The 230,686-nt window shown below is 60.3% G+C and carries 197 protein-coding genes, 3 pseudogenes and 3 riboswitches (1 of these 203 cut by a window edge); of the genes and pseudogenes, 101 read left to right on the forward strand and 99 right to left on the reverse strand.

From position 1 onward, the window contains the following. Nucleotides 1-27 precede the first annotated feature (27 nt). The 4 genes and pseudogenes from coxB to IEX27_RS10720 all read right to left on the reverse strand — a co-directional run bounded on the left by coxB (nt 28) and on the right by IEX27_RS10720 (nt 4,195). Nucleotides 28-1,119 (reverse strand): cytochrome c oxidase subunit II, encoded by a 1,092-nt coding sequence (coxB, locus tag IEX27_RS10705; protein ID WP_188721055.1) that lies wholly within the window; start codon nt 1,117-1,119, stop codon nt 28-30. Beyond that, on the reverse strand, nt 1,116-1,646 hold the full coding sequence (locus IEX27_RS10710) for a c-type cytochrome (RefSeq protein WP_188721278.1): 531 nt from the start codon (nt 1,644-1,646) through the stop codon (nt 1,116-1,118). Before IEX27_RS10710 ends, coxB begins: the two co-directional genes overlap by 4 nt. Nucleotides 1,647-1,648: 2 nt before the next feature. Further along, nucleotides 1,649-2,497 carry a substrate-binding domain-containing protein gene (locus IEX27_RS10715; RefSeq protein ID WP_188721056.1) on the reverse strand — a complete coding sequence of 283 codons (849 nt, stop codon included), beginning with the start codon at nt 2,495-2,497 and terminating at the stop codon, nt 1,649-1,651. Next, nucleotides 2,478-4,195: pseudogene (locus IEX27_RS10720) on the reverse strand (methanol/ethanol family PQQ-dependent dehydrogenase). The gene IEX27_RS10715 and the pseudogene IEX27_RS10720 overlap by 20 nt, the downstream one beginning before the upstream one ends. A 336-nt stretch (nt 4,196-4,531) precedes the next feature. Here IEX27_RS10720 and IEX27_RS10725 point away from each other — a divergent pair. Both IEX27_RS10725 and IEX27_RS21370 read left to right on the forward strand, forming a co-directional pair. Next, the gene (locus IEX27_RS10725; protein WP_188721057.1) at nt 4,532-4,717 is read left to right on the forward strand and encodes a hypothetical protein; all 186 of its coding nucleotides are present in this window, start codon (nt 4,532-4,534) and stop codon (nt 4,715-4,717) included. A gap of 2 nt (nt 4,718-4,719) precedes the next feature. After that, nucleotides 4,720-4,914 carry a hypothetical protein gene (locus IEX27_RS21370; protein WP_244630339.1) on the forward strand — a complete coding sequence of 65 codons (195 nt, stop codon included), beginning with the start codon at nt 4,720-4,722 and terminating at the stop codon, nt 4,912-4,914. A 172-nt stretch (nt 4,915-5,086) separates the two neighbouring features. Here IEX27_RS21370 and IEX27_RS10730 read toward each other — a convergent pair whose 3' ends face one another. From IEX27_RS10730 to IEX27_RS10770, 9 genes are all read right to left on the reverse strand, one after another. Further along, nucleotides 5,087-6,349 carry a benzoate/H(+) symporter BenE family transporter gene (locus IEX27_RS10730; protein WP_188721058.1) on the reverse strand — a complete coding sequence of 421 codons (1,263 nt, stop codon included), beginning with the start codon at nt 6,347-6,349 and terminating at the stop codon, nt 5,087-5,089. 91 nt (nt 6,350-6,440) lie between these two features. Continuing rightward, nucleotides 6,441-7,247: an enoyl-CoA hydratase/isomerase family protein gene (locus IEX27_RS10735; RefSeq protein ID WP_188721059.1), complete on the reverse strand. Its 807-nt coding sequence runs from the start codon at nt 7,245-7,247 to the stop codon at nt 6,441-6,443. 38 nt (nt 7,248-7,285) lie between these two features. Beyond that, nucleotides 7,286-8,803, reverse strand: coding sequence for an AMP-binding protein (locus IEX27_RS10740; RefSeq protein ID WP_188721060.1), 1,518 nt, complete (start codon nt 8,801-8,803; stop codon nt 7,286-7,288). Then, nucleotides 8,796-9,308, reverse strand: a complete 513-nt coding sequence (locus IEX27_RS10745) for a (2Fe-2S)-binding protein (protein WP_188721061.1) — start codon at nt 9,306-9,308, stop codon at nt 8,796-8,798. Before IEX27_RS10745 ends, IEX27_RS10740 begins: the two co-directional genes overlap by 8 nt. Further along, the gene (locus IEX27_RS10750) at nt 9,296-10,123 is read right to left on the reverse strand and encodes an FAD binding domain-containing protein (RefSeq protein ID WP_188721062.1); all 828 of its coding nucleotides are present in this window, start codon (nt 10,121-10,123) and stop codon (nt 9,296-9,298) included. Before IEX27_RS10750 ends, IEX27_RS10745 begins: the two co-directional genes overlap by 13 nt. After that, the gene (locus tag IEX27_RS10755) at nt 10,120-13,089 is read right to left on the reverse strand and encodes a xanthine dehydrogenase family protein molybdopterin-binding subunit (RefSeq protein WP_188721063.1); all 2,970 of its coding nucleotides are present in this window, start codon (nt 13,087-13,089) and stop codon (nt 10,120-10,122) included. The genes IEX27_RS10750 and IEX27_RS10755 overlap by 4 nt, the downstream gene beginning before the upstream one ends. An 89-nt stretch (nt 13,090-13,178) precedes the next feature. Continuing rightward, nucleotides 13,179-14,045: a helix-turn-helix transcriptional regulator gene (locus IEX27_RS10760; RefSeq protein WP_188721280.1), complete on the reverse strand. Its 867-nt coding sequence runs from the start codon at nt 14,043-14,045 to the stop codon at nt 13,179-13,181. Nucleotides 14,046-14,096: 51 nt separating this feature from the next. Continuing rightward, nucleotides 14,097-15,032 (reverse strand): ABC transporter substrate-binding protein, encoded by a 936-nt coding sequence (locus IEX27_RS10765; RefSeq protein ID WP_188721281.1) that lies wholly within the window; start codon nt 15,030-15,032, stop codon nt 14,097-14,099. 14 nt (nt 15,033-15,046) lie between these two features. Further along, nucleotides 15,047-15,790, reverse strand: a complete 744-nt coding sequence (locus IEX27_RS10770) for an ABC transporter permease (protein ID WP_188721064.1) — start codon at nt 15,788-15,790, stop codon at nt 15,047-15,049. 121 nt (nt 15,791-15,911) lie between these two features. Continuing rightward, a riboswitch (TPP riboswitch) is annotated at nt 15,912-16,014 on the reverse strand. 171 nt (nt 16,015-16,185) lie between these two features. After that, a riboswitch (TPP riboswitch) is annotated at nt 16,186-16,287 on the forward strand. A gap of 65 nt (nt 16,288-16,352) precedes the next feature. Between IEX27_RS10770 and thiD the strand changes: the two genes are divergently transcribed. The 7 genes from thiD (at nt 16,353) to blaOXA (ending at nt 21,605) form a co-directional block, all read left to right on the forward strand. Beyond that, the gene (gene thiD / locus IEX27_RS10775) at nt 16,353-17,165 is read left to right on the forward strand and encodes a bifunctional hydroxymethylpyrimidine kinase/phosphomethylpyrimidine kinase (RefSeq protein WP_188721065.1); all 813 of its coding nucleotides are present in this window, start codon (nt 16,353-16,355) and stop codon (nt 17,163-17,165) included. Next, nucleotides 17,162-18,166, forward strand: a complete 1,005-nt coding sequence (thiO, locus tag IEX27_RS10780) for a glycine oxidase ThiO (protein ID WP_188721066.1) — start codon at nt 17,162-17,164, stop codon at nt 18,164-18,166. Before thiD ends, thiO begins: the two co-directional genes overlap by 4 nt. Further along, nucleotides 18,135-18,332, forward strand: a complete 198-nt coding sequence (thiS, locus tag IEX27_RS10785) for a sulfur carrier protein ThiS (RefSeq protein ID WP_188721067.1) — start codon at nt 18,135-18,137, stop codon at nt 18,330-18,332. Before thiO ends, thiS begins: the two co-directional genes overlap by 32 nt. Before the next feature lie 2 nt (nt 18,333-18,334). Further along, nucleotides 18,335-19,099, forward strand: a complete 765-nt coding sequence (locus tag IEX27_RS10790; RefSeq protein ID WP_188721068.1) for a thiazole synthase — start codon at nt 18,335-18,337, stop codon at nt 19,097-19,099. Continuing rightward, nucleotides 19,096-19,692 (forward strand): thiamine phosphate synthase, encoded by a 597-nt coding sequence (locus IEX27_RS10795; RefSeq protein WP_188721069.1) that lies wholly within the window; start codon nt 19,096-19,098, stop codon nt 19,690-19,692. Before IEX27_RS10790 ends, IEX27_RS10795 begins: the two co-directional genes overlap by 4 nt. Continuing rightward, nucleotides 19,689-20,642 (forward strand): HesA/MoeB/ThiF family protein, encoded by a 954-nt coding sequence (locus IEX27_RS10800; RefSeq protein ID WP_188721070.1) that lies wholly within the window; start codon nt 19,689-19,691, stop codon nt 20,640-20,642. The genes IEX27_RS10795 and IEX27_RS10800 overlap by 4 nt, the downstream gene beginning before the upstream one ends. A gap of 150 nt (nt 20,643-20,792) precedes the next feature. Beyond that, nucleotides 20,793-21,605 carry a class D beta-lactamase gene (blaOXA, locus tag IEX27_RS10805; protein ID WP_244630323.1) on the forward strand — a complete coding sequence of 271 codons (813 nt, stop codon included), beginning with the start codon at nt 20,793-20,795 and terminating at the stop codon, nt 21,603-21,605. Nucleotides 21,606-21,848: 243 nt separating this feature from the next. Here blaOXA and IEX27_RS10810 read toward each other — a convergent pair whose 3' ends face one another. The 3 genes from IEX27_RS10810 to IEX27_RS10820 form a co-directional block, all read right to left on the reverse strand. Beyond that, a complete protein-coding gene (locus IEX27_RS10810; protein ID WP_188721071.1) occupies nt 21,849-22,121 on the reverse strand; it encodes a helix-turn-helix transcriptional regulator in 273 nt (90 codons plus the stop codon). A 17-nt stretch (nt 22,122-22,138) separates the two neighbouring features. Next, the gene (locus IEX27_RS10815; protein ID WP_188721072.1) at nt 22,139-23,461 is read right to left on the reverse strand and encodes a type II toxin-antitoxin system HipA family toxin; all 1,323 of its coding nucleotides are present in this window, start codon (nt 23,459-23,461) and stop codon (nt 22,139-22,141) included. Nucleotides 23,462-23,696: 235 nt separating this feature from the next. Further along, nucleotides 23,697-24,080: a VOC family protein gene (locus IEX27_RS10820; protein WP_188721073.1), complete on the reverse strand. Its 384-nt coding sequence runs from the start codon at nt 24,078-24,080 to the stop codon at nt 23,697-23,699. A 209-nt stretch (nt 24,081-24,289) separates the two neighbouring features. On the opposite strand from IEX27_RS10820, the gene IEX27_RS10825 reads away from it, so the two are divergent. Genes IEX27_RS10825 through IEX27_RS10855 form a run of 7 tightly spaced genes read left to right on the forward strand, consistent with a single transcriptional unit; the run spans nt 24,290 to nt 32,141 of the window. Continuing rightward, the gene (locus IEX27_RS10825; protein WP_188721074.1) at nt 24,290-24,676 is read left to right on the forward strand and encodes a Zn-ribbon domain-containing OB-fold protein; all 387 of its coding nucleotides are present in this window, start codon (nt 24,290-24,292) and stop codon (nt 24,674-24,676) included. Next, nucleotides 24,673-25,830 carry an acetyl-CoA acetyltransferase gene (locus IEX27_RS10830; protein WP_188721075.1) on the forward strand — a complete coding sequence of 386 codons (1,158 nt, stop codon included), beginning with the start codon at nt 24,673-24,675 and terminating at the stop codon, nt 25,828-25,830. The genes IEX27_RS10825 and IEX27_RS10830 overlap by 4 nt, the downstream gene beginning before the upstream one ends. Nucleotides 25,831-25,869: 39 nt before the next feature. Next, the gene (locus IEX27_RS10835) at nt 25,870-26,787 is read left to right on the forward strand and encodes an SDR family NAD(P)-dependent oxidoreductase (protein WP_210315524.1); all 918 of its coding nucleotides are present in this window, start codon (nt 25,870-25,872) and stop codon (nt 26,785-26,787) included. Between the two features lie 13 nt (nt 26,788-26,800). Next, nucleotides 26,801-27,709 carry a MaoC/PaaZ C-terminal domain-containing protein gene (locus tag IEX27_RS10840; RefSeq protein ID WP_188721076.1) on the forward strand — a complete coding sequence of 303 codons (909 nt, stop codon included), beginning with the start codon at nt 26,801-26,803 and terminating at the stop codon, nt 27,707-27,709. Nucleotides 27,710-27,762: 53 nt separating this feature from the next. Beyond that, nucleotides 27,763-28,914 carry an acyl-CoA dehydrogenase family protein gene (locus IEX27_RS10845; protein WP_188721077.1) on the forward strand — a complete coding sequence of 384 codons (1,152 nt, stop codon included), beginning with the start codon at nt 27,763-27,765 and terminating at the stop codon, nt 28,912-28,914. Between the two features lie 5 nt (nt 28,915-28,919). Next, on the forward strand, nt 28,920-30,035 hold the full coding sequence (locus IEX27_RS10850; RefSeq protein ID WP_188721078.1) for an acyl-CoA dehydrogenase family protein: 1,116 nt from the start codon (nt 28,920-28,922) through the stop codon (nt 30,033-30,035). Further along, nucleotides 30,036-32,141 carry an acetate--CoA ligase family protein gene (locus IEX27_RS10855; protein ID WP_188721079.1) on the forward strand — a complete coding sequence of 702 codons (2,106 nt, stop codon included), beginning with the start codon at nt 30,036-30,038 and terminating at the stop codon, nt 32,139-32,141. A gap of 159 nt (nt 32,142-32,300) precedes the next feature. Here the strand turns inward: IEX27_RS10855 and IEX27_RS10860 are convergent, their stop codons facing one another. The 10 genes from IEX27_RS10860 to IEX27_RS10905 form a co-directional block, all read right to left on the reverse strand. Then, nucleotides 32,301-33,263 (reverse strand): Bug family tripartite tricarboxylate transporter substrate binding protein, encoded by a 963-nt coding sequence (locus IEX27_RS10860; RefSeq protein WP_188721080.1) that lies wholly within the window; start codon nt 33,261-33,263, stop codon nt 32,301-32,303. Between the two features lie 94 nt (nt 33,264-33,357). Next, on the reverse strand, nt 33,358-35,028 hold the full coding sequence (locus IEX27_RS10865) for a thiamine pyrophosphate-binding protein (protein WP_244630324.1): 1,671 nt from the start codon (nt 35,026-35,028) through the stop codon (nt 33,358-33,360). 475 nt (nt 35,029-35,503) lie between these two features. Then, nucleotides 35,504-36,724, reverse strand: a complete 1,221-nt coding sequence (locus IEX27_RS10870; protein WP_188721081.1) for an iron-containing alcohol dehydrogenase — start codon at nt 36,722-36,724, stop codon at nt 35,504-35,506. Nucleotides 36,725-36,880: 156 nt separating this feature from the next. After that, nucleotides 36,881-38,374, reverse strand: coding sequence for a tripartite tricarboxylate transporter permease (locus IEX27_RS10875; protein WP_188721082.1), 1,494 nt, complete (start codon nt 38,372-38,374; stop codon nt 36,881-36,883). Continuing rightward, nucleotides 38,374-38,820, reverse strand: a complete 447-nt coding sequence (locus tag IEX27_RS10880; protein ID WP_188721083.1) for a tripartite tricarboxylate transporter TctB family protein — start codon at nt 38,818-38,820, stop codon at nt 38,374-38,376. Before IEX27_RS10880 ends, IEX27_RS10875 begins: the two co-directional genes overlap by 1 nt. Nucleotides 38,821-38,889: 69 nt before the next feature. Then, nucleotides 38,890-39,297: a Zn-ribbon domain-containing OB-fold protein gene (locus IEX27_RS10885; protein WP_188721084.1), complete on the reverse strand. Its 408-nt coding sequence runs from the start codon at nt 39,295-39,297 to the stop codon at nt 38,890-38,892. Further along, complete coding sequence (locus tag IEX27_RS10890) at nt 39,294-40,418, reverse strand: thiolase family protein (RefSeq protein WP_188721085.1); 1,125 nt, start codon at nt 40,416-40,418, stop codon at nt 39,294-39,296. The genes IEX27_RS10885 and IEX27_RS10890 overlap by 4 nt, the downstream gene beginning before the upstream one ends. Beyond that, entirely contained in the window at nt 40,418-41,614 is a 1,197-nt protein-coding gene (locus tag IEX27_RS10895) for a CaiB/BaiF CoA transferase family protein (protein ID WP_188721086.1), read from the reverse strand. Before IEX27_RS10895 ends, IEX27_RS10890 begins: the two co-directional genes overlap by 1 nt. A 1-nt stretch (nt 41,615) precedes the next feature. Beyond that, nucleotides 41,616-42,389: an enoyl-CoA hydratase/isomerase family protein gene (locus IEX27_RS10900; RefSeq protein WP_188721087.1), complete on the reverse strand. Its 774-nt coding sequence runs from the start codon at nt 42,387-42,389 to the stop codon at nt 41,616-41,618. Between the two features lies 1 nt (nt 42,390). Then, complete coding sequence (locus IEX27_RS10905; RefSeq protein WP_188721088.1) at nt 42,391-43,575, reverse strand: acyl-CoA dehydrogenase family protein; 1,185 nt, start codon at nt 43,573-43,575, stop codon at nt 42,391-42,393. A 119-nt stretch (nt 43,576-43,694) separates the two neighbouring features. On the opposite strand from IEX27_RS10905, the gene IEX27_RS10910 reads away from it, so the two are divergent. Then, nucleotides 43,695-44,480 carry an IclR family transcriptional regulator gene (locus IEX27_RS10910; RefSeq protein WP_188721089.1) on the forward strand — a complete coding sequence of 262 codons (786 nt, stop codon included), beginning with the start codon at nt 43,695-43,697 and terminating at the stop codon, nt 44,478-44,480. A gap of 26 nt (nt 44,481-44,506) precedes the next feature. Here IEX27_RS10910 and IEX27_RS10915 read toward each other — a convergent pair whose 3' ends face one another. From IEX27_RS10915 to IEX27_RS10940, 6 genes are all read right to left on the reverse strand, one after another. Beyond that, entirely contained in the window at nt 44,507-45,238 is a 732-nt protein-coding gene (locus IEX27_RS10915) for an RraA family protein (protein ID WP_188721090.1), read from the reverse strand. Between the two features lie 67 nt (nt 45,239-45,305). Next, complete coding sequence (locus tag IEX27_RS10920) at nt 45,306-46,259, reverse strand: Bug family tripartite tricarboxylate transporter substrate binding protein (protein ID WP_188721091.1); 954 nt, start codon at nt 46,257-46,259, stop codon at nt 45,306-45,308. A 58-nt stretch (nt 46,260-46,317) separates the two neighbouring features. Further along, nucleotides 46,318-47,979: a thiamine pyrophosphate-binding protein gene (locus tag IEX27_RS10925; protein WP_188721092.1), complete on the reverse strand. Its 1,662-nt coding sequence runs from the start codon at nt 47,977-47,979 to the stop codon at nt 46,318-46,320. A 523-nt stretch (nt 47,980-48,502) separates the two neighbouring features. Continuing rightward, on the reverse strand, nt 48,503-49,705 hold the full coding sequence (locus tag IEX27_RS10930; protein ID WP_188721093.1) for a CaiB/BaiF CoA transferase family protein: 1,203 nt from the start codon (nt 49,703-49,705) through the stop codon (nt 48,503-48,505). Nucleotides 49,706-49,732: 27 nt separating this feature from the next. Further along, on the reverse strand, nt 49,733-51,841 hold the full coding sequence (locus IEX27_RS10935) for an acetate--CoA ligase family protein (RefSeq protein WP_188721094.1): 2,109 nt from the start codon (nt 51,839-51,841) through the stop codon (nt 49,733-49,735). 2 nt (nt 51,842-51,843) lie between these two features. Further along, nucleotides 51,844-53,001 carry an acyl-CoA dehydrogenase family protein gene (locus IEX27_RS10940; RefSeq protein ID WP_188721095.1) on the reverse strand — a complete coding sequence of 386 codons (1,158 nt, stop codon included), beginning with the start codon at nt 52,999-53,001 and terminating at the stop codon, nt 51,844-51,846. Between the two features lie 80 nt (nt 53,002-53,081). On the opposite strand from IEX27_RS10940, the gene IEX27_RS10945 reads away from it, so the two are divergent. After that, nucleotides 53,082-54,053: a LysR substrate-binding domain-containing protein gene (locus IEX27_RS10945; protein ID WP_244630325.1), complete on the forward strand. Its 972-nt coding sequence runs from the start codon at nt 53,082-53,084 to the stop codon at nt 54,051-54,053. Here IEX27_RS10945 and IEX27_RS10950 read toward each other — a convergent pair. Further along, a complete protein-coding gene (locus IEX27_RS10950; RefSeq protein ID WP_188721096.1) occupies nt 54,030-55,418 on the reverse strand; it encodes an MmgE/PrpD family protein in 1,389 nt (462 codons plus the stop codon). The two genes, IEX27_RS10945 and IEX27_RS10950, sit on opposite strands and share 24 nt — an antisense overlap. A gap of 127 nt (nt 55,419-55,545) precedes the next feature. Between IEX27_RS10950 and IEX27_RS10955 the strand changes: the two genes are divergently transcribed. Together IEX27_RS10955 and IEX27_RS10960 are read left to right on the forward strand one after the other, a co-directional pair. Next, nucleotides 55,546-56,376 carry an alpha/beta fold hydrolase gene (locus IEX27_RS10955; protein WP_244630340.1) on the forward strand — a complete coding sequence of 277 codons (831 nt, stop codon included), beginning with the start codon at nt 55,546-55,548 and terminating at the stop codon, nt 56,374-56,376. A gap of 34 nt (nt 56,377-56,410) precedes the next feature. Beyond that, nucleotides 56,411-57,415 (forward strand): D-2-hydroxyacid dehydrogenase family protein, encoded by a 1,005-nt coding sequence (locus IEX27_RS10960; RefSeq protein ID WP_188721098.1) that lies wholly within the window; start codon nt 56,411-56,413, stop codon nt 57,413-57,415. 271 nt (nt 57,416-57,686) lie between these two features. Here IEX27_RS10960 and pdxA read toward each other — a convergent pair whose 3' ends face one another. The 5 genes from pdxA to IEX27_RS10985 all read right to left on the reverse strand — a co-directional run bounded on the left by pdxA (nt 57,687) and on the right by IEX27_RS10985 (nt 63,630). Beyond that, a complete protein-coding gene (gene pdxA, locus IEX27_RS10965) occupies nt 57,687-58,685 on the reverse strand; it encodes a 4-hydroxythreonine-4-phosphate dehydrogenase PdxA (RefSeq protein WP_188721099.1) in 999 nt (332 codons plus the stop codon). Nucleotides 58,686-59,434: 749 nt separating this feature from the next. Continuing rightward, on the reverse strand, nt 59,435-60,667 hold the full coding sequence (locus tag IEX27_RS10970; RefSeq protein ID WP_188721100.1) for an ABC transporter permease: 1,233 nt from the start codon (nt 60,665-60,667) through the stop codon (nt 59,435-59,437). After that, a complete protein-coding gene (locus tag IEX27_RS10975) occupies nt 60,664-61,353 on the reverse strand; it encodes an ABC transporter ATP-binding protein (RefSeq protein WP_188721101.1) in 690 nt (229 codons plus the stop codon). Before IEX27_RS10975 ends, IEX27_RS10970 begins: the two co-directional genes overlap by 4 nt. Nucleotides 61,354-61,356: 3 nt before the next feature. Continuing rightward, nucleotides 61,357-61,812 (reverse strand): hypothetical protein, encoded by a 456-nt coding sequence (locus tag IEX27_RS10980; protein ID WP_188721102.1) that lies wholly within the window; start codon nt 61,810-61,812, stop codon nt 61,357-61,359. 63 nt (nt 61,813-61,875) lie between these two features. Continuing rightward, nucleotides 61,876-63,630 carry an alkaline phosphatase gene (locus IEX27_RS10985; protein ID WP_188721103.1) on the reverse strand — a complete coding sequence of 585 codons (1,755 nt, stop codon included), beginning with the start codon at nt 63,628-63,630 and terminating at the stop codon, nt 61,876-61,878. A gap of 195 nt (nt 63,631-63,825) precedes the next feature. Here IEX27_RS10985 and IEX27_RS10990 point away from each other — a divergent pair, with 195 nt between their 5' ends. After that, complete coding sequence (locus IEX27_RS10990; protein WP_188721104.1) at nt 63,826-65,175, forward strand: esterase-like activity of phytase family protein; 1,350 nt, start codon at nt 63,826-63,828, stop codon at nt 65,173-65,175. Nucleotides 65,176-65,542: 367 nt separating this feature from the next. Further along, nucleotides 65,543-65,986: a DoxX family protein gene (locus IEX27_RS10995; RefSeq protein ID WP_188721105.1), complete on the forward strand. Its 444-nt coding sequence runs from the start codon at nt 65,543-65,545 to the stop codon at nt 65,984-65,986. Between the two features lie 219 nt (nt 65,987-66,205). Here the strand turns inward: IEX27_RS10995 and IEX27_RS11000 are convergent, their stop codons facing one another. From IEX27_RS11000 to IEX27_RS11025, 6 genes are all read right to left on the reverse strand, one after another. Next, nucleotides 66,206-68,206, reverse strand: a complete 2,001-nt coding sequence (locus IEX27_RS11000; RefSeq protein WP_188721106.1) for a hypothetical protein — start codon at nt 68,204-68,206, stop codon at nt 66,206-66,208. A gap of 285 nt (nt 68,207-68,491) precedes the next feature. After that, entirely contained in the window at nt 68,492-69,325 is an 834-nt protein-coding gene (locus tag IEX27_RS11005) for a sugar phosphate isomerase/epimerase family protein (protein ID WP_188721107.1), read from the reverse strand. Nucleotides 69,326-69,343: 18 nt separating this feature from the next. Further along, nucleotides 69,344-70,432 carry a LacI family DNA-binding transcriptional regulator gene (locus tag IEX27_RS11010; RefSeq protein ID WP_244630326.1) on the reverse strand — a complete coding sequence of 363 codons (1,089 nt, stop codon included), beginning with the start codon at nt 70,430-70,432 and terminating at the stop codon, nt 69,344-69,346. A 57-nt stretch (nt 70,433-70,489) separates the two neighbouring features. After that, a complete protein-coding gene (locus IEX27_RS11015; protein WP_188721108.1) occupies nt 70,490-71,425 on the reverse strand; it encodes an ornithine cyclodeaminase in 936 nt (311 codons plus the stop codon). A gap of 33 nt (nt 71,426-71,458) precedes the next feature. Next, complete coding sequence (locus IEX27_RS11020) at nt 71,459-72,163, reverse strand: GntR family transcriptional regulator (RefSeq protein WP_244630327.1); 705 nt, start codon at nt 72,161-72,163, stop codon at nt 71,459-71,461. Between the two features lie 7 nt (nt 72,164-72,170). Beyond that, entirely contained in the window at nt 72,171-73,175 is a 1,005-nt protein-coding gene (locus IEX27_RS11025; RefSeq protein WP_188721110.1) for an SIS domain-containing protein, read from the reverse strand. Nucleotides 73,176-73,300: 125 nt separating this feature from the next. Here IEX27_RS11025 and IEX27_RS11030 point away from each other — a divergent pair, with 125 nt between their 5' ends. The 5 genes from IEX27_RS11030 to IEX27_RS11050 all read left to right on the forward strand — a co-directional run bounded on the left by IEX27_RS11030 (nt 73,301) and on the right by IEX27_RS11050 (nt 78,384). Next, nucleotides 73,301-74,200 (forward strand): PfkB family carbohydrate kinase, encoded by a 900-nt coding sequence (locus IEX27_RS11030; RefSeq protein WP_244630328.1) that lies wholly within the window; start codon nt 73,301-73,303, stop codon nt 74,198-74,200. An 83-nt stretch (nt 74,201-74,283) separates the two neighbouring features. Next, nucleotides 74,284-75,282, forward strand: a complete 999-nt coding sequence (gene dctP / locus IEX27_RS11035) for a TRAP transporter substrate-binding protein DctP (RefSeq protein ID WP_188721111.1) — start codon at nt 74,284-74,286, stop codon at nt 75,280-75,282. Between the two features lie 57 nt (nt 75,283-75,339). Beyond that, complete coding sequence (locus tag IEX27_RS11040; RefSeq protein WP_188721112.1) at nt 75,340-75,816, forward strand: TRAP transporter small permease; 477 nt, start codon at nt 75,340-75,342, stop codon at nt 75,814-75,816. Further along, nucleotides 75,813-77,087, forward strand: a complete 1,275-nt coding sequence (locus tag IEX27_RS11045) for a TRAP transporter large permease (protein ID WP_188721113.1) — start codon at nt 75,813-75,815, stop codon at nt 77,085-77,087. The genes IEX27_RS11040 and IEX27_RS11045 overlap by 4 nt, the downstream gene beginning before the upstream one ends. Before the next feature lie 13 nt (nt 77,088-77,100). Next, the gene (locus tag IEX27_RS11050) at nt 77,101-78,384 is read left to right on the forward strand and encodes an NAD(P)/FAD-dependent oxidoreductase (RefSeq protein WP_188721114.1); all 1,284 of its coding nucleotides are present in this window, start codon (nt 77,101-77,103) and stop codon (nt 78,382-78,384) included. A gap of 13 nt (nt 78,385-78,397) precedes the next feature. Here the strand turns inward: IEX27_RS11050 and IEX27_RS11055 are convergent, their stop codons facing one another. From IEX27_RS11055 to IEX27_RS11065, 3 genes are all read right to left on the reverse strand, one after another. Continuing rightward, nucleotides 78,398-80,104: an ABC transporter permease gene (locus tag IEX27_RS11055; protein WP_244630329.1), complete on the reverse strand. Its 1,707-nt coding sequence runs from the start codon at nt 80,102-80,104 to the stop codon at nt 78,398-78,400. Between the two features lie 63 nt (nt 80,105-80,167). Next, a complete protein-coding gene (locus IEX27_RS11060; RefSeq protein WP_188721116.1) occupies nt 80,168-81,187 on the reverse strand; it encodes a Fe(3+) ABC transporter substrate-binding protein in 1,020 nt (339 codons plus the stop codon). A 93-nt stretch (nt 81,188-81,280) separates the two neighbouring features. Next, nucleotides 81,281-82,357, reverse strand: a complete 1,077-nt coding sequence (locus tag IEX27_RS11065; protein WP_188721117.1) for an ABC transporter ATP-binding protein — start codon at nt 82,355-82,357, stop codon at nt 81,281-81,283. 193 nt (nt 82,358-82,550) lie between these two features. Here IEX27_RS11065 and IEX27_RS11070 point away from each other — a divergent pair, with 193 nt between their 5' ends. After that, nucleotides 82,551-83,570 carry an LLM class flavin-dependent oxidoreductase gene (locus IEX27_RS11070; protein WP_188721118.1) on the forward strand — a complete coding sequence of 340 codons (1,020 nt, stop codon included), beginning with the start codon at nt 82,551-82,553 and terminating at the stop codon, nt 83,568-83,570. Nucleotides 83,571-83,579: 9 nt separating this feature from the next. Here the strand turns inward: IEX27_RS11070 and IEX27_RS11075 are convergent, their stop codons facing one another. Next, nucleotides 83,580-83,753, reverse strand: a complete 174-nt coding sequence (locus IEX27_RS11075) for a hypothetical protein (protein ID WP_188721119.1) — start codon at nt 83,751-83,753, stop codon at nt 83,580-83,582. A gap of 131 nt (nt 83,754-83,884) precedes the next feature. Between IEX27_RS11075 and IEX27_RS11080 the strand changes: the two genes are divergently transcribed. Beyond that, the gene (locus IEX27_RS11080) at nt 83,885-87,475 is read left to right on the forward strand and encodes a hydantoinase B/oxoprolinase family protein (protein WP_188721120.1); all 3,591 of its coding nucleotides are present in this window, start codon (nt 83,885-83,887) and stop codon (nt 87,473-87,475) included. Between the two features lie 107 nt (nt 87,476-87,582). On the opposite strand, the gene IEX27_RS11085 is transcribed toward IEX27_RS11080, so the two are convergent. From IEX27_RS11085 to panB, 3 genes are all read right to left on the reverse strand, one after another. Then, a complete protein-coding gene (locus IEX27_RS11085; protein ID WP_444980169.1) occupies nt 87,583-87,909 on the reverse strand; it encodes an acetyltransferase in 327 nt (108 codons plus the stop codon). 432 nt (nt 87,910-88,341) lie between these two features. Next, nucleotides 88,342-89,184 carry a pantoate--beta-alanine ligase gene (gene panC, locus IEX27_RS11090; RefSeq protein WP_188721121.1) on the reverse strand — a complete coding sequence of 281 codons (843 nt, stop codon included), beginning with the start codon at nt 89,182-89,184 and terminating at the stop codon, nt 88,342-88,344. Further along, nucleotides 89,181-90,014, reverse strand: a complete 834-nt coding sequence (gene panB, locus IEX27_RS11095) for a 3-methyl-2-oxobutanoate hydroxymethyltransferase (protein ID WP_188721122.1) — start codon at nt 90,012-90,014, stop codon at nt 89,181-89,183. The genes panC and panB overlap by 4 nt, the downstream gene beginning before the upstream one ends. 233 nt (nt 90,015-90,247) lie before the next feature. Here panB and IEX27_RS11100 point away from each other — a divergent pair, with 233 nt between their 5' ends. From IEX27_RS11100 to repC, 4 genes and pseudogenes are all read left to right on the forward strand, one after another. Beyond that, nucleotides 90,248-90,649 carry a DUF1801 domain-containing protein gene (locus IEX27_RS11100; RefSeq protein WP_188721123.1) on the forward strand — a complete coding sequence of 134 codons (402 nt, stop codon included), beginning with the start codon at nt 90,248-90,250 and terminating at the stop codon, nt 90,647-90,649. A gap of 218 nt (nt 90,650-90,867) precedes the next feature. Continuing rightward, nucleotides 90,868-92,027, forward strand: a pseudogene (gene repA, locus IEX27_RS11105) (plasmid partitioning protein RepA). Further along, a complete protein-coding gene (repB, locus tag IEX27_RS11110) occupies nt 92,024-93,070 on the forward strand; it encodes a plasmid partitioning protein RepB (protein WP_188721124.1) in 1,047 nt (348 codons plus the stop codon). Before repA ends, repB begins: the two are co-directional and overlap by 4 nt. Before the next feature lie 129 nt (nt 93,071-93,199). Further along, nucleotides 93,200-94,380 (forward strand): annotated as a pseudogene (repC, locus tag IEX27_RS11115) (plasmid replication protein RepC). 107 nt (nt 94,381-94,487) lie between these two features. On the opposite strand, the gene IEX27_RS11120 reads toward repC, so the two are convergent. The 7 genes from IEX27_RS11120 to IEX27_RS11150 all read right to left on the reverse strand — a co-directional run bounded on the left by IEX27_RS11120 (nt 94,488) and on the right by IEX27_RS11150 (nt 104,270). Continuing rightward, entirely contained in the window at nt 94,488-95,600 is a 1,113-nt protein-coding gene (locus IEX27_RS11120) for a sulfate/molybdate ABC transporter ATP-binding protein (RefSeq protein WP_188721125.1), read from the reverse strand. Nucleotides 95,601-95,611: 11 nt separating this feature from the next. Continuing rightward, entirely contained in the window at nt 95,612-96,508 is an 897-nt protein-coding gene (cysW, locus tag IEX27_RS11125; RefSeq protein WP_188721126.1) for a sulfate ABC transporter permease subunit CysW, read from the reverse strand. After that, nucleotides 96,501-97,340 (reverse strand): sulfate ABC transporter permease subunit CysT, encoded by an 840-nt coding sequence (cysT, locus tag IEX27_RS11130; RefSeq protein WP_188721127.1) that lies wholly within the window; start codon nt 97,338-97,340, stop codon nt 96,501-96,503. Before cysT ends, cysW begins: the two co-directional genes overlap by 8 nt. 152 nt (nt 97,341-97,492) lie before the next feature. Further along, entirely contained in the window at nt 97,493-98,512 is a 1,020-nt protein-coding gene (locus IEX27_RS11135) for a sulfate ABC transporter substrate-binding protein (RefSeq protein ID WP_188721128.1), read from the reverse strand. Nucleotides 98,513-98,775: 263 nt separating this feature from the next. Further along, complete coding sequence (locus IEX27_RS11140; RefSeq protein WP_188721129.1) at nt 98,776-102,042, reverse strand: DEAD/DEAH box helicase; 3,267 nt, start codon at nt 102,040-102,042, stop codon at nt 98,776-98,778. A 90-nt stretch (nt 102,043-102,132) separates the two neighbouring features. After that, nucleotides 102,133-103,113, reverse strand: coding sequence for a zinc-binding dehydrogenase (locus IEX27_RS11145; RefSeq protein WP_188721130.1), 981 nt, complete (start codon nt 103,111-103,113; stop codon nt 102,133-102,135). Nucleotides 103,114-103,277: 164 nt separating this feature from the next. Beyond that, nucleotides 103,278-104,270: a 3'-5' exonuclease gene (locus IEX27_RS11150; RefSeq protein WP_188721131.1), complete on the reverse strand. Its 993-nt coding sequence runs from the start codon at nt 104,268-104,270 to the stop codon at nt 103,278-103,280. A 264-nt stretch (nt 104,271-104,534) separates the two neighbouring features. Between IEX27_RS11150 and IEX27_RS11155 the strand changes: the two genes are divergently transcribed. Continuing rightward, nucleotides 104,535-105,134, forward strand: a complete 600-nt coding sequence (locus tag IEX27_RS11155) for a DUF2239 family protein (RefSeq protein WP_188721132.1) — start codon at nt 104,535-104,537, stop codon at nt 105,132-105,134. Between the two features lie 79 nt (nt 105,135-105,213). Further along, the gene (locus tag IEX27_RS11160) at nt 105,214-105,486 is read left to right on the forward strand and encodes a hypothetical protein (protein WP_188721133.1); all 273 of its coding nucleotides are present in this window, start codon (nt 105,214-105,216) and stop codon (nt 105,484-105,486) included. On the opposite strand, the gene IEX27_RS11165 is transcribed toward IEX27_RS11160, so the two are convergent. Beyond that, the gene (locus tag IEX27_RS11165; RefSeq protein WP_188721134.1) at nt 105,464-105,952 is read right to left on the reverse strand and encodes a GNAT family N-acetyltransferase; all 489 of its coding nucleotides are present in this window, start codon (nt 105,950-105,952) and stop codon (nt 105,464-105,466) included. The genes IEX27_RS11160 and IEX27_RS11165 overlap by 23 nt on opposite strands. Nucleotides 105,953-106,168: 216 nt before the next feature. On the opposite strand from IEX27_RS11165, the gene floR reads away from it, so the two are divergent. From floR to IEX27_RS11195, 6 genes are all read left to right on the forward strand, one after another. Then, entirely contained in the window at nt 106,169-107,383 is a 1,215-nt protein-coding gene (gene floR, locus IEX27_RS11170) for a chloramphenicol/florfenicol efflux MFS transporter FloR (RefSeq protein WP_188721135.1), read from the forward strand. A gap of 385 nt (nt 107,384-107,768) precedes the next feature. Then, nucleotides 107,769-107,918, forward strand: coding sequence for a hypothetical protein (locus IEX27_RS11175; protein WP_188721136.1), 150 nt, complete (start codon nt 107,769-107,771; stop codon nt 107,916-107,918). 530 nt (nt 107,919-108,448) lie between these two features. Next, on the forward strand, nt 108,449-109,414 hold the full coding sequence (locus IEX27_RS11180) for a Bug family tripartite tricarboxylate transporter substrate binding protein (RefSeq protein WP_188721137.1): 966 nt from the start codon (nt 108,449-108,451) through the stop codon (nt 109,412-109,414). 68 nt (nt 109,415-109,482) lie between these two features. After that, a complete protein-coding gene (locus IEX27_RS11185; RefSeq protein WP_188721138.1) occupies nt 109,483-109,950 on the forward strand; it encodes a tripartite tricarboxylate transporter TctB family protein in 468 nt (155 codons plus the stop codon). A 9-nt stretch (nt 109,951-109,959) separates the two neighbouring features. Further along, on the forward strand, nt 109,960-111,477 hold the full coding sequence (locus tag IEX27_RS11190) for a tripartite tricarboxylate transporter permease (RefSeq protein WP_188721139.1): 1,518 nt from the start codon (nt 109,960-109,962) through the stop codon (nt 111,475-111,477). A 101-nt stretch (nt 111,478-111,578) separates the two neighbouring features. Further along, nucleotides 111,579-112,697, forward strand: a complete 1,119-nt coding sequence (locus tag IEX27_RS11195) for a fumarylacetoacetate hydrolase family protein (RefSeq protein WP_188721140.1) — start codon at nt 111,579-111,581, stop codon at nt 112,695-112,697. A 44-nt stretch (nt 112,698-112,741) separates the two neighbouring features. On the opposite strand, the gene IEX27_RS11200 is transcribed toward IEX27_RS11195, so the two are convergent. After that, the gene (locus tag IEX27_RS11200) at nt 112,742-113,596 is read right to left on the reverse strand and encodes a pirin family protein (RefSeq protein WP_210315526.1); all 855 of its coding nucleotides are present in this window, start codon (nt 113,594-113,596) and stop codon (nt 112,742-112,744) included. A gap of 116 nt (nt 113,597-113,712) precedes the next feature. On the opposite strand from IEX27_RS11200, the gene IEX27_RS11205 reads away from it, so the two are divergent. Then, nucleotides 113,713-114,639 carry a LysR substrate-binding domain-containing protein gene (locus IEX27_RS11205; RefSeq protein WP_188721141.1) on the forward strand — a complete coding sequence of 309 codons (927 nt, stop codon included), beginning with the start codon at nt 113,713-113,715 and terminating at the stop codon, nt 114,637-114,639. Nucleotides 114,640-114,933: 294 nt separating this feature from the next. On the opposite strand, the gene IEX27_RS11210 is transcribed toward IEX27_RS11205, so the two are convergent. After that, nucleotides 114,934-115,566 (reverse strand): isochorismatase family protein, encoded by a 633-nt coding sequence (locus IEX27_RS11210; RefSeq protein ID WP_188721142.1) that lies wholly within the window; start codon nt 115,564-115,566, stop codon nt 114,934-114,936. 197 nt (nt 115,567-115,763) lie between these two features. After that, a riboswitch (glycine riboswitch) is annotated at nt 115,764-115,851 on the forward strand. Nucleotides 115,852-116,137: 286 nt separating this feature from the next. Between IEX27_RS11210 and IEX27_RS11215 the strand changes: the two genes are divergently transcribed. The 4 genes from IEX27_RS11215 (at nt 116,138) to IEX27_RS11230 (ending at nt 127,107) form a co-directional block, all read left to right on the forward strand. Then, nucleotides 116,138-116,824 (forward strand): L,D-transpeptidase, encoded by a 687-nt coding sequence (locus IEX27_RS11215; protein WP_188721143.1) that lies wholly within the window; start codon nt 116,138-116,140, stop codon nt 116,822-116,824. A gap of 85 nt (nt 116,825-116,909) precedes the next feature. Next, nucleotides 116,910-118,496, forward strand: coding sequence for a peptidoglycan D,D-transpeptidase FtsI family protein (locus IEX27_RS11220; RefSeq protein WP_244630342.1), 1,587 nt, complete (start codon nt 116,910-116,912; stop codon nt 118,494-118,496). 61 nt (nt 118,497-118,557) lie between these two features. After that, the gene (locus IEX27_RS11225; RefSeq protein ID WP_188721145.1) at nt 118,558-122,547 is read left to right on the forward strand and encodes a hypothetical protein; all 3,990 of its coding nucleotides are present in this window, start codon (nt 118,558-118,560) and stop codon (nt 122,545-122,547) included. 3 nt (nt 122,548-122,550) lie between these two features. Continuing rightward, nucleotides 122,551-127,107, forward strand: a complete 4,557-nt coding sequence (locus tag IEX27_RS11230; protein ID WP_188721146.1) for a hypothetical protein — start codon at nt 122,551-122,553, stop codon at nt 127,105-127,107. A gap of 15 nt (nt 127,108-127,122) precedes the next feature. Here IEX27_RS11230 and IEX27_RS11235 read toward each other — a convergent pair whose 3' ends face one another. After that, nucleotides 127,123-128,394 carry a phospholipase D-like domain-containing protein gene (locus tag IEX27_RS11235; protein WP_188721147.1) on the reverse strand — a complete coding sequence of 424 codons (1,272 nt, stop codon included), beginning with the start codon at nt 128,392-128,394 and terminating at the stop codon, nt 127,123-127,125. Nucleotides 128,395-128,611: 217 nt separating this feature from the next. On the opposite strand from IEX27_RS11235, the gene IEX27_RS11240 reads away from it, so the two are divergent. Continuing rightward, on the forward strand, nt 128,612-130,243 hold the full coding sequence (locus IEX27_RS11240) for an FAD-dependent monooxygenase (protein ID WP_210315527.1): 1,632 nt from the start codon (nt 128,612-128,614) through the stop codon (nt 130,241-130,243). A gap of 19 nt (nt 130,244-130,262) precedes the next feature. Here the strand turns inward: IEX27_RS11240 and IEX27_RS11245 are convergent, their stop codons facing one another. The 6 genes from IEX27_RS11245 to IEX27_RS11270 form a co-directional block, all read right to left on the reverse strand. Beyond that, nucleotides 130,263-131,504: a M20 family metallo-hydrolase gene (locus IEX27_RS11245; RefSeq protein ID WP_188721148.1), complete on the reverse strand. Its 1,242-nt coding sequence runs from the start codon at nt 131,502-131,504 to the stop codon at nt 130,263-130,265. After that, complete coding sequence (locus IEX27_RS11250) at nt 131,505-132,440, reverse strand: ABC transporter permease (RefSeq protein ID WP_244630330.1); 936 nt, start codon at nt 132,438-132,440, stop codon at nt 131,505-131,507. 23 nt (nt 132,441-132,463) lie between these two features. Then, the gene (locus tag IEX27_RS11255; protein ID WP_188721150.1) at nt 132,464-134,020 is read right to left on the reverse strand and encodes a sugar ABC transporter ATP-binding protein; all 1,557 of its coding nucleotides are present in this window, start codon (nt 134,018-134,020) and stop codon (nt 132,464-132,466) included. Continuing rightward, nucleotides 134,017-135,123 (reverse strand): sugar ABC transporter substrate-binding protein, encoded by a 1,107-nt coding sequence (locus IEX27_RS11260; protein ID WP_188721151.1) that lies wholly within the window; start codon nt 135,121-135,123, stop codon nt 134,017-134,019. The genes IEX27_RS11255 and IEX27_RS11260 overlap by 4 nt, the downstream gene beginning before the upstream one ends. Nucleotides 135,124-135,189: 66 nt before the next feature. Next, complete coding sequence (locus IEX27_RS11265; protein ID WP_188721152.1) at nt 135,190-136,947, reverse strand: hydantoinase B/oxoprolinase family protein; 1,758 nt, start codon at nt 136,945-136,947, stop codon at nt 135,190-135,192. Between the two features lie 17 nt (nt 136,948-136,964). Further along, nucleotides 136,965-139,031: a hydantoinase/oxoprolinase family protein gene (locus tag IEX27_RS11270; protein ID WP_188721153.1), complete on the reverse strand. Its 2,067-nt coding sequence runs from the start codon at nt 139,029-139,031 to the stop codon at nt 136,965-136,967. Nucleotides 139,032-139,162: 131 nt separating this feature from the next. Here IEX27_RS11270 and IEX27_RS11275 point away from each other — a divergent pair, with 131 nt between their 5' ends. Beyond that, entirely contained in the window at nt 139,163-139,672 is a 510-nt protein-coding gene (locus IEX27_RS11275; RefSeq protein ID WP_188721154.1) for a MarR family winged helix-turn-helix transcriptional regulator, read from the forward strand. 70 nt (nt 139,673-139,742) lie between these two features. Here IEX27_RS11275 and IEX27_RS11280 read toward each other — a convergent pair whose 3' ends face one another. After that, a complete protein-coding gene (locus tag IEX27_RS11280) occupies nt 139,743-140,726 on the reverse strand; it encodes a quinone oxidoreductase family protein (RefSeq protein ID WP_188721155.1) in 984 nt (327 codons plus the stop codon). Between the two features lie 137 nt (nt 140,727-140,863). After that, the gene (locus IEX27_RS11285) at nt 140,864-142,027 is read right to left on the reverse strand and encodes a glycosyltransferase (protein WP_188721156.1); all 1,164 of its coding nucleotides are present in this window, start codon (nt 142,025-142,027) and stop codon (nt 140,864-140,866) included. A 160-nt stretch (nt 142,028-142,187) separates the two neighbouring features. On the opposite strand from IEX27_RS11285, the gene IEX27_RS11290 reads away from it, so the two are divergent. The 5 genes from IEX27_RS11290 to IEX27_RS11310 all read left to right on the forward strand — a co-directional run bounded on the left by IEX27_RS11290 (nt 142,188) and on the right by IEX27_RS11310 (nt 146,652). Continuing rightward, on the forward strand, nt 142,188-142,754 hold the full coding sequence (locus IEX27_RS11290) for a DUF2585 family protein (RefSeq protein ID WP_188721157.1): 567 nt from the start codon (nt 142,188-142,190) through the stop codon (nt 142,752-142,754). A gap of 292 nt (nt 142,755-143,046) precedes the next feature. Then, a complete protein-coding gene (locus IEX27_RS11295) occupies nt 143,047-143,970 on the forward strand; it encodes a polyprenyl synthetase family protein (RefSeq protein ID WP_210315528.1) in 924 nt (307 codons plus the stop codon). Beyond that, the gene (locus tag IEX27_RS11300; RefSeq protein WP_188721158.1) at nt 143,960-144,898 is read left to right on the forward strand and encodes an ABC transporter ATP-binding protein; all 939 of its coding nucleotides are present in this window, start codon (nt 143,960-143,962) and stop codon (nt 144,896-144,898) included. Before IEX27_RS11295 ends, IEX27_RS11300 begins: the two co-directional genes overlap by 11 nt. Next, complete coding sequence (locus tag IEX27_RS11305; RefSeq protein ID WP_188721159.1) at nt 144,895-146,100, forward strand: ABC transporter permease; 1,206 nt, start codon at nt 144,895-144,897, stop codon at nt 146,098-146,100. The genes IEX27_RS11300 and IEX27_RS11305 overlap by 4 nt, the downstream gene beginning before the upstream one ends. A gap of 18 nt (nt 146,101-146,118) precedes the next feature. Continuing rightward, entirely contained in the window at nt 146,119-146,652 is a 534-nt protein-coding gene (locus IEX27_RS11310) for a sterol desaturase family protein (RefSeq protein ID WP_188721160.1), read from the forward strand. On the opposite strand, the gene IEX27_RS11315 is transcribed toward IEX27_RS11310, so the two are convergent. From IEX27_RS11315 to phnD, 7 genes are all read right to left on the reverse strand, one after another. After that, entirely contained in the window at nt 146,653-147,579 is a 927-nt protein-coding gene (locus tag IEX27_RS11315) for a phytoene/squalene synthase family protein (protein ID WP_188721161.1), read from the reverse strand. After that, nucleotides 147,576-149,066, reverse strand: a complete 1,491-nt coding sequence (locus tag IEX27_RS11320; RefSeq protein ID WP_188721162.1) for a phytoene desaturase — start codon at nt 149,064-149,066, stop codon at nt 147,576-147,578. Before IEX27_RS11320 ends, IEX27_RS11315 begins: the two co-directional genes overlap by 4 nt. Then, nucleotides 149,063-150,244, reverse strand: coding sequence for a lycopene beta-cyclase CrtY (gene crtY, locus IEX27_RS11325; RefSeq protein WP_188721163.1), 1,182 nt, complete (start codon nt 150,242-150,244; stop codon nt 149,063-149,065). Before crtY ends, IEX27_RS11320 begins: the two co-directional genes overlap by 4 nt. A 182-nt stretch (nt 150,245-150,426) precedes the next feature. Continuing rightward, nucleotides 150,427-151,575 carry an ABC transporter substrate-binding protein gene (locus IEX27_RS11330; RefSeq protein ID WP_244630331.1) on the reverse strand — a complete coding sequence of 383 codons (1,149 nt, stop codon included), beginning with the start codon at nt 151,573-151,575 and terminating at the stop codon, nt 150,427-150,429. After that, nucleotides 151,572-152,681 carry an ABC transporter ATP-binding protein gene (locus IEX27_RS11335; RefSeq protein WP_188721164.1) on the reverse strand — a complete coding sequence of 370 codons (1,110 nt, stop codon included), beginning with the start codon at nt 152,679-152,681 and terminating at the stop codon, nt 151,572-151,574. Before IEX27_RS11335 ends, IEX27_RS11330 begins: the two co-directional genes overlap by 4 nt. Next, entirely contained in the window at nt 152,681-154,477 is a 1,797-nt protein-coding gene (locus IEX27_RS11340; RefSeq protein ID WP_188721165.1) for an ABC transporter permease, read from the reverse strand. The genes IEX27_RS11335 and IEX27_RS11340 overlap by 1 nt, the downstream gene beginning before the upstream one ends. Before the next feature lie 75 nt (nt 154,478-154,552). Continuing rightward, entirely contained in the window at nt 154,553-155,506 is a 954-nt protein-coding gene (phnD, locus tag IEX27_RS11345) for a phosphate/phosphite/phosphonate ABC transporter substrate-binding protein (RefSeq protein WP_188721166.1), read from the reverse strand. Nucleotides 155,507-155,612: 106 nt separating this feature from the next. Here phnD and IEX27_RS11350 point away from each other — a divergent pair, with 106 nt between their 5' ends. From IEX27_RS11350 to IEX27_RS11365, 4 genes are all read left to right on the forward strand, one after another. Continuing rightward, a complete protein-coding gene (locus IEX27_RS11350; RefSeq protein WP_188721167.1) occupies nt 155,613-156,293 on the forward strand; it encodes a response regulator transcription factor in 681 nt (226 codons plus the stop codon). Then, nucleotides 156,290-157,684, forward strand: coding sequence for a sensor histidine kinase (locus tag IEX27_RS11355; protein WP_188721168.1), 1,395 nt, complete (start codon nt 156,290-156,292; stop codon nt 157,682-157,684). Before IEX27_RS11350 ends, IEX27_RS11355 begins: the two co-directional genes overlap by 4 nt. Further along, nucleotides 157,681-158,685 (forward strand): ABC transporter substrate-binding protein, encoded by a 1,005-nt coding sequence (locus IEX27_RS11360; protein WP_188721169.1) that lies wholly within the window; start codon nt 157,681-157,683, stop codon nt 158,683-158,685. The genes IEX27_RS11355 and IEX27_RS11360 overlap by 4 nt, the downstream gene beginning before the upstream one ends. Nucleotides 158,686-158,980: 295 nt before the next feature. Next, nucleotides 158,981-159,676 (forward strand): Ntn hydrolase family protein, encoded by a 696-nt coding sequence (locus tag IEX27_RS11365; protein WP_188721170.1) that lies wholly within the window; start codon nt 158,981-158,983, stop codon nt 159,674-159,676. 23 nt (nt 159,677-159,699) lie between these two features. Here the strand turns inward: IEX27_RS11365 and IEX27_RS11370 are convergent, their stop codons facing one another. Then, nucleotides 159,700-159,867, reverse strand: a complete 168-nt coding sequence (locus tag IEX27_RS11370) for a hypothetical protein (RefSeq protein WP_188721171.1) — start codon at nt 159,865-159,867, stop codon at nt 159,700-159,702. Nucleotides 159,868-160,089: 222 nt separating this feature from the next. Further along, entirely contained in the window at nt 160,090-160,716 is a 627-nt protein-coding gene (locus IEX27_RS11375) for a MurR/RpiR family transcriptional regulator (RefSeq protein ID WP_188721172.1), read from the reverse strand. 429 nt (nt 160,717-161,145) lie between these two features. Here IEX27_RS11375 and IEX27_RS11380 point away from each other — a divergent pair, with 429 nt between their 5' ends. The 4 genes from IEX27_RS11380 to IEX27_RS11395 all read left to right on the forward strand — a co-directional run bounded on the left by IEX27_RS11380 (nt 161,146) and on the right by IEX27_RS11395 (nt 164,471). Continuing rightward, a complete protein-coding gene (locus IEX27_RS11380; protein WP_280516485.1) occupies nt 161,146-161,358 on the forward strand; it encodes an ABC transporter permease in 213 nt (70 codons plus the stop codon). A 20-nt stretch (nt 161,359-161,378) separates the two neighbouring features. After that, nucleotides 161,379-161,849, forward strand: a complete 471-nt coding sequence (locus tag IEX27_RS21570; protein WP_188721173.1) for a TOBE domain-containing protein — start codon at nt 161,379-161,381, stop codon at nt 161,847-161,849. Nucleotides 161,850-162,127: 278 nt separating this feature from the next. Further along, a complete protein-coding gene (araD1, locus tag IEX27_RS11390; protein WP_188721174.1) occupies nt 162,128-163,126 on the forward strand; it encodes an AraD1 family protein in 999 nt (332 codons plus the stop codon). 418 nt (nt 163,127-163,544) lie between these two features. After that, the gene (locus IEX27_RS11395) at nt 163,545-164,471 is read left to right on the forward strand and encodes a LysR family transcriptional regulator (RefSeq protein ID WP_188721175.1); all 927 of its coding nucleotides are present in this window, start codon (nt 163,545-163,547) and stop codon (nt 164,469-164,471) included. A gap of 194 nt (nt 164,472-164,665) precedes the next feature. Here the strand turns inward: IEX27_RS11395 and IEX27_RS11400 are convergent, their stop codons facing one another. From IEX27_RS11400 to IEX27_RS11445, 10 genes are all read right to left on the reverse strand, one after another. Continuing rightward, the gene (locus tag IEX27_RS11400) at nt 164,666-166,408 is read right to left on the reverse strand and encodes an FAD-dependent oxidoreductase (RefSeq protein ID WP_188721176.1); all 1,743 of its coding nucleotides are present in this window, start codon (nt 166,406-166,408) and stop codon (nt 164,666-164,668) included. Between the two features lie 303 nt (nt 166,409-166,711). Next, the gene (locus IEX27_RS11405) at nt 166,712-167,365 is read right to left on the reverse strand and encodes a PulJ/GspJ family protein (protein WP_188721177.1); all 654 of its coding nucleotides are present in this window, start codon (nt 167,363-167,365) and stop codon (nt 166,712-166,714) included. After that, nucleotides 167,362-167,730, reverse strand: a complete 369-nt coding sequence (locus IEX27_RS11410) for a prepilin-type N-terminal cleavage/methylation domain-containing protein (RefSeq protein ID WP_188721178.1) — start codon at nt 167,728-167,730, stop codon at nt 167,362-167,364. Before IEX27_RS11410 ends, IEX27_RS11405 begins: the two co-directional genes overlap by 4 nt. After that, nucleotides 167,727-168,203 carry a hypothetical protein gene (locus IEX27_RS11415; RefSeq protein WP_188721179.1) on the reverse strand — a complete coding sequence of 159 codons (477 nt, stop codon included), beginning with the start codon at nt 168,201-168,203 and terminating at the stop codon, nt 167,727-167,729. The genes IEX27_RS11410 and IEX27_RS11415 overlap by 4 nt, the downstream gene beginning before the upstream one ends. Beyond that, nucleotides 168,184-168,609 carry a type II secretion system major pseudopilin GspG gene (gspG, locus tag IEX27_RS11420; RefSeq protein ID WP_188721180.1) on the reverse strand — a complete coding sequence of 142 codons (426 nt, stop codon included), beginning with the start codon at nt 168,607-168,609 and terminating at the stop codon, nt 168,184-168,186. Before gspG ends, IEX27_RS11415 begins: the two co-directional genes overlap by 20 nt. Before the next feature lie 12 nt (nt 168,610-168,621). Continuing rightward, nucleotides 168,622-169,833: a type II secretion system F family protein gene (locus IEX27_RS11425; RefSeq protein WP_188721181.1), complete on the reverse strand. Its 1,212-nt coding sequence runs from the start codon at nt 169,831-169,833 to the stop codon at nt 168,622-168,624. A gap of 101 nt (nt 169,834-169,934) precedes the next feature. Then, nucleotides 169,935-170,471: a hypothetical protein gene (locus IEX27_RS11430; protein ID WP_188721182.1), complete on the reverse strand. Its 537-nt coding sequence runs from the start codon at nt 170,469-170,471 to the stop codon at nt 169,935-169,937. Beyond that, nucleotides 170,468-171,079 (reverse strand): GspMb/PilO family protein, encoded by a 612-nt coding sequence (locus IEX27_RS11435; protein WP_188721183.1) that lies wholly within the window; start codon nt 171,077-171,079, stop codon nt 170,468-170,470. The genes IEX27_RS11430 and IEX27_RS11435 overlap by 4 nt, the downstream gene beginning before the upstream one ends. Then, the gene (locus IEX27_RS11440) at nt 171,076-172,143 is read right to left on the reverse strand and encodes a PilN domain-containing protein (RefSeq protein WP_188721184.1); all 1,068 of its coding nucleotides are present in this window, start codon (nt 172,141-172,143) and stop codon (nt 171,076-171,078) included. Before IEX27_RS11440 ends, IEX27_RS11435 begins: the two co-directional genes overlap by 4 nt. Before the next feature lie 231 nt (nt 172,144-172,374). Continuing rightward, nucleotides 172,375-174,177 carry an IlvD/Edd family dehydratase gene (locus tag IEX27_RS11445; protein WP_188721185.1) on the reverse strand — a complete coding sequence of 601 codons (1,803 nt, stop codon included), beginning with the start codon at nt 174,175-174,177 and terminating at the stop codon, nt 172,375-172,377. Nucleotides 174,178-174,693: 516 nt separating this feature from the next. Here IEX27_RS11445 and IEX27_RS11450 point away from each other — a divergent pair. Continuing rightward, a complete protein-coding gene (locus IEX27_RS11450; RefSeq protein WP_188721186.1) occupies nt 174,694-176,322 on the forward strand; it encodes a GspE/PulE family protein in 1,629 nt (542 codons plus the stop codon). Nucleotides 176,323-176,332: 10 nt separating this feature from the next. Here the strand turns inward: IEX27_RS11450 and IEX27_RS11455 are convergent, their stop codons facing one another. The 5 genes from IEX27_RS11455 to IEX27_RS11475 form a co-directional block, all read right to left on the reverse strand. After that, nucleotides 176,333-176,917 carry a DUF3299 domain-containing protein gene (locus IEX27_RS11455; protein ID WP_188721187.1) on the reverse strand — a complete coding sequence of 195 codons (585 nt, stop codon included), beginning with the start codon at nt 176,915-176,917 and terminating at the stop codon, nt 176,333-176,335. A gap of 122 nt (nt 176,918-177,039) precedes the next feature. After that, entirely contained in the window at nt 177,040-178,296 is a 1,257-nt protein-coding gene (locus IEX27_RS11460) for an ABC transporter permease (RefSeq protein WP_210315529.1), read from the reverse strand. Beyond that, a complete protein-coding gene (locus IEX27_RS11465; protein ID WP_244630333.1) occupies nt 178,293-178,919 on the reverse strand; it encodes an ABC transporter ATP-binding protein in 627 nt (208 codons plus the stop codon). The genes IEX27_RS11460 and IEX27_RS11465 overlap by 4 nt, the downstream gene beginning before the upstream one ends. A gap of 100 nt (nt 178,920-179,019) precedes the next feature. Further along, nucleotides 179,020-179,553 (reverse strand): DUF2796 domain-containing protein, encoded by a 534-nt coding sequence (locus IEX27_RS11470; protein WP_188721189.1) that lies wholly within the window; start codon nt 179,551-179,553, stop codon nt 179,020-179,022. A 122-nt stretch (nt 179,554-179,675) separates the two neighbouring features. Next, nucleotides 179,676-180,485, reverse strand: coding sequence for an IclR family transcriptional regulator (locus IEX27_RS11475; RefSeq protein WP_188721190.1), 810 nt, complete (start codon nt 180,483-180,485; stop codon nt 179,676-179,678). 204 nt (nt 180,486-180,689) lie between these two features. Between IEX27_RS11475 and IEX27_RS11480 the strand changes: the two genes are divergently transcribed. The 6 genes from IEX27_RS11480 (at nt 180,690) to IEX27_RS11505 (ending at nt 186,934) form a co-directional block, all read left to right on the forward strand. Then, complete coding sequence (locus IEX27_RS11480) at nt 180,690-180,980, forward strand: DUF1330 domain-containing protein (RefSeq protein WP_188721191.1); 291 nt, start codon at nt 180,690-180,692, stop codon at nt 180,978-180,980. Between the two features lie 218 nt (nt 180,981-181,198). Then, nucleotides 181,199-181,744 carry a TRAP transporter small permease gene (locus tag IEX27_RS11485; protein ID WP_188721192.1) on the forward strand — a complete coding sequence of 182 codons (546 nt, stop codon included), beginning with the start codon at nt 181,199-181,201 and terminating at the stop codon, nt 181,742-181,744. Then, complete coding sequence (locus tag IEX27_RS11490; protein ID WP_188721193.1) at nt 181,741-183,018, forward strand: TRAP transporter large permease; 1,278 nt, start codon at nt 181,741-181,743, stop codon at nt 183,016-183,018. The genes IEX27_RS11485 and IEX27_RS11490 overlap by 4 nt, the downstream gene beginning before the upstream one ends. Before the next feature lie 274 nt (nt 183,019-183,292). Next, nucleotides 183,293-185,506: a type II secretion system secretin GspD gene (gspD, locus tag IEX27_RS11495; RefSeq protein WP_188721194.1), complete on the forward strand. Its 2,214-nt coding sequence runs from the start codon at nt 183,293-183,295 to the stop codon at nt 185,504-185,506. After that, on the forward strand, nt 185,503-186,063 hold the full coding sequence (locus IEX27_RS11500) for a prepilin peptidase (RefSeq protein WP_188721195.1): 561 nt from the start codon (nt 185,503-185,505) through the stop codon (nt 186,061-186,063). The genes gspD and IEX27_RS11500 overlap by 4 nt, the downstream gene beginning before the upstream one ends. 16 nt (nt 186,064-186,079) lie before the next feature. Next, on the forward strand, nt 186,080-186,934 hold the full coding sequence (locus IEX27_RS11505; protein ID WP_188721196.1) for a type II secretion system protein GspK: 855 nt from the start codon (nt 186,080-186,082) through the stop codon (nt 186,932-186,934). Nucleotides 186,935-187,049: 115 nt separating this feature from the next. On the opposite strand, the gene IEX27_RS11510 is transcribed toward IEX27_RS11505, so the two are convergent. Together IEX27_RS11510 and gbd are read right to left on the reverse strand one after the other, a co-directional pair. Further along, nucleotides 187,050-187,796: an SDR family oxidoreductase gene (locus IEX27_RS11510; protein WP_188721197.1), complete on the reverse strand. Its 747-nt coding sequence runs from the start codon at nt 187,794-187,796 to the stop codon at nt 187,050-187,052. Nucleotides 187,797-187,830: 34 nt separating this feature from the next. Further along, the gene (gene gbd / locus IEX27_RS11515; RefSeq protein WP_244630334.1) at nt 187,831-188,958 is read right to left on the reverse strand and encodes a 4-hydroxybutyrate dehydrogenase; all 1,128 of its coding nucleotides are present in this window, start codon (nt 188,956-188,958) and stop codon (nt 187,831-187,833) included. 484 nt (nt 188,959-189,442) lie between these two features. Here gbd and IEX27_RS11520 point away from each other — a divergent pair, with 484 nt between their 5' ends. The 22 genes from IEX27_RS11520 to IEX27_RS11625 all read left to right on the forward strand — a co-directional run bounded on the left by IEX27_RS11520 (nt 189,443) and on the right by IEX27_RS11625 (nt 213,707). Continuing rightward, nucleotides 189,443-190,327, forward strand: a complete 885-nt coding sequence (locus IEX27_RS11520) for a 2-hydroxyacid dehydrogenase (protein WP_244630335.1) — start codon at nt 189,443-189,445, stop codon at nt 190,325-190,327. 237 nt (nt 190,328-190,564) lie between these two features. Beyond that, nucleotides 190,565-191,536, forward strand: a complete 972-nt coding sequence (locus IEX27_RS11525) for a cupin domain-containing protein (protein ID WP_188721199.1) — start codon at nt 190,565-190,567, stop codon at nt 191,534-191,536. Between the two features lie 249 nt (nt 191,537-191,785). After that, on the forward strand, nt 191,786-192,778 hold the full coding sequence (locus tag IEX27_RS11530) for a TRAP transporter substrate-binding protein (protein WP_188721200.1): 993 nt from the start codon (nt 191,786-191,788) through the stop codon (nt 192,776-192,778). 321 nt (nt 192,779-193,099) lie between these two features. Beyond that, entirely contained in the window at nt 193,100-194,392 is a 1,293-nt protein-coding gene (locus IEX27_RS11535; protein ID WP_188721201.1) for a hypothetical protein, read from the forward strand. A gap of 74 nt (nt 194,393-194,466) precedes the next feature. Next, nucleotides 194,467-196,521: a beta strand repeat-containing protein gene (locus IEX27_RS11540; RefSeq protein ID WP_188721202.1), complete on the forward strand. Its 2,055-nt coding sequence runs from the start codon at nt 194,467-194,469 to the stop codon at nt 196,519-196,521. Between the two features lie 177 nt (nt 196,522-196,698). After that, entirely contained in the window at nt 196,699-197,265 is a 567-nt protein-coding gene (locus tag IEX27_RS11545; RefSeq protein ID WP_210315530.1) for a curli assembly protein CsgF, read from the forward strand. A 50-nt stretch (nt 197,266-197,315) separates the two neighbouring features. Continuing rightward, nucleotides 197,316-198,518, forward strand: coding sequence for a CsgG/HfaB family protein (locus tag IEX27_RS11550; RefSeq protein ID WP_188721203.1), 1,203 nt, complete (start codon nt 197,316-197,318; stop codon nt 198,516-198,518). Nucleotides 198,519-198,595: 77 nt separating this feature from the next. Further along, a complete protein-coding gene (locus IEX27_RS11555) occupies nt 198,596-199,243 on the forward strand; it encodes a hypothetical protein (protein ID WP_188721204.1) in 648 nt (215 codons plus the stop codon). A gap of 2 nt (nt 199,244-199,245) precedes the next feature. Further along, on the forward strand, nt 199,246-199,623 hold the full coding sequence (gene csgH / locus IEX27_RS11560) for a curli-like amyloid fiber formation chaperone CsgH (protein WP_188721205.1): 378 nt from the start codon (nt 199,246-199,248) through the stop codon (nt 199,621-199,623). 28 nt (nt 199,624-199,651) lie between these two features. Further along, the gene (locus tag IEX27_RS11565) at nt 199,652-200,371 is read left to right on the forward strand and encodes an AprI/Inh family metalloprotease inhibitor (protein WP_188721206.1); all 720 of its coding nucleotides are present in this window, start codon (nt 199,652-199,654) and stop codon (nt 200,369-200,371) included. Between the two features lie 62 nt (nt 200,372-200,433). After that, nucleotides 200,434-201,870 (forward strand): aldehyde dehydrogenase family protein, encoded by a 1,437-nt coding sequence (locus tag IEX27_RS11570; protein WP_188721207.1) that lies wholly within the window; start codon nt 200,434-200,436, stop codon nt 201,868-201,870. A gap of 209 nt (nt 201,871-202,079) precedes the next feature. After that, nucleotides 202,080-202,832 carry an SDR family oxidoreductase gene (locus IEX27_RS11575; protein WP_188721208.1) on the forward strand — a complete coding sequence of 251 codons (753 nt, stop codon included), beginning with the start codon at nt 202,080-202,082 and terminating at the stop codon, nt 202,830-202,832. 52 nt (nt 202,833-202,884) lie between these two features. Continuing rightward, nucleotides 202,885-203,607 (forward strand): TIM barrel protein, encoded by a 723-nt coding sequence (locus IEX27_RS11580; RefSeq protein ID WP_188721209.1) that lies wholly within the window; start codon nt 202,885-202,887, stop codon nt 203,605-203,607. 114 nt (nt 203,608-203,721) lie between these two features. Continuing rightward, nucleotides 203,722-206,019 carry an FdhF/YdeP family oxidoreductase gene (locus tag IEX27_RS11585; protein ID WP_188721210.1) on the forward strand — a complete coding sequence of 766 codons (2,298 nt, stop codon included), beginning with the start codon at nt 203,722-203,724 and terminating at the stop codon, nt 206,017-206,019. Nucleotides 206,020-206,215: 196 nt separating this feature from the next. After that, nucleotides 206,216-207,373 carry a transporter substrate-binding domain-containing protein gene (locus IEX27_RS11590; RefSeq protein ID WP_188721211.1) on the forward strand — a complete coding sequence of 386 codons (1,158 nt, stop codon included), beginning with the start codon at nt 206,216-206,218 and terminating at the stop codon, nt 207,371-207,373. Beyond that, nucleotides 207,370-208,005: an ANTAR domain-containing response regulator gene (locus tag IEX27_RS11595; protein WP_188721212.1), complete on the forward strand. Its 636-nt coding sequence runs from the start codon at nt 207,370-207,372 to the stop codon at nt 208,003-208,005. The genes IEX27_RS11590 and IEX27_RS11595 overlap by 4 nt, the downstream gene beginning before the upstream one ends. 25 nt (nt 208,006-208,030) lie before the next feature. Continuing rightward, the gene (locus IEX27_RS11600) at nt 208,031-209,257 is read left to right on the forward strand and encodes an urea ABC transporter substrate-binding protein (protein ID WP_188721213.1); all 1,227 of its coding nucleotides are present in this window, start codon (nt 208,031-208,033) and stop codon (nt 209,255-209,257) included. Nucleotides 209,258-209,330: 73 nt separating this feature from the next. Next, on the forward strand, nt 209,331-210,203 hold the full coding sequence (locus tag IEX27_RS11605; protein ID WP_188721214.1) for an ABC transporter permease subunit: 873 nt from the start codon (nt 209,331-209,333) through the stop codon (nt 210,201-210,203). A gap of 6 nt (nt 210,204-210,209) precedes the next feature. Continuing rightward, complete coding sequence (locus IEX27_RS11610; protein ID WP_188721215.1) at nt 210,210-211,268, forward strand: branched-chain amino acid ABC transporter permease; 1,059 nt, start codon at nt 210,210-210,212, stop codon at nt 211,266-211,268. 2 nt (nt 211,269-211,270) lie between these two features. Continuing rightward, complete coding sequence (locus IEX27_RS11615) at nt 211,271-211,987, forward strand: ABC transporter ATP-binding protein (protein ID WP_188721216.1); 717 nt, start codon at nt 211,271-211,273, stop codon at nt 211,985-211,987. Next, entirely contained in the window at nt 211,980-212,690 is a 711-nt protein-coding gene (gene urtE / locus IEX27_RS11620; protein ID WP_244630336.1) for an urea ABC transporter ATP-binding subunit UrtE, read from the forward strand. The genes IEX27_RS11615 and urtE overlap by 8 nt, the downstream gene beginning before the upstream one ends. A 27-nt stretch (nt 212,691-212,717) precedes the next feature. Beyond that, nucleotides 212,718-213,707, forward strand: a complete 990-nt coding sequence (locus tag IEX27_RS11625; protein WP_188721217.1) for an acetamidase/formamidase family protein — start codon at nt 212,718-212,720, stop codon at nt 213,705-213,707. Nucleotides 213,708-214,007: 300 nt separating this feature from the next. On the opposite strand, the gene IEX27_RS11630 is transcribed toward IEX27_RS11625, so the two are convergent. Beyond that, nucleotides 214,008-214,913 (reverse strand): Lpg1974 family pore-forming outer membrane protein, encoded by a 906-nt coding sequence (locus IEX27_RS11630; protein WP_188721218.1) that lies wholly within the window; start codon nt 214,911-214,913, stop codon nt 214,008-214,010. Between the two features lie 201 nt (nt 214,914-215,114). On the opposite strand from IEX27_RS11630, the gene IEX27_RS11635 reads away from it, so the two are divergent. Then, the gene (locus IEX27_RS11635; RefSeq protein WP_188721219.1) at nt 215,115-216,893 is read left to right on the forward strand and encodes a cytochrome P450; all 1,779 of its coding nucleotides are present in this window, start codon (nt 215,115-215,117) and stop codon (nt 216,891-216,893) included. Between the two features lie 59 nt (nt 216,894-216,952). Here the strand turns inward: IEX27_RS11635 and IEX27_RS11640 are convergent, their stop codons facing one another. Then, a complete protein-coding gene (locus tag IEX27_RS11640) occupies nt 216,953-217,870 on the reverse strand; it encodes a LysR family transcriptional regulator (RefSeq protein WP_188721220.1) in 918 nt (305 codons plus the stop codon). Between the two features lie 227 nt (nt 217,871-218,097). On the opposite strand from IEX27_RS11640, the gene IEX27_RS11645 reads away from it, so the two are divergent. The 9 genes from IEX27_RS11645 to IEX27_RS11685 all read left to right on the forward strand — a co-directional run bounded on the left by IEX27_RS11645 (nt 218,098) and on the right by IEX27_RS11685 (nt 229,815). After that, nucleotides 218,098-219,588 (forward strand): amidohydrolase family protein, encoded by a 1,491-nt coding sequence (locus IEX27_RS11645; protein WP_188721221.1) that lies wholly within the window; start codon nt 218,098-218,100, stop codon nt 219,586-219,588. Continuing rightward, a complete protein-coding gene (locus tag IEX27_RS11650) occupies nt 219,579-221,615 on the forward strand; it encodes an alpha-amylase family protein (protein ID WP_188721222.1) in 2,037 nt (678 codons plus the stop codon). Before IEX27_RS11645 ends, IEX27_RS11650 begins: the two co-directional genes overlap by 10 nt. 78 nt (nt 221,616-221,693) lie before the next feature. Next, complete coding sequence (locus IEX27_RS11655) at nt 221,694-223,094, forward strand: ABC transporter substrate-binding protein (RefSeq protein ID WP_188721223.1); 1,401 nt, start codon at nt 221,694-221,696, stop codon at nt 223,092-223,094. A gap of 161 nt (nt 223,095-223,255) precedes the next feature. Further along, nucleotides 223,256-224,176, forward strand: a complete 921-nt coding sequence (locus tag IEX27_RS11660; RefSeq protein ID WP_188721224.1) for an ABC transporter permease — start codon at nt 223,256-223,258, stop codon at nt 224,174-224,176. Continuing rightward, nucleotides 224,173-225,027 carry an ABC transporter permease gene (locus tag IEX27_RS11665; protein WP_188721225.1) on the forward strand — a complete coding sequence of 285 codons (855 nt, stop codon included), beginning with the start codon at nt 224,173-224,175 and terminating at the stop codon, nt 225,025-225,027. The genes IEX27_RS11660 and IEX27_RS11665 overlap by 4 nt, the downstream gene beginning before the upstream one ends. Continuing rightward, nucleotides 225,024-225,743: an MBL fold metallo-hydrolase gene (locus tag IEX27_RS11670; RefSeq protein ID WP_188721226.1), complete on the forward strand. Its 720-nt coding sequence runs from the start codon at nt 225,024-225,026 to the stop codon at nt 225,741-225,743. The genes IEX27_RS11665 and IEX27_RS11670 overlap by 4 nt, the downstream gene beginning before the upstream one ends. A gap of 1 nt (nt 225,744) precedes the next feature. Continuing rightward, nucleotides 225,745-227,043 carry an amidohydrolase family protein gene (locus tag IEX27_RS11675; protein ID WP_188721227.1) on the forward strand — a complete coding sequence of 433 codons (1,299 nt, stop codon included), beginning with the start codon at nt 225,745-225,747 and terminating at the stop codon, nt 227,041-227,043. An 18-nt stretch (nt 227,044-227,061) separates the two neighbouring features. After that, nucleotides 227,062-227,895, forward strand: coding sequence for an MTAP family purine nucleoside phosphorylase (locus tag IEX27_RS11680; RefSeq protein WP_188721228.1), 834 nt, complete (start codon nt 227,062-227,064; stop codon nt 227,893-227,895). A gap of 93 nt (nt 227,896-227,988) precedes the next feature. Then, nucleotides 227,989-229,815, forward strand: a complete 1,827-nt coding sequence (locus tag IEX27_RS11685; RefSeq protein WP_188721229.1) for an ABC transporter ATP-binding protein — start codon at nt 227,989-227,991, stop codon at nt 229,813-229,815. Nucleotides 229,816-229,947: 132 nt separating this feature from the next. Here the strand turns inward: IEX27_RS11685 and IEX27_RS11690 are convergent, their stop codons facing one another. Continuing rightward, a complete protein-coding gene (locus tag IEX27_RS11690) occupies nt 229,948-230,424 on the reverse strand; it encodes an Lrp/AsnC family transcriptional regulator (protein WP_308642614.1) in 477 nt (158 codons plus the stop codon). Nucleotides 230,425-230,580: 156 nt separating this feature from the next. On the opposite strand from IEX27_RS11690, the gene mdeB reads away from it, so the two are divergent. Next, on the forward strand, nt 230,581-230,686 hold the beginning of the coding sequence (gene mdeB, locus IEX27_RS11695; protein WP_210315533.1) for an alpha-ketoglutarate dehydrogenase. It continues 2,540 nt past the right edge of the window; only the first 106 of its 2,646 coding nucleotides appear in the window; it begins with the start codon at nt 230,581-230,583; its stop codon lies beyond the right edge, outside the window.

A 230,686-nucleotide genomic window follows, 5' to 3' on the forward strand; every position in this document is an offset into this window, starting at 1 on the left:
TCCGAATGGGTTGTGAACACTCACATTCTAGAGAAAATTTGACTGGCCATGGCACCTCGAGCGGTGCGCGCCTGCAGAGAAAAGGCTGCGCGCACCGCTGTTGCAGCCGTCTCTGCTAATCCCTTCCATAGGTGCTATGGCATTGAGCTCATCGCCGGTGAGATTCATCGTTGGCATTCTGGTGCCGGGCTTGATGCTCTGCGGGTCGGCAATCCACGCGGCGAGATTTCCGCGGCTCATGGAGAGCGTTCCGGCTGCCAAAGTTTTCCGGCTGGCGACATGGGTAAGGTCAGGTCCGGCGTTTGAAGCGGCTACGGTTCCCTGAACCTTGTGGCACATCACGCAGGGCCGGTTCAGAAAGAGATCGCGACCCTGACGCGCCAATTCCGAACTGGGTTCGGCGGCATTCTGGAGCTGAGCTTCATACCACGCATCGAACTCCACACGCGGCTGAGCAATCACCAAAACGCCCATATGCGCATGCTGGGCCCCACAATATTCGGCGCACTGTCCCCGATATGTGCCGTTTCTATCCGCCTGCAGGGTCAGCGTATTGACGACACCCGGCACCAGATCGAGCTTGCCGTGGAGAGCTGGCACCCAGAACGAGTGGATGACATCCTGCGACTTGAGGACGAGCCTGACCGGTTCTCCACTCGGAATGTGGATTTCGTTGGCAGTCGTCACGATCCTGCTCGGTTCGCTGTTCTCGTAGCGCACCGCCCACCACCACTGATAACCAGTCACCTCGATGGTGAGCTCGGCATCCGCGCCAATGCCAGCCAGGGTGCGATTGGCGAAGAAGCTGAGAACTGTGAGGCAGACGAGGACGAGGCCGGTGGCAACAACCGCCATCAGGACGGCCCGGCTGGCAGCATGTTCAGATTGAACATCCGTCTCGAGGGGATCTGCAGCTTGCCGCCGACGCCGCACCAATGCCACCGCTAGCACGCCCATCACCATGAGCCATATGACTGTGCAGAGTGCGGTGAAGCTCCAGATCAGGCGGGCGAGCTCCTCCCCGGCTGGCCCGTGGGGATCAAGCGCCGACTGCACGCCGCTGCAGCCGGTGAGAAATCCTGCGCAGGATGTGAGCCCAACTCGCGCCAGCACTTTCATGGCGAGCGCCCCAGCGTTGTCGCATCGGGCAGCCGGTTTTCTGATGGATGCGGCATCAGATCGTCATTTCGACCGGGGGCTGCCGCTTTCGAACTCTTGCCTGCAAGCGAGCGCACGTAGGCCGCGAGCTCCCAGATCTGATCGTCGGGTACACGGCCACCGAAGGCGGGCATGCCGTTCGGCCGTCCATCGCGGATGGTTGCATGGATGTTCTCGATGGAACTGCCATAAATCCACTTGTCGTCCATGAGGGCTGGCCCCATGCCGCCTCCGCCCCTGGAATGACAGCCCGAACAGTTGAACCAGTCGAATAGGCGCTTTCCTTCGCTCATGTGGAATGCGTTGTCGGCGAACCGGGCTGCCTTGGCATCCGTGTCGACCGGTCGTTCGCCTCCAGGTGCCAAGCTCGTTACCGGAACCGCCTGGTCGCCCGCACCCTTCACCGGGTCCGGACGCGTGTCACGCTCCTCCCTCTGGCAACCCGTCAGAAGGATCGCCACGCCAGCAAGCAGCGCGAGCGTTCGCATCTTCATCTTGCGCCTGCCGTTTCAGCCCCGTCGATCCGGGGCACGCCATATTCTGCGAGGATGGCCTCAATCTCGGTGCGGTGCTGCCGCAACGCCTGGTTGACCGCATTCCGCAATTCGCGATCTTCGTGACGCACGCCCATGGAGATGTCGAAAATCATCGGATTGAAGGGAAGATCGACCATCGGCAAGACTGGCTTCAGCTTCAGCCCAACCCTCTGGCGGGCGGCGAAATATCCGGCAACCGGACCCCATGCGATGGCAACATCGACATCTCCCTTCGCGACGGCATCGATGATGGGCGAGGACGGATCCGGCCTCGAATAATCACCGTAGACGGGAAAGCCCTGCAGGTTGCCGACGACGCCCCTGCGTGCAAGCGATTGTACGGGCGGCGCATTCGCGCCGTCGTCGCCAATTAACTGCACGCCTATTCTCAAGGTGCGCAGGCGCGGATCATCGAGGGACCTGATGTCAGGACCGTCCTCGCGCGTGATGAAGACATAGGTTGAGCGATAGTAGGGAGACGTTGGTCGAAGCATATCGACCGCCATGGGTATCCCCGGCACAAGATCGCAGAGACCGGCCTTCAGCGTATTGCGAATGAACCCGCGCCGCTGCGCCCACCAGACATAGGTGACGGTCGCATCCAGTTCACGTGCGACGATGTCGACGATCCGGTTTTCAAACCCCCCTCGGCTTTCATTCGAAAACGGCAGGTTGTTGGGGTCAGCGCAGACGCGAAGCTGGCGTTGCGGCGCGGCACTCGCACCGGCTCCCATGAGGATCAGGAGCAGTGCGACGACCCGCAGGGCGGTGCTCAACGCTCGCTCAGGGAAGCTTGAACACATAGAGTGTACCTCCCGGTGCGGTGACGTCCTTCAGGTCGGCCATGACACCGGCAAAGCCGAGTGCAGCAGTGCGGTCGCGCGGATCTAGGTCGCCGGAAACGACGGCTCCCGCCCATCCCCCGACGCCTGAAAGTATGGCGATGTACTCATGGCCGTCCGGGCCACGATAGGCGACTGGCTGGCCGATGATCCCCGACGACGTCTTGAACTGCCAGAGCAGGTCGCCGGTCCTTGCGCTCACCGCCTTGAACCAGCCTTCCATCGTGCCATAGAACACCACGTCGCCGGCCGTTGCCAGCGCCCCGCTCCAGACCGGAAAATTCTCCTTGATCTTCCAGGCCGGCCGCTCATTGGCTATGTCCCAGGCGGTGAACTCGCCGCGGTGGCCGCCCGGGCCAGGGATCATCCGAACTTCCATGCCGACATAGGGCGTACCGGCAATGTAGTTCACGTCCACCCCCTGCTCATCCATGCAGAGGTTGGCGTGCGGAATGTAGAGGAGCCCGGTGCGCGGAGAGAACGCTGAAGGCTCCCAGTCCTTCACACCAGAGGCTGTCGGGCAGATGTTGCGCACCAGCTTGCCGGTGCGTGGCGCCTTCTCCTCGTTCACGATCAGGCGGCCATTTTTCAGATCAACGCCCTTGCTTGAATTGACGGCGCCGAAGGGCTCTGCGGAAAGGACTTCCCCGGTTGTTCGATCCAGTATGTAGATGTAGCCATTGCGCTCGGGACGGACGAGCACCTTGCGAGGCTTACCCTTCCAGTCCATGTCGAGCAGGATCTGTTCGTTGATCCCGTCGTAGTCATGCATGTCATGGGGCGTCCATTGGTAGAACCAATGGGCCGCTCCCGTATCCGGATCGCGCGCGAAGATACCCGCAGTCCATTTGTTGTCGCCCGGCCTCAGATCAGGGTTCCAGGGACCAGGATTGCCGGTTCCGTGATAGATCAGGTCAAGGTCCGGATCGTAGGAAATCCAGCCCCACATGTTCCCGCCGCCGATCTGCCAGGCATTGGGCGGCCAGGTGGAAACGCCGAGATCCTCCCCCTTGTCGCTGTCGTAGAACGGCTTGAATTCGGACCCGATGAGCACGTCCTTGTCCGGTCCCGTGCTGAAGGCGGTCCAGACCACATGGCCGTCCTTCGCATCAAGCGCCTTGACCCAGCCGCGCACGCCCAGTTCGCCACCGGAATTGCCCACCAGCACCTTGTCCTTCACCACCAGCGGCGCCATGGTGATGGTCTCGCCGATGTTGATGTTGCCGACCTTGTTGTTCCAGACGGCTGCGCCAGTCTCTGCATCAACCGCGATCGTATGGCCATCGAGGGTATTGAAGAAGATCCGCCCATCCGAGAAGGCTGCACCGCGATTGACGACATCGCAGCAGGCGACACCCTGCGACGTCGGTTCAGGATTGGGCCGAAACGCCCATTTCAGCGGTGCACCAGGCTTCGTGAGATCGAGGGCATAGAGGATGTTCGGATAGGGCGTGACGATATACATCGTGTTTTCGACAACGAGAGGTGCTGCTTCATGGCCCTTGTTGACGCCGGTTGAGAACGTGAACGCCACCCGGAGGTCCTTGACGTTCTCCTCGTTGATCTCGTCCAGTTCGCTGAAGCGGGTGGACGCATAGTTCTTGGCTGGCATGGTCATTGGCCGTCATCGGCCGGCGCAGCAGAGATCGGAGGCGTGATGCGGGGGGATGAATTCTGGGCAGAAGCATCCGCAGTCAAACCCAGGCAAAATGCTACTGTCGCCACGAACGCAATTCGCGTCCCACTGGGAAGAATTGCGCCCCGCGTCCTCAGCCATTGTGTTGCCGAGGGAACTCCCGCGAAATCAGACAAGATTTTCATCGCCATCGCCTAAGAGCAGCTTCATTAAAGCTCCCGACAGACTGCTTTGTTCCATTCCAGCAGACGGCAACTCACGGCTCAGCTCAGCAAGCTGACCGCAATGGAAGGCCCCTGGTTCTTCGGAACATCATGACGCCAACGCGATTGGGCTTGTGACAGACAAGGAGAACCGAGATGTCCAGCAAGATGCCTCCCGTTCCGCCCCAGAACAGAAGTCCCAAAGGCCCAGGAGATCACAAGTCCGCCAGTGCTGACGATACGCAGCACGGCACACATGGCGCGCCGGATCCCGATCGTCAGGGACAGCAGGGCAACTCAAAGGTGAACACCACCCATCAGGGATACCAGCAGGATCGTTGATCATGTCCACATCCAAAAAGCATCCGAACACAATCAGACAGGGCGGTCCCGGCGCTTCACACGAAAATGCCAAAGAGCCGTTGGAGATCAACAAGCCGCCGGCAGACAGGACTGATCAACGGGAAACCAGCAACCGCTCAAGTGGAGGCGGAGAGAAGGACAAGCGCCACTCACACAATCCCACCTTGAAGGATTGAAGCTCATCTATGCCGGCGGCAACGTCTCATTCGATAGCAGCACAATCGTCGTGAAAGCAGACACGTGCTTCCCGGCACCGGTGTCCTACGACAATAAGGTTCCGCCCCAGCCCAACCAAAGGCTGGGAATGGGGCGGCTTGGGCATGCTTGTCTGTCAAACATGGCCCGCAATCAAGCGGGCTGTTTCTCCTCAAACTTCTCCGTATCGACCAGGGCCGAGATGAGCACGCCGGCGACCAAGGACCAGAAAGGCGCACTAATGCCGAGGAGCGTGACGTTGGACATGGCGACGGCAAGTGCGACGAATGCACCGGTCTGATTGCCTAGCGACTTGCCGAAGGCGTTCTGGCAGGCCGACAGCAGCACGCCGATCATGGCAAGGCCGGAGACCGAGGCGATAAGTGCGGAGGGCAGGCTCAGCACGATCGGAACGGCGGCTCCCGCTATGAGGCCGAAGAAGGCGAATAGCACGCCGTTGACGACCGTCGCAGCATAACGGCCGTCCTTGTTTTCACCAGCTTGATCCGATGAGCATATGGCAGTCATTGGGCCGGCAACATTGGCGTTGTGGCCGCCAAGGGCACCGGCCGCAATGCCGCCAAAGCCGGAGATGATGGTCATTGCATTAACCGGAGGTCGATAGCCTTCCGCCAAAAGCACGCCGGTCGCCTGCGCGTTTTCAGCGCCGATCACCAACAGCGCAAGCGGAACCGCGATTGCAAAGAATGCATCAATGGAAAACGCCGGCATCGTGAACTCAGGCGCGGCAAACGCGATGTTGGCCGCACCACCCCCGACTGCCCCGGTCGCAAATGCTACGATCAAGCTGGCGACCAGGGCTGCCAGCACCGGGGGGATCGTCCGGCTTACCCGCATGGAGACGAAAAAGGCGAGGATCGCAGCGCCGGCGATAAGCGGCGCGGTGTTGAGTGCCGTCACGGTGCCCGTTGCAAAACGGATCATGGCGCCAGCGATCATCGCCATGACGATGGGCATTGGCAGCCACCGCATGACCCTCCCAATAAGACCGGTGACGCCGAGCACCAGAACCAGTACACCCGCCAGGATGAAGGCGCCGACCGCCTCGCTGAACGGGATCGTCGCAAGCGAGCCGGCAATGAGGGCCGCACCGGGGATCGAGTAAGCCCCATTGATCGGCTGCTTGTAATAGAGCGCCAGCAACAGGCTGATCAGGCCACCCAGCACGTAGATCGAAAACAGCCAGGCAACGGTCTGGCCATTGGTCAGATGGCCGGCCTCGGCCGCGCCGATGACGATCAGGGCTGGCCCGGAGCAGCCGAAGATAGTGGCCACCACTCCAGTGCTGGCCGTCTTGATACCGAGATGCTTCGGCAGGTCGCGCAGGCCCGACGCAAAGCCGGGTCCACGTTCAATCAGGCGCTTTTCAGAGTAGGTCTGTTCTATCGTGTTCATTCTCAATCCTCCCGGAGCGGATACGAGGCCGCTCCCTCCTCTTGGAACATGAACCGGGCTCACGCCCGGCCCCGATTGAGCTTCTCGTCGATCAGCGTCCGACGAAGTTCGGCGCGCGCTTTTCGTGAAAGGCCAGCACGCCTTCGCGGAAATCTTCCGAGGTCCGGAGACGGCTGTAGCAATGGCCCTCGACCTCGATGGCCGTCGTGAGCAGAGCGTCGTCCGTTTCGTTCAGGAGCTTTTTCGCCGTCCGCTGGGCCAGCGGCGAGAAGCGGATCAGTTCCTCGACGAGCGCATCGACAGCCGTCTCCAGCTCGGCATCCGCTACGATTTCGGACGCGATGCCCCAGTCATAGGCTTCCTGGCCCGTGATCCACTTGGAGCGCATCACGATGTTCTTGGTGCGGGTGACCCCGACCATCTTCTGCAGGCGGGCGGAGCCGCCCGAGCCCGGGATCTGGCCGAGCTTCTGTTCGGGCAGAGCGTAGCGCGTGGTATTGGTCGCAATGCGGAAATCGCAGGCAAGCGACAGTTCGAAGCCAACGCCGAAGCAGTAACCGCGATTGGCCGCAATGACCGGCTTGGAGCAGCGGGCTGGTGATGCGATGTTCCAGGCGAGCTTCGAAACGTGCTCCGGGCTGGCCTCAAGGAAGCCCTTGATGTTGCCACCCGACGAGAAATGCTTACCCGTGCCGGTGACGACGATGATGCGCACACGGTCGTCCTCATCGAGGGCCTCGAAGACAAGGCGCAGCTGGTCACGGGCGAGCATTGACACGACGTTGTATGGCGGATTGTCGAGCGTGATGTCGGCACGCTGACGTGCCGGGTCGATCGTGACCTTGAAGCCGTCGAGTTCGGCCAGGCGTGGGTCCTGGAATGTGGCGTTGTCAGCCATGGATTGTCCTTTCATGGGTTTGTCGGTGTTCCAACCGCTCACTGATGTTCGGGAGTGCGTTCCTCGGTGTACTCACCGGCCACCAGAAGGCGGCGCAGCAGTTTTCCGACGGGAGATTTCGGGATCTCTTCGACGAAGACGAAGCGGCGGGGACGGCGGAAGTTGGCGAGGCCGGAATCGCGACAATGGCGGTCGAGATCCTCGGCAGTGACGGATCCGCGCCGCTTCACGAAGGCGACGACGATCTTGCCCCAACGCTCATCTGGAAGGCCAACGACAGCGACCTCTGCGACGCCCTCGTGCAGTGACAGGCAGCTTTCCACCTCGACTGGCGAAACATTCTCGCCGCCGGTGATGATCATGTCGTCGGCTCGCCCGGTGACGAAGAGATCACCGTCCCTGTCGACAAAGCCAGTGTCGCCGGTGAAGTACCAGCCGTTATGAATTGATTTGGCATCTGCGTCAGGTCGCTTCCAATAACCCTCGAATGCCTCATCGCTCTTCATCAGCGCGATGATCTCGCCTTCCTCACCGATGGCCGCCAGCTCATCCGGGTTGCGACTGCCGAGCTTGACGACGCGGATTGTCTGGTTGATGCCCGCCCGGCCGGCAGAACCCGGCTTCGAGGCGGCCTTCTGCTCGATCGTGAAAGTGTAGATTTCCGACGAGCCATAATGGTTGACGAAGAGCTCGGGCCGGAAGGTCTGGTCCAGACGATGCAGCAGCCCGTCGGTCATCGAGGCGCCGGCATAGCCAAGCTTGGTAACGGAGGCGACGCGTTCTGCCGCAAACCTCTCGTGATGTAGGAGGTCGTGGTAGAGCGTTGGCACCAGATAAAGATTGGTGATCTTCTCCTGCTCAATCAGGTCAAGCGCCCTTGCCGCATCGAAGCGCGGCAGGCAGATGAAGGCACCACCGATGAGCGAGGAGGCGATCAGCGAACGAACGCCCATCGTATGGTAGAGCGGCATGACGCCCAACGTGCGTTCGCCATGCCGGTAGAGGTTCTGCGCGACATGGGCGACAGCGCCGGCCCGTTCGGCCCGATGCCGGCGGGGCACCCCCTTTGGCTTTGAGGTGGTTCCGGACGTGTAGAGCATCAGCGACCAGTCGGCAGCGTCGGCGGCAGGCGTCGCTTCGGGAGCGCAGCCTTCCATGAAATCGGCAAGCGCGTGAGCGGAGAATTGCGGCAGATTTTGCGCCCGCCGCGACTGGCGCACGGCCTCCTGCGACGAGACTTCATAGAACACGGCCCTGGCGCCTGAATCCTCGAGGGCAAAGTCGATTTCGTCCGCCTTCGCGCGCCAGTTGAGCGGCGTAACGATCAGGCCGAGAAACTGGCAGGCCCAGTGCAGGGACGCATTCTCCCACCGGTTCTGCATTACCGTGAGCACATGGTCACCGTGCTTCAGGCCGATCGTGCCGAGAGCTGCGGCAAGTGCCGAGACCTTGCCATACCATTGGCGATAGCTGAGCCGGATGTCGCCATCGACGATGGCGAGCGCATCCGGGTCGCGCTCGACACTCGCGATGAAGCTCGTTCCAAGATCAAGCATTCGTTTTCTCCTCCTTCCGTAGTTCGTCCGCTGCGGCGAGTGCCGCCTCGATGATGCTCGCGTAGCCGGTGCACCGGCAGAGATGGCCGGAGAGATGCTCCCGGATCTCGTCCCGGTCCGCGTCGGGCGTCTCGCGCAACAGGGTGTCGAGCGACATCAGGATGCCGGGCGTGCAGAAGCCGCATTGCAGGCCGTGATGGCGACGAAAGGCCGCCTGAAGCGGGGAAAGCTCGGCCGGATTAGGTGACAACGCTTCCACCGTCCGCACGTCACTGCCACGCACCTGCTGGGCAAGCGTCAGGCACGCGCGAGCCGGCCTTCCGTCGATCTGAACGGTACAGGCCCCGCAGACCCCGTGCTCGCAGCCGACATGCGTGCCGGTGAGCCCAATCTCGTGACGAAGCAGGTCCGAGAGCAGCATCCGATTTTCAACCTCGACGCTGACCGCCCTGCCATTCAGGGTGAAGTTTACCGGGTGCCTCCGGGTGGCATTCATGCGCGGCATCGGCTTGCCTCCTTGAGAGTCTCACGGCCAAGGCTGCGGACCAGGTCGCGCCGGTAGCGGGCGCTCGCGTGAAAGTCGTCGCGGGCATTGAGCGACCAGGCGATATCGTTGATGGCGTCGTCGAACTGGCTGTCATCGAGAGGCGGCAGCGAGAAGACGCGCGGCCGGTCATCGACGCCTGCTATGCCAAGCCGCAAACCCCTCTCGTCAGCGACGGCGGCACAGGCGACGATGGCGAAATCCCCATGCCGTCGGCCGACCTCACGGAAGGCATAGCCGCTGCCGGGTCGCGCCCTCGGAAAATGAACGGCTTCGATCATTTCACCCTCGGCGAGGTCTGTGGCCATCATGCCGATAAAGAAGTCGTCCGCCTTGACCCTGCGCTTCTGCTTGTGGCCGCGCAGGCTTACCCAGCCACCGAGCGTGACCAGAGAGAGCGGCAGTTCCGCACTCGGATCAGCGTGCGCGATGGAGCCGCAGACCGTGCCGCGAGACCGCGTCTGCACATGTCCGATCCAGGGGAAGACGGCGGCCAGTAGCGGCAGATCCCGCCCAAGGCTTGTCCAGGTTTCCAACTCGGCCTGTCGCACGCCCGCGCCGACGCTGATCTCGTCGCCAGAAGTCTCGATCCGGCGCAGAGCCTCAAGCCGCATGATGTCCACAAGCAGGGCGGGACGGGCAAGCCGCATGTTGAGCATCGGGACCAGCGACTGTCCGCCCGCGATCACACGCGCTTCAGGGCCGCCTTGGCTGAGCGCAGCGAGCGCCTCCTCCAGCGTGTCAGGACAGAGAAAGTCGAAGGATGCAGGTTTCATCCGCGCCTCCTGAAGGGTGCCATAAGCCGCTGGATCAGGCCATTGGCCAGGCTGGGCGCCCCGCCAGCGTGGCGGGCAAGCGCCTGGAAGAACTGACCGATCACCACGCGGGCCGCGCCGTCCAAAAGACGCCCTCCGACCGAGGCGACCTTGCCGCCGATTGCCGCCTCATAGCGATAGTCGATCCGGGTGCCGTTTGTGGTCTCGGTCAGGGTGACGCGGCCCGTGCCGCGGCCGGAGCCAAGCGCTCCCTCGGTGCCACCCGCTAGCGTCACAGCCTCGGGTTCGACCATGTCGCTGAGGCGGATGTCGGCACGGTAGCGACCCTTGACCGGGCCTATGCCAAGCGTGACCTCGGCGCGGAAATGCGTGTCGGAAACCTTCCGGACCTCGTGCGCCCCTGGAATGATTGCCTTGAGAGTGTTCGGGTCCAGCAACATCGCCCAGACGGCTTCGCGCGTGGCGGAAACCTCCGCCGAGCCGGAACCGGTCAGCATCCGCTCGCCGGAAGCGCCGGTGGCAGCCGGTTTCGCGTCCAGCGGTTTCGAGGGCGGGCGTTCTTCGCCATGGCGCCACCCAGTGATCCGGCTCGGCGACAGCGGCAATTGGACGTCTTCGATGCCGAGGGCATCAGCGACGGCATTGGCGATGCAGACCGGAGTCGACATGCAATTGCCCTCGCCCACCCCCTTGGCGCCGAGCGGCGTGAAGGGCGACGGCGTCTCATGATGAAGGACCAGCGGCTCCGGCGTCTCCATGACGGTCGGGATCAGGTAGTCTGCGAGCGTGCCGGTCAGGAAGCTGCCGTCGCCGCCATAGGCATATTCCTCGTAGAGCGCCGCGCCGACCGCCTGGGCGAACCCGCCGCGCACCTGACCCTCGACCATGCCAGGGTGCAGGATGCGACCGCAGTCATGCATCGTCACATAGTGGTCGATCCGCACCTGCCCTGTCGTTCGGTCGATCTCGACGCCGCAGATGTCGAAGATGAAGCCATGGCAAAGCGACGAATTGATCCCGTCCGTTGCCGTCGGCGCCTCCAGTTGCTCCGGCGTCCAGAAAACCGTCTCGTGGATTGTCTGGTCCGTTCCATCTGGCAGGGTGCCAGGCGCCCAATGGCTTGACGCAGCCACACGTGCGAAGGAAAGGGCATTGTCCGGGTTGTTGCGGTCAAGGACTTTGCCGTCCCTGAAGTCCACGTTTTCTGACGTGATATTGAGCTGCGTGGCAGCGATTGCGGCGAGACGTTCCCTGATGCGACCTGCGGCGAGCGACGCTGCGCCGGCGACCGCAGCGGCAAACCGGCTTGCGTAATTGCCAGAAGCGATAGACCAGGCATCGCGCGACGTGTCGAGTTCGGTATTGACGCGCACCGCCTCCATGGAGAGGCCCAGCCGCTCGGCAACTACCTGCGCCAGCACGGTGCGATGGCCCTGCCCCTGCGGCACCGATGCGACCTTTACGGTGACGGACCCAAGTGGATCGATGGCTATTGTCGCAACCGACTGCGCGCCGTTTTTTGGCCCCGCCTTCTTGCGCTCATCCGGCGAAAGAACTGTCGTGATGTAGCCCATGTTGGAGACGCTGGGCTCCACCACGGCCGCAAAGCCGATGCCGTACAAGCGGCCTTCGGCGCGCGCAATGGCCCTGCGCTGCCGCAGAGTCTCGAGACCACCTTCCGCACAGGCGCGATCGATTGCCGTCTGGTAATCGCCTGAATCCAGCAGACCACCGGTTGCTGTGCGATAGGGGAAGGCATCGCCCGGCACCAGGTTGCGGCGGATGACGTCGAGCGGGTCGAGGCGGAGTTCGTCAGCGATTTTATGAACGAGGCGCTCCAGCGCAAAATAGATCTGCGGACCGCCGAAGCCACGGTTAAGGCCGGTCGGCGTCTTGTTGGTAAGCACGACGCGATTGCGGATGGCGACGTTGCGGATCGCATAGGCGCCGGTCATGTTGCCGTGCATGCGATAGAGGGTCGCCGGTTCCGGAGCCCGCAGGTGAGCACCGCAATCTTCCAGCTGGTCCCAGTTCAGCGCGGTGATCTGCCCTTCGGGTGTGACGGCTGCTTCCAGCGTCGTCACACGGTTGGTCGCGGAGACTGATGCGGTCAGGTGCTCAAGGCGATCCTCGATCCATTTGACCGGCCGGCCAGCGACGCGGGCAGCGACCGCAGCAAGGATAACATAGGGGAACACGCCCTGCTTGATGCCGAAGGAGCCCCCGGAATCGGGGGGCGTACGCAGCCGCATGCGATTGCCGGGAACATTCAGGGCTCGGGCAATCACGGCATGGATCGAGAACGGCCCCTGAAAATTCGCCGTCACATCATAGGCGTCTTCGGCCGGATCGTATTCTGCGATCACGCCGTAGGTTTCGATCGGCGTACAGGAGTTGCGCGGATAGGCAATTCGAATGGAGATCCGGTGAGCTGCCGTCGCAAAGGCGGCCTCCGGATCACCGTAGCCAAAGCTGCGCTCGTTGATGAGGTTAGTGCCGAGAGAGGGATGCAGAACCGGTGCATCGGCGGCAAGTGCCTTTTCAGGGTCTACAACGGCGGTCAGAGTCTCATACTCGACCTCGATCAGGTCGAGCGCATCCTCGGCAACATAGCGATTTTCGGCGACGACGAGGGCAACCGGTTCACCGACATAGCGGACCCGGTCGCGAGCGATCGGCCAGCATTCAACATTGGCCTTGACCCCTACCGTCATGCTGCGGGTGAGCCGCGCGACATCCTCCCCGGTCAGCACGGCGAAGACACCGGGAAGAGCAAGGGCGGCAGCCGTTGAGATCGCACGAACTTCCGCGTGGGCATGCGGCGAGCGCAGGATTGCCAGATGCGCAGTATCACGTCGGACCGGCAGGTCGTCGATGTAGCGGCCGCGGCCGGTCAGAAGTCCAGCGTCCTCGATACGTTCCACAGGTCGGCCAATCAGGCCGCCTGCCGCTCCCAAACTCTTCATTCGCTCCTCACGCTCCCGTTGGTGTCGGGGTGCCGTAGGGAAAAATGAAGAAAGCGGTGCAGACGGGCGATACCGCTGCGTATCAGACCTTACCGAGGAGTCTCATAATCGCTCGCCGAGAGGCGGCTGACGGTTCGGAAGATGCTTGGCGAGGAGCCGGCATGGTCATGGAAGAAGCGCGAGAAGTGGGCTGGTACGGAAAAGCCGAGACGGTCGCCGATTGCCGCGAAGCTCTCCGTACCGTCGGCTACGGCGGTAACCGCCTGTTCCAGCCGCTGAACGTTGAGGAAGACCCGCGGCGTCACGCCCAATGAACTCTCGAACAGACGGAAGAAGTGCGCCCGCGACAGACCGATGTCGCTTGCCAGAAGATTGAAATCATCAATTTCCCCTGGTGCCGCCTTTATGCGGTCGACGGCCTTGCGGATGCGGAAGTCGACGAGAGGACGCGATGCAAGATCGCGGATCGAATTTGGCACCGCTCGCCAGTCGGCGAAGCGCTCTATCACGGCAACCATGAGTTCGCCGAGCAGCACCTCGTGCATCTGGGTGCTGTTCGGCTCATTCACCAAGGCCTCTGCCAAAATGCGGACGCGCGAGCGAATATCGGGCGTGATCGAGCCGACATTCGTGGTGAAGAAGTCTGGAGCGTGGCTTGCAGCCCAGTTCGGTCGAAAATCGCCGAGCCATCGCGGCTCTATATAGAGCGCAAGGATGATCGTTTGCGGCCGTGACGGGTCGTGCGCATAGGCGTGTGACTCCCACGCATTGATCAGCACGGCGCTCTCATCGGTGAGCGGCACAATCCGGTCACGCACGGAAAACTGCGTGTCTGCGCCCTCAACTTTCAAGAGGACGTGGCAATGCGGGTGTGCGTGGCGCACCAGGGGCCGGTCCATGTCCAGCAGCGCCACTCTACCGAAGCGGCCACGGGCAATTCGAAGGGCATTCGACATTGCCTGATTATTAGACATTTTGCACAAACTGCAAGCGGGAGGATGGAAGAGCTACCGAAGCACCACCGCCAGACTGTCCACGGCAGGTGCTGCCTCGATCAGGCCTTGCTCGGCCATGAACGCACCAAATCTTTGATAACGCGCCTGATCCAGTGCGAAAGGACGCTTTGCGAACCTGGGCAGCGTATCGCGCCAGGCCTGCCGGTTCAGCTCGTCATCCAGATCAGGATAGGCTCCGATGAAAAGCTTCCAGCTTTCCTCCGGATGGTTGGTGAGATAGATTGCGCCTTGCTCGACACCTTCAAGGAAGCGCTTGAGGCGATCGTCTTCAACCAGTTCCGGACGCGTCACGAAGATCAGCTCGTCATAGATCGGCACGCCATGCTCCTCAGGAAAGAAGGCGCGGCCCTCATGTCCGGCGAGCCGCATCTGCGTCAGCTCGAAGTTCCGGAAGCCTCCGATGGTGGCATCGACCCGACCGCTGATGAGCGACGGGGAGAGCGCGAAATTGACGTTGATCAGCTCGACGCTGTTCTTGTCTACACCGGCATTCTCCAGCATCCGGCCGAGCATCGCGTCCTCGAAGCCGGAGACCGAAAAACCGATGCGCTTGCCTTCCAGATCCCTGACGCTTGAAATCGGACCATCGGCCAGGACCGTCAGCGTGTTCAGCGGCGTCTCGATGAGAGTACCGAAGCGCACGAGCGGCACACCGGCAGCGTGATCCAGATAGAGGTTCGGTTGATAGTGGATGCCGATCTCTGCCTGTCCGGAGGCGACAGCGCGAGGCACGATCGAAGGGTCGGTCGGCGGTATGAACTCCACCTCCAGGCCGGCCTTTTCGAAGAAACCAAGTTGCTGCGCGACAATGAGGGGCGCGTGGTCGGGATTGACGAACCACTCCAGCAGTACGGTAAGCTTGTCCTGCGCCAAGGCATTGCCGGTGATCGCTACACTCATCAGGATGGAAAGTATTGTGCCACGTATCATGGTTTTTCCGTTCATGGTCTTGAAGGTGAAAATTCGTTTGTTGTCGACCAGGGAGTGAGCTGCGGCCCGATCCAGTCGATGGCGCGGCGCAAGGCCAATGTGAGAAGAACGATGATTGCCATCGCCGCGAAAACCGTGTCAGTCTGCATGCGCGCGTTGGCCTGAACCATGATGAAGCCGAGGCCCGCTGACGCGCCGACCCATTCCCCAATGACCGCGCCCAGTGGGGCGAGCGGCGCGGCAACCCTCAGACCCGAAACGAGCGACGGAATGGCGAGCGGTATGCTGATGTGGGCCAGCATCTGCCAATGCGTGGCCTCGGTTATCGCCACGGCATCAACGATTTCCTGAGGTATGCGGCGCAGTCCGTCGGCGAAGGCGGACGCCACAGGAAAGAAGATGATCAGCGTCGTCATCACGATCTTGGAGGTCGCGCCAAAACCGAACCACAATACCAGGATCGGTGCGATCACGAAAACGGGAAATGCCTGCAGTACAAGTACGACTGGCCAGATAAACCTTCCCCACCGGGGTACTGCGGCTATGCTGAGGGCAGTCAGAATACCGAGGATCGTTCCAGCCAGCAGCCCCGCAGCTATTTCTTCCAGTGTTACCCATGCATGGCGCAGGAAATAGTCCGGTTGACGCTGGATTGCGGCAAGCACGTCCAGTGGAGAAGGCACTATATAGCGCGGCGGATTGAGCAGCCAGATCAGCGACTGCCACAAAGAAATCAGAAACACTAGAATGCGCATGGAAGCAGGCTAGCTGCTGCGCCGACTAAGTATAAGATAGTTTGAAAACCGCAAGTACATGTCGATCCCCCTGAAGTTCATCATGGAGATCCAGGTTGAGCGAAGAAGAATAAGGATGCCGAGATGGCCCTTGTTCCGTTCCTACGCCGGTATGACCCGGATCAGGTTCAAGGGTCCGGCTCACCGCCGTCTCAGCACCGTTCGGTGCACCCCTCGGAATTTCCAGCCACTATAACGGCGAAGTTCTTCCGGTCAAGCCGAATACTGACACTGTCGAAGATTTGCGAGTGATTGTATAGGCCGGGGACACACGAGGATAGTCCAGGAGATGTTTCATGCCCCGGCTGGATAATCCCTCTTGCTTTCCTGATCTGTTTTGACCTACCCTTTCGCTTACACATCCTTTGGGGTGCCCTTCGGGGCTGAGAGGTGCATTGCACTAACCCATTGAACCTGATCCGGGTCATGCCGGCGGAGGGAAGGGAATTGTGTGACAGTCATCGTCAGATTTCTGTTCTGTCCCCTTCCCCATGCATGACCTTATCGAGCGTGGGAGGGAGCCGTGCGAGCTATCGCACTAACGATTGCGGGTTCTGACAGTAGCGGGGGAGCCGGTATACAGGCCGATCTCAAGAGCTTCTCGGCACTTGGCGTTTACGGGGCATCAGTAATCACCGCGATCACGGCGCAGAACACACGAGGGGTCGAGGCTATCGAGCCGGTCTCTCCGGCCATGATTGCCGCGCAGATCGACGCGGTTTTCAGTGATCTGAACGTCGCCGCCGTCAAGATCGGAATGGTGGGCGGCGTAGATGCAATCGTGACGGTAGCGTCGAGGTTGCGTCGCCATTTGGCGGAACGTCCGGTGCCCGTGGTGCTGGATCCGGTAATGGTCGCCAAGTCGGGGGATGTGCTCCTCCCCCATGAAGCTATTGCCGCGCTGTGGGAGCAATTGCTGCCGCTGACGACCCTTCTCACGCCCAATCTGCCGGAGGCAGGTGCGCTTCTCGAATGCGAGCCTGCTGACAGTGATGCCGAGGTCCTGCAACAGGGTCGCGCACTGCTCGATCTTGGTCCCGCAAATGTCTTGATGAAGGGTGGCCATGCACACGGGGAAACTTGCACGGACCTCTTGCTGGGCGAGGGTGAGGCCGCATTTTCCGCACCCCGCATCCACACGAAGAATACCCACGGTACCGGCTGCTCACTCTCGTCGGCTATCGCTGCCGGGCTTGCCGAAGGGCTAACCGTGCTGGAGGCGACGCGCGCGGCGCATGCCTGGCTTCACAATGCCATTCTGGCGGCCGACACTCTCAGCATCGGCTCTGGGCATGGGCCGGTGCATCATTTCCATGCCATGTGGAGTAATCCATGAAGGGGTCGGTCACCATCCTTGGCGCCGGCATCATGGGTCTTTCCATTGCCGCTGAACTCACCCAACGCGGGGTCACCTGCTCCATACATGATCCGGAAGGCGGGCCTGGCCCGCACGGATGCAGCTGGTGGGCGGGCGGAATGCTCGCGCCCTTCTGCGAGGCGGAGAGTGCCGAGGATACCGTTATCCGTTTGGGTATCGAGGCGGCTGAATGGTGGGAGCACATGGGTGCGGAGGTCCATCACACCGGCACGCTCGTACTTGCCTTGGCGCGCGATCACGCGGAACTCGACCGTTTTGCCCGCCTGACGCGCAACCACGAGCAGCTGGATGGCTGTGCCATCGCAGAGCTTGAGCCTGAACTGGAACAGCGGTTCCATCGCGGACTGTTCTATCGAGATGAAGCCCATCTCACGCCCCGTCAGGCCTTGCAGGCATTAGCGGCGAAGCTTCACGAGAAGTGCATCTCAATCCGCAGAGAAGCTCCTTCCGAAGTGACACCAGGCCTGATCGTCGACGCACGCGGGCTTGCAGCGCGCGACGCATTGCCGGACCTGCGCGGCGTTCGCGGCGAGATGCTGGTGGTCCGCTGTCCGGAAGTGCGGCTCAACCGGACCATCCGCCTGCTACATCCAAGAATTCCGCTCTACGTGGTCCCGCGTGGCGATGGCGTCTACATGTTGGGGGCCACGATGCTGGAATCGGGGGCGAAAACGCGGGTCACGGCGAGGGCGGCAATCGAACTGCTCTCGGCCGCCTATGCTCTGCACCCAGCCTTTGCCGAGGCCGAGATCCTTGAGCTGGGCGCAGATGCCCGGCCCGCCTTTCCCGACAACCTGCCCCGCCTGCGACGTCGAGGCGGAACGCTTTTCGCAAACGGTCTCTATCGTCACGGCTATCTTCTTGCCCCCGCCGTGGCGCGGATGGCCGCCGATCATATCACCACAGGCGAAATACCGGAGTTGATGGATGAACATAATCCTGAATGGCGAACAGCGTGAGATAAGCGGCACGACGGTGGCTGATGTGCTTGCAGAAATCGGACTGGAGAAAGCCCGCGTCGCCACTGCGCTGAATGGCGGATTCCTGCCTGCAGCCCTGCGGCGCGAAACAAGACTTGCGGCGGGAGACACATTGGAAGTCCTGTCCGCCATGCAGGGAGGTTAGGAATGCCCATCTTCTACGGGAAACAGATCGACAGCGCCCTGATGCTGGGCACGGCGCAATATCCATCGCCCAAGATCATGGCGGAAGCCTTCCAGGCCTCCGGCGCGGGTATCGCCACGGTGTCGCTGCGTCGCGAGCGTGGGGATGGCCAGAGCTTCCACGCCCTTGTCCGCGATCTCGGCGTGATCATGCTGCCCAACACTGCCGGTTGCCATTCGGTCAAGGAGGCTGTCACGACAGCCCACATGGCGCGGGAAGTCTTTGATACGCCATGGATCAAGCTGGAAGTAATCCGGGATCACGACACCCTCCAACCGGATGTGGTAGCGCTGATCGAGGCGGCACGGATCCTCTCCGACGATGGCTTTCAGGTCTTCCCCTATTGCACAGAAGATCTGTCCATCTGTGGGCGCCTGCTGGATGCTGGCTGTGAGGTGCTGATGCCCTGGGGGGCGCCGATCGGTTCCGGCCGGGGCTTGAACAACCCTTACGGGCTGCGTTCATTGCGGGCACATTTTCCCGATGTGCCTCTCGTGGTTGACGCAGGCATCGGCCTGCCTTCGCACGCTGCACAGGCGATGGAGCTTGGGTATGATGCGGTGCTCCTGAACACCGCCGTCGCAAAGGCTGGTGACCCTGTCGCCATGGCGCGCGCAATGGCCTTGGCGATCGAGGCCGGGCGGCTTGCGCATGGAGCGGGTCCCATCGAACGGCGCGACATGGCCGCCCCTTCAACCCCCCTCATCGGCATGGCAGTTCTCCAATGACGCTCCCGAAATTCTACGCCATCTTCGACCATCCGGACTGGCTCGAGCGGCTGCTGCCGGAGGGCATCAAGCTGGTTCAGATACGCATCAAGGATACGCCTGCCGACAAGCTGCGCGACCTCTTGAAACGCTCGCGCGATCTTTGCGCGGCCCACGGAGCTCAGTTGATTGTCAATGACTATTGGCAGCTCGCCATAGAGCTCGGATGTGACTTCATCCACCTCGGGCAGGAGGATCTGGACACGGCCGATATTCCCGCCATCCGCCGGGCGGGGATACGACTTGGTATCTCGACGCACGACCATCCCGAGCTTGGTCGGGCGCTTTCCCATGATCCTGACTACATCGCGCTCGGTCCTGTCTGGCCTACCATCCTGAAAAAAATGAAATGGGAGCAGCAGAGACTGGACCGGGTCACCGAATGGAAGCGTCTGATCGGGGATATTCCGCTCGTGGCGATCGGCGGCTTGACGCCGGAACGCGCAGAGCAAGCCTTTGCCGCGGGCGCAGACGTAGCATCTGCGGTCACCGACATCACCCTTAACCCCAATCCCGAAGCACGAGTACGCGAATGGCTGGAGGTCGCACCATGAACCGCTATGCTCGACAGACGATCCTGCCGGAAGTGGGTGGTTCAGGACAGGAGCGATTGCAGGCAGCAAGGGTGCTGGTCATAGGCGCCGGTGCTCTTGGCGTGCCTGTTCTGCAATATCTCGTGGGGGCCGGCGTCGGCCACATCACCCTGGTCGATCCGGATGTGATCGAGGTGTCGAACCTGCACCGCCAGCCCCTATACACAGAAAGCCAGGCCGGTCAGCCGAAGGCTCGGGCAGCGCAGCAGGCGATGCAGCGGTTGAACAGTACAGTTGAAGTCACACCAGTGATGGAATGGCTCACGCCGACCAATGCGCCTTCTCTGGTCGCCGGAGCTGATATCGTGCTGGATTGCGCAGACAGCTATGCGGTGAGCTATACGCTTTCCGACACGTGTTTCGCCACGCGCAAGCCGCTGATTTCGGCGTCCGCTCTCGCTCTTGAGGGCTATGTGGGTGGCTATTGCGGCGGCGCGCCAAGCCTGCGCGCGATCTTCCCCGATCCCACCGATGCCGGAGCAACCTGCGCCACCGCCGGTGTGCTTGGCCCAATTGTCGGGATGCTCGGCTGTCTTCAGGCGCGCATGGCGCTCGGCGTTCTGCTGGGCATCGATCCATCGCCGCTCGGCCTGCTGATCCGAATGGATTCCGCGATGCGCTTTTCACAGTTCCGTTTCGACAAGGCTCCCGAAGAACCAGGCCCCTGCTTCATATCCCTGAGAGACGTGCGTCCGGGCGATCTGGTGGTCGACCTGCGCCCAAGCGAAGAGGCCCCGACGCTCGCCACCCCTGATGCCCTGCGCATGCCTGACTATGGTTCAACCGGCCCGTTACCCGATACCGGGGGGCGCGTTGTGATCGCCTGTCGCTCCGGTCTGCGAGCCTGGCGGGCGGCCAACCTTCTTGCTCAGCGATGGCGAGGAGACGTTGCGTTATTGGCGCTGAATTGATGAGTAAGCAGGAACACTTGAGCTGCTTTGAGCCGACGCTCGCATTCGACACATTCTGGGAATCCACGTCGCTTTGCGCGCATTAACCGAATTGAAGGAGCTGGACGGCAAGGCTCGTGGACAAGAAATCCTGATCTTCGGAGACTGCCCGTGAAACTCTCCGCTTTCGCTGCCGCCCTCGCCTTGTCCCTTTTTGGGTTTCGGACAGCCCAGGCAAAGACGCTCTGCACGGTCATAGCTGATGCCGTCACGGGTGACGTCCTGACCGAGGAGGGTGACTGTCGGACCCGTGTCACGCCCGCTTCGACATTCAAGATCGCTCTCAGCGTGATGGGCTATGACTCCGGTTTTCTGATAGACCCCAACACCCCTTCCCTGCCCTTCCGCCGAGGGTATGCCGATTGGGGCGGCGAGAACTGGAGACAGCAGACCACTCCGCAGCGATGGATGAAATACTCCGTGGTCTGGTTTTCCCAACAGATTGCGGCCAACCTGGGCGTGACGCAGTTGCAGAATTACGCGCAAGCTTTCGGCTATGGCAATGCGGACTTCACAGGCGATCCGGGCAAGAACAACGCCCTTGAGCGGGCCTGGATCAGTTCCTCGCTCAAAATCGCGCCCGTGGAGCAGGTGGCGTTCCTGCGCAACCTCCTGACCGGTAAGCTGCCGGTGCGACCAGAGGCGATCAAAATGACCTTGAGCATCGTTGAGAGGTCGCAAACGCCAGGCGGTTGGGTTGTTTCCGGGAAAACCGGGTCAGCCTATCCACGCTTGGCAGATGGCTCTTTTGATCGCGCGAAAGGCTGGGGATGGTTTGTGGGGTGGGCTCAGCGCGGTAAGAGGACCCTGGTCTTTGCTCGGCTCGCCCAGGATGAACAGCGCGAAAGGGTTTCGGGCGGCCTTCGAGCCAAGGACGCACTTCTGGACCAGTGGGACGAACTTCTGGAGAAGCTTTCCGACTAGCGAATAACGATCAGCGCCCGAAAGCCCTGCCCTCCTGACCATCTGGACCGCGTCCGTTCCCGCCACGAACCAACAGGCTGCGGCCCAACGGTAACCGACGAAGCACCCCCACGACACTGTTCTGTCCGTTTTAGTGGGCCTCGCAAATCAACGTAACGCACTGGAAGGTTTGTCGCGTTTCTGCTCGTCAGCCGCCGCGGATCCGGCTTGTACTGTTGTCTGTGTTGTCTGCGTTACGCAGAGCTATTTGGGCACAAAACCAACGCGGAATCCGAATAATCTGCCTATCTTTTCCAATGTTTCGAGCGTTGGGTTTGCAGTGCCGGTCTCAATTTCCGCAACTTGTCGCCTGGTAAGCGACAGCATCTTTGCGAACTCCTCCTGCGTCATGCCGATGCCTTTGCGGATTTCCGCCACAGCATCGGGCAGCCGCAAGTCCCCCGTTCGAGCACGTGCTGCGAGCGCTCGCCGATTTTCCAGAACCTCCTCTTTCGTTGGTTTCTTCCATCGCGCCATCTAGCGGTCCTTCGTCATCAGTGGCACTCCGCCAGAACGCTGTCTGCTATCTCAATGCAGCGCCCCATTGCACGCTCGAGAATTTCCGGGGCTGCAGCCATATCTCTGGCGATCGCCGGACCCTGGCGCAGATTTTCTGCAAATGCAGACAGCATAGCCGCAAGGTCTCTTTTTTCAGCGGGGTCGGGCATCAGTTCGGTGCAAATCCGCAACCAATCCGGAAGATGATCACGACCTCTGTCACGCATCATGGCCCAGCGGGTGGACCGAATAATTCCCTCCTTGGCGAGCCGCATTGGTGCGAAATCAAAGAGCGGAGACAGGCGGATTGTGCCGTCCTGGTGTTTGCTGAGGGCAGCGTTCCGGCCATGATTGTCGGGATTGCCAAGCGCGAGGTTTGCTATGTCGCGCTTCAGGTATTCGACGATGTCCGAGAACGGATCGGCAGAATATTGGCGGAGAACATCGATATAGGCTTCATGCGTGCCGACATGGCCGAAATTGGCAACGCCGATTGCAGACACAAGGCTTTCTTGACCCAACCTGATGGTTCCGCCGCCTTCTTTCTTCTTCCGGTCAAACCGCGGGATGATCAGAACGCCTTCGGCGTAGGTGGGAGGTTCGCTGACATCGAGGCCGATCTCTTGAGCGATCCGCGAATACAGGGCTTCTCCCTGGAGGATCAGGCTATCCACCGGGTCGTTGCTGCGGACCAACTTGACGATGACGTGGCGTACGGCTTCATCATCGGTCACCAAGGTGTCGGGATAATAGAGGCCGTCATCTGCCTGGGTCATCGAGACCTTCGGCCACTCGCCCTGCAGGCCGCTTGAGCCGGAGGCGAGCATTCCAAAACGATCGGCGACTTCCAGGAAACGATCCGACCGCTCGAGAATTTCCGCTTCCGTCACCCCTTGACGCTCAACGCCGCGCAGGCGTTCAATTTCCGCCTCAGCGGCTTCCTTGATGCGGATGTTGCCTATGCCGCCCGTTGCCGATCGCAGGAGCAGAGGGAGATCCGAGGCGCGCGAGCTTTCGGCAAGGCTGAGATGCTCCGCAAGCTTCCGCCTCGCATGTCCCTGCGGCATGAGATCCAACAGGAAAGGCGGCCAACTGCGGCTGTAGCGATTTTCGAGATCGATGGGGAAATTGACGGACAAGGCGCGATGATCACGGTCCGGTCTTCCAGCAGAAAACTCAGCCGATGCCACGGTGACGAAATAATCGAGATTATAATCGACGATGGACACGCCCTGGAAGCCGGCAGCGTCGTCCTCGATTTCCAGTGTCGCGGCGTCATGCCAGGCGCCATCAAAATGGGTTTGAAGCGTCACGCGCATTATTAGACCCTTTTAGTGGATCAAATAACGTATTTTTAGCAAAAAAACAACCCATTGAAATGGAATCGAAAGGCTCAGAAACGCACCAGGTACCAAAGGGGTTATGGAAGCTCTTGGGCCTGCAGCCATCTTCCAGCTTGTCCAAGCCGTATCGCCGCTGGTTGAGTCAAACGGCTCCAGAATTGCCTTCAACGCCAGCAACTCTGTGTCGGCCCCCTGATCAAAGCTTACCGAGTCATCGCCGCTCGATGAGCTCGATGTACTCGCCATCCGGTCCGTAGAGAAATGCCACCCGGATACCCGGTCGTGCCGAACTCCGGGGGCCAACAGCCAGCTCGATTCCGTTAGCCTCGAGATGGGCGACCGCCGCATCCAGATCAGGGACTTGCAGTCCGATATGCTCAAGCCCCTTAGCCGGAGCGCCCGGCGCACTGGAGGCGTCAGCAGCCGCATCTTCAATGAACAGCCGAACTCCACCGAGGTTCAGGACAATACGCGTGTTGCCGTTTACCTGCGCGGTAGACACGATACTGGCACCGAAGGCATTGGTATAAAACCTGGCCGAGACTTCACACGCCTGGGATTTGACATGCAGATGGTCAAACTGGACTGCGATCATTCCAAATTCACCGTTTTACTTAGCTGAGCGAGTGTCGGTTCTATCCTCGAAGAGGACGGTTGCGGAAGGTTATTACCGTTGCAAGAGCATAACGAAATGTTTGGCATGATTGACGTTTGACAGGTTGATGCAACGCAGCGGCAAACCCTAAAAAACTGGTCATGTGGAATGGTGGCCATAGCGCCGGCATCAATTGTTGAAGGGAAGGCATGACCCGCATCGAGATCTCCCCGCTGCAACGCTGGCAGGATTATCTGCGTGAAGGCGTTCTGGCCTATCAATACAGTCCTGATGCAGATCGGGCCGTTTTTTACCCGCGTGTGCTCTGCCCGTTTGGCGGAAAAGCGCCGCTTGAATGGCGCGTCAGTTCCGGGCGCGGGTCGATCTACTCCATCTCCCTCGTCCATAACCCGAAGGCTGACCCCCATGCAGTCGCCCTCATCGATCTCGATGAAGGTTTCCGTATGATGGCAATTGTGGAGGGTGCCGCCGGCACACCGGACGAAATTGGCCGGCGCGTGGTGGTCAGGATCGGTCAGCCGACGGCCGAAGGTGCAGCGCCTACGGCAACATTCCGTTGGGAGAATGCAGAATGAGACAGCTTCCACAGCGAGGATCCGTCGCCATTGTCGGCGTCGCGGAAAGTGATCTTGGCGTTGTTGCGCCTGGCCTGACGCCACTTGACCTCATGGGGCAGGCCATTCAGCGCGCGCTGGATGATTGCGGCCTCAGCCTTTCGGACGTCGATGGCGTATTTTCGGCAGCGTCTCAGCTTCGCATGCCGACGATCTCCCTCTGCGAATATCTCGGCGTAAAGCCCACTTACACCGATTCCAGCTATCTCGGCGGCGCGTCGTTCCAGAGCCTTGCCGCCCACGCAGCACTCGCGCTGGAAGCCGGGCTCTGCAATGTCGCGGTTATCGCTTACGGCTCAACCCAGCGAAGCGCGCGCGGCACCTTCGTGCCCCAGCGCGACCAGAACGAATACGACTCCGCCGCACGTCCGCGCCTGCCTGTAACTGGCTATGCTCTGGCAGCCGCACGCCACATGCATCTCTACAAAACCACCCGTGAAGATCTCGCCGACATCGCTCTTGCAGCCCGCAGCTGGGCGCAGCTCAACCCGGTCGCGTTTGACCGCCGCCCGCTGACGCGGGAAGATGTGTTGAACGCGCCCATGATCTCCTCCCCCCTTGGCGCGAAGGATTGCTGCCTGGTGACGGACGGCGGCGCTGCCGTTGTCATGGTCAGGGCCGACCGCGCCCGTGAACTTGCCAAACCGCCAGTCTGGCTACTTGGTGCAGGCGAAGCGCAGGAACACCATTCGATCACGCAGATGGCGGACCTCACCAGCACGGGCGCTGCACGCTCTGGAGCGCAGGCTTATGCCGTGGCGCGCCTTAATCCGAACGATATCGACGTCGCGCAGGTCTATGACGCATTCACCATCACAACCCTGCTGTTCCTTGAGGATCTGGGTTTCTGCCCGAAGGGCGAAGGCGGCCGGTTCGTACAGGACGGCGGCATCGCCCCCGGGGGGCGTCTGCCGGTGAACACCTCCGGTGGTGGATTGTCCTACTGCCACCCCGGCATGTTCGGTCTGTTCACCATGGTTGAGGCGACCCGGCAGCTGCGCGGCGAGTGCGGTGATCGACAGGTTGCCAAGGCTGACACGGCAATTGCCCACGGCAACGGTGGCGTTCTCGCCGGACAGTCCACGCTGATTCTGGGAACATCCGCTGCGCTCTGATGTGCCCATCACATCCATAATAGAAGGTTAGGCATCGCCATGAAGCAATTGCAGGACAAGGTTATTCTGGTGACGGGCGCAGGAGGCGGGGTTGGCCGCGACATCGCGCTCTGTGCCGCCCGCAATGGTGCAAAGGTCATTGTCAACGACATCGGTGCGTCGCTGACAGGTGAAGGGAACGATACGACCCGCGCACAGGAAGTCGTGGACCTGATCCGCAGCGAAGGCGGCGAGGCGATCGCCAGCGGCGACTCCATCGCCGAGGCGGAGTCCGCACAGGAGATCATCGCCGATGCAATTGCGGCCTTCGGGCGTATCGATGGCGCGATCCACAGTGCAGGCATCCTGCGCGATACCATCTTCCACCGCATGACGCCGGACGATTTCGAGGCGGTCCTGCGTGTCCACCTCTTCGGCGCGTTCAACGTGGCGCACGCGTGTGCACCGCATTTCCGCAAGCAGGAAAACGGCGCGCTTGTCTTCATGACGTCCACGGCGGGGCTGATCGGTTCCTTCGGACAGGCGAACTATGCGGCAGCCAAGATGGGTATTGTCGGCCTCAGCCGCGGTATCTCCTTCGACATGGCTCGTTTCAACGTGCGCTCCAACTGCATTGCCCCCCATGCCTTCAGCCGCATGATCGAGGCTGTTCCGGGCAGAACACCTGAGGAGCAGGAGCGTGAAATGGAAAAGCGCCGCACGAAGACGCGCGGCGACCAGATCGCTCCGCTGGCAGTGTACCTCTGCTCGGATGCCGCTTCATCGATCACCGGCCAGATTTTTGGTGCCCGCGGCAACGAAGTCTATCTCTATAATCAGCCGCGCCCGATCCGCACGCTGCATCGCGACGATGGCTGGACGGTTGAGAAGCTTGCCGCCACCCTGCCCAATGCCTGGGCTTCGGCCTTCACGCCAGCAGAACGCACGAAAGACGTGCTGAGCTGGGATCCAATCTGAGGACCGAAGCACCATGGCACTGAATCTGGAGGCGTTTGAGAGCTGGAGGTTCCCCCTGCTCCGCCAACGCTACACCGACAAGGACACGATGCTCTATGCGGTTTCCATCGGCTTCGGCCAAGATCCGCTCAGCCCTCTGGAACTGCCTTTTGTCTTCGAGGAAGATCTGAAGGCGGTTCCAACCTTCGCGGCGATCCTCTGCCATCCCGGTGTGTGGACCTCAGACCCTGCCTTCGGCGTCACGCGCCAGAAGGTTGTCCATGGCGAACAGCGCATCTTCGTTCATCAGCCGCTTGCGCCGGAAGCCGAACTCTTCGCGCATGCCAGCGTCTATGGTGTCGAGGACAAGGGCGAGAAGGGTGCAATCATCCACGCGGCCCGCACCATGTTCGACCAGACCACGCGGGAGCCTGTTGTCTCCGTCCTCCATTCGTCATTCGCGCGGGCGGACGGCGGGTTCGGCCGGAACCTCGGACGCGCTGCCGAGCCCAACCAGCCCTGCTCTGCCACCGCTCCAGATTTCGAGATCGATATCGTCACGCGTCCTGAACAGGCGCTGATCTACCGTCTGAACATCGATCGCAATCCGCTGCATGCAAGCCCTGCCTATGCTGCGCGCGCGGGATTTGATCGCCCGATCCTGCACGGTCTGTGCACCTACGGACTGGCTGCGCGCGCGCTTCTGCTGACGATTGCCAAGGGTGATCCGAACCTGATCCGGTCGGTGGAATGCCGCTTCTCCCGGCCGGTTTTCCCGGGCGAGACCGTGCGGTTCCAGTTCTGGGATCAGGGGGATCGTGTTTCCTTCAGGGCCCGTGTCGAGGCTCGTGACGTGACCGTCCTCGATGCCGGACGCGCCCTGCTTGGCCCCGATCATCAGGCACCGGACTGGGCAATGACAGAAGCCGGCCCGGAAGACTGACAGGCGGTCATTTACGCGCCACAGCCAATACCACCAATCAGGTAGAACATAACATGACAAATAGCGCGCCAGACTGGAACGAAATACCTGAAGCGGAATTTCGCGCCACTATCCGCGAGTGCATCGAAAACGAATGTCCTGCCGAACTGCGCTATCACCCGTACCGGTTTCCTCCGGAAGTGACGATGCCTTGGTACAAGGCGCTTCATCGCCGCAACTTCATCGCGCCCGGCTGGCCGGTTGAATATGGCGGGATGGGGCTCAATCCCAGCCGCCACCTCATCTTCATCGAGGAGATGGAGGCCATGGGCACCCCGTGGCTCCACGATGCCGGTGTCCGTAACCTCGGCCCTGCGATCATCGCCTGGGGCACGGAAGAGCAGAAGGCCTACTACCTGCCCAGGATGCACGCCGGTGAGCACATCTGGTGTCAGGGCTATTCCGAGCCGTCCGCAGGCTCCGATCTTGCAAGCCTCCAGTGCGACGGACGCCTGGACGGTGAGAACGTCATCATCAATGGCCAGAAGATCTGGACGACCTCCGCACATGTCGCGACGCACATGTTCGGCCTGATCAGGACCGACCGCTCCGGCAAGAAGCAGGAAGGCATAAGCTTCATGCTGATCGACATGAGCCTGCCGGGCATCACGGTGCGCCCGATCGCCAATCTGGGCGGCCATCCCGACTTCTGCGAAGTGTTCTTCGACAATGTCGTCGTGCCGCAGAGCTGCATTCTGGGTGAGGTCAATCAGGGCTGGAAGGTTGCGCGCTCGCTGCTCGGCTTCGAGCGTATCTGGGCCGGTTCGCCTCGTCGTGCAATGAAGGTGCTGCGGCAGCTACGCCGAGAGCTGGAAACTCAGGGTCTTCTCGATGATCCCCTGTGGGCCGACCGCTTCGCCAAGGCGAGCTTCGACGCGCTCGATGCGCAGGACATGTACACGCAATTCGCCGATCTGGTGCGCACGGACGGCAAGGTCGGCGTCGAAATTTCGGCTCTCAAGATCTGGTCGACGAGCATCTTCCAGAACCTCTCGGAGATGCTGCTCGAGGTAACGGGGTCCCGGTCGACGCTCAGCACCAGTGGCGAAGATGACCTGCTCGCGCCCTATTACGAGAGCCGTGCCCCTACCATCTTTGCGGGCACCAACGAAGTCCATCTCAATATCCTGGCGCGCTCTGTTCTGGGACTGGCGAAGTCGGAGTGACCCAAATGACGATTGTTGATCCTCAGACAGCAGAAATGCTGCGCGAAACCGTTGCCAAGCATTGCGAGCGCCATGCCGACGGCGCACTCATCCGCGCGTCGCGCGGCGACGTACCGGGTGCCCTTGCGGCCGATGTTGCAACCATGGCGGAACTCGGCTGGCTTGCTGTCAGCGTCCCGGAAGACCATGGCGGACTGGGCCTTGGCGTCTCAGCCACAGGCATCATAGCCGAAGGCCTTTCCGGCTGTTACTCCTCCGATCCGCTGACCGGCCTGTTCCTCGGCGCCCGAGCGCTCGTCCATGCGCAGGAGTCCGATGGACTGCTCGCACAGGTCGTTGAAGGAAGCGCCACGCCTGTTCTGGCATGGCAGGAGAACGCGCACGATTTTGCCTCCCCCTTGCCCGCAACCGAATACCGTAACGGTACGGTAAGCGGCACGAAGCGCTGGGTCGCATCTGCCGCACAGGCAAGCCACTTCGTCGTTTCCGCTCGCGAAGATGGGCGAGACGTTCTTGTGCTTGTCGATGCTTCGAGCGACGGCGTTTCACTGTCCTTTGGAACCCGGGCTGACGGCACGCCGATCAGCGAACTCGCTCTCACTTCAGCACCCTCCACTGTGATCGCGCGCGGTAGCGACGCCACGCGCGCCTTGCGCCGGACGCTCGATGAGGGAACGATTCTCGTTGCCGCAGAACTCATGGGCCATATCGACCGCATGATGAAGCTCGTTCTGGAGCACCTGAACACGCGCAAGCAGTTCGGCAAGGTGATCGGCTCTTTCCAGGCGTTGCAACATCGCGCTTCGAATATGTTTGTCCATCAGAGGCTGACCCGGTCCGTCCTAACGACCACGCTCGGCTGCGCCGATCTGATCACAGACCCGGTCGAATTCGGCCAGCGCGCAGCCCGCCTGCGTGCCCGCCTCAACGACACCACGCAGCTTGTCATGCGCGAAAGCATCCAGCTTTTTGGTGCGATGGGCATCACGGACGAGAACGAACTCAGCCTGCACATCAAGCGCTGCCTCAGCCTGCTCGGCTACCTTGGCAACAGCACCGAACAGCGCCGCTACTGGACAGCCCTTTCCGCACAGTCCGCTCGCACGGGAGACACGAACTAAATGACCACTACCACCGGTTCCAGCGGCCTCGACGCTCTCTTCCGTCCTCGTACCATCGCCGTCATCGGCGCGTCGGATGACCCACGCAAGATTGGCGGGCGCCCCATCCGCTACATGCTGGAGGCGAAAACAACAGCGACTCTTTACCCCGTGAACCCCACCCGTAGCGAAATCCAGGGCCTGCAGGCCTGGCCATCGGCAGAAAGCATCCCGGGCGGCATCGATCAGGCGATCATCGCGGTTCCGGCCAGCATGGCGGAGAAGGCGGTTGCCGATGCCTGCGCGGCCAAGGCAAGCGCCATCGTCATGTTCACCGGCGGTTTCGCTGAAGCTGGCGAGGAAGGTGCCGAGGCGCAGCGGCGTATCGTGGAACTCGTGCGCAAGAGCGGCGCGCGGTTGCTTGGACCGAACTCCATCGGCGCGTTCAACACGGCAGACCGCACGTTCTCGACCTTCGCCACAGCCATGGATCGCGGCACGCCGGAAGCCGGCCGTATCGGTCTGGTGAGCCAAAGCGGTGCCGTTGGATCCTATCTGCAGAACCTGCTCATCAACCGGGGAATGGCAATCTCCAAGTTCGTCGCCACCGGCAACGAAGCTGACATCGATGTCGCCGAATGCATCGAGTGGATGGCGCACGATCCTGAAACTGAAGTCATCGCGCTCTATCTCGAAGGCTGCAGGAACGGCCCTGCCCTGCTGCGCGCCCTGCGTGTCGCAAGGGAAACGAAAACGCCGGTGGTTGTCTTCAAGGCCGGCAAGACCGACGCCGGTCAGACTGCCGCTGCCTCGCACACGGGCGCACTGGCGGGCTCTGCGAAAGTGTTCGACACTGCCCTTCGCGAGACCGGCGCTCTTCCCTGCGAAACGCTGTTCGAGATGGTGGAGGCGATCTACGCCTGCTCGCTCGGTCGTTTGCCCAAGGACAATACGGTCTGCGTGATCAGCGTCTCCGGCGGTTTCGGTGTCATGCTGACAGACGCGGCGGTTGAGCATGGGCTTTCAATGCCGCCGATCTCCGCAGAAACGCTCGCAACGATCCAGCAGGAACTTCCCCTCGCCGTTGGCCTGAACCCCATCGACACGACCGCGCAGACGGTGAGCGACCGGACCATGCTCGCCCGCACGGTCGAGCGCATCCTGCGCGACAGATCCTACGGTTCCGTCGTGCTTTTCATGGCCAATGCCGGTCGCAACCCGCACGACGTGCAGGTTCTCCGCGAGCCGCTGAAGAAGCTCCGCGAAGACTTCGCCGATGTTCAGCTTGCACTTTGCGTGCAGACCATCCCGGAAACGCGCGCTGAGCTCGAACAGCTCGGCTACCTGATCTTCGAGGATCCCACCCAGGCGATCAAGGCGCTGGCTGCTGCCTCCTCCATCTCCCATAGCCTGCGGAACCCAACCCCGGCAGCTTCGGTCATGGAATGTGCTCCGCTTCAGCTTTCCCATAACCCCGATGAGGCGCAGTCGAAGGAAATACTGAGTTCAGCAGGGATCGAGTTTGCCCGCGAGATCGTTGCGGCGACGGCGGACGAGGCAGTTGCCGCGGCCAAGGAAATCGGCTTTCCGGTCGTGCTCAAGGTTCTGTCGGCGCAGATCGCGCATAAGTCTGAAGTTGGGGGCGTTGCCCTGGGGCTGGCCGATGAAGAGGCTGTCCGCGAGGCCTTTGCCCGCGTCACCGGCAATGCTGCAAAGGCGGTCCCCGATGCCGAGATCCGCGGTGTGACCGTCGCGCAGATGGTCAGCGGCGGCACCCAGACGATCATCGGCGGCCACATCGATCCGACGTTTGGACCGATCGTGATGTTCGGCCTTGGCGGCATCTATACGGAAGTGCTGAAGGACACCGTCCTGCGCACGGCGCCGGTCACCCATGATGATGCAATCCAGATGATCCGCTCCATCAAGACCTTCTCGATCCTCGACGGTGCTCGCGGACAGGAAAAAGCGGACCTTGACGCCATTGCACGCGCAATCGTCCAGATGTCTCAGTTCATCGCGACCCATGCCGACGAAGTTGAGAGCGCTGAGATCAATCCGTTCATCGCGCTACCGAAGGGTGGGTTCGGCGTCGACTCCCTTATCCACCTGAGTAATCAGCACTAATTCTATCCCGGACAGGTTCAAGTCAACGAAGGCCGCTGGCAATCACAGGCGGCCTTCTTCTTTGCTTTCAGAAGCACCGCGCCATCAGCACATAGAAAAACCCGCCTTGTGGGCGGGTTTTTCGTGTCTAATACCTGAATCCAGCTAAAGCTTGATCAGCTATTGAGCCTCAATGCCGCGCTCGTCCGCCAGCTTCTTCCAAAGGGCCACCTCGGAATCCACCATTTCCTTGAACTCTGCCGGAGACATCGGCAGGTGCACGGAGTCGGTCTTGCGCAGGAATTCCTTCGCCTTTTCACTCGACAGGATCTTGGTCACATCGGCGTTGATCTTCTGGGCGATGTCATCCGGCAGACCCTTCGGTGCGAAGACGCCCAGCCAGAAGGCTACGTTGGCACCTTCAATGCCAAGTTCAGCGGTGGTCGGAACATCCGGGATGCTGTCAGCGCGACGGTCACCCAACACGGCGAAGCCCTTCACCTGACCAGCCGCAATGTTGCTACCGATACCGACCGTGGTGCCGACATAAATGTCCGCACGACCGGCCATGAGGTCTACAAGAGACTCGGTTCCGCCCTTGTAGTGAACCGGCTCGGCCTCAATGCCTGCTGCAGCAGTGATCAGCTCGCCAGCGAAGTGCGTGGAGCTTCCGAGACCTGCCGTAGCGAGGAACAGTTTCCGCTCCTTTGCCTCTTCGATCAGCTCCGCCATCGTGTTCGCCTTGACGTTGGCGCCACCGGTCAGAACGAACGATGCCTGGGACGCAAACGCCACCGGAAGCAATGCTTGCGGGTCGTATGGCAGCTCCTTGTAGATCGCCGGAGCCGTCGCAAAGGCCGCGCTCGTTACCAGCAGGACAGAACCGTCGGCTGGTGCGCCTGCTACATACGCCGTGCCGATCGTCGAACCTGCGCCAGGCTTGTTGTCGACCACTACAGTCGAGCCCCACAATTCCTGCAGCTCCGTCGCAATGAACCGACCGACAGGATCGACAGCCGAGCCGGGGCTGTAAGGCACTACAACCGTAACGGTTCCGTTGGGATAGTTTTGCGCTGTTGCGCCGCTGGCGCTCAAGAGCGCAAGAGCTGCGACAGTGAAAAGCTTCTTAAGGGGGGTTATCATCTTCTCCTCCAGGTCATGATGATATTGCGTTTATTATTCAGGAAGCTCGAGCGCGGCGTCGTGACTAACGGTCCCGACTTCCCGCGCCCGCAGCCTACTTGCTCGTTCCGGCCTTGCGGCGGATCGCATTTCGCATTGTCGGGGCGACGACTTCCTGGGAGATCGGGATATCCCAGACGGCTGTGCGGTCCGACGCCTCAAATTCGGCGAGCAGTTCCGGAATTTGGTCGAGATCTGTGATGGTGTGGCCGATGAGCCCGAAGCCCCGCGCGATTCCGGCCAGATTACCCTGTCCGAAGACAGCGCCCGAGTCAGGCAGACCATCTGCACGAAGCTTGTGGATCTCAGAACCGTATGCACCGTCATTCAGAATGACGATGAGCATCTTCGCGCCGAGACGAACGACGGTTTCCAGCTCCTGCATATGCATCAGGAACCCGCCGTCACCATCCGTCAGCATGAGTGGCTTGTCAGGCTGCGCGGCCCAGCGGCCAATGGCATAGGACAGGCCGTTGCCGATCGCGCCGAATTCACGGATTGCCAGGAAATCGTCGGAGTCACGGCCATAAAGATGGGCGGCGAAATAGGCGCAATGCCCCGACGAACTGACGTGCGTCCAGTCCTTCGGAACGTGCCTGTCGATCACGGCCATTACTTCGCGAGGATCGAAGCCGCTGGCAATGTCGAACTCGGTTTTTGCATCAACCGGTTCGCTATGCACACGCGCAGCGTAACCCTCGACATCCCACGACGCGTCGGTGGTGACGCCCTCTTTCTCCAGCGCATCGCAGATCGCGTTGAGGGCCAAGGCGGAGTCGGCAACGACAAAACTGCTGGCGGGAATCTGACCCTGCTGAATGGCCGGATTGGTATTGATTGCGAGTACCTTGCTCGGTGCGAACAGGTTGTTCATGTCGCTGGTAAAGCGGGTAAGGCTTGCACCTACAGCGATTACCAGATCGGCCTCACCAAACGCCTCGCGGGCCGCATCATGAATATAGCCGCCGCAGATGCCCAGATATCTCTTGTTCCCATTATAGAGACCACGGACCGGCAGGGTTGCAGAAAGACCAGCGTTGGCGAGTTCTGCGAAGCGAGCCGCAGCGCTACGGGCGTCTGGCGACTGGGCGCCGCGGCCTCCAACCAGGATGATGCGCTTGGCAGCCTTGATCTGGGTAACGGCGCTGGCAATTTCATCCGGATGGGGCTGGCGCGGGCGAGGCGTCGGCAGAACCTGTTGCGATGGAACGTACTGCCCGGCAGGAGCAACGTGCTGCTGCAGATCGAGAGGAATTCCGAGCACGACCGGCAGGCGACGCTCGTACGCCAGAGCAAAGGCCTGCTGAACCGAGTGGCGTGCAAGAGCAACGCTGCGGCCCGTGACATAAAGTGCGCCGGTGCCGAGAACGAGCGGCACCTGATCAATGCGCTGGTTGTACCAAGGAGCGTTGATGGGGTCTTCACCAGCAAAGATTACCATTGGCACGCGAGCGGTCGCCGCTGTGGTGAGTGCTGTCATGATCTGCGTCAGGCCGGGCCCGCATGTAACGGAAGCTACTCCGACCTTGCCAGTGGAGAGAGCATAAGCCGTTGCCATCGCAACAGCGCAATGTTCGTGACGGGCGTGTACGCTTTTCACGTCGGGATAAGCTGCGAGTGCGGCCTCCCAATGCATGTTTCCATCGCCGGTCAGGCTGAAAACCGTGCGCACGCCCTCGGCATAGAAAGCCTCGGCGACGGCCTCAAAAACTCGTTGTTCCGACAATAGCACCTCCCGAATTACCTCAACCAACCACTAAAGACTGTGTAGTCGGCAAAAAACGCCCACAATCGCTTTCCAGACAGGAACTGTCAAAAAGTGACATAGGGCATCGAATTTTTTCTGTACGAGCCAAAACGGAGTTGGCCTTTTCGCCCCTGCCGCCCGCACCCGTGAAAAGAGATATTATGTCGTACTTGTCTCAAGCTCCCATGACTTATTGTCTGTCAAGGGTGACACTAAATTCATGAACTGATGGCGCAGCGCGGCCGATTGGCCCGGCGCCAGGGCAGGCCACGGAACGATCTCTGCGTTCCGTGTTGCACGGACTGCCTAACTGCAACTTTAGCTGGGGCCCGCCTCTGACATGACCTGGCGGCGCAGTAATTCATCAGAACCTTTCTCGTTAGAAAAAAAGGAGCTGCCAGTATCTGGTAGCCCCTTTTCGTTTCCGTGCAGATTTGATGAAATGGCCCTTGTCTTACCAGGCTTCGAGCAGGATCTCGCGCAGCAGCTCAGGCTCCTTCTTGAATTCCTGCTTGGGATCGGAATTGAAGTTGTTCAAGGCGTTAGCCATGATGCCGTCGACACTCGACTTCGGGAGGCCAAGCTGACCAACGCGGGTCGGCAACCCAAGATCTGCAAAGACCTTCTCGAGATAGTCGGCCGCCCTGAACGGCGCTTCCTCGATCGGATCCTTGTCCGTCCAGACCCCCAGAATACGAGCCATGTTAGCAATCTCCTGAGGATCGCGATATCCGAGACGCCGCAAGGCCGTTCCCACGAGCACACTGTTGCCCTCTGCCTGCGATACATGTTCGTGCAGATTGAAGATGCCTGCTGAGAACGCATAGTTGAAGCGCATCACCCAGTGCGCAGCTCGGAACGATCCGTCGTCAACCTCGCGGTTCTGGAGGAAGGTTGCGATGCAGAGGTCAACGCGCGCGCCGATATCGTCTTCTTCGTCCAGCGATCGAATCACGTTGTCCATGATCTCGTAGACCTGACGGCGGTTGAGCTCGGTCAGCCGGGTTACTTTGGTGAAGCCCAGATGCATGACCGCGCGCCAGTAGATGGCGGCGGCACTGGCCCTGACCATGGAGCGTGGGGCTGTGCGCAGTGCGTCGTGATCCCAGAACAGCGCAACGGGGCGCGTTTTAGGATCGAAATATTCCAGCCGACGTCCGTACTCGGACGACTTGAGCGGAGAACCAGCCCGATTCTGCGCTGACGTGCCCACGGTCACGACGTTGATGATCGGCAGCTTGCGCGCCATCAGCTTCGGGCTGATCGCAGGCGATCCGTCCTCAGGATACTTGGTGGCGAGCTCAACGAGCGGCTCTTTCTCCGCCAGTGCAATCGCAACTACGCGCACGGCTTGAATGACGCTTCCGGCACCCACCGCTATCAGCAGCTCCGCATTTGCCGCACGAGCCTCATCGGCTGCAGCAAGGACGTCTTCGATTGGCGAGTCCTTGCCCATCCTGTCAAAATTTCCGGCGAAGGTATCGCCAAGCAAGTTCCGGATACGGTCAATGAGATCTGTTTTGGTCGCAACCGACCGGCCACTGATGACGAAGACGCGTTTCGCACCCTGCCTGGCTACCTCGGCTGGCAGCTTCGCCAAGGCGTCCTGGCCGCAATGGACGCGGCAGGGATAGGTAGCAATCCTGAAATCCTGAAGATGATCCGCAGTTGCCATCCGTTTCCTCCAATGAATTAGCCCTGGAGACTGGACGGACCGGTCTATCCTGGGCTGCAAAGATTTTTGAGCTTGTGCAATTTCGCAGGGCGCCAGTTCGCCCGAGCCCGCCCCAAGTCATGGGGCGGGAAAGTCAGTGTGCCGGTCGTGCCAGCCTCAGGCTGAAACGGGCTGCGCCGGACGGATGGCCCGGTACACCGCCCACAAGATCAGCGCCACGCAGATAGCCAGAGCTACACCGCTCAGGGGCCGCGCAACGATGGCCGTGAAATCACCGCGGGCGAAGAGCATTGCACGGCGGAAGTTCTCTTCGATCATCGGTCCGAGGATGAAGCCGATCAGCACCGGAGCCAGGTGGAAGCGCAACAGACGCAGCCAGTAGCCCGCAACACCGAACAGAAGCACCAGCATGATGTCGAAGACACTGGACCGGATGGTATAGGTACCGATGCAGATCAGGATGATGATGGCCGGATAGAGCAGGTGATAGGGAACGCGAAGCAGCCTGACCCACAGACCAATCATGGGGACGTTGAGGATGACCAGCAGAACGTTACCGACCCAGAAGCTTGCGGCAAGACCCCAGACGACCTCAGGGTGCGTCATCATCAACTGCGGACCAGGAGCGATGCCGTTCATGATCAGCGTGCCGAGCATGACGGCCATGGTTGCGCTGCCCGGAATGCCCAGCGAAAGCGTCGGAATGAACGCTGTCTGTGCACCGGCATTGTTGGCGGCCTCAGGCGAGACGATACCCTCGATCGCGCCTTTACCAAAGCGGGACGGGTCCTTCGCCAGCCGCTTTTCCAGCGCATAGCTGATGAAGGTCGCAACGGTGGAGCCGATACCCGGCAGCACGCCGAATGCACCGCCAATGATCGTTCCACGCACGGTTGGCATGCGGGAGCTCTTCCACTCTTCCCTGGACGGGATCATGGAGCGGAGCGTTACGTTCTGCACTTCGGGCGCTCCACCAGCGTCACGCAGTGAGTGCAGGATTTCGGATACGCCGAAGATACCCATGGCCAGCGCGATGAAGCTGATACCGTCACGCAGCTCGAACAGGCCGAAATGGTAGCGGGCCACACCGCTGTCGACGTCGGTGCCGACGGTGCCGAGCAGCATTCCCACCACGACCATTGCCAGGCCCTTGAGCGGCGAGTCCTGCGTCACGGCAGCGGCAACGAGGCCAAGAACCATGAGCGCGAAGTATTCGGACGGACCGAAGGCGATAGCCCATTGCGCAAGGAAGGGAGCCAGAGCGTAGAGCGCAATGATGCCGACAGAGCCGCCGAAGAAGGAAGCCATTGTCGTTGAGAATAGCGCTATACCTGCCTTGCCCTGCTTCGCCATGGGGTAGCCATCAAGGCAGGTCACGGCGTTGGTCGGCGTTCCCGGCAGGTTGAGCAGGATCGAAGCGGTCGACCCGCCATATTCCGAGCCATAGTAAACGCCGGCGAGCATGACCAGAGCAGTCGTAGCGTCAAGGCCAATGGTCAAAGGCAGAAGCATGGACACAGCGGCCAGCGCACCAATGCCCGGCAGTGCCCCCAGCAACGTGCCCAAGAACACGCCTATGAAACAATAGAATATGTTTGTGGCGGTCAGGGCCGTACTGAACCCGATGACAACGTTGTTAAGAATATCCATCAGAACGGGCTCCTGAGAACCGGGATTGGAAGACCAAGCAGCAGGACAAAGCACGCCCAGATGAGGACCGCGACGATCACGCCGAGAATGATGGCGGGCACAAGCAGGGATTTCGGTGAAGACAGGGTGGACAACAGAACCGTGACGAAGGTCGCCGGCAACACGCCCACGCGCGGCAAAAGCAGCCAGAAGGCCAGAATTGAAGCGACGATCGGCAGAACGACGCGCCATTTGAAGCTTTCAAGCGCTCCTGAGCGACCCAGAGATGAGAGCATGATGAGGGCACCTAGTCCCATGGCGATGAGGCCAAGCGCCAGCGGCACATAGCCTGGTCCCATGCGGATGACAGTGCCGATACGGTAGTCCAGCGCCCCGTAGGCGAAGTAGGAACCAACCGCCAGAACGATCAAACCGGACAAGAGATCCGTTTTATCTATTTTGAGCATTTAACCTCCCTGGCACAAAGGCCTTATATGGCGTTAACATCGTCACGCGGGGCGACAGCAACCGGCCGTTCATTTGGGGTCTGTTAGCTTGAAGCGCGGCAGACTCACGCCTTCTTCATTTTCTATGCACAGTTCGACACGCGCACCAACGCTCAGTTTTCGGCCTTCATCGCCGTTGACGATGTTGGTCAGCAGACGCGCACCTTCGTCAAGCTCAACTGCGGTGACATCGTAAGGCAGGCGGTCGGCGAGGTGCGGTGCGTAGGCGTGGCGATAGACGACCCATGACAGGATCGTACCCTTGCCCGAAGATGGCCGCCACTCCCTGTCTGCGGACAGGCATTGCGGACAATGTTCGCGCGCCGGAAGCCAATTATTGCCGCAGCACTTGCAGTGCTGGTAGCGCAGCTCGCCAGCGGCCAGACCGTCCCAATATGGCCGATTGACGTCGGTGATCTCGGGAACAGGAAAACTCATGAGGGCTGTCCTACAATGATGGTTGCGTGGGTGTGCATGGTGCCGCCCTGGTTTGTAATAAGGCCAAACCGCGGATCCTTGACCTGTAAAGTAGCCTCCCCGCGCATCTGACGGACGCCTTCGATGATCAGCTGAAGACCAGGAGTTCCCGACTCCGACAGCAGACCACCAGAGGTGTTGAGCGGCAGCCAGCCATCAAGGCCGATGCCCTCGGCCAGCGCCTTCTTGCCGGCAGTACCCCTTGGTGCAAGACCGTAATCTTCCAGTGTCTGGAGAACCGTGACCGTGAAGCAGTCGTAGATCTGCGCAAAGCTCAGATCCTTGCGATCAATCCCGGCCATCTTGAACGCCATGTTCGCCGAATCTTCCGCCTTCGTGCGCAGAATATCCGGACGCAGATGAACTTCCCAGCTTTCCTGCCCCTGCCCCATGCCTAACAGCGGAACCGCGCGCGAACGGTCCCGCGCGTCCGCCGTCGCACCGATAACGATAGCGGCTGCGCCATCGGAGACAAGGCAGAAGTCGTCCTTCCGCAGCGGATCGATCAGCTTTCCGCCGGCCAGATACTCGTCCATCGTCAGCGGACTGCGCAGATGGGCATTCGGGTTTTCAGCGCCATTTGCACGCATCTGGACGGCGAAGATGCCAAATTCTTCCGGTGCACTGGAATAGCGCTGCTGGTAGGCCTGATGGATCATCGCGTAACCGGCCGCAACGGAATACCAGCCCATGATCGCATCGTCGCCGCGCGGGCGATGAAGAGCCGCACGGGACCCGGTGCGCGGCGTGTCGCCATAGACGATCAAGGCGTTCTTGATCATCCCCGCTTCGATCGCCAGGGAACCGTATTGCAGCAGCGAGGTGCAGGCCGCACCGCCCTGGTCAAGATTAAGACCAATGGTGGGCCGCAACCCGAGCGCCTCGGCTACCTTCTGGCCGTAGAGAATGCCCGGCGCGGAATTCGGCTGCTTGACGAGAACGGCATCGATCTCGTCCTTCTCCAGACCGGCGTCGGCGATCGCCTTGGCGGCCGCTTCAACGATCAGGGCAACACGATCCCGACCCGGGTGCTTGCCCCAGGTCGTATGGCCAACGCCAGTGATGGAGACCTTGCCACGCATCAGATCACACCTTCCGCCTTGAGGGCTTCAAGCTCATCAGCCCCGATGCCGAGCTCGCCGTAGATGCGGGCGTTGTCGGCCGCGAATTCCGGGTTGACGCGGTATTCAGCCTGCTTTGCTCCGCGCGTTAGCAGAAGAGGCGAGCGCGGCAGGCTGACCTCGCCATATTGCGGGTGGTTGACCTTGGTCAGCAGTCCCCGCTCGTGGAGAGCTTCGTCCTTCATGACCTCCGGCAGCGGCCGCACGGGAGCGCTCGGCACCTTTCCGAGGCGCAGCTTTTCCGCGATGTCGTTTGTCTTGAAGCGCGTGGTGTACTCAATGATGACATCATCCACGAACTGCATGTTCTCTACGCGGCCGCGGTTGGTGGCGGTACGCGAGTCAGTGATGAGATCTTCACGTCCCATGCAGACACAGAGTGCAGCCCAGTGCTTGTCGTTGTTGCAGATGATCGAGACGTGCCCATCCTCAGTCGGATAGACGCTGTACGGGCTCAGGCTCAGGCCGCCATGGCGGTTGCCCGTGCGCAGCGGAATGTCCTTGCGGGCACCGAAGAGCATGCCGATGTTCGACGCCATCATCATGTAGACGGTGTCGATCATCGCGACGTCGATGCGGCCACCCTTATTGGTGGTTATGCGCTCGTAGAGGGCCGTCATGATGGCGCCGTAGAGATGGATTCCGCCGCTGAAATCGCACACTGCCGCGCCGGACTTCATGGGCGCACCATCCGGATTGCCCGTGACGCTCATCAGGCCGGACATGGCTTGCACCGTCAGGTCCATCGCCATCAGGTCCTGATATGCGCCTTCCTGACCATAGCCCGAACCACTCGCGAAGATGAGGCGAGGGTTGATTTCACTGAGCACATCCCAGCCGAGGCCAAGACGATCCATGACGCCCGGCGCATAATTTTCCGCAACGACATCCGCCGTCTTCACGAGCTCAAGGAACATCTCCTTGCCACGCTTTGACTTGAGGTTCAGGGACACCGAGTGCTTGCATGCGTTGAGCATTGCAAAGGGCATTCCCGCGCCAGAGGATGCATCGCGGCGACGGAGATATTCTCCTCCCTGCGGCTCGATCTTGATGACCTCGGCACCGGCCATGGCCATCAGGAATGTTGCGTAAGGTCCGTTGTAGATCTGCGTCAGGTCGAGTACGCGGATGCCGGAAAGTGGCAGTCGATCCTGCATCTTATTCACCCTTGAAAGTAGGTTTGCGCTTTTCAGCGAAAGCTTCGCGCGCGGCTGCCGTGTCCTTCGAATGGGACAGGATTCGGTTGACGAACTGCTCGAACCGCAATCCTTCAGCCATGCTCATCTCGAATGAGCGGACCGCAAGTTCCTTGGCTGCCTGGACGGCCAGCGGAGCATTCTCACCGATCCGCGCCGCCATTTCCTGAGCCGTGCCCAGGAGCTGCTCACGCGGGACAACGCGATTGATGAAGCCCCAGCGCAGGGCTGTCTCCGCATCCATCGTATCGCCGAGAAGGAGCATCTCCATAGCCACCGCATAGGGTAGCTGGCGCATGATGCGCTGGGTGCCGCCATTGGCGGCAATGATCCCGCGCTTCACCTCGGAAAGGCCAAATTTTGCTTCCGGAACCGCAACGCGCAGGTCGGTCCCCAGCATCAGCGTGGTGCCACCACCGACGCAAACACCGTTGATGGCAGCGATGACGGGCTTCCACACTTCGAGGCCGCGATTGAGCAGCTGGTTCTGCTGCGTCAGCCACATTTCCGATAGCGGTTGCTCCCGGCCGATCCAGCTCTTCAGATCCGCGCCGGCGCAGAACGCCTTGTCGCCTGCACCCGTAACGATCGCGACGCGGATCGCCGGATTGTCGCGAACTTCCTCCCATGCCTTCGACAGAGCTTCATAATGCTCTGCGTCCAGCGCGTTGCGGCGTTCGGGCCGGTTGATCGTGATTGTGGCTACGCCTTCATGAATATCCAGATCGATGGACATATTACTTCCTCAGGAGTTCGCGTGCGAGCACCATGCGATGAACTTCGGACGGGCCTTCGCCGATGCGCTTGATGCGTAGCTCGCGGTACCAGCGCTCAAGCGGCATCTCACGGGCAACACCCATGCCGCCGAGGATCTGGATGCAGCGGTCGACGACGCGCCCGGCCGTTTCGGTCGAGACGACCTTGGCAATGGATGCGTCCGTCTTGATGTCGCGGCCGAGGTCGCCGTTCCAGGCTGCCTGGAAAACGAGGAGACGCGCTGCACGCAGTTCCATCTCGCTGTCCGCGATCATCCACTGAATCGCCTGCTTGTCGGCGAGCAGCGACTTGTGGACGTTGCGCTGGCGTGCGTAGTCGATGGCAATGTCAAGGGCTGCCTGGGCAATGCCGATAACAGCAGCGGAGTAAGGTACGCGTGCATGAACCAGCCATGACTGGCAGATTGCGAAGCCCTTGCCTTCTTCGCCGAGCAGGTTGCCCGCCGGCACCCGGACGTTGTCGAAGTGTACTTCGTAAGGCGCGTAGGAACGGATCACACCGATCTCGCGGCAAGTGATGCCTGGGGTATCGCGATCGACGATGAAAGCCGAGATACCCTTCTCGCCCTTGGCGAAAACGATGCCCCAATCAGCCTTGTCGGCACCGGTGATCCAAAGCTTGGTGCCATTGATGACGTAGTGGTCGCCATCGCGGACGACGGTCGTCTCGATCTTGCGCGCCGGATCAGAACCGCCGGCTGCTTCCGAAATTGCAACGAAGTTCTTCTTGCCGCCCTGGATGCCAGCAACACCATATTTCTGACGCTGCTCTTCCGTGCCGAGCCAGATGACGGAGGGCGGATCGATACCAAAGGCGCCGCAAGCCGGCACATAAGCACCCATACGGCACTTGGCGGCTTCTTCAGCAACGATCACCTGGCCGAGTAGGCCAAGGCCGCCACCGCCGTATTCCTCGGGAGAGGCCATACACCACAGGCCGGCCGCCTTCGCCTTCTCGCGCAGCTTCGCCAGCTCATCTGCTGGGAGCGCGTAAGAGTCATAAGGCTGGCGCTCTTCAACGGGACGAACCTCTTCAGTCATGAACCGGCGGATCGTGTCGCGGAGCATGACGAAATGTTCAGGCATCTCCCAGGCACCGCTCAGGCTCGGGTCCTGGTCTTTGGCGGCTACTGCTATTTTTGTCATCAGGTACTCTTTTCTTGCCAACAAGGCAGTTGTGCAACTGAGATGCATCGACTACAGATGCACCAAGTCATTATTTGACATTGTTAATTTTTATCGGTTCCACATAGGGAGTAAGAAGGATGTCCCAGACCTTCAGCAAAGGATTGAAGGTTCTTGAAGCGTTGGCCTACAGCTCGGAGCCCAAGGGCCTGTCGGAACTGTCTCGCGAACTTGACATGAACCAGAGCGCTGTTCAGCGGCATCTCAATGCGCTTGTGGCGGCTGGTTATGCGGAACAGCCGAAGGGAAGCCGCAAGTATCAGCTGACCACGTCCCTGTGGGAGCTCGGGATGCGGTCCATTGCCGACAACAGCGCACGTCGCCTTCTGCGCCCCACGCTGCGGCTGGGCAGCCAGGCAACCGGCTACACCTGCTTCTTCGCCATGCTGACCTTCCCGTTTGTCGTTTACCTCGAGCGCGTGGAAGGTCCGCGTAGCCAGCCGCACTCCGCGGAAATCGGAACCAAGATCCCGTTGCCGGGAACGGCCTCCGGCCGTGCCATGATGCCCTACCTTCCCGCTTCCATGCGGCAAGCTCTGAGCAAGGATGCAACTGACTGGACTGGTCATCTGCAATACAAGGGCTTTCCGGCTGATTGGATTGAGGAGACCATCAAGGAAGTCCGCAAGACGCGATACGCCGTTTCTCAAAGTGGTATCCGAAAGGGTCGAAACTCGATTGCCGCGCCCGTTTGGGCCGACAGCGCGCTGCCGTTCGGCTCCATCGTGCTGACGGCCGGAGAAGACGAACTTCGACCGGAAGCCTTCCCCACGATCGGCGCCAAGGTGCTGGAGCTCGCGGAAGAAGCAACCATCAGCCTCGGTGGTGCCAAATTCCGCAACGCGGCGGAATTGACGCCCTACTGATCCGAGACGGCCGGGGGCAAGCGAAGTCACTTCTTTGCTTTCCCCGGCAGATCGGCGACGTGCACACCTTCGGCAATGGCCTTGATGCGGAGCACCTCGAGCGCATGCTGCTCTTCGGCGAAGCTCACGATATCATCGGCTCTCTCAGGCGGAATGACACAGACGCCGGTATCATCGGCAACAATGATGTCGCCCGGGCGGATGCCAACGCCGTGCAGTTCAACGGGGCCATTGATCTCGACCGTATCGACGCGCCACTTGCCCGTCATGGGGCTGATTTCGGTCGACCAGAACGGAAAGCCGATCTCCCGCGAATGGCCGACATCGCGGATGCCGCCCTTGACGATGGCGCCGGTAATGCCGTGGCGCTTGGCGATCATGGATGAAATCCCACCCATGTTGGAAAGGCCCTCAACGCCATCGATGACCAGAATGTCACCTTCAGTCGCCTGATTATGCGCCTCCATTTCGGCCATACCGTTGCGATTGGTCTGGGCGCGCTCATGGGGCGTCAGGACGGCAGATGACATCTGGTTCCGAACCGTCGTAGCCGTGCCAACAATCGCAGCACCGGCAATGGTGGGACGGTAGAGGGATGCTGGCAGCGTTCCCGCGATACCGAAATGGTCCATCGCATCCGAGATCATGCTGCTGTCACAGCCAATGGCACGAATTCGTTCAATTATTCCTTCCGGTGCGCGTGGCACCTGAGCCATGCGGATGCGCTCCGCGGCGATCTTCCCGGTCAGACGTTTCATGGCACGATCCAGTTAGAACAGGAGTTGGAGTCCGGGGCCGGCGTACCAGCCCCGGATGTGACCTGCGTTACTCTGCCTTGATGCCGCGCTCTTCAGCGAGCTTCTTCCACTGAGCAACTTCGGTATCAACGAGCTCCTTGAACTCGGCAGGGGTCATGGCAACCGCCTTGGAGTCGAGCTTGGTCAGGAACTCCTGGCCGCCGTCCGACGCGAAGACGTCAACGATTTCCTTGTTCAGCTTCTGAACAATATCGTCCGGCGTACCAGCGGGCGCAAAGACGCCGAGCCAGAAACCAGAGCTTGCGCCCTTGATGCCGAGTTCTTCCGTGGAAGGAACGTCCGGCAGGGCAGCGGCACGCTCAGCACCCATCACAGCAAGCGCGCGGATCTGGCCAGCCTTCACATTGCCGAGAACAGCAGTGATGGAACCGGCATAGATATCGGCACGGCCGCCAATCAGGTCGACCATCGCCTCGGTACCGCCCTTGTAGTGGACTGGCTCAACGTTGGCGCCCGTGGCCGCAGTGAAGAGCTCACCTGCGAAGTGGGTGGAGCTTCCCAGGCCAGCGGTGGCCAGGAAGAGATCGCGAGTCTTGGATTCTTCAGCCAGTTCCTCGACGGTGGTGGCCTTCACCTGGGAGCCAACGGTGATCACAAACGGCGACTCCGACGGCATTGCCACAGGAACCATTGCAAGCGGATCGTATGGCAAGTCCTCATAGACAGCCGGAGCCGTCGTGTAGGCGGAAGTCGTCAGCAGGATCGTGTAGCCGTCTGCCGGAGCTTCGGCGACATAAGCCGTACCGATGGTCGAACCCGCACCAGGACGGTTGTCAACGATAACGTTCTGGCCCCAACGGTTCTGCAATTCGGTGGCAAGGAAGCGTGCTACCGGGTCAGACGAGCCGGACGGGCTGTACGGGACAACAATCGTGATTTGCTTGCTAGGATAGTCCTGCGCCATGACTGGCGTCATTGCTACAGCGAGAGCAGTCAATACAGATGAAATAAGAAGTTTCATTCCATTCCTCCCAAGGAAGGTTTGAGGTTATTGATATTGGCAGTTCAATTCCGGCAGTTTATTTGCTCCTCTTCGTCTGCCGACGCATTGTTGGAGCCATGACTCTGTCGGAAATCCGGATGTCCCAGAGCGCAGAACCTGTGCCCTCCTCAAAGGAGCGCACCAGATCCGGCAATTGTGCAGTGTCTGTTATGATATGGCCATCGAGGCCGAACCCGCGGGCGATGGCAGCAAGATTGCCATAGCCGAAGACCGCACCGCGTTCATGGATGCCGTCGGCCCGTAGCTTATGGATTTCCGACCCGTACGCGCCATCATTGTAGATGATGATGAGCAGCTTCAGTCCCGAGCGGACGAGCGTTTCCAGCTCCTGGATATGCATCAGGAAGCCGCCATCGCCTTCAATCAGCACAACCGGTTGTTCGGGCCGGTAAGCGGCGCGGCCAATCGCATAAGAAAGGCCGTTGCCGATCGCACCGAATTCGCGAATGGTCAGGAAATCGCTGGCATTGCGGCCATAGAAGTGAGACGCAAAATAGGCCGAGTGTCCGGCAGAATTCACCAGTGCCCAGTCCTTTGGCAGAGCACTGTCGAGCGCTGCCGTCAGATCACGCGGATCGAGCCCAGTCAGCGGCTCGCCATATTCGACGGTATCGGCCGGCTCGCTGAGGACGCGCTTCGCAATAGCCTGGACGTCCCAGACGGCTTTGCGCTTAACGCCTGCCGTTTCCAGCTCATGGCAGAGAGCTTCCAAGGTCAGGCGGGCGTCACCGATGACATGCAGCGCCGCCGGAACCTGTCCATGGCGGACGATCTGCGGATTGCTGTCAATCTGGATCACCTGCTCCGGACGGAACAGCGTATTGAGGTCGCTTGTATGTCGCGTCAGGCTGGTGCCGACGGCTAGGATGAGATCCGCCTGCGCGAAGGCCTCGCGTGTTGCCTCATGGGCAAAGCCGCCAGCAAAACCCACGTCACGTGAATGGCCGTTGAAGAGGCCGCGCACGGGCAGGGTGGCAGACAAGCCGCCATCGATCAGGTCCGCCAGACGCTGGCAGGCCTCGGCGGCACCGCTGGCGAGCACTCCGCGCCCACCAACGATGATGACGCGTTCAGCCCCGGCGATCCGGTCCACAACCAGCTTGAGCATGGCCGCCGAAGGGGTGACAGGCTGGGCAGGCGGAAGAACATCGAGCGAAGGAACATAGTTGAAGTCGCCGAGGGACTCCTGCTGCATATCGAGAGGCATGCCGAGCACGACGGGCACCTTGCGCGTCCGGGCCGTAATGAAGGCTTCCTGCACGCAGTGGAGCGCAACTTTCTTGTCGCGCGCGGCAATATAAACTGCGCCGCAGGCCGTGACGTAAGGCGCCTGATCTACATACTGGTTGTACCAGGTCGCTCCGACCGGCGCTTCGCCAGCAAAGACCACGAGGGGAATTCTTGCCTGGACGGCTGTGGTGAGCGCAGTCATGAGCTGCGTAAGTCCGGGGCCGCAGGTAACAGAGGCAACCCCCACCTCGCCGCTTGCCAGCGCATAGGCGGTTGCCATCGCACAGGCGGCATGCTCATGGCGTACGTGATAGGCCCGAACATCCGGGAGGTCAGCCAGAGCAGCTTCCCAGTGCATGTTGCCATCGCCACTGAGTCCGAAGATGGTCCTCACGCCCTCCGCGTGGAAGGCTCTGGCGGTGGCCTGGAAAACCCGCAAATCGTCCAAACTGCTCTCCCGTTCCTCGCCCTGCACGATCGTAACTCAACTAATTGACTAGTCTGACCGTATGACAGTGATAACCACTTACGGCATCCAGTTCAATAGTGCACATCATTTTACACAGGAACACATCAAATAGTGATGTATCGCATTCCTTTTTGCCCAGGCCGCCTAATGGCGTAGTGGAATTGTTGCAAAATTTAGCGTGCCTCATCGCGCCCTTCGCGAAACCAAATCTTTGTTTCGATGAGCATTACAAAAAGTTTGGCATGCAACTGGACGCTCGGGACATACATCGCTGAGGCAGGGCCGAAAACGCCGCGGCCCCGCTTATTCAGCAGGGATAGCAATGGTGTCCACTCAAGCCAGGAAGCAGGCCGTTCGCTACGCCCGGTGATCGACAGCGGGTTTCCGCTCGAAACAGTAGGATGCCCACCTCCGCATGGGCGAAGGCGTTCACATCGGCAAGTGATGTTGTCGATGGCCTGATGGCGAAGGGAAGCGTTGCCGCCCTTCCCTACCTACTGTGTCAGATCACGCCGCGAGCGGACAAATCATCTAGCTCTGCATCGGATAGACCGATTTCGCTCAGAATCTGGCGGGTGTCTGCGCCCAGCAGTGGCGGCGGCAGTTGGGTCGAGACCGGCTCACCGTCCACAGTAAATCCGGGTCGCAGAACCTTCACAGGCCGTCCGTCGGGCAGAACGCCTTCGAAGGTTGCCAGCTGCTCACGGCCCGTAACCTGCGGATGGGCAAGCGCCTGCGGAACCGTAAGCACCTCACCGGCAGGAACGCCAAGGGCAGTTAGCTTTTCTGCACATCCCGTCACTTCAAGTTCGGCCAGTTTGGCCTCGATCAGTGGCAGAAGCTCCTTGCGATGCGCCTTTCGATCATCACGGGTGCGGAACATGGGTTCGTGAATCAGATGCTCAAGCCCGAGATAGCGGGCCAGCGCCTCCCACTGTTCCTGCTTGTTGGCAGTAATGTTCAGCAGGCCATCCTTGCAGCGAAACGCGCCTGACGGAGCGGACGTCGAATTTTCATTGCCGATCGGACGTGGCTCCGTGCCTGCGGTGAGCCAGTTGGAGACAGCCCAGCCCATGGTCGCAAGCACCGAGCTCATCATTGACACATCGATGAAAGCGCCACGTTTCGGCGCAACGAGTGCGGCACAGATTGCCATCGCGGCAGTGATACCACCGATGGAGTCCGCAACCGGATAGCCGACACGCAACGGGCGGTCCGGAGCCTCGCCGGTTACCGACATGATGCCTGCTGTGCCCTGGACAATCTGGTCGTAGGCAGGACGCTCGCTGAGCGGGCCGTCCTGTCCGAAGCCGGAGATCGCGCAATAGATCAGGTCGGGCCGCTCTTTCTTCAACTCTTCGTAGCCAAGGCCGAGTCGGTCCATGACCCCCGGGCGGAAATTCTCCACCACCACATCTGCGGTGCGCACGAGCTGGCGGAAAAGCTTTGCCCCCTCGGGCAACTTCAGATTGAGCGTGACCGATCGCTTGCCCGCATTCTGTGCAATGAACGATGCACCCATATTGGCCGCGTTCAGCTTACGGTCGTCGCCCAGTTGCCGCGCGAGGTCGCCACGGCCGACTGGCTCGACCTTGATGACCTCGGCGCCCATGGAAGCTATCTGGTAACAGGCCAATGGTCCGGAAAGGACGTTGGTCAGATCAAGAACGCGGATGCCATCCAGCGGCCGGAATGATGAAGTCAACCTGATACTCCCTGGGCCTGCTTGAGATTATTGTTGGAGGCGAATGAGCGCGTCGACGGCGACGACACCCTCGCCCTCCCCTCCGATAATAACCGGATTGATTTCGGCCTCGGCTACACGGGGATCGCGCATAAGGCAAGAGAGGGTGCTCGCCAGCCGTGCCAGATCCTCAAGATCGCCCTTCTGCGCACCCCGATAGCCGCGCAGCGGAGCAAAGCCCCGGATGCTTCCGATCATCTCGCGCGCGGTTGGAAGGCCAACGGGTGCGGGATGAACGGTAACGTCGCCGTAGACTTCCGCCAGCACGCCGCCCATTCCCAGCGTCAGCACAGGGCCGACCAGCGGATCGCGCGTGATACCCACGAGTGCCTCGCCGACGCCTCGCCGCATTTCCTGCACCAGAACGCCTTCGTCGCGATAGCCCGGGTGGTAGCTTTGGGCGGATGCGCGGATCTTTTCAACGGCTGCCGCCAGTTCTTCCTGGCTCTTGATGTTCAGGGCAACCGCGCCCGCTTCCGACTTGTGCGGCAGGTCCGGAGAAACGACCTTGGCGACGAGCGGGTAGCGCAGCCTTTCTGCCTTTTCGACCCCCTCGCCCGGTGCCAGTTGCACTTGCTGCGGGAATGGGACGCCCAGCGTGCGGAGGATCGCACCCGAGGTGCTTTCATCAAGAACCTGCTGGCCAGTGGAAACCGCCGCATCGATGAGCGCCGTCACTTCGGCAGGCAGGTCCTGGCCTTCAAGCCCCTCGGCAATGCGCAAAGGCTCCATGATCATGGAGAGGACTTCAGCGCCTGCTTCAACCGAAGCAAAGGCCGTGACACCGCCCTCTCGCATCATGCGCAGGCTGTCCGGTGCATGGGGCAGTGGAATGGCGACAACCGGCGCGCTGCCTTCCGGCGCTTCCGCGATTGCGTCGATGACAGGCTTCACGGCCAGTTCTGGATTGAACTGGGCGGACGAACCGGTTGCAACGACGAGCAGGCCCATCTCCGGGTCGCGGATAAGGGTTGAAACGACAGCCTTCATCGTGTCGTAGCGCGCGCCAGCAAGCGTGACGTCGACCAGCTTGCCCGATCCGAGCGCGATCTTCTGGGCGCTCAACACCTTTCGCGATTCCGCGCTGCAACCAGCGATCTCGACACCGCGCAGGCTGAGCTGATCGATGACCATTGCGCCGCCGCCGCCGGTGGTCGAAACAACCGTGACCTTCCGGGGACGATTGGGATCAGCCTTGGTACGGGCTAGCGCCGCAGGCGCATCAAGGAAGGAGTCCAGAAGATCAACACGGCGGATGCCATTGGCCGTCAGGAAACTCGTGACCGCAGCCTGCGACCCGACGAGCGCTCCGGTATGGGAGACCGCAAGGGCCTTTCCTTCGTCCGAGCGGCCCAGCGTATAGGCCACCACCGGCTTTCCAGCCTGCGCTGCCCGCCGTCCGAATTCCGCCAGCTCATCCGCATCGCGGATGGTTTCCAGGAAAAGGGCGAAGGATGTGACCGCCGGATCGTCCAGCAGTGCAAGACCCAGAGCGCCGGCGCCCGAAGCTGCCTCATTGCCTAGTGAGATCAGGCGCGAGAATGCTGCGCCGCGCTGTGCGCCACGCGAAAGCAGCGTACCGATGATCGAGCCGCTTTGCGACAGCACGGCGGTTCCACCCTTCTGAATGCTCGAGGCACCGAAGGCTGCATTGGTGGTGCAGACGAAGCCGTTGTGCGTGTTCACCACGCCCATGGAGTTGGGGCCGATGAGGAAGATCCCAGCCTCTTTCGCGATGGCGGTGATGCGCGCCTGACGCTCGAGACCCGCTTCGCCAGCCTCTGCAAAACCGTCGGCCAGAACCGAGACGACCTTTACGCCTGCCTCGGCGCAATCGCGCAGCGCAGCCTCGACGGCGTCAGTCGGCACCAGCAGATAGGCATGCTCCACCGGCTCCGGGATTAACGCTATTGTCGGATAAGCCTTGTGTCCGAGGATCTCCGCGCGGCCAGGATTGACCGGATATATTTTGCCCTTGAACCCGTTAGCGATCATGAACCGCATCGGCCGCGCCGACAGCTTCGTCTCGTCGCCGGAAATTCCGACCAGGGCAACGCTCGTCGGATCGACCAGAGCTTTCAGAAGATCAGTGTTCATTCTTATCCAACCTTTGGCGCGCGCTGATCGAAGCGGCGACCGAAAATACCTTCTGCGATCTTGTTCTTCAGGATTTCCAGAGAACCACCAGCAATCATCCAGCCACGTGTGCGACGGACGCAATACTGCACAAGGCTGTCTTCCGAGAACCCGGTCGCGCCCATGATCTGAAGCGCTTCGTTCGCCGCCCAGAAACCTGCCTCGTTGCACGCAAGCTTGGCAAGGGCCGCATCCTGCGCCGATGGCAGGCCATCCTTGGCGTTGACCGCTGCTCGCATCAGCATGAGCTGCGCTGACGTCAGCTTCAATTCCATTTCAGCAAACTTCCACTGCAGGCCCTGGAACTCGCAGAGCGGACGGCCGAACTGCTTGCGCTCGAGCGCATGTTCGCGCGCCACGTTGAAGGCGTACCGTCCGAGTGCCACTGCGCGCGATGAATTGCCGAGACGCTCAACATTGAAGCCGGAAATCTGCTGCTTGAAACCGCCGGGCCCCAACAGAATGTTAGACTTGGGGATGCGGCACTCATCGAAGTAAAGCTGTGACCACTTCTCGCCATTCATGAACTCGGTAGGGCTGCCGATCTGGAAACCTTCCGTGCCGCGTTCAATCAGAACGGATCCGATGCCGCCTACGCCCGGGCCAAAGCGGACATAAACGAGGAACAGGTCCGCCTCATGGCTGTGGGTACCGAACACCTTGGTGCCGTTGATGATGACATGGTCTCCGTCGATACGCGCGGAGGTCTGGAGCTCCGTTACGGCAGAACCGGCACCCGGCTCGCTCATGCCGAGCGAAATGACCATCTCACCCTTGAGCAGGCCCGGCAGGAAGCGCTCCTTCTGCTCAGGTGTTGCATATTCGTAGAATGTACGGATCGGCCCGAAATTGCCGGACTGGATCACGTCGCCGCTGCGTGGGCAGGCCATTGCTACTTCCTGAATGGCGATGATCGCGTCGATCAGCGTGCCGCCTGCGCCGCCGTCTTCTTCGGCAAAGGTGATGCCGATCAGACCCATCTCGGCTGCTTTCTTCGCGATCTCGCGCGGGTAGGTCTCCGACATGGCGCGGGCAACTGCATCAGGAGCCAGCTCCTGGCGCGCCCAACCGCGCACGCTGTCCTGGAAAAGTTGCTGTTCTTCGCTAAGGGAAAAATCCATATCTGCCACGCTCCGGAAAGATGTCTTGAGAGTGCGGACAAATTAGCCTTACAGATAGTTCGGAAAACCGTGCAATTGTCATGGAAGGGAAACTTGCGATTATGGATAAGGGCTATCTGAACATGCCGCTGAATCCGTTGCGGGCGTTTGCGATCGCGGCACGGCACAAGACATTCACTGCTGCGGCTGCCTATATGGGTGTCAGTCAGGTTGCCATCAGCCGGCAGGTCTCCATATTGGAAAAATACCTTAACGTTCAGCTATTTGAGCGGGGCACGCGCTCCGTCACCCTTACCCAGGTTGGTCGTGCATTAAGCTACGAAATCACTGGACTGTTCGATGACCTGGAAGCTGCCACCCGGCGGGTGCTTGAAAGAGAAAACGACAGCACAATTCGGCTGCGCATCTACCCGACAACTGCGCACTACTGGCTCATGCCACGGCTGGCGGACTTCAAGTCACGTTATCCCGAGTACCGAATCAGGTTGGATACCGCAGTTGAACCGCTCGATTTCCGCGGCACCCATCTCGACGTGGCCATCCAGATTGGCCGGGGCGACTGGAGCAACGCCCGGTCCCACAAGATGATGGACGCGACACTGGATGTCGTCTGCAGTCCAGCATATCTCGCAGCTGCGGGAGATCTGAGTTCACCGGGCAAGCTCAATGCTGACGATCTGCTTCATAGCCGCTATCGGCGCGACGAATGGAGCAGATGGCTGGAGGCTAACAGCGTATCCAACATCGACCATCGGCGGGGCATTGAGTATGAAAGCTCACTTCTGACCTATACGGCCGCCCGCTCAGGACTTGGCCTGGCCATTGCCCAACTCGAATATTTGGAGGAAGAACTTGCCCAAGGGCATCTCATCCGTCCCTTCGAGCTGCCCGTCAAAGCCGATTCCGCCTTTTATGTCGTCTGGCCAACCCTGACCTCATTGAGCACGAAGACGAGGCACTTCATCGACTGGGTGCTGGAACAGGCAGGCCAGCAGCCTCAATTTTTTCGGAAAGGCTCAAGGGGCAATTCAGCGCGCCAGTTGCAGCAGTAGGCTGCTATCGGCTGCCTTTTCGATCTCCCATGCGGCCTTCAGCACCCGCTCCGCCGCCTCCTGGCCCAAAGCGGGCGCAACGAGGCCGAGGAACTTCTGCTTCAGCGCTTCATCGCTGATCGGTTCCTCGCGCGTGCCACTTGCCTCGGCGCGATCCCTCGTGAAGCGTCCGTCAATTGTTTCGATCGTCACGCGGCACGGACGTTCCGCGGGATAGCGAGCCTGCATTTCTTCAGATTCCCGGACAACGAGGCGCGAAGCAATTTCAGCCACAGCCGGGCTGTTGCGGTGTTCATCGTTGAAGCGTTGCAGCCCTGCGTCCTGATAGTTGGTCGCCAGATAGATGAGATAGGGGAAACTCAGCTGCGCGGTGGCAAAGCTGTCCCACGGAACCTGAGCGTGGTGGGCTGATATCCGATAGGTATCGATCTCAATCTTGCGGACATCTTGGGCGCGCAGGCTATGCTCCCGCATCAGCTCCACGGTAGCTTCGAACGCCGGCTGCAGATGACGGCAGCAGGCATGAGGCTTCATGTAACAATCGAGGATACGCAGATCCCGGGCCGGATAGAGGGAAGCCTCCACTGAACGACCCGTAAAGGCATGAGCCCAGCCGCTGGAACGCTCGATGACATCTCGAGGAGCAACAATTCCAGCGCGGGCGCTGAGTGCCGACTCATAACCGCTGCGTGCAGCCATGCCGCCATGCAGCCGCTTCACATCGGCACCGCCTTCGAGGAAAGCAAAAAGCCCACCACAGGCGCTGGCGGCGAATCCACAAGCGTTTTCAATACCGGCAGCATCAAGTCCCATCAGCTTGGCGCAAGCCGTTGCGGCACCCAGCGGTCCTGTTGCCGATGTTGGGTGGAACCCGCGTTCACGAAGGGCGGGCTGACCGGCCTCTGCCATAGCGCAGACCACCTCATAGCCGGCGACCAGTGCCGTCAGCAGCTCAGCACCGCTGAACGGGCGACCCTCGCGGGACGCTCTCTGCGCTAGGGCGAGCAAGGCGGGAACGACAGGCGCGCCGGGATGAACCGAGCCTTCGCGATAGCCGTCGTCCAGTTCGATACCATGCGCAGCCGTGCCACAAATCATGGCGAAGGAGGAAGCCGAGACTGTCCCCAGGCCTGCTGGCAGCGGATAGCCTTCGGCGTCACGTCCGGCAATATCGATGGCCACCTTGGTGACGGTCTCGTTCAGCCCTGCGATAATCGCACCAATCGTGTCGACAAGATGCGCACGTGCGCGCAAGCGCGCGTCCTGGGGAAGCGTGGCCCAATCCAGGTTTGCGGCAAACGTTGCAATAGCCTTCGTCAATCCACCCGATTTACTATCCGATGGCGCCACTTCACCAATGTGCATGCTCGTCTCCTCCAGGCCTGCCCGCAGTTTGGCTCCATTTCTCCGTTCGGCTCATCTGACGAGATCTTGCATATCCATAAGCTAAGGTTAGTCGAGACGCGTACGACAAAGGTCTAATTAATTGATCATGCAGGAAATCAGTTGCCATCCCATGCGCTTTTTCGCCGACCCTGTCGGCAAGCCGCCCTTGCTGTTGATGCACGGAATGTTGTCGAGCAGAAACCATTGGCGGCTAAACGAAGCGGCACTTCGTTCACGTTATCGTCTGATCATTGCCGAACTTCCCGGCCACGGGGAGACCCGGCCATCCGAACCTTATGACGTCCGCCCGGATGCGTTGGTTGAGGCGATTGAGCAGGCGCGTATCACGCTCGACATCCCACGCTGGCACATATGCGGCCAGAGTTTCGGCGCGGGCCTGGTTCTGCGTTACGCGCTCAAATATCCTGAATATGTCGGTGCGCTGGTCTGGACCAATGCGAACCGGCTGTTGGCTGATCCGCTAACACCCGACCAACTGGCCGTACTCCACGCGCGGGCGGACAAGGTGGACCAGCTGGGGCTTGAAGGCATCCGCAGCGATCGGGTTTATCCCGGCAATGCCCGCTATTTCCCGGCAGAGATCCGCGAAATCCTAAAGCATGACGCTGACGGATCTGATTACAGTATCGTCGCAGACATTATCCGCCATGCCCTGGGCCACGTCACCGTGCGAGACCGGGTAAGGAGTTTGCGCGTCCCCACGCTTCTGGTCAACGGTATGCGCGAACGCGCTTTCCAGCCATGGCGTCAGGAGGCAGCCGAGATGCTGCCTTTCATGGAGGTGGTGGATCTTGATGGCGGCCATTCGATCAATATCGAGCAGGCAGAAGCGTTCAACGAGGCTGTCATGAACTTCCTGCCTCGATATGACAGCCATCTTGAGGTGGAAAAGAAAGTTGCCCTGTGCTCAACCTGAAGCCCAACAACGTGACCGAGGGGCACACACGCGGATGACGAACACAAATCTCCTTCTGGCACCAACCGATCGGCGTCCGCGCATCGCTATTCTGGATGACTATCTTGATTGCGCACTGACCGTCGCGGACTGGTCGGCGGTGCTTGAGCGCGCCGATGTGACAGTATTCCGGGAAGCTTTTTCCGACCAGGACGATGCAGTCGCCAAGTTGCAGGACTTCGATGTGCTCGCAATTATGCGCGAGCGCACGCCCCTTTCCCGCGCCATCATCGAAAGACTGCCGAACCTTCGCATGATCGCTATGACCGGAGTGCGGAATCCAACCCTCGATGCAGTCGCTGCGCAGGAACGTGGCATTGTGGTTTCCACGACCACCAGCACACCCAACGGGTCGGCCAACACGGTTGAGCTTGCGTGGACGCTGATCCTGTCCCTTGCCCGCTGGATCCCCTCGCAGGATGCTGGGATGCGCAAGGGCGAGTGGCAGACGCGTCTTGGCCGCAACATCGCGGGGAAGAAGCTGGGCCTGATTGGTCTGGGAAGACTGGGCGCCCAGATGGTGCCGATTGCCCGCGCCTTTCAAATGGATGTAGTTGCCTGGAGCCCCAATCTCAACGAAGAGCGTGCTGCCGAGGCATGTGTGGCTTACGCCTCGAAGGAAGAACTCTTCTCGACATCCGACTTCATCAGCATCCACATGGTGCTGAGCGCCAAGACCCGTGGTCTGATTGGCACTGAGGATCTTGGTCGGATGAAGCCGAGCGCCTTTCTGGTGAATACGGCGCGCGGACCACTGGTCGACGAACAGGCGCTTCTTGAGGCGCTCAACAGCGGCAAGATCGCCGGAGCAGGTCTTGACGTTTATGACCGCGAACCCCTCCCCGTAGATCACCCGTTGCGGAGCGCGCCCAACACCGTGCTCAGCCCTCACCTCGGGTTTGCTACCCGCGAAGGTCTTGGCCACTACTATACCGAGAGTATCAAGAACATCATCGCCTGGCTGGACGGCAAGCCTCAGAACCTTTTCGGCGCCCCGTGAGCGTTTTGTCACAAATATTATGCAAGGTCGCGCACCCAATGGTCAGGTCCAGCGGATGAACCGGACAAGCAAGGCTGTGACCGTCAAACGCATCCACCTCGAGAGCCACTTTGATTCGGAGCTATGACGGAAAAGCAGGCGACCGAAGAGACATGACGCAGGCCGGACTGATCGTCTCGGATGCGGAAACTACTCTCGCGAGGCAGGCGATACTTCTCCAAAAACTGAAGGACTCCAGTTTCATCAGAACATCATCTGCACACCAGGAATACTATCCTGCCCGGCATAGTATTGCAGCCTGATGCAACGCGCTGATCATGCTGCGAGCGTCCGCCTTTCCCTGGCCAGCTATGTCGAATGCCGTACCGTGGTCTACCGATGTGCGCACAATGGGCAGGCCCACGGTGGTGTTGACACCATCCTCAATGCCCAGCACCTTGACGGGGCCGTGGCCCTGGTCGTGATACATGGCGACGACAAGGTCAAAGTCACCCCTTACGGCGCGGAAAAACAGCGTGTCTGCCGCCAGCGGGCCAGACACATCATACCCCTTGGCCACCGCCTCCGCCACTGCGGGAGCGATCTTGACCGCCTCCTCGCCGTAACCGAACAGGCCGTTCTCGCCGGCATGAGGATTGATCGCGCAGACGCCGATGCGCGGCTCCCGGCCTAACGTACGGAGCAGAGCCAACCGACCGCGTTCAATGGTTCGGAAGACCAGGCCCGGCTCGATCTTTGCGATGGCATCGACCAGGCCGATATGGGTCGTGACGTGAATGACCCGCAACTTCGGGGACACGAGCATCATGGAGACTTCGGGCGTACCCGTGAGATGTGCGATCAATTCGGTGTGGCCCGGATATTTGTGGCCAGCCGCGTGCAATGCTTCCTTGCTGAGCGGAGCCGTGCAGATTGCATCGACAGAGCCGGCACGGGCGAGCCTGACGGCGGACACCACGCATTGATAGGCAGCTTCGCCGCCACGCGCGTCGATCATCCCGAAGGGCAGGTCGGGCGGAACATCACCGGCCTGAAGCACGCTGATCGCACCGGGCCTGGCGTCTATCCTGCCGTCAGCCGACAGCGTGACCTGTTCGACCGGCAGTGACGACCCGGCGATCCTGGCACCTTCCCTCATCCTGTCGACATCACCCACGGCGACAGGTCTGCAGAACCCCCAGACCTCGCGCGAAGACAGAGCCTTTGCAATAATCTCGGGGCCGATCCCCGATGGATCACCCATTGTTATCGCAATTGTAGCTTCACCCATGTAATACTCCTGAAGCAGTCATGCATTCCCCGTACGAAAGACGACACGAATGCATTGGAGTTGATTTGCGAGCATCCCGCTGCCTGCCTTTCCCGGCAAGCTGGACCTCACCTGCCCCGACATCGCCAGCAGAGCCGACATGCAGGACGTCGCTCGGAAGATCATGATTGGCCGGAGAACGCTTGCGATCGGCGCGCGTGGCCTGGGCGAGGGCATCGCAAACGATCTGTCTGGGGCTCCTGCCGATCCTTCTTCGCTCGTCCTGCGGAAGCCACTCTTGTTTGCCATAGGATCGCGCGACCCGATAACCATGGCACAGATGCGTGCGCTCGCCGGCCTCGGTGTCACGACAGTCGATGCACCGAACGGCACTGTTCCGGTGTATGCCGATCCAGCCCCTGCGGTGCTGCTGGTCCGTTCCACGGCAGCTGAGCATCCGGAAAGAGAAGCAGTCGTCGGGCAGCGTTTTGCCGAAGGCGTCGCCCGCATGATGAAAGAGCTGCAGCCGGGAACGGTGTTACTGTCGGGAGGGGAAACCGCCGCAGCCGTCCTTTCCGCGTGTGGGGCAGGAATTATTCACACGCGCCGCCACCTGGTCACCATCTACTGGCTGAGCACGCGAAGTGCGCAGCCGAAATGGTTGCCAAGGGCAGCTCTTCTGAAGAGATTCGGCGCGCGCTGCATGAACTTCACCTTGCGAATATCAGGTCGGCAACGAAATAATCGACACCACCGACCATGCGCAAAAGCTAGCCTCCACCTCTCAAGCCTGTGGCGGCTGGCTGGCGGAACGCGATTAGGGCTGGTAGCGCCGCGAACACCGCAGCGACCATCAAGAGCGCTATGGTCCCTGCGAGGTCAGTAGAGGCGAACTCAACGGGGAGACTGAAACCCTGCCCGTTCTCTATGTGAGAGGATATCAGGGATGCAGCGGCCAGGCCGCCAATCTGCCCAAGAACGACCCCACAGATCGAAATGACAATTGCCTGGCCCCAGACGAGCGCGAACAGGGACCAGCGAGGTGCACCCAGTGCCCGCAAGGCGCTCAGCGTGTGACGACGCTGCAGGACGTGGATGACCGCCAGCATGATGAGCGAAACCCCGACGAGAATTCGTGCCGCCAGGGCCACATAGGACAGCACGGCTGTGACGTCACCAAGGAGCCCATAAAGGCTCGTCAACACTTCCGCCGGAAATACAGCAACAGTTTTCTCATTCGCGCGGTAGTCTTGCCTGAGCTTGTAGGCTGCAGCAATGGACGCCGGCTTCACGAGGATGGCAGGGATGTCAGGCGTCTGGCCCTGCACGAACGTCTCGTCGAGATCGCCCGATGCATGTGTCTCGTCGTGATCATGTCCGGAATCCCGATCCTCGTCCTGGACGAGCCCGTGCACCTTCCATGATGAGCGGATCGGAACGAGGATTGCGCGGTCCCACGGCGTTCCAGTCGGCGAAAGACGTCCGGCTATTCGATACTCAACATTATCATGCTGCGCCTCGCCGTGTTCTACCTGCCCATGCATGGGAGCGAAGGTCATGCCCATAGCGAGGTCCACCGCGGCCCCTATCACAGCTTCATCCAGCGCGGAAAAAACAACTCCTTCGGTGAACTCGGGGGCCAGCTCAGTCACCAGGCGCGCCGTCGTGCCGATGATGGGGAAGCCTTTGTAGAAATCTCCCGGCGCAATGGGCTCCGCCCAAACGACCCGGTCGTCGTGCTGCAGATCGGCGAGAACGTCTCCGCCCAGGAGTGGGAGGGCTGCCGGCTGGAGAAACACGGCCGAGAGAACGAGCTGCGCCTCACTTCCCGGCGCTCCAATGAGAAGATCAAATTTCTCCGCCGCTCGGGCGCTCCCCAATCGCAGCGATCGCTCCTGGAGCTGGATCGCCGTCCCGAGCGCGACCGCCATCGCGATCAAGGCGACAGTCATGAGTGCGCCAACCCAATAGCGGCGCAGGTCTGCGATAATCAGACCGATCATGCGAGAACCCCTTCCGCTACCCTGTCGGCGAAAATCCTTCCGTTGCGCAGGACCAGGTGCCGAGGCATGAGCCTGATCAATGCCTCGTCATGGGTAACGACAATCAGGGTCGAACCGGTTTGCCGCGCCAGCAGGATCAACAGGCTGGAGACGGCGGCGCCATTGTCCGCATCAAGGCTTGCCGTCGGTTCATCCGCAACAACGATGGCCGGCTGCCGCAGCAGCGCCCGGGCTATGGCAACCCGCTGCATTTCCCCTCGCGACATCGTGTTGATCGGCTGATTGGGACGCATCAGTCCCACAGCCTGAAGCAGGTCGTGGGCCCGGTCAACGGTAGTGCGAGACGCAATCCGAGCCAGACGAGCCGGGAGCAGCACGTTGTTGATGGCTGACAGTCCCGGAAAAAGGTGGAAGTCCTGCGGGACCAGGCCGACATTCCGTCCGCGCCAATGGTCTCGCTCAGCCTCACTCAGGTTCCCGATGTTCGTTCGCCCCCAAAGGATGGCTCCGCGGGCAGGTGTATCGAGCCCTGTGAGCATGTTCACAAGGGTTGATTTTCCAGAACCGGAAGGCCCCACCACGGCGAGCATCTCCCCTGCCGAAACCTTCAGTTCGGGAACGTCCAGTGCCGGTGCTGCCAGTCCGGCAAATCGGACGCAAAGGTCCGTGACCTCGAGATCAGGCATCGGCTAAGCTCGTCCGAAGGTGGCGTCCCGGAGCCGGAGCTGGCTCACGAATCCGGTGTCAGGATCTGTCCAGGAGCCCTTTTCCAACGTTCCCTTCACCACGATCAGTTCGTTGGGATCGGTGAAGGTCTGCCTGCTCTTCAGATAGACGACCATGATGTTATCCGGCCAGTCGGCATCCGATGAGCAGAAGGGACAAAGAGCCATGGGGATCTGCGTCAGCACGAAGAAGTTCGATTCCGCCTTCAGCGGCGGCGCCATGAACCCTTCGATTCTTGCAGTCTTGCCCTCGAGCGTCTTCACCTTGTCGGAGAACTGCAGGCCCAATGCGCTGAAGGAAGCATAGAGCTCTTCAAATGTCAGCGTCGCATCGGCCGCCATAACCTCACGTGTGTGGAACAGAGAAAGAGCGGAAGCAACACCGATCAGACAAGACCGGCGAGTGAGAGAATGTGCCATGTGCTTGGTTCCATCAGTTTTGCAATGGCTGGCCGGACAGACCCGACCAGCCACGCAAGCGTGCTACTTCTGGGACGTTCCCAAAGCGAAGACGTCAGCAATGACCTTGTAGACGTCGGACTGTTCCATGTAGCCGCGGAACGCATCAGCTCCAGGGCCTGAAGCCTGAAGAACGATGTCATCAACCGCATGGACGCCCGTATCATTCGTCTTCGGCAAGTTGCCTACACGCAGAACTGCGCCGGGCACATCCTTGTAGGCTTCGTTGGCAACATACTGGCCGTCAGCATTCTGGATTGCCGGCACGAACGGGCCGTCCATCTTCGGGCCCCAGGTCTCGTAGTAGTCCGGGAAGTTATTGGCGAAGAGGGCGAGACGCTTGGTGACATCGATGCGGTCCGGGAAGCCGTCGCCATCCTCGTCGCTGTAGTTGGGGAAGCCCGCATCTTCATAGACACCGAGCTTTTCGCGCATGTCCTCGGCTTCAACCGTATCATCGATCGTGCCGACGAGGGATACGCCGTGAGTGTGATCGCCGGTGACGATGATAAGCGTATCCGGGTTCTTGGCCGCGAAGTCCTGAGCGAGCGCCACAACCTTGTCCATCTCGATGGTCTCGACGACGGCCCTATCCCAATCGAGAGGATGGGACATCTTGTCGATGTTGGCGCTCTCGATCATCAGGAAGAAGCCATTTTCGTTCTTCGACAGCTGATCCAGGGCGATCTGCGCCATATCCACCAATCCTGGCTGGTCGGAGAACTTGTCGACCGTGCCCTTCTTCAGCTGGTTGCGATCGAGCCAGGTGTCCATGTTGCCCGTGTGGAACAGTCCAAGCAGCTTGCCCGAATTATTCTCGTAAGCAGCCTCGAGCTCTTCAGCCGTCGTTGCCAGGGCATATCCTGCATCCCGGAACAACTGAACATAGTCCTTGTCGTCCTTGCGCTTTGAGCCGGGAACATCAGACTTGAGAAAGTATGCTGAACCACCACCCAACAGGACTTCGGGCTGGTTGTCATAGAGCATGCCAACGATTTCGGCCTTGTCACCGCGCCGGCGCGTATGGGCGACGACGGCTGCAGGTGTGGCGTCCTGGAGTTCGGAGGTGGCGACAATTCCAATGGACTTGCTCGTCTGGCGACGCAGGGCTTCTGCCAGCGTTTCCACCTTGGGATCATCGAAGCTGTCCGGAGTGCGATCGGCATAAACGCCAAGGGCATTCACCCGGCTCTTGTGCCCGGTCATATAGGCCGACATCGTGTTGGCGGAATCCGTCGCGATGGAATGCGTGGAGGATGTGCCGATGAAAGCCATCCTCTCCATATCATCCATTGCAAGGCGGCCATTAGCCTTTCCGGCGGTCATGCCCTTGGACATGATCCTCGCGGCTGTCCGATGCGCGATCGAGAGACCATCACCCACGATGAAGATGACGTTCTTTGCCTTGGCGACATCCGGGGTGCCATAGACCTCCCATTGCACAGACTTTCGCTCTTCTCCGGCGACGACATCAACCGCATATTTTCCCGGAGCAGCCAGTGCGAGATCGCGGAGAATGAGGGCAGAACCCAGGGAAACACCGTCCTTGCCCTTCTCGTCTTCAACAAATTCTGCCGCGTTGCCGAATACCTCTTCATAGGGCTTCCCATTTACCCGCACCGTGACAGCTTCGGGGGCATAAACCGCATCCAGCTCGACCTTGAAGTCGACTTTCGAGCCGGCAAGGATGGTTGCACCATCAAGCGGGTAGATTTCTGCTGCGTGACTGGCCCCGGCAAGGATGGTGCTGAGGGCTAGGAAGGAAAGAAGTTTGCGCATTTCTGCTCCGTTGGCGTTTGCCTGAAAATTTCCGACGGAGGTCCATTAGCGCTTGCAGATAACAGTTCAGCGACAGGATTATGACAGTTTCATGCAACCTTTTTCCGGAGCGTGTCATGGAATTGAAAAGGAACTTTGATCGTCCTGTCATGGAGCATCGCTAGGTCTCCCCGTGCAAACTTCACGGAGCATTCCATGCGTTTTACATTGAGCCTGCTGGCAGCCTGCACACTGCTTTCCACCCCGGTCCTTGCTCAGACTGTTTTCCCTGCGACGCTTGCGGGACATGCGTTCCTGCCCGCCATGACGATGGTGGCTCCTCCCGCGGATGCGCCGCATGACCTGTTGGTTTCCGGCAAGTTCACGGGGGCCAAGCGAAACGACCGCCCCATGAGCGTCATGGGCGATGTCGGAACAGCTTATGGCAGCCACCCCACGGGAATCTCGCTGCCCTTCATTGGCCAGCCCATTCAGGGCCTGTCCGGTTTCGCCGCCAACCGCGACGATGATGGCAGCTGGTTTGTGCTCACCGACAATGGCTTCGGCTCCAAGGTAAACAGCCCGGACGCCATGCTCTTCTTTCATCGGATGAAGCCGGATTTCGGGTCGGGAAAGGTCAACGTCGAGGAAACCATTTTCCTGCACGACCCTGACAAGAAGGTGCCATTCCGGATTGCAACGGAATCGACTGAAAGCCGATACCTGACCGGCGCGGATTTCGACCCGGAGAGCATTCAGTATCTGAATGGAGAGATCTGGATCGGCGATGAATTTGGCCCGTATGTGATCCGCGCAGCCAAGGATGGACGCATCCTCGACGTGTTCGAGACCGTCCTCGACGGCAAGGTCATCAAAGGTCCGGATACTCCTGGCATCACCGTCCCAGCCGAACCGGGCAAGGCCTTCCAGGTGCAGCGCTCCGGTGGCTATGAGGGCATGGCCCTGCAACCGTCCACCAACCTGCTCTGGGCGATGATCGAGAAGCCACTGCTCATCGAAGGCGGCAACACCCAAGGTGACTTCCTGCGCGTCATGACCTTCGATACGAATACGAACAAATGGACGGGCGAAAGCTTCAAGTTCAAACTCTCCGAAGGCGCGCAAGCCATCGGCGACTTCAATTTCATTGATGAGACACGTGCGCTCGTCATCGAGCGCGACAACGGCGAAGGCGACAGCGCCAAAGCCTGCGCCTCCGGTGCAGCAGATCTGAACGACTGCTACCCGATCCCTGCCAAGGTCAAGAATGTCGTGCTGGTAGACACTGCCTCCGTCGATGAAGATGGCTTCATTCGCCGGATTGGCCATATCAACCTCCTGGATATCCAGGATCCTGACGGCCGGGCACTTGAAGGCATGAAGCCGGCGGAAGGTCCCTTCACCTTCCCGTTCCTGACGATCGAGGACGTCGCCCGTTACGATGACACCCACATCATGGTCGCCAATGACAACAATCTCCCGTTTTCAGGAGGCCGCCAGATCGGAACGTCAGCGAACAACGAGTTCATCCTCCTCGCAGTGCCGGAACTGCTGAACGCCAAGTAAGGCAGGCAAACATCAACGTGGCACGAGGCGGGCGGATCATTCTGCCCGCTTTCTCTTTCCACGTGACTGATGATTGGAATGCGTCACCACCTACCGCCCAGAATAACGGATTTGTGTATGGAGGATCTGCTTTCGGTAGGGTATTTGCCCCCCATGGTCCTGCGCATTATCCCCCTCCTCGCTTTGGTTTTCAGCTTGTCTGTTCCAACTCTTGCGAACCCAGTTCGCTTGAAGAGCTGCACGACGCAGGCCCCGCTCGTGTAACGGTTCAGCCTCTGCCAGCGAGATCGCGGCCCTCCCGCCTACTTCCAATCCATGCAAGCCCCGAACAACGGCTTATCCTGACGTCATATAGAAGAAGTACCGAATGTCCAAAAACACCCAAGTCCCCGAGCGCATTGCTTTTCTACGCCCCATCTACGCTGCGCTGCATGATTTTGCGGAAACGCTGATGCGCGTCATCTGCGGCGTGATACTCGCCGTCCATGGCTTTCCGAAAATGATGGAGCCCTTCAAAGCGAGCGGAATGGTCGAAAACCTCGGGTTCTATCCAGGTGTTTTCTGGTCGCCGTTGCTTTCATTCACCGAGTTCTTTGCCGGTGTTTTCATTGCCCTCGGCTTCCTCACGCGTCCGGCGGCGGTTGCGGCAACCATCATTCTTGCCGTTACCGTCTATGCGCATTGGATTGCAATGGGCCAGGGCTTTGCTGGTTCCGAAAAGTCTATCCTATGGCTCGGGATGACGATTTTCTTTGCGGTTCGCGGCGCTAACTCTCAGTCTATCGACGCCAAGCTGGGCCGCCAATTCTAATCAGTTGAACCAGGAGCCAGCGCCTTCGCGCTGGCTTTTGCCGGACGGATACCCGGTTTCCACTTGTCCGAGAACCGCTCTGAACCGCTACCTTGGAGACACGCACATTCTCCATCGAGTAACCCCGCCACTTCTCCGAAAGGCGCTGCTTCCCACTCACGACAAGACATCCTGACCCCAGATCAGAACAGGCCAGAGAAGGTGTTGGCAAAATGGCCCTTACCGAAGATCGCCCCAGGTTACCGTCCAACCCCCGCCCGCAGCGCGGAAGAAGCGCGCATCTACGATCTCCTTGCCGGACAGCTCCTGTGTCATCTGACCCCAGTCCGTTCCATAAGCTTGGCTTCCTGCGATATCGATGCGGACCTGCTGGTTGAAATAACACAGATACTGCCTGTCCTTCACTTCCGGCTCGCATCCCACTTTGGTGACTCCGAGCAGCGTGACACGAGAACCAGTCTGCCCTGTCCAGAGCGCCGGATTGCTCAGGCATTTCATGGCCTGAACAGGGTCGGTAACCCTGCCGCTCGTGCAGACGGCTTCCTGACCGGCCATCTCGGACGACGCATCCCGGACTCGCTTCATGGCAAAAGCAGCAATTTCACGGGCACTCGGTTCCGAAGGATCAGGGTTTCCGGACAGGTCCGTTATGACAACGGCATTGATCTCAGCATCTTCGCGGGCAGAGGCAATCAGCTCGGCCATTTCTGCTGGGATCAAGGCAGTGCCAGAGCTTGTCACCTGAGCTACCAGCCTCTCGACGTTCTCGCGTGGTTTCTCGCTTGCTGCGGCAGCATCGAGTGCATTCTTCAACTCGGCAATAACAGAAGGATCCCCCTCAAGTTCACTTATCTGATCGTAGAGTGGTCGCAGCCTTCCCTCCGGATCTAGGGATCCAAAGGTCCTGTCCATGCTGTCCCGGTAGACAGCGAAGGGCTCGAGGGCGTCGCGAGCCTTGATAAGCCCCTCAAGAGATCGCGGGAGCATCGTCGCCAACCCTGCCGCTGCATCGAGCCTCGGGTTGAGGATCGCCGCCGCCTTGTCGCGGGCGGCCGCAACGACCTGATCGATCCTGCCCGGTTCGAGCTTCGAAGCACGCGCCTCATCAGCGACCCGCAAGGCCGTGCCCAGGTGGCCTGCGTCATAATCATTCCCGACACCTTCGAGATCGGCGAGCAGCTTATTGAAAAGTGCGGTCCGAGCCGCGGCTTCTGCCTCTGTCCGCAGTGCAGCGGCCTGGACTTTCAGTTCATCGATCTGCGCGGATACGTTGACCCGGTGCGCCCCTGCCAGCTTGCGGTCAAGATTACTTATATCGCGCAGGGCGTTGGGGTGCTCTGGAGATATGGCAGCAAGCTCGGCGCGAACGTCCGAGAGCCATTTCTGCGCCTTGTCCTGCTCCTCATTGGTGGCTGCCAGCGTCGGGAGGTAGATAGGCGACCTGAACACATCAGCGAAGACGTTCCGATAGCTATCCATCCCAATCTTGCCATAGCAGGTCTCCTTCAAAAACCTTCCGATTTCCCTGCTCTCCATGCCTCCCATCAGTTCCAAAGGCATCCCAAAGACCGGCTCGAATGCCTCGTTGCGAAAGATGGGCGCGATTGCACCAACGATTTTATGGCTCGGCATGCGCTCGAAGCCATGCGGGTCGATAACCGGAGTATACCACTCGGCAAGCACGCGACACTGGGCTTCGGCGGATCCGGCCCTTCCCAGCAACCCGGCGATGGCGCCCCCGAACTTCTTGGGAGAGATTCTATCGCCTTCAGGTAGGCGCACGCCGGTGATTGTAATGATAGCTTCTCCCTCGTTGTTCCGCTCAGCGTGGAAGCTGCCGCTCGGGCAGCCCTGCAATGAGCCCGTCATGCTTTGGCCGTCGCGCCCCAGGATTCCAATCAGCCCAAGCATGGAAATGCCATCCGCCCTGTCGATCCAGGCCCTGGGAGCGAACCGGAATTGTGCGCCCCCTCGGACGCGCCCGACAACTGAATAGCTCCCCGTCGTCCCACCTGCGTCGAAGCTGAAGATCGCTTCCTTGAGGGGTCGGTTCGATGCGGCTATGTCCAGGATCATCCGGGAAACGGGCTGACCAGCACACTGGTAGGTGCCGGTCCAACGTCCTGAAAGAAGATCCGCCTCCTGCGCCTCCACCAGCGGAGCATACAAGACAAGGCAAACGCCGGAGATACGAAGAAGCCTTGAGATCGACGGCAACATGGGCAGAACTCCTACCACACGACATGACAGCCTACCCGCGCAACGAGAACTTTGAGAGTTGACGTTGAGCTTCAGTTCGACGGTCCTGCAGTGCAGGATGCACCAAGTTGGGCATTCCAGATACAACTGCAATGGTGTTAGGCCCTAAGACGTTGGGTCAGCAGGCAATGGCAGCCCACTTTCAATAGAATTCCGTCTGGCGGCGGGACCCAACCTGTGAGAACGTCATCTGAAAATGACTTGGTCGCGCTCAATCGAGTGCGGCCAATGCATATGGGGGATTGTTTAGGAAAGTACCTCGCGCAGAGCTGCAACCGACTGCGCCATCGCGGCCTTCGGTTCCAGATAGTAACGCGAGTTGGTGATCTCGATGGAGAGGGCTCCCGTATAACCGGCCGCGTTCAGGGCCGCTACGCACTCTTCAGCGGACAGCACTCCGTCACCCCAAGCCAGATGACTGCCAGATGGCTCGGAATCGATCATGTGCACATGCGCCAGCCGGTCGCCCAGTGCTTCTATGTAGTCGCGGACTGTCTCGCCGGTGCCCAACGCACCGGCGGTGTCGAGCATGCCGAACAGCACCGGCGAATTCACCGCGTCGAGCAGGGAACGCAGTTCTCCAGCCGTCGCAGCAATGTTGGACCAGGCAGGCGGAAGAGCTTCAAGGTAGAGTTTCTGACCCAACCGCTCAGCCCTGTCGGCGATGAGCGACAGCGCCTCAGTGCAGCGCGCCACCGCGTCCTGAGAGGGTTCGTCGGCAAAGCCAGAGCCGGGCGTCACCAGAACCGCAGGACTGCCCATCTCTACCGACATCTCCAGGCTTTCAAGGAAGTACCGGATGGACCGATCCCTGAGCGCCGCCTGCGGAGAGCCGAGATTGATCGGGTAGACGCATTGTTCCGGCGTGAAACTGGCGATCTGCATCCCGCGTGTGCGCACGTCAGCGCCCAGCGCGCGAGCATCCTCCAGTGTGCGATCACCGAGATAGAAATGCGGAGCAGCGCCCCAGATTTCCACCAGCGGCAGTTCCAGCGCTTCGGCATCGTCAAGAAACGTGTCGAGGCTATGCCGGAAATAGTGAAAATTCATGCCGCAGATATTTGCCCGGCTCAAAGCCATCGTCTCTCCCCCTCTAGATTAAGTAGGTCTGCGGGTGATCGATCCCCGCTCGACAAATTCCGCCGACAGCACCTGCGCGCGCGCCGGCACTTGCGAGCCTTCGATGCGCTCCAGAAGCATGGTGGCTGCGATCTCACCCATGGCGAGACGAGGCTGCGCCATGGTCGAAATGCCCGGCGGCAGGAAGCTCATCCATTCGAGGTCATCGAAACAGACAAGCGACAGCTGGTCAGGCACCGACAGTCTGGCTGACGAGATGGCGGCGATGACGCCTTCGGACATGGTACCGTCCGTGGCGAACACGGCCGTCGGCCGATCGGCATTATGGATGAGCGCTTCCGCAACACGTTGCGCCTTCTCAGCCGAATAGGCTCCGACGCGACGGATGAGCGTTTCGTCCACAGGCAAACCCGCCTGACGGTGGGCCTGCAGATAGCCAAGCAGACGCTGCCAGCTCGGATAAAGCGTATCGGTCGACAGAACCTCGCCCGCGAGGCCGCGACGGATGAAGCCCGCGAGGCCGCCTTCCGGTTCCTCAAGGAGTTCACCAACCAGACCAATGCGCTTGTGTCCCGCCGCTAGGAGCGCGGCAACCGCACGGCCGGCGGCGGCGATATTGTCGATCGTGACGCGATCAACCTCCAGCCCTGCAACGGCGCGGTCAAGCAACACCAGCGGCAGCCCAAAAGCCTGAAGATCGCGCAGGTGCCGTGCATTGCGCGTATCGCAGGGAGAGACGATCAGCCCATCGACCTGCTTTTCCATCAGGACGTTGACCGCGCGGATCTCCTTTTCAAGGCTTTCGTCGGAATTGACGATCAGGAGCCCGAATTCGTGACGCTCCACCACATCCGCAATGCCGCGCAGGATGGAGGCGTAGAACGGGTTCTGGATGTCGCCAGCGACAACGCCGATGGTGCGCGTTCTGCCAGTGATGAGGCTGCGGGCGAGGGCATTGGTTCGGTAGCCGAGCTTGCGGGCCGCCTGCATGACCTTGTCGCGGGTTTCAGCCTTGGTGTAGCCGTAGCTGCCAAGAACACGACCCGCAGTAGCAGTCGATACGCCCGCAAGCCGCGCTACATCTGCAATCGTTGCTTTCTTCACCACCCCGTGCAGTTCCTTCCTCCGAACCACTACTCTACGCTGCTCTCTCCCGGTTTGATGTCATGCTGCGTTGTTGAGCGCAATCGCGGTGAAAACGTCGAGATGGGCTCCTCCAACGTTCTTGAAGATCGTGATTTCATCGCCAGATTCGCGGCCCCGCGCCCTGCCCTGCGCAAGGTCGAAATGGTCACCGGCTATCGCGTCCGGCGTTATCAGGCCGGAACGCAGCGCCGGGCCAAGATCGCCCGTATTCTCCATGCCATGCCGCGTGTCGACGAATATGCGGGCGCGCTTCAGCGCCTCCTCGTCCGTCTCGCGCAGGCTGGTTGCATAGGCGCCCACAAGATCGAGATGCGTGCCGGGCTTCAGCAGCGCGCCCTTGACCAAAGTGCGATCCGACATGGTCACGCAGGTGATCACGTCCGCGGCCGCCACCGCGGCGTCGATGTCATTCACCGCCTCGGCATTCACGCCGCCCGCGCGCAAATCGGCGGCCACATTTTCCGCCTTGGGCAAGGTGCGGTTCCAGATCAGCACGCGCTTCAGCGATGGCCGCGCCGCCATATGCGCACGGGCGAAATGCGGTGCGAGCGCACCTGCACCCACCACGAGCAGAACTTCAGCATCATCGCGGGCGAGAAGCGAAGCAGCCAGGGCTGAATCACCTGCTGTCTTGCGCGCCGTCATTGCTGCGCCATCGGCCACCAGCATCGGAGCGCCGGTCGAACCGTCAAACAGCGCCACCAGTCCCTGGACGTTGGGCTGCGGCGGGGTGAGCTTCTCGTTGCCGGGGAACACACCGACCATCTTGACGGCGATCGGTCCGCCCGCCACCCAGCCGGGAAGCGTGATGAACTGGTTGGCCGTCTTATTTGGATCGTTCTGCACCACCACATCGGAGAGCGGCATAGATCCGCGATGGGCGTGTGACAGAGCGTCGATCAGATAGGACCAGGGCAATGCTTCATGCACCGCCTCAGCGTCGAAGACCTTCATGGCATTTCCTCATAATGTCTCTTGAGGCGGAACTCAGTTTTTGACCGCCAGCGTGACCAGGTGACAGGGCGTGACGGTTTGCGAGAGGGCGAGCGGGGTGCCCTTGCCGTCCAACACCAGCTTTTCGATCCGATAGACAGGTTCTGTCGTCGAGACGCCGAGCGCCTCAGCCTCAGATGCGCGGGCAAAGCCCACATTGATGAGGCGGTCGGCACCGGCAGGTTCGACGGTATAGCCTTTCCGAAGGCTCGCGAAAAAGCTCTGCCCCGCCTCGACCGGATCCAGCGCATCGGCAAACCGCTCGCCGTCGACAAAGAGCGTCTCCAGCGTCATCGGACGATCATCCACCTCCAGCAGGCGGACGAAGCGAACGAGCTTGCTGGCTCCAAGCCGGGAGGCGACAGCGGGTTCAACGGCATTGTCCTCCCGCTCCAGAACGCGGTGGCCGGCTTTGTGCCCCTGCCCCGCCACCACATCGGCAAAGCCCGACAGTGAGATCGTGTGCTGCATCTTGCGCGGCGCGACCAAGGTGCCGCGGCCCTGCTGACGTATCAGCAGGCCCTCCGCACACAGTTCACCTACTGCGCGTCGAAGCGTTATCCGGCTAACTCCGAGCGTCGCACATAACTCCAGTTCCGGTGGCAGGAAGCTGCCTTCGGGAAGACGGCCCGCATCGATCTCGGACAGGAGCTTGCGTCGAACCTGTTCGTAGAGCGGCAGCAGGCCATCTTGCACCATCATCGCCTCAATAGTCGGTCAGCTTCTTCATGTAGCGGCGGCCGTCCAGCATGACCTGCTGGCGGAAGTCGGCAACCTTATAGATGAATCGCCACAGGGTGTCGAAGAAGATGAGCGGCACGACATTGCCCTGGAAGCGCTCGTCGATTCCGGAGAGATCGAGCTTTGCAGCGTCGAGCACAAGGATGTTCTCGGCCTTGCCGAAACGATGCAGGAACTCATCGGCGCGCTCATCGAGAGCACGGGTGGAATCGATACCCTTCATCAGGACGAAGCAGCGGGTCTCGTCCAGAACCTCGAAGGGTCCGTGGAAGAACTCGTTGGAGTGGATCGCCTGGCTGTTGATCCACTGCATCTCCATCAGCACGCAGATGGCGAAGGAATAAGCCGCACCATAGCTGGCGCCCGATGCCATCGTGTAGATGACATCCTGCTTGGCGAAATGCTCGGCATAGCGGTCCCACAGCGGTGCGTAGGTTTCCTGCGCACGGTCAATGGCTGCCTGCAGGTTGTAGAGGCTGCCGATCAGCGACTCGCGCAGATCCTCTCCACCGGTTGCGGCAGCAATGCCTATCACGATCTGGTAGATCGCAGAGTAGTTGCTGTCCTTTGCATCGATCGGAACGCCGGTCGTGTAGGGAGCCTCGAACTTCACCGGGTAGTCAACAGCGGTGCCGAGAGGCGATTCCGGCTCCACCGTTAGACCGATGGTGCTCGCGCCCTTCTCCTTCGCAAACTTTGCTGCGGCCGTCGTTTCCTTCGTCGTGCCCGTCATCGAGCAGAGCACAACGAGCGTATCAGGGCCAAGCCGCTTGGGCGCACGCGCCACGAATTCGGCAGCATTGAACACGTCGGAAGGCAGCGAAGAATGCTGGTCCAGCATGAATTTGGCCGGATGCATGATCGACAGGGAACCGCCGCAAGCTACGAAATAGACATGGCGGAGTGCGCCGAAATCAATGGACGAAAGCGCGGCGGATACGGCCGGGTGGTAACGTTCGGGAAAGGACATCAGGTCATCACCTTCGATTAAGATGACATAAGACATATTAATTTTTGCGGATGAGTGTCAAGGAGGATTGACAAGCAATCAGGATTATTGCGAACGTTCTCACAAAATCAGTAAGTGGGCTTTCAGTGTCACAGGCTTTTCTCAGAATTCTGGCGTTCGGCGACAACGTCGTGGACTGCTATCAGGATCAGCAGCTCATGTTCCCGGGCGGCAATTGCGTGAACCACGCCGTGTTCGCACGGCGCTTCGGCGCACATGCGGCCTATGCAGGCGGAGTGTCGGATGATGCGGCGGGCCGCGCTATCCGCGACGCCTTTGTTGCGGAAGGTGTGGAGACTTCGCTGCTGCGCTTCCTGCCCGGCCAGACCGCCTATTGTGTCATCGCAACCGAAGACGGTGAGCGCGTTTTTGTCGGCGCGAACTTGGGCGTGTCGATCATCGCGCCCTCCCCCGAGGACCTGGCCTGGATGAAGAGCGCCGATGCAGTGCATACCGGCAGGTCGAGCCACGTGGACGCATGGGTGCCCCGTTTTGCATCGCTAACCCGCGTGTCCTATGACTTCGCCACGATCCGCGATGAAGCGCGCATCGCAGCGGTGGCGCCGCACTGCTTCCTTGCTGGCTTTTCGGGCGGCGACATGAGCCGGGAAGAGGCTCACGCGCTGGCCGAGCGGGTAAGAAATCATGGCGCCCAATGGGTGGTTATCACGAGGGGTGCGCAAGGCGCGTTGCTCGCAGGCCCAGACGCAATTCATGAGGCACCGGCAGCATTGGTGCAGCCGGTCGATACACTTGGCGCAGGCGACACATTCATCGCGCGCACCCTGGTTGGTCTGCTGCGCCAGGAAGATCCCTCGGTGATCCTGAATGCAGCGACTGAAGCCGCAGCCGAAACCTGCCTGTCGCCGGGAGCCTTCGGCCACGGTGTGGCCATGGACGTGGACCTGTCGACCATGCTCACGATCGATGAAATCTACGCCACCACAAAGCCAGTACCGGGACCCGAGACGGTAGAGGCAGGCTAGGTGAACAAGAAAACTGGGCGCCGCGTGGGTGCCCTGGACATGACAGCAAGCACAAGGCGTAAATCCTAAGAGGAGGACGATCAATGAACCGGCTTATTTCATCCATCCGGCTGCTGACCGCAGCGGCGACTGTGACCACCCTGCTCTCCGGAGCGGCGCTGGCCGATGATGTCACCATTCGCGTGACCACGGTTAACCCGCCCACTGGCGAATCCTGGAAAGAGGTCATGGCGACCGCTGAACGCGTGACCCAGCGGACCGAGGGACGCGTCAAGTTCGAGGGCTATCCCTCGGGCCAGCTCGGCACCACCACCGATTCCATCGAGCAGGCGAGCCAGGGCCTGCCGATCATGACATTCACCTCCGCATCGTTCCTCGCAGGTTTCGGTGTTCCGGAGCTTTCGATCGTGGAAGGCCCCTTCATCGTTTCCAACGCTGAAGAAGGCGAGCGGCTTGCCAACTCCGAGCTGATGCAGGGCTTCTACGATCGCCTCGCCGAAGCTTCCGGACTGCGCGTCGTTGCGCTCAACTGGTTCGACGGCCCGCGCCACATGATCGGAACGGCTGCCTATCCGACGCCGGACGACCTGAAGGGCGTGCGTATGCGCGTGCCGCCGGTGGAGACCTGGCTGAAGACGTTCGAACCCATGGGTGTCGCAGCCACGACCGTCGAGGCAGCGGAAGTCTATTCCGCGCTCTCGCAGGGCGTCGTCACTGCAGCCGAAGCCCCGCTGACCGGTATCCGCGCTTCGGGCTGGCATGAGCCAGTCAAGGAGATCACGCTGACCGGCCACTTCAACCTGTTCCTTGGCTGGGTGATGAGCGACGCCGCCTTCCAGCAGATCAGCGAAGCTGACCGCGCCATCCTGCTTGAAGAGTTCCGCAAGGGCGGCCAAAATCTGACCAAGCAGTCCATTGACCTTGAGTCTGGAATTCGCGCCGAGTTCGAAAGCAAAGGTGTTACCTTCCACGAAGCTGATGTTGAAGCCTATCGCGCGGCTACCGCTGGTTTCTACAAGAGCTTCCCGAACTGGCCGGAAGGTCTCTATGAACAGGTCCGCGCTGCAGCCACGGGGAACTGATCGGCTTTGGCCGGGCACATTTGACTGCCCGGCCTCCTCGATCGAAGGGAGGTATTGGTGCCACTGAAAATCCTGCGCGAGATGATCGAATTTCTTGCCGTGGTGGTGCCGGCATTGCTGCTGGCTGCCCTCATCGGCATCGTCATGGCTGATGTGGTGGCTCGAAACTTCTTCTCCATGTCGATCATGTGGGCGCAGGAACTGGCTGTCGTCTTGATGGCAGCGACTGTGTGGCTGGGTCTTGCCGGCGCTTCCGTTCAGGGCCAGCTGTTCGGCATCTCTCTTTTTGTCGACAAGCTGCCCCCTCGCCTTTACCCCTTCGCCCGCCTGCTGGCGGACATACTCACAATGCTCATTGCGGCGCTGGTTATCCGCGCCGCCTATGCCCAGATCTCCACCGCCCGGTTCACCACGTTCCTCACGCTTGGCTGGCCGAAATGGATCATCGCTGCGCTGCTTGCAACAGGCATGGCGCTGGTGATCCTCGGGCGCCTTCTTGAGATGGCTGAGAGCCTGCGAAAGGTGCGTTCGTGACCGTCGTTGCCATCGTCTTCGTTCTTCTTCTGCTGCTCGGGCTTCCGGTCGGCTTCGTGATGCTGGGCGCCTCCATGGCCTACTTCACGCTGAACCCCATGATGACGAGCCTGGTCGCCCAGCGAATGTCGTCGGGCCTGGAATCCTTTCCGCTGCTCGCCATTCCGCTCTTCGTCGTGGCCGGCGCCGCGATGGCGCGAGGCGGCATTGCTGACCGCCTCTATTCCTTCTGCGAGACGCTGGTCGGACACTGGCGCGGCGGCCTCGCGCAGATTGCCGTGCTCAATTCCGTCTTCATGGGCGCAATGTCCGGGTCGGCCAACGCGGATGCGGCGATCGACGCACGTACTGTCGTTCCGGTGATGCGCACGCGCGGCTACTCCAACGCCTATGGGTCCGTGGTCAGTGCCGCCTCGTCGATGATCGCGCCGGTCATGCCGCCGAGTATCGCTCTGATCGTCTATGGGTTGCTGACCAACACGTCGATCGGGCGGCTGTTCATGGGCGGCGTGATCCCAGCCTTCATCATCGCCATCGCGCTGATGCTGACGGTCCGCTGGACCGCCAAGCGGATGAACCTTGCTCCGGCGCGCGAAAAGCGGGCTGGCCCGAAAGAAATTCTCTCCAACGGTCGCGCGGCGCTTTGGGCGCTGGCGATGCCGGTGCTGTTGCTGCTGGGCCTCAGAAGCGGCTGGTTTACTCCGACCGAACTTGGCGCCGTGGCAGCCGTCTATGCCTTTCTCGTCGGTGTCTTTGTCTATCGCGGACTGACGTTCGGCGAAACAATGGCGCTCTTCTCCGAGTCGGCCGCAACGACTGCCGGCGTGCTCTTCATCGTGGCATCTGCCTCGGTGTTTTCGCTGATCCTCAGCCTGGAACAGGTACCGCAGCAGCTGGTCACCGCGCTGATGTCGATCTCCGACAACAAGTACGTGGTGCTTTTCGTCATCAACATCGCGCTCCTTCTCTTAGGAACGGTGTTTGAAGGGCTGGCGATCATCGTTATTCTCGGCCCGCTGCTTTTGCAGGTGGCGCAGACGCTTGGCGTCGATCCCGTCCATCTTGGCGTTGTGCTTGTGTTCAACACCACGATCGGCTCGCTGACGCCGCCGGTCGGAACCGTCATGTTTACGGTATGCTCCATCACCCGCTGTTCGGTCGAGGATTTCACCAAGGCGTTCCTGCCGTTCCTTGCAGCATCCGTCGCGGTTTTGTTGTTGCTCACCTACGTTCCGGCGCTGGTGACTTTCCTTCCCAATCTCTTGTTCTGATCAGGTGAATATCGTGGCAGCGCAGACAGGCGGCAATCTTTGGCGGGCAAGCAGCACAGTGAGCGTGGAAGCGCCGCCGCTGGCGGCAGACGCGCGCGCTGACCTCGTGATCATCGGCGGAGGCTTCACCGGCAACGCGGCGGCGCTGGAAGCAGCACGGCGTGGCGCATCGGTTGTCCTGCTCGAAGCCGAGACCGTCGGCCATGGCGGCTCCGGCCGCAATGTCGGCCTCGTCAATGCAGGCCTGTGGCTGCCGCCCCAGGACGTCATCAAGCTGATGGGCCGCGAGCCGGGCTTGCGGCTGGTCGATATTCTCGCACAGGCTCCTGCGCTTGTCTGGTCGCTGGTCGATCGCGAAGAAATCGAATGCGAGGCGACCCGCAACGGCACCCTGCATCTTGCCCATGCGCCTTCTGGTTTCCGCGATCTTGCGGAACGGCACCGGCAGGGCGTCGAGCTCGGGGCGCCACTCCAGTTGCTCGACGCAGAGGAAACAAAGCGGCGGACGGGCAGCAGTGCGTTCCACGGTTCGCTCTTCGATCCGCGAGCAGGCACGATCCAGCCGCTCTCCTATGCACGCGGCCTCGCGGCGGCTGCGATCCGCGCCGGCGCAAAGCTGCACGGGGCAAGCAAGGTCACCGGCGTCACCCATGACGGAGAGGGCTGGCAGGTCACCGCCAATGGCCATGTCGTCAAGGCAAAGTCGCTGCTTCTGGCGACCAATGCCTATTTCAACGGCATCGATCTCGGCACAAGGCCGCAGTTCGTGAAGGTTGGCTATTCACAATTTGCGACCGCGCCGATGCCTGAGCATCTCCGCAAGAACATCCTTGCCGGCGGCGAAGGCTGCTGGGATACGGCAATGGTCATGTCGTCCTTCCGCATCGACCGCGCCGGCCGGATGATCGTCGGCGGCATTGGAAACGAAGGCGGTGCAGGTGGTCCGGTTCATGCGAGCTGGGCACGCCGCAAGCTGCGTCAGGTCTATCCGCAACTGGCTGACCTGCCTTTTGAGCACGCCTGGCACGGCCACATTGCCATGACCGGCGACCATGTTCCGAAGATCCTGCGGCTCGGACCTTCCGGCCTCGCCTGCTTTGGCTATTCGGGCCGCGGCATCGGCCCCGGCACTGTCTTCGGCACACGCGCCGCAATTGCGCTTCTGGAAGATCGCGAAACCGAGCTTCCCGTTGCGCCTGTCGAACAGCATGTCGAACGCTTTGTCGAACCGAAGGCTCTCTATTACGAGACCGGCGCCGTGCTGACCCACGCGATCAACCCGCCCCCGTTTAGCTGACGCTCGCTGGAGCTTATCCCGCCTGTTGCTGGAGCGGCAACTGCTCCAGCGGCGTGGGCACGAGAACATCCCGGCGGAGGTTGCGCTCCGAGCCGACGCGAGAAAGAAGCACCACAGGCAGCATGGCGATCAGCACAATGGCCAGCGCCGAGATGGAAGCATCCTCATAAGTGCCGCGCGCGGCCTCGCCATAAAGATGGGTGGCGAGCGTCTCGACATTGAGCGGACGCAGAAGAAGCGTCGCGGGCAATTCCTTGACGCAGTCGACGAAAACCAGAAGCGCTGCTGCTGCGATGCCCGTCTTGGAGAGCGGAAGGTGAACGCGGCGCAGCGTGCCCGACGGGCTTTCGCCGAGCGTGCGCGACACTTCATCCAGCGAGTGCGGAATGCGGCTCAGTGCAGCCGCCATGCCGCCAGAAGAAATAGCCATGAAGCGCGCCGAATAGGCGTAGACCAGTGCCGCACCAGAGCCCAGGAAGATGAGACCGGTCGAGAAGCCGAACCAGGATTGAGCGTAGGCATTCGCCGTGCGGTCGAATGCGCCAAGCACCACGACAAGGCCGATGGCGATTACCGTCCCTGGAGCAGCATAGCCAACGGCTGAAAGGCGGAACGCCGTGGTAGAGAACCCGCAGGACCGTACCCGCACTGCATAGGCTGCGGCACCACCCAGCGCCAGGGTCATCAGTGTCGCTGCGGCTGAGAAGACCACCGTTGCGGTGACGATGGAAACAAAGCGCGGAGGAATGCCCGCAAAGCCGAGGCGTGCGTAGGCTTCCGTCGCGAGATAAAGGGCGGGACCCGCAAAGCCGATCAGCACCGGAATGAGGCCGAGGCCGAGAAGAGCAAGCCCTACCGGCAGCGAGACCCGCTGGCGGTCAAAACTTCTGCCGCTCCGCGTGCCTGCAGCAAAACGCTGGCGTCGCCGCGCATATTGTTCCAGCGCGACGATGGCCATCACCACGACGAGTAGCGAGAGCGCGATCTGCGATGCGCCCGGCAGGTCTGAGCGGGTGATCCACGTCGTGTAAATGGAAACGGTCAGCGTGCGGACGCCCAAGAATTCCGCAGCACCGATATCGTTCAGCGTCTCCATGAGGGCTAGGCTGATGCCTACTGCCACGGCCGGACGGGCGAGCGGCAGCGCCACCCGCCAGAACACGGCGCGACGCGAAACACCGAGCGTGCGGGCCGCTTCAATCAGGCTTCCCGGCTGCGTCAGGAACATCGATCGTGTGGCGATGTAGACATAGGGGTAGAGCACGAAGGAAAGCACGAGGATGCAGCCCGCCATGGAGCGGATGTCCGGCAGGCGGAACTCGCGCGGGCTCGAATAGCCGAGCAGAGTGCGGATCGTACCCTGCACCACGCCGATCGGATGCAGAATGTCGAGGTAGGTATAGGCGACTATATAGGTGGGGACGGCCAGCGGCAGCAGAAGCGCCCATTCGAGTGTGCGCCTTCCGGGAAAGTCGTAGGCCGTCACCAGCCAGGCGGCGCCCGTTCCAAGCATGGCCACAAAAATGCCGACGCCTGAAAGAAGGATCAGCGTATCGCGCAACGCGACCGGCAGAATGGTCGAGAAGAGATGGCCCCAGAGCCCTTCGGAACCCTGCAGGGCCTCGAAGGCCAGCGCCAGGAAAGGCAGGAGAACGGCAAACGCCGTGAACCCGGCCACGATGAGCCATAGAGCGCCTGAACGCCACGTCGCCTTACGCATCAGTCCGGGTTCCGTCATGATCAAAATCAGAGGGCACCCCGTTACAGGATGCCCTCACCCGCGTTAGTTGTCGAAACCGACCTTGTCCACCAGTTCGCTAGCCTGCTTGCGGTTGGCCACCACTTCGGTGAGCGGCTTGGCGTCAATCTTCAGCTCGCCGAGCTCTGCAATGATCGGATCAGCTGGCACGGAAGCCTTGACCGGATATTCGAAGTTCGCTTCGGCGTAGATCTTCTGCGCGTCATCCGACACCAGGTATTCGAGCAGCTTGACCGCCTCGTCCTTGTTGGGAGCATGCTTGGCGAGCGCCGCACCGGAAATGTTCACATGGGTGCCGCCGTCCTTGAAGGTGGGCAGCAGAACCTTGATGGCATCGCCCCACTGCTTCTGCTCCTCGCCGCCACGGCCGGAGCGCATCAGACCGACGTAGTAGGAGTTGCCGACCGCGATATCGCAGATGGCGCCGAGAATGTCCTTGGCGCCTTCACGGTCGCCACCGGCGGGCTTGCGGGCAAGATTGTCCTTGACGCCCGCGAGCCAGGTTTCAGCCTCCTCAGCGCCGTGATGGGCGATGTAGGCAGCGATCAGCGCGGTGTTGTAGGGATGCTGGCCGGAGCGGATGCAGAGCTTGCCCTTCCACTTCGGATCGGACAGGTCCTCATAATTGATGGTGTTGAGATCGAGATCCTTGGCCGCATAGACAACGCGGGCGCGCATCGAAAGCGCAAACCAGTTGCCATCCGCGTCGCGCAGCTGCTCAGGCACAGCTTCCTTGAGGGCGGCGGAATCGACAGGCTGGGTCAGTCCCTTCTCGACGAGGTCGATCAGGTTGCCGGCATCCACAGTCATCAGGATGTCGGCAGGCGAGCTCTCGCCTTCCGATGCGACGCGTTCCACAAGACCATCCTTCAGGAACACCGTGTTGACCTTGATACCGGTCTCCGATGTGAAGGAGTCGAGAAGCGGCTGGATCAGACCAGGCTCGCGGGTGGTGTAGATGCTCAGTTCGGCCGCGCTGGCAGCCCCGGCGATGGTGAAGATCGATGCAACGGAAAGCAGCGTCGTGGTTAGGTATGCGCGCATGAAAACCTGTCCTCCCTGGGGGTTAGTCGAGCGCATCTTCTATTTATGATGGTTTTAGTCAAGTTTTGTTGATGATGCTCCGATCACAAAATATTACGGCTGCGGATCGGCAAAGGTGAACACGGCATCTTCATCAATGCGGAAGCGCAGCTTGCCCTCCACGACGTCGAGGTGCTGCGTCGTGCGCATGATGAGCGGGCTCTCGAGCCCGTCAACGATCAGCTCCAATTGCTCGATCTCGCCGCGGAAGCTGCGTGAGCGGACGATACCCGTCAGCGCGTTGCCGGCGACGGTAGGGTAGACCGCCTGCGGGCGGATATAGGCGACGGCCGCGCTTCCATCCGCCACCTCCTGCCAACAGGGAAAAGCGCCCAGCACCGTGTGAACCTGGCCGCTGCGATAGACGCCCGGCACCCGTGTGAAGGTGCTGAAGAATTCTGCCGAGTAGGGGTCGGACGGATGGTCGTAGAGCTCGCGGCCCGTGCCGCTCTGGACGACCCTGCCGCCCTTCATCAGCACCACGCGATCGCCCGTGGAAAGCGCTTCCTCCGGATCGTGAGTGACGATAATCGCCGTCGTGTTGGTACGGCGGAGCAGCGCCAGCGTGTCGCTGCGGACGCGTTCGCGAAGATCGCGATCAAGGTTCGAGAATGGCTCGTCCATCAGCACGACGGCCGGCTCCGGCGCCAGCGCCCGGGCAAGGGCGGCACGCTGCTGTTCACCACCCGAAAGCATATGCGGATAGCGGTCCGCCATGGCAGAGAGCGCCGTCAGGCTCAACAGCATTTTCGCGCGCTCTTTCGCCTCGTCACGCGACCACTTGCGCAGGCCGAACATGACGTTCTGCTCGATGGTAAGGTGCGGGAAAAGCGCGTAATCCTGGAACACGAAGCCGATGTTGCGCTGTTCGGGCTCGACGAATACGCCCGGCCCCGCCAGCATCTTGCCGTCGAGCTGCAATGTTCCGCTGTCCGGCTGCTCGATACCCGCGATGAGGCGCAGGAGCGTGGATTTTCCGCAGCCCGAATGGCCAACGAGGCAGACGATTTCCTTTGGCGCGATGGAAAGATCAATTGGCCCGAGAACAAACCCGGGGCCCAGCCGGCGGGTCAGCTGCACGATTTCCAGCATCGGCTGGACAGCGGCTTCTACGCTCCGGACTTGCTCCATTACGCGCATTCCTCTCAGGCGTGTTTTTCCTCGGGCTATATGAGTGGAGGGTTCAAATCAAGTATAACCATCCGGCAATGGCCGAGAGCTTTCTGGCGTCAACACTGCGACGACACAGCGTTCGCCCGCGCCGCGTTGTGCGCGCACTGCCCAGACCCTAGATTAGCGTCCAAGACATCTCGGGAACAATTCCATGAAAAAGATTGGTTTTCTGTCCTTCGGCCATTGGACGCCCTCCCCTCAGTCGCAGACACGGTCCGCTTCGGACGCGCTGCTGCAGTCGATCGACCTTGCAGTGGCGGCGGAAGAGCTTGGCGCGGATGGCGCGTATTATCGCGTCCACCACTTCGCCCGGCAGCTGGCTTCGCCCTTCCCGCTTCTGGCGGCAGTCGGTGCAAAGACGAACCGGATCGAGATCGGAACGGCCGTCATCGACATGCGCTACGAAAACCCGCTCTACATGGCGGAAGATGCGGGTGCTGCCGACCTGATCGCCGGCGGACGCCTCCAGCTTGGCATCAGCCGTGGTTCGCCGGAGCAGGTGATCGACGGTTGGCGCTACTTCGGCTTCAACCCCGGCGAAGGCGAGACGGATGCCACCATGGCGCGCCGCCATACGGAGGTGCTGCTCGAGGTTCTGAAAGGCAATGGCTTTGCTGAGCCAAACCCGCAGCCGATGTTCCCCAACCCGCCCGGTCTTCTGCGGCTTGAGCCGCATTCGCCGGGTCTGCGTGAGCGCATCTGGTGGGGTTCCGCGACGAACTCGACCGCCGAATGGGCCGCAAAGATGGGCATGAACCTGCAAAGCTCGACGCTGAAGTTCGACGAGAGCGGCAAGCCGTTCCATGTGCAGCAGGCCGAGCAGATCCGCGCCTATCGCAAGGCATGGAAGGAAGCCGGCCACGCGCACGAGCCTCGTGTTTCGGTCAGCCGCAGCATCTTTGCGCTGGTTTCCGACCTCGACCGGATGTACTTCGGCCGCGATCGCAGCGAGGATCATTTCGGCTATATCGAGCCCGGCACGCTAGCCGTATTTGGCCGGTCCTATGCCGCCGAGCCCGAACAACTGATCAAGGATCTGAGAGAGGACGAGGCGATTGCCGAGGCGGATACGCTGCTGCTCACCATTCCGAACCAGCTGGGCGTCACCTACTGTGCCCACTGCATCGAGGCGATCCTGAAATACGTCGCGCCGGAACTCGGCTGGCGCTAACCAACTGCCTCAGCGCTGCTTGTTGGCGCGTCGTTCCATCGCCCGCCGGTGCTGCCTCGATTGAGGCGTCTCCGGCGCAAGCGGTTGGCGGCGCGCCTTTTTCTGCCGCATCCTGCGGATGAGGGTAGCCACCGCAAGGGCTGCGACGAAACCGATAAGCGCCGGTATCAACATGGCTTCCAAGACTGCACCCTCTTTGCGAACCCAGAACTGGCCGTCTCCTTAGCGGATCTTCCCTTCTCACGGAACCCACTCGCCTCTTGTCATTTGCGGCCGGACGCGGGAATGGTGGCGCGGACAACTGGGGAGTTCTTATGGCCTGGGATTTCTGGATCGACCGCGGCGGCACATTCACGGACATCATCGCGCGCAAGCCGGATGGCTCACTGGAAGCGATGAAGCTGCTGTCGGAAAACCCTGAAGCCTATCGCGACCCCGCCACCGCCGGAATTCGCCGTTTCCTTGGTCTTGAGCCCAACGAGCGGATTCCAGCCGGCCTCGTCGGCACCATCAAGATGGGCACGACCGTCGCTACCAATGCACTGCTGGAGAGGAAGGGTGAGCGCGTGGCGCTCCTCATTACCGCAGGCTTCCGCGATCAGCTTGAAATCGGCTACCAGGCCCGCAGCGACATCTTCGCGATGAAGATCGAGAAGCCGGAAAATCTGTATGAGCGCGTGGTCGAGGTGCGGGAGCGCGTGCTGGCGGACGGTACCATCGAAGTGCCGCTTGATCTGGAGGCTGCCCGCGCCGCAATGGCGGAAATCAAGGCTTCCGGCATCAATTCAGTCGCTATCGTGCTCATGCATTCCTATCGCTATCCGGAGCATGAGCGGAAACTTGGCGAACTCGCACGCGAAATCGGCTTCGCGCAGGTGTCCGTCAGCCACGAAGTCTCCTCGCTGATTAAGATCGTCGGGCGGGGCGACACCTCCGTGGTTGATGCGTATCTTTCGCCTGTGCTGAAGCGCTACCTCGACGGCGTTGTGGCCGACCTCGATCTGACGAGAAGCGGTGCGCGGTTGCTCTGCATGATGTCGAGCGGTGGCCTGACTTCGCATGACCTTTTTCAGGGCCGCGACGCCATTCTTTCCGGACCGGCGGGCGGTGTAGTGGGTGCCGCTCGGACCAGTGAAGCGGCCGGCTTCCAGCGCATCATCGGCTTCGACATGGGCGGCACCTCGACGGATGTCTGCCATTACGACGGCGAGTTCGAGCGGGCCTTCGAGACTGAGGTCGCGGGCGTGCGTATGCGCGCACCGATGATGATGATCCACACGGTTGCTGCAGGGGGTGGCTCCATCCTTTCCTTCGATGGAGCGCGCTTTCAGGTCGGCCCGGAATCCGCCGGCGCGAACCCCGGCCCCGCCTGCTACCGCCGCGGCGGGCCGCTCACAGTGACCGACGCCAACGTGATGCTCGGCAAGCTGCGCGCCCAGGATTTCCCGAAGATTTTCGGGGCCCATCAGGATGAGCCGCTGGATGACGAGGTGGTGCGCCAGAAGTTCGCCGCGCTGGTGGCGGAGATGGGCGGCACGATGACGCCCGAGGAAGCTGCCGACGGCTTCATCACCATCGCCGTGCAGAATATGGCGAATGCGATCAAGAAGATCTCCGTCGCACGCGGCTACGACATCACCAAATATGCCCTCTCCTGCTTCGGCGGTGCGGGCGGCCAGCATGCCTGCCGCGTGGCGGAAACGCTTGGCATCCGCACCATCATCATCCACCCCTTCTCCGGTCTGCTTTCAGCCTTTGGCATCGGGCTTGGCGATCTGCGCGCCAGCCGCCAGAAAAGCATCGAAGAGACGCTGGATGATTCATCCCTCGCCTCGGCTGAAGCGACGGCCAAAGCTCTGATCGCTGAAACCCGTGCAGAACTGGAAGCTCAGGGCGTGTCGCCTGCTGAAATCACCGACGACGTTCGCCTGCACCTGCGCTACGCCGGCACTGACACGGCGCTTGAGGTGAGATGGGCTGCGCCTGAAGAGATGCTGCCCGAATTCGAGCAGAAGCACCAGCAGCGCTTTGGCTTTATTCAAGCGGGACATTCGCTGGTCATCGGCTCCGTTGCCGTGGAATCCGTGGGCGGTGGCGCACGGATCGAGGCCCCCAATGCGCCTCTGGCCTCCCAAGAATCCGCCGAGCTTTGTTTCACCCGCATATATAGCCAGGGCGAATGGCGCGACACGCGCGTCATCCGTCGCGAAGAGCTTGGCATTGGCGACGTCGTCAAGGGTCCTGCCCTGATCATCGAGCCGAACCAGACAGTGGTTGTCGAACACGGCTGGGAATGCGGCTTGAGCGAGCGAAACGACCTGATCCTGCGGCTCACGGAAGCCGGCAACGCCTTCGGCAGCGTTGGCACGGAGGCTGATCCGGTCATGCTGGAGGTGTTCAACAACCTCTTCATGTCCATCGCCGAGCAGATGGGCGTGGTGCTGCAAAACACCGCCCGCTCGGTCAACATGAAGGAAAGGCTGGACTTTTCCTGCGCGCTCTTCGACCGCGAGGGCAATCTGATCGCCAATGCGCCCCATGTGCCGGTGCATCTGGGCTCCATGGACGCTTCCGTGCGCACCATTCTGGAGCGCAACGAAGGGCAGATCCGGCCCGGCGATGTGTTCGTGCTGAACGCGCCTTATCACGGCGGCACGCACCTGCCCGATATCACCGTCGTTACGCCCGTCTTCCATGAGGAGGGCAAGGATATCCGGTTTATCGTGGCAAGCCGCGGGCATCATGCGGATGTCGGCGGCGTGGCTCCCGGCTCCATGAGCCCGCGCGGCCGCACGATCGAGGAAGAAGGCGTCTATATCGACAATTTCAAGCTGGTGGACGGCGGCCATTTCCGCGAGGCAGAGCTGCGCGCGCTGCTGGCCGGTGCTGCCTGGCCTGCCCGCAACATCGATGAGAACGTGGCCGACCTCAAGGCGCAGGTGGCTGCCAACGAACGCGGCAGCCGCGAGGTTCACAAGATGATCGCCCAGTTCGGTGAGGAAGTGGTCTTCGCCTATATGGGCCATGTTCAGGACAATGCGGAACGCGCCGTGCGTGAGCTGATCGCCACGTTGCAGGACGGCAAGTTCGAGCTTGAAATGGATCTCGGCTCGAAAATCGTGGTCGGAATCGCCGTGGACCGGGAGAACCAGCGTCTGCGCATCGATTTCACCGGCACAAGCGACCAGCAGGACAGCAATTTCAATGCGCCGGAGCCGGTAACGCGGGCTGCCGTGTTATATGTTCTACGCATGCTGGTCGGCCGCAACATTCCAATGAACGCCGGATGCCTCAGGCCCGTCGATATTATGGTGCCGGCTGGCTCGATGCTCGCACCGCGCTATCCGGCAGCGGTCGTTGCCGGCAATGTCGAGGTGAGCCAGGCGGTGACGAACTGCCTGATCGGCGCGATCGGGCGCCTCGGCTCTTCGCAAGCCACCATGAACAACCTCACCTTCGGCAACGAGCGCTACCAGTATTACGAAACCATCTGTTCCGGTGCGCCCGCCGGACCCGGTTTCGACGGCGTCTCGGCAGTCCATACGAACATGACCAACACGCGCCTCACCGATCCGGAGGTGTTGGAAGCCCGCTTTCCCGTTGTTCTTGAGGAATTTTCGATCCGCCGCGGCTCTGGCGGCAAGGGTCAGTGGAACGCGGGCGATGGCGTGCGGCGCGTGATCCGCTTCCGCGAGGCGATGGACTGCTCGATCCTGAGCGGCAACCGACGGGTAGCGCCCTTCGGCGTGGCCGGCGGCAAACCAGGCTCGCTCGGCCGCAATGCCGTGCGCCGCAAAGACGGAACCGTGGAGGAATTGCCCTCCTGCGCGCAAATCACTGTCGAACCAAACGATGCAATCATCATCGAAACGCCGACGGGCGGTGGGTTCGGAGACAAGAGCTAAGCGGAGCTAAGCAGCTCCAGGAAAAGTGGGAACCGTTTTTCCGTCCGGAATTGCGTTAAAACAAAGGCTTAGATCATTTCAGCGTTTCGGTGCAACACTGAAATGATCTAGTTCGCTGAACCACCCGCATGTTTCAGGTGGATCAGCGGGTATGGCTTGCCCTGCCCGTCGAAGGCCGATCGCCCCGTCTGCACGAAGCCCATTCTCTCGTAAAATCCGACGGCCTGGCCGTTCTGCTCGTTCACATCCGTCGTCATCTGCGGGTGCATCGCGAGGCCGTGCCGAACGAGGGCTGCGCCTATTCCGCTACCCCGGTGCGCAGGATCAACGAACAGCGCTTCCATATGGCCGTTCTCGATCAACATGAATCCCAATGGATAGTCATTGCCATCGACCGCCAGCCAGAACGAAACCTTCGGGAAGAAATGACTCACCACGTCATCAAGCGTCTGACGATCCTCAGGCGTCAGAAATTCGTGCGTGCATCAACCGCATTGCGCCAGATTTCGATGATGCGTCGGGTCTCGTCGGGCCTTGAACGTCGGATCTTAGGCATATGCGGGCCCCCACCCTGTGCACCGATTGAAAAAGATTCGTTCACCAATTCCGCTTAACAATGACTCTTGAAAAGTCAGCTGCCGCCCAGAAAACCTGACAAACCCTCAGACTTCCAAGTGTATCAAGAAAAACAGAAGTTTGCTTGGGTTAGCGCAAATAAGTGCACCTACTTCAACGACTTCTTCTGTCCGGCACAGCAAATCATCTGACCCCCATTTTACCTGAAAACGGGGTCGTTTCCTATTCTTCTTTGCGCTCTTGCCTTCCGGGTCGTCCAAGGGGCGGCATCAGGCCTGAGCCCTCCCCTTTTAGACAGGAATATTGTCGATCAATCTCACGCCTTCGAGCCAAGCTGCTGCGAGCAGCCTCGCAGGCTCCTCCTGCAACGCATCCAGGGGCTTCAAGGCGCTTGCTTCGCGCAGCTCCAGATACTCCACCTTTTCGAAACCAGCCGCCTCGATCGCTTCTAATGCCTCCTGCAGAACCTGCACCTTGTCGCCGCCGTCCCGCAGAGCTTCCGCCGCTTTCTGCATTTCGCGATGCAGCGCTGGAGCAATCGCGAGCGCCTTGCTGCTCAGCCGTGCATTTCGCGACGAAAGCGCCAGCCCGTTTTCAGCGCGCGAGGTCTCAACACCGATGATCTCTACGGGAAGGTTGAGATCGGCCACAAAACGGCGGACAACCTGCAGCTGCTGCCAGTCCTTTTCGCCGAAATACGCCTTGTCCGCTTGGGTGATCCCGAAAAGCTTGGTGACCACCGTTGCGACGCCATCAAAGTGGCCAGGTCGCAGCACCCCTTCCAGCGTGTCGGCGACGCCACCGACGCGGATCTTTGTCCCGAAACCATCCCGGTACATCTCGGCAGCCGATGGCGCAAAGATGGCCTCCACGTCCAACTCCGCGAGCAGATTGACGTCAGCCTCTTCCGTGCGGGGATATTTCGCCAGATCCTCCGCATTGTTAAACTGGATCGGGTTCACGAAAATGGTGACGATCACCCGGTCACATTCCGCCTTCGCGCGGCGCACGAGTGACAGATGTCCCTCGTGGAGCGCGCCCATGGTGGGCACGGCGCCAACTGTCAGGCCTTTCCTCTTCCACCCGGCGACGAGCGAGCGAGTGTCATCTACTGTGCGCAGGATTTCGGTCATTTCTTCGAAACCTTCGTTGTGCTGCCAAAACTGTGTTCAGGACCGGGAAACTGGCGCGAGCGAACTTCGGCCGCATATTGCGCGATGGCCCTATCCGCATCTTCGCCCAGCTCCGCATACCGCTTGACGAACTTGGCGCGAAAATCGACGAAGAAGCCGAAGATGTCGTCGATCACCAGAACCTGTCCGTCGCAGTCGGCGCCTGCGCCAATACCGATGGTCGGCACATTGATCGCATCGGTTATCCGCTTCGCCAGTTCTGAGGGAATTTTTTCGAGCGTAACGGCGAAGGCGCCGGCCTCAGCGGTGGCAACGGCGTCGTTGAAGACGCGCTCAGCATCCTCGTCCCTGCCCTGCACGCGGTAACCGCCCAGCGTGTTGAAGGCCTGCGGGGTGAGGCCAACATGCGCCATTACCGCGACGCCGCGCGTGGTGAGAAACTCGATTGTCTCGCGCATGTGGACGCCGCCTTCAAGCTTTACGGCCCCTGCCCCAGTTTCGGCGAGAATACGCGCAGCGTTACGGAAAGCCTGTTGCGGCGACTCCTCATAGGAGCCAAACGGCATGTCGACCACCACAAGCGCACTCTTTGCTGTGCGCATCACAGCCTGGCCGTGAAGGATCATCATCTCGATCGAGACGCCGAGCGTTGTCGGCAGACCGTGCAGAACCATGCCGACGCTGTCACCAACGAGCAGGAGATCGCAATGCTGGTCCGCCAATCTCGCGATTGGCGCCGTATAGGCGGTGAGGCAGACGATTGGCTGCTTGCCCTTGAGAGCAACGATGTCTGGGGGCAGCTTCTGCTTTACAGGCGGGGTACGGCTCACGGTATGCACTCCAATCCACTGGCGTTCTTTGCACAAGGTCCGGCAGCAATCCCCCCATGAGCAGCCACCACCCTCGGATTGCCTGGCCGTGATAAAGCCTGAACCGAGAGCACTTGCAAGGAAAAGTGGAGGATCTGCGGCCTTGCTCTTATGATCTATAGCCATTGCCATAGCCTTCGCCTGGGCAGATGGTGTTGGGGTTCGTTACGCAAGAAGCAACTGGGAGGTTGACGATGCCGGGAAACGACAAGCCAGAGCAATCCGCAAGCGCCCTCATAGATGCCAAGATCGCTGAACTCGGCGATTGGCGAGGCGCGACCCTTGCCCGCGTTCGGCGTTTGATTCGTGAGGTTGATCCCGAAATCATTGAGACCTGGAAGTGGCGCGGCGTACCCGTGTGGGAATGTGCAGGAATCATCTGTACGGGCGAAACGTATAAGAAGGTCGTGAAGCTCACCTTCGCCAAAGGCGCCGAACTTGATGATCCGTCTGGGCTTTTCAACTCCAGCCTCGAAGGCAACACGCGTCGCGCCATCGACATACCCGAGGGCGCTGAGCTTCCCGAAGACGCGTTTAAGGCGCTGATCCGCGCAGCCATCGACCTCAACAAATCACCAAATGCCAGGCGGCGTTAGTGGCTCGACGCAACGAACTGAGACTGCAGCCGCTTAGTGATGGCATGTTTATCGACGTTGAGACTATTTACCTGATACGAAAGCAGAGTTGACTGCAGTCAACTTCCAACTCGTTAAGGCTTTGTTTACCCTAAATTCCTTGCAGCCCAGAGAGAATCATGGCTACATGCGCTTAATTTTCAAAAACGCGGTCAAAATCGCATGTGCGGAAATTTTCGATGAGTGCACTTGAAGACATGAGGGACCAGATTGCCGAGGTCGATGTGCTGCTGACTCAGCAGGCGCATGAGCTATCCGTCATGCTCAACGACCATCGTCTGGAGATATTCCCTCCAAATGCACAGAAGACGCTACGTCCTTTCCAGCTCAACGAAGTTGCGCACTACTTAGGTGTGTCGAGCGGCTATCTTAAGAATCTGTCGCTCGAAGGCAAGGGGCCGCAGCCGCTGGTAACACCCACGGGCCGCCGGTCTTACACAGCCGAGCAGATGCTGGAAATGCGCCGTTTCCTCGACAAGAACGGACGCTCCGCAAAATATGTGCCGCATCGCCGTGAAGGCGAACATCTTCAGGTGATCTCCGTCGTCAACTTCAAGGGCGGTTCAGCCAAGACGACAACCACTGCGCATCTGGCGCAGTATTTTGCCCTGAAGGGCAACCGCGTCCTGGTGATCGACCTCGACCCGCAGGCTTCGCTTTCCGCGCTCCATGGTTTCCAGCCCGAGATCGATCGCAATGAATCGCTTTATGAAGCGCTGCGATATGACGACGACCGGAAACCGCTTTCATCGCTGATTAAGCAGACAAACTTTCCTGGCCTGGATATCATTCCTGCCAATCTTGAGCTGCAGGAATATGAGTACGACACACCGCTGGCGCTCGCTGCCAAGGACGGCGCCATGGGCGGCCTCTTCTTCGGCCGGTTGGATGAAGCACTGGCCGAAGTCGCTGACAACTACGATTTCGTCCTCACCTTTCGGCGTCGTCGGGCATTCTCATCACCGTGCATCCGCAGATGCTTGACGTGATGTCGATGTGTCAGTTCCTGCTGATGATGGGCGAGGTGCTGGGCACTTTGAAGCGCGCTGGCGCCAATATGGAGCTCGACTGGTTGCGCTATCTCGTAACGCGTTATGAGCCAACCGACGGCCCGCAGAGCCAGATGGTCGCTTTCATGCGATCCATCTTCAAGCAGCATGTTCTCGTCAATGAAATGCTGAAAAGTACCGCCATCTCCGACGCGGGCATAACCAAGCAGACGCTCTATGAGGTCGACCGCAGCCAGTTCACGCGGGCGACCTATGACAGAGCGATGGAATGCCTGCACCGCGTCAATCAGGAGATCCTGGACCTGGCTTACAAGGCATGGGGTAGATGATGTCTCGCAAGAACCTCCTTTCCTCGCTGACGGATCGCAAGTTGACTGCAGTCAACAACGCGCCCGAAGCAGCTCCCTCTACACCACCGCTGACACCAGCGATGGAACGGAGCCGTTCGCGCGGGGCTTTCGGCGCCATCACCCGTTCGATCGATGAACTGGCCGAGCGAGCGCAGGCAGCCAAGGAATATGAGGCGAAGCTGCTGGAAGGGGCGACCGTCGTCGAGCTTGATCCGGGCAAGATCGACGGATCATTCATTGCTGACCGTATCGGCGACGATGAAGAGGCCTTCAACGAGCTGGTTGAGGCCATTCGCGAACGCGGTCAGGATTCACCGATCCTTGTGCGGCCCCATCCGACGGCCGAGGGGCGCTACATGATCGTCTTCGGTCATCGGCGCGTGAGGGCTGCAAAGGCGCTCAGTCGAAATGTCCGAGCCGTTGTCAAGCAACTCGATGATACCCAGCATGTAATCGCCCAGGGACAGGAAAACTCTGTCCGGGCTGATCTGTCGTTCATTGAAAAGGCGCTGTTCGCGTTCAATCTGGAGCAGGGTGGCTATTCACGCGACGTGATCATGGCCGCACTCAGCGTCGACAAGACGGTCGTATCGAAGATGATTTCCGTCGTGAAGGATATTCCTTCTGACATCATCTCAGCGATCGGCGCAGCCAAGGAAAGCGGAAGGGATCGCTGGTACCAGCTGGCGGTCGCGGTGCGCGATGAGGAGGCCGCCGACTATTGCCGGGAGCTGATCCAGACATCAGCATTCGCTGAGGCCACCAGTGATCAGCGGCTTACCATTCTGTCGGACGGTTTGCTGAAACAGCCAAAGACAAAGACGCAGCGTCCCAAGACTGATGCAGTCACCTGGGTTCCCGAGGACCGCGCCGTTCGCGTCATCTTGAAAGATACTGGAAAGCAGGCCGTCCTGTCCATCAAGGACCGGGATGCATCCGCTTTCGCCAAGTTCATCGCCGATCGCATTGAAGACCTCTACGAGGACTTCCGGCGGTCAGAGTTGTACACAGGAGAGCATTAACCAGCAAAAGAAAAAGGCCCCCAAAACGTTCCCGTCGTGGAAGCCCTTCTCATATGGTGTAGCAACCGTCCATTGGGCGTCGTTTTGACGGACGGATTTCTTTTGCCTGAAAAAAGGTGAGAAAAGGAAATGCAGGTACAATTTGGAACGACCCCCTTTGGTGGTCGGCCGATGTCGCTCGCCTTGTTGGCAGCGCAAAGAAATGCTGCGGAGCAGATCCCCGCAGGCAGATCCGTGGACAAATGGCAGCTCTATCGCAACCTTTGCGAAGCCAAGGCAATCATCGGCGTCGGTGATCGCTCGCTGGCCGTTTTGAGTGCGCTCCTGTCGTTTTACCCGGAAACTGAGCTTTCCGAGGAGAATGGGCTTATCGTTTTTCCGTCGAACCAGCAGCTGTCGCTGCGGGCGCACGGCATGGCAGGACCAACTCTGCGCCGTCACATCGCGGCCCTGGTGAAAGCAGGCCTGATCATTCGCCGCGATAGCCCTAACGGAAAGCGCTACGCACGCAAGAGCAGGGCAGGGCAGGTGGAGGAAGCTTTCGGTTTCTCGCTCGCTCCTTTGCTTGCTCGCGCCGATGAGATTGCATCCGCAGCCGACCACGTTCGGGCGGAAATGGCTGCGCTACGCATGACGCGTGAGCGCGTGACGCTTCTTCGCCGTGATATCGGCAAGCTCATCGACGCTGCCATGGAAGAGCAGCTCGAAGGCGATTGGGATAAAGTCTGGCAGGCGTTTCGTAGTGTTGTAGAGGCCATTCCGAGGCGTGCGTCGCTCGATGAACTCCGGGCAATCTGTGATCAGCTCGTCGCAATCCGCCAGATCGTGGATAAGATGTTGGAAATAAAAGATAATTCCAGCGAAATTATACTGAGTCACATCCAGAATCCCATTTTGAAGTTGAACAGGCTCCGGAAGAAGCTGGGATCAATTTTGAGACCAATCGAAACCCGAAAAGCCCATCCTCAGGCTATCCGCTGAGTTTTGTCTTGAAGGCATGCCCTGACATCGCCGACTATGCGATCGACGGAATTGCGAACTGGCGGGATTTCATGACCACCGCAGCGCAAGTACGGGCTTTCCTGGGCATCAGTCCATCCGCCTATGGGGAAGCGCAGGCCGTTCTGGGCCTGGAGACCACGGCGGTGGTGATCGCCTGCATTCTCCAGCGATCTGAGCATATTCAGTCGGCAGGCGGGTACCTGCGTGTTCTGACAGAAAAGGCGAGGACAGGGGAGTTTTCAGTCGGACCCATGCTGATGGCCTGCCTGAAGGGCGTGCAAACGGCACCCCAGGCAATTGGGGCGTGAGGTGATCAGCAACGACAGGCTCTGAATAAGTCGGGCTGACCGTCTCCGTCGCTCATGGGCGGCAGAGACGACCCTCGCTGTTGTTTGCCACGCCTCTGTTGGAGACGCTAAACCGCTGCCCGCTGCAGAAGCACCGACTGAGCCGGAACCGGAGCAGGGGAGGTGTGATAGACAGGTTGTTCCTGAGCCGAAAATACCTTCCAGCGCTTTGGTCTGAAGGCAAGTCTGCTCTTGGTTGCTGCTGGATGCTCGATCGGTAGCTCGACTTCGATGCGGTGCTGTGCGCCGCCGATCTCGAGTTCGACATGCTTGGTGCCTGCAACGCGGCGGCTCGTGACCACCGTCCCGGCAAGGCATCCGCCGCAACCCTCGACAAGTTCAATGTCGTGCGGACGGAAGAACAGTGTCGCAGGACCGTTAGGAGCTGTGGGGTCCGTCAAGCCAATCGTTCGGTCCTGCAGCCAGATCTGGCCGTTGTCGACCCGAACGGGGAGCGAGTTGGAGTCGCCGATGAAGCTGTAGACGAAGGGCGAATTGGGCGTGTCGTAGACCTCATCGGCAGTACCAACCTGTTCGATGCGGCCCTGGCTCATCACGACCACCCGGTCGGCCAGTTCCAGCGCTTCCTCCTGGTCGTGCGTCACGAAAATGCTGGTGTGTCCGGTTGCATCGTGGATCTCGCGCAGCCAGCGGCGTAGCTCACGGCGAACCTGCGCGTCCAGGGCGCCAAACGGCTCGTCGAGGAGTAGCACGCGTGGTTCGATGCATAGCGCCCGTGCAAGCGCCACGCGCTGACGCTGCCCGCCAGAGAGCTGGCTCGGATAGCGGTTTTCGAGACCGGAGAGCTGTACCAGTTCGAGAAGTTCAAGTGCGCGACGGCGGATTTCACTCTTTGGAGGTCTTGTTCGCGCTGGCCGGATCTTCAGGCCGAACCCGATGTTTTCCAGCACCGTCATGTGCCGGAAGAGGGCGTAATGCTGGAAGACGAAGCCGACATTGCGTTCCTGCACGGACTTGGCGGATGCATCTTCATCGCCAAAGAGGATCTGGCCGCTGGAGAGAAAGTCGAGGCCGGCGATCAGACGGAGCAAAGTCGTCTTGCCAGAACCCGAGGGGCCGAGCAGCGCAATCAGCTCTCCAGGACGGATATCCAGGGAGATACCGTTCAACGCCGTGAACCCGTCGAAAGACTTCGTGACGTTCTTGAGGGCGAGTTCCATGATGTTCTCCCTTAATGCGGTCTGGTACCGGTCGCGAGCTGGTCGCCGAAGCGCCACTCGAGCCAGGACTTGATGATCAGGGTCACCAGCGCCAGTCCGGCAAGCAGTGACGCCAGGCTGAAAGCCGCGACAGACGCGTATTCATTGTAGAACAGTTCCACCTGCAGCGGCATGGTCACCGTTTCTCCGCGAAGCTTGCCGGACAACACCGCGACCGCTCCAAACTCACCCATGGCGCGGGCGTTGCAGAGCAGGACGCCATAGAGGAGCGCCCATTTGACGTTCGGCAGCGTCACGTACCAGAATGTCTGCCAGCCAGTTGCGCCGAGCGAAATGGCGGCTTCCTCATCACCCGTTCCCTGATCCTGCATCAGGGGGATCAGTTCGCGCGCGATGAACGGGAAGGTCACGAAAATGGTTGCGAGCACGATGCCCGGCACGGCGAAAATGATACGGATGTTGAAGTTCTCGTAGAGAAATCCGCCGATGGGCGCATTCGTGCCCAGAAGCAGGATGTAGACGAGGCCTGCTACCACCGGCGACACTGAGAACGGCAGGTCGATCAGCGAAATGAGGAAGGCCCGGCCGGGGAAGCGATGCTTGGCGATGGCCCAGGCGGCCGCGATACCGAAGACGAGATTGAACGGAACAGCGATGGCGGCCACCAGCAGCGTCAGCCAGATGGCCGAACGGGCGTCAGGAATGCTGAATGTTTCCAGAAACTTCCCAACGCCCTGCTGAAACGCCTCAACAAAAACGCTCAGGAGCGGCAGCACCAGAAACAGGCAGAGAAGCAGGACCGTCAGGCCGATCAGGATCGTGCGGGTGTGGGGCCGTTCCGTTACCGGTGACCGATAGCCCGTGTGATAGGTCGCGAGCTCGGGGAGGGTGGATGCGGTATCAGACAAGACCAAATCTCCTCTGTGACCAGACCTGGATCAGGTTGATGGCGAGCAGGATGAGGAATGATACTGTCAGCATAACCGCAGCAATGGCGGCCGCTGCCGGATAGTTGAATTCCTCCAGCCGGAACACGATCAAGAGCGGCAGGATCTCCGTCTGTCGCGGAATATTGCCGGCGATGAAGATGACCGATCCGTATTCTCCGACGGCTCGGGCAAAAGCCATCGCGAAGCCCGTCAGAATGCTTGGCAGCAGGGTTGGCAGCATGACCCGCGTGATCGTCTGGATGCGGCGCGCGCCAAGCGTCGCAGCAGCTTCCTCGATCTCGCGATTGAAGTCCTGCAACACCGGCTGGACGCTTCGGACCACAAAGGGCAGACCAATGAAAACCAGCGCAATCCAAATACCAAGCGAGGTGTAGGCAATGCGGATGCCGAAGGGGTCGAACAGACTGCCGATGATGCCGTTCGGCGCATAGATGGCCGTCAGTGCGATGCCCGCGACCGCCGTTGGCAGCGCGAAAGGCAGGTCGATGATGGCATCCATAACCTTCCGTCCGGGGAATTCGTAGCGGACGAGCACCCAGGCGATGAGCAGGCCGATAACCACGTTGAAGAGTGCGGCCACCGCCGACGTCACGAAGCTGAGGCGTAGCGCAGCGATGAAACGCGGACCAGTGACGATGCTGACGAATGAGTTCCAGTCGAGGTCAAACGTCCTGAAATAGAGCCCAGCGATGGGGATGAGAACAATTATAAAAAGATAGAAAATGGTAAAACTAAAGGTCAGCCGGAAACCGGGTATGACACTCGGCTGACGGAAGGCGACACGTTTCATACGCAGGGTTCCTTGTTGACCCATGTCCGATAGCAAGATGGTGCATCTGAAACCCATTGCAATGGGCAGACATGAGCCAAGCTCAGGGAGCGCCTGAGCCTGGCTTCTTCCGGACAGCACTCCGGGAGCGCGGAATGCATCGGTCTATACGGCTAGTTCGGCGAATAGATCTGGTCGAACAGACCGCCATCGGCGAAGTGAACCTTCTGGGCCTTCGCCCATCCGCCGAAGATCTCATCGTCGATCGTGACCATCTTGACCTCAGGGAAACGCGCCTTGTCTTCCGGATCGGCATATTCCATGTGTCGGGGCCGATAATAATTGGCGGCGATGACCTTCTGAGCTTCCGGCGAATAGAGATAGTTCAGGTATTCCGTGGCGATTTCGCGGGTGCCGCGCGCATCCACATTCTTGTCTACGATCGCCACCGGCGGCTCTGCCAGAATGGAAAGTGGGGGCACGATGATATCGAACTTGCCGGGACCAAGCTCCTCAAGAGCGAGGAAGGCTTCGTTTTCCCATGCCAGCAGCACGTCACCCAGTCCGCGCTGCACGAAGGTGTTGGTTGAACCGCGTGCGCCGCTGTCGAGCACCGGTACGTTCTGGTAGAGCTTGGTCAGGAACTCCTTGGCTGCTTCTTCGTCACCACCGGTGCGGTCGAGCTCGTAAGCCCAAGCTGCAAGGTAGTTCCAGCGTGCGCCACCGGATGTTTTCGGATTGGGCGTGATGACCTGGATGTCATCGCGGATCAGATCGTCCCAGTCCTTGATGCCTTTCGGATTGCCGGAGCGGACGAGAAAAACGATGGTCGAGACATAAGGCGTGGAATTATCGGGGAATTCCTGCTGCCAACCCGCTTCGATGAGGCCCGCAGCCTCGAGCGGAAGGATATCGCTGGCAAGGGCGAGGCTCACCACGTCGGCCGGCAGGCCATCCACGACAGTGCGCGCCTGAGAACCGGAGCCGCCATGCGTGGCGGTTACTTTTGCCGTTTCACCTGTCTTTTCTTTCCAGTGCTTAACGAAAAGATCGTTGTACTGGCGGTAGAGTTCCCGGGTGGGATCATAGGAAACGTTGGTAAGTTCCTGTGTGTAGGCAAACCCAAGCCCCGCAAACTGGACGGACGCCGCAAGAGCCGCAGTAAAGAGCATCGTTCTTCTAGAATACAGCATTATAGCCTCCGAGCCGTGTTGGACTGCTCTAAGATATTTATCGCGACAAACAATATCGCGATCGGCTCACTCTGAAATGGTTGTGGCTATCAAATATTTTTACCCTTCGAGAGCATAGCAGACGAAAGGATTTTCCTTGGTATGGCTTTTTGGGGGGCACCGTCAGCCAGAAAATTCGGCCGTTCAGTACGACAGCCACCCAACGCCGCCGAGATCTACGCTTTGGTTTGGCGCTGCGGAACCAGCTACGATTAAACTCTTTCCTAACCTGCTTGAGACATCACGATCTCAAGCAGGCTCTCGGCTGCCGCAAAGCGGTCATCGTCACTATCGGTCGCCCAGCGGAGGATTAGCCTATCTTCACTGCAAGCGATCTCCTGGTCCTTGTTCTTCGCCAGCTGCTTCTTCAGTCTCGCCCATTCCTTTGGCGCAAGCGTCGCCGCCACTGCCTGCGGTCCCCCATCAAGCTTGCGGATGCCGAGCATCGTTGCGCGCAGGCGTATCTCGGCGAGCCGGTAACCTGCTTCGAGCGTTGGAGGCAGGGTCCCGAAGCGGTCGGTGAACTCTTCACGCACACTCCGCAGTGCAGCCTCGTCCTCTACCTTGTCGAGTGCTGCCGCCAGTTCGATCCGCATTTCCGGTTGAGGGATGTAGGAGGCGGGAATGCCGAAGGTAATGCCGAGTTCTACATCGGCGCGGTGCTCGCCCTCCACATCCCGGCCCTGCACTTGCGCCAAGGCACGCTCCAGCAATCGGCGATAGAGCCCGACGCCAATGACCTGCAGATGCCCCGCCTGTTCCTCTCCGAGCAACTCACCTGCGCCACGCATATCGAGATCGCGACTGCTGATCTCGAACCCTGCGCCGAGCGAGGCGGTCTCTTCCAGCGTGTCCAGGCGACGCTTTGCCGTGCTGGACAGTTCCGCGTCGGGCTCAACCACCATCAGCATCGTCGCGCGCTGAACGCCACGTCCTACGCGACCGCGCAATTGGTGCAATTGCGCGAGGCCGAAACGATCCGGCCCATAGACGATCATCGTGTTTGCCGCGGGTACGTCGATGCCGCTTTCGATGATGTTCGTGGCCAGCAGAATGTCGCTCTGCCCAGCCGCGAAGGCCAGCATAGACCGGTCAACGTCGGCAGGCTTCATCGAGCCATGCAGAACGGTCAGCGAGAGATCCGGCACCAGTTCTCGAAGACGCTGTGCGACAGGCTCGAGATCCTCGATGCGCGGACACACGACGAAGCTCTGTCCACCTCGCTCGCGCTCAGCCAGCAGTGCCTTGCCGACAGTTTCAGCGCTGAAGGAAACAGTTGCCGTGCGCACGGGGCGGCGGCGCCTTGGTGGAGTTGCAATGATGCTGATTTCGGTCAGACCAACGAGGCCCGCCTGCAGGGTGCGCGGGATGGGCGTAGCGGTCATTGACAGGAAATGCAGGTCCGGCGCGAGTGACCGGATCTGCTTCTTGTGCCGGGTGCCGAAGCGCTGCTCTTCGTCGATGACGACAAGCGCCAGATCCTCGAAGCCGATATCCTTCCCGCAAATGGCATGGGTGGCGACCACGACCCTGATACTGCCATCGATGAGGCCGGCCTTTACTTCGCGGGCCTCCGCGGGCGTGTTGAGGCGAGACAGCATGGCGACCTCGATTCCGTGCCGGGCGAAGCGCTTGCGGAAGACATCGAAATGCTGTCGGGCCAGCACCGTCGTCGGAGCAACAATGATCGCCTGACGACCTGAGAACACGGCGGCAGCGATGGCACGAAGCGCGATCTCGGTCTTGCCGAAGCCGACATCGCCGCACAACAACCGGTCCATTGGACGTCCAGACGCCAGATCCTGGGCAATGGCTTCAGCCGCCGCGGCCTGATCCTCGGTGAGATTGAAGGGGAAGCTCGCGCAGAAGCGTTCGAATTCCAGACGATCGGGCTGCAATGGCTTGGCGCGGCGTCCGGCGCGCTCTTCAAGGGCGGCGATCATGCGGATGGCCGTCTCTCCGATATCCTGCATCGTTCGGTCGCGCCGCTGGATCCAGTTGCCGCCTTTCAGCCGGTCGAGCGCGACATCGGATTCGGCTCCGCCGTAACGCCAGATCAATCCGATATCCTTGAGCGGCACCAGCAGAACGGCGTCGTCGGCATAGCGCAGGCGCAGAACTTCGGCTTCTTCCTCTCCGCCGGCAGGTTCAAGGCCTTCCAGAACGCCAAGCCCGTATTCCAGGTGGACGACGACATCGCCGAAGCGAAGCTGGGCGTCCGCAATCTGGGCCGTTCCCAGTTCCCTTCCGGGCTGCCGTGCGGCCTGACCCGCAAGATCCCGCAGCGCAACACAGGCAATCTGCTCCTCATGATCGATGAAGCCCTGCTCGATCGGCTGTGCCAGGAACGACAGTTGATCCGAGGATGCTTGCCGCACCGCATCCCAATCTTCGACTGATGTAAGGCGGGCTTCCAGCGCCCGTTCCACGCGACGCTTCCAAAGCCGCAGCGCGTGGCCTTCGGGTCCAGCCAGCACCAGGCGATATCCCTGGTCGCGCAGTGGCTCGGCGAACCGCTTGAATGCGGCGAGGGGGTTACTGTCCCGCGCGAAAGCGGGAACGTCGGCAGCCGTCGTCGCTTCGGCAGCTGCGTCAATAGCGGCTTGCGTACGCTGATTCCATTCATCCCAGGAGAGGTATGCCGCAGCATCTCCATCTGCTTCGAAAGCCGAGAGGACGTCCCGGGCGCGGCGTCCGGCGCCTTCCTCGATGATCAGCTCTGCGTCGTCGAGATAGTCGAAGATGGTCTCCCCCTCGTTCGACGCCTCGCTGTCCGCATCGAACGTCTCGGTCGCGGGATCAACGATCAGATGCTCGGTGTCGTGGACGGATCGCTGCGTTACCGGATCATAGGAGCGGATCGCTGCAATTCGGCCGTCAGCAATTTCGATGCGGCACGGCCGCGGCGCGGCGGCGGGAAAGACTTCGATCACCTGTCCTCGCAGCACCGCTTCGCCGGGTTCATCGACCCGCTCGTCGAACCAATAGCCTATCGCCTCCAGCCGCTTCTGTACTTCCTTCGCCTCGATACTGTCGCCGGTGCGAAACTCAAGATGGATGCTTTTCCAGATGCTGCGCGGTGGCACGCGCCGCAGAGCCGCCTCAGGCGTTGTCACGATGATGCGCGGTCTGTTCTCGCGATCGAGCAGCCATCGAAGCACGCTCATGCGTCGGCCCATCGCCTCGGGGCTCGGCGGAATACCATCCGCAACTGAGCCATCCCAGCGCGGAAAGATGGCGGCCGAGAGGTCCCCGCCGAACAACCTCAGGAGCGCGGTAATGGCTTCCGCCCGACTTGTGCTGCGCGCGAAATAGAGCATCGGCGCAGCCGCTTTCTGGCTGACGCGCCGATGCAGAAACGAGGCAACCGCCCCTACGGGAAGAAGAACTTGCGTACGCTCCTCGGGCGATGGCTGCGATGCGCTGTCATCAACCTCGGGTGCGTCGGGAACTGCGCTTCGCGTGGTTTGCGTACCCGAGCTTGTTTTCATTCTTCTGTCTCCGCATCGAAACCGGCCAAGGCAAAGCGCCAGCGGAGAAAAAGGTTGCGCCTATGCTTGCGGCAGGGGCACGCACCCACGTTAGTATGTTGCCGTACCCTTGATGGCGATCTTGCCCTTGCGGCCAGGTTCGCCGCTTGCGCGCGCGGCATCTGCGACCTGATCGATCGGGTAGGCAGCCTCGATCGAGAGCTTGAGCTTGCCGGATGCCGCATCCTGCACCAGCTCGCCCAGCAGCTCGCCAATACGCTCGGGCTTCAGCGGCGGCTGGGCAGCCCAGAACCCCTTCACCGTAATGCCGCGAAACAACAGTTCGCCGGCGGGAATTTTCAGCGGCTCCTGCGTCATGGCGCCGAAGCTGATGAGCTCGGCTCCATTGGAAGCGACGCTCAGCAGCTGCATCGGCCCATCGCCGGCCAGCGAGTCGATCGCGCGCGACACCTTCGCGCCGCCAGTGATAGCGCGCGCTTTTTCCTGCCAGCCGTCCTCTTCGGTAGCTACGACGTTGTCGATACCCATTGCGCGCAATTCTTCCACTGTTTGCGAACGCCGCACCAGGCCCAGCACATTGATGCCGCGTTCGGCCGCATAGCTTGCCAGCATCTTGCCGACCGCGCCGTTGGCGGCGTTCTGCACCACCCACTCACCTTCCTGCAGATTGAGCGATTCCAGCAGCATTCGTGCTGAAAGCGGCATCGAGACGAGCTGGCACGCAGTTTCGTCGTCCACGCTGTCCGGTACGGGCACCGAGCGCTTCGCGTCAGCCAGATAGTACTCCGCCCATGTTCCACGCGCGCCGCCTGCAATGCGCTGGCCGACCTGAAAATTGGTGACACCCTCGCCCAGTTCCTCGACGATGCCCACGGCTTCGGTTCCGGGAACTGCCGGAAGCTCCGGCTTGAAGCTGTACTGGCCGGCGATGGTCATCAGGTCGTGATTGTGAATTGGTGCAAGAACCATTCTCACCAGCACCTGACCCGGCCCCGGCTTCGGCCTCTCCATCTCCTGGCTGGCAAGCACGTCCTCCGGTCTGCCAAGTTCTGCATGAACAGCGCTTCTCATATCGGGCTCCTTCAGTTGCTGGTGGGAGTTCGGGTCAGGTGTGTTCAGGGCTACGCATATGGAACCCGGCACCTGCCCTTTCAACACACAGGCAGCAGAAAGGACAAGCTGGAGGCAGCCTCATTGCCTCGCCCGCTGTTCGTTCAAACGTCTGAAACGGAGGCCTAGCCCTTCCGGAACCGGTCGGCAGCGGTCAATCGCCGGGTCAGCGGTTCGGCTTCGGGCCAACGGTAGATTTCGTCACGCAGATAGGCGAGTTCATCTTCGTAGAGGTCTTCGTCGATTTCGATCCACCAGGCCTTGGGCCTGCCGTCGCTGCCGTCGGACCAACGATAGCCGCGTGCTTTCAGGTGATCCTTCATGTCGAAAGGCGCATGTTCGGCGAAGATGCGCATCCGGCAGCGCCCGCTCGACTGCAGGAGCTCCGCAAATGGCGCAATTCCCCCGTCGCCTATCGGCCGCGCTAGAACTTCAAGCAGGGCATGGCAATCGTCGGTCGCGCGGTGGCCCTCGTGGAAGAGGCCTGACTGACCCACCAGATAGCCGAGCTTGTTACCTTCGAAGCCGTGATCGGCCCAGCGGATTTCCGTAACAGAGCACGCCCATACCTTCGGCACGAAGGTGGGCGAGAGCTTCTCGCAGAATGGTCGGTCGAAGCCGGCATTGTGCGCGATCACCAGATCGGCCGGCTCAACCAGTTCCTCAAGGGCCGCGAGATCGATCTCCTGTCCAGCCACCATCTCGTCGGTGATGCCGGTAAGCCGCGTGATCTCCGGCGGTATCGGCGACGACGGCTGGCGCAGGCCACTATAGACGCCCACGACATCTCCGATCGCACCCGTATCATCGTAGGTGAAGGCGACGGCGCCCACCTCGATGATCTCGTGCCGGTCGTGCTGCAGGCCGGTTGTCTCCGTATCAACGAGAAGGCCAAGCCGTGGAAATCTGCTCTCGGAGCGCGGGATGATCGGGCGCGGGGTCAGCTTGCGCAGGATGCGGAAGCGACCGCTCTCCTCCAACAGCCTTACCGCTTCGTCCTCGTCCCAGCTATACGGCACGGGCGCGGGCGCCGGCCTGCGCTTGCGCAAGGGGCGCGCAACCTCACGGTAGCCTGGTGCTTCATCGAAAAGATCGAACTGGGCGGATGCCGCTTTCATGTCATGCGTACCTTCATGCTTTGCCGCAATGATCCGCCCCGTCCTGCCTTGCGAATCGGCGTCTACTATACGGCATCCACGGCGGAGGAGGAGAGTGGACAAGCAGCCGGCTCATTTCGTTTTCCTGCGCGCTCAGTTCGACAGCAGGATGGCAATTGCGCCGTGCGCGATCGCGACAAACGCATAAATATTACCCGGGTAGTATTGACTTGCAGATTCTACCCGGATAAAAATCGCAGAAGTTAAACTTGGGAAGGATCCGCTATGTCAAACCCTGTTCGCTGTACTGCTTTCATAGGGCCGCGCCTGTTGGCTTCCGGGGCACCAGGTGATGTTGCGATCGCTGTCAAGAAAGCTTTGGAACGCGAGACCCGGGATCCTGTCGTCATTTTCGATGACGCGACAGGGCGGCAGGTCGACTTCGATCTACGCGGCTCTGACGAGGAGATTGCGGCACGTCTCAAGGATTTAAATGCGCCCGAACAGGTGAATGCAACAAGGTCTCCGGGGCGCCCCAAGCTGGGCGTCATTTCCCGTGAGGTCACCCTGCTTCCTCGTCATTGGGATTGGCTTTCACAACAGCGGGGAGGCGCTTCTGCAGAATTGCGGAGGCTGGTTGATGCTGCTCGGAAGGCAGACGAGCCCTTGCAGGCCGCACAGCAGGCGCAGCAGGCGGCGGACCTCTTCATGATGGCGATGCTCGGAAACGAAGCGAACTACGAGGGCGCTGCAAGGGCGCTCTACGCTGCCGACCGAGATCTTTTCCATGAGCTGAGCGAGCCTTGGCCTGCGGACCTGCGCGATCACGCCCGGTCGCTGGCCGAACCCGCATTCGCTCTGGCCCCTGGCGCACGACAGGCGTGAAAACACTTCGCACTCTTGAACCACCAGTTCCAGATCGCGTGGTCGCTGCTCACCTACCATCTTGGAAGGAGATGAGACCATGTCCGCAGTCAACAAGCAGGTAATTTTGCGTGAACGGCCAACGGACAAAGTCAGGAATAAGCATTTCGCGATCATCGAGTTCGGTGAGGCGTTTGCAACGCACTCTCGGTCGATTTCGGATGGCTGTCTCGTTAGCCGCGAAGACATTGTCCATGGTCTCGAAAACGCGCCCGCGGTTCTGCAGAGGCTGTTCGTCGGCGCGAACATCGGCAAGCGTCTCGTGCGCGTCGGCGGAGAAGGCGGTGCATTCAGCGACGCACCTGAGCGATGAAACGCTTTGATACGGTGTGAGCCGTACGTCTGTAATTCTCAAATCCGAGCCTGTCATAGAAGGCCAGTGCAGGCCTATTCTCGAGCCTGATGGTGGCATCGATGAAGCGAACACCTGCGGCTTCGGCAGCAGCGGCGGTCTTCTCGAACAAACCGGTGCCGGTGCCAAGACGGTGATGACCGGGTTGCACGTAAGTCGAGATGAAGGCCCAGTCTGCCGGCAGCCAGTCTTCGCCCGGCCAGTCCGGATCAGACCACTCCAAGGACTGGAAGCCTCTCACCTTGGAGCCTGCCACCGCCACGAAACAGGAGATTCCGCGCTTTGGAGAAATGAATTCGCGGCGGATACGCTCGCCATCAAACGGAGCCTGGTGCGACGTCAATCCGCCGATCGAGATGATCTCAGTGAGGATGGCCGCCATCTGATTGGCGTCGCCATCGCTGGCCGCTCGAATGACGATGCTCATGATCCTTTGTCCCGTCTTCTCGACTTTAGAAGTAAGTTACGATAATTCGATCCAGCAATCCTGTTCAATTCGGGGAGTGACATGGGAGACGGAAAGTCCGCAGACAAGTAAGCCGCAGCAACGGTTTCTGTTGTTGCGGCGTTCTGTAGAGCCAATCCGTTCCGATTGCTGTCGAACGAACGCCGCTTTGCTTCCATTCAAGCGGATGTTTTCGTCATGACAACCACACGATCCGCGTGGTCTTACACGCTGCCCGCAGCTCTTCTGCTGATGGCACCCTTCGACATCCTCGCCTCGCTGGCGATGGACATCTTTCTTCCCGTCGTTCCGGCGATGCCGGGTATTCTCAACACGACCCCAACCATGATTCAGCTCGCGCTCAGCCTCTACATGGTGATGCTTGGTGTGGGACAGGTGGTGTTCGGCCCGATTTCAGACCGCATCGGACGACGGCCTGTCCTTCTTGCAGGCGGGGCGCTCTTCGCTGTTGCGTCCCTCGGCGCGGCCTGCTCTTCTACGGCGGAAGCCTTTCTCGGCTTCCGTCTCATCCAGGCGATTGGTGCGTCGGCGGCGCTGGTGGCCACCTTTGCGACGGTACGCGACGTTTACGCCAACCGCCCGGAGAATGCAGTCATCTATGGCTTGTTCAGCTCGATGCTGGCTTTCGTCCCGGCCATCGGTCCGCTTGCCGGAGCCGTCATAGCGGAATGGTTCGGATGGCGAGCGATCTTCCTGACGCTCTGCGCACTGGCGGCTCTCGCCGTCGCGAACGCGTCGCTTCGGTGGCATGAAACCCGCCCGGTTACCGAGAACGAGACGCATCCTTCCGTCCGACCCATCTTCGCGAGCCTTCCGTTCTGGATCTACACAATAGGCTTCAGCGCGGGTATGGGTACGTTCTTCGTCTTCTTCTCCACAGCCCCGCGCGTGCTGATCGGGCGAGCTGGCTACTCGGAGTTCTGGTTCAGCCTGGCATTCGCGACCGTCGCCCTGGTCATGATTGTGACCACCCGCTTCGTAAAGGCGTTCGTCGCCAGGTGGGGCATTGCCGGTTGCGTCGGGCGGGGGATGGCCCTGCTCGTTTGCGGAGCGACGCTCCTGGGCATCGGCGAGCTTTACGGCTCGCCGTCATTCCTTACCTTCATCCTGCCGATGTGGGTGATCGCAGTGGGCATCGTTTTCACCGTGTCTGTCACCGCAAACGGCGCTCTGGCTCAGTTCGATGAAATCGCTGGATCTGCAGTCGCCTTCTACTTCTGCATCCAAAGCCTGATCGTCAGCATTGTCGGTACGCTGGCGGTGACGCTGTTGGACGGAGACACAGCCTGGCCGCTCGTCTCCTACGCAACGGTGATGGCTCTGCTTGTAGCGGGCGGGTTGGGTATGCTTCGGTCCCGAAACCTTCAAGGCAAGAGTTCGCCGGTGACCTGAGCAACGCAGCGCATGTCGTTGGTGGCGGCTTCGCGAATGGTATCCCGAGAGCCGCCACCAATTGCAGAGGATCAATGAACAAAGGCCATGCGGCCGGTGGCGTCTCGGATTGCGCTTGATCGCCCTGCCGTTTTAAACGCAGTGACGTGGAAAATGTCACGGACACCTCTCCCAATCCGGCGACGCCGCCGCAAACCTGGGCATCTGGAGCCACAAAATACATCCCTGTGCATGACCCTGTTAAGATGATCTGGCCCTTCTTAAGGCCGGTCTGCCTGCCGCGGTTATGACTGGCGAGCCAAATAAAAGCCGCTCGAGATCCATTGCTGGATTGCCACACACTGTTGCGACGACTTCTTCTCCATTCACTTCGAGACGGGCTCTGATGGCTGCAAGGTCGATGCCGCCAGCTGGCATCGGCAAGCTGCGCAATGATTTCCCAGAAAGTGTCGAGTGCAAGGGTAGCCTGCGCCTGAGACTCATCGGCAGCAAGATGGTCGCGTCTGGCTTGGACCCGCTCTCGTTCGGCAACTAGAATGGAGTTGTAAGGATGTGCTGCCACAATAAACCTCTGGCTATTGCCGAGTTTGCGGGTTGACAAAGAATTCCGTCTCAGCAAGCATTTAGTGGACATAGTGTCCACTATGTGGATAGAACACTGCGTTGGCGGACTAGTCCACCTGATCAAGACGGGGAGGTGATGTGACTGCGATCTGGAATCGCTCAAGACCGCACAGGAACCACCTTGCTTTTTACGAAAAGATCGCTGCCGCGCCCATATCAGATGTCGCGGTCCCGAGCGCCAGCATTCTTCCAGGGAACAGCCATGAACATGATCAAATACCTTATAGCCAATCGGTTTGGCGCGGATGCTGTTTCGCCTTTTCGCCCGACCGTGAGCGAGCTTGGTCTGCAAGCCCCTCAACGGTGATGGGCGTACGGACTGCAGGCCTGCTGGAGGAGGCCATGCAGGTCCTTTCACCGGATCGGCCTTGTTGGATGTCCCTGACGAATGGCCTCACTCGACTGACACTGCACAATCAACCGCAACTTGGGAGGAATAACATGAAATTCGCAAAAGGTATTATTGCAGCTCTCCTGCTGTCGGCGACCGCAATGCCCGCATGGGCAGACTATCCCGAGCGGCCCATCACTCTCCTGGTTGCGTGGGGTGCCGGCGGCGGTACCGATGCCGTTGCGCGCGTCATCGCTGTCGGCCTGGAAAAGGAACTCGGACAGTCCGTCAACGTGGTAAACCGCACCGGTGGCTCAGGCGTTGTCGGCCATGCGGCCATGGCGGACGCTGCTCCCGATGGTTATACGCTTGGCCTTGCAACGACCGAGGTCAACCTGATGCACTGGCTCGGGCTGACGGAACTGGACTACAACGTCTACACACCTCTTGCCCTGATGAACCAGGACCCGGCAGGTGTGCAGGTCTCTGCCGATTCCGAGTATACCAACGTCAATGAACTGCTGGAGGCGATCAAGGCGTCGAAGCCCGGCACCTTCCGCGCAACGGGCAGCGGCCAGGGATCGAGCTGGCATGTGGCAATCGCCGGCCTGCTCAATGCTTCGGGCATCGATGCCTCCACCGTTACCTGGGTGCCAAGCGATGGTGCCGCGAGTGGCCTGCAGGAACTGCTCTCGGGTGGTACCGAAATCGTACCGACATCGCTGGTCGAGGCTCGAGCTCTCATCGAGGCGGGTCGCGTGAAGTCGCTTGCCTACATGAGCAAGGAGCGCTCCACACTCTTCCCAGACGTGCCCACTCTGAAGGAAGAAACGGGTTCCGACTGGGAATTTGGCGCCTGGCGCGGGATCGTAGCACCGAAGGGGTTGCCGGATGACATCCGTGACAAACTGATCGCTGCCCTGGAGAAGGTCTACAACAGCGACGACTACAACAAGTTCCTGAGCGCACAGGGTTTTGGCGCGAGCTTCCTCCCCGGTGAGGAATTCGGCAAATTCCTGGCCACCAATGACGTGAACTTCGGTGAAACGATGAAGGCCATCGGCCTGGCCAAATAGCCGAGCCGAGCGATCCGCAGGTCCGGCGAAAGCCGGGCCTGTCCGACAATCATCGATCAGGTGCTCTCATGCGATTCAGCGACACCACCATCGGAGCGGTATTCCTGCTCGCGGGCATCCTGCTTGCCTGGTATTCCTTCAACCTGCCGGCAATCCCGGGGCAAGCATATGGGGCTGCTACGTTTCCCCTTCTCATCGCTCTGGGTTTTGTTGGATGCTCGGTGCGCCTGCTTTTCTCCGGGGTCAGACAGGGCGAGCCTTGGCTTGTACTTTCCGACGAGATCAAGAACCCGAGGGCGCTTGCCGGCGTCGCAGTGACGGTGCTTCTCGTCCTGTTCTACATCTTCTTCGCCGATGTTCTCGGGTTCATCCCCACGGCCATCATCATAACTTTTGCAATGTTTCTGCTCCTGAAGGTTCATCCCGGGAAGGCCATCGTTCTGGCGGTCTTGGCAGCCTTGGTGTGCGACTTCGTCTTCAGGACGTTGCTGCTGGTTCCCTTGCCCTTTGGCATGATCCCAAGGCTTCCCTGGTAGGAGAGAGAAATGGACGTCATTCTTCAAGCCTTCGGCCTGGTAGCAAATCCCAATGTGATCATCACCATCATCGCCGCGTCCATCTTCGGGCTCTTCGTTGGCGCCGTACCGGGACTGACCGCAACGACAGCAACTGCACTGTTGGTTCCGCTCACCTTCTTCATGGACCCGGTTCCCGCTGTCGGTGCAATCGTTGCCTGTTCGGCAATGGCGATTTTCGCCGGCGACATCCCGGCCGCATTGTTGCGCATCCCGGGAACGCCGGCTTCCGCAGCCTATGTCGATGACACCTACAAGCTGACGCAGATGGGCAAGGCAGAACTTGCTCTGGGTGCCTGCGTCCTCTTTTCGGCCCTCGGCGGGCTTTTCGGCACCATCGTGCTGATCTTTGCTGCACCTTCGCTGGCCGAATTCGCGGTGAAGTTTTCATCGCCCGAGTATTTCTGGATCGCGCTCCTCGGCTTGACCTGCGCAGTCTTCATGGGCGCATCCAATCCGGCCAAGGGTCTCCTCAGCCTGTTCATCGGCCTCGTGATCGCATCCGTCGGTCTGAACAACCCCGCTGGTGTTCCGCGGCTGACATTCGGTTCGACCGAGATGCTGGCCGGCATCGACTTCATTCCGGTGATGATCGGCATCTTCGCCATCTCGGAAGTTTTCCGAACCGTCCTGAGCGGGGGCAGAAGCTGGGAAGAAGCGCCAGCTGCAGTCGGAAACATCTTCCGCGACTGGGGAAGCATGCTGAAGAGATATTGGCGGCAGCTTCTGCGGGGCAACGTCACGGGGACCGTGGTCGGCATTCTCCCCGGCGCCGGTTCGGACGTGGCGGCCTATGTCAGCTATGCGATCAGCCGGTGGTTCTCCAAGACACCGGAGAAATACGGAACGGGTCATATCGAGGGTGTCGCTGAGGCCGGATCGGCCAACAATGCCGCCCTTTCCAGCGCCTGGGTGCCTGCGCTCGTCTTCGGCATTCCCGGGGACACGATGACTGCAATCGTGATCGGCGTGCTCTACATCAAGGGCCTGAACCCCGGACCGACCCTGTTCATCTTCAATCCGCAGACGATCTATGCGGTCTTCCTTATCTTCATTCTCGCCAACCTGATCATGATCCCGCTTGGATGGGCGCTGATCAAGCTTTCCAAGAATATCCTTCGCGTCTCCAAGAAGGTTCTCATGCCGCTGATCCTGATCTTCTGCATCGTCGGTGCCTTTGCCTCCAACAATGCGGTCTATGGTGTCACGATCATGCTTGTCTTTGGTGTCGTCGGTTACCTGATGGAGGAGAACGGCATACCCATTGCACCCTGCGTGCTCGGCATCGTCATCGGCCCTCTCCTGGAGAAGAACCTGATCACCACACTAATCAAGTCGCAGGGAAATCTGATGGACTTCATCAACCGTCCAATTTCCTTCGGCATCTTTGTCCTCTTCTGCCTGATCTGGGTGACGATCATCATCTCTTGGATCAGAGCTGCCAGACGACCGGACGACGAGGTGGCGAGCGTGAATGCTGCGGATTGAGCAGGCGATGCAAAGAAGCAAACAGAGAGCGGCTGCAGGAGAAGTGGAAACCGGTTTTCCGTCCGCAGCCGCGAGAAACAATAGGTCTGGGAGCAAGATCCATGCATTCTGAAGGAACCTATGTGGGCCGCGTGTGGCGTGAGGACGTGGCCGGACCGGCACTGGTGAAGATCGAGGACGGGATCCTTTACGATATCACCTCCCGGTCGGCACCGACGATGCGCGATCTCCTCGAAATGGACGATCCTGCTGCTTTCGTGGCCAGTGCGACAGGCCAGCCTCTGGGGCCCGTGCCGGACGAAGGAGCCAGGGCGGACGGCTTGAGGTTGCTTGCACCTGTCGATCTGCAGGCGATCAAAGCCTGTGGCGTCACCTTCGCGCGATCGATGATCGAACGGGTGATCGAGGAGCATGCGTCCGGGGCGCCTGAGGCGGCAGCCAGCATACGCGCGAAGATTGGAGCCATTCTCGGAGAGAACCTGCGCAATCTGCGGGCTGGATCGCCTGAAGCGGCCCGCGTGAAGCAGTTGCTGATCCAGGAGGGTGTCTGGTCGCAGTATCTCGAGGTCGGCATCGGTCCGGACGCGGAAGTCTTCACGAAGGCGCAGGTCCTCTCGGCCGTGGGGCATGGCGCATTGGTGGGGATACACCCGGTGTCCACATGGAATAACCCGGAGCCGGAAATCGTTCTGCTTGCCGACAGCCTGGGCAGGGCAAAGGGTGCGACGCTCGGCAATGACGTCAATCTGCGTGACGTGGAAGGTCGCTCAGCCCTGCTTCTCGGCAAGGCAAAGGACAACAACGCATCCTGCGCGATTGGTCCGTTCATTCGTCTCTTCGATGGGGCCTATACGATCGAGAATGTCAGGACCGCCGAGATCAGTATCGAGGTGCGCGGCGAGGACGGTTTTACCCTGGCGGGGAAAAGCTCCATGTCGGAAATCAGCAGAGATCCGCTCGATCTGCTGGCCCAGACCATCGGCGAGCATCATCAGTATCCGGACGGACTGGCGCTGTTCATGGGCACGATGTTTGCGCCGACCGACGATCGTGGAAGGCCGGGCGAGGGTTTCACGCACAGAATCGGCGACATGGTCACGATCTCGAACCCGGAGCTAGGCGTTCTCATCAACCGGGTCGCTTATACCAACGACTGCCCGAAATGGGACTTCGGCATATCGCACCTGATGCGAAATCTTGCCGCCCGCAATCTGATCTGAGAATGGGGTGAAGCGGAGCGGCAACAGGTTCTTCAGCCGGCAGTTCAGTATGACGCCTGCGATAACCGATATCTTCCCACTGTGCCGAGCCGAACAGCAGGTGCGTCCGGATTGATCGAAAAGCAGACGACCACGCTGTCTTCCAATGCAGTGAGCACAGTTGGATCGGGGCGGCGGATCAAGCCCGTTTCGGCCTCGGTAAATGGAGTACCACCCGCCAGAACACTCCCGGTGAAAACGTAAAAATAGCTGTCCCAGCCGTTCGGCGGCGCGGGCAGGGCTGTCTGCGATCCTTGCGACAAGCGGATATCGTGGAATTTTGCGTCGTTGCGAACGAAGAAGGGCGCATCCGAATTTTCAGGACCGAAGAGGTAACGCCATTCATTCAGTCGCGCTTCCGGCATTTCTCCGAACTGAATGCCGGGTTTGAGATCTGCAGCGCGTGGGCGGACGAAGATCTGCAGCATGCGCAGATAAGGATCAGAGGGTAAGACCCTTTCCTCATGCCAGAAACCTGCGCCGGCGTTCATGACCATCAGATGCCGGTCATCGACGACGAGTTCACCGACGGTCATATCGGTATGCCGCATCACACCGCCCGGGACCCATGAAATGATCTCATCATTCGTATGTTCGTGCAGACGTATGTGCGTGCCGGGTTCCAGGATCGATTCAACGATGAGAGCCAAGGGCCCGTAGCCATGATCGTCTGGCTCCGGCAGGTTGAACCCGGGCAGATTGAGGTGCATCGTGAACGATCCCTGGCTTCTGATGATCCGAGTTCTCGGCGCCTTGAAGATTTCGCTGGTGATGAGTTCTGCGGTCGACATCGTTTTACTATCCCTTTGTGAACGTTGATCTTCAGCTTGGCTCGAGTACCGGCATGCAACTTTGCGCATGAGGTTTCATCCGCTACTAGAAAGCTTTGCTGAATTGAGAAGAAGAGATAGAAGCAGAGCAGATCGCCGCGTAGTATCCTAAACCGGATCGTCACGTCCCACGGATGGAACGGGCAATGCAGGATCTGAATGACCTCTATTATTTTGCCAAAGTGATTGAAAATCGGGGCTTTGCACCCGCCAGCAGAGCACTCGGTGTGCCGAAATCCACCCTTAGCCGAAGGGTAGCGGCGCTGGAGGAACGGCTTGGCATGCGCCTGCTTCAGAGGAATGCGAGCAAGTTCTCGCTGACCCATATCGGCGAACTGTACTTCAAGCAGTGCCAGGCGATGATTGCTGAGGCGGAAGCGGCACAGGATGTGATCGATCGCACAAAGGCTGAGCCGCGCGGAGTAATCTCCGTCACCTGCCCGGTCTCTCTGCTGCAGGCGCTTGTCTCACAGATGGTCGCCCGTTTCCTGGCCGCATATCCGCTGATCACAGTCAATCTTGCGGCGACGAACCGTCGTGTCGACGTTATCGAGGAGGGGGTGGACGTAGCTTTCCGTGTCCGTTTCCCGCCACTCGAAAACAGCAATCTGGTGATGAAGAACCTGGGCACGAGCGAGCAGTTGCTCGTCGCGCATCCGGCCTTCCTGGATGAACACGGCCGTCCTGATGATCCGCGGCAGGCTGCAAGCCTTCCGAGTATGGACCTTACGCGGGTCATGCCGCGCCACGCCTGGGAGCTGACCGGCGAGGATGGCAACGTCCTCGCTGTCCCGTTCCAGCCGCGCTATGTCACCGATGACATGGCGGCGCTCCGTGATGCCGCGCTCAACAGAATTGGAATCGTGCAACTGCCTGAATACATGGTTCGCAGCCATATCAGTAATGGTGAGCTGGAGGTGGTGCTTCCGAAATGGAAACCGAAGGCTGGCATCGTGCACGTCGTCTTCGCCTCGCGACGGGGTCTTGCTCCAGCCGTGAGACATTTCATCGACTTCATGGAAAAAGAATTCGCGCTGGTTTCGCGCGGCACGCCGGTCGGGATAGCATTCTAAACCTGTTCAGACTTTCACAGAAACTCTGAACTGCTCTCTCGCGGCTGCGGACGGAAAACCGGTTTCCACTTTCCTGCAGCCGCTCTAGAAAGCTGAATTGCCGACCCTGATTGGGGAAGACGGAGCGCATGCCTCTTCAACGGGGCGGCGCAACTGCAGACGGAGATGTGAGCTATCTTTTCCGCCTCCGGGGAGGCCGGTCAACGACATGATCACCGGCAACGGGCAGGCTCTGGCTGCCCGTCGACTGTGGCAGATGCCGCAGCGGCCTTGTCATGCCGCTGCCAGCGGCAGTTACCTGGTTCCTTCCTTGAGACCAAGAAGCTGCCATTCCCAACGAAGGCCTTGGCCGAAACCGCCACCGTGTTCCTCGAACAGCTTGGTGACCTCGCCAGCCGTCTCCTCGCGAGCCCAGTCGCGCTGCACCTCGCTGACATAGGACCAAGTGGTGGTCGGGATAGCGCCAGCCTGGATCATGCGCGCCACGGCCATGTCATGCGCTTCGCGGCTTGCGCCTCCGGAAGCATCGGTGATGAAATAGACCTCGTAGCCGTCGGCCAGAGCGGAAAGGACCGGCATCTGCAAGCAGACTTCGGTCCACAGGCCAGCCATCACCAGCTTGTTCTTTCCGGTCTGCTTCACCCAATCGACAACGCGGGAATCTTCCCAGCTGTTCAGCGTGGTGCGGTCGATCGGAACCTGCTCGGGGAAGACGTCCTGGATCTCCTTGAGAAGTTCCTGCCGTTCCGCAAATGCAGTGGTGAGATGGATCGGGATGTTGAAGATCTTTGCGGTTTTGCTGATAGCTTGAGCGTTGCTGATAACCTGCGAAGCCTCATGCGAGCGCAGCGTCAGAAGCTGGAGGTACTGGTGGTCAATCAGCAAAAGTGCGTGATTGTCCGGGGTCAAGAGGTTGTTCGATGCCATTTCTTTCTCCTTCGCTAATGGCAGAGGTTAGTCTGACGAGACGAAGGTAGAAGTGCATCTGCCTGCCGCGTAGACAGCGATAGCGGGTCGCCGCGTTCCACCGGTGGAACGCGCGGCTGGCCCTACACCGTGGCGATATCGTGAACGGTGTGTTCACCGGACCTTGGTTGCTGTGCTCTCTGCACCGCGTTATCCATTGCGGACAAGCGGGAGAGAGTCGGCCCCCCGACCGCCGAAGGAGCAACCGCCCCGGAAACTCTCAGGCACCCGGACCGCTTCGATAGACAACACTCTGAAAAGCGGAGCTGCAGCTCCCGCCCAAGGTGTAAGCTGACTCCAGCGTGATGCAGATCAGCGATACTCTCAGGCCAATGACAGAGGGGGCTCCGACGCCAGCGCATGGCGTAGCCTTTGTGGAGCCTGACTTTACCCTGCATCACCCCGCGCCCTGACGCGAAAGAATACGCCCTCCAACACATTCGGCAGTCTGCCCTTCCGCGATCAGGGCTGGCCACGATCGACGCGCCCTTGCAGAGGGCAGCGTGCGTCGCTGACTTACATTGGACATTTCATGACAACACCACGCACCATCGACCGACGACTGTTTCTCAGCGGAGCCGGAAGTTTCCTTGGACTGGCGGTGTCGGGCTGTGCCACCAGCTCCGTTCCCGGTTCAGTGGAGCCTGCCCAGGAATTGCCAGCGCCCGCATTTTCCGAGGACGTGCTCCTTATGTATCGGGCAATGCCGGAGGAGCGGTTTCCGATTCCGGCGGTGGACTTGACACGCCTCGATCCGGCTTTTCATCGGGCAGTCGTCGACTATTCGACATCAGAAGCGCCCGGCACAGTCATTGTGGATACCCCAAACTGCTACCTCTACCACGTCGGTGAAGGCGGAACCGCCACGCGCTACGGCGTAGGGATTGGCAGAGCGGGGTTTGAGTGGTCGGGACGCGCCCATATAGCTTATGGGCGCGAGTGGCCCGTCTGGACACCTCCAGCTGACATGATTGCGCGCCAACCTCCCCTTGAGAAATGGAGATACGGCCAGCCACCTGGCATCAACAACGCCCTTGGTGCGCGCGCCCTCTATATCCATCAAGGCAACCGTGACACGCTTTATCGCCTGCACGGAACTGGCGAGGCCCACACCATTGGCAAGGCAATCTCGTCAGGCTGCGTGCGGCTCCTGCATCAGGACATTGTTCACCTCTACGATAAGGTGAAGTGGGGCTCTCCGATTGTTGTTCTGGCCTAGGGGTTGCCGGCAAATGCCATGTCCACGACGGTACCCACGCAGTGAGTTGACGCAGTCGCGGATTCGCATTGCGGCACTGACCTTGATGCTCGCTTATTTTGCAATCGGTGCAAGACTTGTCCAGTTCGGCCTTGAAGGGCCTGCAGTTCCATGGGTCGCAGCTGGTCAAGTTGCCGCGCATAGGCCAGCCATCCTCGACCGCCATGGTGGGAAGCTCGCGGTCGACCTGAAGACCTACTCGCTGTTCGCAGAGCCGCGGCGGATTGTTGACGTGGACGATGCCATTGACAGTCTTCGCACCGTCTTTCCCGACCTGGATGTCCGAGACATGCACGCCAAGCTTTCGGGAGAGCGCGGCTTCATCTGGTTGAAGCGTCACCTCCCGCCCCAGATGCACAACCGGATCATGGCGCTTGGGATCCCCGGAATAGGGTTTCGGTCCGAGATCAGGCGCTTCTATCCTGCGGGACGCACCACAGCTCATGTCGTAGGATTAACGGACGTCGATAACCTTGGCGTGTCTGGTCTGGAGAGATGGATAGACACACAAGGGTATCGTGAGCTCAGGGAGTTGGGACTTGGCGGTAGTGAGAGCTTCTCCCCGTTGAAGACATCGATCGATCTGAGGATTCAGCATGCCTTTCACGATGAGCTTACCGAGGCCATGGGAAAGTACGACCCTGCAGGAGCTGGCGGGCTCCTCCTGAACATCAAGACGGGTGAGGTTCTGGCGCTTGTTTCTCTGCCGGATTTCGACCCCAACAAGCCGGTAGAGGCGCATCTTCATGATCGCCTTAACAGAGTGTCGGGAAGCGCGGCTGAAATGGGATCGATCGTCAAGACCTTCACAACGGCAATGGCGATCGAGAAGAGCAATGCCACCCTGAATACGCTCTATGATGCATCGAAACCCCTGATCGTGGGACGGCAGCTGGTCCGCGACTACTACGGCAAGAACCGGCCGCTTACTTTAGAGGAGGTGTTTCTTTACTCCTCCAATATTGGGTCCGCTCTGGAAGCCCGGGCCGTGGGTATTGAGAAGCATCGCAATTTTTTGAAAAGCGCAGGACTTCTCACCAGATTGCAGTTCGAGCTCCCAGAGGTGGCCACGCCCCGCGAGCCATCCCGCTGGAGCACTGCGACCTCAATCACTGCGTCGTTTGGGCATGGGTTTGCCACCACCCCATTACAGACTGCTTCAGGCATAGGCGGCATACTGAACAATGGAATTTTGGTGAACCCAACCTTGATCAAGCGAGGCAAGACGGATGCCGAGCTGGCCTCGAGACGGATCGTGAGCGATCGTACGAGTGCCATGATGCGCCACTTGTATCAGCTAAGTGGCGAAAAGGGATCGGGACGTCGCGCTGCAGTGGCCGGGCTCAATGTAGGCGGCAAGACAGGTACCGCAGAAAAAGTGATCGCGGGTCGCTATGCGAGGAACCGCAACTACAATGTCTTTGCCGCTGCTCTGCCGATGGACGATCCGGTTTACGTCTACCTCGTTATCATCGATGATCCGAAACCCAAGACTTCTACGCGAGGTCTCACCGCCGGCGTTACTGCAGCTCCGGTCACGGGCAGGATCATTCGGAGAACCTTCGGGTTTCTGGATGTGATTCCTAGCTTTGGCGCTTCCTCTCCGACTCCAGTCGACGAGAGTATTGGCTAGAGGCGGCGGCAAGCTGACGATATGAGACTATACTTTTAGCTGACTGGGATCTTCCCAGCCCGTGCAATATCTTGCCGCGCGCCAGATGGCCATGGCCTCGGTTGGTCAGCCTTCGCGCGTGGTGCATGTGGCGTCAATGGAGGCTGCAGATGTGACGAGGCGACCTGTCCGCAAGCAACGCACGCTTGAGATCGGCCAGCTTCGGTTCGCCAGCGGGCTGAGGTTGCTCAGCGGCGAGAGCGCCGCATCAGCGGACACCTCGATATTCATTGACCTCATCCGCCCGTGGGATCTCGTAAACCTCGCCATCGAGGTTCAGGGGTGCATCCTGATAACCGATAGGGAGCAGGGCCGACTGGCGCCCCTCGAAGGTGCGAATGCCCGCCTGATCGTCCGGTTTCCTTTTCAACATGTCGCGGAAGAGGCGATCTACGAGCGTCCATCCGGACGCCTGATGCCCGTCCCCGACGAGATTACGCATGAGCCTGTCGATGATACTTCGCCGGTGCTTAACAATCCTGTTGCGCGGCCGAACCCGCCGATCAGGGCGCGCGCAGCACACGGCAGCAGACTTGTATTTGAAATCCCGCCCGAAGATTCCATCAGCTTCACGACCGAGGGTCTGCTGGAGGCGATTGGTCGCCTCCAGCCTGTTGTCCACAAGCTTGCCCAACCGGGAACAGCCCTTCCCGCAGGTTCGGGCCTGACCGGTGCTCTCACCTCGCCATCCACCCGACCGGATCCGCTTATCCGTATTCCTGGAGGGTTGATCGCGGAATTCATCGGCAATGATGTCGTTCTGAGAAAGCCATCGGCGCGAGAGCGGGATCAGTTAACCGTAGAGACTTCCGGCCTCGCCATGTTCCAGCAGGACGCCCTCACCGCCCGCCGGGCGCGGGCGTTCCTTGCATCGCGTGCAGTGAACCTTGCGCGCGGCGTTGATCCGCCAGACACTGTTTTCAGCGACGTCAGGATCGGAGGCCGTCTGTTCGCGGCCCACTCGATCCTGGGTGCTTTGCCTGTTTCTCCAATCGTTGGAGGGTTACGGCGAAGGCAGCAACTCAGTTCGCCGCCGCTTGCCGAGGAGACGGCCATCGAGGCGCCCTACCGGCTGATCATCTCGCCCGACAACGAAGCTCGCTGGGGTCACGCAGTCGCGCCCGTGGGATCTGCCCGGGCGCCGGGTCATATCGAACTGTGGCATAGCAGATTGGGGCGCGTTGCTACTGGTCACGACGGGCGTGAGATCGTCGATGAAACACCCAGTGACCGGCGGATCGTCCGGGCGATCTGGACGCGCGATCGCGACTATCCCCATAACGCCGCCTGGAAGGATCCGCGATCCTCCATTCCGGCGCATGGGAATGACGATCCGTTCCGGATGTCTTTGGACCCGGCCGACCGGAACATGATCGTGCGGCAAACGTCAGAGACGCTTGCTGGTACGCGGGAGTCAATCACGCCGTCGCCGGTGGCGGCACACTCGCTATGGCTTTCCAGTCTCGGCGCCTGGCTCGACCTGCACGGCGCCTGGTCGGCAAAACCCTATAGCAGCGCGCATATCCCTTCGATCCTGTCCTGGGACCATGTCGCGCCGATGGGCCGCGATCAATATGTGCGGGTCGTCTACCCAGGTTATCTCTGCTCATTCGGGCACCAGGCGACCATCGTCAAGGTGACTGAGCGCAAGATGAAGGACGCCAGCCCGTCGGTCGCGTCACTCTATCAGCAACTGTTTCTCGTCATCGGCGAGCGCCGCCGTGTCTATCCGGATACCCGCAACTTTCCGTTCCGGGAGCTGATTGTCGGCCCTCAGGTGATAGCGATCGACGAGCCCAGCGGTGCGCCGGGCGACCGCCTCTCGGAATTCTTCTGGCCAAAGGTCGGCGGCCAGCCAGTCGCCTTTACCGTCGAGGCACTCGATCATGATGGCCAAAGGAGCAGGCTGCAGGTCCATCAGATGTGGGTTTCGGCCGCATTCGGGGATCATGCGGCTGTTGAAGCCGCCTACAATGGCAATCCGTGGCGCTCGGCGTCAGCGTATGGTCAGCGCATCGCCTTCGTCCCATCGCGGGCCAACAGCGACACCGCGTTCGAAACTGAAACGCTGCGGTTCACGGTAAAGGCTGGCACGGCCACCTCACAGCCGTCCATGAGCAGCGCCAACATTAAAATTGCGGCGCTCGAGCGGCTGTCTCGGATCGGCTCCGTTCCCATTGCCTATCATTCCTTGTACAAGGCGAAGGGTTTCGGCGCTGTTGCCAACAAGGGCGAGATCTGGGCGCGTGTCCTTGTCGCTGGCGAGCAAACGCCGGAAAACTCCAGCGATCCCTCGATTGCGTTGCCGCAGATACAGTTCGGAGCAGGCGCGCCGAGCGGAAGCGACAAGAGCGGCGGATTTCTCACACCTGATCTGCCCGTGCGCGGTCTGTCCCGGCTGACTGGCGTGGTCGGCGAATTGAACGAAATGGCCAAGCTGGAGTTCGCGCCACAGCCATTTTTCGAGAATGCTGCGCCAAAGCTGTTCGGGCTTATCCCGCTCGATGAGCTTTCCCTCAGCGTGGACAGCGACCTCGAAAAGATCCCGCAGCTCATCTCCGAAGTGCTGAGTCGGACGGAAGCGCTCATCGACAACATCTCCCGTGCCGGAAAGGCGCTTGGCGATGCGATCGAAGAGGCCGGAAGGATGGCAGCCCGTGCGGCCGGGCGGCCTGACGAATGGGCACAGCAGGCACAGGCGGCAATCGCAGCAGCCAATGATGCCAAGGGCATCTTTGACGAGGCGGCGGCGAAGCTCCCGGAGCTCATGTCGCAGATACAAAACAGCGGCAAGTCTGGCCCGCAGGTCGCGACAATCTACGAGGCGTTCAAGAGTGAGCTTGAGGATGCCATCGCCGAGTTCGACGCGCTGGCCGACAAGCTTCCCCCCTTCATCGGCCATGTGCTGCGGGCGACAGGGCAGCTGCTGCGCACCGCAATCCTCGAAACGGCAGACCTGGTGGAGGATATCTATCGCTACGTGAACGGCATGGCTGAAACCGGCACGCTCGCGCGCATCCGTTTCGAATGGACGCCAAAGATTGGGAACTGGCCGCCCATGCCGGCCCAACCGTTGATCGAGGTGAGGCCGGACAGCCTTTCCTTCGCCATCCAGGCACGTGCAGGCTTTGACGGCAAAGCAGGCATGGAAGTGCTGGCGGAACTCAGCGATTTCAAACTGCACCTGTTCCCCAACGCCGAGCTGATCATCATCGCCTTCGATCATTTTTCCTTTAAAAGCGGCGATACCGGCAAACCATTGGTCGACATCGTGATTGCCGACATCGAATTTCGCGGCGTCCTGTGTTTTGTTGAAGACATCAAGGAACTGATCCCGCTCGACGGGTTCTCCGATCCGCCAAACATCGCGGTCACGCCTGAGGGTCTGACCGCCGGCTTCAGCGTTGCTCTGCCTGACATCGCCATGGGCCTGTTCAGCATCACCAACATGTCGCTCGGTGCTGACGTCAGGGTCCCATTCCTTGGCGAGGTGGTCACGGTCGGCTTCAACTTCTGCACGCGTGAGCGTCCGTTCACGATTGCCGTCGCATTTCTGGGTGGCGGCGGCTGGTGCGGTATCCGCATCTCGGCCGAAGGGGTCGACGTGCTGGAAGTGGGCCTCGAGGCCGGAGCCTGTATTGCCGTGAACTTTGGTGTGGCGTCCGGGTCGGTCGGCGCATTGCTCGGCATCTACATCCGACTGGAGTCCGAAGCCGGCTCGATCGCAGGCTACTTTCGCCTGCGCGGCGAAGTTGACGTGCTGGGGCTCATCTCTACCGGGATCGAGCTTTACATGGAGCTCATGTACAACTTCGACAGCGGCAAGATGGTTGGGCGCGCCAGCATCACCGTCAATGTTTCCGTGATGGGAATCTCCAAGTCAGTTCATCTGGAGACCGAGCGCAGCTTCGCTGGCTCGAATGGCGACCCCTCCTTCCTGGAGGTGATGGATGCCGCAACCGGCACTTCCCTTCCATGGTCCCTCTATTGCAGCGCGTTTGCAGGGGAATGACGGATGGAACAGGAATATTTCATTCTTTGTGCGCTGCCCTACACCTTGCGTGCTTCAGCGTCGTTCCATGTTTCGCTGTTTGTGGCGCCGACCATCCAGGCAGGAGGAACCACCCTGCTTGGCGACTGGCCGCTATTTCGCGACTGGGCGCAGCATGTCCGAAGCGAGATCAGCATTACGCTCAGCGATCAGAACGGTCCCATAGCCTGCTCGCCACTCCTTGATCCTGTCGATCCCGATTTGTGGCGCGCTGTGTTTCCGGCCGATCTGGCGGTTCGCTCGCAGCAGGTTCCACGGTGGGAGGACCGGCATTGGCGCAGCTTCTCCGCCCGCACCGTCATGGACATCGCCCGCGGCATCCACATTGCAACCATGCTGGCAAGCCCGGCCGACCCGCCGGCACCTGCAGCCCACCCGCTGTCCGACCTGCTGATGCGCTATGCTGTGCAGCACGAATTCCTCACCGGCACGGGTCGCGGCGAGCGAAGCCGACGCAAGTTCGACGCTCGCCGGATGACGCAGCTTCTGGACGGCATCGTTGAATCGGGCGAATCTCTCGCCGTGATCGAGCGGATGGTGGCGGGCGAAGTCGACTGGATGCACAAGCTGGCGCTCGAACTCCATCGCTGCCGCCGCTTTTACGAGCGTCCGGAATCGCAGGAGCCCTACAGGGCGCGACCCGACCCGGAGGCGCAACCACCAAGGCCCGACCTGCCGGAGTCAGAATTTCACGAACGCTGTGCCTTTCTTGGCGACCATCCCGCAATGCTTCGCAGGCTGGGTCTTGTCATCGATCTCATCGTGGACGATCCGGCGCGCATGGCGGATTCACGCTGGCTCTCCGCGCGTCTGGATATCCAAGGCAATGCCGATGCATGCCGGACGACCCGTCTTGCTTGCTCACGCGCGGGGGATGACCTCGTCGCCGCTCCAACCGGTAGCGATTGGCAGGACGGCGCACTCACCCTGGGAGATGAAAAGCGTTTCTCGGTCCTGCCTATCGACGCTGATGGCAGCGCGCTCAAGGTAGAACGTTTCATCTGGACGCTTCCGAACCTCCTGTTCTCCGAAGCGAACCAGGATCCGGTGAACGCCGCTACGCCGTCCCTCCGGTCCCCGGGATTCACGATTGCGGCTGCAAGCCAGGGCGTCGCCATCCAGCACCGCCTTGCACGCCAGCAGCAACTGGAAGCCGGCCTTGCCGTCGGCAGCGTCCAGGTTCTCGCGGCAGAGGATGTGATGCGTGGATTCCGCGTCGAGGTGTGGGACGATCACAGTGGACGTTGGGCATCCCTGCACCAACGTTTAGCCAGCGCATCGGTCTCAGGCTCCGGCGACGTCTATTCCGCGATCGGCGAGCAGGGCTTCATCCAGGGAACGGCCGCTCATGAGACGCCGGGCGTAGCGAAAGCGCCAATACATATCCATGAGGCGCTGTTCGGCTGGGAGGGTTGGAGCCTGTCGGCGCGCCGGCCGGGCAATCGCATCAGGCATCTGAATGGTGAGGAGATTGTCGAGCCGGATGAGCCCGAAAGTCCGGAGCGTCTGGTCCATCCTGTACATTTTGCGTCGGAAGTTGCGCCGGGAACACTGCCAAGACTGCGCTACGGACGCTCCTACAGCTTCCGCGCATGGGGCGTGGACCTTGCAGGCAACAGCCGCCCGCACAGTATGGGCCACACCCCGTTGTTGCCAGTTCCCCCTGTGCTGATACCCGGTGCAGGACAGGGGACTTCAGCCCCCTTCAGTTTGTTGGACACTCCTGTACTGCGCACTGCGATCGCAGCGTCGATCGCCCGTCGCGATGAGATGCCTGCGGCTGCCTCGGAAGATCCGGAAAGCATTCTGGGGGAGGTCGGGGAGGCCGGTCACGAGATCCTCGACCAATTGCGCCAACGACGACTTGGAAGCAGGCAGGTGCGGCGGCCATCATTCTCGATCCGCGATGCGCTGAACGAGAAGGTCGCCACCATTGTCAGCGATCGTACGCAGCCGCTGTGGTCAGCGCCCGACAAAGAGGAGTCCGATGCTCTTGCCCGTGTTCTGGCCGCACATGCCGCGGATCTGACCGCCGGGGACGCAGAGGAGATCCAGATCCGTTTCAGTCGAACGGTGACCAGGCCAACGCCTTTCCTGCGCTGGGAGCCAGTCTCCAGCCCCGCGTTGGTTCCTCGTCGCAGATATATGGAAGGCGAGTCTCTCCGCGTCCTCGTCATACGTTCAGGCGTGACACAGGACCCGGCAACGCTCGACATCAAACTGGCCGATCCCGATCAATTTGCGGCTGCGGCGAATGAAAAGCTGACCGCAGCGGGTTACCATGGCACCTGTGAGCGCCATCTTGCGCCGCCCAAGATAAGCCAGATACAGGCTGAGTTGCACGGCAAGTTCGATGCCGCCATAGGTTCCTCCGACCCGGCCGACCACCGCAAGATGCTGGGTTGGGCTCTGCGTGAGAACGGCACTTTCCAGGACATCGACCGTGCCGATATCGACAACCCGCCTAACCGCATCGCGCAACCGGGTATAGCCATCGTGCATGTCGGACAACCGACCACCGAGCTCAAGGTGCTCCCGCTTGCGCCGGGCGAACCGCTCGCCCCTGGGCAGACGGTGATACACGACGTAGACGAGCTTGGGTTGCCGTATCTGCCTGATCCGCTCGCCCGGGGGATCTCGATTGCGTTCCACGATGCGGGCAAGCCCGGGATCATCCCGTTTCCCTTCGGCGCTGAAGTCTTCACGGCGGCTTATCCTGGCGACTGGCCGGAGATCGAGCCATTCCGGCTTGTTTTGAAGGGCGCCGACAGACTCGCCGCCGATCTTTCGGAACGAACGCTTTCAATTATGCTGCCGCCCGGGGACATCCAGCGGTTCCGCCTTGCCAGCAGCGTAACGAAGGAGGGGCTGAACCTGTTGGGCCCGTGGCGCAGCCTGCCCGAAGGAGTGCGTGCTGCGGACGGGGTTGCCGAGGCCGCGGCTGATGGGCTGCTATGGGGTCTGACGCCATTCGAGGAGGTGATGCTGGTCCATGCGGTCGATCGGCCTGTGGAAGCGCCGAGATGCATCAAGCTGACACCGATCAGAGCCGAAGGCTCTACCAGCGCCTGGCTGATCGGGGCCGTCGATGTTCATGGCGGTAGCACCGACAGCCTTAGCCTGGAGGCCGACTGGACGGATGTCGTAGACGACCTGTCGCTGCCTCACTGGCAGGAGCAGCCAGCCACCACGACCGCCTACCGGATGCCAATCCGGCCCTACGAAGATATCGCCCTGCTGTGGCTTCAAAACCAGCAGCACGATCTCGAGGGGGTGGGGCCGGTGGATTTTCATAGCTCCCTCCACGAATTTGGTGATACGCGCCACCGTCTCGTCCAGTATCGCTTTCGTGCCTCTACGCGCTTCCGGGAATATTTCCCGGACAGTTTGCTCACGCCGGCTGATCCACCTGCGCCTGATGTCCCAGACCAGCCCCTCGACGACGGGCAGAGCGTCGTGGGACCGGCAATCATGGTTTCGATTCCTTCCTCTGCCCGACCGGCCCCACCGCTCATCCATTCCGTCATTCCGCTCTTCCGATGGTCCGCTGCAAACGAAGCCGAGCAGCCCCTTGCCTGGCACCATGAGCGGCGCGCCGGCGTTCGCATCTATCTGCAGCGTCCGTGGTACTCGAGCGGCGAAGGTGAGATGCTGGCTGTATTGCTTGCACGCAGCGGAGACCGGGCTGCGTCCGGATCTGCGTTCGTCAGCCAATGGGGCAGCGATCCACTATGGGCGGGTGCGCCGATCAATCAGCGCGAGCTCTCCCTTTTACAGCTTGATGATCTGCTTCATATATCGGGGTTCGATGACCGTACAAAGGCAGCGCAGCCGTCGCAGCCGGTGAACCTGCCGCTGTCGGCGCTGCCTGGGTCGCCTGTCGTTACAGCCGTGGGATACCAACCCATCTATAACGAGGAGCGGGAACTCTGGTATGTTGATTGCGCGATCAATCCCGGAAATCACTTCTGGCCGTTCGTGCGGCTCGCGGTCGCGCGCTACCAACCCGAAAGCATTGCAGGGTGTCACCTGTCCGCTCCCGTGCGTTGCGATTTTGTGCAATTGCCGCCGGAACGCATAGCCAGCGTCAGCCGTACCGATGAATCCCACGTCCGTGTCCTCGTGCGTGGCCAAGTGGGTATGCGAGCTCAGACCACCTCGGGCGACGTCCCACTCGCACAGTTCGCCGAGGCGGTGCGTAAAGACCGGCGCCTGGTTGCCCGGCTCCAGAAGCGCGATCCCGCGATCCAGTCTGATCTGGGCTGGGAGACGAGGTCCGTTACAGAATTGACAATGCGCGGGCGATCGCACGACGCGCATGAGGTCGCCTGGGTGGGTGAACTCGATGCCGGTGAGACGATCACAGTGGTCCGGCCGGGCGGTGAGCCAGGCGAGTGGCGCGTTGCAATCGAGGAATGGGAATGGCTCGAAGCCGATCCGCCTCCAAGCGGTATTTACGACATGCTACTGAGACCTGCTTACGAAACGCGGCTGATCTACGCCGACGAGATCCATCTTTAGTTCTGTGGCTCGACTTCAGATTTGTGTCTTGAGCAGATTTGCTGCCCAGTCCTGGATCTTAATGGTCCAGGGCCGGTTCTTCCATGCTTCCAGCGTCACCTGGCGTGCACTGGACAGGTCCTGGTTGAAGTCCTGGATCTGACGTTGTGCAAATGCTTGATCGTAGACGTTCAGGTTGGCTTCGTCGTTCAACCGGAAGGATCTTTCATCGAAGTTCGCCGAGCCGATGGTGGTCCAGTGCTGGTCCACGATAACCAGTTTGGTATGATAGTTCGTCGGCAGGTACTCATGGATCCTTATGCCGGCCTCGAGCAGGCGCCCCCACTGGTAACGCGAGGCCCGTCGCACCATGGGCACGTCAATCTCCTCGCCCGGAATGAGAACGTCGATCTCCACACCCCGACTTCTTGCGTCGAGCAGTTGCGTGATCAAGACCTCATCCGGTGCGAAGTATCCCATGCCGATGCGGATATTTTGCTCTGCTGCTGCAATGGCCATCAGCATCATCTGGTGCATGGACTGCGATCCGCCGGTCGGCGAGGATGAAACATGCTGCGCGTATATCTCGCCAGCCTGGTCTTGCACCGGATAGAAGCGGATGCCTTGCAGCACCTCATTGGTTGCTTCGAGCCAGTTCTGGGCGAATGCAGCCTGCATCTTCGAGACGACCGGCCCCTTTACCCGGTAGTGGTTGTCACGCCACTCGTTGGGATTACGCGCATCGCCCAGCCATTCGTCACCGATCCCGACACCACCAGTAAAACCGAGTACCCCATCGACAATCAGCAGTTTGCGGTGCGTGCGGTTGTTGACGCGATCGATCGAGTACCATTTCAGCGGCCGAAAGCGTTCCACCCGCGCACCGCTCGCGACCATCTGGTCGACCAGTCTTTCGTCGAAAGGGATGGAGCCAGCCCAGTCCAGCAGAACCCGAACCTCAACGCCCTCCTGCGCCTTTTGCGCCAATGCGCCGGCAAATTGTTCGGCGATTTCGCCTGACCAGTAGATGTAGGTCAGAAAGTTGATGTTGTCTTTTGCGCCCGCAATCGCTTCCAACATCGCAGGGAAGATTTCGTCTCCGTTGAGAAGCGTATCGATGCTGTGACCTGAGGTCACCGAACCCTCGAAAATCGCATCCATGGTACTGAGGAATTGAGGATCCGAAACGCTGAATTCATGCGGGATTGGTTGTCGGACATCGCGGCGGTGCGGAACCAGATTGAGTACAACGACAAACAGGACGGCGCACAGAAACAGAGCCAGCGCGCCTTTCAATACCCACTTCATCCGCATTGCGTTCCTGACCCCGATTCCAACCATGCATTCCAATCGGTAAACCCGCTTTGGCGGGAATCGTTGCCAGTGCAGTGACCCAAGACCCATGTTGAAATGGCATCATGCGGCCGCGCCTTAGCTGCGGCCGACCTGGCTTCCCATGAACGAGTTTCCGGGCTCACAACTCCTGACACAAATGTTAGTATGTTAGATCATGAGGGGGGTGATCATGAAAATACCGGTCGTTATCGCCGGGGCCGGACCTGTTGGGCTGACCCTTGCACTTGATCTTGCACGACGCGGCATCCGTTGCCTCGTCGTCGAGCGCAATCCGTCAACGACCAGGCATCCGAAGATGGACATCACCAATTCGCGCAGCATGGAGTTATTCCGCGCGATTGGCATCACCGAGAGTCTGCGGGCTGCCGCCGTGCCGCCATCGCACGCCTTTGATGTCTCGTGGATCACAAATTTCGTTGGCGAAGAGCTTCACCGTTTCGCGTACCCGTCCGTTGATGAGATGAGGCGGCGTATCCTGGAGAAAAACGACGGCACCATGCCGCTCGAGCCACCGATGCGAGTTTCACAAGTGGTGATCGAGCCTGTCCTGAGAATGCACGCAGAACGCAGCCCACTGATTGACCTGCGCTTCTCGACCACCTTCGAGCGCTTTGAGGAGCGGGAAAACGGTGTGACGGTGGTGCTCCGTGACACTGGAACGGAGAATCGGACGACCGTCGAATGCCGCTATGTGGTCGGATGTGATGGCGGCGGAAGCGTGGTACGGCAGCAACTGGGCATTGACCTGGAAGGCTCGCCGCGCGTCATGGAACGCTTCATGACGCATTTCCGCTCTCCCGAAAAAGACCTCCTGATGCGCTGGGGTGTGGCCTGGCACTATCAATCCGTTTACGGCACCCTCATTGCCCAGAATGATGAGGACGTCTGGACCCTGCATTCGCGGTTTCCGGATACGAAGACGGTTGAAGAGGCTCCGCAGGAACTGCTTCGCCGGTTCATCGGGCGGGATATCGAAGCAGAGATCCTGGTGGCCAATCCGTGGACGCCGCATCTTCTTGTGGCGCGCAGCTACGCCAAGCGTCGTGTCTTCCTCGCAGGCGATGCTGCGCACCAATACATTCCAACCGGCGGCTATGGCATGAACACCGGAATTGGTGATGCAACCAATCTGAGCTGGAAACTTGCCGCTGTCCTTCATGGCTTTGCTGGAGAATCCATCTTGCAGAGCTATGATGCCGAGCGTCGACCGATCGGAAAGCGCAACCTGGAAGCCTCGGGCCGCAACAACGATGTTCGCAAGGAGATCGGCGCCCTTTACACAGCCGAACTGTTCGAAGACGGTCCATCGGGCGATGCAGCCCGCGGACGCGTGTCGGCTGAGATGAAGCGCATTGGAAACCTGGAAAATGAAGCCTGGGGCATAGAGCACGGCTACGTCTATGCGGAGTCGCCGGTGGTTTGCGCGGAAGCTGGCGCGTCCATCAATACCGATCCAGCCGTATACGAACCGACGACCGTGCCGGGGGCCCGCCTGCCAAGCATCTTCCTGAAGGATGGTGCTGCGCTCTATGACAGGTTGGGTCCGTGGCTGACGCTGATTTCCTTTGGCCCGTCAGATCATGCCGGCTATTTCGAGGAGGCAGCAAGGATCCGCGGCGTGCCGCTGCGGGTGCTCACGATCGACGAGCCCGAACTGGTTTCGATTTATCAGGCACCCCTACTTCTGGTTAGGCCCGACCACCACGTTGCCTGGCGGGGTTCCAGCATCGCCGACATGGCTGCCGCTGCGCGGGTCATTGGCCGTACCCTAGGGTGGTATGGTCATATCTGGTCGAAGTAGACGGGGTATGACAGCCAGTCTACTTCGACAGCTCGAGCATTGCGTGCAGCAGGACGTTGGCGCCGGCGGCCAGATCTTCAGGCGAGGCGTATTCCCGCACGTTGTGGCTGATGCCATCCTTGCAGGGCACAAAAACCATTGCCGTTGGTACGACACGGGCCACATTTGCGGCGTCGTGCAGGGCGCCGCTGGCCATCTTGCGGTAGGAATATCCCTGCTGGATCGCCGCCTGTTCGAGCGCCGCAACGCAGGTTTCATCGAAGACGGTCGGCGGCACCGAAATCCGCTGGGAACATTCGACTTCGCATCCGGAAGACGCGCCGACCGAGGCGCAGGCAGCCGCACACTCCTGCGTCAGCTTCTCCAGCGTTTCGGCGTCCGGGTGCCTGATATCGACCACGAAGGATGTCCGTCCGACGATGGTGCTCGGGCCGTCCGTCTCAGGCTTCAGGCGACCAACGCTGACGCGCGCCGCCGGGCCGTAGCTGCGGCCGATCTCGTTCAGCGCGACGAGCATACGGGCGCTTGCCAGCAACGCATCCTGCCGCTGGTCCAGCGGCGTGGTGCCGGCGTGGCCATCGGCCCCCGTCACCTCGACATCGAGCCAGCGCAGGCCCTGCACGGTGTTCACGACGCCGATCTGCAGCTGCTCCTGCTCAAGAATGGGTCCCTGCTCGATGTGCAGTTCCAGGAACGCGCCCAGCGGGAATTTCTCCGAGCCTTCGCCCAGCCAGCCGCGCGACTTCGCTTCGTCGCGGAAGAGGATGCCATCGGGCGTATGGGCCTTTGCCAGGCCCTCCTCGTCGATCAGGCCCGTGTACCAACCGGAACCCAGCAGCGCGGGGGCATAACGTACACCCTCCTCGTTGGTCCAGTTGATGACCGCGAGCGGCGCATTGGTCTGGATGCCTTCGTCGTTCAGGGTCTCGATCACCTCGAGCGCCGCCAGCACGCCGGAAATGCCGTCGAAACGTCCACCATGGGGCTGCGTGTCGAGGTGGCTGCCGGAACCGACCGGCAGGCGCTCCGGGTCAAGGCCCGGGCGGAAGCAGAACATGTTTCCGGCGCCATCCACGCGAACCTCAAGGCCAGCCTCACGGCACCAGCGGGCGAAGAGGGCGCGGGCTTCCGCATCCTCCGCCGACATGGCCAGGCGGCATGAACCCGTTTCCTCGATGGCGCCGATCCGCGCCAGCTCCATGTGACGGGCCCACAGCCGGTCTGCATTGACCGTCAGTGCCTTGTTTGCAGGATACGCCATTTACAGTGCCCTTTCCTTGCGCCCGTTGATCAGCTGGGACACCATGACGGCTACGACGAGGGCGCCACCGTAGAAGAGGTCGTGGACGAAGGTTCGGAAGCCAAGTACCGACAGGCCGTTGATGCCGGTCACCAGGAAGTAGACTGCGATCACCGAGCCCCAGGCATTGAAGCGGCCGGGCTTGATGCAGGTTGCGCCGAGGAAGGCGGCGGCGAAGGCTGGCAGCAGAAGGGTGGTGCCGGACGTCGGGTTCGCCGAACCGGTGGTTCCCGTATAGAGGATGCCGGCAAGGGCTCCCATCACGCCGGAAGCACAGAAGGCTGCCATGCGCACGCGGCCAACGGCGATGCCGGCAAGGCGTCCAACTTCACGGCCACGGCCGGTGAACAGCAGCTTCTGGCCAAAGGCCGTGTAGGAGAGGACGTACCAGATGATCGCTGCAAGCACGATTGCGTAATAGAAGCTCAGCGGAATGCCGAAGATGCGCTTGATGATGACATACTGCATCAGCGTGCGGGCCACGCCGCTGATCGTCTGGCTGTCGCTCATCCACAGCGTGATACCGTGGAGGAAGGTGCCGACACCCAGCGTGACGATGAGCGAGTGGATGCGGAAATAGAGTGTGATCGCACCATTGATGAGGCCGACGGCTGCACCCGCCAGCAGCACGATCGGGATGATGTAGCCGAGCGGTACGCCCATGCGGGCGCTCAGGATCGCGGTCAGCATCGACACGAACGTCAGCGTCTGGGCGATGGAGAGGTCGAAGTCGCCAGCCGTCAGCGGGATGATGAGGCCGAGCGTGACAATCACGAGCACGGCTTCGGAACCGAAGATGCTGGAGAAGTTCGACCAGGTGAGAAAGGTATCGGGCCGCAGGAAACCGAAGATCGCAATTACCGCGACCCACACGATCACAAGCCCGTATCGTTCCAATAAAGATCCCAAATTAGACATGGTTAAGCATCTGCCGGTTCGTGTGTTCTGGTTTCGCCGTAGCAGGACGCCTCGATAGAGGACTTCGTGACTTCGCTTCCGCGCAACTGTGCTTTGACACGGCCGCGCTCGAAGACGAGCACCCGGTGTGCGATCTGCTCAAGCTGCTCGAATTCGGACGTCGCGCAGATCACGGCCGCGCCGTTTCTGCAGGCTTCAAGCAGGCGCTCGTAGATTTCACGGCGGGCCCCGACGTCGATACCCTGTGTCGGTTCGTCGAGCAGGATCAGCTTCGGTCCGAGCTGCAGCCACTTCGCCAGCAGGAGCTTTTGCTGATTGCCGCCGGAGAGCTCCGACGCCGCCTGCTGCGGCGCGTTGGCCTTCACGACGAAACGCTCGATCAGGCCTGCCGTCGTCTGCTGCCGCTTGCCATGGTCGAGGCGGAAACGTCCCTCGCCGCGGACGGCGAGCGGGAGCATGGCGTTTTCGGTGAGGCTGATGTCGAGCGCGAGACCCTTGATGGGGCGGTCTGCCGGAATGAAGGAAATGCCGGCGCCAATGGCGTCGCTCGGGCGCAGCCTGGCAAGGTCGTAGACCTCGCCGTTGATCCTGAGCTGACCGGAAAGTGCCTTTTGTGCGCCGGCGAGCAGGCTGGGAACCTCGTCGTAGCCGGAGCCGATCAGGCCGGTAAGGCCGAGGATCTCGCCGGGACGTACGTCGAAGCTGAGGTCTCTGACGGTGCCGCCATTGGCACCCATCACCGTGAGGAGCGGGGCCGATGGGCCGCTGACGTCTCCCACAAGCCGTTCCTGGGTGAGCGCGCGCCCAACAATGGCGGCGACGATGTCGCGCCGATCCGTGTTGGCGCTCTCGAACGTACCGATGACATGCCCGTCGCGAAGCACGGTTGCCCGGTCGGTGATCTCCTTCACCTCATCGATGTCATGCGAGACGAAGATGATGCTGACGCCGCTGTCGCGCAGGCGGCGCATCATGGAAAACAGCTCGCGCACGTCCTCGATGGGCAGGAACGGGGTCGGTTCGTCCAGGATCAGCACGCCGGGGCTGGCCTGATCGGAGTGCGAGCTGACCCGGTCGGCGGCGCGGACGATGGCTAGCTGCGCACGCTTGACGGGCGACAGGTCGGCCACCTGGGCCATCGGGTCGAGCTTGATGTGGTACTGGTCAAACAGCCGCCGCGCGCGTTCTGCTTCGGCCGTCCAGTTGACGAACCAGCGCCCGCTGCGCGCATCGTCGCCAAGAATGAGGTTTTCGAGAACAGTCGCGTCAGGCAGCAGGCCAAGGTTCTGATGAACGAAGGCCAGGCCGATCTTCTCGCTGCGGCCGAGGGGGATGGGAAGCGCAACCGGCTTCCCATCGATGTGCAGGGTTCCCTCATCCGGCTTGTGAAAGCCGGAGAGGATCTTGATGAGCGTAGATTTGCCAGAGCCGTTCTTGCCCAGGAGTCCGTGGATTTCGCCGGGCATCACGACGAGATCCGCACGCGAAAGCGCGTGAACCCCGCCGAAAGTCTTGGTCAGCCCCCGGATTTCCAGGCGCGGAACAACCTGGCTTGTCATTCGGCGATCTTCCAGAGCTTGCGATAGCCTTCGACATAGGCATCGCCGTAGCCCTTTGCGGGGTCGGCCGGGTTGCCGACTTCGTCAATGTTCTCGGCCGTGAAGATGCGCAAGGGTACCTTGGAGTCGCGGACAGCTTCCATGTCGCACAGCAGCCGCATCTCGGCGTCGAGCATTGCATGAGCGATCCAGTCCAGGTTCTCGCCGATGTCGATCTCAACATCGCCGGCACGGATCATGTCGAGGACGAAGGGTGTACCGTTGAAGGTCGCGACCTTCACCTGTTCGCTACGTCCGGCGATGGCGATCGCCGGCGTGACGAAGGTCGACATGCTGTCGTAGATCGGGATGACGTAGTTGAGGTCCGGATTGGACTGCAGTGCACCGGCCACGGTCGGCTGAACCTTGGTCGACCAATCGACGATTGGCACGTTCACGATCTCATACTTGCAGTCCGGGCAGTGCTCCTTGAAGGCATAGGTGATGCCGGCAACGAGTGAATCGGTGGAGAGCGCTTCCGTGGAAACGAGCACGAGAGCGTTCGTCTTGCCGTCGGTCTGCGCGATGGTCCAGTCGGCCATCAACTCACCGGCCTTGTGGTAGTCGATCGCGATAGCCGCATCGACACCGGCAGGTGCATCCTGCTCAAGACCGGTCAGGTGCGAGGTGACAACCTTCACGCCCTTGGCCTGGGTCTGCATGACCTGAGGCTCGAAGAAGCGCGGGTCGGCACCAGCAAGAAGGCTGACGAGGCCGAACCCGTTGTTGGCAGCATAATCCATGCCCTGGATCCACTGCGTCGGGTTGCCCTGGTTTTCCCACTCCATGTGCTCGAAACCAAGTTCCTGCGCCAGCTTGGTCTTGTGGTCGCTGATGGTCTTGATGAACGGAATGGCGCTCGAAGCGGGGATGGTGAAGATCTTCTTGCCGGCCATGCAGGCCTTGGCGTCGAAGGGTTCACCGGCCGGCACGAAGTCCGGAATCTTGGAGTAGTTGGCGAGGTTCTCCTTGGCCTTGTCCACGCCTTCGTCAGCGGTGGCGGGAAGGAACGCCACCAATGAGAGGGCCGATGCCAGACCCAAAATCTTTGCAACGCGTATCATGTCCAGTTCTCCTCAGGTTCTACGCGAAAGTTCCCAGTCGTTTTTTGTTATTCGCGCGGCTGACCCCTATGCTTCGCCGCGCAATCTCCGTGTTGCAGCCTCATCCACCGCACCGCCTGCTATGACGACTGCGTAGTCTGACTGTGCCGTCTCAGGCGTGATCAGTTCGTCCAGGACATCGTCCAGCACCAGTTTCGGGTCACGCTTGGTGGGATCGCCATAACCGCCGCCGCAGGGGCCGTAGGCGGTGATGCAGTCGCCTTTCGCCAGCTGGCGGTAGGGGATTTTCGACGGCAGATTGACCACGTCGCCACTCGCACGGGCCAGTTCCACCTTGGCAGGCGAGCCGTCCTTACCGTCGAGGAAGCCCCATGGACGGAAGCGCTGGCCGTCGCCTTCAACCGATACCGCGCCATCTTCGAGCAGTTCGAACGAGCGGATGGAGCCGATACCGCCGCGCCAGGTGCCTGCGCCGGCCACGTCTTCGCGCAGTTCGTACTGCAGGACACGCAGGGGAAGATGGGACTCGATATCCTCGATCGGGTTATTGCGGGTGTTTGCATAGAGCGTGTCGACGGCGTCCATGCCATCCTTGCCGGCGCGGCCGCCGTAGGCGCCTTCCATGATCTCCATGTGAACCCAGGGCTTGCCGCCCGAAGCGCCACTGAAGGCCATGACGCGAAGGTTGCCGATACCGGCGCTGACCTGCTTCGGCACAGCCGGAGCAATCGCCTTCATTACCGTGTCGGCGACCGCATTGCCCGAACAGAAACGGGCGATGACCGGGGCCGGGAAGATCGGATTGGCGAGGCAGCCCTTCGGCGCGTGGATCGTGATCGGGCGGGTCAGGCCGCTGTTCTGCGGAATATTTCCGTAAACATCGCTGTCGAGCAGGATCGAACGGAGCGTCAGCCACACGGCGCAGTCAACGGTGCCGACGAGCGGCATGTTGATCGGCTTGTTGGTGGTCTGCGGGGCCGTTCCGGTCAGGTCGACGTGAATGTCGGAGCCCGACACGGTCAGCGTCACCTCGATCGGCAGTTCCTTGAGCGCCGGATCCGGATCATCGAGGTATCCGTCGATGAAGGTTCGGGCGTTGTAGCGGCCATCCGGAATGCGGGAGATGGCATCGCGCATCAGACGCTCGGAATAGTCGAGCAGGTCTTCGTAAGCGCCCGTGACGGTCTCGAGGCCATATTGCTCCAGCAGCGCCGAGTAGCGCTCTGCACCGATGCGGGCGGCCGCGATCTGCGCTTCCATGTCACCGACGACGAGATCGGCGATGCGGATGTTGCTGCGCAGGATCTGCCAGACCGGTTCAACCTTGCGGCCGGCGTCATAGACGCGGATCGCCTTAAACTGCAGGCCTTCGGCGTAGGTGTCCACGGCGTCCACGATACCGCAGCTGCCGGGGGTGAGTGCCCCGATGTCGAGATGGTGGGCGGTCGTCACCGAGAAGCCGGCGAGCTCGCCCTTGTGGAAGATCGGCACCGCGAAGCCTACGTCCGGACCATGGGAGGCGCCGCCATAGGGATCGTTGTGCATGAAGACGTCGCCCGGCTGGACCTTGTCTCCTCGCTTCTCCAGTTCGCCAAGGATACCGGCGATATAGCCCGGGATCGGGCCGGACTGCAGCGGAGTGCTCATGGTGCACTCGCAGAGCTGCCTGCCAGTGGCGTCCGTCAGGGCCGTGCCGAAGTCTTCACTTTCGCGAATGATGCTCGAGTAGCTCATTCGCATGAGCTTGTGGCCCATTTCGACTGCGATGTTCTCAAGCGCACCGTGAATAACGGCCGCAAGGATAGGATCGACGCGCGTCTGCATGATTTGCCTCCTGAACCTTAGTTGTCGCGCGTCATGCGCACGTTGCCGTACCGATCCGCCCAATAGATCCAGCCTGGCGGAACGACGGTCGTCGTATCAGTCTGAAGCAGGATTGCCGGGCCGCTGTACTTGACGTCGACCGGGAGCGTCGTCCGCTCGATGTGCGGCGTCTCGAAGGCCTGCAGGTTTCCGTCCACGCGGAAGACGCACCGGCCGGAACCAACCTGGGTCGGTTCACCGGAAACCGCGTACACCGGCGGCTCCGAAAGCTTGTCGACGAGGCCAAGGCCGCGCACCTTTACGGTGACGATCTCGATCGGGCTGCTCTCGAACGCGTGGCCGTATTCGGCACGGTGACGGTCGTGGAACGCACGCCAGACGGTCTCCAGTGACTCCTCCGACAGAGGACCATCGGGGACGTCAATCTTCAGTTCGTAACCCTGGCCAACGTAGCGCAGGTCAGCCTGGCGCAGCATACGAACCCGGTCGGCAGGCACCTTGTCACGCTCGAAGATCGCGCCAAGCTCGGCTTCCATGTCGTCATAGAGCGCCTGCAGCCTGCTGATCTCGAGCTCGCCCTTCACTGCGAAGGCGGTGCGCAGGGCGTGATATTCGAGATCGGCCGTCAGAAGACCCACGGCGGAGGTGATGCCGGGATGGGGCGGGATCAGGACGCTCGTCATGCCGAGCATGGCAGCCGTTTCGGCAGCCTGCAGCGGACCACCGCCGCCAAAGCCGGACAGCGTGAATTCGCGCGGATCGATACCCTTCTGGACCGTCCTCGAGCGGATGGCATTGGCCATGTTGCTGTTGAGGACGGTGAGTACGCCTTCTGCGGTTTCTTCCGGCGTGCGGCCAAGCTTTTCGGCCAGTTCACCGATAACACGGGCCGAAGCCTCGGCATCAAGCGACATGCGTCCGCCAAGGAAGCGTTCCGGCACCAGGCGGCCGAGCACCACATTGGCGTCGGTCACGGTAGGCACGGTGCCGCCACGACGGTAGGCAGCGGGGCCAGGAACGGCGCCTGCAGACTGCGGCCCAACGCGGAAGGCCTTGCCCTGATCAAGATAGGCGATGGAGCCGCCGCCAGCGCCGATCGTATGGATGTCGATCATCGGCAGCATGACGGGGAAGCCTGCGATCTGGGCGCTGCGCGCATCCGATTCCGTCAGGCGACCATCACGGATGATGCCGATGTCGGCGCTGGTGCCGCCGATATCAAGCGTCACCAGCTTGTCGATGCCGGCATGCTGGCCGACCCATTCACCACCGCGGACACCCGCGACGAGGCCGGAAAGCAGCGTAGACGCCGGGCGTTCGGCAATCATCTCCGGTGTCGCAAGGCCACCCGAGGAGGTCATCACGCGCAGTTCGCCGGTGATGCCGAGCTTCGCAAGTTCCCCGCTGAGATTGCTGATGTAGCGGCGCACTTTCGGTCCGATGAAGGCCGACATGGCCGCCGTGGTGAAGCGCTCGAACTCGCGGAACTGCGGGGAAACGTCAGCCGAAGTCGTGACGAATACGTCTGGCAGGATTTCCCGAACGATCTCTGCCGCGCGGCGCTCGTGTGCCGGATTGACGTAGGAGAACAGGAAGCCGATCAGGACGGCCTCAACGCCGGCTTCGCCCAGTTCACGGGCAGCCTGTGCGACGGCTTCTTCGTCCAGCGGAACAAGCTCAGCGCCCTGCGCGTCCAGACGGCCCTCCACAGTCTTGCGGAAGCGGCGATGGATCAGCGGCCGGTTCTGCCAGGGCAGGTCCTGCATGATCGAATAATGCTGCGGGCGCTGATGTCGACCGATGTGAAGGACATCGCGGAAGCCCTTGTTGGTGATCATGCTGGTTATGGCGCCATCGTGAACCAGCATAGCATTGGTTCCGACGGTCGTGCCGTGGAACACGGCGGTAATTGCCTCGGGAACGATGCCTGCAATCTCGCAGATGCCCTGGATGCCGGCAATGACACCTTCAGCTGGATTGGCAGGAGTGGACGGAACCTTATGGATCGTTACGGCTCCCTTTGCCAAATCCGCAAGAATGAGGTCTGTGAACGTCCCGCCGACGTCAACTCCTAGTGCAATCATGATTACCTCTCCAACCAATATCGGAAGATTGATCCATCTGGATTGATCTGGCAAGTTGAATCTACATGGATCTAATTTGTTGGTCGCTGGCATGCTGGACGATCTGCGAGGAGCCTCGTAGGGGAGAGAGAATGAAGAGCATTGCTGAGGATGAAACGTTGAGTACAAACGACTACAGAGCGAGCATCTTTGCCGGAAAATTGAAGGAGCTGATGGTCATCAGCTATGTTGTTCTGGGAAACAACGTGGTGACCGGCCGCTTTATCGAGAAGCGCTACCGCATGCCTATCCAGGCGTGGTCGTCTCTTTATGTCGTCAGGGAATTTCCCGGCATACGCGCCAAGGAAATTCGCGAGGTCATTCCCCGTCCGCAGAACACGATCAGCCGGGCCGTCTCGCTGCTGGAAGCGCGGGGCTATCTCCGCCAGGAAGTGTCGGAGACGGATGGGCGCGAGAAATGCCTCTACGTGACCCCCGCAGGTGCGAAGCTGGTGGATGAACTCGTCGAGATCTCTCGGCTGAGACAAGAAGAATGGCTGGCGCCTCTGACGCCGGAGGAACGCAAGATGTTCTACCAGCTGTCCCGCAAGATCGCGGAAGGCCAGAAGCTGCTGACCACAGAGGTAATGAGCGTCGATTAGCTGCTGATGGCTGCCAGAAACCGGCAAAGCGTGTAGCAATGCCGGTTTCTCGCCGTCCCAAACGGAAAACCTACTCCGCCACCTTCAATAAAAGCTTTCCCGCAACCTGACGGGAAAGAAGGCGGTCATACATCTCGTGCACCTTCTCCAGAGGGTAAACGCCTTCGACCGGCACTTTCAGGCTGCCATCGGCGATCCTCGATACGACCGCCTCAACCGCGTTGCGCGAGAGGTCCGAACGAAAATCTATGTGGCCCAGATGGAAGCGGGTAAACGTCAGCGAGCGGCGAACAAGACGTTCCCAAAGGTTTGGATAAGGCCTGCCTTCTGCTTCACCGAAACTGACGACATGGCCGAGCGGGCGGATAGCGTCGAAGGATTTGTCGAGAATACTGCCGCCAGTGGAATCGATGACCTTGTCGACACCGCGGCCTTCCGTCATCTCAAGAACGACCTGAACAAAGTCTTCCTCGTTGCGGTTCACGACGCGCGCTGCACCATATTCAAGCGGGCGCTTCTCCTTGCCAGCCGTGCCGATGGTGCCGATCACAGTTGCCCCCGCCTGATGCGCGAGCTGGGTCAGGTAGAGGCCAACGCCGCCGCCAATCGCATGGATCAGGACAACGTCATCCGGCTTGAGGGTAGAGACTGTGTGGAGCATATGCCAGGCAGTCAGCGCCTGTATGTAGAACGCAGCTCCGGTATCAGTCCCGACATTGTCTGGAAGATGGATCAGACGCTCGCTCGGAATGGTGCAGAATTCAGCAAACCCGCCCGCATCTTCCGAAAAGCCGGCAACGCGATCACCCACCGAAACATCGTCAACACCTTCGCCGATCGCCGTCACCGTCCCGCCAATTTCCAGTCCGGCAACGAGGGGATAGCCTTTCGGATGCGGGTAGCTGCCGACACGCATCATCGTGTCCGCATAGTTGCACCCGCCATACTCAACCCTCACGAGCGCCTCGCCGGGGCTGGGGTGGGGAACAGGAACATCGGTGACGACCATGTTCTCTTCCTCGCCGCCAGGCGGATTGATCAGAACTGCGCGCATAGTTTGCCCTTCCATTTATTGCATGACGCGAGAGCGCGCGGGTTCCCCTTATGTTTATGTATGGAAATAGATATCCGGCCCTCTGCGCGCTCAGAGTTGCGCAAGGCAGAGGGTGAGTCAATATAAATCCAGATGGATCAATTTGCTTTTGACCAGCCTGTAGGCTCAGGCGCTGACCAACGCTCGATGCTGTTCACAGTCTCTGCCAAACCGCCGCTGGAAGCGATGGCGTCGCTTGCCGCCCTGGACCGCTCGGCGTAAGCAGGATCGGTCAGAAGTCTTTGGAGAGCCTCTTCAACGCGCTTCGGCGAGAGACGCCGAGGCGACAGCTTGATGCCAACACCATGGTGCACGATCCTCGCAGCCAGACCCGGCTGATCGAAGGCAATCGGAAGCACAAGCATCGGCTTGCCAGCCTCCAGAGCATCGAGCACCGTGTTCTGTCCGCCATGCGTCACGCAAACGTCTGCCTGCGCAAGGACATCCCGCTGGGGAACGAAATCCACCGCCCATGTCGCGCCAAGACGTTCCGCCTGACCGGGTGTCAGACCTCCGCAATGGGCGACCATCAATTGTGCGTTCAGGCGGTGGCATGCCCGCGCGACAGCTTCGAAAATCGCATACCGATGCCCCTGCAATGTTCCGAGCGACATGAAGACAAAGGGACGAGCCCGATCGATGTCCAGCGCGAAGGGCTTTAACGGTGGCGGATCTCGCAACGGACCAACCTGAAGGAGAGGCCGGGCCGACGGGGCGCGCGGGAAGTCAAGCGCGCCCGGCAATTGCGCGATTGTGCCAATAGGGGAGAGGCAATCCTCCAGTGTCTGGAGACCGGAGAGGCCGAACCGCGCTGCCCAACGCCTGATCGTGGCTCGCTGCGCCCGCAAGAGCAGGCTCGCGACCATCTCGCCTCCACGATTGCGTTTAAGGCCAGCTTCGTCAGTTGCATAAGGCCAATCGAGATAGGGCGGCGGGATCCGTTCATCCCGTTCCAACGGCACGGCACAAGCGAATGACACGAAGGGAATCCCAAGATGCCGGGCAATCAGCCCTGCCGCAGGCTCCATCTGGTCTGCCACAAGCGCATCGACGTTGAGTTGGCTTAAGATGCCGGGAACATGCCTGCAGGTGTTGTCCGTCAGAGCCGCTGAATCCGAAACGGTCCGCAGGACGCCCAAAGGTCCGCGCGGATTGGCTGCCCGCCTGATCACTTCCGTTGTCGATCTGCCGGGGGACGACGGGAAAGTGACGACCGGAACGTTCTGCGAAAGAAATGCTTCTGCCCCCTCCTGAAGGAGCATCGTCGCCTCATGCCCTCGGGCAATCAAAGCCGCCGTCAGTATCTGGAAAACCTGGACATGGCTGGGAAACGGAGGACAGATCAGAGCGAGGCGCAAAATTTTCTCCAGTGGAGCCAAAATATTCCATTGAACTTGTTCAAGCGTAAATGGTTCTGCAGAAATGCTCTATCCGTCCGTCCGGCAACAATCCTCCGGTTCGACCGCATTTGCGGTGGTCACGATTATCGTGGCGAAGCTTCTGCTGCTTCATCTGATGGGGCGGCCGTTTAGCTGCAATTGCGGTGTGGTCACACTCTGGCAGGGCGGGCTTGATCCCAGCCAGAACTCCCAACAATTCGCCGATCACTATTCACTGCTGCATGCAGGCTTCGGGATGATCCTAATCCAGTGGTTGGCATGGATGCGGCCCCACTGGCGCTTTTCCGACTTGCTCGTGGTGGTCGTCGCAAGCAGCGCGATTTGGGAGATCATGGAGAACACGCCGCTCATCATCGCACGCTTCGGGATGCTGGGCAGCGATCTTCACTATAGTGGCGACAGTCTGCTGAACTCACTGGGCGACACGATCTTCGTGCTGGCCGGCGCCGTCCTGGCGATGAAACTGTCCCGTCTGGCGACACTCGTTCTGGTCACGACCATCGAGATTACCGTCTATCTGCTCATCGGTGACAGCATCCTGTTCGGTATGTTCCGCTTCTTCGCCGGCTCAACGATGGGACACGCTTGAGACCCGAAAGTGGAGCGGACCTGCCTCAGGGTCGCCCGACCAAATCGCGCCCCACAAGAATGTTGATCATATCTGCGCGTTTCCGGTCGCCAGTCATGGAACTCGCAAGGGGGCGGCGCGCTTATCCGTTTTCTCGTGAACTGTGTGTCGAGCTTGATCTCGTCCATGTCAAATTCAGGAAGCGCCTTGTGCTCGAAGATCAACTGCTCGAAACCAGCATTTACGGAAGAGGACGCGTCGCCGCGAATATCCGCCACGAGCTTCATGGCCTAAGAAGATCGGGAGGAGCCTGATGCCACCGGAGATCATGAGCGGGGCGATTCTCGAACCGGATCATCTGCGCCATGCGCTGGATGTCCGAGAGAAGCTGGAAAGCAGGCTCGACCATTTGCTGGACGCCTCCAGCGCCATTCCCGAAAATCTGAGCGCGGCGATGGAGCATGCCTTGTTTGCGCCCGGCAAACGGCTACGCCCGCTCCTTGTCTATCTCATCGCCGAACCGGATCTGGCGCAGGAAAATGCCGCGCTTGACCTGGGTTGCGCGGTGGAGATGGTGCATACGGCCTCGCTGGTGCTGGATGACCTACCTTGCATGGATGATGCACGTATGCGCCGCGACCGGCCGACGACACACATTGCCTTCGGCCAGGCCACAGCCATTCTTAGCGCCATCGCCTTGTTGTCACGCGCGTTCGGCATCATTGCCGAACTCGACATTCCTGCCGCCAAGCGAACGCGGCTGGCTACCATCCTTTCCACCGCCGTCGGCCACAAGGGGCTCGCTGCCGGGCAGGAGATCGATCTGAACGGTCGTTCCACCCTGAGCGGTACCGCTGAGGTCGAGAACCTGAACTGGCTGAAGACGGGAATGCTTTTCGAGGCATCGGCCGAGATGGGCGCTGTGCTCCGCGGCCTGCGTCCGGAGCGCATGCGCGAGGTTCGTATCTTTGCGCGCCATCTGGGTCTGGCATTCCAGACAGCCGACGACCTGCTCGACGTGTTCGGGGATGCCGAGGGAGCAGGCAAGGACGTCAACAAGGATGCCGGGAAGCCGACCATCGTCACGCTTCATGGCGCCGGACACGCCCACATGACGTGCCGACAGCATGTGGAAGCTGCCGAGCGCGCCTTGCGCGCTTCGGGGGTATCTCCCGCTCCGATAGAAGCGTTGATTGCCAAATATCTAAAACTCGAGACGCGTTTCGATGGACAATAGATCCAGACCGCTCAGCGTCGAGGGTCTGACCGTAAGCTATGGCCAGCGCGAGGTGCTGTCGGGTCTCAGCGTCGAGCTCGACGAAGGCGATATCTTCGGCCTGATGGGTCCCAATGGAGCCGGCAAGACCACATTGATCCGTGCGATCTGCGGCCGGGTTGAGCCCAGATCAGGCAGCCTGCGCGTCGGCGGCGACACCGGCAAGGCACGGCTCAGGCATATCGGGCTCGCACCGCAGGAGATCGCGCTTTACCCCTATCTGACCGTCCGGGAAAACCTGGAGGTCTTTGGACGCTTGTCGGGCCTGTCGCGACAGATCGTGCATAAAAGGCTGCCTTGGGCGAGCAACGCGACACGGGTCGCGGATCGGCTGGACGAACGTGTCGGTCTGCTCTCAAGCGGCTGGAAGCGCCGCGTCAACATCGCCGCCGCGATTTTGCATAGCCCGAAACTCCTGATCCTCGATGAGCCGACGGTGGGCGTCGACATCGAGGTTCGAAGCCACCTCAATGACGTGATCCTGGAGTTGAGCGGAAGCGGCATGGCAGTGCTGCTTGCCACCCATGACCTCGATCAGGCGGAGACGCTCTGCAACCGCGTCGGCTTTCTACGCTCCGGACGTCTGGCTGTGCAGGGTGCACCGACTGACCTCGTGCGGGAGGCTTTCGGCGGACGGAAGGAGATCATCATCGAACTTCGCCGACCTGCCGGCCCGCAGGACCTTATGCTGTTGAAGCGCATCGGGTTCACGCCGGACCCCGCGTCCAGGACATGGACCTTGCTGCGCGGCGATGCCGATCATCAGGTGAACCATCTTGGGGCGGCGCTCCGCAAGGCCGGTATCGATCTGCGCGAGATCCGCCTGCGTGAGCCCGGCCTCGACAGCCTTTTTCGCAGGGTGCTGCACCAAGGGGAGACGACCCTTTGATTGCAGCAATGTTCCGCGTCATGGCCCTCAGCGTCATTCGTGATCGAGGTGCATTGGCGCTCGCCTTCCTGCTGCCGCCGGTCATCTTCCTGATCTTCGCGGCTGTGTTCTCCGGTACCGGCGGGGGAGAAATCCGCCTGCAGATCGCGATCGGCAACGCATCGCAGTCGGCGTTCTCAAGCCGTCTTGAAGAAGCCCTGCGGAACGACGGGACGTTGCGGGTACTGCCAGGTGTGGTCACGAACCGCGAGGAGATGGTGCGCCTGATCCAGAGCGGACGTGCGGACGCCGGCCTCTATATCGAGAGCGGGCCCGATGACATGACTTCAGCGCCCATAAGGGTTCTCGTCGACCCTGGAAAGATGCTGGCGGGCGCCATCCTCGCAGGCCAGGTACAGCGTGTCATCGCGAGGGATCTTACCGACGTGTTGCTGGCGCGCTCGGCAACCACCGTCGAGCAACTCACCGGTGGGTGGAGTGCGGAGCAGACACAACGCCTTGCCGCAGCCCTGAACGAAATCCAGCGGGGAGGAGGGGGCGCTGGTGACAGAGCAGCGGCCCTTGTCACAACCGAGCAGGTGGGATCGGGCGAAGGCGCCTCGGCCACCATCAGCTACTATGCCGGCGCCATTGCGATGCTTTTCCTCCTCTTCTCGTCGATGCAGGGAGCGGCCACATTGATAGAAGAACGCCATGCAGGCATCCTCGATCGGGTGGCCGTCGGACCCGCCGGCACGGATGTGGTCGTCTTCGGCAAGTTCCTGTTCCTGACCGTGCAAGGGATGGTTCAGGTGGCGCTAATCTTCCTCGCTGCAGCGGTGTTCTACGATCTTGAAGTGACCGCCAGGCCTGGCGCGCTGATCGCAGTAACTGTGGTGGCCTCGGCCTCCGCAGCCGGGCTCGGCCTCGCCGTCGCCGCGTTCTGCACCAGCAAGCAGCAGGCCCAGACGGTTTCCACGTTTGTCGTGCTGGTCAGTTCCGCGCTGGGCGGATCGATGGTGCCGCGTTTCATGATGCCGCCGTGGTTGCAGGATATCGGTTGGTTCACCCCGAACACCTGGGCTGTGGAGGCCTATTACGGTATATTGTGGCGTAACGACGCGATGCAGGAACTGCTGCCGGAATTGTCGCTTCTGGCCTCTCTTGCCGCCGTGGGGCTGGTCGCAAGCCTCGCGGTTTCCCGCTGGCGGCTCAGCCTGTAATCGCGTGAGGAGAAGCTTATGGAGACTGTGCTGTACTACCTGGTTCCGATCCTGCTGGTTGTGGGAACGGTGGCGTTCATGGAATGGTTCGCCACGTGGTCACACAAGCACATCATGCATGGCTGGGGATGGGGCTGGCACAAATCGCATCACGAACCGCATGATGACGCGTTTGAAAAGAACGACCTCTACGCGGTCGTATTTGCCGGCGTCGCCATTGCGCTGTTTGCTGCAGGTGAGTGGTGGCGGCCGCTGACCTGGATTGCGCTGGGGATTACCATATATGGGTTCCTGTATTTCGTGCTGCACGATGGTCTGGTGCACCAGCGCTGGCCCTTCAAGTACATTCCGCGCAAGGGTTATCTCAAGCGCGTCTATCAGGCGCATCGGCTCCACCACGCGGTTGAGGATAAGGACGGATGCGTATCCTTCGGCTTCGTCTACGCGCCACCGGTGTCCAAGCTGGTCAAGCAGCTGCATGAGAACCGCAAGGGCTTTGACGAAAGTGCACTGAAGGAAGACGAGCCTTCGACGCCTGCGATGCCCCGCTGATCACAAAGGGCGCTGCCAGAGCTCGTGGCGCGGCGGAGCCGGACGGCTAAATCTTGTGGCCGCCACATCACCAAGCCCCGCCACAAGCAGCATGAGCTTTTCATTGCGGCTCGTTGAAATACGCTGCTCCCATGCGGCGGGGCCCTCCCGTCGCAACTTCTCTCCGATCGCAGCATAGACCCTGCGCGCAGCCGCGATCGCCCAGGCGGCGCGGGGTGGTAGTGCAGCGATGCCGGCGTAGGCTGATGCGTAATAGGCGTCAGCCATCTCGAGCAGGTCGAGCGCGGCTGCGTGGAGCCGTGGCCATTGCTCTCGATCGTCGGCGGCAATCTCTCTGAGCCCGTGTTGCGCGAGAAGCTCTGCTGGAACGTAAACCCTGCCTGCCCGCGCATCATCAATGACGTCGCGCGCGATGTTTGTCAGCTGGAACGCCAGGCCGAGGTCGCAGGCGCGGTCGAGCACCTTTGGATCGCGGACGCCCATGATCATCGCCATCATCACCCCCACGACACCGGCAACATGGTAGCAATAGTCCAGCGTATCGCCGATGGTCCGATACGTCCGGTGTTCCACGTCCATCTGGAACCCCATGAGGAGTTCCTGCGGGTGGCGATGAGGAATATCATGGCGCGCCACAACCCGGCGCAACGCCTCGAAGATGTACTCGTCGGTCGCTTCACCCGCGAGAGCTGCCGCTGTCTTCTGCCGCAACTCCATCAATCGTTGCTGCTGACCGATCCGGAAATCTTCCGCCTGCCCATGGCCAGCCTCCTGTCCGTCGATGACGTCGTCGCAATGCCGGCACCATGCGTAGAGCATCACGGCGTCCTCGCGCGTGTCGCGGTCAAACAGAAGTGCCGCGGCCGCGAAGCTCTGCGAGCCTTTCGCGATCGACTCCTCGCTTCTGGCGACGACCGTGTCGGTCATCGCCGCGCATCCGCGATCATCAGCCCTGCGGTCGCCTTGGCCGAGCCGACGACGCCGGGGATGCCAGCGCCCGGGTGCGTTCCCGCGCCGACGATATAGAGGTTTGTTATCTTGTCGTCGCGGTTGTGCGGGCGGAACCACGCGCTTTGGGTCAAGATTGGCTCGATGGAAAAAGCCGAGCCCAGGTGGGCGTTGAGCTCGTCCCGGAAATCAAACGGGGTGAAGTGCCGGACGGTGACCAGATCATCGAGCAGCCCGGGAATGTAGCGATCGTTGAGATATTGCAGGATACGGTCGCGATAGCGCGGACCTTCCGCATACCAGTCGATATTTGCGGTGCCCAGATGCGGCACCGGCGAGAGCACGTAATAGGCGCTTTGTCCGGGTGGGGCGAGGCTGTCGTCGGTCACCGATGGGGCGTGGAGGTAGAGCGAAAAGTCGTCGGCTAACTCGCTGCCCTTGAATATCTCGTCGATGAGCTCGCGATAGCGCTGCCCGAACAGGACCATGTGGTGCTTCAATTCCGGATGCTGCGTTTTCAGCCCGAAATAGATCACGAACAAGGACATGGAATGACGCTTGGCACCCAGCTTCCGCCCCTGTGCTTCGCCACGCTTGGTGCCGCGGAGCATGTCCCGATAGGTATGCACCACGTCGGCATTCGACGCGATCTGGTCGAACGCGAAGGCTCTTCCATCCTTCAGGGTCAGGGCGGTCACGCGATCACCATATGCGGCAATGCGATCGATCTCGGCGTTAAGGTGGATCGTTCCGCCAAGATCTTCGAAGAGCCTCGCCATAGCGGCGATCAGCGCGCCGGTGCCGCCCCTGGCGAACCAGACGCCGCCCTTTCGCTCCAAAGCATGGATCAGGGCGTAGATCGAGGACGTGTCGAACGGGTTTCCGCCGACCAGAAGCGAATGGAAGCTGAAGGCTTGCCGCAGCTGCTCGTCCTGAATGAATTCACTTACTTTCGAATAGACACTTCGATAGCTCTCGAGGCGCAACAGCTGCGGCGCGACCTTCAGCATCGACCCGACGTTGAGGAAGGGAACTGTCCCGAGCTTCTCATAACCCTCGCGATAGAGGTCGTTGGAATAGGCCAGAAACCGGCGATATCCCTCCACATCCTGCGGAGATTTTGCTGCGATCTGGCGGTCCAGCGCCTCCTGATCGTCCGCATAATGGAAACGGTAGCCATCTTCCCAGCAGAGCTGGTAAAAGGGCGCGACCGGCAGCAGCGTGACGTAATCCGCCATATCGCGACCAGAGAGCGCCCAAAGCTGCTTCAGGCAGTCGGGATCGGTGATGACTGTCGGGCCGGCATCGAAGGTAAATCCCTCGTCCTGATAGACATAGGCGCGGCCACCCGGCTTGTCCCGCTTTTCGAACAGCGTCGTCTGAATGCCGGCGCTCTGCAGGCGTATGGCAAGCGCCAATCCGCCAAAACCTGCTCCGATCACGGCTGCGGTCGTTGATAGGTTCACGCTTGCTCCAGGGTAAGAAACGGGCCCTCGCGCAAACAGGCGAGCGCCTTGTGAATGGGGACCGGCGGCTTGCCGGTCAGGATGCGTGCCACATCGAAGCGCGTGCTTTCGCCGGCATAGAAGCGCTCGATCAAAGGCTGAGGCAGCCGATAGAACCTTTGCAGGACGAGATGGCGGCGCTGCGGTTCAGCGGCTCGAAACAGCATGCGGTTGAGCAACCGATAGAAGCCCTGTTGGCGATGGCGAGACAGAGCCATGGCCTTGATCCGCCGGGCGAGCGTTGAGCTATCCACCGGCCACGCGTCGGCAACGAGATTTGCCAGCCGCACAGCGTCGGGAAGACTGTAGCCCGTAGTGGGGTGGAACAGTGCGGCACGCACGCCGATCTGGGGCACGTCGTTCGGCGCTTCCGACCAGAAGCGCTCGGCATCATGGGCAAGGGTGATGGGAAGCACACCGCTTTCGCGTCGAATGACTTCCCTGATCGCCCAGCTTCGGGCGCGGGCATAATCATGAATTGCGCGCTCATAAGCACTTTGATCCTGCTCCACGCCATCGGCGTAGCGGGTGTCCTCGATCAGCAGGCGGGTTGGCGAGAAGGGCAGGAGATAGATGAAGCGGTAGCCGTCGAGCTGGTCGACCGAGGCATCCATGATGACGGGATCACTGATGCCGTGCGGTGTTTCGGTTTCGACTTCGAGCCCTACAAATTTCTGGTAGCCCAGCAGAAGCGCATTGCTCTGGCGAAAACCGCGGGCATCGATCACGCAGTCGGCTTCGATCTTTTCACCGGTCTTCAGCACCACGCCCTGCGGCCCCACTTCCGCGACGGGCACATGCGGAATGATCGTCACGTTGGGCAATCGCACGATGGCTTCACGAACGGACGCGCTGGTCAGCGACGCATAGCTCGACGACAGATGCCGCTCGTAGTCCCGAAAACGCACCGACTGGCCGGACCATCGATGGGCGATCAGCGGTTCCAGCCATTGAAGGTCGCCCTCTGATACATCGGCCAGATGAAACGACCAGGTGTGCTCGCCAAAGGGGGATCCCGACGCTTCCAGGATGACGATGTCGATGCCAGGAGTGTTGGAGAGACGTTGCGCCAGCAGGCCCGCGGCAAGGCCCGCGCCAGCTACCAACAATCGCTGACCAGCATTCCCGGTCCTGAACAAGCTACCTCCGCCGCCTTGCACTGCCGATCGTTGGCGCTTGCCTTGATCTGCCCACGGCTATGAACGCAAGACAGCCGTTTTCGTTGCGCGGATTTTGAGCATCGCCGTCCGGTTGTCGCAGCCGTCAGCCCAAGCGGGCATGGAAGCAGGAAGCGCGCGTTTCCGCGCGCTTCGTTTGTCGGTTAGCGGGAATTCACGAGCCAGAAGTCCTGCCAGTCCTGCAGCTTTTCGAAGTCGTCTGCTGCTGTGGACGAGTTGGGGACATGCATCTGGTCCATGTACTTGATGATGCCGGAAGCTTCATTTTCCGGCATGACGGCGTTCTTGTTTGTCGCGATCTTGCCGTCGCCCAGCTGCGGGATCATGCCTTCGCCCGACATCATGAAGTGGACGAACAGCTTGGCAGCGTTCGGATGCTTGGTTCCCGTGGCGATGACCGCTACGCGAGGCGTCAGCTGGCCAATCCAGGGCTTCAGGCCGTCACAGACGCCCATGCCGTATTCGTTCTTCTTGGCATCGCGGAAAATGGCCGTCGACAGGAAGCCCATGAAGGGCTTCTCCTGGCCCTTAGCGCCGATGATCGGTCCGACATCGGAATCCGAGCGCGTGACGCTTGGCTTGTTCTGAGCAAGACGCTTGACCCACTCCGCTGTGGCGCTCTCCTCTTCAGTGACGAGTTCTTCACCGAAGAACGCCTTGTAGGCCTCACGCATCTGATCGTCGTTGTGCGTGGCGATCTGGTTGAACCAGAACATCGTTTCGTTGCGCAGGAGCGGATCGGGAATGGCAACGCGGCCTTTCCACTCTTCTGTCGTCAGCGCCCACATATTGTCGATCGGGCAGCCGTCCGTGTGAACATCGCTGTTGTAAGCCCAGACCCACGGGTTGAGGCTGGTGATCGCGGGATCCTGATACTCCGCCGGCACCTGGTCCTTGAGATCGGCGGGCATCCAGCTGGTGCCGGCGCCGAGAACCATGATCTGCGTCGTCACCGATGGCAGGTTGGACATGTTGAAAACGTCGGTCTGGACGTTCTTGGCCTGCGCTTCACGCAGGATGATCTGTTCCTGCTCCTGACCGTTCATCTTTACGCCGGTGGCTTCGATGCCGTATTTTTCGGTAAATGCTTTGGCCATGTCGACGATCTTGCCGGTTGCATCGACAACGGTGATCGGCCCTTCCTTCTTGGCAGCTTCGATAAGCTTCTCAAGCGAATAGTCCGCATCGGAAATGCCGATATCCGCCGCCGAAACAGGAGCTGCAAGCACGCAGGCGGAAATGCCGGCTGCCAAGGCGAGGCGGGCGCGGGTGTTGATAGACATACGGGTCATGATTTTCCTCCAGTTGTCTGTTGTAGAACTGCTTCAATGCGGCTGCCGGCCGCGTCGAAGATGTGCAGGCTCTCATGCGGGACAGAGAGTCCGACCTGTTCGCCCGGTGCCACGCCAGGTGGCTCAGGGGTGATGGCAAAGAACTTCTCACCGTCGGCTGAAAGTTCGACAATCCAGCTGCCGCCGGTTGGTACGATATCGATGACGGTTGCTGGCCTAGGGGATGTCTCAACCGGCACGAGGCGAACGTGCTCAGGGCGGATACCCACCGAACCCGCGGGGGCGGTCAGGCGGATGTCCGCCAACATTCCATGGACCCAGGCGCTCAGCGGGTTTGTGGAATTGTCCTGCAGCTCCACGATGTTGATCGGGAGGTTGCCTACGAACTCCGCAACGAAACGGTTTGCCGGGCGCTCATAGATATCGTCGGGCGTGCCGAGTTGCTGCAACTCGCCCTCGCTCATCACGGCGATTGTGGTCGCAAGAGTCATCGCTTCCCACTGATCATGGGTGACGAAGACGATGGTCGCGCCCATTTCCGCGTGGATGCGCTTGAGTTCCGCCCGCATTTCAAGACGCAGCTTGGCATCCAGATTGGACAAGGGCTCGTCAAGCAGGATCACGTCCGGCTTCAGCGCGAGCATGCGGGCAAGGGCGACGCGCTGCTGCTGGCCGCCAGACAGCTGCGAGGGAAGGCGATCCCGGTAGCGGGCGATCGCGAGCTTTTCGAGTGTGTCGTTGATGATGCGGTCGCGTTCCGGTTTGGGCACCTTGCGCAGCTTAAGACCAAACTCGACGTTTTCCGCCACGGTCATGTGTGGCCACAGGGCATAGTTCTGGAAAACCAGTCCCATGTCGCGGTCTTCGGCGGGCACGTAGATGCCTTCATCGACCGAAACGACGGTGCGGTCACCGACCACGATCTTGCCTTCTGTCGGATGTTCGAGGCCGGCGATCATGCGCAGGGTCGTTGTCTTGCCGCAACCGGATGGCCCAAGCAGGCAAAGGAAATCCGATTTCGGGATTTCGATGTTAAGCCGGTCGACAGCAGGTGCAGCGGATTTGGAGTAGGTCTTGCGCACGTCTCGGATGCTGATGCTTGACATTATTTGTTTCCCAGACCGTCGGAGAGGTTCGATTTGGTGAGCCGCTGAACAAGCATGGTCCCGCCAAAGGCGATGACGCAGATCATCAGGACAACCGCGTTGCTAGCCTGCGAGTAGCCGTAGTCGACGAGGCGCAGAGCATAGGTGGTGAGGACTTCCGTACCAGGGACGGCAAGAACGACGACAAGGCTGAGGCCTTTGATCCCCGATATGAAAGGCAACATCACGCCGGATACCAACGCGCCCTTCTGGATCGGGACCACCACCGAGGTGAGTCGGCGGATAAAACCTGCGCCGACACTGCGCGCCGCATCTTCCGGATCGCGCCCGAGCTGCATCATGCCAGAAATGCCTGCGCGTGATGCGAAAGGCATCTGGTCGGCCAGGATGGCCAGCACCAGAATGATGGGAGTTCCGTAGAGCGCGGGGAGAGGACCTCGTGGCACGGCGAACATCGACAGATAGGCTGCAGCAAACGCAATTCCCGGGACGAGATAGGGCAGGAACGTCACCTGGCGCAGGAAGGTCGCCACTGATTTTGCCTCGGTGCGGGCAACGACATAGCCAACGAGGAGGCCAAGGAATCCTGCGCCGAGCGCGGCAGAGCCCACGATCCAGAGCGTATTCCAGGTCACTTCCCAGAATTCCGGCGTCAGAAGGATGCCCTGCTTCAGTGCCGTGGTGCCAACATCTGTTCCGATCCAGTAGTCCAGGGTGAAGTTGCTCAGGGCAAACACGCCCGGAACCTTCATCACTGTCGTGAGCAACAGAGCCATCAGCGGGATGAACGCGCTGATCAGGAAGATAGACATGGCAAAGCCAAATGCCGGCAGCCGCCAGCCACGCAATGCAGTGGTGCGGTTCATCGACCCCTTGGAGCCGATCACCACAAAGCGGCGTGCCTGCCTGAGGAGATACATGTCGATGAAGATCGAAACCGAACCGAGAATGACAATGGTGAGCGCCAGGAGTGCGCTCATACCCGTCTGGCTAGTTGAGATCGCGCGGAACAGCGACGTCGCCAGTACGTCGAAACCAACTGGAACGCCAAGGATATAGGCGACACCAAAGTCGCCAAGACATTTCGCGAAGATCAAGGTGGATGCTGACACAAGTGACGGCAGCATCAGCGGCAGGATGATCTTGCGTGCAATGGTGCCGCGCTTGGCGCCGATACTGCGCGCTGCATCCTCAAGTGAGGAATCAAACTGGCGTAACGCATTGCCGAAAAGAAGGATGAAAAAAGGCGTGTAGTGCAGCGCGAGGATCAGCGTGATCGGAAGGAAGCCATAGGCGAGCCAATCGGGCGGTGTGACGCCAAGGCTTTCCATCCAGCTGGCGGAACCGCCGGTGGTACGGTTCTTGAACAAGGTCAACCAGGCCAGCGCGAACGTCCAGCTCGGCAGCATGTAGGGCACGATCAGCGCGGTTGAGAACCACTTCTTGGCAGGCAGGTCAGTGCGGCTCATCAGCCAGCCAAGCGGCACTCCGACTGTGAGGGCGATGGCGATGGCGCTGACGGAGATCAGCGCCGTGTGCATCAGCGGCCGCCAGAACACGTCCATGGAGATGCGCGAGAAAAACACGCGCTCGACATAATACCAGGTCAGTTCGCCCATTGGCTGACCTGCGCGACCCTGGTCTGCGAACTGGACGACGAAAGCGTCGGTGACCAGCAGGAATATCGGGGCAGCGATGAGGTAGCCAAACAACACGACGAGCACGATGCCGATCAGCGTTGTGGGGTCCTGGTTGCGGACCCGTAGATGATAAAGACTTCTTCCGAGACCTTGCATTGGTCGTCCTTAATAGGCGCTTCGGGTGAATGAAATCGACCCAATCGAAACGGATTTCATGAGGATTGCGACGGCTTAGAGAGGAGGCGCCCCGCTAACCTTCTCGATGACTTCGCGAACGGAGCGCCAATCCTGCTCGTAGCGTATCGGCAGAAAGCGCTCATCTCCGCCAAACTCGGCCTTCATCTCGTCCGTAAATTCGTAGTTGAAGAAGCAGGCCTTCATTTTCTCGACGAGTGACGGATCGAGGTCATGAGCATGCGCGAAGGATGAGGTCGGGAATTTTGCACTCTTGTAGAGGATACGGAACGCTTCGCGATCAACCATGCCTCGTTCGACCATCCGGTCCAGGACGTCGGAGGCGATTGCCGCCATGTCGTAATCGCCCCTCGCCACACCGAGGATGGAGCGGTCGTGGCTTCCTGACATGATGGGTGCGTAGTCCTTGCCTGGCGCCAGGCCTTCATCCGGGAAGTAGGCCAATGGCGCCAGATGGCCGGAATTGGACAGGGGAGTGGCGTGGGCAACCCGCTTTCCCTTGAGATCCTGGAGTGAAGTATAGGGCGATGCTGCATTCACGATGGCCATGACGTGGTATCCACGTACGTCCGAGCCGATGCCCTTGGCCGCGAAGGGGACGGCACCAGCCCGGTTCACCGCTTCCACCGTGGAGCCGGTGGAGAACCCGGCAAAGTGCAGGCGGCCCGTCCGCATCGCCTGAATTTCCCCTTTCGTGCTTTGGATGGGGTAATAGACAATCTGTCGGCCCAGGCATTTCTCGAGGTGTCGGGTGAAAGGCTTGAAGAGGTTGGCATAAACGGCAGGATCCTCGATCGGCGCGTAGGCCCAGATCAGCGTATGCGGGTCGCGCAGGGCCGAGGTCTCAGCGGGCACGTCGGCAACGAGGTCGCCATTCGCGTCGCAGAAAGGCGCGTCGAGCTCTCCACGATGGCTGCACGTCGTAGCATCGCTACGCGCCAACGACGTCAGCAGAAGGAGCCCGCCAATGCATCCAGCCCAACGCCTCACTTTCCCAACCTCCACAGGTGCAGCCAGTCGGCTGGCTAAAGGTTTGTTTCGCCTCGTTCGTCAATGATAGTGTTCATTGCTGTCATAATCCTGTTACTGGAGCAAAATGCGCATCCTGTTGATAGAAGACACACCTGACATCGCTTTCGCCATCTCCATGCGGCTGGAGGATGAAGGATACAGCGTGACCGTGGCGCGAGACGGCATTGAAGGAGAGGCCCTGGCCGCAGCGGCCGCTCACGACCTCATCATCCTCGACATCAACCTTCCCGGCATGGACGGTTTTTCCGTTCTGCGGTCTATCCGCGAGAGCGGCAACAACCTGCCGGTGGTGGTCATCACGGCGCGGTACCAGATTGCCGACAAGGTCGGTTTGCTCGACCTTGGCGCCGACGACTATCTCGTCAAGCCGTTCGACCTGTCCGAACTGGTTGCTCGCATAAGGGCTGTATCGCGGCGACATCTCGGTGCCTCGAAACCCGTTTTGAAGTTGGGGAACGTCACCATCGACCTTGGTTCCAGAGCGGTCATGGTTTCCGGTGAGCCACTGGATCTGGGACGCCGCGAGTTCGACGTCCTCGAACTGCTCGCAAGCCGGTCGGGCGAGACGGTGTCGAAGGAAAATCTGGTGCTGAAGCTATTTGGCTATGAGGACAGCGGTACGCCCAACGCCATAGAACTTCTCGTCTCGCGCGTTCGCCGGAAACTCGAGGGAAGCAGTATCGAGATCATCACCCATAGGGGCATCGGCTACTTCCTGCGCATACGCGAGGACGACAGCGCGTGAGTCCTGATTATTCGATCCAGCGTCGGCTGCTCGTCAGCGGAGCTGCACTTCTGGTTCTGGTGAGCGGGATCGTTTTCCTGACGGTTCGGTGGTATGCCCACACGGCGGCAGAAGAGGCGTTCGACCGGGTTCTTGGTGCCGCCGCCCTGTCGATTGCGGACACTGTCTCAATCGAAGATGGTGAGGCGACCGTCGATCTGCCGCATGCTGCCTTTGCCATTCTTGGCACCTCGCGGCTGAACCGGATCTTCTATCGCATCGTTGCCCCAAACGGCTCGTTGATAACAGGTAGTCCGACCCTGGGGCTCGAGATTCCGCCGGGGAATGGCCCGGGCCTGCGGTTCTTTTCCAGCTCCTACCGGGGTGATCCCGTCCGTATCGCAGCCGTCGCCCGCTACCATGCCGATGCTGGTGAGGGGGGCTGGATCGACATTCTCGTCGCCGAGACCCGGGAGGCACGCGACCAGCTCGGTCTTCGGTTGACCATGAGCGCAACTGTTCCGGCACTGTCGCTTGCCGTGCTTGCATTCCTGCTGATCTGGCTCGCCATGCGCAAGGCGTTCGAACCACTGAGAACCGTCGAGACAGAGTTGCGCTTGCGTGCCGTCTCCGATCTGCGGCCGATCGAAGGGCCTGTTCCGCGCGAGGTCACGGCCCTTGTTTCCGCACTCAACGATTTCATGTCGCGCTTGAATTCCGTACTGCTCGGCCTCAAGGACATGACCGCTGACGCGGCTCACCAGTTGCGCACGCCGCTGACTGCCATCCGTGCTCTTTCCGAGCTTGCCCTTGATGGAGCATCGCACGGACGCCAGAAGGAGATTATCCGCCGCATTCATTCCAATTCCGTGAGTGCCAGCGTGCTGGCAAACAAGATCCTTTCGGAAGCGACAACGCTCCATTCGCTGGAAACGCGGGTGCACGAGACGGTGGACATGCGAGATGTCATAGGCAATGCGATAAGGCGGGTGCAGGCTGAAGGTCCCCACCTGCAAGAGAACATCTCTTTCGTGCTGAACCTGCCAGAGCATCCGGTCATCATTCATGCCGAACCCGTCGGTCTGGCCGAGATGGTCTTCAACCTGGTGGAGAATGCGATCACCCATGCACCGGGCGAAATCGAGTTGGGACTGAACGCTGGGGGAGAAAGCATCCTGTTCCATGTGCGCGACAAGGGGCCGGGAATCCCCGAGGAGAAGTTGGGGCTGGTCTTCGAGCGTTTCGAGCGAGCCAACGCCAGCAAGCCTGGTTCCGGTCTCGGCCTGTCGATTGCGCGCAACGTTGCCACGGCAATGGGCGGCAGTATTTCAATCCGTAACCGCGAGCAGGGCGGGACGGAAGTGACACTCCAGCTTCCAAGACCGGTTGAGGGGAGGGGGATGAGCGCATGAACCGTCGCTCGCTGCTCCTCTCGCTCATCGGCAGCGTTGTACCTACGTCTACCTTTGCACAAGGGCGCAGACCCTTGCGGCTGCTGGTTCATGAATCTGTTCCGAGGCTGGATCTGCTGGTGGACGCGATTTCAACTAGCCTTCCCTTCGGCGAGATCGCCGTTGCTGCCCAGGAAGCGCGGCCGGCGCAGATAGTCGCTCGCTTCTCCGCCCAGGCAAATGTCGCCGAGTTACCCGATTTGGCAATCCTGCCTACCCCTGACCTCGCCGTTCAGCTGGCAAATGAAGGTCGCACGTTCCCGCAGGTTCTCGAGAGCGGCTTTGATGTCCCCCATTGGCGCAGTGAGGTCTTTGTTCTGGGCCACGATCCGGCGGTCTTCGTAACGCGGAAAGGAAGCATTGCCGAACAGGACCTTCCCCGCACACGACTGGATCTTGCGCGCATGCTTGAGCAGGGTGGGAACCGTTTCCAGGGACGTGCAGGCATCGTCAATGTGGGAACCGACAGTGTCGCTTATGCCATCGCATCCCAGGATTCGCTTCGCTCGTCGATGTTCTGGCGCATTTCGGCTGCGTTCGGCGCGTCGCGGGCGCGGATTTTTGACACCGCGGATGAGCTCCTGAGCGCGCTTTCCGCTGGCACGATCGACTTCGGCTATAATATTCCCATCACAAGCGCGCGAAGTTTTCTCCGCCGCGATTCCGAGATCGAGATCATCGTGCCGCAGGACTATGTCCTGGGGCTGCCCTGGTGCGGCCTCGTTCCTCATGGGGTCACCTGGCCTGGTCCTGTGCCGCAGGCAGGGGGCCTTGTCTCGTTGCTTACCTCTCAGCGGGTATTTGATGCGTTCAGCGAAATCGGCCTCATCACGCCACAGAAACCAAGCGTGATTGAGAACATCCAGATGATCGATCCTGGCCCCGAACTTCTGGTATTCCTCGACCCCTTGAAGCGCAGCCGTTTCCTTGATCTTTGGTTCGGGCTCGTCGTGCAGAATTGACGAGTGGTTTCGATGGCTTGAAGTTCCAGCGAAGCAGGTCATCGCGCGAACTTTCCTTCAGACTGGAGCTGGACGCTACGCAATCGGCGCCTTCCCATCTGCTCGTTTATTGGGGCTAAGGCGGCTCCGTGTTCGTCATTTCAGCATTTCTGTGAAACACCGAAATGATTCTAAGGGGAACAATTGCCAACGAGATGGGTTTATTTGCCTTCTGACGGTCTTCAGGATGCAGCCGGCTACGCTCGGGTAATTCTCGACCGAATTCCCGAAATTCACGCCTTGAGAGGACTGACCCATGACCGCCGTGCTTGCAATCGTCTGCCAGGATGGAGTTGTGCTCGGCTCAGACTCCCAGATCACGGACAAGGGGCGCGGCATGACATATCCTGCCGAGAAGCTGCACCCTCTGGGCGGTCAGGCGGCATGGGGCGGCAGTGGCGCGCGATCGGTCCTCTTCGATGTCAGGCGCAGCTTTAACGAAAACAGCGCAGCTATTCTGGAGGCGCCGGATATCGGACGAGCGATGCAGGAACTGCTCCTCCCCATCTTCCGCCATCATTATGAGACGTTCATCCCTGATGTCCCCGGTGAGGAAGATGGCGGGACCCCCGCGGCCTACGTGATGGCAGCAGGTTGGCGAGACGGCGAACCCTGGATCATTGAGATAACGCCCTCCGGCATGATCGGCAATTACGCCGATATCGGATTCCACGCCGTCGGCAGCGGCGCGGCTATGGCACGGCAGGCCGGCTCGCTTCTGTCTCACTTTTCCTTGACCAGGCGATCTCTGCGCTTCGGCTGTGCGGCTGTGCTAAGGGTCCTGCAGGCACTTGACGAGACCTCTCCCAGCGTAGGTAAACCGTTCAGTCTGTGTCGCATTGATAAGGATGGAGCACACCACCTTACCGATAAGGAAATTGAGCAAGTGAACAAGGATGTTCGCCGATGGGTAGAGGCCGAACAGACGGCAATCGCCAGCATATTCGACTAAGCTGCGAGCGGTTGAGTTCTCGATCAAATCTCTCCCAGCAGATGGTGCATGTCCTCAACCTCGGTCAGTCGATGCCGGCCGGTATTTCCGCGTAGACGAAACAGTTCGTCTGCCATGATGTGGCACAGCACCAGGACGGCGGCGTGGTTGTCGAGTGGCGAGGGGCTGTTGTCACGCAACGCAGTAGCCATGTGGGCTTCAAGGGCTTGCGGTAATGTTGGTCCACGATCAAAAGTGAGCGGGCTTTCAGTTGTGGCAGCAGGGAAAGCGCTGCGCGGACCAGTGGCACCAACCGGCGGATGGCGAAGACAACGACAACATCGCGCTCGGTGAGGCTGGATAAGGACTCTGCGATAGTCTCCCCGTCGTTCGGGAGTAGCGCGGTGTTGGGCACACCAGGCTGACTTGCCATCTCAAATATTGGCGAGGAAGTGACCATTGCGCATGCCGAGGAAGACGACCTTTCCGGCGTCAGCCATACCCTGCGCCGCTGCCGCCAACTCTGTCGGATCAAGGCTGGCAAAGGTCTCAGCGATGTTCTGCTGCCCAAAATGGACATGGCGTGCGATCTGGCCGACCGTATCGGTCGGGTCCTTCTCCAGCAGGTAGTTCGGTACACCTTCACTCCGAAGGTCGGGTGCGTGCCGCTTCATGTCCTCGTAGTTGCGGAAGCCGAGTTTATGCACGAACCTGCTGACGGCCGCGTTCGAAATGCCAGCCATTTTGGCCAGTTCCACTGCGGTGTAGCTGGCGATATCCCCGGGAAAGGACAGGATCACGTCGGCAAGTTGCCGATCTGCTGGCGAGGTGCTGCCGGCATGTTCGTGAATGAGCAGTGATAGCGGCTTCCGCCGGTGACCGATGTGTGATCGACATGGAGTTCCGCTTTCTGCCGGGGAGATCCTGATTTCCTGGTAGAGCGTCTGATCATGGCTGAGGTTCGACGTCTTGACAAAAACATGGCTGCGCGCGTGCCCGGTTGCGGAGTCACCATTGAGCCAGTCTATGCCTATCCAGCATTTGATATGTCGGCCGAACATCCTTCGGTATTGACGGTCAAGCGATGTGCCGGTCGTAACGGTGACGTAAGGCTGTCATACGGCACGGAGGCAGGCTGCTTCCGCGCGGCCATGTAAATGCCGGTCGTCGTCTGCGGTCCCGGAGATATCTGTCAGGCGCATCAACCCGATGAATACCTCGCAACTAACTAACTGAACGCATGCGGGGATTTCCTGATCAATCTGGTCAAGGCAGTGTGTTGATCTAAAATCTCTTGCATCGTCGTGCACTGCTCAGCTCGTTGGTCCTCCACACGAGCCGATGCAGCGCACCTGCCGTCTCCTTCGCCGGCCGGGCATGAATGCGGGTCGGCGAGCTCCTCCCTTTCGCACTCCGGACTGCCTGTCGGCACATGGAGACTTGTGGCAGCCCATACCATTCTGTGCATACCTTAGGTCATCCGGATCGTTCTGCCTCTCTTGCAGCGGTTTGACCGTAGTCTGGAAGAGGCTGCTCTCAGCCTCGGCGCGACGCCATTCCACAGCTTCTTCCTGGTCTTGGTTCCGGTCATCCGGCCCGCAGTGGTCGCCGGCGCCGCGATGGCTTTCATAACGTCGTTCGATGAGGTCGTGCTGGCGCTTTTCCTATCCGTGCCCGGGGCAACAACGCTTCCATCTTCGTGACCCACGATCAAAACGAGGCTATGGCCATCGCCGACAGAATTGCGGTGATGAATAAAGGTGTAATTGAACAACTTGGTTCCGCTGTAGAAATATACAGCCGCCCGGCGACGCGCTTCATTGCTTCATTCATAGGCAAGGCCAATTTCCTGCCAGCAAAGGTCATATCCGTGAGGGAGCACGTTGTTGAGTTATCCGGCGGAACTCGCTTGAAGATCCCCTCGCAGGAACTTCCGTCAGAAAATAGTACTGTCGATCTCATGATCCGCCCGGAAAATATTACTGTGTCGCCTGCAAAGAACGAGGCTGGTATTGAGACAAGGATGGCTGGGATTACGTATCAAGGCGCAATTGCCAGAGTGCGGGCTGTCACGCCTGAAGGCGTTGAAGTGCTTGCCGAGATCCCCGGTAGTGCTGTCTCTTCCCTTCCCGACGAAGGCGGAACTGTTTACCTGAAGCCGGATCCAGTGTTCGCCCGCGCCTTTGCTTCCTGAAGGGAACAGCTTGCGGTGAAATCCGAACCGCACACTGGGAGAACTGGCTTCAGGAGAGCCGCTGCAGGCTCCCTGCAAAGCAAAATGTGACAGCGTCCGGGGGAGGGCACACCGCCGCGCTGTATGATGTCCTGTAGAACTTGACATCACTCGGCCTTATAGCTAACCATTCGTGGACAGTATGCCTACATTGTAGACAAGCGGGTGTCCCTGAGAGGATGCTTGGGTTCCTAAATCCGGTCGCAACGGTCGGAGTTGTATGAATTGAGGATAAGACTATGCGGCTGATCCAGTTCGTCGGGCCAGACGGTTCGCGCGCCATTGGCGTTGTTGACGGAAATGCGGTGCGCGAGGTGCGTGGCGTCGATAGCATTCGCGAACTGGCTTTGAGGGCTATCGCTGAAAACCGCTCGATCGATGATCAGGTGCTGCAACTTGGCGTAGGTGCATCGCACGACTACGACCAGTTGCTTTCCGACGGCAAGGTGTTGCCACCGATTGACCACCCCGATGCAGCCCACGTGATGGTTGCCGGCACCGGGTTGACCCACATGGGCAGCGCCTCTTCGCGCTCGAAAATGCACCAGAAGGCGTCGACCGGCGATGAAGCCAGCATGACCGACACGGAGCGCATGTTCAAATGGGGCCTGGATGGCGGGAAGCCTGCCAGCGGCACAGCGGGCGTGCAGCCTGAGTGGTTCTATAAGGGAGATGGGTCTGCCATTGTCGCCCCGGGCGCGCCTCTGGATGTTCCCGACTTCAGCGACGATGTGGGCGAGGAGCCGGAAATCGTCGGACTCTATGTCGTCGGTGAGGATAGTAATCCGTACAGGGTCGGTTATGCCATTGGCAATGAAGTGACCGATCACGTGATGGAAAAGAAGAACTACCTCTACCTTGCCCATTCAAAGCTGAGGCAGTGTGCCTTCGGTCCCGAACTGTTCGTTGGTCAGTTGCCGGACAACATTGAAGGGACAGCCCGGATCCTGCGCGATGGCAAGCCCATCTGGGAAAAACCTTTCCCGACAGGAGAGGCGAACATGTCCCACTCCATCGAAAATATCGAATTTCACCATTTCAAGTACAACCAGTTTCTACGTGCGGGAGACGTCCACGCGATATTCCTGGGTACGTCTGTAGCATCGTTTGGAGACGGGGTTAGGGTCGAGGTTGGAGACACCTTCGAGATCGACATTCCGCTTTTCGGCCGCCCGCTTGTCAATGGAACGCGGTCGAGCAGCACTCTCGTCAAGCCGGGCGCAGTGAAATCGCTTTGATCGCGCGCCGCGGCAAGCCGGGAGCAATGGTATCTGGCCGCGCCCCGAGGGCGTAGTAGATAGTTATCTGTCAGCTATCTAATAGCGTTTATCGGATGCGGTGACAGGGCATAACGGAAGAAGGCGTTCTCGCAACCCGGTAGTGCGAGACGCGATAGTGCTGGAGGCATAGTCATCTGACTTCAAGTGACCCGGGAGGGTTGGTGTGATGCACGCCAATGTTGGGTCACAGCAGGTTTCTTATCAGCTTGCCGGTCGATAAGAACCCTGCCTGTTCTGAATGTGGAGGACCGATGTACGTTGATCATAGACTTTGTGTCGGAAGAAGATCCCGGTTGTCCATCCGGACAACCAAGGAACTTCATTTGAAATCCTCACGGTCGATCTGCGCTCGGTATAGCATTTGTTCAATCCAGGCATGACCCCACCACTTCACTCGATCATTTCAAGGCTTCACCTGAAACAGTTGAGGCTTCTGGTGGCGCTGGGCGAGCACGGCACGCTCCTGAAGGCTTCGCAGCAGGTCGCGTTGACCCAACCCGGCGCCAGCAAGGCATTGCAGGAAATCGAGACGACCTTCGGTACGCCGTTGTTCGTTCGCACCAATCGCGGCCTTGAGCCCAACGTCGTCGGCCATTGCGTCATTCGCTATGCTCGCCGTATACAAACAGATCTCGCGCATCTGCGCGATGAGATCGTTGGTATCACGCGCGGCCATGGCGGGCGGGTGGCGGCGGGCGTCATAATGGGGGCAGTACCGCTGCTCACAGATGCAGTCTCCGCGCTTGTTGCTCGGCAGGCAGACTTGTCCGTCGAGATTGTCGAAGACACCAGTGCTGCGCTGTTGGCCGAGCTCGATGCCGGTCGACTCGACCTTGCGATTTGCCGCACGACCGTCAGCCAGACGCCGCAGGTCTATGACAGTGTGAAGCTCCAGGACGAGACGCTCGCGGTGATCGCCAACGTTGGCCATCCCCTGCGGCACGCGAAGAAGCTTACACTGCATGAGCTGGCGCCATATCGATGGGTGGTTTATCGCGCGAACATGCCGATGCGGCTCTTGCTCGAACGGGAGTATCGCGAGAGCGGGATACGCTTTCCGCAGCACCTGCTCGAGACGACTTCCGCATTTGCGACGCTGACGCTGTTGCAGGCCAATCCGTCCTTTGTTGCTCTGGTTTCAATCGAAGTCGCACGGTTCTTCAAGATCCGGCAGATGGCGCGTATCCTGCCGTTGGCCCTGGCGTCACAAAGCGAGCCTTATGAGCTCGTGACCCGTAAAGGGGGACCGGTTCAACCGGCTTCGAAACTGCTGATCCAGGAATTGCTCCATCGACAGTCCTGAGCATCAGGTCGGCGCGCCTCGATCATTACAGTATTCCACCGATGCTCGGCGCTCATTGCTTGAAGCACGCACCTCTTTTTCAAAGTCCGGAACGAGGCGAGTGGTTTGAATCGGTAGCTTCGGGCTGGTCTGAGAAATGAAACAACCCCGCCGGGCGAGAAGCCGGGCGGGACTGTGCTTGGGAGTACTGGTCTTTAAGCCGGACGAAGGGCTGCGTGCCTTGCGGCAATGATACCCTGGACGAGGGCGCGAGCATTGCCGTGCTGACTGAAGCCGCCGGCACATTCGCCAGCAGCGTAGAGGCCCGGAATGGGCTGACCGGCAACGTCGAGGACCTGGCTGTTGGCGTTGATGCGCAGGCCCGACCTTGCGTCGTGGATCACCGGTGTCGACCAGGCAGCATAGAAAGGTCCATTCTGGATCTTGTACTGCGGGCGCGGCTTGCCGAAGTCAGTGTCAACGCCTGAGTCAACAAAGCTGTTGTAGCGCGCCACGGTCTGAACCAGGTTGCTTGGCGGCATGGGGACGCGCTGATGCGGCATGATGATCTTCTGCGCAAGTTCTTCCAGCGTGTTTGCCTGGAAGAAGAAGCCTCCGTCAACATCGACGAAGGGCGCGCCTATAGTCCAACGCTGGCGAGTTACGGCATCCGCATCGAAGATAGCCCAGATTGGGCCGCCGCCATTCTTGCCGTCACCGATTCCCGCCAAAGCGGCGTTGATCCAGTTTTGTGGGTTCCAGTTAACGTTCTTGGCATTCAAGTAGCTACCCTGAACGTAATTGCTGACCTGACCAGCGCTATTCGTCGGGAATTGCCCAGCCGTTTCGTCGAAGAACCGGTTTCCGAGCATATTTACATGGATAACGTTCTGGTTGTTGACGTTGGCCAGACCGGAGGCCTTCGCTAGATGGAAGACGGGGCTCTGCGGTCCCCACTGCAGGAACGAGTAGTTGTACTGCGTTCCGATTGCAGTTGGCTTGGTGATGTTGGTGCCAAACTCTGCGGTCTGGTTGTAGGTGCCCGCGAGGGAAGCGCCGACATTCAGACCAGCGATGATACCGCTGGCGTCCTGGAAGGAGTAAGGCTCGCCTGCGACGCCGCAATACTCTGCCGTGAGTCGAGGATCGAACTGGCGACGGTATTCCACGTTACCATTGCCACCGCCGCTGGCGATGATCACACCCTTGCGCGCCTGAATGTTAACCGTGCGACCTTGATAGGAGGCCTCGACGCCCGTTACCCCCTGCTGCATCCGGCGCACTGCAACCAGACGGTGTTCAGTCAGGATGGTGACGCCTTTTGCCCGTGCTGAGGCCTCGAGCGGACGTATGAAGCCCGGCCCTTGCGACGTGGTCGCCTGCTGGTTTGCAGCGACAGGCAGGCCGGTGCGGACCGACACGTAGTTCATGATTGCGGTATGCATCATGCGGTTGACGGAATTGCCGACTTCATTGCCGCCGACGTTGTCGACCGTACTTCTCGTCCACCTGACGCCATTGCGGACCAGGAAATCGTAAAGGAAGAGGTTGTGGTCGGCAAATGCGCGGATGAGCTCGCGGTCGTTGAAGCGATAGCTCGTAGCACCATTGGGCAGGGTAACGGACCAATCGGTAAGATCGCGATACAGGAGGTCCGGGGAGTCCACAACGCCGGACGCGATCTGGGCAGGTGTTCCGCCTCCAATCGGAATATTGCCCGAGCTGACGATACCACGTCCGCCAATATGCGGCTGAGCCTCAAGGACAATTACAGATGCGCCCGCTTCGGCGGCGGCTACTGCGGCGCCAAGGCCCGCCGAGCCGCAACCTATAACAACAATATCGGCTACGCGCGGTGACGCAGCATGGCCAATATTGACCTGCATAACGCTAGTGGCAACCCCCGCGGCGGCAATGCCGGCACCGGCCTTCAACAATGAGCGTCGGCTGACAGTCATTACGTTCTCCTCCTGAAAAACTTTAGACCAGTATATGTGGTCTTTTGATACGGCCCCCAGCAGCTGAACTCATCTGACATGATAGCTGTAAACACTTGGCCGATCGCAGTATCGCAGCATTTGCTCGCGCGACAATTGAGAAGATGTGATCTCGGTATAGCCTTTACGCAACCCAAAGTGCGAGCAACCGCTCTACCCGGTCATGTCCAACGCCAGACTGGTGGCGCGGGGCGATCGGAGATATTGAGGAGGTAAACGTATGCTGCGCGGACGAAGGATTTCTTTTGAATTTCCCTGCGGGAGTCAGAAGCTGCTGCCGTAGCGCTGCAGACAACGCGCAAGCGCTTCGCCGGCGCCGCAATGCGCGGGCATCTCGACGCGCAAACGGGCTATTGCCGATTGCTCCCACGGGCGCGGAGAACTGCCGGAGAGTTCGATGCGGACCAGTGACGGCAGTCTTGTGGTGCTTGTCCATTCGGGATTGAATTCGCCATCCGGCCCGGCATAGCTGAACGATAGCTTCAGATCACCGCGCATCAACGGAAGCTCCTCCCCGCCCGACGTTGCCAGATGATCACGTCGAGCACGAATGAGGGCCCTGTCGCTTCCCGCCAGTCCTATTGAATAGGTCACGTCATCAAGCCCCGCGCGTGCCTGATAGCCGAGTGCGGGACGCACGAAGGTGACGCTTTCAGCACTTCCGTCGAAGCGGACTGCAATGATTGCGCTGTTGGGATCGGGATCGATGGGCTGCGCCGACTCCAGGTCTTCGACCATCCGGTCCAGAATGACAGCCACCGTGTCTTCGCGACCGCCCCGGTCGATCATCCCCTGCCAGTGGCGCACCCAGGTTCCTGTGTACATCGACAGCCCGCCGAACAGGATCGTCGCCAGCAACAACGAAGCCAGGGCTTCGATCAGCGTAAAACCACCTTGAGTGCTTCGTCTGCCTGTCATTGCAGCCTGCCAAGGCAAACGGTCTGCATCACATCCTTATCCCTATCCGCGGTGCTGCGCACCGTGACGGAGTAGAGCTGCCATCCGGCTTCAGTCAGGGCAGCGCTGCGTTCAAAGTCGTAGGGCTCCACGAGGACCGTGAAATCTCCGATCTCACGCCGCCCCGGTTGCAGCGGATCGAGCGTCATGGCCACTGCCATGGCAGCCTGCATGTTGACGCGGCGGTCCGTCGACCGGTCCAGCCCCGCGAACGCGCCGGCGGCGCCCGTGATGATGCGCGCGATCGGAACGATCAGCAGCAAGGCAATTGCAAGCGAAGCCAGAACCTCGATCAGCGTAAAGCCGCGTCTGTGTCGCGCTGTCATTTCGAGCTCATCTCAACGCGGCCGGTAAACCAGTCGACACGCAGCTCTATGGCCCTGCCGCTGGCGGAAAGTTTCATGACCCCTCCGCAGGATCGCCCGTCAGCGAGGAACCGCAACGTTCTCGTTCCGCCCTGGATGGGGCACTGGTCCGACGTGGTCCAGTCGATCGCCACACCGTCGCGAACTGAAATCGGATGGGCGCCCTTTACCTGGATGCGCCGGCTAGCCGGATCAACCATGACATCCGCGATATCCCCCGAGGTCATGGCCTTCACCCGGGCCTTGCGGAACTCGCCGCTGACACGAACCGCCTCGCCGGAAAGTTCGGCAGCTCCGATGCGGGCATAGGGCCGCGGCATCAGGACGAAGGCCGCCAGGGCGAAGATGGCGAGTGCCGCGATGACATCGATCAGCACGACACCGCGCTGTCCCTTCTTACGGGCGATGCTGCCCCTATGACCGGCCGCCGCCATTGATTCCGTCAGAGGTGATGGTGAATGTCTTTCCATCACTGGAATATTTGTATTCATTACCCCAGGGATCGAGCGGAACGCCGTTAGTGCGAAGGTATGGTCCGTTCCAGACCTGAACGGATGAGGGCTTTTGCACCAGGGCTCCAAGGCCTTCTGCCTGCACCGGATACCGGCCGACATCGATGTAGAAGATATCGAGCGCACTGGAGAATGCCTCGATCTGAAGCTTGGCCGCGCGCTCGCGGGAATCGGACAACTGCGCCAGAACGCGAGGGCCGACGAGGGCCGAGATCAGTCCGATGATGGCCAGAACGACCAGCATCTCGATCAGCGTGAAGCCCGCCTTGCGGCGCTTCGCTCGCTGGCGCTGCGTGAGATGGGAATCAACTGCAAAATGTATGCTCATGCACTCCGGCTCCTAACGGACCATGTCATTGAAGGACATCAGGGTAGACATGATCGACACGATCATACCCCCGATCAAAATGCTGATTGTTGCCACCGCCGCAGGGCCGACAAGCCCGACGATACGGGACAGCGAACGTTCCAGCCGGACTTCATAGAAGTCGGCGACACGATAGGAGAGACTTGCGAGTTCACCACTTTGCTCGCCAAGTCTCAACATGCGCACCGCCAGCGGCGGAAGCTGGAGAATCTCAAGTGCGTGGCCAAGCCTGTTGCCCTGCCGCAGCGCGTCGGATGCCTGCTGCGCGCGTACCCGGGCCGCCTCACCATGATCGATGGTGTCGGAGATGAGCTTGAAAGCCAGGGGAACCGCCACACCCGTTTCGACCATGATGCCGAGGAGACGGGCGAAGCGACCTGTCCGGTAGCTGCCCGGTATTTCCGAAACAAGCGGAAGTTTCTTGGCGCTGCCCCACAGCCATGCCCATAGAAGGCCCCGCCGCGCCGCCACGACCAGCAGCAAGACGACGACAGCTAGGGCAAGCAGGAGTTCCAGCCCGTAGGAGCTGAGGAAGTTCGAAACGCCGAACATCACCACCATCATGGTGTCCGTGTCGCCGCCCTGCACGATCATCGGTTCGAACTGGGGAACCACGCCAACCATGAAGAACACCAGGACGCAGATCGTGCCGGCGAACAGGACCGCCGGATACCGCAGTGCGGACTTGACCTTGGATTGCAGAGCCTCGAAATTCTGACGCTCCTCCACGATGCGCGACAGGAGGGTAGGCAACTTGCCGGAGCTCTCCGCAACACGAACCATCGCGACCTGAAATGCCGGAAACAGGGCGGGCCATGCTTCCAGTGCACTGGAAAACGACTTGCCTGAAGCGAGGTCAGTCCGAATGCGGGTGACGACGGGTTCAAGTTTGCCGCTATCGAACTCCTTTTCCATGATCGCCAGCGCTTCGTCGATCCGGATGCCCGCATTGAGCATGATCGACAGATCGGAGAGCAGCTGCGTAACCGCCGCCAGCGGGATTCGCGTGGTGAATATCGGCGCCCGTGCGGCTGACTGCTGTGCTTCTTCTTCGACACTCACCGGGATCAAGCCGCGCGCGCCGAGCTTCTGGATGGCGTCGTCGGAATCCGACGCATCGATCCGGCCGAGTTCAAGCCGCCCTGCGCCATTCAAGGCTTTATACGCGAATGCTGTCGAAGCCATCGCGCGCCTTCAGAGGAGATATTCGTACAAAAACGTCGTTCTTGGAGACCTTCAATCGAGATCTCGGCTGGGTGTTGAACGGTGCAAACCCTCCCACCGGTTTACCCTCCCTGTTCGTATTGAGCGGATTCTCCCTGCGGGACAGGGTTCCAGGGTTGTTGCGACCATTCACCCTCCTCACCACCACCACCGCCAGCCTCATCGGAGAAGCCCAACGTGGCTCGGCCACCCGCTCCGTCGAGCTTGACCTCGAATTGACCAACCACCTTCAAGGTCCATCCTTCACGGCTTTCCCCCATCCGGAGCGTGAAGGCGTTCGTTTCCGCTGGGGAAATGAAGGTGGCACTGTTGAACCTTCCCGAACGCACAACGCCGATCAGCTGCCAATCGGGTGCAGCGGCAGGAATGGGCTCGGGTTCCGGCTCGGGCTCAGGTTCCACAACGACAGGTTCAGGCTCGGGGGCCACGAACTTTGTCGGAGCAGTCCGATCCGGCGAGAACAGGGGCCGTTCCCGAAGGGCCGCGTAGTCGCTCAAGGGGCGCTCCCTGACCGAAAGACTTTCCTCCATGCCGAAGGAGAGGCTAGATGTAATCGCCAGCAGAGCGACGATCAAAGGTACGCGCTGCAGCATCGTCATGACGCAGGCCCCTTCTCCCGGAAGGCGGACAGCGAGACGTTCAGCGACAACGGCCGATCGAGCGAGCCATAGGCCTGGTAGCCTCCCCCTGCCACATCGACCCTGCGGTTCAACCGGAGCCTGAAGCTGTCAACGATCATGACGGGCGACCCTGCCTCTATCGCATAGAGGAGATCTGGCAGCGATTGCTCGACAACTTCGATGTCGGCGGTCAACCGCACCCGTTCCAGATCCTCCAACTGCGGATCGCCGATGCTCGAGACAAGGCCGTCCGTGGGAACATCGACGCGCCTGATAACGGCGCCCACGCGCTCGACGCGCTCGGAAAGCAGGCGCTGGAACTCGGCCGAGACGAGCCCGCTGGTTTGGGAATCGAGAAGTATCTTGCTCTCGCCAAGGTCGAGGGTGGGCGTATCGGCCTGATTGACCGCAGAACTGGATGCCTTGCGTTCAAGCAGGACGGTCCGTTCTTCATAGAGCGCGAGCGCCTGCGCCTCCGCGCGCCAGGTCAGCAGCGTATCGGCGACAACGACCAACGCTCCGACAACCAGAAGCGCAATGACGATGAGGGATTGAAGCCGCTTGTCGCGCCACAGGGTCGTTCTCATCGCAGCGACCCTCCTGTGCGCAGGAGCGGTCGGGTGTCTACCTCAAACTCCGAGGTAACGCCGTCCTCACCACGCAGAGCAGGTCCGACCAACTTGCTGTCTTCGAAACGACCAGACGATTCCAGCGCGGTCAGCACTTCCGGTACGTCGAGCGTACGCCCGGAGAGGCGAATGCGGCCATCGGCGAAAGACACCTCCGTTGCATACGAGTGTAGTGGCAACGCCTCAGCCAGGTCATTCAATGCACCAAGCGCGCTCACGGCGTCGTCCTTGATGTTCAATGCGGTCTGCTCGGGCGCGGTCTCAGCCTTGACTGGCGTGGCTGCGAACGCAATCGCCTGCCGCGCTTTTTCGGCTCGGATCTCGACCGCAGCGCGCCGCTCGGCATAGCTGTCCTTGATCATTGGCCCCACCGCCAGGGCGGCGATGGCTGCGACGATGCTGGCCCCGAGCATGCCGGCGAGAAGAAGCTTCATCCGGCCACGGGTTCCTGTGCCCAATTGGCGGAACGTCGAGACGGTTACGTCGCCCCCTTCGGGCAACGGCGCGGAAATCAGAACCTGGCGGGCCTCCGTCACATTCAGGCATGCCAGGGCAGCAGCAACGCGCGAGCGCGGAACGACCGCGACGGCAACCGTCACCTGCCGCGCCTCGCGGGCAATCTCGAGCACCTTGTGGCCGAAATAGATGTCGGAGACGGGCAGTGGCGAAAGCGCGCCCATACGCGACGCAACAATGCCGTCAAGATGGCTGACCGCCTCCATGGGCAGTTCGATCCGGCGCGCGATCACCCAGCTCGCCGGGATGCCGAGGTGGACCGTCTTCCCGTTCACCGCGCTGCGAAACGCGGCGGATGGTTGAGCATCCTCGGATATTGGCATCGACAGGGGGGCTGACGGCTTGCGGCCCGATACCGGCCGGATTTCAAGCTCACTTCCGTCATCAGCAACCGACCCGATGACGCGGCTACCGGATTTGACGCGTGAAAGCTCATCCAGCAGAGAGGCTGGTCCCGCGATCCAGTCGTCCATGCCGCGGATCACCGCGGTGAAAGGAGAAGCCATCCCGGTCAAACCTTCAAGCGGAAGCGGGGACAGTGCCCGGATTTCCGTCGCGCGTGAGAACTAACCATAACGTATCTTCAGAACATTATTCCAGATCCATCAGAATTCCTCGTCCAGCGGGTACTGAGCCCTCCCGAGAGACTGCGATGAGGCGAATTGCCGGCAAATTGCCCGCCATGGAAGTTGGCGGGCGATGTCTGCCAGGCCATTCGGCCCAGGCAGGAACTGCCCCTAATGGTTGTCGCGGGGCAGGCCGCTCGTGACGGCTATGTTCTGGTATTTCACCGCCGGCTTCAGCACCATTCCCTCGGAAAGCTGGTCAACCATCGACCGCTGGATCTCCTGCCATGGTGTCTGATGCTTTGGATAGGCATAGCCACCCTGGCTCTGCAGATCGGCGCGACGGCGCTCAATCTCCTCGTCCGACACCAGGATATCGGCAGTTCCCTTGCGCAGGTCGATGCGGACGCGGTCACCGGTACGAAGCAGCGCAAGTCCACCACCTACGGCCGCTTCGGGCGAAGCGTTGAGGATCGATGGTGAGCCGGACGTACCGGATTGACGGCCGTCACCGATGCAGGCCAGCGAATGTATGCCCTTCTTGATGAGGTACGCAGGCGGCTGCATGTTCACCACTTCGGCGCCGCCCGGATAACCAACGGGGCCGGCTCCGCGCATGAACAGGATGCTATGCTCGTCGAGGCCGAGTGACGGATCATCGATACGGGCGTGGTAGTCTTCGGGTCCGTCGAAGACGACCGCGACGCCCTCGAAGGCATCGGGATCATCAGGGTTCGACAGATAGCGCTCGCGGAACTCCGGCGAGATCACGCTCGTCTTCATGATCGCGGAATCGAACAGATTGCCCTTCAGGTTGATGAAGCCCGCATCCTTCTTGAGCGGCTCAGAAACCGGGCGAATGACCTTGGTATCGAGGTTCTCGGCATTGGCGCAGTTGTCGCCGATCGTACGGCCGTTGGCGGTGACGGCTCCAGGGTGGGGCAGCAGGCCGGCCTTCAACAGCTCTGCCACAACGGCTGGCACGCCGCCCGCATGGTAATAGTCCTCGCCGAGATATTCACCGGCTGGCTGGAGATTGACGAGCAGCGGAACGTGATGACCGACGTTCTGCCAGTCGTCGGTGGTAAGCGATACGCCGAGATGGCGCGCGACGGCATTGAGATGGATTGGCGCATTGGTCGAACCGCCGATGGCGGAATTGACGACGATCGCGTTTTCGAAAGCCTCGCGGGTCATGATGTCGGAGGGCTTGAGGTCCTCCCACACCATATCCACGATGCGCCAGCCGGTCTGGTAGGCCATTTGGCCGCGTTCGCGATAGGGAGCGGGGATCGCCGCCGAGCCGGGCAACTGCATGCCAAGTGCCTCGGCCAGTGAGTTCATCGTCGTCGCCGTGCCCATCGTGTTGCAGAAACCGACGGACGGCGCCGATGAGGCGACCAGATCCATGAACTGGTTGTAGTCGATCTCTCCGGCAGCGTATCTCTCGCGTGACTTCCAGACGATCGTGCCGGAGCCGGTGCGTTCGCCCTTGTGCCAGCCGTTCAGCATCGGGCCGACAGACAAGGCAATGGCAGGAATGTTGACGGTGGCCGCGGCCATCAGCAACGCCGGAGTGGTCTTGTCGCAGCCGATGGTCAGCACGACGCCGTCGAGCGGATAGCCGTAGAGCACCTCAACGAGCGCGAGATAAGCGAGATTGCGGTCAAGTGCTGCGGTCGGCCGCTTGCCGGTCTCCTGAATCGGGTGGACCGGGAATTCCAGCGGAACACCACCGGCAGCCACAATGCCGTCGCGTACCCGCTTGGCAAGCTCGATATGATGCCGGTTGCAGGGCGACAGGTCAGAGCCCGTCTGGGCGATTCCGATAATCGGCTTTCCGGACTGCAGTTCTTCGCGTGTCAGCCCGTAATTCAGGTACCGCTCGAGATAAAGCGCCGTCATACCAGGATTATCGGGGTTGTCGAACCATTCGCGCGAACGCAGACGCTTCGAACCGTTTACGTTGGACATTTAACACCTCCCAGAACCGTCCTCCGGGACATCGATATGGCATCGGGAATTAACCGACAAGCCCTTTTCAATCGAATGTGGACAAATTGTCCATTTTGTGGAATTTAAAATATAACGCTACGGCGGGTTCGTAAAGATGCACCGCGAGCTGGAGGAGGAGAACCAAGCGTGAGCCGGATCATATCCATTCCTGCCTAAGGATGCGCGGGCAAAAAACGTGTTTTGCGTCACCTGAAACGGCAAAGCGGGTGGCCGGTCTTGGTAAGGATTTGAAGGGCACGAGCACTTGACTCCAGTGCCGCATGGCCTTCTGGTCTGGCAAAGCCTTCCGGTAAACCGTAGGATCGGGAATTATGCCGGGCAGGTTACTCTGCGGACCAAGCCAATAGCCGGATCCGGTTTGCGCAAGCCGGCGTCCGTTGTGCTAAAGGGTCAAGTGCGAAGGTATGTTCAATGAACTCAATGCCTCCAGGCTTACATTCACACTCCCTCCTGGCGGCTTTGTCCGACGCCGGATTGGCGAGCCGTGAAGCGACGCGGGATCTTTTCGGTGAGAACGAGGCCTCACGAGCCTCGGACCTTCACCGCCTGATCGAAGCGCAGATCGTAGACGCCGACGCGCTTGCAGGCTTCCTGTCGTCCTATTATGGCGTGCGGCTTCTCGACCGCCAGCAGCTGGCAGACTACAAGCCTGCCGCGCAGAACCTCTCCAATCGATTTCTCGTGGAGAACTGGATCGCGCCGCTGACGGCGCCGGACGGACACCTTGTCATAGGGGTTCTTCACCCAGGCGACGATGACCCGATTACCGCACTGCGGGCTGTTCTCGACGGGGAAGCAGAGGTGTGCGTCATACCCGCACCCGATCTGGAAACCTGCCTGGAACACCTTTCCGGCGCTCAGTATGTCGCCCAGGCCACCGGCGAAGGAGCGACCTCCGAAGCCGCGATCGATAGCCTGCGCGATCTTGCAAGCGGGGCGCCGGTCGTCGTTGTCGTCGATGACATCTTCAAGCGCGCGCTCGACCTGAGGGCGACGGACATTCACATCGAACCGATGCGCGGAAGGCTCGTCATGCGGTTTCGCATCGACGGTGTGTTACGGATAATGCCTTCGCCGCCGCACGAAATGAGCGATGCTATCGTATCGCGTATCAAGGTGCTCGCCGGCCTCGACATTACCGAGCGCCGGAAGCCTCAGGACGGTGCGATGCGCCTTCCGGTCGGCGACCGCGAAATCGAACTGCGCGTAGCGACCCTTACCTCTATCCACGGTGAGACGGTCGTCATGCGTATCCTGCATCGCGACAGCGTTCTTCTGGATTTTGCGGGCGTGGGTCTCGACGAGGACGATCGGCGGATCATGCACCGGCTGCTCGAGCACACGCACGGCATGATCGCCGTTGCCGGTCCGACCGGTAGTGGCAAGACGACAACACTCGCAGCGGCGCTTTCCAAGCTCAACGATCCCGGCCGCAAGATCGTGACGATCGAGGACCCTGTCGAGTACCAGATTCCGGGCATCGTCCAGTCGCAGATCAACACGGCTGCCGGCATGACCTTTGCGTCGGCACTTCGCGCCTTTGTGCGTCAGGACCCCGATGTGATCCTGATCGGCGAGATGCGTGACGGCGAGACGGCACGCGCTGCGGTCCAGGCAGCTCTCACCGGTCACCTCGTGCTGTCTACCGTCCACGCGAACACTGCAGCAGCTGCCTTCACGCGTATGCGCGACCTTGGCGTGGAGACCTACCTTCTTGTCGGCGCTCTGCGGGGCATCATCTCTCAGCGCCTGTTGCGGCGGCTCTGCGACCACTGCAAGGAAGAGGGGGTTCTTTCGCCCGAGCTCTTCTTCTCCGACACGCGCTATCAGGCTGTCGGGTTCTCTCCGGGTCAGAAGGTTTTCAACGCGGTTGGTTGCGGTCGCTGTAACTCGACGGGCTATCGCGGCCGCATCGCTGTATTCGAGATCCTCGTTCTCGATGAAGCAATCACCGAACTTGCTTCGAAAGGGGCGGATCACGCCATGATCGAAGCACTGGCTCTGGAGCGGGGCATGCGCACCATGTCCCATGACGGCGCCAGAAAGGCAGGCCAGGGTCTGACCTCGCCTGCGGAAGTTCTCAGGGTCACCGGGTTCCGGTGACCGGTCTCTCTTACTCCTGATAAAGTTCGATCGTGTCGCCCTCGAGTATGTAGGCCGATGCGACTTCACTCGAACCATCCACGAAGGAGAGATCCTTCGTTGCGGGCTGAACGCGCATCGTGCCCGTCACCGTAACGCCTTCAAACAAGGCTGTGGGCGCGTACGGGGAGGAAGACTTGAGGTAGACCACCTGGTTCGGCGGCGGCGGCGGCTCATGGATGCACGCCCCGAAATAGGGAACCAGCAGGAACTCGGTCGTCCCGTCCGGGTCGAAATCCAGCGGCAGCAGATAGCCGGAGATGGATATCCGCTCACCATCCAACTTCGGCTCGGTCAGGGTGCCGCGTCTCTCAACCTCCGCCGCCCATTTCTTGTACCGCTCGTAAAGATCATCGATATCGACGCCCTGCTTTTCGAGATCCTCTCTGGCGACGGCAACCCTGTTTCGGGCTTCCTCGCGCGCAGCGGCAACCTCTTCACTTACGTCACCCTTGGGGTAGGCTTCCAGATAGAGGAGATTTCGCAATGCCTGCTGCTGGTCGAACGGTACATCTTCAAAGAAATTTTCCAGCGGTTCGGTTTGCGGAATCAACATCTCCCAATTCAGTTTGGTCGTGCTGACGCTGAATGCAGCGCTGCTGCCGAGGCAGAGTGCAGCCAGAATGAGACCAATGCGACAGAGCATCGATCTCGCGTTGACGAGTAATCCTGCGTATTTCATGTCCTCACCATCATGCCGTCTGCAAGGGACGTCCTGTAAGCGTTGTAGGCCGGCAGCAAACCGGCCAGTATTCCGCCGACCAATATTGCCAGCAGCAACATGGCATCGGTCGTGGATGGAAGCTGAATGACGATGTCGATCCCGAACTGGCGATCGATCAGCGGACGAGCCACCATCAGAACCGCATAGAGCGCGGCGGTGCCGATAGCGATGCCGGCCAGAGTAAGTAGCGTCGCTTCTCCGACCAAGAGTGCAGCAATCGTCCTCGGTCTCGCGCCCAGCGAACGCAGTATAGCGATCTCACGCCGCCTCTCGTTCAAGGTCGACAGGATCATCGCTGATAAGCCCAGCATTGAAGTCACGACAACCATCACGGACACACCCAGCAATGCGGTCTCGGCGGTGCCGACCAGGGCCCACATTTCCTGCAGCGCGAGTCCCGGCAGCACGGCCGAAAGCGGCTCGGCCCTGTACTCGTTGACTGCCCGCTGGAAGCTGATTACCTGGAGTCTCGACTTCAGGCCGATGATGGCCGCGGTAATAGCACTCGGCGGAAGCGACATTTGCCGCAGACGATCCGCCGAGGTGACCTGACCGGGGATCCTTGAACCAGACCGCCAGTCCACATGAATGGCCTCGATCGCCTTGAGACTCACATGGAGGGATTTGTCTGCCGGCGTGCCAGTGCGTACCAAAATGCCGGATACCCGGAAGGGGAGGTCGTCATGCTGCGACCCGATAGAGCCGGCGCCATGCGCGAGGGTGATCTGATCACCGAGCGAATAGCCGAGCCGGCTTGCAACCTCTGAGCCGAGAACGACATCGAACAGGTCATCAAAAGGTCCGCCTGCCTCAAACTTCAGGGTTTGGCCGCGACGATATTTCAGATGCTCGAAATAGTCCGTGGTCGTTCCGATGACCCGATAGCCACGATGGCTGTCGCCAAGCGAGAGCGGAATGGCCCAGGCCACCTCTTTTCGCGAGACAATGTCTTCATAGCTGCGCCACGTGACGTTGTTGGTGGCATTGCCGATGCGAAAGACGGAGTAAAGAAGGAGCTGCATGCCCCCTGACCGCGCACCGATGATCACATCCGCGCCGGATACGGTTCCGGCAAAGCTGTCTCTTGCTCCGCTGCGCACCTTTTCGACACCCAGAAGCAGCATGACGCTGACCGAAATCGCGAGGATCGTCAGCAGAACCGTGATCCAACGGTTGCGCAGGGACTGCAAAGCAAGGCGGGCAATGATCATCTGTTGCTGCCTTCAGTTTTTGAGACTGTCAGGATGTCAGCGAATTCGACGACCCTTGTGAAATGTTGCGCCAGGCGTCGGTCGTGGCTGACCATGATCAGCGTAGCGCCGCTGGCGTCAACCTGATCAAACAGCAGGTCGAGGAAATCCTGCTGCCGGTTCTCGTCGAGAGCCGATGTGGGTTCGTCAGCGACAATGATCTCGGGCGAGCCTATGAGCGCCCGCGCAGCCGCAACGCGTTGCTGCTGTCCAACGCTCAGAGTGGCGGCCTTCTGCCTGCCAATATCTCCAGGAAGGCCCAGGCTCGTCAAGAGCCGGCGGGCTTCACTCTCCAGGCCCCCGGCAGCCACGGTACGCGCGCGACGCGCCGGGGCGAAGTTGAGCGGCAGCAGAACGTTGTCGATGACGGAGCCATAGGGAAGAAGATTGAACATCTGAAAGATAATGCCGAAATGTTCTGCCCGGAACTGGTCACGACCGCTGCCATGCAATTCATTGAGCGGTTGCCCCAGGATCTCCACGCTTCCGGCCTGGGCCGAAGCGATGCCGGTCAGCAGGCTGAGCAGCGTTGACTTCCCGCTACCCGAGGGGCCGAGCAGAAGCAGACGCTCGCCGCGCGGCACCTGAAAGGCGCCGATTGATAAGGTGAATGAATTTCGCGTATTCCACCGATATTCGACACCGCGCAAATTCACGGCGTCGGCTAATGCGTGCGCTTCCACACTATCTTTCCATATACCGGAAATTGCGGGACACGGCCAAGGCGACCTCTCCGTTCTCATCAATGAACGTTACGTTGAGATCGTGGGCGTCGCGGAAGCGATCAAAATAGCGGAAGTTTATCGACTGGGCCTGGGCAGCATCCACACAGGTGAAAGCGTAGTTGGCTCTGAATTCGCTGTGGTGATTTTCGTAGTCTTCGTCGGCCTCAGCCTCTGCCTCCTCATGCCCTTCCGTCTCGTTACCTTCTGCGACAAGCTCTGCTTCAGCGGAGGTGACGGTGCAGCCTGCGGACGGGGGCAACTCAAAGAGCGTCAGAGGTTCCTTGAGGTCGGCGAGCGCAGCCTCGACGGCTCTCTTCTGCCGGGTGGTGTCGGCTTCATGTTCGAACCCGACGATATCCATGCCGGGAGCAACGAACTCCATCTGAATTTCGTTGCCCTCGATGGCGACAATCAGATTTCCGATCCCATGGACGTGTGGACCCAGCTCTCTCAGTTCGTCTTCTGTCTGTGCCAGTGCCGTCGAGGCAAGCATGACGAGGCCAGAAGTAAGTAAGGTCCTTGCGCAGTGATGAAATCGCAACTTGGTATCTCCATACTGACATGATCAGAAGAGGCTATGCGCAGGGGCCGCCGCCCCTGCGCAGCGCTTGTGGGTTAGACCATCCTGGACAATTCAGTGCTGATCTGTTGCGCCGTTTGGCGGACGAGCCGCGCGCAGAGTTCGTGGCTGCGCACGTCGTGGCGATAGACAGGCATGCTGACGCTGACCGCCCCAACGGGTTCCCTGAAGCGATTGAAGATCGGGCTGCCGAGGCAGCGGATATCCGGCTCATTCTCCTCATCGTCGAAGGCGAACCCTTGCTCGCGTGTGCGCTTCAATTCCTCCAGCAGGCTCTCGGGTGTTGTGAATGTCTTGTCGGTATGACGCCTCAGGTCCAGGGTCTTGATAACTTCCACGAGCCGCTGATCTGGAAGGCCGGACAGCCACGCCTTGCCTACGGATGTGGAGTGAAGTTCGACCTGCGCCCCGATGCTGGTTTTCATCTGCACCCGGTTGGAGCCGACGAGCTTGTCTATGTAGACCATCCGGTTGTTGCTCGGCACCGCGAGGTGCACGGTTTCATCCGTTGCATCGCGAAGCGACACCAGAAAATCTCGCGCAATCGAGCGCAGGTCCGAGTCTTCCCAGGCCTTTGCTGCAAGCTGGAGGAGGCGTGGCCCCAGGCGAAACGTTCCGCTCTCTCCTGACTGGATGACGAGGCCCTCAGCAATGAGCGCGGAGACGAGGCGATAGACCGTTCCCCGAGGGAATGGAGCGCGCTTGGTCAGCTGGGCAATGTCCAATGTTCCTGGGGTGTCGGCAATGATCTGCAGCACCGTCATGAACTTCGAGAACGATGCCGCTCCTTGCACGTGAGTGGTCGATCTGAAATCGGCTTCGTCCTGGATATCACTACGGTCCATGGCGTCTCCTTGCGCTTGACAACGGAATATTTGAATAATACAGATTCATGGACAGTGTGTCCATATTGTAGTCACCTTGTTGAAAAGGTAATTCGTCGTACGGTCGAGGAGGATCAACGACACACTCGCGTCCACCAAACGTGACCGTGATGGCCGTCATATCACCCGCGCGATGCTGCGGGAAGTTCTACCGGGAGGAAGTAAATGACCAAAAAGGGATACTGGGTTGCAATGGTCGATATTGCAGACCAGGAAGGTTATAAAGAATACATTGCCTTGAACAAGGCAGCTTTCGACAAGTACGGGGCGACTTTTGTTGTTCGCGCAGGAAAGAGCCAGGTTATGGAAGGCCCGGCCGCGAACCGCCTGGCAGTAATCGAGTTCAAGGACTACGAGACGGCTCTCGCCTGCTATAATTCTCCGGAATATCAGACGGCTATCAAGGCCCGCGAGCCGCATGCCAAGGCACACCTGGCCGTGGTTGAAGGTGTTTAACACCAAAATCATCGCTTAAATTTCTTGTCGAACTTGTTCGAGGGGCCGTCATCTTACCCCTCCAGTGCTGTTCGACCGGATGAGCACAGCAGTTTTTCAATGGGCGATCGGGTGCTTATGCCCGACCGGCATGCTGGAAGCGCCCGCTAACGGTCCCGGATGCTTCTTAAACTGCGACAGGGATCGTTGCATACACCATAGCATTGATAGGAGCAGTCATGCCCACTCCGCTAAAGTGGCTTTTCAAGGTTTTTGACACCCTAATCGTCGTCGGCATGGCCGTCATCAGCATTCTAGTCTTTTCAAATGTCGTACTGCGGTATGGCTTCAGCTCAGGCATTTCGGCAGCCGTTGAACTTTCCCGTGTGATCCTCGTCTGGGTCATTTTCCTGGGGGCAGTGGCGGGTCTGGCCAAAGGCGCACATCTCAGCGTCGACATTTTGATCGCGCGGTTGCCCCAAAAGGCGCGCTTCGTCTGCTTTCTTGTTGCACAAGGCCTGATGCTTTGGTGCTGTTGGCTCCTTGCACAGGGCAGCTGGGCACTTACCCGCATTGAATGGGGCAATGTTACCCCACTCACGGGACTTCCTGTTGGCCTCACTTACGCTGCGGGGCTCTTCGCAGCCGTCATGATGGCTCTAGTCATCCTTATCGAACTGTGGGGCGCGTTGCGCGGCACCCTGCCCAGCACATGGGGGGGAGCACATGCCCAGGAGGCCTCTATGGCCGTAGACCCCGCGCTAACTCAGGAGAAAATTCAGTGAGCGGTTTGGTATTTCTCGGCTCCCTCCTTGGTACGATCAGCATCGGGGTACCCATAAGCTTCGCGCTGATGCTGTCGGCGGTCGCGCTGATGATGCTGATGGGCAATGTAGATGCGCAGATACTGGCCCAGCGGCTGGTCAATGGCGCGGACAGCTATCCACTGATGGCGATCCCATTCTTTCTTATCGCCGGTGAGCTCATGAATGCGGGTGGGCTCTCCCGCCGCATCGTGACAATGGCCCTGGCGCTGGTCGGTCACTTGCGTGGTGGCCTGGGTTACGTGGTCATCGGCACGGGCTTGATTATGGCCAGCCTCTCTGGATCCGCCATCGCTGATACGGCAACGCTGGCCGTCATGTTGATCCCGCTTCTACGCAATGCAGGATACGATATTGACCGGTCCACGGGTCTGATCGCGGCGACGGGCATTATTGCCCCGGTGATCCCGCCCTCCGTCGGCTTCATCATCCTGGGTGTCACAGCCAATATTTCCATCATCGGACTGTTCATGGCTGGCATCGTGCCAGGAATATTGATGGGCTTGAGCCTGGTGGTCGCCTGGTGGTTCGTCTCGAAAAAGGAAACGGCGGCGGTTCAACCAAAGCTTCCGCGCAGAGATCTTCCGAAGGCTCTCATGACCGCCGGCTGGGCGCTGATGCTGCCGGTCATTATCCTGGTCGGCCTGCGTTTTGGCCTGTTCACCCCCACCGAAGCTGGCGTCGTTGCCGCTGCCTATGCTCTGTTCGTTGGATTGGTGGTGTACCGCGAGCTGACGCCGCAGAAGCTATACCATGCATTGCTTGACGCGGGTCGCATGACAGCGGTGATCATGCTGCTGGTTGCAGCCTCCATGGTGACCGGCTTCATGATGACGATCACCAATCTGCCTGGTCAGCTCATCAGTCTTCTTTCACCATTCATAGATATGCCGATCCTCCTGATGGGCATGATCGTTCTGGCGATCTTCATCATTGGCATGGTGCTCGATTTTGCACCTTCGATCACCATCATGGTGCCGATCCTGTTGCCGCTCGTAAAGGCGGCGGGCATCGACCCGGTCTATTTCGGTGTCATGTTTATCATGACCGCTGCCGTCGGTATGATCACGCCCCCTGTAGGAACCGTTTTGAATACAGTGTGCGGGATCAGTCAGGTTTCGATGACATCGGCTCTAAAGGGCGTCTGGCCTTTCCTTATGGCCCAGATGATCCTGATCCTGCTGCTGGTCCTATTCCCGGCATTGGTAACCGTACCAGCGTCATGGTTCTACTAAGCGTCAGAGTTCAAGTTGACCTCTGACGATGGACTACGGCCTGCCGAAGAAGGGTTCCGGCAGGCCCCTGCGATCCCCCTCCTCAATGGGCAGGGGGTGCAGGTGGAAGTTGAACCCTGCGTCGGTTTGAGTGGCCGGGTTGGCCTCTGCTTTAACCAAACCGACAATGTTTCCGACGCTCAAGCGGAAGGCAGTGCTTTATGGTTGTCATGTGTTTAGCAGGACTGTACGTTTCCAAGCGAGTGAGGAGACGTGGGTTGGGTGGAGTGAGTAAGTGAGTGTATTCCGGCAAGGCGGCGTCCGTAGTGCCTATGCCGTGTGGGTTCGCATGGGCTTGGCCTGCACTTTGGCGGTCATGACCGCGTGCACCTCCACTACCGGCTATCTTTCAGATGTTGCCGAGCAACCCAATCCCATGGACAAGGTCGTAAATGCAGATCTGAGTGCACGCAAGCCTTCCGGCGGCGGCTTCCTGTCGGCCCTGGGATTCGGCCGGAAGCAGAATGACCGGCAGGGTCAAATATATAGCGGCTACGAACAGCGGCTTACTCCCAGCGAGGTCCGGTCACTTGACCGGCTGAGCGGCGAACAGTTCGAAGTCAACCTCGAGGATGCCGAGATCAAGGTTGCCGCCCGCAATGTTCTGGGCGAGGTCCTTGGCATCAATTACTCGATCGATCCGCGAGTGGGGGGCAGGGTTACGATCACGACGTCGAAGCCGACGCCGGCCCGCGACATTCTCACGATGTTCGAGTCCGCTTTGCGCAGCAATGGCGTGGCCATGGTTCGCGATAGCGGCAGTCTAAGGCTGATGCCCGCGACTGAGGCTGTCGGTGTCGCCCAGCTCGACCAGGGCACCAGGATTCAGCCAGGTTACGCCGCCACAGTGTTTCCCCTGAAGAATGTTTCCACCAGCACGATCCTGCCGTTGCTTGAAAACTTCCTCGCCCGTCCCGGCATGGTGCGCGAAGATCCCAGCCGCAATGCACTGATCTTCCAGGGAACGGAGGCAGAGCGGATCTCGGCGATCGAAGCCGCGCGCTCGTTCGACCAGGATTGGCTGGCAGAGCAGTCGGTCGGAATATTCCCGGTCAACAACTCCAGCGCCGCAGCGATGATGCCTGAGCTCAACCGCGTGCTCGACATCGGCGAGGGCGGTCGCGGGCGCAACATGATCAGGGTCCAGGTGATCGAGCGCAGCAATGCGCTTCTGGTGGTGGCGAAAACCCGTGAACAGCTGCAGCGTGCGGCAAGCTGGATCCAGCGGCTCGATCGTCTCGACGCGTCTTCCTCCAATTTGCGGGTGTACAAGGCGCAGCATCTGCAGGCGCGGCGTCTTGCTGCGATGGTCAACGAGATCTTCAACGGCGTGTCTGCGTCGTCATCGTCGGCAGCGGACGAACCGGCTTCACAGTTCCCGCCAGGTTCGTTGTCGGATGCTTCCAACTCGGATCCGAATGCTGCAAGTCAGCCGGCCGAAGAAGGTATGGAGGATACCCAGCAGGTCGCAGGTGGTGGCATCAGCCAGCCAGCCTCAGGTGGGGCGAGCGGTGTGCGTATTACCGCAAACCCGGAAAACAACACCATCCTCATCTTCGCAAGGCCTGACCAGCAACGATCGATCGAGCAGGCGATCACTGCACTCGACCGACCGCAGGAACAGGTGGCCATCGAGGCGACGATCGCCGAGGTTACCCTGACCAACGAGTTGCGCTACGGCGTGCAATTCTTCCTGAATTCCAGAAATCTCGGCATGGGCCGGGACGAAGGCTCGGTGGGCCTGTTCAAGGAAGCAGGTCAGGCCGTGATTTCGCGGACGCTTCCCGGGTTCAACCTGCTGCTCGGTCCTGAAACCGAACCGCGTGTTGTCCTCGACGCTCTTCGCGGCGTGACCGAGGTCAAGGTGCTGTCGTCACCATCGGTTGTGGTTCAGGACAACAAGCCTGCCGTCCTGCAGGTGGGTGACGAGATCCCGATCGTGACGCGCACGGCGCAGTCGGTGCTCGATCCAGAGGCGCCGATCGTCAACAACGTCGAATTCCGCAACACGGGCGTGATCTTGAAGGTCCACCCGCGCATCACCGGAAACGGCACCATCAACCTGGTCGTGGAGCAGGAGATCAGCTCTGTCCAGCGAAGCCAGGCGCAATCCCTGACGCCGACCATTTCGCAACGCAAGGTCAGTTCGACCGTGTCGGTGACCAGTGGCCAGACGGTGATGCTCGGCGGCCTGATCAGCGAGCGCCAGCAGCGCGGCCGCGATGGAGTGCCGGTTCTGGGAGACCTTCCACTGATTGGCGACGCATTCAGGTCTAACCAGAACGCCTCATCGCGCACCGAACTCATCATCCTGATAAAGCCGCAGGTGATACGCGACAGCATGGATGCGCAGAACGTGGCGGAGCAGATGCGGTCTCAATTGCGGTTGATGAACGAGCCGTCGAGGAACGTACCGCTGCGACGGCCGGCCAAAACGTTGATCGAATGAAGACATTCACGGCGCGGCCGCGTGCGATCGCGGTTGTGGCGTTCGTCACCGCCGCAGTGACAGCCCCGGCAACCGGCGGGGCAACCACATATACGTTGGTTGCCTGGGGCGTGCTGTGCCTGCTGGCAGCGGCAATAGCCGTTCATGATCTCGCGACGATGCTCATACCCGACCGCTATACGCTGGGTATTCTATTCGTAGGATTTGCCGAGTGGCTGTACGCGTCGGGCGAGCCCGAGGGCCTCGTCATCCATGCATGCGGGGCACTGTTACTGGGAGGGGCGCTGTGGCTGTTCGATCTGTTTTACGAGCGTCTGCGTGGGCAGACCGGGCTTGGGATGGGCGATATCAAGCTGCTAGGAGCGTCTGCATTTCTGGTAGGGATTCCCGGGACCGGGGTGCAGATCATGCTCGCGGCAGCGTCGGCACTGATTTTCATTGCGTTGCGGGCGATACGTCGGCGAAGACCCCTGCGTGCCGTGGCGAAGGTTCCGTTCGGCACCTTCCTTGCGCCAGCACTGGTAATCGTCTGGGCGTGGCTGCCCTCAGCATGGTGATCTTGCGGCAATGGGCGTGAAATCGTCAGCCAGCCGACGGGGTGCGATCCTCGTCAGCGTCCTGTGGATCATGATTTTCCTCGGCTTTCTTGCCGTCATCCTTCGCGTGCAGACGACCGGGGTCGTGGCAGGTGTGCGGCTCACGGAAGACAAGGCGTCCGCGCGCATTCTGGCGGAAGCCGGGCTCGCCATGGTCGCGGCCGAGATCCGCGCTGGCCCGCCCGACGGGGTAGAAAAGGTGAGTGATCGGATATCCTCCGAGATCACGCTGCCGGCCGGGGTCGCTTCCGTCTCTGCAACCAATGAAGCCTTGCGGATTGATCTCAACACCGCAGAACGCCCGCTGATTGTTGGCGCGTTGCGGGCGGCGGGCGCCGCCTCCGTCGCCGTTGAGGAACTGGCGACGAGGATCATCAACCGCCGTTCGCAACCGTCAGATGGACAGCCGCAACCTGGAAGCAACAAGCGGGTGTTTCAGACGGTCTCTGAACTCGCCGCCTTCCCGGGCATTACGCCGAACGTTGCCATTGCCCTCGAGCGTTATCTTACCGTTTCATCCGGCTTGATTGGCGTTCGCCTCGAAGCGCTGGATGAGCGATTGCTAAGCGCCATTCCAAACCTGCCGTCTTCGGCGCGCAGCGCGATCGCGCAGTATGACGCGGGCCGCATCTCCCGCGAGCAGCTCGAAGGCGTGCTTGCAGGGGTCAGTTTCAATACGTCCGGACAGGCTCAAACCTGGCGGTTCGAGCTCACTACGACGCTACAGTCAGGCTACAGCGAAAACTTTGAGGGTTTGATTCTCGTATCCGCCACTGACGAGAAACCCTACCGTGTGCTTGATTGGCACCGCTCAACAACCGAGTTCGAGTGAAACTGCGTCAGGTAGTTTGGTTTTCCGTCTGCATGCGCAAAAAGAGATGGCGATGAGTTTCGAAGCTCATCGCCATCATTTCTCAGTGGCTAGCGCCAAGGCCCCTTGCGGAGCGTCAGAGTCCTCCGGCTACCGTGATAAGCGTGCCTGTCATGAACCCGGAGGCGGGAGAGGCCAGCATCAGCACAGCGCGCGCGATGTCGATTGGCTCCGCGATGCGGCCCATGGGGGTCACGGCCGCGATCTTGGCCGGGCGCTCCGGATTTCCGCCCTGGGTGTGGATGCGCGTATTGGTTGTCCCGACACGTATGGCATTCACGCGGATGCCCTCCGGCGCCAGCTCCTTGCCAGCGCCGTAGGTGATGGATTCCACGGCTCCCTTGGTGGCGGCATAGTGGACATACTCATTGGGGCTGCCCAGGTAGGCAGCGAGTGACGACATGTTAATGATCGTCCCGCCATGTCCACCCTTGCGGGTGGACATGCGTTTCGCTGCCTCCTGAATACAGTACATCACACCGAAGACATTGATCCTGAAGGCAGTTTCCAGCACCTCAGGCTGCAAGTCTTCTATCTTCCCTGCTTTTCCGATGATCCCTGCATTGTTGACGAGGCAGGTCACCCGACCGAGTTGATCGTCGCAGGCGTCGAACAGAGCCTGGATATCCTCCCTCTTGCCCACGTCTCCCTGCACCGCAATGGCGCGGGCGCCTGCTGCCTTGCATGCTTCGACAACTTCAGACGCAGCAGCGGTGTCCGAGAGGTAGTTTATGCAGACATCGTAGCCCTCGCTCGCAAACAGCCGAGCCGTTTCGGCGCCAATGCCGTGGCTCGCGCCTGTCACGATCACAATCGGTCTCATGCGTTGACCTCCTCGCTCATTCACTGTTCGCAGCCTAGAAGACGGTCTCAAGGATCGCGGCGTAGTCTTCCTTGGTCAGCGGGCGAGGATTTGTCGCGTGGCTGTGGTCTGCAAGTGCCCGCTCGCACACCCAATCTATCACGTTCCGGGGAACGCCCATCTCCGACAATTTGGCTGTGATGCCCAGCTGGCGGTTCAACTCGTCCAGCCTGTCGGCAAGCGTTACCCCTTCAAGACCTGCGAGCTTCTCGAGGTGGCGGACCTTCTTGACGACGGTTTCGTCTTCCAGGTTCCAACGAAGGACGGTCGGCATCAGGATGGCGTTGAGGGTGCCATGATGAAGCTTTGCCTCCTTGAGACCGCCCAGTGCATGGCTGAGGGCATGGACGGCTCCGAGACCCTTCTGGAACGTCATGCCGCCTTCGAGGGCGCCCATCATCAAGTCGGTTCGCGCCGCTGCGTTCTGGCCATCTGCGTAGGCGATCGGCAGGGCGTTCCAGATGCGCTGGAAGCCGTCGGTGGCAATCGCCTCGGCAGGCGGATTGTAGCGCGGGGACAGATACGTCTCGATGCAATGCGAAAGCGCGTCAAGTCCGGTAGCCGCGGTCAGTGCCGGAGGAAGACCCATCGTCAGCTCGGGGTCGCAGATCGCCCTGCGTGGGATCATGTACTGGCTGATGAAACCGAGCTTCCGTCCGTCATTCAGCGTGATAAGCGCCGCCCGTCCGACCTCGGATCCGGTACCTGCGGTCGTCGGGATCGCCACGAGCGGTGCCACTGCGCTGGTGATGCGTGCTAAGCCGCCAAGGATCGCCGCATACTGCTCGAGCTCTCCTTTATGGGTGGCCAGCAGCGCGACGCCCTTGGCCAGGTCGATCGGTGAACCCCCGCCGATCGCCACGACTCCGTCGCAGTCGCCTTGCCTGTACAGCTCAAGACCAGCAGCCACCGCGCTTTCCGTCGGATTGGTAGGTACATCCAAGAATACCGGCGCTGATTTCAGGAATGCGAAGCACGGGCGCTCGAGTAGACCCGCAGCTTTGATGCCGTGATCACTAATGACCAATGGGCGTGACACCCCGAGTTCTCGCAAAACGTCTGCGGTCGTCTCACTGGCGCCAAGGCCAAAACTGATATTTGTAAGATAGTTTATAGTATGCACGTCACTACGCTCCTCCGGCAATTTGTCCATTATATGGACGCTTTGTCCAAGTAAATCCTTAGTCCCGTACCTTTGTCAAGCGCTGCCATGTTGTTCATGCGCCATCCGCGTTGACAAAAATGCCGAAGGTCCGTACGAAATGTGGACACTCTGACCATATTGTGATCAACTCTAATTGGTCTTGAAAGTTGGTGGGAGACCGAATTCGCCATCGAAACTGGCCGAAGTTGAATGTTGCGGAAGGATATTGCTTTTCCTGCAATACTACGGGGGAGATTCGTGGCGGAATAGGTCAACTACCTCTTGGAATTGGTGGTTATCTCGCGATCCCTCAGTGGAATTGCTTGGTCCGCTGGCTCCTCACGCCAACCACTGATCTGCCGCGACGAAATCGTCTGCAGCAACACCTTAAACTGGGAGAAAACCCTTGTCGGAACCCGCCACCGTGCTGATACCAGGTTGGATGCACGAGCATGCTCGGGACATGCTCAGAAGCCAATTCAATCTTATCGAAATTCCGGACTGTGACCTTGAAGCCCATCTGACTGCGCAGCAACGGGCTGCGATTCGTGGCGTGGCCTGTTACACAACAATTGACCAGAATTTCATCGATGCCCTCCCCAATCTCGAAATCGTCGCCAACTACGGCGTCGGATATGAGAGAGTAGACGCTGCTTATGCACGCACCAGGAATGTCGTAGTCACAAATACGCCAGATGTCCTGAACGAGGAGGTCGCCGACCTCACTCTGGGGCTGCTTATCAGCGTCGTGCGTGAAATTCCCAAGGCGACAGCTTTTGTTCGCAACGGCGAGTGGAAGACCTCGAGTTTCCCGCACAGCCGCCTCACGCTGCGCAACCGCACCGTTGGCATCTATGGGATGGGCCGAATCGGTCGTTGCATTGCACGGCGCGTCGAAGCTTTCGGGCTTCCCGTTGCTTATCACAGCCGGCGCCCGGCCGAGGGGGTTGATTACGCATACTTCCCCACGCTGCTGGAACTCGCCAGTGCTGTCGATGTGCTCATCTCCATCGTGCCGGGTGGTCCCGCGACCGAAAAGACGGTGAATGCCGAGGTGCTGTCCGCTCTCGGATCTGAAGGCGTATTCATCAACGTGGGCCGCGGAAGCGTCGTGGATGAGGATGCGCTGATCAGCGCCCTGCGAACAGGAACCATTGCGGCAGCGGGCATCGACGTCATCGTGGACGAACCCAATGTGCCGGAAGAGATGTTAGCGCTGGATAATCTGACAGTTCTGCCGCACATCGGATCCGCGTCAGTCAGTACACGCACTGCGATGGCGGACCTTGTGGCGCGGAACATAATTTCGTGGTTCCAGGACGGCGCTGCGATTACGCCTGTACCTTAGGCGTTTCCGGTCAGTCGCAAGGACGTATTTGCCTTTTACGGGTAAACATCGTCGCAATTTTCCACTAGCCAGCTGGCATATGCCACTGAAAGCAGCAAAGTCTGTTGACATACAGCAATAACCTGAGCATCATCATATGTGGACATTGCGTCCACATTATGGTCAGGCGAGGGGCCTGGGAGGGTTTTCTTCAATTCAGGTCGGTATCGCGTTTTCTCTATAGGGAGGAGAGACTTCATGAAACTTATGAAAGGCACATTGGCACTTGTCGGTGCGCTTGTGGTTGGGGCGGCGGGTATCACCGCAGCTAGCGCACAGGTCAATTCTACTGTTAATGTCTGGGCTCCGAAGCCGGTAGCACCGGCGCCGTACAAGTCTCCGCACAAGCCACGCACGACGCTGGAAGACATCCGCTCCAAGATTGCGACGCCTAACAAGCTGAAGACCTGGAAAGTACCGGTCGTCGACGACAAGCATCTGAAGGCATCGTGGCAGCAGCTGGCGGTAGGCGATTCTACGCCGTCCATGCGCGTGCTGGATCACCAGACTGCTTTCATCGTCTGGGAAGGTGAGGTCGAAGTCTCGATCCAGGGTCAGGACCCATTTGTCGCGACAAAAGGTTATATGATTCGCGTCCCGTTCCGTCGTGCGTTCCAGCTGAAGAACGTGGGCTCGGTGCCGTCGCTGTTCTTTGAGATCTTCAACGCAAACGCCACGATCGCCTACCCGGCAGATTCGGCGACCCTGCCCAAGTCCCCGGCGGGCACGGATTGGTACCTGACCCAGCTCCGCGACATGGATAGCCTGACGCGTCAGCCTCAGCCGATTTTCGTCGACTACCTAGCAGCACCTTCAGCTGGCGCGTTCGTGAGCGACGATCGCATGTTCGTCAACCGCATCCGCGGCCAGGCGTTCAATTGCAACATGCAGTCCCCCACGGCTCTTGGACACTACCACGCCGACTATGCTGAATTCTGGTTCATCATGGAAGGTCAGATCCAGTACAACATCGAAGGCCTTGCCCCATTCGTCTCGGAAGCTGGCGATATCGTCTACGTCCCGGCCGGCCGTTGGCACTCGGCAGCTAACTACTGCCCGGGATTCGACACCCGTATTGCGATCAACGGCTATCCTTACGGTTCGCATAACTGGCCAAACACCAACCAGCCCGCGAAGCCGCCGGTTTCCGGCAAGGGATATCTGGACTAGTCTAGCTATAACCCGCCCTCATGACGAGGGCGGGCCTCTGGTCGAACCACCTACGGCGAGGCGGCGGGTATCGATCTGGTGTAGTTCAGGTTGCGTTTATCGCAATCGGGACAGGCACTCTAAACAGTAAGCAGCATACCCTTCGATCTGCTGATCAAGGACGCAATTTCAGTACCGCTGGTCCTGTTTACCTTTTGGAGACAGTTCCTGCATCCTGGTTCCAGCGAACCATTCTTTGGGAGGATAACCATGAAACCATTTCTTCTGACTGCTGCCATTGTTGGAGGGCTGCTTGCCGCCGCTCCTGCCATGGCTCAGAACGCGCGCCTGGGCTACGTACCCACTGAAGACCATCCGGTTGGTGAGGCTTCGCGCTTCTTTGCAAAGGCGGTTGCAGAAAAAACCAATGGCCGAATCAATATCGACACGTTCGGTAACGGCGTTCTCGGCAGCGAACCTGAAATGCAGGCCTCGGTTCAGGCCGGCTTCATCGACATCATGGTTGGCCCTACGCCGAACCTGGTTGGTGTTGTACCGGAATTCATGATCTATGACCTGCCGTTCTTCTACAAGGACTTCGACGCGGTCGATGCCGTCATGGATGGCGAGGTCGGCGAGCAGCTTTTCGCACAGCTGGAAAAAGCCACGGGCATCGTGGGCCTGGCTTGGTGGGACAACGGTTTCCGCCACATGACCAATGGTATCCGCCCCGTAAACACGGTGGAGGATATGGCAGGTCTCAATATCCGCGTTATTCCGAACCCGCTGTTCCTGGCGACCTGGTCGGCTCTGGGTACCAATCCGACGCCGCTTCCATGGCCTGAACTTTACAGTGCTCTCGAAAATGGCGCTGTCGATGCCCAGGAAACACCCTATGCTCTCATCTACACCGCAAGGTTCTATGAAGTGCAGAAGCATCTGGCCAAGACCGGGCATGTCTATACGCCGTTCGTTCTGCTCGCCAGCCAGAAGTGGTTTGCAAGCCTCTCCGATGAGGACAAGGCAGCCGTGATGGAAGCAGCGAAGGAATCCGCAGCATTCCAGCGGGACCTTTCGCGCAAGGCTGCAGAGGATCTGGAAAAGGAACTCGAGGAAAAGGGTTTCCAGATTACCCGGCCTACGCCTGAAGCGCTTTCGGCCATGACCGAGCGCGTTGCGCCCGTCGTAGCAGAGTACAGCGAGAAGATCGGCACTGAGCTGGTCGAGAAGGCACGAGCAGCCATGGCTGCGGTTGCCGAATAGTAGAAGGCTGTGGCGCCAGAGCAAGGTTCGCCTGCTCCGGCGTCCATCAGCAAAAATGGCCCGTAATTGCTGTAGAGCAGTCCTGGAGAAGTCGGAACGAGTTTCCGTTCGGAACTGCGAAGAAACAAAGACCTGAATCATTTCCGCATGTCAACGAGAGGCGGAAATGATCTGGTCGATGCCGCGGGTGGCGCGCGCGAACTACGGCTCGTCTCGGGCGTAAAGCTTAACAAGCTGACTTTGCCTGCACTCTATTTGCCTGACGGCAGTAAAATGCCTGGAATAGTCACGTCTGGAAACTCCAGTTGGGGATACAATATCATGAGCAAGAACACACTCTTCTCGTCGACACGTTTTACTTCAACACTTCTGGCCGCGTCCGCCTTGGCGCTCGTGTCTGCTTCGGCTTGGGCCGATGACAACTCCGCAAACCTCACCCAGTTGGGTGGCGAGAACACGATGCTCGTCAGCCAGAACGGGGACGGCAACACGGCCGCTGGGTCGCAGATCGGCGAGGGCAACTTCCTGCAGCTCGATGCCGCCGGTGATGACAACGTAGCCGACGCCAGTCAGAACGGCGACTATAATGAGGCGTTTACGCGGACAACCGGCAACGCCAACGACCTCACGCTGAGCCAGATCGGCGACGAGAATTCCGCCGAGATCGCGATTGGAGACAACGCCTCCAGCGACGACAACGTGGTGGCCCTGAGCCAGGACTCCAGCGCTTCGTATGGTAACGAAGCCACCATCTACGTCGATGGCAACTCCAACAGTGTTTCTCTCGATCAGATCGGCCAGAGCACCTACAATGAGGCGCTCATCGAAGTCCTGGGCGACCAGAACGGCGTTGCAGTTGAACAGGTTGGCGAGAATTCGGCCAATGTCTATGTGGCCGGCGACGGCAACGGCCTGACGCTGAATCAGGATGGCTCCATTAACGATGCGCTGGTCAGCGTTATCGGCGACTACAACCAACTCGATATCGAGCAATCCGGTTTTGCGAACTCGGCACAGGCAGACGCTTACGGCGACAGCAATGAAGTTGCGCTGAGGCAGACGGGAACAGGCAATATCGGCCAGGTCGGCGCCTATGGAGACGGCAACCTGCTTTCTCTTAATCAGGATGGCGACGCAAACGACGGCGAGTTGGTGATCTCCGGAAATATCAACAACTTTGCGCTCAACCAGATCGGCGATGACAACAGCGCACAGGTGGGTGTGACCGGCGATGGTAACAGTGCGTTGATCGACCAGTTGGGCAACCTCAACCAGGTTGCTCTGAACTTGACCGGTAACGGTAATGGCTCTGGTAGCCTTACAGGTGCGGCAGGAGCCCTGGCAAGCTCGTCCGGCGGTCTGCTCGTAGCTGGCGCGGTGCTGCAGGATTCCTCCTCGGCGCTGACCGGTAACAGCCTGAGCTATGACGTTGTGGGCAACCAGAACCAGTTCGCCTTCGCCCAGATCGGTGGCGGCAACGCCATCATCGGTGAGGTCGGCAATGCCGGTGCGTCGAGCGCCAATCAGGCTGCCGTGTTGCAGAACGGATCGAACAACGTGACGTCGTTCACTCAGAACGGCGCCGGTGGCAATAACCTCTCTGTCTCGCAGTAAGACCAAACGACCGGGCGGTTAAACCGCCCGGTCTAATTATTCGCACAGTAATCAGCTTCAGGGAGGAGAGGAAAATGGGAGTCAAGCTAACACTTGCGACCACCACGGCGGTCGGGCTGCTGATGGGCGCAGCCTTCGCGGGCAGCAACAACGAAGTCTATATCGATCAGTTCGGTAGCGGTAACTCCGCTTCCATCGTCCAGGGCCAGACCAACGGTTCGACCGTCGGCAACAGAGCCGGTTATGAGACGACCCGGATTCGCCAGGATGGCGCGGACAACCAGCTGATCATCAACCAGACGCATAACTCGAGCGTCAACAGTCCCCCGCGCAACCAGAGCAACAGGGTAGGAGCGCCGGGTGACCAGGCAGGCCTTGGCATCGACCAGACCGGAAACGCCAACTATCTGCGCATTGACCAGACGGGTTCGAACCAGGCTGTCTTCGAAGTGCAGCAATATGGCGGCACGTCTGCGACCAGTTCTTCAAACAACGCAACGATCGTTCAGGACGGCGGCTGGTCGGCGCGCGTGTCCAACCTGCGCCAGACGTTCACCGGCGGCGCGGCGGATGCATCGAACGACGTTACCATTACCCAGACCGGACAGTCCTCGCGCGTTGGTAACACCAGCAGCGGCCCTCGCAGCGACGGCAGCGGCGCGCACCAGACCGGGTTTGGCAACCAGCTTAATATTTCGCAGACCGGCAATTCGCAGCTTGTCTACACAGCGACGCAGACGAACGATCAGTCCGCCGGCGGCGCCAACATTGCTGAGATCAGCCAGGGCGGCGGCAACTCCAATCAGCTTCGCGAGCTGCGCCAGGTCAACACGGGCGGAGCAGATAACACTGCAACGCTAACTTTTACAGGCATGGGCAACGGCTCGACAAATGCAGCCTTCACCGGACCGGCCAGCGACGTCAGTGTGGCTCAGTCGCGCGTTCGCCAGACCGGGGAAGGGAACGACATCAGCTTTGACGTTACCGGCAATAGCAATCTGTTCGGCTTCGTGCAGGACGGTGCCGGCAACTGGATGGCTGGAATCGTAGAGGGAAGCGCCAACCAGGTTGCGACGTCACAGATAGGTGACGGTCACTTTGCAACGCTGGACATCCTCGGAGACAGTAACCGGTTCGGTATCGAACAGACCGGCGACTTCAATGAGGCGTATGCGCGGGCAAATGGCAACGCCAATGACCTTGCGCTGAGCCAGTCGGGTGTTGGCAATTTCGGCGAAGTTGCGATCGGCGATTGGACTGCCAGCAACAGCAACTCCGTGGTCCTTAACCAGGAAGCCAGTTCAACTGCCGCCAATGATGGCCAGATCTTTGTTGATGGGAACACCAATGCCGTCTCCCTTAATCAGGTCGCCGGATGGGACTCCAATCTCGGAGAGGTCGTGATCGAAGGCAGCCAAAACCAGGTGGCCGTCGACCAGAACGGTAGCAACGAAGGCTTCGTCAACGTTTACGGCAATGGCAACGGCGTGACGCTCGGTCAAGACGGGGATGTCAACTACGCGGTTGTCGACGTCGGTGGCAACAATAACGGGCTCGACATTGATCAGTCCGGCGACTGGAACTACGCCTGGGTGCAGGCGTATGGTAATGCCAATAACCTGACACTCGGCCAGACCGGTGATTTGAACACCGGCGAGGTTTACCTTGTTGGAGACTCCAATACGGTTTCGGCAGACCAGAACAGCAGCGGTGGCGAGAACAGCCTCATTGCGGCGGTCACTGGAGACAGCAACGTCCTCAATGTGTCCCAAACCAACTCGTCATTGTACGGCGACATGAACTCGATTGAGGTCGACATCTACGGCAACAGCAACAACACTGGTGGAGCCTTCGCATTGGCGGCGTCATCAGCGGTAGCTGGTGGCCTGGCGCCGGGCGATCTGGTCCAGTCGGGATCGGGCAACTCCATCTCGCTGCAGGTCGGGTCATCGTTGGCGCCTGCTTCCGATCTCAACCAGTTCGCTTTCGCGCAGCAGGGTAACGGCAACACGATCGACGGGTCGATCATGGGTTCCGGGAACGAGGTTGCGATCGTCCAGGCTGGGAACGGCAACTATGCCACGTTCAGCCAGGTAGGCAGCGGCAACAGCATCGGCATCTCGCAGTAGGGTTGCCGATTGGCGGCCCGTCATCACTGCCCAACCCAGTGAAGACGGGCCCCAGTACATGAATGACCCCGGCGGGATGTCGGGGGAGAACGACAGGTAGAAGAACAGGTTCCCGGAAGAGTTTGCAAGACGCAGGATAATGGTGTCTTGTATATGTAGTATAACGGGGGAGGTAAGATGATGAAGATTGTTCGCGTAGGGCTTATGGCCGCCAGCGTTGCTCTGGCCGGCGCAGGCGGTTCGGCCGCCCAGGATATGGTCTACACTCCGGTCAATCCCTCGTTCGGCGGTAACGCACTGAACTCGTCTCACCTGATGGGTCTGGCCAATGCCCAGCGTACGGCCACCGGGGGAAAGCCCGCTGGTTCGGATCCTAATAATCCATCAGGCTCCAGCGACGCTGACCTTTTCGTTCGACAGCTCCAGAGCCGCCTGCTTTCAGCACTCGCCGCCCAGGTTACCCAGGCAATCTTCGGTGACGATCCGCAGGAGTCCGGAACTGTTACCTTTGGCGACACGACCGTCACCTTCGAGCGGACGGGCGATTCCATTCGGTTGGTCATTACCGATCCGACCGGCGTCACTGAAATCGTCGTGCCCGTCCTAGTCTCGTCCGCCGGGGGGCTGGGTGCCACGATGGAGAGCGGCCTCGCCACCAGCAATGGTCTGTCCAGCGGTTTGAACACCGGAGCCCTTTACGGCGACCTCACGACGAGCACCTCGCTCAGCCCGGGGCTCAATTGATTTCCATGAAGGGCGGATCAGTGCATACAGAGGTATCAGGAACAGGCTCCATGGCTAAACGGCGGAGCCTTCGGAAAACGGTCGCCAAGATCGCTGTAGCCGGCGCTGTCGCCGCTATGCTGAGCGGGTGCCAGGCGGTCCCGATGGCAGGCCTGCTCCAGCCCGTCTACACGCCTGTGACGAAGCAGAGCCACAGCCTGCGTACGCTTCCGGCACCGGCGAAACGCATCACGGTAGCCGTTTACGATTTTCCTGACCTGACTGGCCAGTACAAGGAACGTGAGAACGTTCAGTCACTGTCGCGGGCTGTCACCCAGGGCGGTGCGCCCATGCTGATCAAGGCTCTGCAGGATGCGGGCGAAAAGCGCTGGTTTACCGTGCTCGACCGCGCACGCCTTGATGACCTGCTCAAGGAACGGCAGATCGTCACCGAGATGCGGCGGCTCTACCGGAACGAGCAGCGCATCGACCCGAACGTTTTGCCGCCGCTCGATCATGCCGGCATCATCCTCCAGGGTGGGATAACCGGTTACGACACCAACACCATGACGGGGGGCATCGGCGCCCGCTATCTGGGCATCGGCGGCGACACGAAATGGCAGCAGGACACCGTAACCGTCACGCTGCGGGCCGTATCGACGAACACCGGCGAGGTTCTGTCCAGCGTCGCGGTCCACAAGATGATCGCCTCCTATGCGATTCAGGGAGGTGCGTTCCGTTACATTGCCCTCGACAAGATCCTCGAGGCTGAAGCTGGTCTCACCCACAACGAACCCAAGCAGATCGCCGTGCAACAGGCGATCGAAAAGGCGGTCATGGGCATGATCATCGAGGGTGCCGAACTCGGCGTCTGGTCGTTTGCAGACGCGGAGGCGGGGCGTCAGGTGATTGCCGACTATCGAGACGAGAAGTACGGCACCAAGCTCACCGCAGCAGCCGAGATCGTTCCGCCGCCCAAGACAAGCAATGCCGCGGATGTCGTGGAGACGACACCGGCCTGGCCCCGCGCGGCCGTTGCGCCGCGTCGCCCGGCAACGGCTCCGTCTCCGTCTCCGGCTGCAAAGCCCGCAGCACCCGTACCCCCGCCGCCAGCAATGCCGGGCGAGACGGTTGGCTCTGTTGAGCCCGGGGTGGATGGCGCGGATCCTGAGACTTCGCCTGCTGTCGCCGGCGTCGCCCCATCGCCAATCCGGGCTTCGACACCCGCGGTCCGGCAAGATGAGCAAGTGGCCTCGGCAGGGAGGGTGCGTTGATGACTTTTTACAGAAGAAGGGACGTTCGGATGGTTGGAAAATCTAGGGCTATACTTGCAGGAGTTTTCTTCATCACTGTGTTTCCGGCTTTTGCTGAAGACAACGTCCTGAAGATCGACCAGACCAGTCCGCTCGGCGCGCTGCAGGGCAATATGCTGTCGTCGGATCAGTCGCTGGCCGACAACTCGCTTGTCGCCGGCCCCACACAGCAGATGATCGACAACGCGCTCGGCGGTACTCTCCAGGTTGACGACCTGTATCGGATGAACCAGGCGACCGCACCATCCGCGCTTCAGACAGGACAGGGCAATACCGCGATGCTGACAATCGTGGGTGACGGCGGTCAATTGATGCTCCTTCAGGACAATTCCGCTGGCGGCACGGTGGGCAATGCGGCTCAGCTGAGCGCATTCGGAGCCGACGCCCTGGGCGCCATCCTGCAGATCGGTGATGGCAACGAAGCTTCGCTGATGGTCGGCGATGCCGCGACCGGCCTGATCGTGCAGAACGGCAGCAGCAATACGAGTTCGCTGACGGTAGAGTCTGGCGGCAAGGGCGAGATCATCCAGAATGGCAACGGCAACTCGTTCTCAACGACGGTGGCAGCCAACAGCTCAGTCTCCATCGTTCAGAACGGCAACAACCTGACCCAGGCCGGGGTCACTGGCATGCAGGTGTTCTCGACGGCGCCGGGAACGGTCGCGATCACGCAGACAGGGTTCTAGCCATGCGTCACGCAGCTGCACTCATTGTGGGCCTTGCCGCCGCCTGTGGTGCAGGTGACGCCACGGCACAGGATGGAGGCGCCGCCGTTGCGGTGCCCTCCATCGCCATCGAACCTACGGAGACCGGTCTGCAGATCGTCGCATCGGCCGTCGGTTTCGACATGGCCGAGATCGAGGGTTCGGTTGAGATCGACCGTACCGGCGGCTCGGGCACAGTTACAACGCGCCAGAACCGCAAACTCAACCTCTCGGCCGGCCAGTCCCAGGACATTGCCAAGACCGCGCTCTCTCTTGCCAAGGGCGACCGCATTTCGGTCAGGGTAGTCCTCCGGCAGAACGGCAGGATCGTCGGCAAGGCAGAGGTCTCGTCGGGTGGGTAACGGAGCGATGAAATTCACGAGATTTCTGATGGCCATGTTGGCCGCAGCTGGCGCCTTCTCGTTCGCCCCTGAGGTGCGCGCACAGTCTGTCGACCAATATGTCGAGGCATTCAGCGGCACATGGCAGCTTGTCGATCCCCGCCATTCTAACCCTCCCTCCACCTGCAACATGGTGCTTGGCTCGACGGCTGACGCGGATGGTCGCTTCGCCATAGAGGGCACGGGTTGCCGCGGCGAGGCCGCGCTGGTCAGTTCCTGGGGCGTCGCCCAGGGGCAGATGACCCTCTTCGATGCGGACGGCGCGGTGATCGCGCGATTGGGCGGCAGCCAACGGCGGATCAGCGGTACCAGCGCATCGGGGTCTCCGTTGATCTTCGAGAGGGTAGGTGCCGGCGGCACTGCGACCATGCTTGAAGCTGCCAAGAAAGCCGGCGGCTGCTTCTATTCGGGCTTTACGAGCAAGTGCGTGGATGCGGCAGAGGCCGCGCCTCCCGCTCCGGAAGGCGCGAGCGTGCAGGTGCTCGTCAACCTGAACGTACGTGCCGAGGCGCGCGACGATGCCGAGGTGGTCGGCGTGGTGCCGCAGCAAACCTGCGTCAAAACCGACCTTTGCATGATGGCTACCGACGGCGCCTGGTGCCGCGCCAAGTTCGGCGAGAAGAACGGCTGGATGCGAAAGCAGGCCCTGCGCCAGAACCGCTGGGCCATCGTCACCTTCGAAAACACCTGTCCCAAGCAGGGTAACTAGATTTTCGGTTCACGAGAACACTGTTCCCATCAGTCGGAGCAGCGACAACAGGAAGATATCAAATGACTGTGCATCAGAATTTTATCGGCGGCCAATGGACCAACGCGACTGAGACCGCAGACAACATCAATCCTTCAAACACCCGGGAGATCGTCGGGGTCTATGCCCGTGGCTCCCGGCAGGATGCAGAAGCTGCGATCGCTGCGGCCAAGGAGGCGTTCAAGTCCTGGTCACGGTCGAGCGTCCAGCTCCGGCACGACATCCTGCTCAAGGTTTCGACGGAGATATTGGCCCGCAGGGAAGAACTGGGCCGGTTGCTGGCGCGAGAAGAAGGCAAGACTCTGCCTGAATCCATCGGTGAGGTCGTCCGCGCGGGCCAGATATTCGACTTTTTCGCTGGCGAAACCCTGCGCCTGTCCGGCGAGAAGCTGCCTTCCGTTCGTCCAGGTGTCGAGGTGGATATTACGCGCGAACCGGTAGGCGTCGTGGGCCTCATCACGCCCTGGAACTTTCCGATCGCGATCCCTGCCTGGAAGATCGCTCCGGCACTCGCTTACGGAAACTGCGTTGTCTTCAAGCCTGCCGACCTGGTGCCCGGGTCTGCTTGGGCGCTTGCCGATATCATCATCCGGGCTGGTGTGCCGGAAGGCGTCTTCAACCTGGTCATGGGCCGCGGTTCGGTCGTGGGCGATGTGCTGCTCAACAGCCGCGATGTCCATGCGATCAGTTTCACGGGCTCGGTCGCAACGGGCAAGAAGGTCGCTGCCAGCAGCATCGAACACATGCGCAAGTTCCAGCTGGAAATGGGCGGCAAGAATCCGCTCGTCATCCTGGATGATGCTGATCTTGATGTGGCGGTCGAGTGTGCCGCAAACGGTGCATTCTTCTCTACCGGCCAGCGTTGCACAGCTTCGTCGCGCCTGATCGTGACAGACAAGATCCACGACGCCTTCGTGGAAGCGCTGAAAGTCCGGATGAGCAAGCTTGTCGTCGATGATGCGGTGAAGGATGGAACGCATATCGGGCCGGTCGTAGACCAGAACCAGCTCGACCAGGACCTGTCCTACATCGCGATCGGCAAGGATGAGGGCGCCACACTCGCCTGGGGCGGTTCTCTGGTGCAACGCGAGACGCCAGGCTTCTATCTTGAGCCAACGCTGTTTACGGACACGACGCCTGAGATGCGTATCAACCGTGAAGAGATCTTTGGGCCGGTCGCCTCGGTCATCCGGGTCGAGGACTACGATGAGGCATTGGCGCTCGCAAACGACACCGAGTTCGGGCTTGCGACAGGTATCTGCACGACGAGCCTCAAGCACGCGACCCATTTCAAGCGGAATGCCGAAGCCGGGATGGTGATGGTCAACCTGCCGACGGCCGGTGTGGACTACCACGTGCCGTTTGGCGGCCGGAAAGGCTCATCTTACGGACCGCGCGAACAGGGTCGTTACGCTGCGGAGTTCTACACCACGGTGAAGACCGCCTACACGCTGCCGTAAGACTGATGCCAGGAAGAAGCGTCGGGATGCTCAAATCCATCCCGGCGCTGATTGAGACTGGCTGACATGCCGAAGATTGGCAGGAGGTCGAAAGCCCTCTGCCGATCTTTGGATTCTGGCGCACGCGCGTCAGCCTTTTTTTGACCTTGCTCGGTCGCGTCCTGTACACTCATGATCTGGCCGCGTCTTGGAAGGGAACAGGGTACGACATGAATACTGAACGTGTAGCAATGGTCACAGGCGCAGGAACCGGGATCGGAAGGGCCGCTGCCACCGCTCTTGTCGAGGCCGGATGGAACGTTGTTTTCGTCGGCCGTCGCGCAGAGAAACTCGCTGAATCCATAAGCCTCACGGGGGCGCCAGAACGCGGCTTCGCCATCCCGGCAGATGTTTCGGATCCCAACGACGTTGATCGGCTTTTTGCCAGCGTCGAAGAACGGTTCGGCAGGCTGGATCTGCTGTTCAACAACGCTGGGCTTGGAGCTCCAGCGCGGCCGATCGATGAGATACCAGTCGAAAACTGGTTGCAGGTTCTGGGCGTAAACCTATCCGGAACATTCCTTTGCTCGCGAGCCGCCTTCGGTTTGATGCGGCGTCAAAACCCGCGCGGCGGGCGTATCATAAACAATGGTTCCATTTCCGCGCACGCGCCCCGGCCGGGTACGGCTCCGTATACGGCAACGAAACACGCGATTACCGGATTGACCAAGTCAATAGCGCTGGATGGCCGTCCCTTCGATATTGCATGCGGGCAGATTGATATCGGCAACGCATTGACGGAAATGGCATTGCCAATGAGCAAGGGTATTCAGCAGCCCAACGGAGAAATTGCCGTGGAAGCGACCATGGATGTCAACGAAGTGGGCTCGGCAATCGTTTATATGGCTGGTCTTCCGCTTGATGCAAACGTGCTGTTCATGACGCTGATGGCAACGAAAATGCCTTTCGTGGGTCGCGGTTAGTGTCGTTTAACCAGATTACTTGACGTATTCTCATCATGGATAGCTGAATATCATGCGCAAGAAGTTTTCTGCGAACACTGGTTTTCTTTGGCCCGACCTAAGCTTCATCGATCGCATATTTCGAGCGGCAGATACTGGCTTCGACGGGCTCGAATTTCATGATGAAGCGCAGCGTCACGATCTTGCCTCCGTACGGAGTGCACTTGCGCAAACAGGTTTGCCCGTCATCGGGATGAATATAAGGATGGGAGAAACTCTGGGTTGTGCCGGAATTCCGGGCGCGGAAGAACAGGCTTTGCTGGACTTCAAAGATGCTCTTCGGATTGCAGATGCGCTCGACGTGCCGAACATCCATGTATTGGCGGGTAGGGTGGATACGCCCGCTAGCTTGGACGTACTGGAGCGAAATCTCACCCGCTTTTCTGAAATGACGCACCGGAATATTCTTCTTGAGCCGCTTTGCCGTAGGGCCTGCGAAAACTACCCCTATTCACGCCTGTCAGAGGCTGCGGCAATCATCAAGAAGACGGGAATTCCAAATCTGCGTCTGATGTTTGATACATTCCATGTTCGAAGTGAAGAAGACGATCTTCTGGGATCTTACCTTTCCCATTCCGAACAGATCGGGCATGTGCAGATCTCTTCCTGGCCGGATCGGGGAATGCCGGGGCCGGATGATCTTTCACTCAATTCTTTCCTGAGCGAAGTCAAAACAGAATGGGTGGGATGCGAATTCAAGGATCCTGCATCATCGGCGAGACCTCCCAAGCTTTAATCCAGTCCATATCGACTGAGAACACCATTTATCGTCTCGAGTGGTTAGAGGCGTCCTCTCAGGAACATATCCGCGACGGAACTCTTTTCTGAGGAGAAGAGCCCGGAGTGTGACATGAATGACAGAGCCCGCTACAAACCTTACGATCAGCCTACCGGAGGCTGGGGCTCAGTCAAATCGCTGGTGAAACACTCGACCAGACAGGGTGCCGTAACCAGCGCTGCCGGTTTGATGCGCGATCACAACAAGCCCGGCGGCTATATGTGCACCAGTTGTGCATGGGCGAAGCCCGCCAAGCCTCATACGGCCGAGTTTTGCGAGAACGGCGCAAAGGCCACCTTCTGGGACCTCACCTCAAAGCGAACGACACCGGAATTCTTCTCCAGGCACACCGTCACGGAATTGCTCACCTGGTCGGACTACGATCTCGAAAATGAAGGTCGGCTCACGCACCCGATGCGCTACGACCCTGCGACCGACAAATATGTGACGGTCACCTGGGAAGATGCCTTCGCCGATATCGGCGCAAAGCTTCAGTTCTATGAGCCCAAGAGTGTGGTGTTCTACACGTCCGGTCGCGCATCTCTCGAAGCCTCCTACATGTACCAGCTGATGGCGCGTCTCTACGGCAACAACAACCTGCCGGACAGTTCGAACATGTGCCACGAGACCACATCCGTTGCGCTGCCCGAAAGCATCGGCACCCCGGTGGGGACCGTTCTGCTCGATGATTTCGACGATACGGACTGCATCCTGTCATTTGGACAGAATGTCGGGACCAATGCGCCAAGGCTGCTGCATCCGCTGCAGCAGGCCCGCAAGCGCAATGTGCCGATCATCGTCTTCAATCCACTGCGGGAGAGGGGCTGGGAAGAGTTCGTCAACCCGCAGGATCCGGTGCAGATGTTGTCAAACTCGCCGACCAGAATAGCGACCCAATACCATCAGGTAAGAGCAGGGGGTGACATCGCAGCGATGGTGGGCATCGCCAAGGTGCTATTCGCTCTGGACGAGGAGGCGAGGGGGAGCGGACAGCCGCCGGTGCTCGACCACGCGTTTATTGCCGAGCACACCCATGGCTTCGATGCGTTCAGGGAAATGGTGCTGGGCACTGACTGGACCGAAATAACCAAGGCATCGGGTTTGCCACGCAAGGCGCTGGAGACAGCCGCACGGACCTACGCAAAGGCTCAGTCCGTGATTGCCATCTATGGCATGGGGCTTACCCAACACAAGCTCGGCATCGACAACGTGCAGATGCTGGTCAACCTGCTCTTGATGCGCGGCCAGATTGGCAAGCCTGGTGCTGGCATTTGCCCGATCCGCGGTCACTCCAATGTTCAGGGCCAGCGCACGGTAGGGATCTCGGAGAAAACCAGCCTGGTGCCGCTTGACCGGATGGCAGAGCAATACGGTTTCGAACCACCGCGCGAAGATGGCATGAACACGGTGGAGGCTTGCGAAGCCATCATCGCGGAAAACGTGAGCGCCTTCATCGGACTGGGCGGCAACTTCCTGCGCGCCATCCCGGAGCGGGAGCTGATGGAACGCAAATGGAGGCGCCTTGACCTTGGTGTTCATATCGCCACCAAGCTGAACAGAACCCATCTGGTGACCGCGAGATCCACATTTCTTCTGCCGACGCTCGTTCGTAGCGAAATCGATGAGCAGGCGACAGGGCCGCAAATCGTCACCATGGAAGATTCCACCACATGCATCCATGCCTCGCGCGGCAAGTTCACGCCCGCCAGTGCTCACCTGCTGTCCGAGCCCCGTATCGTCGCCGAAATCGCCAAGGCGGCGCTGGCGCCCAATCCCAAGGTCCCGTGGGATGAGTGGGTCGGAAACTACGCCCTCATCCGCGATGCCATCGAGGCAACCTTCCCGGATGACTTCCGCGATTTTAACAAGCGGATGGATGTGCCGGGCGGCTTCCCGAGACACGTGGCGGCAAGAGACCGCAAGTGGGAAACCGAGACAGGCAAGGCCAATTTCAAGCTGCCGAAAGGGCTCTCCGCAAGCTTCGACGACGATGCGGACGAGACCGTGATGCGGCTCATCACGCTGCGCTCCAACGACCAGTTCAATACAACGGTGTATGGCTATGACGACCGTCTGCGCGGCATTCACGGCTCACGCATGATCGTGATGATGAACAAGGACGACCGGGAACGTCTGGGCATTCGGAAGGACGGGATGGTGCGTATGACGACGGCGGTCAATGATGGCATAACGCGCAGCATGGAAGGCTTTCAGGTGATCGACTACAATCTGCCAGCTGGCACCTGCGCCGCCTATTTTCCCGAATGCAACGCGCTTATCCCGCTCTGGCATCATGCCGAGGAGAGCAAGACGCCGTCGGCGAAATCCGTTCCCGTGCGCATCCAGCCGCAGGCAGGTCAGGGCCTATAGCCCGTCACTGCTGCAATCCGTTCGTGGCAAGTGCTCACCGTATGGATAGTTGACACTTCGGATGTTTCCAATACATTATGCCTATGCGTTGGGCAGGTGAGCCCGGGTGGCGCAAAAATTTGCATGACATATTGATGGCAAGAATGCCCACAGTGCCAACACTGTAGGGCACTTTTTTTTGCCTGCGAGGGGAGTCATGGCAAAAGCGCTGTACAAGATCGGAGTCCTGTTTTCCCATAGCGGCCCATATGGTGTCGTCTCGCGCTCCATGTTCAACGGAGCGATGCTGGCTTTCGATGAGATAGCCGAAGCCTGTCCATTTCAGCTTACTCCCGTCATCGCCGATCCCGCCGGTTCATTCGAGCGCTATGCCAGCCTGAGCCTGGAATTGCTCGGCAAGCACGGCGTCAGGCATGTCGTCGGCTGCTACACGTCATCCAGCCGCAAAGACGTCATTCCGCTTTTCGAGAAAAGCGACGCGCTGCTCTGGTATCCCTCCCACTACGAGGGTTTCGAAACCTCTTCCAACGTCGTCTATACGGGAGCAGCGCCCAATCAGCATATCATTCCGCTGATCGAGTTCCTGCTCGCCAACCTTGGAAAGCGCGCCTTCTGCGTCGGCTCGAACTATATCTGGGCCTGGGAGAACAATCGCATCCTGCGTGAAGCACTGTCCGCCGCCGGGGGCAAGGTCCTTTCGGAGCGCTATACGGCCGTCGGCGACACTGATTTCTCCAAGACCATTGCCGCGATCCTGGAGGAAAAGCCGGATTTCGTCTTTAACACGCTGATCGGCACCAGCGCCTACCGTTTCTTCCAGGCATTCCGCGCCGCCTGCCAGGAGCGCGGTATTGACCAGCCGTCGGAAATCCCGGTGGTGAGTTGCAGCCTATCCGAGCCCGAACTGGCAGAAATCGGGCGGCACGCGATGGACGGGCATATCAGCTCGAGCGTCTATTTCTCCTCCATCAAGTCACCTGCCAATTCCCGCTTTGCCGCAGCCTATCGCGCGCGATGGCCGAACAGCGCGGCCGCCTCGGCAGACGCGGAAGCCTCCTATGTGGCGGTAAAGCTGCTGGCAGCAGCGATCGCTGCCGCAGGCTCCGATGACGTCGATGCGGTCCGCAAGGCGTTGCCTGCGCTGACGGTTGAGGCACCGCAGGGGAAGGTCAGCATCGATGGAGCAACCAACCACGCATACCTCACGCCGCGGATCGGCAGGTCCACGGCCTCGGGCCAATTCGACATCCTCTGGGAGGCTGACGATCCGGTCCAGCCTGATCCATATCTCGTGAAGACCACGCCCCGCTATGCCATTCGCAACAGCATGCCGAAGCTGAGGGTGATCAAATGAACGAGCCGCGCATCATCCAGAATTTCGTAGGCTACCGCGCGACCATCGCGACGGAGCAGCCCGGAGCCGTCGAGCAGCTTGAGGACATGCTGAGCAAACTCGGCATTGCCGTCGTCATGGCCGAGATCCGCGATGCCAAGCTGCAGATCGAACCCGGCGAGAAGAACGTCCTGTTCATCGATTCAGACCTCAACGTCGCGGTGGATACAAGTGCATCGGAACCCAGCCGTTGTCTTCCAGTCATTGGCATCATCGGTGTCGAAGCACCAAGCCGGTTGCGCTCGCTGATGCAGCTTGGCACCACCTCGACCCTGCGCAAGCCTGTCCACCGGGCCGCAGTCTACTCGGCGCTCTACGTGGGCATCAACGAGTTCCGCCGCCGTCGTCACCTGGCCGATCTGGTCGATGAATATGAGCGGCGGAGGCTGATGCGCAAGACGCTCGTCCAGGCTGTCCTGATCGTCATGCACCGCACCGGCGCGGACTATGCCGGAGCCTACGACCAGTTGCGCCGCGAAAGCATGCGTTCGCGCCAAAGCCTCGAGGATTTCTGCGAGGCGTTCATCCATGCCCACGGCCCCGGACCGGATGAACTCGAAACGCAAATCGGGCCGAAGACCAACTACGCCTAAAAATAATAAACCAGAGGAGAACAACATGACATCAAGATGGCTACAGGCTGGCACGCTGGCGTGCGCCTTTGCTGTGTCCGGAGCCGCCTTTGCCGCCGATCCCATCAAGATCGGTGTGCTGGAAGATCAATCGGGCGACTTTGCCGCCGCGACAATCGGCAAGGTCCACGCGATCGAACTGGCGGCAGAAGAGATCAACGAGGCCGGCGGCATCGCTGGCCGCCCGATCGAACTGGTCGTCTATGACACCCAGTCCGACAACAACCGCTACCAGGAATTCATGCGCCGCGTGCTGCAGCGTGACAAGGTCGACGTTGTATTCGCCGGCTTCTCATCGGCTTCGCGCGAAGCCTATCGCCCGATCGTGAACCAGTTCGACGGCTTGGCCTTCTACAACAACCAGTATGAGGGCGGTGTCTGCGACGCAAACATGATCGTCACCGGCGCGGTGCCGGAGCAACAGTTCTCGACGCTCATCCCGTGGATGATGGAGAAATACGGCAACAAGGTCTATACGATCGCCGCCGACTACAATTTTGGCCAGATCTCGGCCGAATGGGTGCGCAACATCGTCAAGGAAAACGGCGGTGAGATGGTGGGCGAGGAGTTCATTCCGCTGGGCGTCTCGCAGTTCTCGCAGACGATCCAGAACATCCAGAACGCCAAGCCCGCGTTCGTCGTGACCCTGCTCGTGGGCGCCGCCCAGGCCTCCTATTACGAGCAGGCCGCCTCGGCCAATCTCGGCCTGCCGATGGCATCATCGGTCAACGTCGGACAGGGCTACGAGCACAAGCGCTTCACCCCGCCTTCGCTCGGCGACATGTATGTCACCACCAACTACATCGAAGAAGTCGACACGCCGGCCAGCAAGGCGTTTTTGGAGAAGTTCCACGCCAAGTATCCGAACGAGCCTTACGTCAACCAGGAAGCGGCGAATTCCTACATTGCCATGAACCTCTACAAGCAGATGGTCGAGCGCGCCAACTCCACCAAGCGCGACGACCTGCGCAAGGTGATCGCGGAAGGTGACGTCTGCTTTGATGGTCCATCCGGCAATGTCTGCCTCGATCCAAAGAGCCAGCACATGTCGCACACGATTTATCTGGCGCATGTCAACAAGGACCATTCGATCGATTTCCCGAAGGTATGGGACAACATCAAGCCTTATTGGCTCGGCGATGAGGGCTGCGACCTGACCCAGTCCGATCCGGACGCGCAGTACACGCCGTCCAATCCTCCAACCAAGCAGTAGATGCCTACGTGAATAATGGGCGCGATCCATCGCGCCCATCCCCACGCAGTCTGCTGCCCCATTGGAGTTCCTAATGGATTTCGTGACAACGTTGGTGTCGTCAGCCTACCAATTTGGCGACGCGTTCGCGTTTCTTGTCCTTTCCGCCTGCGGCCTCGCCGTCATCTTCGGCATGATGGGCGTCATCAATCTTGCGCATGGCGAGTTCATCATGTGCGGTGCCTACATGACCGTGTTCGCGGTCAACTGGGGCCTGCCGTTGCCGCTCGCCATCATCGTGGGCAGCCTTTTTGCCGGGCTTGTCGGAATGGTCATCGAGCGTCTGGTGGTGCGCAGGCTCTATTCGCGCCCTCTCGACTCTATCCTCGCCACCTGGGGCGTAAGCCTTATCGCCTCGCAGGGTACGCTGATCCTTTTCGGCCCTACCATGCGCGGCGTTGGCACTCCGCTCGGCAGTTTCATGGTCGGCTCCCTGTCCTTTTCGTACTATCGCCTCGTGCTGATGGCAACGGCGATCGCTGTGCTCCTGCTGCTCTATCTCGTCTTCAACAAGACGCGGTTCGGCGTGCTGGCGCGCGCCACCATTCAGGCGCCACATATGGCGAGTGCGCTGGGGGTCGATACCAACCGCATCTACACGCTTACCTTCGGCATTGGCGCAGCCCTTGCTGGCCTCACCGGCGGCATCTACGCGCCGACCATGACGATGATCCCGACGATGGGCACGACCTTCATCATGGAAGCATTCGTCACGGTCGTGGTCGGCGGCGCAGACGTGTTCATCGGGACCGCACCCGCAGCTGTCTTGCTCGCGGTAGTCAAAGCCTCGCTGACCTCCTGGCAGGGACAGCTGGCGGGCCAGATCGGACTCCTCCTTGCCGTCATCATCACCATCCGCCTGCTGCCGAAAGGCGTGACGGGCTTCATTCTGAAGGGGCGGGTCTGAGCAGCAATGACATTGTCACGGATCTTCAAGCGGCTGGAAGGGCCGCAAACCATGGGAAAGGGGCCCTTGTTCTGGACCGCCTTCGCGGTAGTCCTGGCCATTGCCCTGGCCTATCCGTTGTTTGCCGACGGATATGATGTCGGCAACAACATCTACTTCCTGAACTGGACCTTCATGGCCCTCGGCCTCAGCATCATCTGGGGCTATGGCGGCTCGCTGTCATTCGGCCAGACTGCCTTCTTCGGCGTTGCCGGCTACAGCTACGGCATCCTCACCATCAATTTCGGCACCGCCTACGGTCTCGGCGTAGTCGCGGTGCTGATGGCCATCGCCATTGCCGCGCTGTTCGCCGCCATTCTGGGCTACTTCCTGTTCTTCGGCCGCATCAGCGGCATCTTCCTTGGCATAGTCACCCTTTCGGTGACGCTGGCGCTGGAGCGTTTCATGGCCCAGACCGCCGGCCCCCAGTGGACAGTCGGATCGGCGCGCCTCAACGGCTTCAACGGGATGAGCGGCATGCCGCCGCTCACCCTGCCATGGTTCGGCGGCGATATCGTTCTCTACCCCGATATCGGCCTTTACTACCTTGTTCTCGGCCTCCTCGTGATCATCTACCTCGGGCTGCGCATCCTGGTGAATTCCAAGTTCGGCAATGTGCTCGTAGCGGTGCGCGAGAATCCGGAACGCGCAGAAATGCTGGGCTACGACATTCGCAAGTACCAGCTCGGCGGCTTTGTCATAGGAGCGGCGCTCGCCGGGCTGAGCGGTGCGCTCTACACAAGCTGGGGCCAGTACATTACCCCGTCGTCGATGGGCATCACCTCGGCCGCGCTTCCCATCATCTGGGTTGCTGTGGGCGGCCGTTCCGACATCACAGCCACGCTGATAGGGACGCTCATCGTTCTCTCAGGCTTCCAGGCACTTACCATCTACGGCAGTCAGTATGCGCTGGTGGTGATGGGGCTGCTTCTGGTCTGCACGGTCCTCCTGGCTCCGAAGGGCCTGGTCGCCAACGCCGGCATCCTGCTCGGTTCCCTCTTCAACCGCAAGAATGGGAGCGCGTAGCCATGGCCATGCTGGAGACCCACAATCTCAACAAGCACTTCGGCGGCCTGCACGTCACCGCCGATGTCAGCTTCACCCTCGAAGCAGGTAAGATCCATTGTCTCATCGGGCCAAATGGTGCCGGCAAGAGCACCTTCTTCCGCCTGCTGCTGGGAGAGCACCAACCGTCTAGCGGAAAGATCATGTTCGACGGAGTAGACATAACCCGGCTCAAGCCGTTCCAGCGCATCAATCAGGGCATGAGCGTCAAGTTCCAGGTGCCCGGCATCTTCAGTGCATTGAGTGTGCGCCAGAACCTTGAAATCGCTCTGCAGCGCCGGCTGGAGGGTGCCGAGCTCGATGCAGAGGTGGAAAGGCTGCTGGACTTCCTGCAGCTTAAAGACGTGGCCAGCCAGCTTGCCGGAAATCTCAGCCACGGCCTTAAACAGTGGCTCGAGATCGGCATGGCGATATCGCTGAAACCGAAGCTTCTGCTGCTGGACGAGCCAACAGCCGGCATGTCACCCGAAGAAACACACATGACCGGGGAGATCGTGAAGCAGCTCAACGCTGAAGGCATGACCGTGCTCGCTGTCGAGCATGACATGGCCTTCGTCCGGCAGGTGGCGCACCGTGTCTCCGTCCTCCATTTCGGGCGCATATTCGCTGAAGGCACCTTCGCCGAGATCGTCGCCGACGAGCGGGTTGCCGCAATCTATCTGGGACAAAGCCATGACTGAGACCATGCTCGACATCAAGGGACTTCGGGCGGGCTATGGCGGCAAGCCGGTTCTGCAAGGCGTCGACCTTACCGTCTCAAGGGGCGAGATCGTTGCCGTGATCGGGCGCAACGGCGTCGGCAAGTCCACCCTGATGAAGACGTTGATCGGGCTGGTCGAAAGCATGGCGGGCACCATCACCTTCGGCTCGACCGAGTTGACCGGACTGACGTCATTCCGCCGCGCCCGGCTTGGCATCGGCTATGTTCCGCAGGGCCGCGACGTCTTTCCGCGCATGTCGGTCAAAGAGAACCTGCAGGTCGGCGAGTCCATGCGCGAACGCGTCTCGCCGGACGTCTATGAGCGGATCTACGAACTGTTCCCGATCCTGAGGGAACGCGCCGGGCAGCAGGCCGGAACGATGTCGGGCGGCCAGCAGCAGCAGCTTGCCATCGGCCGCGTGCTGGTCGGCTCGCCGCAGCTTCTGCTGCTCGACGAACCATCCGAAGGCATCCAGCCGTCCATCGTTCAGGATATCGGCCGCATCATCAGGAAGCTCAATCAGGATAGCGGCATGACGATCATGTTCGTGGAGCAGAACCTCGACATGATCCGGGCGCTCGCCCAGCGCTGCTACGTCATGGACAAGGGCCGCATCGTCGCCCACGTGACGCCGCACGAGCTGGACGACCGCGACACCATCAGAAAGTACCTGGCCGTATAGGCCGCCAAAAAATGAGGAGAAAACCAGATGTCTTGGCTTCAAAATTCGATCATGGCCCAACGTGCCGTGGCAAAGGGAAACGTCAATAGCGTCCACAGCATCACCGAGGCCGATCAGGGCAAGTACCACTACGTGTACGGCCCCTATGTCGAGCCGGTGCTGCGGGTCGATCCCGGCACGGAGGTCTCGGTGGAAACCCATGACGCCTTCGAGGGCGCCATCAAGAGCGAAAGCGACGTCCCAAGCCAGATCCTCAACTTCCCCTATCTGAACCCGCAGAACGGTCCGATCTACGTAAACGGCGCTGAAAAGGGCGATTGCCTTGCCGTCTATATCAAGGAGATCCGCCCACGCGGCCCGCAACCCGCGGGCACCACGTGTCTTCTTACCGAATTCGGCGGCCTCGTCGGCACCGGCGACACGGCTATTCTCAACGCTCCGTTGCCGGAACGCGTCAAGAAGGTCCATGTGGATGCCGTCAAGGGCGTGACCTGGAACGACAAGATCACCATCCCCTACGAGCCATTCATCGGAACCATCGGCACTTCCCCGGAAATCGAAGCGATTTCGGCGCTGCAGCCGGATTATTACGGCGGCAACATGGACCTGCCTGACGTCGCGCCGGGCGCGGTCGTTTACCTGCCGGTGAATGCGCCTGGCGGACTTCTCTACCTTGGCGACTGCCACGCAAACCAGGGTGACGGCGAGCTTTGCGGTGTGGCGATCGAGCATCCCACGGTCACGACCGTGCAGATCGACCTGATCAAGAACTGGAACTTCAAATGGGTGCGGCTGGAGAACGAAAAGGTCATCATGACCATCGGCTCAGGCCGGCCAATGGAAGATGCCGCCCGCATCGCATACCGTGAGCTGGTGCGCTGGATGGCAGCCGACTACGATTTCACGGAACTCGACGCCTACATGCTTCTGACGCAGGTCGGTCGCGCCAGGCTGGGCAACATGGTCGACCCAAAGTATACGATCGGTGCGTCGATCCTGAAGTCATATCTGGTGTAATGAACCTGCCTTGCAATCGAACGGCTCGTGCCATCCATGCACCGGACGCTGCTGTCCGGGCAGAGGGGCACGAACGTCGGTTCGTCAAGGACGCGCTCGCGTTCCTGCTGGCGCGTCGATCCGCGGCGAGCGGCTGACCTGCAACGCGCTTTACTACGATCGCCTAACCCCGATACTGCCAACCGGCGAAACTTCCTTCAGATCATTTCAGTGTTTCATAGGAACACCGAAATGATCCAGGGTATTGTCTTGGCGCAGGTTTCAGACGGAAAGCCGCTTCCCACTTTTCCTGGAACCGCTCTAGAATGTCATACCGATGCGTAGAAACGGTCCATGCAGAAGAATGTCACTGTCCACGCTGACTGATGGGTTAGAACTCGCGGGAAACGCCGTATTGTTGCGCAGCCCCCACCACTTCTGAGCCCGATAGCCGGCAGTGATCGTCAGGCTTTCGGTTGCATGCCAGGAGAGGCCGGCCAGCGCCTCAAGATTATAGACCGCGCGGGTGTCGCTGTAGGATTCAGTATAGGCTTCGTCCTGCCCGTCATACTGATAGCCGTATTCAGTCTTAAACCTGCCAAGGAGGATAGATCCCGACGCTTCAGCGACGAAACCGAACTGTGAGTCTCCAAGCATGGTCTCGGACTGGAAGCCAATCCTCGGGCCGATAGCCCAGCCTTCGGTATCGACCCATTCCCTCCAGTAGTCATAGGGAGACCAATAGGTGAGCTTGTCTGAGGAATGAAGGGCCCGGATGCCAATGTGCAGGCGTGTCAACGGGTTTGCGCCGGGATGATACCCAGCATCAAAGTCAGCAGTCTGGAACGTCAGGTTTGATTTTACCCTACCCAGTTCCCAGGGCTGATAATCTTCTGGGAACTCTCTATATTCTGAGACTTGCCGGCCTTTCAGCCACGTGCCGGTCGCCGTCATTTGCCAATCCCATTCCGGGTTGACGAGCCGACGATAGGTTGCAGCGAGGTAGAAGCCACGATCGTCGCGTATGTTGCCAAACTTGTCGCTGTCATTGGCGTCGACAATGCCTTGATCAGCCCAGAGAATCCCACCCTCAAGCGCCACGTAGTTTGCCGCAACGGACTGAGGCTCAGGAGCCGCTTCGTTGTAGACCATATCGGCCGCCTGAGTTGCGGATGCAGTGACTGCCAATACTGGCAATACAAGAAGCGGACTAGCTTTGAGCGACATCAATCCCCCCATTTGGGTGTGTGCATGAAACTTAAGATATCAAAACGGTTGTTATGGATATACTGATTTCCTCACGAACGGTATCCCACCGCACAAAAATTATCTGGCTAAGGGATTTTCGCGTTTTCGGCCTCGCCTTGCAGGTGATCCATAGATAATTGTCTTGCCAAATGGTGGCGATATTCATTCGAGATGCATACGATGAAAAGAAATGCCAAGTTCAAAACCATGCCGGCTACACTTGAATCATTTGGCGCCGCGCTCGACTTTTTGTCGCGTTTTGAACCGTTCTCGACCACAAATCTCGATACAATTGCCCGAGCAGTCCGCCGTCAGATACTCAACGGCGAACATGTCGTTACTTATGATGGTGATCGGATCATCGGTTATGCGGGGTGGCTCCCGACGACGCAACAATCGGGTGATGCCTGGGCGGACGACCGCGGCGAACTGGAGCCATCAGATACTGACGCAGATGCCGCCGCGCTGACCACCGTTGCGGTTGAAGACCCCACGATAACGCTGGGGCTCATGCGCGCCTGCCGGGATCTCAACCCGGGCATCAGGGTCTTTTTCAAACGCGCATATGGCAATAGGGGCAGGGGCGCACGGAAAGCTTCCGTTCTCAACACAACCGGCAGTGCACCTGCCGAGCGCCTTGAAAAGCGTAAACCGACATCCACTGCGCCACGACCGGCAATCGCGGATGACCCTTGCCTGTTTCTTTATGCGCTGGCTGAACAGCATCCCGGCGAGACTATGCGTATACCCGTCGGTGAAACCAGTGTGGTCATCGTCCAGGATCCGGCTTTGGCCGCCCGGGTGCTTGTCGGTAACCTTGGCAACTACACCAAGAATTTCGCATCCTTTACCCCTTTTTTCGGGCGCAGCCGCCTGACCCTTGACGGCGAAGCCTGGCGGCATTCGCAGCGCATAAGCCAAAGTTTCATTGCGCCCCATGATACGGCACGCGCGCTTGCGCTCGTTGCCGGGATCTATGACGATTTCGCGGATGCTCTGCTTGCAACTGGCGGAGCCCCAACGGTCATCGACGGCTTGATCGACCGTGCGGCCGTGGCAGCGCTGACCGAGGTTGCATTTTCAACGCCGCTTGATGTGCTTGGCAGCAGTTTTGCGGAGGATCTGCGGCCCATCATTCGCTATGCAGCGGCTCGCACCTGGGATCTTCCGGGCGTACCCTCGGGGGCAGACAGCGCAATGCTTGCCCACGCGCAATCCGCCACCGACAGAATTCGCGCGGCAATGGCAGCTCTCGTCGAGCATCGCCGCACCAGCGGGCCTGAGAATGATGCGTTGAGCGCATTGATCGCGGCTGCCGACGAAACCCAATCGGGACCGGAGGAAACGCGCATCGATCTCGCAGGCGAGTTGTTGACGCTTGTCGTGGCAGGCTCTGACACGACTTCGGCCGCACTTGGCTGGGCCTTGTCCGTACTGGCATCCGCGCCCGATTTCCAGGATCAGCTACGTGAGGAGATCAGGGCAACCATCGGCGATCACGATCCATCAATGGCTGACTTTGATCGGATCCCGAGCCTGCGGCCGTTTATCGACGAAATCTTGCGGGTGTTTCCTCCCGTCGCCATTCTTTCGCGGTTTGCCCAAGCTTCGGACATGATCGGCAATGAAGCAATCGTGCCGGGTGACAGGGTGCTCGTCTCTGTCATTGGACTGCACCAGAACCCGTCCGCATGGGATGCACCGCGGGAATTCCGGATCGATCGTCATGACCCACATGGTGAAGGGCGGGCTGATCGGAAGTCCAACTTCATGGCCTTTTCAGCCGGTCCGCGAATTTGTGGCGGCGCCCGCTTTGCGCAGATCGAGATGGCCACAGCCTTGATAAAGGTATTGCGAAAGAGCCGGCTTGAACTTGCCGAGCCACTGCCATTCGCCTTCGAATGGGGCGCTTCGATGCGCAGGCGTGGTGGTCAGAAGATGAAGATAATCGCACTTTGATGGTAACAAGAACAGGACCTTGCCCGCGTCGCTGGCGTGCGTGATCGTACCTATCAAGTCTATCTGCTACCTGCCATTACGAACTCGTCCTCCAGCGGCCGGCCCCGCGTGATCTTCAGCAGGAAATCAATGACGGTGCGGACCTTGGCAGGTGTACGGCGGTTTGCCGGCAGAATGATCGAGATCGGGTCGGCCTCAACTTCATAATCCGCGAGGATCGTCACGAGACGTTCCTCCCGCAGGTCCTCGCGAAAGAGCCACCAGGTGGCCTGGGCGATGCCTATGCCATGAACGGCTGCTTCCCGCATGATATCGCCGCTGTCCGTCACCAGTTTGCCCGATACGCGGATTGTATCGTCGTGGCCATCACAATCACGGAAATGCCAGTCCGCCCCAAAGCTGCCGACGATGCAGCTGTGATGAATGAGATCCGCCGGCTTCTCGGGCGTGCCGTACCTTTCCAGATAGGCGGGAGAGGCGACTGTCTTTTGCGGTCCGCGCACCAGTATGCGGCTCAGCAGCAGAGAATCCGGCAGACGTCCGGAGTGGACGACGAGATCGAAGCCGCCGTCGATGGGATTGAGCGTCGGCTTTTTGAGGCAGAGATCGAGCAGAATGTTTGGATGCTGCTCATAAAAAGAGGGCAGGGCGGGAATGACGGTCATCCGCCCGAACGATGGTGGCACTGCCAGCCTGACCGTTCCGCTGGCCAGATGATTGGCATCCCGGACCGCAGTCTCGGCTTCCTCAAGGTCTGCCAAGATCTGCTGGCAACGCTCGAAAAACTCACTGCCGTAAGCTGTCAGATGCGTCCGCCGGGTCGTGCGGTGGAGCAATTGCACACCCATGCCTTCCTCGAGACGGACGACGCGCTTCGTAATGCTTGAAGGAGACGTTCCCAACATCTTTGCGGCTGCGGCAAATCCACCGAGCTCGGCAACTTTAACAAAAGCAAGGATGTCCTGAAACTTACTCACCCGTGTGACCTACGCCATCTTCTTCATCACGCTGCCCAAACCATGGGCAAAATCTACCCGGTCAAAGCGAATATCCTTCGCCAAAACGCCCTGGAGGCATAAAGCCACCGCGTAGGTAGCGAGTTTTACGTCAATTTGGAAAATGTTTATTTCTTTTTTCGGTGGTTCTCGTTCGTCGCCATCCTGTGCAGTTTGCCCGCCAGAAACTTCTATGCGCCAAGGCGGACGTGACGATAACCTGGTTCCAAAATGCCCTGTGTCTGGTCGAGGAAGGTGGCGAGCTTAGCGCGCGCCGGCTATCGATCGAGATCGACGGGCAGACGATCCGGGCACTGCACGATCCTGAAGCGGCCCCGACGCCCGGTTGTGACGTCATCGATGCTGCCGGCCTTCTCGCCGTGCCGGGGCTTGTCAACTGCCACACCCATTCGCCTGACAACCTTGCACGTGGCACTTCGCCAGATCTGCCGCTTGAGCTCTGGTCACTCACCTCGTCTGCTGCGCGCGAGGGGCGCACGTCGCGCGAGATCTACGTTTCGACTATGTTGGGCGCCATCGAGATGATGCGCAGCGGCACCACTTCCGTGCTCGATCATGTCAAGATTTCTCCTGACATCGACCTCGAAGCACTGGACGCCGTGGCCTCCGCCTGGGCAGACAGTGGCCTGCGCGTCACCATCGCGCCCATCGTGGCAGACCGGCCGATCATCGAAACCATGCCCTTCGATGTGGACGACCTGAAGGATCTCGATCTTTCCGGATATGGCGCACGCATGCCAATGCCGGCCGCCGAGCAGATCGCGGTTGTCGAGGCGTTCCATCAGAAGTGGCATGGCACGGGCGAGGGGCGCCTCAAGGTCGCGATCGGCCCGTCCGGGCCTCAGCGCTGCTCTGACGATCTTCTGGTCCGCGCCGGCGATTTCAGCGAGCGACACGCGACCGTGCTGCACACCCATGTTCTGGAAACGCGGCTGCAGCGCGAGATGGGCTTCAGGCTCAATCCGCGAGGGATGATTTCGCATCTGGGCAGTCTTGGGCTCCTCAACAGCCGCATCAATCTCGTGCACGCGATCTGGCTCGAAGAAGACGATATCGAACGCATCGCTGAGGCTGGTGCGACCGTCGTCCATAACCCGGTTTCAAACGCGCGCCTTGGCAGCGGCTTCTGTCCGCTGCCGCGTCTTCTGGCACACGGCGTCCGCATTGGTCTCGGCACCGACAGTGCGGCCTGCAACGACGGCGTCAACCTGCTCGAAACCGTCAAGTGGGCGGCCATACTCCACAACCTGATCGATGAGAACGAGGCGAACTGGGTGGGACCGCAGCGGGCGCTGAAGCTTGCCACCTCGGGCGGGGCCGATGTTCTGGGGCTCCACAACGCGGGACGTCTCGCGGCAGGCATGGCAGCCGACATGGTCTTCTTCAGGCTCGCTTCACCCGCCTTCTCGCCGCTCAACGATCCTGTCCGCCAGCTCGTGCTCTCGGAGACCGGCAGCGCCATCGAGCGTGTTCTGGTTAACGGCCGCGAAGTAGTGCGCAATGACCGTTCGATGCTTGTTGAAGAGGCGGGCATCTGGGCCGAGGCAGCGGAATTCGCCGAACGGAATCGTCGCGACAACCAGTCCGCGCTCGCCGCCACACACCTGCTTGAGGCACCGATCCGTAAGATGCGGACGCGCTATGGCATCAACATGCATGGAGGATGTTCATGCCACTAGGATGGACGAAGCAGCCGCTGCGCTTCCTGCAGCACCTCCTGCGCGAAACGGATGCGCGTGGTCTGACGGCAGAAAAGCTTGTCAACGAAATGAAGAGCGTTGGCGCGAATGCCTGCATCGCGATGGGCGGCGGCTTTTCCGCCTGGTACCCGACCAAGCTTTCCTGCCAGACGATAAATCCGCATCTTGAAGGCGACTTCCTGGGCGATTTCCTGAAGGCTGCCAAGGCCGAGAACTTCCGTGTTCTTGTTCGCATGGATATTTCCAAGGGCCGCGCAGGGGCGGAGCTTGAGAACCCGGACTGGTTCGTTCGCAAGGCAGATGGCTCCATTTCCACGGTCTGGGCCCTGCCGCAGATGTGCGCAACCGGCGATTTCTGGCAGCGCGAAGTCTTTTCCATCCTCGGCGAGATCATGGAGAACTACCCGTCCGCAGACGGCTTCTTCTTCAACTACCTTCACGTTCCGCGCTGCCATTGCGCGCGCTGCCAGGCGACCGTGCGGGAAGCAACCGGCGCACCGGTACCTGCCGCCGGAACACGCGACCCAGCCTATGAAGAGTGGCGTGCTGACTTCCTCGTCAACTACATGAGCCGCGTCCGCGCCTTCATTCATGAACGCAACCCTGCGGCAGCGCTGGTGCCCTATCATCACGTGCACGATGGCTGGGATGTGCGCCAGATGGCCGAGATCAGCGACATTATCGGCTCGCAGGTATCCAATCCGGTAATACCGAACCCCATCGATCCCCAGCCCATCTGGAACCTGTGGGCGGCCGAGGAGGCTCTGCTAGCCCGGTCACTGAAGCCTGAGAGTTCGCCACTCCTGATCCAGACCACATCGGCGGTTTTCGCGAGCCGCCAGGCCGCCATGCCGGCACCGCGCATGATCAACAACCTGATCCAGGCCGCAGCCCACGGCGGCAGCACCGCGCCGGCAGTCAATGGCCTTCTGGATCAGGAAGACGCACGCTTCGTGCCGGCGACGGCCTTCGTCGGCGACTATCTCGCCAGCAGAGCTGACTGGTACCGCGACCTGACGAGCCTTGCCCGTGTCGCTGTTGTGCGCTCCGAGCCCTCGCGTTTGTGGGGCCGCGACGGTGGCCGCATGGATGGTGCTGCCGACCAATCGGGTCACATCGCCGAGTACCGGGGGCTGTGCGAGCTACTGAGCGATCTCCGCCATCCCTATGACCTGATCCTCTCGCCGGGCTTCTCGCTCGAAGAGCTGCAGCGCTATGAACTGGTGGTCCTGCCCGGCGTTACCTGCCTTTCCGATGACGAAGCAGCCGTAATCGACGCTTATGTCGAAGGCGGAGGCCGCATTCTGGTCACGGGCGAATTTGCTTCTTCCGATGGTCATGGAAACCGGCGAGACCGGCCTGCAACACGCGCTCTCCCGGCCTTGCCGGGTGAGGGGCGGTCCGCCGTCGGGGCTTACTTCGCCCTTGCCGACGCAGGACTGAAAGCTGCCCTTCAAGAAGCGCCCCGCATCGCCGCGGCGGGTACCTTCTGGGCTCCCTTCGGCGAGGCTGAAGGCGACCTGCGCATCATCGGCCCCTTCGTCAACAATGCACCTGAATTCACGACTGTTGAAGGTGACGGCGTTGAGCCGGGGTTGATCAAGCGCGCATTTGGCGCGGGCCATGCCACCTGGCTGCCATGGCAGATTGGAGCGCTCTACCACCGCTTCATGATGCCGGACTATCGCGCCGTGGCCGCGTATCTCATCAACCAGGAAATCGGCCAGCCGCCAGTGGAAACAACGGCGCCGCTGGCGGTGGAGACGATCCTCTACAGGCATCCAGACGGAATGGTGCTGCATTTCCTGAACCGCGCCGCTACCCAGACGAAGGGCCTGACAGAATTGACGCCGCTCGCCGGCTTCGAGTTCTCCGTTGCCGGCAATGTAGAAGCGGCACTTTCGCTTACTGACAACAAGAGGCTGCCCATCAGACGGGCTGGCCAGAAAGTGATCTTCAGCCTCGATCGGCTGGATCATTTCGCAGCGATCGCACTGGTCTCATGACCGGTGCCGGGGAGGGGAAACCGAACTTAACCGCAACCGTCAGGCACAGCGCCTTTCCATAACAATGAGGGTGAATAGATGACTTCAACATTCAAGCGCTGCCTGCTGGCAGCCACACTCGGGGTTAGCATCCCGGCCCTGATGGCCACTGCCGGCATCGCGCAGGAAGGTTCCACCATCATCGTCGCGCAGGGTGTCGACGCCTATTCGATGGACCCGGCGAAGCACTCGAACTTCCCGACCGCCAACATCCTGTTCCAGCTCTATGACGGACTGGTCACACAGGACGAGAACGGTGAGATCGTGCCGGCGCTGGCGACGGAATGGAGCAACCCGGACGAGCTCACCTGGCGCTTCAAGCTGCGTCAGGGCGTGAAGTTCCACAATGGTGAGGACTTCAACGCGGAAGCCGTCAAGGCCAGCTTCGACCGCGCCCTGAACCCGGACTTCAAGGCTCCCTATTTCTCGCGCATCTCGCACATCAAGGCCGTCGAAGTCGTTGATGAATACACCGTCGACTTCAAGACCGAGAAGCCGTTCCCGACGATGCTTCTCTCCCTCTACGAGGCCTCCTTCCCGGCCCTCATCGTTCCGCCGAAATATGCTGCCGAGAACGACGGCGCATCGATCGCCGCCAAGCCAATCGGCACCGGACCATACAAGTTTGTCGAGTGGCTGAAGGACGAACATGTCGTTCTTGAAGCCAACCCGGATTACTGGGGTGGCAAGCCGGCCATCGAGAAGGTTGTCTTCCGTCCGATCGCTGAAACCCGCACCCGCATCGCCGAGCTGACCAGCGGAGGCGTGGACATCGTCGTTGACGTTCCGCCGGAAGACATGGCTTCGCTCGACGGCGGCGACACCAAGATCGTCACCGTCTCCAGCGACTCCCTCTACTTCCTGTCGTTCGACACCACGCGCGACACCCCGCTGAAGGACAAGCGCGTCCGTCAGGCGATCAACCACGCGATCGACGTGGACGCTATCCAGCAGGCGCTGCTGAACGGCATGGGCACCCGCACCGCGCTGACGCTTCCTACCAACGGCTTCGCTTATGACAGCTCCTGGCAGCCCTACGAGTACAGCCCGGAAAAGGCCAAGGCGCTTCTGGCCGAGGCAGGCTATCCGGATGGTTTCGAGATCCCCTTCATCTCGCGCAAGGGCCGCTACATGAAGGATGCCGAGATCGTTGAGGCGACCGCAGGCTTCCTCTCCAAGGTAGGCATCAAGGCGAACATCCAGTACCTGGAAGCAGGCGTCTGGGGCCAGATTTCGGAGCAGAAGGGTCGCGAAGGCATCGCCTTCCCGGGCTGGAGCGGACGTGATCCGCAGTTGGTCTGGGCTCCTCTGCTGACGACCGGCCAGTACCAGAGCTACTACTCGAACCCGGAGCTCGACGAGCTGCTGCAGGCCGGCGCTTCGACGATCGATACGGAAGCCCGCAAGGAGATCTACAAGAGGCTCCGCACGTGCCAATGATCCAGCCGCCGCTGATCTATGGTCTTGACGCGAACCTGACCTGGACCCCGCGCAGCGATGGCATGATCGACCTGCGCAAGGCTCACTTCTAAGCACGGTTCGCCCGGCCGGAGACAACCCGGCCGGGTTTTCTGCCCGTTCCACGGAGAGGTTAAGCACCATTGGCCAATTTCCTGATTTCACGTTTGCTCTACACCGTGCTGGTCCTGTTCGGTGTGTCAGTGGCGGTGTTCTTCCTTATCCGGATCGGCGGTGATCCGTCGGCATTGTTCCTGCCGCCGGAAGCTTCCCTTGAAGAGATCGAGCGGTTCCGCGCCCTGATGGGCTTCGACCGGACGCTGGTCGTCCAGTACTTCGATTTTCTTGGTCGCGCGGTTCAGGGTGATTTCGGCATGTCGCTGCGCTATAACCAGCCTGCGATGCAGCTGGTGCTTGATCGCATGCCGGCAACGCTTCAGCTGGGCGGCGCTGCACTTCTCCTTTCTCTGATCATTTCCCTGCCGCTGGCGATCATCGCTGCCGCCAAGCGCGACTCCATTTTCGATCGGGCCAGCCTGCTGATCTCGATCATCGGCCAGAGCTTTCCCGCCTTCTGGCTGGCGATCATGCTGATCCTGCTGTTCTCCGAGAACCTCCGCCTGCTGCCACCCTCCGGGCGCGGAACGTGGGCGCATCTTGTCATGCCGGCGATTGTCCTTGCCACCTATTCGACCGCGATCATCACCCGTCTGCTGCGTTCCTCGATGATCGAGGCGCTGAGTTCGGATTACGTGCGCACGGCGCGCGGCAAGGGTGTACGCGAAAGCACCATCATTCTCTCGCACGCGCTCCGCAACGCGGCGATCCCGACGCTGACCGTGATTGGCCTCCAGGTCGGCGCGCTGCTCGGCGGCGCGGTGATCACGGAAGAGGTATTCGCCTATCCGGGGGTTGGCCGCCTTGCGATCCAGGCCATTGCCAACCGCGATTTCACGGTGGTGCAGGCCTTCGTGCTGCTGATGGCGGCCCTGATCGTGATGATCAACCTGCTGGTTGATCTCTCCTACGGCTTTCTCGATCCCCGCCTGCGGAAAAGAAAATGATTCAGTTCTTCAAGCGTTTCACCACCAGTTCCCTGGCAACCATCGGCCTGATCGTTGTGCTCGTGATGGTTTTCGCCGCGATCTTCGGTCCCCTCATCGTGCCGTTCGACCCCAACGCGCAGGACATCATGCAGCGGCTCAAGCCCCCCATGTGGCAGGGCTCCGAAGGCATTCACCTGCTTGGAACCGATGCGCTGGGGCGCGACATCTTCAGCCGCGTCGTGATCGGCGCGAGGGTTTCAATCCTCGTCGGCGTCAGCGCAGTGGTGATCTCCAGCATCGTCGGCGTCGCCTTCGGCCTCATCGCAGGCTACGAGGACAAGTATGCCGGCCGCGTCCTGATGATGCTTACCGACATCCAGCTCGCAATCCCCTTCATGGTGCTTGCGCTTGCGGTTGCCGCTGTGGTGGGTGCGAGCCTCTGGAACATCATCGCCATCCTCGGCCTCACCAACTGGGTGCAGTATTCGCGCGTGGTACGCGCCGAATGCCTTGTGCTGCGCGAGCGCGAGTTCATCCAGGCCGCTCATATGATGGGCATCTCGACCCTGCACATCCTGACGCGTCACCTGCTGCCGAACGTGCTGTCCTCGGTCATCGTCATCTCAAGCCTGCTGGTCGCAAAGATGATCATCTTTGAATCATCTCTGAGCTTCCTTGGCCTCGGCGTCCCGCCGATCACGCCGACCTGGGGCACGATGATCGCGGAAGGCCGCAACTACATCGGCAACGCCTGGTGGGTCGCCACCATCCCCGGCATTGCAATCTTCGTGACGGTCGTGGGCGTCAATCTCGTCGGCGACAGGCTGCGTGATCTTCTCGACCCGCGCCTGCGGCAGGTGGAATCATGATCATCGCGCAGGCTTCCTACGACATTCTCATGAACGGCTTTCCAGCGAGAGGGGAGCGCGGGTTCCTTGGCTGGAGCACCATCGTCCTGCTGGACACTGCCAAAGGCTACGCGCTGTTTGATACCGGCGGCATCGGAGACAGGCCTGGCCTGATGGCAGCGCTGGAAAAGCGCGGCATCGCGAAAGAGGACATCTCGACGGTAGTCCTCTCCCATCTCCACTTCGATCACATGGCCAATGTCGAGTGCTTTCCAAAGGCGGAGATCATCCTGCATGAGGACGAGTATGCCTATGTGCAGGAGCATGGGGCAGCGGACCCCGCCATTTCCACCTGGCAGGTCGAAGGCCTCCTGCGGGCCCCCCAGCTGAGCCTCGTGTCGGGTGAGCTCGAGGTCTTCCCCGGCATCCGGATGATCCGCACGCCCGGCCACAGCGGCGGCCATGTCTCGCTGGTGATGACGGTCGATGGCAAGCGCGTCGTCCTTGCGCAGGATGCGGTGAAGCATCGTGGCGAACTTGCTTCATGCCAGTCGGCCGGAGCGTTCGACGAAATGGCGGCTGCCGCCAGCATCAGGCGCATCGCCGAGATGGCGGACATCGTCATTCCGGGCCATGACGGACCGATCAGCATCGACAACGGCACCCTTAACCCGAGTGAGCTGGCCACCGAAATCTCGCTGACGTCCAGGCCGCAGACATACCTGCTGGAGACCTGAGATGCTGACGCTTCTTCATAATGCCTTTGTCTGCACCGGCCTTCCTGGCGGCTTCTATCCCGACGGAGCGATCCTCATCCGCGGCAGCAAGATCGTCTGGATCGGCAACCGGGCCGACATGCCCCCGCAACCGGAACCGATCACCTATGAGGACCTTGGTGGCCGCGTCGTCATTCCGGGTCTCATCAATACCCACGCCCACGGCGGGCTTTCGACGCACCGGTGTTCCTGCGACGATGGCGATCTGTTCCAGTGGGCGGCAGGACTTGCCCCCCACACCTCGCACCTGACCGTCGAGGACAACCGGCGCGGCTGCTATCTCGCCATCATGGACATGGTGCGCAACGGCATCACTACGGCCTGCGACTGCACGCGCTATGGCGCTGGAGTCTTCGCCGATGTTGCCACGGAGATCGGCATGCGGTCGCTCAGCGGCGCCCTTGCCAACTCCCCCGAATTGCGCAAGACCGGACGGCCCAACTGGCCGCTCGCGCTCGATGAGACGACGGAAGCGATGGAGCTGCACAAAGGCAATGGCCTGGCCCGCTTCTATCTCGGCGGCCATTCGCCTTACAGCTGCACTGGCGACCTCTTGAAGGAAGTCAGGCGCGAGGCCGATCGCCTCGATCTGCCCTTCGTCATTCACCTCGCCGAAAACCGGCGCGAAAACCAGCAGACGCTCGAGCAATATGGTGCAACGCCGACAGGCTGGCTCGAGCAGCTCGGCATTCTGGACGAGCGCTCGGTGCTCGCGCACTGCGTCTGGATGGATGAGGCCGATATGGACATCCTGGCGCGCCGCGGTTCAGGCGTCGCCCACAATCCGGCCAGCAACGCCAAGCTGGCGAGCGGCGTCGCTCCCGTGCCGGCCATGCGCAAGCGCGGTATTCCGGTTGGACTTGGCACCGACAGCACGCTTTCCAACAATTGCCTCGATCTCTTCCAGGAAATGAAGCTCTCCGTGCTGCTTCAGCGCGTCACCTCGCTCGACGGCTTCATCATGAACGCCGAGGACGCCTTCACCATGGCGACGATCGAGGGTGCGCACGTTCTCAGCTGGGACAGCGAGATCGGCAGCCTCGAAGCCGGAAAGGAAGCCGACCTTGTCATCCTGAACCTTTCCCATCCGCTCGGACTGACCGCAGAGCGCGTCCTCTCCGACGTCGTCTACCACGCCGGGCCGCAGCATGTTCAGGCGGTCATGGTCGCTGGCCGGATGATCTTCCGCGACGGTCAGCTGCTGCTGGTCGATGAACCCGCCATTCGTACAGCAATCCACGAGTACTACGCAACTCACTGATACAGGAACTGGAACACCATGAGCAAAGCACCCATCGGCCTCATCACGAGTGCGGCGTCGGAAAACCTCCTCAAGGATCGCCGTGTGGAGGTTGTTTCGACCCCTTGGGGCGAAGCGTCGATCCTGCTCGGCACGATTGGCGGACGCGAGGCTGCGGTGCAGCTGCGCTACGGCGCGGGCCTCACCACCCCGAGCCACAAGATCAACTACCACGCCAATCTCTTCGCGCTGCATGAACTGGGCGTCGAGTCGATCATCTCGCAGAACGCCATCGGTTCGGTAAACCCGGCAATCCGTCCCGGCGATATCGTCATCTCCAATGACTTCCTCGACAAGACCAAGTCGCGTGCACAGTCGCTCTTCGACGAAAGCGAATGCTGGGTTCGCGTCGACTTTACCGACCCGTTCTGCCCGCGCCTGCGTCAGGATCTGATCACATCCGCCACCAGGTTCTCCAACCGCATCATCGAGCGCGGCACTTTCGTCTGCACCGAAGGCCCGCGCTTCGAGACGCCGGCTGAAATCCGCGCCTATGCCAAGGAAGGCGGCGACATCGTCGGAACGCCGCTGGTGCCGGAAGTGATCTTCGCGCGCGAACTCGAAATGTGCTTCGCCTCGATCGCGCCGGTGATCAATTTCGGTGCCGGCATGGCGCCCGCCGTCATTCACTTCGGCCCCGGCTCGATGAATGACATCTACTACAAGGAAGGCCTGCACGACCTTATCGAGAAGATCCTGATCGACGCCATCGCAGGCATCTCTTCCGACCGCTCCACCTGCACCTGCGGCACGGCGCTTGAAGGCGGCTTCCATGGCCAGCCTCCGGCGTGGCTGAAGCGCAAGATCGCCTAAACAACCAGTGCAATTCCAGGAAAAGTGGAAACCGGTTTTCCGTCCGAATTGCACAAGACCCCAGTTCCGCCTTCTGAGGATTGAACCTTGCACATGTCGCCAAACCAGACATCAGCCGAACCGGTGCTTTCCGTCCGCGATCTGACGACGTCGTTCCTTGTCGACCGCGCATGGAAGCCGGTCGTCAATGGCATCTCGTTTGACGTCCTGCCGGGCGAGACACTTGCCATCGTCGGCGAAAGCGGCTCCGGCAAGAGCGTTACCTCGCTGTCGATCATGCGGCTACTTGCCAAGGGCACGAGTCGCATTGAAGGCGAGGTCTTCCTCAACGGGCGGAATCTTCTGGCGCTGTCGGACCCGGAGATGCGTCAGGTTCGCGGCCGCGACATGGCGATGATCTTCCAGGAGCCGATGACATCGCTCAACCCGATCTTCACGGTCGGCAAACAGCTGGTCGAGGCATTGACCTGCCACGGCCAGATGTCGGCGTCGCAGGCGCGCGACGAAGCGGTGCGCCTGATGACCAAGGTGCGCATTCCCAATCCGACGGCGCGGCTTGAAGAATATCCGCATCAGTTCTCCGGTGGTATGCGCCAGCGCGTGATGATCGCGATGGCGCTCGCCTCGAGACCAAAGCTGCTGATTGCCGATGAGCCGACCACCGCACTCGACGTTACCATCCAGGGCCAGATTCTGGATCTCATCAAGACGCTGCAGGAAGAGGAGGGCATGTCGGTCCTCTTCATCACGCATGACATGGGCGTCGTCGCCGAAATCGCCGACCGCGTGATCGTGATGTACCGCGGCGAGGCGGTGGAGAGCGGCTCGACCGAGGCCATTTTCCACCACGGCAAACACCCCTATACGCGGGCGCTGCTGTCCGCCGTTCCGCGTTTGGGATCAATGACCGGGCAGGAACTGCCGCAACGCTTCCCGCTGGTGGACATCAGGACCGGGGAAGCCGAGCAGGCCCGGCCGGTTACTGTCGACGTTGATCGTGCGGCGCCTCCGATCCTCTCGGTAAAGAACCTCGTGACGCGTTTCCCGATCCGCAACGGCTTTCTCGGCCGCCCGACAGGCGCCGTGCATGCGGTGGAAGATGTCACGTTCGACCTTTATCAGGGTGAAACCCTGGCCCTGGTGGGCGAATCCGGCTGCGGTAAGTCAACAACGGGGCGGTCGATCACCCGACTGGTCGAACCCAATCGTGGCAACATCACCATCAACGGCGTGGACATGAGGGCTCTCGGCAAGAGCGCGCTGCGCCGCCAGCGCCGCGATATTCAGATGATCTTTCAGGATCCGTTCGCCAGCCTCAATCCGCGCATGACTGTGGGTGCGGCAATTGCCGAGCCCTATCTTGAGCACAAGCTTGGAACGCAGGCACAGGCAAAGGAAAAGGTCGCCGATCTCCTCGAGCGCGTCGGGCTGTCGCCTGACATGATGAGCCGCTTTCCGCACGAATTTTCCGGCGGCCAGCGCCAGCGCATCTGCATTGCCCGCGCCCTGGCGCTCGACCCGAAGATCATCGTGGCCGACGAAAGTGTTTCCGCGCTCGACGTCTCCATCAAGGCGCAGGTCTGCAATCTCCTGATGGATCTGCAGGAAAGCCTCAAGCTCTCCTATCTGTTCATCTCGCACGACATGGCCGTGGTGGAACGCATCAGCCACCGCGTGGCGGTGATGCATCTTGGTGAAATCGTCGAGATCGGGCCGCGCGCCTCCGTATTCGACAATCCGCAGCATCCCTACACGCGCAAGCTGATGAACGCCGTGCCGGTGCCTGATCCCTCACGCCGCGGCGTCCGCCGCAACCTGGACGCGGACGAATTGAAGAGCCCCGTCAGGCCCGTCGGTTATGAGCCTCAGAGAGGCAGCTACCGTGAGGTGTCAACGGGCCATTGGGTACGGCAGGAATGATAGGATAAATTGCTGCGGGAAAAAGTGGGTAAATGCGGGTGCGTGACGTCGTTGTTGGCGCACAGCGCCGCGGGACATTCAATAAAGTCCCGCGTTCGGTTAAACCTGGTGGCAGGACTGTGCTCGTTAATCTTACCTAGCCGGCCACAGTTGTTCCAAGGGCAGGGCCGTCTTGTACTTGACCTGCTTCAAGGAAAAGCTGGAGCGAATGTTTGCCACTCCCGGCGTTTTGGTGAGCTTTTCAAGGATGAAGTCCTTGAGCGCCACTGCATCGCGCACGACCACGCGCAGCAGGTAGTCGGCGTCGCCGGTCATGAGGTAACACTCCATCACTTCCGGTAGTTCGGCGACAGTCGATTCAAAGATTTCCAAGGTCTTCTCTGACTGGCGGTCCAGCGTGATCTGAATGAATACGCTGAGTGTCGGTCCAAGCTTCTCAGCGTCCAGCAGTCCGTAATAGCCGCGGATGACGCCAGCCTCTTCCAACTGGCGCACACGTGCCAGACACGGCGATGGCGAGAGGCCGACGCGGCCCGCCAATTCCACATTCGGTAATCGCCCTTCTCCCTGCAATTCATGCAGGATCCTGCGATTGAAGCTGTCGAGCACTGTCGTTCCATTCATGCCGAGATATCCCCGTTTAACAGCAGATTATGCTGCTAATCGTTTTTTGAGAAGCGTATGCGGCAGGAAATTTTCCCCGGGGACGGTTATCCTGAATACATGCAGGAGGACACCGTGAACTCGATACCCAACATCAAGAACATGATCGCCAGCGCAGACATAGACCCGGCAGAAACTGCCGACTGGGTAAACGCGCTCGATTCAGTCGCCAAGGTAGATGGAGAGCAGCGGGCGCAATTCCTGCTCG

The organism is Nitratireductor aestuarii, from assembly GCF_014641695.1.
Lineage (GTDB): Bacteria > Pseudomonadota > Alphaproteobacteria > Rhizobiales > Rhizobiaceae > Chelativorans > Chelativorans aestuarii.

Bases quoted from the DNA above. Each gene is read 5' to 3' on its own strand.
- IEX27_RS11525 (WP_188721199.1), top strand. From the start codon at position 190,565: ATGAAACTTATGAAAGGCACATTGGCACTTGTCGGTGCGCTTGTGGTT.
- IEX27_RS11135 (WP_188721128.1), bottom strand. From the start codon at position 98,512: ATGCTGTATTCTAGAAGAACGATGCTCTTTACTGCGGCTCTTGCGGCG.
- IEX27_RS11215 (WP_188721143.1), top strand. From the start codon at position 116,138: ATGACAACACCACGCACCATCGACCGACGACTGTTTCTCAGCGGAGCC.
- IEX27_RS11055 (WP_244630329.1), bottom strand. From the start codon at position 80,104: ATGCGTAAGGCGACGTGGCGTTCAGGCGCTCTATGGCTCATCGTGGCC.
- IEX27_RS11600 (WP_188721213.1), top strand. From the start codon at position 208,031: ATGACATCAAGATGGCTACAGGCTGGCACGCTGGCGTGCGCCTTTGCT.
- IEX27_RS11635 (WP_188721219.1), top strand. From the start codon at position 215,115: ATGAAAAGAAATGCCAAGTTCAAAACCATGCCGGCTACACTTGAATCA.
- IEX27_RS11500 (WP_188721195.1), top strand. From the start codon at position 185,503: ATGAAGACATTCACGGCGCGGCCGCGTGCGATCGCGGTTGTGGCGTTC.
- IEX27_RS11470 (WP_188721189.1), bottom strand. From the start codon at position 179,553: ATGCTTGCCTCGACGGCACTGGCACAGACAGAAGACGAACTGAGAGAG.
- IEX27_RS11060 (WP_188721116.1), bottom strand. From the start codon at position 81,187: ATGCGCGCATACCTAACCACGACGCTGCTTTCCGTTGCATCGATCTTC.
- IEX27_RS11550 (WP_188721203.1), top strand. From the start codon at position 197,316: ATGGCTAAACGGCGGAGCCTTCGGAAAACGGTCGCCAAGATCGCTGTA.
- urtE (WP_244630336.1), top strand. From the start codon at position 211,980: ATGACTGAGACCATGCTCGACATCAAGGGACTTCGGGCGGGCTATGGC.
- floR (WP_188721135.1), top strand. From the start codon at position 106,169: ATGACAACCACACGATCCGCGTGGTCTTACACGCTGCCCGCAGCTCTT.
- IEX27_RS11670 (WP_188721226.1), top strand. From the start codon at position 225,024: ATGATCATCGCGCAGGCTTCCTACGACATTCTCATGAACGGCTTTCCA.
- IEX27_RS11630 (WP_188721218.1), bottom strand. From the start codon at position 214,913: ATGTCGCTCAAAGCTAGTCCGCTTCTTGTATTGCCAGTATTGGCAGTC.
- IEX27_RS10800 (WP_188721070.1), top strand. From the start codon at position 19,689: ATGAACCGCTATGCTCGACAGACGATCCTGCCGGAAGTGGGTGGTTCA.
- IEX27_RS11460 (WP_210315529.1), bottom strand. From the start codon at position 178,296: ATGATCATTGCCCGCCTTGCTTTGCAGTCCCTGCGCAACCGTTGGATC.
- IEX27_RS11025 (WP_188721110.1), bottom strand. From the start codon at position 73,175: ATGTCCTTTCCCGAACGTTACCACCCGGCCGTATCCGCCGCGCTTTCG.
- IEX27_RS11365 (WP_188721170.1), top strand. From the start codon at position 158,981: ATGACCGCCGTGCTTGCAATCGTCTGCCAGGATGGAGTTGTGCTCGGC.
- IEX27_RS11245 (WP_188721148.1), bottom strand. From the start codon at position 131,504: ATGGCGTATCCTGCAAACAAGGCACTGACGGTCAATGCAGACCGGCTG.
- IEX27_RS11255 (WP_188721150.1), bottom strand. From the start codon at position 134,020: ATGACAAGCCAGGTTGTTCCGCGCCTGGAAATCCGGGGGCTGACCAAG.
- IEX27_RS11265 (WP_188721152.1), bottom strand. From the start codon at position 136,947: ATGCAGACGCGCGTCGATCCTATCCTTGCGGCCGTTATTCACGGTGCG.
- IEX27_RS11595 (WP_188721212.1), top strand. From the start codon at position 207,370: ATGAACGAGCCGCGCATCATCCAGAATTTCGTAGGCTACCGCGCGACC.
- IEX27_RS11195 (WP_188721140.1), top strand. From the start codon at position 111,579: ATGCATTCTGAAGGAACCTATGTGGGCCGCGTGTGGCGTGAGGACGTG.
- dctP (WP_188721111.1), top strand. From the start codon at position 74,284: ATGAACCGGCTTATTTCATCCATCCGGCTGCTGACCGCAGCGGCGACT.
- araD1 (WP_188721174.1), top strand. From the start codon at position 162,128: ATGCGGCTGATCCAGTTCGTCGGGCCAGACGGTTCGCGCGCCATTGGC.
- IEX27_RS11310 (WP_188721160.1), top strand. From the start codon at position 146,119: ATGGAGACTGTGCTGTACTACCTGGTTCCGATCCTGCTGGTTGTGGGA.
- IEX27_RS11065 (WP_188721117.1), bottom strand. From the start codon at position 82,357: ATGGAGCAAGTCCGGAGCGTAGAAGCCGCTGTCCAGCCGATGCTGGAA.
- IEX27_RS10970 (WP_188721100.1), bottom strand. From the start codon at position 60,667: ATGATCGGTCTGATTATCGCAGACCTGCGCCGCTATTGGGTTGGCGCA.
- IEX27_RS11235 (WP_188721147.1), bottom strand. From the start codon at position 128,394: ATGAAGTGGGTATTGAAAGGCGCGCTGGCTCTGTTTCTGTGCGCCGTC.
- IEX27_RS11570 (WP_188721207.1), top strand. From the start codon at position 200,434: ATGACTGTGCATCAGAATTTTATCGGCGGCCAATGGACCAACGCGACT.
- IEX27_RS10895 (WP_188721086.1), bottom strand. From the start codon at position 41,614: ATGCAGGATCGACTGCCACTTTCCGGCATCCGCGTACTCGACCTGACG.
- panC (WP_188721121.1), bottom strand. From the start codon at position 89,184: ATGACCGAAATCCTGCGCACAGTAGATGACACTCGCTCGCTCGTCGCC.
- IEX27_RS11180 (WP_188721137.1), top strand. From the start codon at position 108,449: ATGAAATTCGCAAAAGGTATTATTGCAGCTCTCCTGCTGTCGGCGACC.
- IEX27_RS11190 (WP_188721139.1), top strand. From the start codon at position 109,960: ATGGACGTCATTCTTCAAGCCTTCGGCCTGGTAGCAAATCCCAATGTG.
- IEX27_RS11000 (WP_188721106.1), bottom strand. From the start codon at position 68,206: ATGTTGCCGTCGATCTCAAGGCTTCTTCGTATCTCCGGCGTTTGCCTT.
- IEX27_RS10795 (WP_188721069.1), top strand. From the start codon at position 19,096: ATGACGCTCCCGAAATTCTACGCCATCTTCGACCATCCGGACTGGCTC.
- IEX27_RS10945 (WP_244630325.1), top strand. From the start codon at position 53,082: ATGGAAGGGAAACTTGCGATTATGGATAAGGGCTATCTGAACATGCCG.
- coxB (WP_188721055.1), bottom strand. From the start codon at position 1,119: ATGAAAGTGCTGGCGCGAGTTGGGCTCACATCCTGCGCAGGATTTCTC.
- IEX27_RS10740 (WP_188721060.1), bottom strand. From the start codon at position 8,803: ATGCTTGATCTTGGAACGAGCTTCATCGCGAGTGTCGAGCGCGACCCG.
- IEX27_RS11175 (WP_188721136.1), top strand. From the start codon at position 107,769: ATGGCTGCAAGGTCGATGCCGCCAGCTGGCATCGGCAAGCTGCGCAAT.
- IEX27_RS11270 (WP_188721153.1), bottom strand. From the start codon at position 139,031: ATGATTGCACTAGGAGTTGACGTCGGCGGGACGTTCACAGACCTCATT.
- IEX27_RS10860 (WP_188721080.1), bottom strand. From the start codon at position 33,263: ATGATAACCCCCCTTAAGAAGCTTTTCACTGTCGCAGCTCTTGCGCTC.
- IEX27_RS11220 (WP_244630342.1), top strand. From the start codon at position 116,910: ATGCTCGCTTATTTTGCAATCGGTGCAAGACTTGTCCAGTTCGGCCTT.
- IEX27_RS11535 (WP_188721201.1), top strand. From the start codon at position 193,100: ATGAGCAAGAACACACTCTTCTCGTCGACACGTTTTACTTCAACACTT.
- IEX27_RS11675 (WP_188721227.1), top strand. From the start codon at position 225,745: ATGCTGACGCTTCTTCATAATGCCTTTGTCTGCACCGGCCTTCCTGGC.
- IEX27_RS11295 (WP_210315528.1), top strand. From the start codon at position 143,047: ATGCCACCGGAGATCATGAGCGGGGCGATTCTCGAACCGGATCATCTG.
- thiO (WP_188721066.1), top strand. From the start codon at position 17,162: ATGAAGGGGTCGGTCACCATCCTTGGCGCCGGCATCATGGGTCTTTCC.
- IEX27_RS11410 (WP_188721178.1), bottom strand. From the start codon at position 167,730: ATGACAGCGCGACACAGACGCGGCTTTACGCTGATCGAGGTTCTGGCT.
- IEX27_RS10715 (WP_188721056.1), bottom strand. From the start codon at position 2,497: ATGTGTTCAAGCTTCCCTGAGCGAGCGTTGAGCACCGCCCTGCGGGTC.
- IEX27_RS11485 (WP_188721192.1), top strand. From the start codon at position 181,199: ATGCCCACTCCGCTAAAGTGGCTTTTCAAGGTTTTTGACACCCTAATC.
- IEX27_RS10980 (WP_188721102.1), bottom strand. From the start codon at position 61,812: ATGGCACATTCTCTCACTCGCCGGTCTTGTCTGATCGGTGTTGCTTCC.
- IEX27_RS11425 (WP_188721181.1), bottom strand. From the start codon at position 169,833: ATGGCTTCGACAGCATTCGCGTATAAAGCCTTGAATGGCGCAGGGCGG.
- IEX27_RS10745 (WP_188721061.1), bottom strand. From the start codon at position 9,308: ATGCCGCGCATGAATGCCACCCGGAGGCACCCGGTAAACTTCACCCTG.
- IEX27_RS10950 (WP_188721096.1), bottom strand. From the start codon at position 55,418: ATGCACATTGGTGAAGTGGCGCCATCGGATAGTAAATCGGGTGGATTG.
- IEX27_RS10840 (WP_188721076.1), top strand. From the start codon at position 26,801: ATGGCACTGAATCTGGAGGCGTTTGAGAGCTGGAGGTTCCCCCTGCTC.
- IEX27_RS11300 (WP_188721158.1), top strand. From the start codon at position 143,960: ATGGACAATAGATCCAGACCGCTCAGCGTCGAGGGTCTGACCGTAAGC.
- IEX27_RS10885 (WP_188721084.1), bottom strand. From the start codon at position 39,297: ATGAGTTTTCCTGTTCCCGAGATCACCGACGTCAATCGGCCATATTGG.
- repB (WP_188721124.1), top strand. From the start codon at position 92,024: ATGATGTCTCGCAAGAACCTCCTTTCCTCGCTGACGGATCGCAAGTTG.
- IEX27_RS10850 (WP_188721078.1), top strand. From the start codon at position 28,920: ATGACGATTGTTGATCCTCAGACAGCAGAAATGCTGCGCGAAACCGTT.
- IEX27_RS11285 (WP_188721156.1), bottom strand. From the start codon at position 142,027: ATGCTCCTTCAGGAGGGGGCAGAAGCATTTCTTTCGCAGAACGTTCCG.
- cysT (WP_188721127.1), bottom strand. From the start codon at position 97,340: ATGAAACGTGTCGCCTTCCGTCAGCCGAGTGTCATACCCGGTTTCCGG.
- IEX27_RS11545 (WP_210315530.1), top strand. From the start codon at position 196,699: ATGATGAAGATTGTTCGCGTAGGGCTTATGGCCGCCAGCGTTGCTCTG.
- IEX27_RS10910 (WP_188721089.1), top strand. From the start codon at position 43,695: ATGTCCCAGACCTTCAGCAAAGGATTGAAGGTTCTTGAAGCGTTGGCC.
- IEX27_RS11200 (WP_210315526.1), bottom strand. From the start codon at position 113,596: ATGCGCAAAGTTGCATGCCGGTACTCGAGCCAAGCTGAAGATCAACGT.
- IEX27_RS11610 (WP_188721215.1), top strand. From the start codon at position 210,210: ATGACATTGTCACGGATCTTCAAGCGGCTGGAAGGGCCGCAAACCATG.
- IEX27_RS10755 (WP_188721063.1), bottom strand. From the start codon at position 13,089: ATGAAGAGTTTGGGAGCGGCAGGCGGCCTGATTGGCCGACCTGTGGAA.
- IEX27_RS11680 (WP_188721228.1), top strand. From the start codon at position 227,062: ATGAGCAAAGCACCCATCGGCCTCATCACGAGTGCGGCGTCGGAAAAC.
- IEX27_RS11580 (WP_188721209.1), top strand. From the start codon at position 202,885: ATGCGCAAGAAGTTTTCTGCGAACACTGGTTTTCTTTGGCCCGACCTA.
- IEX27_RS10890 (WP_188721085.1), bottom strand. From the start codon at position 40,418: ATGCGTGGCAAGGTCTCCATCACTGGCGTTGGCCATACGACCTGGGGC.
- IEX27_RS11335 (WP_188721164.1), bottom strand. From the start codon at position 152,681: ATGTCAAGCATCAGCATCCGAGACGTGCGCAAGACCTACTCCAAATCC.
- IEX27_RS11415 (WP_188721179.1), bottom strand. From the start codon at position 168,203: ATGGCGGCGGCCGGTCATAGGGGCAGCATCGCCCGTAAGAAGGGACAG.
- csgH (WP_188721205.1), top strand. From the start codon at position 199,246: ATGCGTCACGCAGCTGCACTCATTGTGGGCCTTGCCGCCGCCTGTGGT.
- IEX27_RS11475 (WP_188721190.1), bottom strand. From the start codon at position 180,485: ATGGACCGTAGTGATATCCAGGACGAAGCCGATTTCAGATCGACCACT.
- IEX27_RS11275 (WP_188721154.1), top strand. From the start codon at position 139,163: ATGAAGAGCATTGCTGAGGATGAAACGTTGAGTACAAACGACTACAGA.
- IEX27_RS10990 (WP_188721104.1), top strand. From the start codon at position 63,826: ATGCGTTTTACATTGAGCCTGCTGGCAGCCTGCACACTGCTTTCCACC.
- IEX27_RS11145 (WP_188721130.1), bottom strand. From the start codon at position 103,113: ATGAGAAGCGCTGTTCATGCAGAACTTGGCAGACCGGAGGACGTGCTT.
- IEX27_RS10880 (WP_188721083.1), bottom strand. From the start codon at position 38,820: ATGCTCAAAATAGATAAAACGGATCTCTTGTCCGGTTTGATCGTTCTG.
- IEX27_RS11360 (WP_188721169.1), top strand. From the start codon at position 157,681: ATGAACCGTCGCTCGCTGCTCCTCTCGCTCATCGGCAGCGTTGTACCT.
- IEX27_RS11185 (WP_188721138.1), top strand. From the start codon at position 109,483: ATGCGATTCAGCGACACCACCATCGGAGCGGTATTCCTGCTCGCGGGC.
- IEX27_RS10985 (WP_188721103.1), bottom strand. From the start codon at position 63,630: ATGCGCAAACTTCTTTCCTTCCTAGCCCTCAGCACCATCCTTGCCGGG.
- IEX27_RS11100 (WP_188721123.1), top strand. From the start codon at position 90,248: ATGCCGGGAAACGACAAGCCAGAGCAATCCGCAAGCGCCCTCATAGAT.
- IEX27_RS11655 (WP_188721223.1), top strand. From the start codon at position 221,694: ATGACTTCAACATTCAAGCGCTGCCTGCTGGCAGCCACACTCGGGGTT.
- IEX27_RS11340 (WP_188721165.1), bottom strand. From the start codon at position 154,477: ATGCAAGGTCTCGGAAGAAGTCTTTATCATCTACGGGTCCGCAACCAG.
- IEX27_RS10960 (WP_188721098.1), top strand. From the start codon at position 56,411: ATGACGAACACAAATCTCCTTCTGGCACCAACCGATCGGCGTCCGCGC.
- IEX27_RS11650 (WP_188721222.1), top strand. From the start codon at position 219,579: ATGCCACTAGGATGGACGAAGCAGCCGCTGCGCTTCCTGCAGCACCTC.
- IEX27_RS11330 (WP_244630331.1), bottom strand. From the start codon at position 151,575: ATGACCCGTATGTCTATCAACACCCGCGCCCGCCTCGCCTTGGCAGCC.
- IEX27_RS10875 (WP_188721082.1), bottom strand. From the start codon at position 38,374: ATGGATATTCTTAACAACGTTGTCATCGGGTTCAGTACGGCCCTGACC.
- IEX27_RS11400 (WP_188721176.1), bottom strand. From the start codon at position 166,408: ATGACTGTCAGCCGACGCTCATTGTTGAAGGCCGGTGCCGGCATTGCC.
- IEX27_RS11405 (WP_188721177.1), bottom strand. From the start codon at position 167,365: ATGACAGGCAGACGAAGCACTCAAGGTGGTTTTACGCTGATCGAAGCC.
- IEX27_RS11210 (WP_188721142.1), bottom strand. From the start codon at position 115,566: ATGGCATCGAACAACCTCTTGACCCCGGACAATCACGCACTTTTGCTG.
- IEX27_RS11290 (WP_188721157.1), top strand. From the start codon at position 142,188: ATGCTCTATCCGTCCGTCCGGCAACAATCCTCCGGTTCGACCGCATTT.
- IEX27_RS10735 (WP_188721059.1), bottom strand. From the start codon at position 7,247: ATGGCTGACAACGCCACATTCCAGGACCCACGCCTGGCCGAACTCGAC.
- IEX27_RS11395 (WP_188721175.1), top strand. From the start codon at position 163,545: ATGACCCCACCACTTCACTCGATCATTTCAAGGCTTCACCTGAAACAG.
- IEX27_RS10975 (WP_188721101.1), bottom strand. From the start codon at position 61,353: ATGCCTGATCTCGAGGTCACGGACCTTTGCGTCCGATTTGCCGGACTG.
- IEX27_RS10815 (WP_188721072.1), bottom strand. From the start codon at position 23,461: ATGCGCGTGACGCTTCAAACCCATTTTGATGGCGCCTGGCATGACGCC.
- IEX27_RS11590 (WP_188721211.1), top strand. From the start codon at position 206,216: ATGGCAAAAGCGCTGTACAAGATCGGAGTCCTGTTTTCCCATAGCGGC.
- IEX27_RS11280 (WP_188721155.1), bottom strand. From the start codon at position 140,726: ATGCGCGCAGTTCTGATCAATCCGCCTGGCGGCGAGGAAGAGAACATG.
- IEX27_RS11005 (WP_188721107.1), bottom strand. From the start codon at position 69,325: ATGGCTTTGAGCCGGGCAAATATCTGCGGCATGAATTTTCACTATTTC.
- IEX27_RS11480 (WP_188721191.1), top strand. From the start codon at position 180,690: ATGACCAAAAAGGGATACTGGGTTGCAATGGTCGATATTGCAGACCAG.
- IEX27_RS10810 (WP_188721071.1), bottom strand. From the start codon at position 22,121: ATGGCGCGATGGAAGAAACCAACGAAAGAGGAGGTTCTGGAAAATCGG.
- IEX27_RS11565 (WP_188721206.1), top strand. From the start codon at position 199,652: ATGGCCATGTTGGCCGCAGCTGGCGCCTTCTCGTTCGCCCCTGAGGTG.
- IEX27_RS10830 (WP_188721075.1), top strand. From the start codon at position 24,673: ATGAGACAGCTTCCACAGCGAGGATCCGTCGCCATTGTCGGCGTCGCG.
- IEX27_RS11605 (WP_188721214.1), top strand. From the start codon at position 209,331: ATGGATTTCGTGACAACGTTGGTGTCGTCAGCCTACCAATTTGGCGAC.
- IEX27_RS11205 (WP_188721141.1), top strand. From the start codon at position 113,713: ATGCAGGATCTGAATGACCTCTATTATTTTGCCAAAGTGATTGAAAAT.
- IEX27_RS11350 (WP_188721167.1), top strand. From the start codon at position 155,613: ATGCGCATCCTGTTGATAGAAGACACACCTGACATCGCTTTCGCCATC.
- IEX27_RS11430 (WP_188721182.1), bottom strand. From the start codon at position 170,471: ATGACGATGCTGCAGCGCGTACCTTTGATCGTCGCTCTGCTGGCGATT.
- IEX27_RS10825 (WP_188721074.1), top strand. From the start codon at position 24,290: ATGACCCGCATCGAGATCTCCCCGCTGCAACGCTGGCAGGATTATCTG.
- IEX27_RS11685 (WP_188721229.1), top strand. From the start codon at position 227,989: ATGTCGCCAAACCAGACATCAGCCGAACCGGTGCTTTCCGTCCGCGAT.
- IEX27_RS11585 (WP_188721210.1), top strand. From the start codon at position 203,722: ATGAATGACAGAGCCCGCTACAAACCTTACGATCAGCCTACCGGAGGC.
- IEX27_RS10915 (WP_188721090.1), bottom strand. From the start codon at position 45,238: ATGAAACGTCTGACCGGGAAGATCGCCGCGGAGCGCATCCGCATGGCT.
- IEX27_RS11375 (WP_188721172.1), bottom strand. From the start codon at position 160,716: ATGTTCGGCCGACATATCAAATGCTGGATAGGCATAGACTGGCTCAAT.
- IEX27_RS11615 (WP_188721216.1), top strand. From the start codon at position 211,271: ATGGCCATGCTGGAGACCCACAATCTCAACAAGCACTTCGGCGGCCTG.
- IEX27_RS11240 (WP_210315527.1), top strand. From the start codon at position 128,612: ATGAAAATACCGGTCGTTATCGCCGGGGCCGGACCTGTTGGGCTGACC.
- IEX27_RS11015 (WP_188721108.1), bottom strand. From the start codon at position 71,425: ATGAAGGTCTTCGACGCTGAGGCGGTGCATGAAGCATTGCCCTGGTCC.
- IEX27_RS11140 (WP_188721129.1), bottom strand. From the start codon at position 102,042: ATGAAAACAAGCTCGGGTACGCAAACCACGCGAAGCGCAGTTCCCGAC.
- IEX27_RS11510 (WP_188721197.1), bottom strand. From the start codon at position 187,796: ATGAGACCGATTGTGATCGTGACAGGCGCGAGCCACGGCATTGGCGCC.
- IEX27_RS11120 (WP_188721125.1), bottom strand. From the start codon at position 95,600: ATGGAACTCGCCCTCAAGAACGTCACGAAGTCTTTCGACGGGTTCACG.
- IEX27_RS10750 (WP_188721062.1), bottom strand. From the start codon at position 10,123: ATGAAACCTGCATCCTTCGACTTTCTCTGTCCTGACACGCTGGAGGAG.
- IEX27_RS11625 (WP_188721217.1), top strand. From the start codon at position 212,718: ATGTCTTGGCTTCAAAATTCGATCATGGCCCAACGTGCCGTGGCAAAG.
- IEX27_RS21570 (WP_188721173.1), top strand. From the start codon at position 161,379: ATGGCCATCGCCGACAGAATTGCGGTGATGAATAAAGGTGTAATTGAA.
- IEX27_RS11155 (WP_188721132.1), top strand. From the start codon at position 104,535: ATGTCAAACCCTGTTCGCTGTACTGCTTTCATAGGGCCGCGCCTGTTG.
- IEX27_RS10730 (WP_188721058.1), bottom strand. From the start codon at position 6,349: ATGAACACGATAGAACAGACCTACTCTGAAAAGCGCCTGATTGAACGT.
- IEX27_RS11530 (WP_188721200.1), top strand. From the start codon at position 191,786: ATGAAACCATTTCTTCTGACTGCTGCCATTGTTGGAGGGCTGCTTGCC.
- IEX27_RS11230 (WP_188721146.1), top strand. From the start codon at position 122,551: ATGGAACAGGAATATTTCATTCTTTGTGCGCTGCCCTACACCTTGCGT.
- IEX27_RS11435 (WP_188721183.1), bottom strand. From the start codon at position 171,079: ATGAGAACGACCCTGTGGCGCGACAAGCGGCTTCAATCCCTCATCGTC.
- IEX27_RS10855 (WP_188721079.1), top strand. From the start codon at position 30,036: ATGACCACTACCACCGGTTCCAGCGGCCTCGACGCTCTCTTCCGTCCT.
- IEX27_RS10900 (WP_188721087.1), bottom strand. From the start codon at position 42,389: ATGTCCATCGATCTGGATATTCATGAAGGCGTAGCCACAATCACGATC.
- IEX27_RS11455 (WP_188721187.1), bottom strand. From the start codon at position 176,917: ATGTTGATTCCGCAAACCGAACCGCTGGAAAATTTCTTTGAAGATGTA.
- IEX27_RS10905 (WP_188721088.1), bottom strand. From the start codon at position 43,575: ATGACAAAAATAGCAGTAGCCGCCAAAGACCAGGACCCGAGCCTGAGC.
- IEX27_RS21370 (WP_244630339.1), top strand. From the start codon at position 4,720: ATGTCCACATCCAAAAAGCATCCGAACACAATCAGACAGGGCGGTCCC.
- IEX27_RS10920 (WP_188721091.1), bottom strand. From the start codon at position 46,259: ATGAAACTTCTTATTTCATCTGTATTGACTGCTCTCGCTGTAGCAATG.
- IEX27_RS11160 (WP_188721133.1), top strand. From the start codon at position 105,214: ATGTCCGCAGTCAACAAGCAGGTAATTTTGCGTGAACGGCCAACGGAC.
- IEX27_RS10770 (WP_188721064.1), bottom strand. From the start codon at position 15,790: ATGCGCATTCTAGTGTTTCTGATTTCTTTGTGGCAGTCGCTGATCTGG.
- IEX27_RS11575 (WP_188721208.1), top strand. From the start codon at position 202,080: ATGAATACTGAACGTGTAGCAATGGTCACAGGCGCAGGAACCGGGATC.
- IEX27_RS11665 (WP_188721225.1), top strand. From the start codon at position 224,173: ATGATTCAGTTCTTCAAGCGTTTCACCACCAGTTCCCTGGCAACCATC.
- IEX27_RS11370 (WP_188721171.1), bottom strand. From the start codon at position 159,867: ATGGCTACTGCGTTGCGTGACAACAGCCCCTCGCCACTCGACAACCAC.
- thiS (WP_188721067.1), top strand. From the start codon at position 18,135: ATGAACATAATCCTGAATGGCGAACAGCGTGAGATAAGCGGCACGACG.
- IEX27_RS10820 (WP_188721073.1), bottom strand. From the start codon at position 24,080: ATGATCGCAGTCCAGTTTGACCATCTGCATGTCAAATCCCAGGCGTGT.
- IEX27_RS11070 (WP_188721118.1), top strand. From the start codon at position 82,551: ATGAAAAAGATTGGTTTTCTGTCCTTCGGCCATTGGACGCCCTCCCCT.
- IEX27_RS11165 (WP_188721134.1), bottom strand. From the start codon at position 105,952: ATGAGCATCGTCATTCGAGCGGCCAGCGATGGCGACGCCAATCAGATG.
- IEX27_RS11315 (WP_188721161.1), bottom strand. From the start codon at position 147,579: ATGACCGACACGGTCGTCGCCAGAAGCGAGGAGTCGATCGCGAAAGGC.
- IEX27_RS11020 (WP_244630327.1), bottom strand. From the start codon at position 72,163: ATGGTGCAAGATGGCCTGCTGCCGCTCTACGAACAGGTTCGACGCAAG.
- IEX27_RS10940 (WP_188721095.1), bottom strand. From the start codon at position 53,001: ATGGATTTTTCCCTTAGCGAAGAACAGCAACTTTTCCAGGACAGCGTG.
- IEX27_RS11540 (WP_188721202.1), top strand. From the start codon at position 194,467: ATGGGAGTCAAGCTAACACTTGCGACCACCACGGCGGTCGGGCTGCTG.
- IEX27_RS10790 (WP_188721068.1), top strand. From the start codon at position 18,335: ATGCCCATCTTCTACGGGAAACAGATCGACAGCGCCCTGATGCTGGGC.
- IEX27_RS10725 (WP_188721057.1), top strand. From the start codon at position 4,532: ATGTCCAGCAAGATGCCTCCCGTTCCGCCCCAGAACAGAAGTCCCAAA.
- IEX27_RS10835 (WP_210315524.1), top strand. From the start codon at position 25,870: ATGAAGCAATTGCAGGACAAGGTTATTCTGGTGACGGGCGCAGGAGGC.
- IEX27_RS10845 (WP_188721077.1), top strand. From the start codon at position 27,763: ATGACAAATAGCGCGCCAGACTGGAACGAAATACCTGAAGCGGAATTT.
- IEX27_RS11520 (WP_244630335.1), top strand. From the start codon at position 189,443: ATGCTCAGAAGCCAATTCAATCTTATCGAAATTCCGGACTGTGACCTT.
- gspG (WP_188721180.1), bottom strand. From the start codon at position 168,609: ATGAGCATACATTTTGCAGTTGATTCCCATCTCACGCAGCGCCAGCGA.
- IEX27_RS10710 (WP_188721278.1), bottom strand. From the start codon at position 1,646: ATGCGAACGCTCGCGCTGCTTGCTGGCGTGGCGATCCTTCTGACGGGT.
- IEX27_RS11080 (WP_188721120.1), top strand. From the start codon at position 83,885: ATGGCCTGGGATTTCTGGATCGACCGCGGCGGCACATTCACGGACATC.
- IEX27_RS11440 (WP_188721184.1), bottom strand. From the start codon at position 172,143: ATGGCTTCTCCTTTCACCGCGGTGATCCGCGGCATGGACGACTGGATC.
- IEX27_RS11150 (WP_188721131.1), bottom strand. From the start codon at position 104,270: ATGAAAGCGGCATCCGCCCAGTTCGATCTTTTCGATGAAGCACCAGGC.
- pdxA (WP_188721099.1), bottom strand. From the start codon at position 58,685: ATGGGTGAAGCTACAATTGCGATAACAATGGGTGATCCATCGGGGATC.
- IEX27_RS10935 (WP_188721094.1), bottom strand. From the start codon at position 51,841: ATGAACACTGATCTTCTGAAAGCTCTGGTCGATCCGACGAGCGTTGCC.
- IEX27_RS11445 (WP_188721185.1), bottom strand. From the start codon at position 174,177: ATGTCCAACGTAAACGGTTCGAAGCGTCTGCGTTCGCGCGAATGGTTC.
- IEX27_RS11260 (WP_188721151.1), bottom strand. From the start codon at position 135,123: ATGATACGCGTTGCAAAGATTTTGGGTCTGGCATCGGCCCTCTCATTG.
- IEX27_RS10955 (WP_244630340.1), top strand. From the start codon at position 55,546: ATGCAGGAAATCAGTTGCCATCCCATGCGCTTTTTCGCCGACCCTGTC.
- IEX27_RS10995 (WP_188721105.1), top strand. From the start codon at position 65,543: ATGTCCAAAAACACCCAAGTCCCCGAGCGCATTGCTTTTCTACGCCCC.
- IEX27_RS10760 (WP_188721280.1), bottom strand. From the start codon at position 14,045: ATGTCGAATGCCCTTCGAATTGCCCGTGGCCGCTTCGGTAGAGTGGCG.
- IEX27_RS10870 (WP_188721081.1), bottom strand. From the start codon at position 36,724: ATGGCAACTGCGGATCATCTTCAGGATTTCAGGATTGCTACCTATCCC.